Genomic DNA, 230,686 nt, shown 5'->3' with positions numbered 1-230,686 from the left:
TTCAGCCGATTCACCCTTCGGTGCCGCGCCTTCAGCTGGCTGAGCCTGCTCGGCGTACATTTTCTGAGCCACTGGCGCGGAGACCTTGGACAGCTCTTCAACCTTGGCTTCGATCGCAGCCTTGTCGTCGCCTTTAACAGCGGCTTCCAGGGCAACTACTGCCGCCTCGATTGCAGTCTTCTCTTCAGCGCTCACCTTGTCGCCAGCATCAGCGACCATTTTGCGAGTCGAGTGAACCAGTGCGTCGCCCTGGTTACGAGCGCTCGCCAGCTCTTCGAACTTGCGGTCTTCTTCGGCATTCAGTTCAGCGTCGCGAACCATCTGCTGAATTTCGTCCTCGGACAGACCGGAGTTGGCCTTGATCACGATCGACTGAGTCTTGCCGGTAGCCTTGTCTTTGGCGCCTACGTGCAGAATGCCGTTGGCGTCGATGTCGAAGGTCACTTCGATTTGTGGCACGCCACGTGGAGCCGGCGGAATCTCGGCCAGGTCGAACTTGCCCAGGGACTTGTTCTGTGCGGCTTGCTTACGCTCACCTTGCAGCACGTGAATGGTCACGGCGCTCTGGTTGTCGTCAGCAGTCGAGAACACTTGCGATTTCTTGGTAGGAATCGTGGTGTTTTTCTCGATCAGCGCGGTCATCACGCCACCCATGGTTTCGATACCCAGGGTCAGCGGGCTGACGTCGAGCAGCAGAACGTCTTTCACGTCGCCAGCCAATACAGCGCCCTGGATCGCAGCACCCATGGCAACAGCTTCGTCCGGGTTAACGTCTTTACGAGCTTCTTTACCGAAGAAGTCGGAAACAGCTTTCTGCACCATTGGCATACGGGTCTGACCGCCGACCAGAATCACGTCGTCGATCTTGCTGACATCGATACCGGCGTCTTTCATCGCGATGCGGCAAGGTTCGATGGTGCGCTGAACCAGGTCTTCCACCAGCGCTTCGAGCTTGGCGCGGGAGATTTTCACGTTCAAGTGCTTAGGACCGGTAGCGTCTGCAGTGATGTACGGCAGGTTCACGTCGGTCGACTGGCTCGAGGACAGTTCGATCTTGGCTTTCTCGGCGGCTTCTTTCAGGCGCTGCATGGCCAGCGGGTCACCCTTGAGGTTCATGCCGCTTTCTTTCTTGAACTCGTCGACGAGGTAGTCGATCAGACGAATGTCAAAGTCTTCACCGCCCAGGAAGGTGTCACCGTTGGTGGCCAACACTTCGAACTGGTGCTCGCCATCGACTTCAGCGATTTCGATAACGGAAACGTCGAAAGTACCGCCACCCAGGTCGTAAACGATCACGGTGTGATCGCCCTTGGCCTTGTCCATACCGTAGGCCAGTGCGGCTGCGGTTGGTTCGTTGATGATGCGTTTTACGTCCAGGCCCGCGATGCGGCCGGCGTCTTTGGTGGCTTGACGCTGGCTGTCGTTGAAGTAGGCCGGAACGGTGATCACCGCTTCGGTCACAGGCTCGCCGAGGTAGTCTTCGGCGGTCTTCTTCATTTTCTTCAGGATTTCAGCCGAGATTTGTGGCGGCGCCATTTTCTGGCCGTTCACTTCAACCCAGGCGTCGCTGTTGTCAGCCTTGACGATCTTGTAAGGGACCATCTGGATGTCTTTCTGTACGACTTCTTCGTCGAAACGACGACCGATCAGACGCTTCACCGCGTACAGGGTGTTATGCGGATTGGTCACTGCCTGACGCTTGGCCGACTGGCCAACCAGGATTTCGCCATCGTTGGCATAAGCGATGATCGACGGCGTGGTACGCGCGCCTTCAGCGTTTTCAATAACTTTGGCCTTGCCGTTTTCCAACACGGAGACGCAGGAGTTGGTAGTCCCCAGGTCGATACCGATAATTTTGCCCATGTTCACTCTCCCGAAACTTTGGATTTGGATGCCGCAGTAGTGGTGGCTGACTGCGGTAGCACTTAAACGCTTGACTTCTAAATGGGGGCCTTGCGGCTAATTTCAAGCCTGCTCGTCAATCGAAGGCGAAACCGGTGCAGGTGCCTTGCTGACCACGACCATGGCCGGGCGCAGCAGGCGACCGTGGAGCTGGTAGCCCTTCTGAAACACTTTGAGCACGCTGTTTGGCTCGACGTCGGCGCTTTCCTGCATGGCCATTGCCTGATGATGCAGGGCATTGAAGGGCTCGCCTTCAGGATCGATCGCTTCCAGGTGATAGCGTTTCAGGGTGTCCTGGAACATTTTCAGGGTCAGCTCGATCCCTTCGCGCATCGAACGAATGTTTTCGTCATCAGGGCTGGACAGCTCCAGGCCACGCTCCAGGCTGTCGATGATCGGCAGCAGGTCGCCTGCGAATTTTTCCAGGGCGAACTTGTGAGCCTTTTCAACGTCCTGATCGGCACGACGGCGGACGTTCTGCAGATCGGCGGCTACACGCAAAGCCTGATCCTGCGCACCAGCCAATTGCTCTTCGAGCACTTGTACACGAGCCACCAGGTCTTCACCCGAAGCCTCGGGGGTCTGGTTGGCGTCTAGATTTTGCGTATCCACTGTCTGTTCGTCAGCCATAGATTTCTCCTTCCAATATCGTCCGCGAGCTCAACTCACGCTTCTGCCCCGGTATATGGGGTCGCAAAATCCAGCTTCAAGGGCTATCCGATGATTAACCCTACAAAAAACAGCTGCATTGTCATTCCCAGGCGCACTAAGGATTTCTTTAAAGCAAGCAAATCGACCTAAGCAGGGGCATTGTCAGCCGGAAACAAAACACTGTATAAATAACCAGACCTAAAGCCTGGGAGCGGCCTTTATGCTGGTGCACCTGTCCGTACACAACTACGCCATCGTTGAACATCTCGATCTCGAACTCGATCGCGGGATGAGTGTGATCACAGGGGAAACCGGCGCCGGCAAGTCGATCATGCTCGACGCCCTGGGCCTCACCCTGGGCGATCGCGCCGATAGCGGCGTAGTCCGCCCGGGGGCCGACAAGGCCGACATCCTGGCCACCTTCGACCTGATCGACATCCCTGAAGCCAGCGCCTGGCTGGCCGAACGCGACCTCGAGAACGACGGCCCCTGCATTCTGCGCCGCGTGATCACCGCTGAAGGGCGCTCGCGCGGCTATATCAATGGCACCCCCTGCCCTCTCGGCGACCTGAAGGCCCTGGGCGAGTTGCTGATCGACATCCACAGCCAGCACGAACACCAATCCCTGCTCAAAACCGATACACATCGCCGCCTGCTCGACGAGTACGCCGGCGCCACGGACCTTGCCCGCCAGGTGCAACTGGCCGCCCAACGCTGGCGCCAGACCCGTCAGGAGCTGGAACGCCTCTCCAACTCCGGCGACGAACAGCGCGCTCGTCATCAGTTGCTCAGCTATCAACTCGAAGAACTGGAAAACCTCGGCCTCGGCGAAAGCGAGCTGGAACAACTGGAGCAGGAACACAAGAACCTGACCAACGCCGAAACCCTGCTGGGCATTTGTCGGCAAGTGGTCGAACAATGCAGCGAAAGTGATTCCGGCAATGTATTGAACGCATTGACCGCCAGCCTCAATCGCCTATCGAGCGTGAACAATTCGATCGGCGCCCTGGGTGAAGCCAGCAACCTGCTGACCAGCGCGCAGATTCAGGTTGAAGAAGCCGTGGGCGAATTGAACCGTTTTCTCGACAATTTCGACGCTGACCCGGCACGCCTTCAATACCTGGAAGAACGCCTCGATGCGATCTACACCCTGGCGCGCAAACACCGCATCCAGCCGACCGAAGTCGCCGAGATGCAACAGAAGCTACTCGACGAAATCGAAACCCTGAATGCCAACGATGAATCCATCGAACGACTGGGCGATGAGCTGGCCTCCTACGCCCGTCATTATCAGGAGAAGGCCCGGGAATTGAGCGACCTGCGCCATCAAGCGTCGAGCAGCCTGGCCAGCGCCGTGGAACAGGAAATCCAGCGCCTGGGCATGCCCGGTGGCCGCTTCACCATCGAGCTGCGCCCCAACAGCAGCGACGAACTGCTGCCCAACGGGCTAGAACAAGTGGAACTACTGGTGAGCGCCAACCCAGGGCAACCGTTGAAAGCCCTGGCAAAAGTGGCATCGGGGGGCGAGCTGTCGCGTATCAGCCTGGCGATTCAGGTGATCACCGCACAGACCTCCCGCGTACCGACGCTGGTGTTCGACGAAGTGGACGTAGGCATTGGCGGCCCGACCGCCGAGATTGTCGGCCAGTTGCTGCGACGCCTCGGGGAGCGCGGGCAGGTTCTGACCGTGACGCACTTGCCGCAAGTGGCGGCGCAGGGGCATCAACATCTATTTGTGCACAAAGTCCGCGGTGATGATGCCACGCACACGGCCGTCTCCAAGCTGAGCAAGAATGATCGTGTCGAAGAAGTGGCACGGATGCTCGGCGGCATCGACCTCACCAAGGAGTCCCTGGCTCACGCGAAGAAAATGGTTGTTACCGCGAAAATCTAAGAAGGACAGAAAGCACGAAGGCGACCCTGAGGTCGCCTTCGTTCGTTTCGCGAACCTGAAGTTCGCGCGACATGCTTACTTTTTCTTGCGCACGTACAGTACAAGATTGTGATCGACCATCTCGAAGCCATACTTGTCGACGATTGCTTTCTGCAGCCGCTCGATTTCTTCGTCGAAGAATTCGATCACTTCACTGGTCTCGACGTTGACCATATGGTCGTGATGCTTTCCGTCGTCCAGTTCGAAGACCGCATGGCCTCCGTCGAAGTTGTGCCGCACCACAAGGCCAGCTGCCTCGAACTGGGTCAGAACACGGTAAACCGTGGCCAGACCGACGTCCTCACCAGCCTCCATCAGTGCTTTGTAGACGTCCTCGGCACTCATGTGGCGTTGCTCGGCGGAATCGAGCATTTGCAGAATTTTGACCCGTGGAAGGGTCACTTTGAGGCCGGCTTTGCGTAGTTCGCTATTTTCAACCATGGTCAGCTTTCTCGCGATGCTGCTTCGCAGCTTCTCTTAATGCGGGTATGATCGGCGTTTACGTTGTCCCAGCCAAGATAGTGGAAGTCGCCCACCGATGCAAAACACCAAGCTCTTGCTAACCAGTTTCACCTTTGTGGGACTGCTCGCACTCGCCGGTTGTTCATTCCCCGGGGTTTACAAAATCGACATCCAGCAGGGCAATGTCGTCACGCAGGACATGATAGACCAGTTGCGCCCGGGAATGACCCGTCGGCAAGTACGGTTTATCATGGGCAACCCTCTGTTGACCGACACGTTCCATGCCGATCGCTGGGATTACCTGTATAGCCTGCAACCCGGTGGCGGTGAACGCCAACAGGAACGCATTAGCGTTATCTTCAACCCAAATGACCAACTTGTCAGCCTCTCTGGCGATTTCATGCCAGGCGTGAGCCGCGACGAGGCCATTCTCGGCAAGGACAGCGGCACTACCGTGACCGCGCCGGCAGGAAACGCCGAGAAGCCGAAGCCAGAAAAACCGGTCAAGCCAGGCTCGTTGCTGGACCAGATCCAGAAGGACGTGGACAACGTAGAAACTGTCCCGGTCCCGACTCCAGAACCGCTGGAAACCTCGCCGCAATAATTTGCGACGCAATAAAAACCCCGGCATGTCCGGGGTTTTTATTGTCTGGCGTTTAATCGAATCACTGATTCCGGGCTTTGGCCTCGGCCGCTTTGGCTGCACGCAACCGCCGAACTTCTTTTGGATCGGCGAGCAACCGCCGGTAAACCTCGATGCGATCGCCTTCCTGAACCTGGCGAGTGGCCGGATCAGCGATCACTTTGCCAAAGATCCCGACCGGACAACTGCCCAGATCAAGTTCCGGGAATTCGCCATTCAGGCCCGATTTGAACAACGCATCCCGCACCGTCGCGCCCACCGGCACCGTTACGCTCAGCAGCACCTGACGATCAACGGCGGCATACACCACCTCGACCTTGATCACGGCCTCAACCATGCATTTGCTTCGCACGCTGGCAGAATGCGTCCATCAACGTATTCGCCGCCTGATTAAACAAAGGCCCCAACGTCGCACGCACCAGCGGCCCGGAGTAGTCGAACGACAGGTCCAGACTGATCTTGCAGGCCTTCTCGCCCAACGGTTTGAACACCCAGACGCCGTGCAACTGGCTGAACGGACCTTCCTCGAGGTTCATTTCGATCGAACGCCCGGGCACCAGGGTATTACGCGTTACGAAATGCTGACTAAGCCCGCCCTTGGCCACGCCGACGCTGGCGCGCATGAACTCAGGAGAACTTTCCAGAATTTCGGTCGATGAGCACCACGGCAGGAATTCCGGATAGCGGGCCACGTCGTTGACCAGGTCGTAAAGCGCTTGCGCCGGATACGGCAGCAGGGCCGAACGTTGAATGTGTGTCGTCATGTCAGCGTTACTTCCACAGCTGTGCGGCAAACACTACAAGAATGCCGATGGGCGCCACATAGCGCATCAAAAACAGGGACAGGGCGAACAATACCGGGCTACGGATCGACAACTCGTCGCGCACCGCTTCACGCCCCATCACCCAGCCCGCAAACACCACGAAACACAAACCACCGAGTGGCAACATGATCCGCGAGGTGAAGAAGTCGATCACACCAAAGAAGTCCAGGCCACCGGCTGCCCCCCATTGGTAGAGATGGAACATCCCGCCTTCGTTCACGAAAAACTTGGCTTCCTTCCAGATATTGAAAGAAAACACGGTACCCAGGCCGACGAACCAGCAGGTGAATGCCAGCCAGAAGGTGACCCAGGCGCGGCTGATTTTCGTGCGCTCAACCAGGTAAGCCACCATCGGTTCGAGCAGGGAAATCGCCGAACTCCAGGCCGCAATCGCCACGAGTACGAAGAACACTACGCCCATCAACTGGCCGAACGCTACGTTACCGAAGGCGAATGGCAGGCTGACGAACATCAGGCCTGGGCCTTCGCTCGGGTTCAGGCCGGCAGCGAACACAATCGGAAACAATGCCAGACCGGCCAACAGCGAAACGAAGGTGTCGAGCAACGCCACACCGACGACGGTTCCGGAAATCGAGGAGTGCTTCGGCATGTAGGCGCCGTAGATCATGATCGAGCCGACACCCACGCTCAGGGAGAAGAACGCGTGCCCCATGGCCGGCAGCAAGCCATCAAGCACCTTGTCCGGGTGGAAGTCGAACATGAAATGCACGCCCTCCATGAAGTGGCCGGTGGTCATGCTGTAACCCAGCAGGACAATCACCATAACGAACAGCAACGGCATCATGATCCGCAGGCTGCGCTCCAGCCCGGCGACCACTCCCTTGGCGATCACCACTGCCGACAACAGCAGGAAAATCGTGTGCCAAAGTGTCAGGCGCCATGGGTCGGCGATCACATTACCGAAGTATGCGCCGACCTGATCAGCCGTCACGCCCCGAAAGTCGCCACGGCCCATGTCGATGATGTAATCCAGCGACCAACCGCCAACCACACTATAGAAAGACAGAATCAGCAACGCCGTGATCATCCCGGCAAAGGCGCCCCAGGACCACTTCGCCGAATGCCCCGCGTCCAGCGCCAAGACCTTCAAGGCATTGGCCGGGCTCTGCCGCGCGCGCCGGCCGATCAGGGTTTCGGCCAGCATGACGGGCATACCGATCAGCGCGATGCAGGCCAGGAACATCAGCACGAAGGCCCCGCCGCCATAAACGCCAACCATATAAGGGAATTTCCAGATACTCCCCAAACCCACGGCCGAACCGGTCGCGGCGAGTATGAAGACCCAGCGGCTAGCCCAACTGCCGTGGACAGAAACCTTGTCTGTCGACATCGTTATCACGCCCAAGCGTTCAAAAAAGAGGCCGCATTGTCCGGGATTCAATCAACCTGCTCAAGCACGTAGCGTCACCGTAGCCGACTTGCGCGCAACTCCCTATAATGCCGCCCCTATGGCTAAACAGAAGAAACACCCAACAGGGACCATCGCGCAAAATAAAAAGGCGCGACACGATTACTTCATCGAACATCGGTTCGAGGCTGGTCTGGTCCTGGCCGGCTGGGAAGTAAAAAGTCTGCGGGCAAGCAAGCTGCAACTGGTTGACAGTTACGTACTGCTCAAAGATGGCGAAGCCTGGCTGCTCGGCAGCCACATTACGCCTCTGACGACGGCCAGCACCCACGTTATCGCTGATCCGACCCGCACCCGAAAATTGCTGCTCAATCGGCGCGAGCTGGAGAAGCTGGCCGCTGCCGTGCAGCAAAAAGGTTACGCCTGCGTATGCCTGTCCTGGTACTGGAGCAAGCACATGGTCAAGTGCGAGATTGCTCTGGGCAAGGGCAAGAAGGAATACGACAAGCGTGATACCGAACGCGAACGCGACGCCGGCCGTGAATTGCAGCGTGCGGTGCGGAACAAGGGCAAGGAAGAGTAGTTCTCCGCCAGACCGCGGCATAGTGGCGAGGGAGCTTGCTCCCGACGGGGCGCGAAGCGCCCCCTGGTTTGGCGGCATCAAGCCTGCTGGCGACTGCTGTGCAGCCGAACGGGAGCAAGCTCCCTCACCACACTGAATCGCCTGTCACTACATCCCCTTGCGCCGCTCCGCCCGAGCCATGCGCTGCACTTCCTGACGCACCTCTTCCAACACTTCCTGCACATACAAAATGTGCCGACTGGAAACTTCTCGCGCCTCTTCCGCTCGCCCCTCAATAATCGCCTGGTACAACTCCCGGTGCTGCGCAATCAGCATGTCACGGGTTTCGACGCGCTGTTTGTACATGCCGCCAATGTTGGTCACCACGTTGCGCTTGAGCAGATCGAACAGCCCGCGAATGGTGTGCAGCAACACCGCGTTATGACTGGCCTCGGCAATCGCCAAGTGAAAATTTGCGTCCGCCGCGCCCTCTTCCGCCCGGCTCACTTCGTCATGGCGCGAATAGCAGTCCTGCAACGTGTCGAACGCCGCCGTCAGCCGCTCGCGATCCACATCGGTGGCGCGCAGCGCCGCGTAGTAAGCGCAGGATGCTTCCAGGGTATGGCGAAATTCCAGCAAATCGCGCTGGGCCTCGGGGTTACTTTCCAGTAGATGCAGCAGTGGATCGCTGAACGTCGAACCCAGGGATTCCACCACATAGTTGCCGCCGCCCTGACGGCTGACCAGCAGCCCTTTGGCCGTCAGTTTTTGTATCGCTTCGCGCAACGAAGGGCGTGACACGCCGAACTGCTCGGCCAATGCACGCTCTGCCGGCAGGCGTTCGCCAGCCTTCAAGGTGCCCTCGAGAATCATCCCCTCGAGTTGCTCGACAATATCGTCAGACAAACGGCGCTGCCGAATCTGATCAAACCCCATCACTCAATTCTCCACGATCCCGGCGGTTCGCCGGGCTCTCTATTCTGGCCTATTGGCGCTGCGCCAGCACCTACCAGACGACGCTTGATCGAACGGATCAGATGCGTTCTGCACCGCTCATTCGACAAAAGTTTTAGGGCGGCAAATTGACACACCGCCTCCAAGGCTTTTACCCTAGCCAACAGCGATTGTAAATTGGTCTTACCAATTAACCAAGAACGCTGACCAGTGCCTGACCAACAACAATTAGGGGCCACCCCATATGCAAACCTGGCAACAGCTCTACAGCCCGCTCGGCAGTCTCGGCGTGTCCGCACTCGCGGCCGTCATTCCCATCGTATTTTTCTTCCTGGCTTTGGCCGTGTTCCGCCTCAAAGGCCACGTGGCCGGCAGCATCACCCTGGCGTTGTCCATTGCCGTGGCAATCTTCGCCTTCCAGATGCCGGTCGATATGGCTTTCGCCGCCGCCGGATATGGCTTCGCCTACGGGCTGTGGCCGATTGCGTGGATCATCGTGGCAGCGGTGTTCCTCTACAAACTGACGGTCAAGAGTGGCCAGTTCGAAGTGATCCGCAGCTCGGTGCTGTCGATTACCGATGACCAGCGCCTGCAAGTGCTGCTGATCGGCTTCTGCTTCGGCGCGTTCCTGGAAGGTGCCGCCGGTTTCGGCGCACCGGTAGCGATTACCGCCGCGCTGCTGGTAGGGCTGGGCTTCAACCCGTTGTACGCCGCCGGCCTGTGCCTGATCGCCAATACCGCGCCGGTGGCTTTTGGCGCACTGGGGATTCCGATCATCGTCGCCGGGCAAGTGACCGGTATCGACGCGTTCAAGATCGGCGCCATGACCGGTCGCCAGCTGCCATTACTGTCGCTGTTCGTGCCGTTCTGGCTGGTGTTCATGATGGATGGCCTGCGCGGCGTTCGCGAAACCTGGCCAGCTGCGCTGGTGGCCGGTTTGAGCTTTGCCATCACCCAATACTTCACCTCGAACTTCATTGGCCCGGAACTGCCGGACATCACCTCGGCGCTGGTCAGCCTGATTTCCCTGACACTGTTCCTGAAAATCTGGCAGCCAAAACGCGCTGCGGGCGCGCACATCGTCGGTGCCGTCTCGGCGTCCGTGGTGGCTAGCGCCGGTGGTTTCGGCCAACCGCGCACCACCGTGGCTTCGCCCTACAGCCTGGGGGAAATTTTCAAAGCCTGGTCGCCGTTCCTGATCCTCACCGTATTGGTCACCATCTGGACGCTGAAACCGTTCAAGGCGATGTTTGCCGCCGGCGGCTCGATGTATGGCTGGGTGTTCAACTTCGCGATCCCGCACCTGGATCAAATGGTGATCAAGGTCGCCCCGATCGTGACCAACCCGACAGCGATTCCTGCGGTGTTCAAACTCGATCCGGTTTCCGCGACCGGCACGGCGATTTTCTTCTCCGCGTTGATCTCGATGCTGGTGCTGAAGGTCAACATTAAAACTGGTCTGACCACTTTAAAGGAGACGTTCTACGAACTGCGCTGGCCGATTTTGTCCATCGGCATGGTGCTGGCCTTCGCCTTCGTCACCAACTACTCGGGCATGTCGTCGACCATGGCTCTGGTATTGGCAGGCACCGGCGCGGCGTTCCCGTTCTTCTCGCCATTCCTCGGCTGGCTCGGTGTGTTCCTGACCGGCTCCGATACCTCGTCCAACGCGCTGTTCAGTTCGCTGCAAGCGACCACCGCGCACCAGATCGGCGTCAACGACACCCTGTTGGTGGCGGCGAACACCAGCGGCGGAGTGACCGGCAAGATGATTTCACCGCAATCGATCGCCGTGGCCTGCGCCGCGACCGGGCTGGTGGGCAAAGAATCGGATCTGTTCCGCTTCACCCTCAAGCACAGCCTATTCTTTGCAACGATTGTCGGCCTGATCACTTTGGCTCAGGCCTACTGGTTCACCGGCATGCTGGTGCACTAAGCACTACACGCCACACGGAAAAAACCGACGCCGGGCTACAGCCCCGGCGTCAGCTATTCACAACCGGGTCTGCAAGGCTGCTGAAAGCTTCTCTCTCTATATTCAGCAGCCTCAGCGGACGGATAACCGGGACCACCCGGAGACACGCCTGATGAGCGAGCTTTTTTACAACGCTGTGCCGAACGCGACCCGCGTCGCCCCGCCACTGCCCGAACCTCGGCAATACCCCAGCGAAAAACCGTCACGGGTGTACCTGTTCGGAACCTGCGTGGTGGATCTGTTCTACCCCGAAGCCGGGATGGACGCGATCCACCTGCTGGAACGCGAGGGCATTCGTGTCGAATACCCGCAAGGGCAAAGCTGCTGCGGGCAACCGGCCTACACCTCGGGTTACACCGAGCAGGCCCGGACCGTGGCGCGCTCGCAACTGGCGTTGTTTGCCGGGGACTATCCGGTGGTGGTGCCGTCGGGTTCTTGCGCGGGCATGTTGCGCGAACACTATGCCGACCTGTTCAAGGACGAGCCGCAAACGCTGAAACAGGTTCAGGCCCTCGCGGCACGGACTTACGAACTCGCCGAGTTCCTGCTGTTTGTCTGCAAGGTGCAGCTCAAGGACAGCGGCGAACCGGTGAAAGTGGCGTTGCACACGTCGTGCTCGGCACGCCGTGAAATGAACACCCACCTGCATGGCCGCGAGTTGCTGGCGCAGCTGAGCAACGTGGAGCGAGTCGACCACAGCCACGAAAGTGAATGCTGTGGCTTTGGTGGGACTTTCAGCGTCCGTATGCCGGATATTTCCGGTGCGATGGTGGCTGACAAGACCCGTGCGTTGAAGGAATCCGGCGCGCACAAGGTACTCAGTGCCGACTGCGGCTGCCTGATGAACATCAACGGCTCGTTGGAGAAACAGCAGGAAGCGTTGCGCGGTCAGCATCTGGCCAGCTTCCTTTGGCAGCGTACCGGAGGTGCCCGATGAGCAGCTCCACGATTATTCCTACGGTTGCCGTAGAAGAAGATTTTCGCAGCCGGGCTCACAAGGCTTTGGCTGACACGCAATTGCGAAACAACTTTCGCAGCGCGATGGATTCACTGATGAACAAACGGGCAGCGTCCTTCAGCGATGCCCATGAAAGAGAACATTTGCGAGCGCTGGGCAATGCGGTCCGCGCCCGTGCATTATCCAAGCTGCCCGACCTCCTCGAGCAGCTTGAACAGAACCTGACCCGCAACGGTGTGACAGTGCACTGGGCGGAAACGGTGGACGAAGCCAATGGCATCGTCTTGTCGATCATCCGCGCTCACGAGGGGCGGCAAGTGATCAAGGGCAAATCGATGGTCAGCGAAGAGATGGAGATGAACCATGTCCTCGAGGCTCAAGGCATTGAATGCCTGGAGTCGGACATGGGTGAATACATCGTCCAGCTCGACCACGAGAAGCCTTCACACATCATTATGCCGGCGATCCACAAGAATGCCGGTCAGGTCGCGTCCTTGTTCCACGACAAACTTGGCGTGGAGTACACCAAGGACGTTGACCAACTCATTCAGATCGGTCGCAAGGTCTTGCGGCAGAAATTCTTCGAAGCCGACATCGGCGTCTCCGGTGTCAACTTCGCCGTGGCCGAAACCGGCACCTTGCTGCTGGTGGAAAACGAAGGCAACGGGCGGATGACCACCACGGTGCCGCCGGTGCACATCGCCGTCACCGGCATCGAAAAAGTCGTGGAAAACCTGCGCGACGTGGTTCCACTCCTGTCGCTGCTGACCCGCTCGGCCCTGGGCATCCCGATCACCACCTACGTCAACATGATCTCCGGCCCGCGCAAGGAACATGAACTCGACGGCCCACAGGAAGTGCACCTGGTGCTGCTGGACAACGGTCGCAGCCAGGCATTTGCCGACAGCGAATTACGCCAGACCCTGAACTGCATCCGCTGCGGCGCCTGTATGAATCATTGCCCGGTCTACACCCGAATCGGCGGTCATGCCTACGGAGAGGTTTACCCTGGGCCTATCGGAAAAATCATTACCCCGCACATGGTCGGCCTGGCAAAAGTCCCCGACCACCCGAGTGCCTCGTCGTTATGCGGCGCCTGCGGTGAAGTCTGCCCGGTAAAAATTCCGATTCCTGCATTGCTGCGTCGCCTGCGGGAAGAAAACGTCAAAGCGCCGGACAGCCCACATCAAGTGATGCGCGGTCAGGGCAGCAAGTATTCGCGCAAAGAACGATTTATCTGGAACGCCTGGGCCAGGCTCAACAGTTCGCCAACGCTTTATCGCCTGTTCGGCTTCTTCGCCACTCGCCTGCGAGCGCTGACGCCGAGCAACGTCGGCCCATGGACCCAGAACCACAGCGCACCGAAACCCGCGGCCCGCTCACTGCATGACATGGCCCGCGAGCATCTGGCCAAACAGGGGGACCGTTGATGAGCGCCAAGCAAAATATCCTCGCCAAATTGCGCAACAGTCTGACGGGCACCACGCCGGTGGCTGACAACTTCGATGTCGAACTGGTGACCGAGCCTTACACCTACACGCCGGAACAACGCATTTCGCAACTGCGCAAACTGATGGAAGCGGTGCATACCGAAATCCATCTGACGTCCAGAGAAGGCTGGCCCGAATTGCTCGCGCAACTGCTGCGGGATCGCCAGTTGCCGAGCCTGCTGATTGCGCCGACGACGCCCCACGGGCAACGCATCACCGAGCATTGGGCGAAAAATCCTGGCCTGCCAGCGCTCAAAGCCTACAACCGCCCGGTCGAGGAATGGAAAGCCGAGTTGTTCAACGACACCCCGGCCAGCCTGACCACCACCCTCGGCGCGATCGCCGCGACCGGCAGCCTGATTCTCTGGCCGACGCGGGAAGAACCGCGCTTGATGAGCCTGGTGCCGCCAGTGCATTTTGCCCTGCTCAAGGCCAGTGAAATCCGCGACAACTTCTATCAGGTGCAACAGGAATTCGAATGGGCCCAAGGCATGCCGACCAACGCCTTGCTGGTGTCCGGCCCGTCGAAGACTGCCGATATCGAGCAAGTGCTGGCTTACGGAGCCCACGGCCCGAAAGATCTGGTGGTGCTGATCCTGGAGGACCAATGAGTCTACCGGCGGCTTTTCTGCGCGATGCGCAGCAACTGATTCCTGAAGCACGACGTTTCGACGACCCGCTATCGACCCTGGCCTTCGGCACCGACGCCAGTTTCTACCGGCTGATTCCAAAACTGGTGATCCGCGTCGAGTCCGAAGATGAAGTGGTGGCGCTGCTCAAACTGGCGCAACGGGACCACGTCCCGGTGACCTTCCGCGCCGCCGGCACCAGCCTGTCTGGCCAGGCCATCAGTGACTCGGTGCTGATCGTGCTGGGGGATAACTGGAACGGTCGCGAGATCCGTGGCCAGGGCACGCAAATCCGCCTGCAACCGGGCGTGATCGGCGCCCAGGCCAACGCCTGGCTGGCACCGTTCGGCCGCAAGATCGGTCCGGATCCGGCGTCGATCAATGCCTGTAAAATCGGCGGCATCGTCGCCAACAATGCCAGTGGCATGTGCTGCGGCACAGCGCAAAATACCTATCACACCCTGGCCGGCATTCGTCTGGTGCTGGCCGATGGCAGCCGTCTCGATACCGAAGACGCCGCCAGTGTGGCCGAGTTCCGGGAGAGCCATGCCGAACTGCTTGAACGTCTGGCGGCGCTGGGCCGCGAGACCCGCGCCAATGCCGAACTGGCTGCGAAAATTCGCCACAAATACCGTCTGAAAAATACCACCGGGCTGTCACTCAATGCCCTGGTGGATTTCGACGAGCCTGTGGATATCTTGAGCCACTTGCTGGTGGGTTCCGAAGGCACGCTCGGGTTTATCAGCGCGGTGACCTACGACACAGTGATCGACCACCCGAACAAGGCGTCGGCGCTGATCGTGTTCCCGGACGTGGAAACCTGCTGCAACGCCGTCACCGTCCTGAAAAGCCAACCGGTGTCGGCCGTGGAACTGCTGGACCGTCGCAGCCTGCGCTCAGTGCAGGACAAACCCGGCATGCCGGCTTTCGTACAACAACTGTCGTCTAATGCTTGCGCTCTGCTGATCGAATCCCGCGCTGCCTCTTCCACATTACTGCAGGAACAACTGGCGCAGATCATGGCGTCGCTGACCGACTTCCCAGTGGAAAAACAAGTCGACTTCACCGAAGAACCGGTGGAAAACGCCCGGCTCTGGGCGATCCGCAAGGACACCTTCCCCGCCGTCGGCGCGGTGCGCAAAACCGGCACCACGGTGATCATCGAAGACGTGACCTTCCCGGTGGAACAACTGGCCATCGGCGTGAACCGCTTGATCGAGCTGTTCGACAAACATCACTACGACGAAGCGATCCTTTTCGGACACGCCCTGGAAGGCAATCTGCACTTCGTCTTCACCCAAGGCTTCAACAGCGCGGAAGAAGTCGCACGTTACCAGGCGTTCATGGACGACGTAGCGCAGTTGGTGGCCGTGGAGTTCGGCGGTTCGCTGAAGGCCGAACACGGCACCGGTCGCAACATGGCGCCCTTCGTCGAACTGGAATGGGGCAGCGACGCCTACCAGTTGATGTGGCAGCTCAAACGCCTGCTCGACCCCAACGGCATCCTCAACCCGGACGTGGTGCTCAGCGACGATCCGCAGATCCACCTCAAACACCTGAAGCCGCTGCCCGCTGCCGATGAGATTGTGGATAAGTGCATCGAGTGCGGTTTCTGCGAACCGGTGTGCCCGTCGAAAGGCCTGACGTTGAGCCCACGCCAGCGCATCGTAATCTGGCGTGACATCCAGGCGAAGAAGCGCGCCGGCATAGACACCGCCGAACTGGAACAGGCCTACGAATATCAGGGCATCGATACCTGCGCCGCCACAGGCCTGTGTGCACAACGTTGCCCTGTAGGCATCAACACCGGCGAGCTGGTGAAAAAGCTCCGGAGCCGTAACGCGAGCCATACGAAAACCGCCAACTGGATTGAAGGCAATTTCGCCACTGCGTTACAAGGCGCGCGCTTCACCCTGCACGTCGCCAACGGTGCACGAATGCTGCTGGGGGCACCACGTTTGGCGAAGCTTTCGGCAACATTGACCCGCTTGTCCAAAGGCCAGGTTCCGCAATGGACCAACGCCATGCCACAACCGGAAAAGGCCATTCGCTTCAGCCCGAGCGTGTCGGACGGACGCCCTCGGGTGGTGTACCTCGCGGCCTGCGTGTCGCGGGTCATGGGCCCGGCGGCGGGCGATAAAGAGCAAATGTCGCTGTACGACAAAACCCGTGGCCTGCTGGAAAAAGCCGGCTACCAGGTCGTCTTTCCAGACAATCAGGACAACCTCTGCTGTGGTCAGCCATTCGCCTCCAAGGGCTATGCCGAACAGGCCGAACACAAACGCCAGGAGCTGATCGGCGCGCTGCTGCACGCCAGCCGTGGCGGGCTCGACCCGATCTACTGCGACACCAGCCCCTGCACGCTGCGGCTGGTTCAGGACCTGGGCGACGTGCGACTGGACCTGTACGACCCGGTGCGTTTCATTCGTACGCATTTGATGGACCGACTGGACTTCACCCCGCAGGAAGCGCCGATCGCGGTGCACGTCACGTGCAGCACGCAACATCTTGGCGAAAGCCAGGCGTTGATCGATCTGGCGCGTAAGTGCAGTAACAACGTAGTCATTCCGGAAGGCATTCACTGCTGTGGTTTTGCTGGCGACAAAGGCTTCACCACGCCGGAATTGAACGCCCATTCGTTACGCACGCTGAAAGACGCGGTACAGCAATGCAGCGAAGGGATTTCCACCAGCCGCACTTGTGAGATCGGTCTGACGCAACACGGTGGAATTGACTACCACGGGCTGGTCTATCTGGTGGATCGGGTGACCCAGGCTAGAGCGGTCTGACACCGAAACACAAAAAGAAGGGGCATTAACGCCTAATGCACAAACCCGCTCCCACAGGGATTGTGCGTTAGGCGTTATTACCCCTGTTTCGCACCCTCCTCCCGGAAAATCTTTCACTCCCTCGCAAGCGAAAACAGAACCCTTGCACGCCGTCACAGTCCATTTGTTAAGCCCCAATCAGCGGGGCCCAATCCCCCCCCCGTTCCAGGAGATACCCATGAAGCGTTCCGCCCTGGCTGGACTGCTCATCGCTGCAACAATGCTGGCCTCCTCCGCATACGCCTCAAACGATAGCGATCAATGCGTAATGAAGCTCCAGGAGGTCAACAGCAAGCTGTCCAGCGCAGCCACGCTGGACGCCGCCACCAAAGGTGTCGTCGTCACCAAAGCCGAACAAGCCAAGGCCGCCCACGCCTCCAACAACGACAGAGAGTGTGTTTCCCTGGCGCAGCAAGCGCTTCAGGACATTCAAAACCACATGAATAGCCATTAGGGCCAGGCCAGATAACATGCAGGTAAGGACAGAAGGTCGACTCGCCGCGCGTATTGGCGTACACTTCGCTTACCTGCTGGTTACACACAGCAGGTTCGGGGCCGCTTTGGATTCGACGCCGGTTGCGAAACTTTAGGTGCATGCCGACTTGGTAACAGAAGTCGTAAATCCACTGTTGCAACTTCCTATAGTTGCCAATGACGAAACCTACGGGGAATACGCTCTCGCTGCGTAAGCAGCCTTAGCCCTTCCCTCCTGGTACCTTCGGGTCCAGCAATCATCAGGGGATGTCTGTAAACCCAAAGTGATTGTCATATAGAACAGAATCGCCGTGCAGTACGTTGTGGACGAAGCGGCTAAAACTTACACAACTCGCCCAAAGCACCCTGCCCGTCGGGTCGCTGAGGGTTAACTTAATAGACACGGCTACGCATGTAGTACCGACAGCGGAGTACTGGCGGACGGGGGTTCAATTCCCCCCGGCTCCACCAAATGATCAATCAAAGACGTCCAAGGACGTCTTTTTTTGTGCCTGCGATCCAGTAAATACGCGGCCTCCAGCGCTTTTGCGGTCCTCTGAGATTTTTTGAGTTCCAACCATTCGGGTATTCCAAACGGTATTCCAGCCCATCCGGTGCTAATCTTTGGAATACCGAATCAGTGCCTGAGGACAATCTCATGCCTGCCCAAAACCTCCGCCTCTCCGATCGACAGCTCAAGGGAGTCAAACCCGCGTCCAAGGATTACGTCCTCACTGACGGTGACGGTTTGCAGCTCCGCGTACGCAGCAACGGCTCGTTGCTGTGGAATTTCAACTACCGCGAACCGGTAACCAAGAACCGTATCAACATGGGTTTCGGTACCTACCCAGAGCTCTCGCTGGCGAACGCCCGAAAGATGGCGGTCGAAGCGCGCGAGCTGCTCGCCCAAGGCATCGATCCGAAGGTGCAGCGCGATACGCTGAATGAGGCCAAACGCGCAGAAACGGAACACACCTTCGAGAAGGTGGCCACCGCCTGGTTCGAGCTCAAGAAAGACTCAGTCACCCCGGCCTACGCCGAGGACATCTGGCGGTCGCTCACGCTACATGTGTTCCCCGACTTGAAGACGACGCCACTCGCCAAAATCACCGCGCCGATGGTGATCGAATTGCTTCGTCCGATCGAAGCAAAAGGCAGCCTGGAAACGGTAAAGCGTCTTAGCCAACGGCTTAACGAGATCATGACCTACGGCGTGAATTCCGGCCTGATCTTCGCCAACCCGCTTAGTGGCATACGGGCGGTTTTCAAAAAGCCCAAGAAAGAAAACATGGCCGCGCTTCCGCCCGAAGAGCTCCCCGAGCTCATGCTGGAAATCGCGAATGCCAGTATCAAACGCACGACCCGCTGCCTGATCGAATGGCAGTTGCATACCATGACTCGCCCCGCTGAAGCGGCGACCACTCGCTGGGCAGACATCGACTTTGAAAGGCGTGTCTGGACCATCCCTCCAGAGCGGATGAAGAAGCGCCGTCCGCACAGCATTCCGTTGAGCGATCAAACAATGGCGTTGCTGGAAATACTGAAGTCCCATAGCGGTCATCGGGAGTACGTCTTCCCGGCAGACCGAAACCCACGTACTCATGCCAATAGCCAGACCGCGAATATGGCGTTGAAACGCATGGGCTTCCAGGATCGCTTGGTCAGCCACGGCATGCGCTCGATGGCCAGCACCATCTTGAATGAACATGGGTGGGACCCGGAGCTCATCGAAGTGGCGCTGGCACACGTCGACAAGGATGAGGTGCGCAGCGCCTACAACCGAGCCGACTACATCGAACGCCGGCGGCCGATGATGGCTTGGTGGAGCGAGTACATTTTAAAGGCGTCGACGGGCAATCTCTCGGCCAGCGCGATGAATGTGGCCAGGGATCGGAACGTAGTACCGATCCGATAGGGCGGCGACACTGGCGACATGCCGCGTGGCGTCTACATCCTAGCCATCTGAGCTGATGGCGACAGTCGCCAACTCGCCTTGCTCTTTGCCTCTCCGGCTAAGCCCCTGAGCACGGGGAGGCTTCGCATCCCCACGCTCACGGGCTAACACTAGAAAAGCGACAAACGGCCACTTTGCTATTGATTTCCACCGACTTCCAAGGCACGCCGGAGCATGAGTCTGGCGCATTTCCATGTGCCCTCCCCCCATTGACCCATGTCCCCGAGACCGATAGAACTGAGTTTCAAAGCGCTGCCTTCGGCAGCACCCCAGATGACCAGAGCCTTCAAGGTCATGCCGCTAACACGGTGGTTCATCCCCAAGTGCGATTCGCGCCCGGAGGCTCGCACAGTCATTCGCCAGAGTGATGGACGCCCTCTTAACGATCCGCCAAGTGCGGCAACCCGCTAACCCTTAAGCCCTGCAGCAACGAACCTGCTCGGCCAACGTTTTGCGCCAACCCTTCGCCCGTCTCTTTCTTCAAAAAAGAGACGGGCGCATCTCACACTGCTGCAGCCCTGCTCGCACGGGCCTTTGCAGCTCTCCCCCTCGTGACAATCGGCGTGACAAACACCGAATGCTCACTCGCAACAGCGATGCCGATGATGGTGCCGCAGTCCAAGGAATGGACTGCCCCTGACTGACAGTCAGGCATGCCCCGGTCATCACCTCGCAGCCCTTACCCGACTCAGGATCTCGCGGCACCGGACTCGTCAGCCAGTGCAGCCTCCACCCGCCCACCGTTATCGGTGCTCAGGAGGCCAGATCATGAGATGCCCAAGCTCCCGGTCGTAAGGAGCCGTCAGTCCCGCGTGAGTGGACAACCCTCACAGGCCGCAGGGGCCTTGATCCCTGATAACACTCAACAACCGTGGCGGGATGAGTGAGGACGAAGTCGATTATCCCAGGAGAATACCGATGCAACTATGCGAAGCGTTCGAGCCACCACAACCCTTGCTGGAATACCAGCAGGCACCATTGCCCTACCCGGTCGAAGCACTCGGGAAACTGTTGGGCCCTGCGGTCGAGCGACTGGCCGAGGTGATCGGCGTGCCCTGCGCCATGGCTGCACAATCGGTGCTGGCCAGCGCTGCCCTGGTGAGTCAGGGTCATGCCAATGTCCACCTCGACGGCCGAACCTATCCGTTGTCCCTCTACCTACTGACGGTGGCGTCCTCGGGTGATCGAAAAAGCGCGGTGGATCACCTGGCACTGAAGGCGGCGCGCGACTGGGAACGACAGCAGTGGACCCTGTATGCGGAAAAGCTCATAGCCTATCGCGCCGCCAGCAACATCATGACGAAACCCAAAACCGCAAAGAAACGCGCGGAGGCGGAAGGCGGTGAGCTATCCGAGCCGGTACCGCCGAGACTGATCATTACCGAGCCCACCATCGAAGCGTTGATCAAAAGCCTGTGCCATGGTTTGCCCAGCATGGGCTTGTTCAATGATGAAGGTGGCCAGTTCTTGGGCAGCAGCACCATGAGCAAAGAGAACCTGCTTAAGGCGATTACCACCTTGTCGACACTGTGGGATGGCAGTCCGATCGACCGGGCGCGCTCTATGGCCGGAGAAAGCCTCCGCGCCTACGACCGCCGCCTCAGCCTGCATTTGATGTTGCAGCCTTACTTGGCCAACCAGCTACTCAAAGACTCGGTGATCAAAGGCCAAGGCATCCTGGGCCGCTGCCTGATCAGCTGGCCCGAACGTCTGGTCGGTCAGCGCTTGTACAAGGCAGTCGACCTGACGCGAGATGCCAAAGTCCAGCGCTACCAAACGCGCATCACCGCCCTGCTGGATAAGCCACTGTCGCTGTACAAAGACGGTTCACTTAACCCCGCCAGGCTGGAACTGACGCCCAGCGCTCGCACTGCCTGGATTGATATTCACGACACCATCGAATGCCAGTCTGGCGAATTCGGTGAGCTGGCAGGAGTCCAATCCGTCGCAGGAAAAGCGGCGGCCAATGTGCTGCGCATCGCCGGTGTGCTCGCGGTAATTGAAGATGCGAATGTAGTGAGTGAGGCCCATATTCAACGCGCCTCAACACTGATGGATTACTACCTGGCGGAGATCCAACGCCTGACCGAACAAGAGCCAATCAACACTTTACGTGAGGAAGCGGATCGACTGCTGCGCTGGCTGACGCAAAAAGGCTGGACCCAATTCACCATCCGCGACCTCAATCGCAACGGCCCTCGCTTTGCCCGCAAGAGCAGCCATCACACCGCCACACTGCTCGTCGAGCTGATCACGCATAACTGGCTGAACAGTCGCGATGCCAAAACGTTCGAGGTACGCCATATTTCGCCTCAATGACGCGGTGCGCTGCTACCAGGCGCAACATCAATTGCAATCAGAAACACTGCGTGTCGCCGCTTCTGTCGTCACCTTGTCGCCACACGCCGGGCCAGGAATGACGCGGGTTGTCGCCACTGTCGCCGCTGTCGCCACACCACCTCTTGCCCCCGCAGACATCGCCCTGCTGATCGAGCAACTGCGTGAGGAAGGGGCACTGCTGGAACACCAAGAGAACGCCCTCCTGATCCGCCCGACACACTGGCAGCAGGTGGACAGGCTTAGCCCCCACTGGAAAGCCCTGCTGCTCTTTCTGCAAACAAACGAAAACGGTGATGACGATGGCACTGGTCGGTCGGCGTGATGGTCGCAACTTTGGCTATGGCCGCCAGTTGAGCTACGCCGGCCCACAAGCACTAAACGATCTGTTTGCCGGCGGCCACTTCGCCACGGTCAAAGCACATAGCGATCGCTGGCAAGCGTTTGTGCGTTGGTGTCGATCAGTGAACGGCCCCGGTTACAACGATGCACGTCAGATCGATCAAAGAACGCTGCAAGACTACGCCGCATATCTGCGCCAGCAGATCCAGCAAGGTGAACTCTGTATCGCTCGCCTAAGCAGCGTCAACCGAACCCTCGCTGCGCTGCGCGGTGATCAGGACGTGAGGATCGCCAGCCCGAGTCAGGCGTTGGGACAGCAGCGCTCCACCGTACGCACCCGTTCGCCGGATGGCCAAAACCACCAACAGGTGCGGAGAGTACTTGAGGCGCTGGGCGAACAACACAACCGGGTGGCAGCGATTATCATGTTAGCCCGGACAACCGGTATGCGCCTGCGCGAAGCGATATTGGCTGATCTGCCACGCTTACACCGCGAAGCGGAGCGCTTAGGCCGCATCAATATCCAGGACGGCACCAAAGGCGGCCGCTCTGGGGCATCAGCGCCGCGATGGATTATCGCAACCGAACAGGTGAAAGTGGCGCTAAATTTGGCTCGTGAAGCATCGCCGGCCGGCAGCCGCAACTTAATGGCCCGATGCGAAACCTACGCAATGTTCCTGCAACAAACCGTGCTCCCTGCTCGAGAAATCCTTCATCAATACGGACTCAAGGGGTTCCATGAGCTGCGCGCGGCATACGCCTGCGAACGTTACGAACAACTCACGGACCAGGCTGCACCGGTCAATGGTGGTCACGGTTATCGCATCGACCGCGACATTGATCAGCAGGCTCGCCAACAGATAAGCCTTGAGCTGGGGCATTACCGCGTCGATGTGCTATCGGCCTACATCGGTGGCCGCTCATGAGCAAACTGTTTGATATGACGTTGTTCCTGAGCGGCGTACTGACTGGTTCAAAGACCACACAGCAACGACACCTACGGCAAGCCAGAATCATGCAAGCGGCTATCCAACAGCGCTGGCAACGTGACAATCCCTGGACTTGGCAGCTAAAGCATGTGCGCTGGTTTTTTACACAGCACATTAAAGATAACTCCGATGCTAGCCGGTATTACTATCGACTCACGGCATCATTGATCTGGAAGCGGATGGGTGCCAGCGGCATACCGCCACCTCGCTAGGGTTGAGGTGACCTGATCACCCTATCTGACGTTGAAGAACAATCAGCTAGTGGATCGCTCGAAATCAAACGGGCGAAAAACGGTATCCGGGAGAGGCTCGAGACGTGGAGGATGATCTAGGGAGAACCACGGACACACAGCGCCCCCCTGTACAGATTCAGTTGATGTTCTTTTCTTAACTCTCAGGCAGAATTCACTGATCAAAATTTACTAATTTAAACAGCGATGAAACTGCTCAACACCTACGACGACCGCGATGAAGCGGAAGATGCTGCCGAGAAGCTGGCTGGCGACAAGCGCTTGGCCAGCGAACGTGATGCAACCGTGACCATCTACAATTTGTTCGGCATCCCCAGTTGGGGCAATTTTCACCGTCTGGGTATGTATAACCTGATTGACCTGAAAAATCTGTTAGAGCGCCGTACAAGCTGGCTGCCAACCGATCGAGCACACCATGAAGCGATCATGGGCACACTCAGAACTGTAGCGAAAAACTACGGAATCGAAATTCCGGATCACTGGGAGTGACACAAAAAATCAAATTTTCTCGCGCAATGCGACGAACTGGTTACTCGGCCCTTCTGACCTAAGACTGAGATTAACACTCTTCGAAACCACATAGCCTAAAGGCCGCGTCAGGCTGAATGGGAACAGCACAGGCATCGACTGCAGGCTAGCGACCGAAACTGGCTTACCGGTATAGCGAACGCCCGCTTCGATAAGCCAGGCAGTAAATTCTTCATGTTGAATTTCAGTTGCTGCGAGACGTATGAGCCGCCGCCCGTTCTCCACACGCTCCAACACGCCCCAATTCGCCTGAGTTTGCAAGACAGCCTGGGTTGCCCGCTTAGTAATTTCACGATCACCATACACTTCACTCATGCGGCGATGAATTTCTGAAATTGAACAGTCGCCCTGGATCAAGGTAAGTCGACCGACGAGCTCAGCTATTCTTCCGAAGAATGGGTACGCAGCAATCGCAGCGCCCCAAGCAAACGCGATCACAGTATTAGACTGATCGCCGCCCCTCACCATGCAGCGCCCGCGATCGATGAACTCTGCCAGCTCAGGCCTAGGCTGCAGACACAGCGCATTCAATTTAGTTTGCGTTTTTGCACGAGCCTCTTTGCCAAGGCAAGATGATTCGAGAAGATCACTCAGTGCATCCACTGGCGCAACTCCAGTGCTTACTGTCAACGCGGCGGCAACCCAATCGAGATGGATAAATCGATCAAAGCCTATCTGAGGGGCTGATGAACTCATTAGAAATCAATCTCATAACTTACTTTAACAAAGGGCACAATCAACTCTTCGACAGATACTCCACCATGAACCACCACCTGTTCGCCCGCCGGCACAAAGGCGGTTCGTCCGCCTGCAAAGAGAGGCATGAAGTTCGTGGGCAGTCCAGCGATGTCCAACCTGACCGTGGTCGGATAGGCCACAGCGGAATCGGCCAGTAACGGTCCGCTCCGATAGACCCGCACGCGCTCGCCGCGTGTCTCTGCAATCACGCCCTGATTGGGCCTACCAACTCCAATTGACTCGACGTTGCCGTGGTCTGCAGTGAGGTAGATGTGGTACCCCTTGTCCAGTAACAGGGAGAAGAGTCGATCAACGAAGCCGGTCGCTAGCCAGTTATCGATCCACATTGCCACGTCTTTTTTGGATCGCTCCTTGTGTAGCCGATCATCAACCTCGTCTATGACTAGACCCACCACATTTGGGCGCTGCTCGATCAGATCTGCTTCTAGCGCATTCAGTTGATCAATATGGCGCAACGCTCGTCGATACATTACCTCATTTGAGTGGACGTCTTCATTCTGCCAAAACCTCTTCCACAAGGACTCCTCCTTGTCCGTCCGGTCGATGGAGTCTTCGAACTCGCGCGGCCTGAGGCCCGAGAATAAAGCCTGGCGCGACACCGACGTCACGGTCGGCAACCATGCGAATACTGCTCCCTCGTCAAACGCGAAGCACTTGGTCGTGGTGATCAAGCGCTCGCGAATCTGCACCCATTGGTCGAAGGCTAGCCCGTCGAACACCAGTAGGGCAACCTTGGTTTCCCCTGAGGATCGGCGATGGCGCAAGAAGCGCGGCACGTGGTGGAGCATCACCGGCCCCTTCGTCACCGGCTGCAAAATCAGGTCCGCGTAATGCTTAGCTGCGATCCAGGCTTGCAGATGCCCGTCTGATTGCGCCTGCAGGATCTTGATACGATCCCGAATCGCCAGCAGATGTTTACTACCTTCCGTGCCTGGCAGACCATGTGAACGGGCCAGGATCTCACCGTAGCGTTTGGCGAACTCGCTCCAATCCTTATACGAGGAGGCTGCCGTCGGCGTTGTCTCGATCAGGCCATTGATACCGTTAAGTACCAACAGTTGCAATGCCGCCGGGTCCTGGACGATCCCGACCTTGATCCAACTCGGCATTCCTGCCGAAACGCTGTGCACCGCCAGCGGATGCAAGCTGCCGTCGAGGAACATGGAATCGACCAGCACTTGCACATCAGAGTGCTCGAACGGAATCTCGATCTTGGTGACGTAATCAGGTGGCGGAGGTTCGCCAATACGGGTGCCGTCAAGCCCCAATTTCGACAGATAGCGGTACCACGCGTCCTGCACCACGCGCAACAGCGCACTTTTGGATGCCAGCCAGGTGGCGACGGGTTGGTCTGCGAGCAGTCCTTTGCCTTGGATGATGCCCGCCACGTGTCGAGCGAACAGGGGCGGCAACGAACGGTTGGCGAAGTGCATTCGTAGCAGCTCACGCCAGAAGTCCACCGGGTTACGAATAGATCGTGGAGTCAGTTGATAGACGTGTTCAAGGATGAAGTCCTTGGACTCGTTCTCACCGCGCGCTGACTGCAACTCGGTCTGGTGCGCGTGAAACAAACCTGCAAGATGCTCCGGCTCGACCTGCTGCACAGCGCTGTAGGCCAGTCTGGGGAAAAGCTCCGCAAGGCTGAGCCACACCACGCGACCGTGGTGAACGATGTCCCACGGCAACTTATTCGCGTCGGCGCTGCGTAGATGCAGCACCAGTGAGGATGCCGGCCCTTGCTCACCCCGATCCCATGCGGCGCGGTAGCGTTCCTCATATTCCGCACGGAAGGCAAACGGGTCTTCGTACAGTATCACCTCGAAGTCCCGATCGCGCAGTTCGGACAACAGCGTCTCGTCGAGAAGCACATCGTCCGGGTCGCAGGCCACCCACAGCCGAGTGAGATCGGCTGTGAAGTGACTGAGAATGCGTTCTGACCACTGGCTCATTCCACCTGCCCTCCGGGGATCACATCGCCGGAGACGCAGACCATCATCACGGCATTCAAATCCGGCACGCTGGCATCCATATCATCCAGTGCAGCCATACGTGCGTCGTGTTCCTGTTGCAGGCGCTTGCGCCGATGCTCACGCACCGCTGGCAAGCCGATTCGCCCGATCGCCTGACTTCGTGCCTCGAATGCATACACTGCGCGCTCGCGATCCTCCTTCAGTCGAGCACGGTGTTCATTCACCAGTTCGGTAAAGATCAGCTCGCCCTGAGTGCTGGCGGCCGCATGCGATGCCTCGAACCACCTCACCGACTCCTCGGCACCGGTCATAGCGTGCACGTCCACGGTCTCGGTCAGTAGCAGATCCCACACGCGTTTGGCCGTGGGCACGAAGGGGCGGCCTTTCTCGTTGACGAACACCGGCAGGAAGCGCTTCCGGCTTAAGCCTTCCGCTGCCAGGCTGATCTCCCACAGAGACCAGATGCCGCGCACCGAATCGGGCAAACCCGTCACTCGGATCACCGGCAGCGGCTGGCCGGCAACAAAGCGCGGCAGTTCGCTGATGATGGCACGGGCGCGTGGCTCTTCCATCGTCACCCACTCCAATTCCGGGTTCTCGTCCGCCGTGCGGGCGTCGAAACAAGCCTGCGCGGATTCGCTGCCATCCGCCCAATTCACTCGCCAGGCACTACCCGCTTTGGTGGCTGAACCACCGCGTGCGGCCAACCCATTAGTGATGGCGCGTTCCAGCCAGAACTGGGCCGGATGATCTCGCCATTTGCGGGCGTCGTCCGCGTCTAGATCGTGCTCCGTTGTCAGCAGATCACTGTTCTTCTTCGACTCTGCCAGCGTGGATCGCAGTTGCGAAACCACGGCGTCGCATTCCTGCTCGATCGCATCCGGGTTCTGCAGACCATGCAAGAACAACTCGTCGAAGATAGGATCGGCCTCGACCGAGTCCATAACGTCGGCCACCTTGTCGACGCCAAACTCCTGCGCGATGATCTCGAGCTTTGCCTCTAGCACCTGACGCACACGGTGTTCGACCGTATCTTCCAGTACGAAGTTGATGGCGCGCACCACATGGTGCTGACCGATACGGTCGACGCGGCCAATACGCTGTTCAATCCGCATCGGGTTCCACGGCATGTCGAAGTTCACGATGACGTGGCAGAACTGCAGGTTGAGACCTTCGCCGCCGGCATCTGTTGAAATCAGCACGCGCACATCCTTGGAGAACACCTGCTGAGCGCGAGTGCGCGCTTCCAGATCCATGCTGCCGTTGAGCGTCGCCACCGAGAAACCACGACTCGAAAGAAAATCGGCCAGCATCGCTTGTGTGGGCACGAACTCAGTGAAGATCAGCACCTTTAGCGCCGGGTCGCCTTCTTCCTGCTGCAGCTTGTAGACGAGCTCCAGCAGCGCCTCGGCCTTAGCATCGGTGCCCGCCGCCTCGGTTTCGCGCGCCAGTTCGAGCAGCATCTCGACTTCGGACTTCTCCAGCTCCCAGCCACTGGACTGCATGGCCAGATCCACCTGAGATTGCCCATCGAGATCCGCCCACTCGTCCTGGCTGGTGTTCTCGAATAGGTTCGCTTGGGGCTGTGCCGCATCGAGTAGGGCCTGCCGCCTCTCCAGCGTGGTGCGGATGGCTGCGGTACTCGAAGTCACCAGCCGCTGCATCAGGATCATCAAGAAGCCGATGTGACGCTGCTTGGCTGCCATCGCCTGGTTGTAACCGTGGCGAACGTAGTCGGTCACTGCCTCGTACAAACGCTGCTGCGAGCCATGCCGCGCCTGCCATGCGACCGCCTGCAGCCGGGTTACGCGCGGTTTGAACAGTGGCTGGCCTTCGGCATTGATCGACAGTCGCTTCTCTGTGCGGATCACGAATGGCCGCACCCGGTCGCGGCCAACACTGCTTTCATCCGGAAATGCTTCCCGGTCCAACAACTGCATTAAGCGCATGAACTGGTCGGTTTTGCCCTGGTGTGGTGTGGCCGACAGCAGCAATAGATAGGGCGATGCTTCTGCCAACGCCGCGCCCAGCTTGTAGCGGGCCACCTGCTCGGTGCTGCCACCCATGCGGTGGGCTTCATCGATGATGACCAGATCCCACGACGCCGAAATCAGATCCTCGAAGCGCTCACGGTTGTATGTGTTGAGTTGTTCCAGGCTCCAGCCGCGCCGACTCTCCATGGGTTTGACCGAATCAAGCGAACAGATCACTTGGTCGTGCATGCGCCATAGGCTCTCTTCTTCGCCGACGCCATCGCTGCGCCACTGACGAAAGGCAGCTAACTCGGACGGCTCGATAAACTGGAACTTCTCACCGAAGTGCAGGCGCATTTCGGCCTGCCATTGGCGCACCAGGCCCTTGGGCGCCACCACCAGGATGCGCTTCACCCTGCCACGCAGTTTCAGCTCGCGCAGCACCAATCCGGCCTCGATGGTCTTACCGAGGCCGACCTCATCGGCCAACAGGTAGCGGATGCGATCACGGCTCACCGCGCGGTTCAGCGCATAGAGCTGGTGCGGTAGCGGCACCACGCTGGACTGAATCGGAGCCAAGAGCAGGTTGTCCTCCAGCGCATCCAGCAGCTTGGCCGCCGCCGTGGCATGCAGGATCTGCTCCACACTCAGGCGCACGCTTTCCAGCGGTGCCAAGTCCAGCTCTCGGGCGCGCACCACCGCGTCTTTCGCCGGCAGCCAGACGCGGTACGCGCTTTCACCCCACACATCCTGACGCTCGATCACCCGGCAAGGGGATGCCTGCCGTGTGAACCAGCACCAGTCGCCGATGGCGAACCCGTTACTGGCCACGTTCAAGTCCCGTCTTCGGTTCGAGTCAGTGCCATGTCGTAGAAAGTCAGCAGCTTCTCATCCTCTTGCAGGGTGGCATCGGGCAATTTGTCGGCAATACTGATAATCGTCGCGTAATCGTTGTTGGCCCACGCCGCGCGGAAGCCTGCACGCAGCACTTCCAGACGGGATTCCTTGATCTTTCGGCCAGTGAACGATCGATAGATGTCGAACTCCTTGAGCAGCGCCTTCTCGCGCTTTTTCTCCAGGTCTTGCGCCTTGTTTGGGTCAGGTACGTACCAGCGCTCCTTGGCCTTGGTTACAAGTGCTGGACTGTTCTTCTCCAACCCCCGCAGATCCTTGTGGTTGGTCGAGAGGTAGCTGTGGATTTGGCTGGGCACCTCGCCGGCACCGTCATAGCGCAAGAAGTTGTCTTCCAGCAACTGGTCCAATTCCGGAATGATCTCGCCCTTGCGCTTGGCCGAACCGATCTGCGGGATGTATTCCGGGTGGATTTCCGAGCGGGTGGATGGGCGCTTGAGCAGGAAGTTGGTCAACCAATCGATGGCACTGCGTTCATCAGAAACGAACAGCTCCGCCTGCCTCACCTGCGGAATACGCGACCGCGCCTTTTCGTACTCGACCAATTGATCGGGCAGAAATACCATGCCATCCGTTTCACGGAATCGAACCGGCAGCTCGGCCAGGAACTCGGGCGTGGAAATCGGAACCATCGTGCCGTGGCGGATGAACCAGGATGCCATGCGGTCATAGATGCGACGCGGATCGCGTTCGACGATGTTCAGCAACTCCTGCGGAAAGCCCGAGGTGACCTTGACGACTGGCAACTGCTTCAAGTGCGTCTGCACGAAGTCCCATGCCGAATCCACTGTCGGGCCGTCACGATTGAACCTGTCTTCCAAGCCTCCATTGGGCTTATACGCTGAGATCACCAAGTCTTGCTTAACAGCGTTGGGTGAAACAACTTGCTGGAAGCTCAAGTGCACCTTGTCGAGGGTAGTAACTTCTGCGACGACAAAACCCACTTGTTGCAATGCGACCTGTATTGCGTTCCAAACAGCAGCTCGACTGTTTGAGAAAACCACTGTCATCCAGCGGCCAGGCTTCAGCACTCGATAGTACTCAGAGAAGCACTTCTGCATTAAATGCTGATACTCAGGCACTCCCTTGTTTTTCACACGATCAACGATCGCTTCGGGACGTGAATCTGTGGAGACCCTGTGCCATGACTCGACAAGGAAGTTTAAATCTGAGTAGTAAATGTTTTCGCCGAAAGGCGGATCGGTAAAAACGTAGTCGATACTGGCGTCTGGGATTGGAAGACAAGTTGCAGTTCCGGTGTTGACTGCTGCAACACCTTCTTGTGGCCTGTAATCACTAAAAGCCTTTGTCAGCCGCCCGAGTTTTCCATCTAGGATGTACCAAGGACTGCACTCGGCGTGCTGAGATCCAACGTAAAAGACGCCGCTCAGATATTGGTTAACCTGGGAAAAGTGTGTCGGAGCGTAGCGTGCCAAAACCGACATACCCCAAATTGCCTGCTCAACAAAGAACAAGAGCATTTCCCGAGTTCGGGGATCTGGATGCTCATTGGCCCTTCTCCACAGCGCGGCCATACCGTGAGCCGCACGCGCCAAAAACATAAAATGGACAGCAGTTGTGTTGGTGGTCTTCATCCGACCAACCCGCGTCATTTGGCAGTCTGGTAATTGCGATGTTGGCAACTCCGCCGGCAGCGGAAGTGCGGCAATCCGTTCCAGTGTTTTCAGGTCTTCACTGTCGGGGCGCTTCTTATACTTTGTCTTTTCGATCTTGTAGTTGATGATGACCGGAACTCGCTTCGGGCGAGTCTCGACTTGACCGGAAGCCGAATCTACGAAGGACTCGAACGCCAAGTCCATCTTCTCCTTCGTCGATTGCGCCCCGCAGTGTGGACAGGTCAGTTCGTTTGCGACTCGCTGCGTTTCTTCGTCAAGTGCCGCATCTGTGAAGACAATCTCACCCGCGCAGGATGAGCAATTGAGAACCTCACTCCAAACGGTGTATTCAATCCGCGCCTTTGTCTTGCCATCGGAGTGCAGCGTTTCGTACATCCAACCAATTTCACGTTCCACCTCCTTCAGTAGTTTTCTGCCCGCTTTGGAGAAGGCATCAACATCGAACGGCAGGTTGTAGTTGGCGGCGATGAACGTGGCGGCCGGCGACAAATCATTGAGGATGACGCGGCGTGAGCCCCATATTGGCGCGGCCTTGCCTTGCTTCTTCCACTCCATTTCCAGCTCGTGGCGGTAAGCTGCAGGTGCTGCTCCGCACCACTGCGCCGCAACGCCTGTCATACCCGAGCCGCCGAAACCGTCGAGCACGATGTCGTCCGGCTCTGTGTAGTGCAGGATGGACGGCACGATGGCCAGATGTGGCACCTTGGTGTGATACGAGTGCGCTTTGTAGAGCGCATCCGTCTTGCCGACCGAGACGTCGAGGGTTTGCGGCTCGCGGCTATACTTCACGCTGGGGTCGTAGGGTTTGCCGTAGTGGAGCACGAATTCTTCGAGGAAGGGGTTCGGGCACGCGGTGTAGTACGGCGGGTCCGACATCTCCAAGATGGCTTCGTCCGTACCCTGCGGGAATCCTTCGATCTTGCGGAACGCCGGATCTTTCAGCCTCTCGGTCAGCAGCTTGATGTAGTGCTCGCGCCGGGCTTGCTCGCTTGGGAATATCTGCCCAAGGCATTCGACGGAGACGTCCCGCTTATGTTCCGAAAACAACTGATCAGTCACGAAATATCTCCTTTAAACAGCAGCAAGCCGTGCTCGAATCGCCGGATATGAATAATGTGCATCTTCTTTACCGCCATGCTGCTCTGTCATTGTGCTCACAAATCCCTGCCAGTATTCCTTAGTCTCACCAAGCAATGGTTGAGTAATTCGAAAAACCTCAAGCAGGGCATCAGCAGTTCCGGACGCGTACGAGATCTGACTATTCCCAAGCACTGCCTCAAGTAGTTTTTGTACATCTTGAGCTGCGAACTGCCCCGCAAGAGGCACGATTATCGACTGCCCTAGAAGCTCCGACTCTCGGTAGCTGGGTGAGTCTGAATATAAGCGGATGCCTTGGTCCACGAACTCTCTCTTGGGATTGTCCGCGATGAGTTCTACTTGCTCTTCTTTCTCGAAAGCATAAAAACGAGCAAGAAGTGCATCGGAAACACTCTGCACCGGAAAAGCATCAAAACAGAGGTGGTTCTTTAATTGAGCCACAGTACTGTCTTCGATGAGGCGTCGGACTCGTAGCTTGACTGCCTCCGAAAACCAGTCCCAAATTTGAGGTTCTGCTCCTAAAAGAACACAAACCTCCATCAGTTTTTCATCTTCAACGCCTTCAAAGAAAGAGCCCACAAATGGCCTGGCCACAGCTTCAAAAAATGCTGGTTTAGCCTGAGCTACTTCACTGAGCGTCCAGGCTACCAATCGACGTCTGCTTAGAAATTCATGGGAGTCATCCAGGAAGAGCGATTTGATGAGGACCTTGATCAAATTAGAAACCAACACATCCTTCGCTCGGCCTAAATACTTTGTAACCACGAATACCCTGATACCTTCCCGAGTTCGTGGGTAAGACGGGCTGAGAATATCCGTTCTGAACCTTGCCAATGCACTCTTACCTTGAAGCGGAGCATGTATCAGCAACAGGCGAAGAGCATGAACGATGTGAGACCTCACCAAGTCTGGAACTGGCTGAAAGAAGTCATCATCAGTGACAAACGCTGGATGAGCACACAAATTTCGGTCGCTTTGGATACGCTTTAGTGCATCGTATTCATGCTTGGTAAGTAGCTGAAGTTGCGAACAAGCTGAATCTAGGAGATCTCTTTCAATAGCCTGCATCTGGGCAACAGCCTGCGTATCAATGGCAGCATCGACTTTTGATGTGAAGGCAGCGGCAGCAGCATCGCCTTGTACTGACAGCTCCCTAGACTTCGAGAAAATATCGTAAACAACTGAGATCCATGTAGACATAATCGCGGATCGAAGCGCCCCGCCTCGATACGCGGTAATCGCCTCATTGATAAGCTTCTTGGACTCGGGGTCGCGCACTGAGAGTGCGAGGACGTCAATGTCCGAAACACCTTGATTCTGCATTCCAGCCCTCACTCAATCACGAAGCGCAGCTTGGTTGAATCTTTGCCCTTGCAACGCTCGTTCATAAATGTGTCAAAGCGCTTGCGCAGATCATCAGGCGTGGCCGGCGAGCCGCCTTGCAGCAGCGCCTGCTTGATCTCATCACCCTTGACCGCGATCTTCTCCAGCCCCGACAGTGCTTCTTGCACCGCGCTGGCAAACTCCGTAGTCATCGGGTCCGGCAACCTGCGGGATTCCAGGAAGGCATCGATCAGCTTCTTGGACACGGGAGACAACAGGCCGAGACTGTCCTGCGTGAACGGGTCTTCCAGGTTCTCCAGCAAGGTTTGCTGCCAATTGGCCACCAGCTGATCTAAATCGTCATCCAGCATGTGCAGCCGATTGACTGCTGGTATCAACTCCAACTGTTCCGCAGAAGGACGTAACTGGCAGTGTGGGCAAACGGCTGCGGTTACCAGCGTCGGCTCATCCAGCGACGAACAGCTCTTCAAGCTGTTGAGCGCTTCCTCGAAAGCGGTGAGCTGGCTAGTGGGCATCAGGGACACGCCGGCCAGCACGCGCAGCGCCAAAAGGCGGTCGTCCTTGCGTAAGGCATTGCGGGTTTTATCCTCGGCCACGCCTAGGCGCGCCTTGCTGTGGCTGGATATGTAGGCGGTGATGTAGTCCTTCTTGAGATGATTGAGCGTTTGCCGACCATTAACCAAAATCAGCGCAGCATGCTCTGCCGTGCGGTCCTGGCTTATTTTTTCGAAGATGGCCTTTCGGGCGGCCTCGGCCTGTTTCACCCACGGATGCCCGGCAGGTAACACCATCTCAGCCTGTGAGAGGTAGGACGCCGTGCTACCCAGCTCCATCACCAGTTCGAGCAGACGCTCGACAGCGGCTAGGACTTCCAGATTCTTTTTCTGGCCGTCGAGGTCTTCCTGCGTGACGCGAAGGTTCTTGAGCTTGCCGACGCTGTTGTAAGGAGCCAGCGACTCGGTGAATTTCTTCAACGAATCGAGTCGGACGTGCCAGTCTTTGGCTTCTTCCTCGCGCACCAGGTTCTGCCCCCAGAAACCAAGTTTGCCTTGTTGCAAGTCGGAACCAGCCTTGAGTATGCGCGGAACAAGCGTAGTTACCGCTTCATACATTTTTTTAACCGGCTCATCAGAACCTTGTATGGCAAGCGTCGCTTGGCCTTGCGCCTGCTGAATGCCTAATAACGCCAACAGATCTTTCAGCAGCGCTAGGTTAATTTCCTTCGGGAACTCAACGTGCTTGAACTGCTTAAGCTCATCAAGCGACCTTTCTCCGAGCAATTGCGTCTTCCCAGCATCCAGCTTGTCGCCTGGGATAGAGAGAACGATGTCACCGGAATAGACCAAGGCCCCCAGCACTGCGACCAGAAGATCGGACTCCAGCCGGTATTTGATGGGCGAGAAATACTCAACGTCCGAAGTGCCCGAGAGCAGCTCGCTGCGGTTGAGCACCTGGCCGTGGCCCTTGGCCTTGAGACGATTCAGCACGTCTTGGGCGTAGCGAGAGTTCGTCGGGTCGACGCGATCGCCATCAAGCAGTTCCAGCGCATCGAGAATGGCAGCTGCATCCTTGGTGCGAGTTCCGCCGGCCAGGGCACGCAGCGCATTACCGATCAGTTGTTTGCGGTTGGCTTCGGTCACCAGCACTGAGAAGGCGGGGTACTCCGGCGAGAGATCGACAAAGCGCTGGCCCAGCACCAGGCCCGAGATGACGCTCACCACGTCGCGGAAGTTGATCCGCTCGTCGGCACCAAGTCTCGCACGATCACGCAGCGACACGCCTTTGATCCAATCTTGCAGGTTCTTTTTCTTGCCCTGATAGGTTATCTCGAAGGCAGTCATCTGCTTTTCCTGCAGCCACTTGCTCATGGCTCTCAAGAAATCTTGCGCCTTGGAGTGGTAGATAGCCTTAGCACCACCACTGGCAGTGGATGCAATATCAAGCGCCGCCGCGTAAGACGACAGGTGGCGTTTTAAATCGTCGTCCAGGCCCGTGAGCCGGAAGAAGACCTCATCCGATAGGCTGTTGTCAGTGAACTTCGGCTTATCAAATGGCTGAATGAAGTAGACGTAGAAGTCGCGTTCTGGCTGTGCCGTGGGGCGATCGTTCGGAGCACCAAAGAACAGGTAGCCCATGCGTTCGACACGCCGTTCCTGCCATTCGAGCTGGTACTGCCAGATCTGGAAGCCGGGGTAACGCAGATCGTCGCTGCACTCCATCAGTACCTTGACGGCGCTGTAGTAGGCGCGGTCGAGCGCGTCGTCGGACAGAGCCTCGGCGCGTTTTTCTATCTGTGCGTCGTAGTCGATGTCCTTTTTGAGGTCGAGGTAGTACTGCTCGGTGTCCTGCGACTTGGAGATGAACTGGCCGTTAACCGTCTTCAGAACTTCCCGCATGACGGTCTGCACCATCGACAGCAGATTCTCGGCAGGCTCGCCCGGCATGTCTTCCACACCTGGCTGGAACAGGCACAAGGCGTCGCGCAGCTCAGCGGCCGTGGGGCCAATCGGAATGTGAATGTCACCGCCGGTGGTCAAACGGTTCACGGCCAGCGCGCTGATGACGCGCAGCGCCATAGGCTTGTAGGCAGGGCGCGTAAAGGCCTGCTGAACCCGTGACTCCAGCACATCGGAGACACGCATCACTTCCTTGATATTCGGGTCGGCGCGCAATACCGAGTTAGCTTTGATGGTGTTCCAGAAGCTTTCGTAGCTTATGAACTGCGGCCGGTCGCTAGGTACGTCTTGGCCGAGGATCGCCAGCATGGCGGACTCGATGGTCTTGAGCGCTCCACGCTTCTCGGTGAAGTGGATTTGCTCAAATGTCTTCAGGTAATCCGGGTGTACCGGGAACAGACGCACGTATTCGTCCATGCGCTCGTTCATGGAGCCATAGAACTTGGCAAACGGCGTCAGGTACTCGCGGATCTTGTTCTGCTGATCGGCAGTTTTCTTCAACAGGCGCGCGGAGACGACGAAGCTGACGTCCTGTCGGTCAATCAGGATCTGGGTGAAGCGCTCGTTGACGCGGCGCATGCTGTCGGCGACGTGCTGGAAGCGCACGCTGTCGAAAATAGCTTCCTGCACGCCGGCCACGAAGCGGAACTTCAGATGCTTGGTGACTTCGCCGATCTGCCGCAGGATGGCTAGATCCTGCACCAGCTCGTGGTCGCGACGGGACTGCAGGAACTCCAGGAATTCATCGACAACCAGCAGCACACCCTGGTCCGGAAATTTCTCGCCGAACGCGGCCATCATTTCCTCGAAGGAGTCCTTATTGTTGAGCTCCTTGTCCGCGGTCGGGAATGTGTAGTCGACGCCTAACTTTTCGAGGAAACGCTCCAGCTGCAGGGTGATGATCTGGCGCAGCGGCATTTGCAGTCCGCCTACCTCAATGCGCAGCACCTTGAAGCGACCAGCGATTGGGGCAACTGCCTCAGCAACCTTGGGATGGCGAATCATCGGCGCGTAAGCGGCGTCTTCGGCCACCAGCGACAGCACCGACATCAAGTGCGATTTACCGGTACCGTAGTTACCGACGATCAGCACGCCTTTGTGATCGACCGACTCGTCAAAACTGAGCTGGGGAACCATGAGCTTGGAGATCCGCTCGGCCATGTCATCGGAGATGACATAGGTCGCGACGAGCTTCTTGGCCTCGTCCGGGCGCCCGGCATCGAGCAGCTGAATGACTGACTCGATCTGCTCGAACTGGATTAAATCTCCGTACTTCATGTTCACGGCCATGCGTTCCTCTCTCCCCTTTAAATTTCGAAGATGACCACGCCTTCGCGGCTGTAATCACAGTGCTCTTGATGAGTTAAGTCAGCGTAAATCAGCCGGTCACCGCGCAGCTCTCCAGGCCAAACGGCAACCACTCGCTTACAATGTGCGAGCCCCTTGAGGAGCTCAAGCGGATGAATCTGTAAACCCGGCTCGAAAAGTAGCTCCAGGTTGTCTAGCAAGAGCACCTCGTCCATGCGGGCTCTCACACAGACTTCCCGAAGCTCCTCCCCTACAGCGAAGCTGCGCTTTGGTTTTGGAATGGCCGCCAGTCGGCGCGCAAGCACCGCGCTGATGTTGAGAGGCTCTACAGCAAGGTTGGCGGCAAGCTGGCGAAGCAGATGGGTCTTACCGCTCCGACTAAGGCCAACCAGGAGAATTAGCTTGCTGTTAAGGTCGCCGATTTCGTCGACGAGTCGTTCGAGTTTGCTCAGCACGCAGACTTCCTTATCCATGCGAATGTGAATGAGAAATCTGCGAACATCTCAGCAGAAGATCCTCGGCTTAGCGTCCCCCGTTACCGCCTATAGAGGGGCTTAATGAGGACTGTTTGGACCAATCAATCATCATATCCCACTGATACTCTTCGCGTAAATTGCAGCAGGTGAGGCGTGCCGCGGTTATAGAGCATCACAAAGCCATGGGCGCAGTTCTAGATGTCCGTGGAGTCGTGGTTGCGTTCGAGGTGACGATGGATATGCGACTACCTCGAGACCTTGCCCACCTTATCGGCAGAGATCGCCTCGTCATGATGATTGATCTCAGGTACATCGACATTGCATATAAGGAATACTAGGTTGAGCGTCTTCATCTGGACTGGCACCGGCATTGACTCCTGAGTCAGCATCAGGGAAATTCCGGCATCCTGAGTACATATTCAGCCGCCCAGTATTCCATGTGGTATTCCACCAAAATACCAAAAAATAATTTCCTATTTATTTTCAATAGGATAGAAAATCGTTTCAGATTACCCCGGTCGACCAAGGGAAATCCTATCAGAAGAAAATTCGTCGCAGGTCTCAAATAGAAATGGGGAGTCTTTCGGGACCAAGCTAGTAGCAAGTCATAACCTGCGGGATAACAACCCGAAAAGTCTCCACCACTGCCCCTCAAGTACGTCACCCCGTCCTAGAGAGTAACAACGACCGCGTCAAGCCCGAACTGAATACCAATGCAGCACGCTACAACCGCAGCAAGCAACGCTATCCCCTGACCGTGCCGCGCGTTTCCCCCTCCAACGGCACACCAGCTACCTCAGCATCCAGCAAGCACTCCCCTTCCAAATCGAACGGCAGCGCCCATAACTGCAGCCCGTCCCCGTAATCAAACACTGGCAACGCCCGCTGCAACCCAGCCCAGTATGGGTAAATCAGCACCAGTCTCGGCACACGTCCGCCGTTACGGTATTTATGGCCATACGCGAACAGTTGGTAAAAATCACTCTGGCTCAGGTTGTAGTTCTGCTCAGCGTTGCGTTGGTCAATGCGTTTCCATTTAGTGTCCAACACCCAGCGTTGCTCGGCAGTATCCATGAGCAAGTCCGGCCTCAACCGGAATATTCCTCTGTCGCCATGGCGGCAGAGGTCCGCTTGCGAGGTCTGCGCTGTCAGCTCAACACCCGGCCTCAACTGCTTGCCAAGCGACTGCTGCACATAGTTCTCGAACAACCGCTCCATCGGGAAAAGCAAGCTTACCCCTTGCCAAGTGCCCTGCACCGCAACCGGCATCTGCTGGTTCAAGACCAGCTCGCACCAGGGCCTGATGGCGCCGTAATGTGCCATCAGGCGATCACGGCTCCACAGGCGGAAATCCTGTGCGACGTGCCGGCTGGCAGGTATCTCTGCTAACAAGGCGCGCAACTCGTTGGCGAGACGCCAGTTGGCAGGCAGTTGGGTTACCTTGGCGACCTGTTCCAGCGCGAGTTTCAGCAACCGGTTTTCCGCACGGTCCGGCAGGTAGACGTCATGACGCACTTGAAACTGGTGCTGCCGGCCCGGGGGCTGGCGGAGCTGCGCCACTACATTGAGCTGGCCACGCAAAAAAGGTCGCTCCTCCTCAACGCGTGTGTAGTCGAAACGAATACCGCGCTTCACCAAGGCATCCAGCTCATTCAGATACTGCCCGATCACCCATTCAGTGAGCGGTGCATCGAACAATTCCAGCGCCGTGACTGATACCTGCCGTGGCTTTAAAAACAGCGCCGCTTGAATCAACTTTCGTAACAGCGTGCGGCTCTTGAGCACGCAGTCACCTTGTTCGAAATGCTTGGGCAGTATTTCAAGCCGTGTGCCGCAGGGAGTTTCGATAACGCCCACATAGCTGTCCCATTTAAGCGACTGCCGGCCCTCGACCTGCAGCAGGGTCGCGCCAGCGCGGTTGAAGCTTGCGCTGAGGTCGCACAGCCAGTCGAACGCCGTTTCCGAAATGTGCGCGCAATCCAGGTTACCCGGCGGCACCGGCGCCGTGGTAAGCCTGGCGTACTCCCGAACGATAACGTTCGTGCTCACGCTGTTTGCTCCTCCGGGGTAGTGGCATCCTGAGTGCTGGCATGGGCACTGATCACCCCTGCATAGGCCGTCGGCCGACTGAAAGCCAGCGGGTTGATACGCCACACCTGGTCTTGCGCAGGTACTTTGTCGCCAAATAGCGCCAGCAAGTTCTGGGTTTCGCGCAGCACGAAACAATCGGTGACGGGTTTACGGTGGTCGTTCAATACCCATTGGATGCGTTGCCAATCTTCGAAGAAGTACTCCTGCAACAGCGGCAGTACCTGGTTGCGGAAAATCAGCTCCAACTGCGCCAGCGTGCCACCGTTCAGCAACGGCATAAAGTAGGCGTGCCCCAGGCAGTGCTCGCGATCGAGCAGCACTTCGATACGTTGGTTCATCACCCTCAACAATTGGCCAATGTTCACCCCCTCGACCGTAGTACCATCCAGTAAATGTGGCTCTGGCAACATTTCTCTGAATACAAAGCGCCGGCGCAAAGCGATGTCGAGCCCGGCCAGCGAACGATCTGCGGTATTCATGGTGCCGATGAGGTGCACGTTCTGAGGCACGGTAAACGGCTTTTTCGAATAGGGTAGTTGCAGGCTGAGCGCTTCATCTGCACCATCGCGCTTGGAAGGCTCGATCAGGGTGATCAACTCGCCGAAGATACGCGACACGTTGCCCCGGTTGATCTCGTCGATGATGAGCACATAAGGCGTGTCCGCTGGCGAGGTAGATACTGAGGTTTCAACAGCTTTAACACCTTCGTGCTGCAAGTAAGTCAGCAAGTCTGCCCAGGTGAATCGATTCATCGCGTAGACGGTTTTCAACGTGAACTGACAGCCATCGTTGATGGGCAGAATGGACAGGCTGATGTCCCGATAAAGCCAACGCACTGAGCGCACATGCTGATAATCAGGTTTCACCCCGTCGGGCACCGTGGCTTCATAGCGGTACTCGCTCGTCACTACTCCAATGGCGCCGACCTTCTCAGCCGACTGGATACACAACAGAACGTCCCCCACTGCCATTTGCTCAGCAAAGTAGTTGAGTGTGCCTTTATCACCGGAGCCTAGGCCCTGGTAATAGTCATTGGCTTTATAGTCTTCGCTTAAGTCCCCGCTATCGCCCCATCCAATTCGGGCCTCGCCATGCGTCAGGCAATAGTTTTTGCTGGGTGACATGCCAGAGCCGTCGATGGAAATTTTCCAGATGGCAGCGTTGGGGCGAACCCCTAAGTCTGCAACAGGCTGCGTCTTGGCGTCGTCGCAGATGCGCTTGAATACACCCGCTTCTACGGGGTAACGCAACTGCCCCGTTTCACTGTCTGAATCCGCGCGGATGCCCTCGACGAAGTCTTCATAGCTGAAGCTCTGATGGAAGGTCACGAAGCGCACGCGCCCCGCAGAAGCCAAGCGCTCGAACTCGGCTTTCAACCGCTGGCGAGTTTCAGGAGAATTGCCGGTGTTCTGCGCTAGGAACTCGGGCGCAAGAATTGCCAATGCCTGGTTGATGGTGGCGTACGTTTTGCCGGTACCGGGCGGGCCGAACAATATTTGATTGAGCGGGGGCTTGGTTGCCGACAAGTCGATAACTGCCTCGGGACCTTCTGGTTCAGCCTGGCCATAGTCACTAGGTACCAACCCACTCCCCTTCAATGGTAATTGCCGGTTCTCAAGTACCTTGTCAACGGTGCTCATCCAAGCCTCTACATCGGCTTGAGTGGGACAGCGTTGCGCGCTGATTTCCCAGCTTTCTTCTTGCGCTTCCATCAGCGCCCGATGATCCGCGACTCCGCGAAGTGAACAGCATATTTCACCTCCATACCAGTAAAGGGTGAATGCAGGTTTTCCTTTCAGACTGTTTTGCTCACGCACGCCAATCCGGATATCCGCTGGGGTGATGTTAACCGTCCAGTGATCAGCCTGCGGGTAGCGTTCACGGAAACACGTGAGCAACATCCAGACCCACGCTTGCTCCTCAACGGTGCCTTTATCCAGAAGCTGAATCACACGCTGATCGGCATAGCCCGCAATTGCACCTCGCGAAAGCTGTCGCTGATACTCAAGCCACTGCTTTAGCCCACTCTGCACGTTGTTGCTGTTGCTCGCACCAATCTCCGCAAATTCACCGCCTGGGCCGTATTGCTGGTAGAGCATCGTCAACTCATCCACGTCCGTGATCAGCAGCACATCACGTCCCAGGTGGTTATTGATGGTATTGAGGGCAGAACGGTAGCCATTGGCGGTATTCGGTGATTTCCCAGTATCGGTTAACCAGACTTTGAACAGCTTTCCTTGCGCATGACTCACAGGTGCACTCCAGTATTTTTGAGCGTCAAACGGGCTTGGCCGAAGTCAATGTGACCAGGCTCGATAACAATTCGCCCCGAGCCCATATGATGGTTTGTCTTCTAGGCTGTAATTGATTTGCAAGCCCCGAAAAGAATCGATGTACAGCGCACGATGATTGGCTGGCGTCCCCAGCATTGTTGATCAGTCTCGACGCAAGATCCTGCTGGGTGATGCCGAAAGGGGCATGATGCGCTGAAGTCTGCACCCAGTGTTTCATACTCGACAGACATGGGGCAATTAGCCACCATCAACCACTACTTTCGGATATTTCCTCGCGAATGACCAACCACACCGGCCGCTAGCCCCTGCATCGGACGCATGCCTTTGAACGTAATGAACGTAATGCCCCAGCTATCCCTCTCCCCATCTGGGCCAGTAAACGAAATCGGCGAGGTGGTGCACTTTCGCCAAGGCGATCTCGACGGGGCGTGTGGCCCTTACAGCTTGATGATGGCCCTGTTAGCCAACGGCATCGTCACGCGCTTCGAGGCTAGTTACATGGGCCTGCACGATGGCCGCACCCGGTTGGGGAAGTTTCACAACCGCTTGATCGAGTTCGGAGGCCTGATAAGCAGCGGTACCGATGAGTACGATCTGGACTGGTTGCTGGACTGCTCCGCAACCAGCTCAGCTTAAAGAAGTTCAACGGCACTACCCGATCGCTTGTTACTGATCTGGTCGCCGCGGTAAGTGCTGGATGCTCAACGATTGTCGGCGTGGACTGGCCGGGCGGCGAAGGTCACTGGCTGCTGGTGGTTGGCTATCAGGGCCAGCTCATCGATGGGCCAGAATGCCGTGCCAAAACCAACGTGACCCATCTACTGTGCCTGGACCCTATGCTGGAAGCGCCCGGGTGTCGTTGTGGAATGCCGTTCTGGAGGTCCAGACAGCCGACGGAACAGTGGTAAACGCCGGCCGTTTCCCGTCTAACCACTGGGGCGGTCTCGAGCCTACGAAGTGCCGAATTACCAATGGACTGGCTATTGGCAAACGATAAGCACTTTGCAAATTTCAATATTCTGATGCCCTCGGACGACTCGGCATTGGCGCACCTGATCAGGGTATCTGCATCAGCGGCGCCTGCCGGTCGCCGCCCCTCATTCTCACTTGACTGCCCTCCAATTCAGACAAGCCACCGCCAACATGGCAAACCGCCATCTAAACAAGGTAAATTCGCCACGTAAATGACGTAAGCAAACGTCGCCCCCAGTTCAAGACGACAAGGAAGTAGCAATGCCCAACCCAGGGACTCTCTCCTCAGGCCCCCAACCTGGCCGCCCCCGTCTGCAAAGCGCCCACACCACTTTTCCTCACAAGCGCTGCCCGAAAAGTAGCATCACCGTGGATAGGGAATAGCCCCCATGCCCCAATCATTCCACTTCCGGAGCGCGCGGTCTGCCAGCACCAGCAATACAGAAGCCAACATCTTCATCCACGGCTACAGCGCCGGGCATAGCGACGAAGACAAGCAACTCCTACTCGACAGGATCCCTGAGCAGCTAAAGCACTTCACCAACATCTTCGCGTTCTGGCCTTCGAATCACATCTTGCGGTTCGACAAATCCTCAGCCTGGAAGCTTGCCGCTGCAGGCCTGAATGCCGGCGCGGCGTTCACCGGTGCCCCCGTGGGGTCTCTAGGCCTTGTGGGCTCGATCGCCAAGGATCGGATGGGTAATTTCACTCAGGCCCGCGCACGCGCGGAAAGCATGGGCGCGGTATTGCTCGAACAGCTTCAGCAGTACCTGCTCAGCAACCACCCGCAGATCAAGACCATCAACCTGATTGGCCACTCGCTTGGCGGCCGGCTGGTCATCAGCAGCCTCAAGAACTTTTCGAGCAGGCAACAACTGGCTATCAACGATGTGCTGCTAATGGCCGCAGCCGTCGAGGTCACAGCCATTGAAGCCCGCAAGATGCGTGGCCTGCTTCGGGGGCGACTGATCAATGCCTACTCGAAGGCAGACAAGACCCTGCTGCTAAACGTGGGAGAAACCTGCCTGGGGCGTAACGAGGTCGAACACTTCGAAAGCATCGAGATGAACGACTTTGGCCACACCGATTACTGGGAGCGGCTCGCTGAGGTACTGACCGAAACACGCTTCAAGGCGTTCTTACCCCCCTCGCCAGAGCCTGTCAAAGCACCTGCAGAGGCCATAATGCCAACCCCCATGTCCGCGCAAACTGCCAAAGCTCATAACATGAAACTTGAACTGAACAGCCCACGTGACGTTTACCAGCAAATCAACGACGAGCTGGCACTCATCATCGCAGAACTGAGACACCCCTCCGATGACACCGCGTTGAACCAGGCACGCGAAGAAGCACTCCTGCGGCTTGAGCAACATCGCAAAGCCTTGTATGAGCGGCTCGCCGAACTGGAGAAGAATGCCGAGTGGAACACCTTCACCATTGCCTTCTACGGCGAAACCGGCGCGGGCAAGTCAACCCTTATCGAAACCCTGCGCATCCTGCTTCAGGAGCCTAGCAAGCGAGCCAGTCAGCAGGCGTTTCGCAAGCTGCGCAAAGAGTATGGGATGACGGAAGAAAACCTGCAGCGGCTGCATCAGGATATCGAGCAAGTCGAAGCGCGACTTGGCGAACTGACGCAACAGCTCAATGCCACAATGCAGCAGTTCGAACAGCCATTCAGTGAAGCCCGGAGCGCCCTCGACCAGGCTAATGTCCGGTCCGGCGAGTTGACTCAGCGTCTGGGCAGCGAGTTTGAACAACATGAGCAGGCAAATAAGGACGCCCTTGCGGCCGTAACCCGCCTGCATACGCTTCTCGCCACACGTAAAAGCACCGCTTCACTCTGGCAGTCGCTCTTGAGCCTGTTCAGAAAAATGCCGGAAGAGCTCGAGCTGAATGCCGCCACGGCTTCACTGACCGAAACCACTCAGGCACGCGACATCGCTGCCGCAGCTCTAAGCACTGAACGGCAGAAGGCAGACCAGGAACGCTTTGCGCTAGAGCGGCAGCTAGGTGAGGTAACAACAGCACGTGACCTGGCCTGTACAGCACTTGCCACTCAACAAGTACAGGCGAAGGAGCATCAACAGACGATGGTGCAGCAACGCCTGGAAAATGAAAGCCAGCTGGCGGCCCTGGTGGCGCAACTGCAGGTGCATGCCGACGGTGAAATCATTGGCGACGGCCAGGCCGACTACACCCGAGAGACGAAGCGCTATGAGTTCGAGCTGGACGGTCGACCATTTGCACTGCTGGATGTACCGGGTATCGAGGGCAAGGAAGGCTTGGTGCTCGACCAAATAGAAAAGGCCGTGCAGACCGCTCACGCCGTGTTCTATGTCACCAACCAGCCCGCACCGCCACAAACGGGCGATGGCCAGCACCAAGGCACACTGGAGAAGATCAAGCAGCACCTCGGGGCGCAAACCGAAGTTTGGACACTGTTCAACAAGAAGATCACCAACCCCAAGCACTCTCTGGCCAACCGACCACTTATCTCCGACGACGAAAGCATCAGCCTTGCCGGCCTTGACGAGAAAATGAGCGAACAGCTTGGCAAACACTATCAGGAGATGTTCCCGCTCAGCGCGCTGCCGGCATTCCTCGCCTCGACCGACCACCTCGCACCGGGCTCGCAGAATGCCAAACGGCGCAGCAAGATGCTTGAAGACTTTGGCGCCGACGAATTGCTGGAAAAGTCCCGTCTGCGCGCTTTCCTGCAACTGCTGGGCGACCGGCTGATCCTTGACGGCAATACCAAGATCATCAGGGCCAACTTCAACAAGGCCAATGAAGCGCTCAACCAGACTACCTCAACACTCTCAGGTGTTCAGCAAACCCTGAGCGCGCTGTCGAGAAAGCTCTCTCAGGAAGAGCAGAGTGCGAAAAGCCAGCTGAGCAGTAGCTTCCAGGCACTGAGAAAGCGGCTGGAATCCTGCGGCGAAACCTTGATCGACCAATTCGCCAGCAACGTACGCAACAACGTCTATGCGAAGATCGAAACCAATATCAGCAATGATGAACTCAAAAGTACACTGACCGACGAGCTTGAAACCCAGCAGCAGTTGCTGGGCAAAGAACTGCCCCAGGCGGTGAATACAGAGGTTGGCAAATTCCAGAAGGCGGCCGAAGACATTCTCAAACGCTTCGAGAAGCATGCCCAGGAGCTGACCGCAAGCTACGCAAAGCTGGGCAGCATGCGCTTCAACGAGCGCTTCAACCTCAACATCAAGATCGACAACGGCATCAAGGTTGCGGGGCTGCTGGCCAGTCTTGTAGGCATCGCCGCGGCACCGTTCACTGGCGGGGCCAGCCTGTGGGTCGCCGGGGGCGCGGCACTTACTTTCCTGATCGCGGTCGGCAAAGCGCTATGGAGTGCAATCGACAAGGACTTCAAAAAATCCCAACAACGCCAGGCGCTTGATAAAAACCTACGCAGTGCTATTGAACAACTGCGCGAATCACTGGAGGCAAGCCTGGACGCGGCACTGAGCGATATGCAGGGGACCATTGAGCAACTCGACCTCGCCCTTGAAGCACCCGCCAGACAGGCTGCCAATCAGGTAAACACGCTGTCTCGCTCGACAAACCGCCTAAAAGTTCTCTCCCGTCAAATTGAAATCGCAGGAAATCTGTAATGGAAAACACGCTCAAGACATTTAAGGCGCAACAGACAAGCGCGCTGACATTGCTCGACAGGCTGCAAGACTTTCTCGGGCAGGGTGCGCAGGCCGGCATCCCGATTGATCCTGCTTTGATCAGCAAGCTGCAGAATGTCATCAACAGCATGTCGGGTGAGAAACTCAAGGTTGCGCTGATTGGCGGCTTCTCTGAGGGAAAGACCTCCATCGCGGCGGCCTGGATGGAAAAGCTGGACAGGTCCAGCATGAAGATCAGCCATCAGGAGTCATCCAATGAGGTGAAAGTCTACGAGGTCGGCGAAGACTTCGTACTGATCGACACCCCCGGGCTGTTCGGTTTCAAGCAGCAGGAAAATACCGAAACGCACACCGTCGAGAAGTACAAGGACATCACCAAAAAGTACGTGAGCGAATCACACCTGGTGCTGTACGTGATGAACTCGACCAACCCCGTCAAGGAAAGCCACAAGGATGACCTGACCTGGTTGTTCCGCACTCTTGATTTGCTACCCCGCACCATTTTCGTTCTTAGCCGTTTCGATGAGGTGGCTGATGTAGAGGATGAGCAGGATTACCAGTCCAACCTGCAGGTCAAGCGCAACAATGTGGCAGGCCGCCTTCGCGAACAGATCGGGCTGACTGAGAAGGAGGCGGCCGAACTGTCTATCGTTGCAGTGGCCGCCAACCCCTTCGACATGGGCGTGGAGCACTGGCTGGCCAACCTTGGACAGTTCAAGGAGCTGTCGCATATTGCTACCCTGCAGGCGGCCACCACTGGCAAGATCCAGCAGAATGGCGGCGGCGCCGCACTGGCAAAAGAGATGCACGCCAGCGTGATCCGTGACGTGCTCAACAACCAGCTACCTGTTGCCATCGAGAACGACGAAAAGGTTGCCCAAGAGGTTGCCAGGCTTGATGAGCTCAACACTCGCCTGGTCAATCAACTGGCAGTGACCGGTCAGCAAATCGAAGAGGCGCGCATTAACCTGCGCAACTTTGCCACGCGCTATTTCTCTGATCTGATCCTGCAGGCCAAGGGTTCCAGCCTGGAAACCTTCGGTGACTTTTTCGAGCGCGAGGTCGGCGCAGAAGGCATCATCGTCTCCACCCGCCTGCAAAACGAGTTCAGCCGCCAGACGCAGTCGATCACGCTTGAGGTCGAAAAGATGCAAGTGGGCTTCGATAGCGAGGTCAACCACTTCAATACCACCGTCAAGGCACTGGGCAAGCAAGGCATCAACCATGTGCTCAAAGGCAACCTGATCAACAACACCACGGTACTGGCTGCGCGTGATGGGCTCACTACTATTGCCAAGACGGTTGGCATGGATATCGGAAAGTATCTGAAGTTCAAACCGTGGGGCGCCGTAAAGTTTGCCAAAGGCGCCAACGGGGCGCTGGCCTTCATCGGGGTGGCCATTGAAGCCTGGGATAGCTGGGAACAGTACAAGCGCGAAGAAGCCTTCAAGAAGTCAGTTGCAGAGATGGTTAACAATTTCGAGCAGCAGCGTCAGGACTTCCTTGCCGTCGTTAACTCGGAGCGTTTCAAGGAGCAGTTCTTCCCTGACTACCTGCTGCTCAACACCCGCCGACAGGAACTGCAGGTCAATGTCGATGAAAGCCGTGTACGTCAGCAACGCTTCAAGGCATGGCGCGAAGAAGCTGAAGCTATCGACGCGGAATTCAAGCGAATAAACTGACCCACTTCCGGTGCCCGCTGCAGAATGCGGCGGGCGCTTGCTAATCAAAACTGCCCGCCGTCCCGCTAACGCCCACGCCGCGCCAAAACCTCCGCCACAGCAGCCTCGAGCCATCCCGCTACGCGCATCTTCAGATCAGTACTACCGCACCGCGGGCACACTACGAGCCACTCCCCCGGCATCAATGCATCGCTGCGCGGAGCGATGGTCTTCTTCCAGTTGCAGTCTTCACACTGCAGCGTGAAGGGCTTTGGCTTTATCGGCATGAATGCCTACTCCTGTAGAACGCTACCAAGCATTACTGCGCAACCGGTACCAACCCCTGCAGCAACTCCACCTTGCGCCGCAACTGCGCCACATGCTCCCGCTCTGCCCGCAACGCCGAGCGCAGCTCACGGTTCTCCATCTCCCAAATCTGCAACCAGCGCAAATCCCGCTGGCAATGCTCCACCTTTTTCCCAAGTTCGCCCAGCTTCAACCCCTGCTGAATCAGCACCAACAGGATGATCCCCATCGCTACCAATGCACCCGTCGCAACCACTTCCGGCATAGTCATGCTCATGTCCTTTGCTGCCCTCGATGTATTCCGAAGACCAGTCAAAGATATGTAATGTAAAATTACACGTCTAGAATGTAGACTTATACAGGTAAAGTAATCGCGCACATGGAGAGGGTATGAAACGCAAGCAATCCATCGAGCAGGTACGCTGGGACCTGGCACTTCGCTATCGTCTGATCGAAACCGTTGCCTGGTGGGAGGGCCGCCTGACCACGGGCCACCTGATGCAGAGCTTTGGCATCAGCCGCCAGCAGGCGTCGAAAGACATCAATACCTACATCACAGAACATGCGCCCGAAAACTTGACGTATGACAAGCAAATCAAGGGCTATGTACCGAGCGAGCAGTTCGAGCCGCGATTCATCGACAACAGCGCCAGCGCCTATCTGCACCTGCTTTACCAGAACAATGAACGTGCCCCGCACATTGACGGGCTGGCACTGGCTTATGCGCATACCAGAGTGCTGGAAGTGCCTGATCGGCCCATTCGGCCCGAAGTGCTGCGCCCCTTGCTCAAGGCCTGCCGTGAAGGCCTGCGCCTGGAAACCGAATATGTTTCCTTTAACACCCCCAACGTCGAGGTGCGCCTGATCGCACCGCACACGCTGGTCTACACCGGCATGCGCTGGCACGTGCGGGCCTACTGCGAAAAGAACGGCGAGTACCGCGACTTTGTCCTCAGCCGCCTGCGTGGGCAGCCAGACTTGCTCGACGCGTCGCCAAACACCCGCGAGCAGGACGAAGATTGGAATATAGAGGTGCCGATCATCTTCGAGCCTGATTGGCGGTTGAACGCGGCGCAGAAGGCAATTATCGAAACCGACTTCGGCATGACGCAGGGACAGTTGGTGGTCTCCAGCCGCCGGGCACTGGTGAAGTATGTGCTGCAGCGATATCAGATCGACCACCGCAACATGGCAATACTGCCTGAGGCCCAGCAATTGGTGGTGAGCAACCTCCAGGAACTGCAGCCGTGGTTGATGAAGTACTGACACTTAGCTCTTCGCAGCGTCAAGCGAGATAAACTGCGTGACTGCGCCAACCCGCTCGGCACGCAGCTTCTGCTCATTGTTTTGCTGATGCTGGACAGACTAGAAACGCCTGTTACGCCGTAGTGCTTTAGCGCAGTGGCTGTGCTTGGAACAAGGGTCGCCCGACAGTTGACGGCCGAGCTGGCTATCGGCAGGCTAGGAATACTTTTCGCAGTATTCCAATCGGTATTCCAGCTAAAAATACAAACAGGAATTCCCAATATTAATCAATATGTTACTAACCAAATTCAAATTACCCCGGCCCACCACTTCAACGAAAAAAGACGTCCACGGACGTCTTTTTTTGTGCCTGAAATCCATCAATGAAATCTGGTTCGCCCCTCTTGTGCGAGCCTATCCTCAAGCATTAACAAAGCCCGCCTTGCGCGGGCTTTGTTGCATCTGGGACTTTGTCTATCGCGTGCATGCTCAAGGCGCGGGGGCCAACGCCATATCAGCTCGCCCAACGCCCGGCACCTCGACGGGACTTGCACAGGCGACAAAATCCTCCTTGCGCAACAGCACCAACGCAATCAACGACACCACCCCCGTGCCTATGTAAAAGTACCAGGGCGACGTAATGTCTCCAGTCACCTTGATCAGCCAGGTAGAAATCAGCGGTGCGCTACCACCGAATACCGCCACCGGAATGTTGTACGCCACCGCGATACCGGTGGAGCGGATTCGGGTGGGCAACAACTCGCTCATTAATGCGTAAGTCGACGAGGCATACAGGCCGAACAGGATGGCCACCGCCATCAACGGGTAGATAAACGAAGCAGGCGTCGCCGTGGGGGCCGATTTGAAGAGCCAGAACATCGCCAGGGTGGCCAGGGTGCCGACCACCAACAGAAACGGCTTACGCCCGTTTCTATCCGTGAACGCACCGCCAAATGGCATGACGACTGCGGCCGATAAGCTGGTAACAAAGACGTAGAGCAAGGTCGTGCCGCTGTCGAACTTGAGAATGCTCGACATGTAGGTCGAAACAAAGGTCAGCACCAGATAGAAGATCGAGCTGTGCAGGGTAATGATGAAAAACACCAGGGCAATCGCCCGTTTCCACTGCCAGACTTCTCGCAGAGGCGCCTTGGAGGTCTCCCCCGCGCGCTGCAATGCCAGGAACTCGGGACTGTCTTCAAGCTTCAGGCGAATGTACATCGAGATCAGGCCCAGAGGCGCCGCAATCAAAAACGGAATGCGCCAACCCCAGGCTTGCATCAGGTCAGCGCCCATGACCCAAGTCATGCCGTTGGCCACGGCACCGCCCAGTAACAGTCCGAGCACCGCCGTTACCATCAACCAGCATGTGGCGAAGCCGCGTCGCCCAGGCCCGGCGTACTCGGAGATGAAGCTGGTGATGGTGCCGATTTCGCCGCCGGCCGAGAAGCCCTGTACACAGCGGATCAACACCAGAATGATCGGCGCTGCAATCCCTATCGAGGCATAGGTCGGCAGCAACCCCAGCAAGCAGGTCGAACCGGCCATCATCACCAGTACGGTGATCAGGGTTTTGCGCCGACCGATCTTGTCCGCCAGCGGACCGAAGAACAGCCCTCCCAGAGGCCGGATGAAAAAGCTCAAGGCAAAAGCCGCAAAACTGGCGAGCAGGCTGGTAGTCGGGTCATCAGAGACGAAGAACGCCTTGCCGATATAGACGGCGAGAAAACCATAGACGCCGTAGTCGTACCACTCGATCAGGTGGCCGGATGTTGCACCGATAAACGCCCGACGCCGTTGCCGGGCCGGGTTTTTCTGTTGAATGCCCACGTGAGGGACTCCTGTCTGATTTTATCCATGGGAAACACAACTCAGGGAACTGCAGTGCCGTTCGCGACCTCCTTCAACCAGAGGCGCAGCTCGGTCTTGAGGATCTTGCCGTAACTGTTCTTGGGCAGCTCCGTGCAAAATACGTACTTCTTCGGTTTTTTGAATGACGCCATGCGTTCGACGAACCATGCGTTGAGCAAAGATTCATCGAGCGATCCTGCTGTACGGGGAACGACGAACGCTACCACCATTTCCCCCCACTGCACATCTGGCTCGCCAACCACACAGACTTCAAATACTTCCGGGTGCTGCGACAACACTTCTTCTACTTCCCGAGGGTACACATTGCAGCCGCCGGAAATGATCACATCCTTGGAGCGATCGGTGAGCGTCAGATAACCCGCGTGATCAAGAAAGCCAATGTCGCCGGTTAACAGCCAGCCATCCACCAAGGTCTGGCGAGTCGCCGCGTCGTTGCGCCAGTAGCCTTGCATGACGGTGGGACCACGCACGGCGATTTCCCCTGACTGGCCGGGAAGCAACGGCCGGTGCTCAGGGTCCAGAATCCTGATCTCCATGCACGAATGTGCCCGCCCCACGGAAGCTGCCAGAGACGCCCAGTCGGGACGGTTTCGATCCGCGATCAACTCACGCGACAAAGCGCTGATCGTCATCGGGCTTTCCCCCTGACCGTAGATCTGCACCAGCCGCGCGCCAAAGGTCTCGACCGCTTCTTGCAGATCCTTCAGGTACATCGGCGCGCCACCGTAGACAATGGTTTTGATCCCGTCGCCGCCGTAGCCTTGGCGCCGAGCCTGTTCAACCATGCGCTTGACCATGGTTGGCGCGGCGAACAACATGAGATTGCGCAGTCCGCTCGCCAGTTCGAACAGCTCGTCGGCCTTGAAACCACGGGATTCGGGGACAACATGACGAGCCCCGCAACGAACATGGATAAAGTTGTAGAGGCCGGCGCCATGGGACATCGGGGCCGCGTACACCACTGCATCATCCGGACTGACCGGATCAACATCGAGCGGATAACACAGCGACATGGCCGTCAGGTTGCCGTGGGACAGCATCACCCCCTTGGATCGCCCGGTGGTGCCGGAGGTGTAGAACAGCCAGGCAAGGTCATCGGCATCACGAGAGCAAGGATCTTCCAACGTCGTCGCATCGAACGAAGCACACTCCACACTGACCGCTTCATTCAGTTCACAACAGCCCTGCGGCAACATCTCGGGCGAGAACACCTTACCGCCCTCGGTGAAGATCAGACGGGCTTGCGCATCGTTGGCGATCCAGCCAGCTTCAACAGCGTGCAGCTTGCAGTTGATCGGCACCGCGACCGCGCCAATCCACCAGATGCAATAGAGTAATTCGAGGTATTCGCAACTGTTCTTCATGAACAGCGCCACACGGTCGCCGGGCGCAATGCCGTGCTCGCCTATGAGCTGCGCGGCACGACTCCGGACATGAGCGGTAAACGTGGCGTAGTCGGCGACTTGCCGCTGCCCCTCAAATAACGCTGGACGTTCTGGCCAGCGTCGGCCGGCGTCGTTCAGCCAGTTGGCAATGTTCATGCTCAAGCCCTGTGAGCCTGAAGCACCGAGGCATAATTGGCGACCGCCATGCCACCCATGTTGAACAACAGACCGAACTCGGGGTTCGGCACGGCCAGGCCGACAGGCTCGCCCGTCAACTGCCAAAAGGCCATAGCGTGCATCGATACCCCCGTGGCGCCCACAGGATGCCCCTTGGCCTTGAGCCCGCCAGACAGGTTCACCGGCAAACGCCCGCCCGCCCGCACAGTACCGTCATCCAGCGCTCGGTGCCCCTCGCCTTTGGGGGCCAGGCCCATGGCTTCGTAGATCAGCAGTTCGGCAATGGTGAAACAGTCATGGACCTCGGCAAAACTCAGATCGCCCAAGGTGACATTAGCCCCGCGCAAAGCCGAATGGATCGCACGCCGTGGGCCTTCAAACGCGATGATGTCACGCTGGGCAATCGGCAGGAAATCGTTGACTTGAGCCACCGAGCGAATCAGCACCTCACGACGAAACTGGCTGGCTCGCCTGGACGAGGCCAGCACAATGGCGGCAGCCCCATCGCTGATCAGCGAACAGTCGGTCAGACGCAGCGCCTGCGCCACATACGGATTGGTTTTGGACACATTGTTGCAATGTTCGAAATCCATGACCCGGTGCATCTGCGCCAAGGGATTGGCCATGGCGTTGGAGTGGTTTTTGGTGGCGATGGCGGCCATCGATGCCATCGGGCACTGGTAGCGGTCACGGTACTGTTGCGCAGCCAGGCCGAACAACTGCGGAAAACTGAGCCCGGCCTCTTGGGCGTCGTTCTGATAACCGGCACCGGCCAGTGCCTTGGTGACCTCGGCTGTAGAGTTGGAAGTCATCTTCTCGGCGCCCACGATCAACACCAGCTCAGCAGAGCCTGAGAGGATCGCGTTGATCCCCGCGTGAATCGCCGCCGAGCCCGAGGCGCAGGCGTTTTCACAGCGGGTGGCAGGCTTGAAGCGCAAGCCTTCGTCGGCTTGCAGCATCAATGAAGCGGGAAAACCATCCGCAACCATCCCCGAATTGAAATGCCCGAGGAACAGGGCGTCGATTTCTGAGGCGTCGATGGCGGCATCCGCCAGGGCTTCGCGGGTAACCTGCACGATAAGGTCTTCCAGCGTAGAACCGTCCAGACGACCAAAACGGGAGTGAGCGGCAGCGACGATGGAAACGGAATGGGGCATGGTGATTTTCTTCTGTGCTTGGATCAGGTATTCATTACAATGACCTACCGCCCGGATCACTCGCTAGTTCGTACAACTACGTACTCGCATAAGTAACCGCACTGACCCACGGTATCGTTAGTAAGGGATTGTTAGTCAAGGCAGGATGCCCAATGACCGTCTTCGCAAAGCAACTCAAAGACCTTGAACGTCTGGCGTTCCAGGTGTCACCCGCCCCGCAGCTCATCACCGGCAACCGCGTGATGCTCGACTGCAACGAGGCATTTCTGGAGCTGTTCGGTTACGCTCGCGAGGAGCTTCTGGGTCATCTGACCCTGCTGATCTACCCCTCCCAGGCGGACTACAAGGCCATTGGCAACCGCAGCCAGAACTGGTTGCTCAACAGCCAGAGCGGCTCCTACTCCGATGAACGCTTCATGCAACATAAAAGCGGCGAGGTGTTCTGGGCCAGGTCCCACGGCTATACCCTGACTCTGGACGATCCGTTCAAACTGATGGTCTGGCACTTCGAACGCATGGACCGACCGCACTACGCGACGGTAAACCTCACGCCCCGCGAACGAGAAATCTCGATGCACATCGTCAATGGACTGACCTGCAAGGAAGTGGCAAAAAAACTGGCGATTTCCCACAGAACCGTGGAAGTCCATCGCGCACGCCTAATGAGAAAGCTACAGGCCAAGAACAGCGCGGAGCTGGTTTCGAAGATTATTGTTGTGAGTTGACGGGCAGGTAATAGAGAGAAGTTCTTTCATATAAGTCGGGAGGTCGAGATTCAAGGAAATACGTTCAGGGAACTTCCCGCAACCCGTAGCGGCTTCCATGAACTGGCGAACAACATTTCTGGAAGATGGTCTTCCCTCTTCGCTGCAACCCAGCGGACGGTTTTGACAGGCCGAAATAGCGTAGGGCCCCCTAAAACAATGGAACGCCCTTATGAAAAAGACCACCCGAAAGCCGCTTGAAAACCCAGCTACTTCAGAACCCGAAACCCTCGACCTGACCCGACTCTCCCAAGCCACCCAACGCGCCGTCAGCGCCCGCTTGAGATGTTGATCAATCGAGCGCTGGACAACCTCGATTCGCCCATGCCGGCGATCGAGCCCGTCTGCCACTGAGTGATCGCACTCGTTGATCGAATGGAGGTTTTGTCATGGATCGATACATGCCGATCACCGGCATCGACTGCACTATTGCGTCGCTGCTGATCGACACCGAAGCGGTGCCTTTTTTGTGGATTCGATTCAATGCGCTGTCGATGCATGACGAGTATCGTGTTTCTCAACCATGCCTTTTGCTACGGAACAGATGATGAACAAAAGCGTTTTATACGCCTTGGGTGCTGCAGCGCTGTTTGGTGCCAGTACACCGCTTGCCAAGGTCCTGGGGCTGAACGTTTCACCCGTCTTGCTCGCCGGTTTGCTTTACCTGGGAAGTGGCTTGGGTCTCACGGTCACCCGGCTGATCCGTGATCGCGGCTGGCAGCCTGTCGGTTTAACCATTTCCGAATGGCCATGGCTCATTGGCGCTATCGCGTTCGGCGGCGTGTTGGGGCCGGTGTCTTTAATGTTTGGCCTTACCCTCACATCAGCTACCACTGCTTCGCTGTTGCTAAACCTTGAGGCGGTGTTGACCGCCCTGCTTGCCTGGATGGTGTTCAAGGAGAACGCCGACCGGCGGATCGTCGCTGGAATGATCGCAATCGTTGCCGGTGGCGTGCTCTTGGGTTGGCCTCAAACTTCCGCAGGGATCCATGGTTGGGTTGGCCCGGTCGCCGTGGCGATTGCCTGTTTCTGTTGGGCCATCGATAACAACCTTACCCGGAAGGTTTCCGCATCGGATGCATTGTTTATCGCTGGCATCAAAGGATTGGTCGCCGGGGTCGTCAACTGCGCTTTGGGGATAGCTCTTGGCATGCATCTCCCTGAATTGTCTCTATTGGGGCCAACGCTACTGGTAGGCTTTTTGGGCTACGGCGTTAGCCTGGTGCTATTCGTTTTGGCTTTGCGGGGGCTTGGCACCGCGCGCACAGGTGCGTACTTCTCTACTGCACCGTTCCTGGGGGCCGCTATTTCGATCCTGTTGTTAGGCGAAGCGGTGACGTGGGTGTTTTGGGTGGCTGCCGGCCTGATGGGGGTTGGCGTCTGGATACACCTGACCGAAAGCCATTCTCACGAGCACCAACACGATCCGCAAACACATGACCATCCGCATATTCACGATGAACACCATCAACATGAACATGCCTTTGAGTGGGACGGCACTGAACCTCATAGCCATTTACACGACCACGCGCCCATCAAACACAGTCATCCGCACTTTCCCGATATCCATCACAGGCACCAACACTGAGCGACTGACACGATGTGGCAGTTGCTCAGGGCCAACAGTAGTAAAAAAGGATTTCTCTGACAGATTAGAACCACGTCATCCTGGGAATTTTCCTGCAACCCGTAGCGACTGCCATGAACTGGTGAACAACATTTCTGAAAGATAGTCTTCACCCTTCGCTGCGACCCTGCGGATGGTTTTAACAAGCCGAAATCACGTAAGGATCCCCAAACCAATGGAACGCCCTTATGAAAAAGATCACCCGAATCCCACTGAAAAATACGGCCATTTCACAACCTGAAACCCTCGACCCGACCCAACAACCCAAAACCACCGAACGCGCCGTCAGCGCCCGCCGGCGCAACCTGAACAGGAACATCTTCAGCGTCCGCCCCGACGTCGACATGCCCACCCTGCTCGCTCACGCCAGCGAAACCCTGGCGTCCCTCAACGTCATGACGCTGGACTTTGCCGACCGACTCGAAGGCCCACAGCGCAATGTGGCACTGGCGCTTCAGCAGTTGACGATGCTGACCGAGCTTTTGGTCAACCGGGCGAAGGATAACCTTGATCCGAACGCGTCGGTGGCCGTGGGAGAGCCTCCCGTTCTTCACTGAGTGATCGCGCTCGTTGATCGAATGGAGTCTTTACCGCTCCCCCAACACAAAAAGGCACCTGACGAGAATATCGCAGGTGCCTTTTTGGGCTTTGAATGGGTAGAGATGTTCTGTATACGTGACAATTGAAGCTGAATGTTACTTATACGAGACAATGCAGTTTCATTTCATACCTTTGGTAAAGCTACGAACGAGCGACTGAAGCCATCCATCCACATGAATTTTTCTTCACCCCACCGCCTCCCTCCAACCTGTACATTCCCCTCGCTCATTCAAGAAACTACGGTTTGCCCGCCCTCCCGCGGGCTTTTTTTTGCCTGCGATTTGGTTAGCGGTCGGTTCCAGTGACTGCTCCATCATCATTTCAACCGATACAAATACGTATCCTGCGCCTCATGCGGCTGCAAACGAGGCCTCTGATAACACCGTCTGATCAAACCAAACCCGGCCGCTTCGGCCAGCCGCTGGCTCGCCACATTGGCCGAGGCGATGGTCAGGTAAAACGTGAAACCGGGCGTGCTTTTGATCAACGCTTCAAGCGCCGTGCGCATATAGCCCTTGCCCGAATACTCGGTATTGACCCAATAGCCGACCAGATACCGGTTGCGACGACGGGGCTTCAAGCCAATGCAGCCGATGATCGCGTGCGCGGCATCGTCGACAATAAACAGCCGCCGCTCACCGGTTTCGCTTTTGAATTCCTCGACTGCCCGCGCGAGGAACGATCGAGCCTCGTCCTCGGTGGTGTAGGGTTTGGCCCAGGACAGAAATTTGGAGTGGACTGTAAAACTGGCGTTCAGCGCATGCTGCAACGCTTTACACCATTCGGGGTCGGGGGCGCTCAATCTCAATGTGTGAGTGCCAACTGTCAGCGCAAGCTCCAATGCATCATCCTTAACTACAAACTCCGCGACGTCAGACAATAACAGCGCGTGGAAGGACGCTGCTACTCAGATCGCCCCCGTTGGTGCGGCCCCAACATCGCCCGTCACCTCGCGCAGGCCGTTCATGTTTCGTTAAGCATTCAGCTCATATGCTTGAACTTCCCGGTCCCCTGCTCGGTTAGCCAGAAGCTCATGTCACGTCCCGCCTCTTCATTGTTCCTGCTCGCCGCCCTGCTGTTTTTCTTCGCCCTAAGCAATCACCAATTACAAGGTTCCACGGAGGCCCGGGTGGCCGGAATTGCCATGGAGATGCACCTGGATCACGACTGGGTGACCCCGCATTTGTTCGGCGAGCCATTTCTTGAAAAACCGCCCTTGAGCTTGTGGCTCGACGCCGGGGCGATTCGCGCATTCGGCGGTACGCCGTGGGCGGTGCGGCTGGCGTCGGCGTTTGCCGGGTTGTTCAGCGTGATGTTGCTGTACGCGATGCTGCGGCGGTTCGACCGGCCCAAGGTTATTGCCTGGACGGCTGGGATTTTGCTGGCGACCATGGCCAGTTACTGGAGCAACACGCGCAGCGTCGGCGAAGACGCGTTGCTGGCCTTCGGCGTGAGCATGGCGCTGCTGGCGTTTTTTCAGGGGACACAGCACTCGACTGCCGGCAATGCCCTGCTGTTTGCATCAGGGATCGCCATCGCGACCTTGAGCAAAGGCGTACTGGGGCTGGCGATGCCGGGGGTGGTGATCTTCGTGTATCTGCTGGCCGGAACCCTGATGGACAAGCGCCTGAAGCCCTCGGACTGGCTGCGCCCCGGCGTGTTGACACTGTTGGGATTGGTGCCGCTGATGATCTGGCTCGCGGTGCTGTATCAGCGCGATGGTGTGCATGCCGTGGGGGAAGTGTTGCTGACCAACAGTGTCGGGCGCTTCAGCGGCTCCTTCGTCGAGGCCGGGCATTACGAACCGTTCTACTACTACCTGGCCAAGCTGCCGGAGGCCTTCGCGCCCTGGAACATTCTGGTGTACCTGGGGCTGTGGCACTTTCGCAAAAGCCTGATGGCCAATCGTTACCTGTTGTTCTTCACGGTGTGGCTGCTGGCGCAGTTCATCATGCTGACTCTGGCGTCGAGCAAACGCACGGTGTACCTGATGTCCATGACGCCGGCGGCGGCGGTGATTGCCGCGGAGTATGCGAGCGTGCTGTTCGAGCGGCTTCAAGCCTACTCCGGTGCGTCGACCTTGCCGGGGCTGATTGTCCGGCATCGTCGTGGTGTAGGCGTTGGCATACTGGCCGTGGTGATCGGCAGCTACGTTGCTGCGGCTCAATGGGCACTGCCTCACGCCGATCGCACACTGTCCTTCCTGCCGCTGACCGAACAGATTCAGGCATTTCAGGCTAGCGGACAGCAGGTCGCGTTGTTTCAGGCCAACGAGCGGGAGGGCGGCGCCAGCGTGTTCTACACCCGGCGCGTACTCAAAGGCCTGGATACCGAGGCGCAATTGCATGAGTTTCTGAGTGCCTCACCGGCTAATGTGGCACTCATGTCTGGTGTAAATGAACCCGCCGCGCCCTTAAAGGTGATCAAGACAATGACGGTGGGGCGTCAGGCTTACTACTTTGTAACCCTGTAAACGGCTCAGCGATGGGCAGCTCAGCCTTTTGCAGCACCGGCAGCTCCAGTCGCGCCCGCCCATAGAACGCCAATGCCGTCAGTAAACACGTCAGCCACACGAAGATCCCGGCCCAAAAGGTGTGGGACATGTAGTGCCAGCCTTGCAGGACCCGTGTCGTGCCGTAGACGAAACCGAGCAGCAGCGAGCCGTACATCATCGCTTTAGCGTACCGCCAGCGGTAGCGGCGAGCCACGAAGTACAGCGCGAGCATGGTGAAGCCACCCGACGCATGCCCACCCGGCCAGCAGCGACCGTCACCGGCTTCTTTCAGCAGGTCAAAATTCTGGTACCACTCCTTGTGCTCGATTTTCCCGGCGTACTGAGTGGTTTCAACCGGGCAATACACACTGGTGTGGCTCTTGAGGTAGTGGATAACGCCGGTGCTGATGGAAAACGCGAACACCACATACAGGAAGTCCCGGCGGTGTTTACTGGCGAACCGAAGCACGGGCGCGACTTTGACCTTTTCCAGGAAAGCGATGATCTTCGAATGTTTTTCAGCCTTCAGTCGCGGCCAGAGAAATGACAGCAAGGCACCGATGATCGCGACCTCACCAGTCCAGTTCGGGATGATTCGCGCCCATTTATGGGTGATCTGCTCGAACAGACGGACATGGTCCAACGGAAACAGCCGGGTAGCCGGGTCATAAAAAAGATCGCTGAAAGCGATGTCGATTTTGGTCATGTCAAACATCAGGAACACCACTACCGCGCAGGCCAGCGGAATACCAAAGTTCACCCAGTAAAAGCGGTAACGGGAAGAAGTCAGCATCGTACGTCCAGATCCAGAGGGATGAAGAAGAAGCTCATTCGGTGGTCACCGAATGCCAGTCAGAGGCTTCGATGGAACCCAGCATGCGAGGTTCCTGAGGTTTTTCAGCGGAGATAAACAGAGAAGCGCCGTAGCCTAGAGTAGCAGTCGGCAGCTTGAGCTCTTTTTCGAGTTCCGACATGCACTCACTATGAGTCACCAGAATCAGGTTGCGCCCGGCCACTTTGTGCGCCAGAGCATCACGTAACATGCTGCCCCGGCAGTTGATCAACCAGTCTTCGCCGACGCCAACCTTGTTGAACATATAACTGGAGGTCTGTGCCGCACGGATGATCGGACTGTTATAGATATCGGCCTTGTTCAGGCCCAGATGTTCAAACTGCGCACCGACCCCCACTGCCACACTGCGCGAGCGATCTGTAATGCCATCATTGCCAATCAGACAGGCGGCGGTGGAGTGATCGCAACGCTCAACGTGACGCACCAGCACGATCATGTCGCCCTTGGCCCAACCCGCAGCCAGCGCACGGGCACCCGCCACATTGCCATGGGACAGATCGGGCACAGCCGCAGGCCGCAACAGCCACACGGTCAGCGGAATCACCAGCAGCAGCGAGGCCACGATGACCGCGGTGTTTCGATAACGGGCCAAACGGCTCAGATCGATCGAGCGTTTTATCCCGAACAGACTCAGTCTCAATTCCACATCAAACCGCCTCGCCGGCAAGCGTCAGCATCATTCAAAACGGCAAGAGTAGAGATCCTCGCGTCGGCTGCTGGTGAAACCCATGTGAAAAAAAGCTTAAGACCTGCCTAAAACCTTGTTACAGAATCCATCCGACAAAATCCTTTCAGCTCCCGGGATTGCGGCCGATACATACCTGCTACACACCTTGCTGGCTCCCAAAAACAAAAATCTTCCAGCCAACCGACGATCGAAAGCGCAACGTTCCTGGAGGAATTTGATGAATAGCTGGTTCGGCAACATCAGCGTGAACCTGAAACTGGGCCTGGGATTTGGCCTGGTCCTGGCACTGACCTGCATCCTCGCCCTGACCGGCTGGACCAGCCTGGGCGGGTTGATTGACCGCAGCAACTGGATGAGCGACATCACTCAGCTCAATGCCGGCCTGACCAAGCTGCGCGTGGTTCGCTTGCAATACATGCTGACCAACGGCGACGAAACCGCCGCACAGAATGTGCAAACCACCCTGGACAGTTTTGTTGCTCAGCAAACCGCTCTGCTAGGCAGCTTCAAAAACCCTGAAAACGTCAAAATGCTCAAAGAGCAGGCCGCGACCATCGCCGCTTATCAGACGTCGCTGAACAAAATGCGCAGCGCCTACCGCACCGGCAACAGCGCCCGCGAAGCCATGGCAGCCAACGCCGAAACCGCTAGTAAGCTGATCGATGCGATCAATATCCGTGTGCAGCAAATGCCCTTGAGCGATCAGCGCTTCGAACAGTTCCTGGCCATCACCGCCGCCAAGGAAGCGTTCATTCTTGCCCGCTATGAAGTGCGCGGCTACACCGCTAACACCAATGCCGAGACCGAGCAAAAGGCCGTTTCCCAACTGGATGCGGCCATCGCCAGCCTGAAGTCGCTGAACGCGCATTTCGCCGAGACCCAACAAGATGCGCTGCGTCAGTTGGAAACCGCCCTGAGCAACTACCGCAGTGCCTTGCAAGCCTATAAAGCCGCAAACACCGATGCGGTGCAGGCGCGTAAGGAAATGACCGATCAGGGCGCCGCCATCGTGACCCTGAGCGATAAGCTGTATCAATTCCAGCTCGACCGCCGTGATGCCGAAAGCGCCCAGGCCCGCACACTGCAATTGATCAGCACCTTGCTGGCGTTGCTGGTGGGCATCATCGCCGCCGTGGTCATCACCCGTCAGATCACCGGTCCGTTGCGCGATACCCTTAAAGTGGTCGAGCGTATCGCCGGTGGTGACTTGTCTCAGGACATCAAAGTCACCCGCCGCGACGAACTCGGCGTGTTGCAGCAAGGCATTGCGCGCATGGGCGTGACCCTGCGGGATTTGATCAGCGGCATCCGCGATGGCGTCACCCAGATCGCCAGCGCCGCCGAAGAACTGTCGGCAGTGACCGAACAGACCAGCGCGGGTGTGAACAGCCAGAAAGTGGAAACCGATCAGGTCGCCACCGCCATGCACGAAATGACGGCCACCGTGCAGGAAGTCGCGCGCAACGCCGAAGAAGCCTCTCAGGCCGCAGCCGCCGCTGACGGTGAAGCTCGCGAAGGTGACAAAGTGGTCAACGAAGCCATCGCCCAGATCGAGCGCCTGGCCAGCGAAGTGGTGCGTTCCACTGAAGCGATGAGCGTACTGCAGCAGGAAAGCGACAAGATCGGCAGCGTCATGGATGTGATCAAAGCCGTGGCCGAGCAGACCAACCTGCTGGCCCTCAACGCTGCCATCGAAGCGGCCCGTGCCGGTGAGGCTGGTCGTGGTTTTGCGGTGGTGGCTGACGAAGTCCGTGGCCTGGCCCAGCGCACACAGAAATCCACCGAAGAAATCGAAGGCCTGGTGGCCGGCTTGCAGAACGGCACTCAACAAGTGGCGGCGGTGATGAACAACAGCCGTACCCTGACCGACAGCAGCGTGGCGCTGACTCGCAAGGCCGGCGTATCACTGGAAAACATCACCCGCACGGTGTCCAACATTCAGTCAATGAACCAGCAGATCGCTGCCGCCGCCGAGCAACAAAGCGCCGTGGCCGAGGAGATCAGCCGCAGCATCATCAACGTACGCGACGTGTCCGAACAGACCGCCACCGCCAGCGACGAAACCGCTGCGTCCAGTGTTGAACTGGCGCGGTTGGGCAATCAGTTGCAGATGATGGTGAGTCACTTCCGGGTGTGACATACACTTTGTGGTGAATGATCAATCGCCTTCGCGGGCAAGCCTGTAGCGGTCCAGTTTTTTAGACCAATCTGTGGAGCGAGGCTTGCCCGCGAATGCTATCTAACGCTTAGACACTAATCGCATTGGTAAACACCAACCGATTGCCAAACGGGTCGGCCACGGTCATGTCCTGGCTACCCCATGGCATGGCCTGGATCTGTGGCCGAGCGAAAGAATATTCCTTGGCCAGCAATTGCTGCCGGAACGCCTCCAGCTCATCAGTCTCGATGCGCAGGGCTGAGCCCGGTGTCGCGTCGCCATGGTGTTCGGAGAGGTGTAGCACGCATTCGCCACGGGAGATTTGCAGGTACAGCGGGAGGTTCGCCTCGAAGCGGTGCTGCCAATCAATCTTGAACCCCAGAAACTCGACGTAGAACTCCAAAGCCTTGGTTTCATCGAAAATCCGCAGGATCGGGGTGGTTTTGCCGAAACTCATAGGGTAACTCCCTGACTGAAAGAGCCCAGTGTGGCTGGGCTGGATGTCAGCGCTTCGGCTTGGCGACGGCTTTCTTTAACTGCAATATGCCACCATGAGACCTGGGTCAAAAGATCGTCCGAACGCGGCACGAACCTTCGGCAGCTTCTACGAAGGCGCGATCAATGAAACCCTTTACGCAAATCCCCCTCCCGCGCCAGAAATCGCCCTTCCCTTCTGCCGTTCGCCTGCCCGTCGCGATAACTCAAGGCGCCATTGATCCATACGCCATCAATCCCTTGCGCCGCCCGTTGCGGATCGTTGAAGTCGGCCACATCGCGAATCGTCGCCGGATCGAACAACACCAGATCCGCCCAATACCCTTCACGAATCTCGCCACGTTCCTTCAAGCCAAAGCGTGCCGCCGACAACCCGGTCATCTTGTGCACGGCGGTATGCAGCGGAAACAGGCCGACGTCGCGACTGAAATGTCCGAGCACTCGTGGGAACGCGCCCCACAAGCGTGGATGCGGAAACGGGTCTTCCGGCAAACCGTCGGAGCCGATCATCGACAGCGGATGCGCGAGGATGCTTTGTACATCGGCCTCGTCCATGCCGTAATACACCGCCCCCGCCGGTTGCAGTCGGCGGGCGGCTTCGAGCAGCGCAGTGCCCCACTCAGCGGCGATGTCCATCAGATCCCGCCCCCCCATTTCCGGGTGCGGCGTGGACCAGGTGATGGTGATGCGATGGGCGTCGGTGACTTGCTTGAGGTCCAGCGTCGAAGAACTCGCCGCGTAGGGATAACAATCGCAAGCCACCGGGTGGGTTTTCGCGGCGTGTTCGAGGGACGCCAGCAATTGCGGACTACGGCCCCAGTTACCGGCGCCGGCGCATTTGAGGTGGGAAATGATCACCGGCGACTGTGCGTGGCGTCCGATGCGGAACGCCTCGTCCATGGCCTCCAGCACCGGCTCGAACTCACTGCGTAAATGGGTGGTGTAAACCGCGCCGAATGCCGTCAACTCTTCAGTCAACTGCATCACCTCATCAGTGGATGCCGAGAAGGCACTGGCGTAGGCCAGGCCTGTGGATAAACCTAAGGCACCGGCCTCAAGGCTGTCGCGCAGTTGCTCGCGCATCGCGCTGATTTCAGCATCGGTGGCGGTGCGAAACAGGTCATCCAGATGATTGCTGCGCAACGCGGTATGCCCCACCAGCGCGGCCACGTTCAGTGTGGTATTGGCCGCTTCGACGGCAGCGCGATAGTCGCTGAAGCGCGGATACACAAACGCCGTGGCGCTGCCGAGCAGGTTCATCGGGTCCGGCGGATCACCGCGCAAACTCACCGGCGATGCGCTGATTCCGCAATTGCCGACGATCACGGTGGTCACGCCCTGGCTGAGCTTGGGCAGCATCTGCGGCTGACGAATCACCACCGTGTCGTCGTGGGTGTGCACGTCGATAAAACCAGGTGCCAGCACGCGGCCGGCGGCGTCGATTTCTTCGCCGGCGGCGGCCTCGTGCAAGTCGCCGATGCGCGCGATTCGGCCATTCAGAATCGCCACATCAGCGGGGTAACCGGGGGTGTTGCTGCCGTCGATAATCAGCGCATTGCGGATCAGCGTGTCGTACATCATGTCAGTCTCCCAGCGGCAAGTGATCGTCGCCGCCGCGGTAGTCGTCCAGGGCCAGTTTGATCCGCCGCAGACGTTCTTGATTGTCTTCAGGACTGGCCAGCGCCAGCTCGGTGGCGAGCACATCGATGGCCAACAACATGCCGTAGCGCGCCGCCGTGGGTTTGTAGATGAAGGAAGTCTCGGCGCTTTGCAGCGGCAACAGCACATCGGCCAATTGCGCCAGCGGCGAGTCGGCGCGGGTGATGGCGAGAATTCGTGCGCCGTAGCTGCGCGCCAGCTCCACCGCTTCGAGCAGTTCGGGCGTGATGCCGGTCAGCGAGCAGGCGATGACCGCGTGTTCGGCGCCAACGCTGGCGGCGGTGACGCGCATCATCACCGGGTCGTGGCACACCGCAATCGGGTAGCCGAGGCGCACCAGGCGCACTTGCAGTTCATCGCTGCACAGGGTCGAGCAGCCGCCCATGCCGAAGGCGTGAATCATCCGTGCCTTGCCCAGCAGTTTCACCGCATCGGCGAAGCGCGACTCATCGAACGCCGCCAGGTGCTGGCGCAAGGTCGACTCGATATCGCCGACAATCTGCCCGTAGAACGCCGACTGTTCGGGCGTGCCCGCCGGGTCAAGGAAGCGGCTACCGACGCCGCTGGCCTGGGCCAGTTGCAGGCGCAAATCCCGCAGGTCGCGGCAACCGACTGTACGGGCGAATCGCGACAGCGTGGCAGTGCTGACTTCCGCCCGCTGCGCCAGCTCATCGAGGCTGGCGGATGCGGCAAATCCTACGTCGTCGAGCATCAGCCGAGCGATACGTCCTTCGCCGGCGCTGAAGGATTCCTGACGGGCGCGGATCTGATAGAGGATGTCCATGGCGGATGGCTCCGACTAAAGCAGGTGAGAAAGGCCAACGGTCAGGCCGAAGGCGACCACCGAGATCAGCGTCTCGAGCACTGTCCAGGTCTTGAAGGTCTGGGTGACGGTCATGTTGAAGTATTCCTTGATCAACCAGAAGCCGCCGTCGTTGACGTGGGAAAAGATAACCGACCCCGCCCCCGTCGCCAGCACCAACAGCTCCGGGTGGGGATAACCCAGACCAACGGCCACCGGCGCGACAATCCCTGACGCGGTGGTCATGGCCACGGTGGCAGAACCAGTGGCGATGCGCATCAACGCGGCGAACAGCCACCCCATCAACAGCGGCGACAACTGGAATTCATCGGCCAGGCTGACGATCTGATTGGTGACGCCAGCGTCCACCAGAATCCGGTTCAAGCCACCACCGGCACCGACCAGCAAGGTGATGCTGGCGGTCGGCGCCAGGCATTCATTGGTGAACTTGAGGATCGATTCGCGATTGAAGCCCTGGGCCAGGCCGAGGGTCCAGAAACTCAGCAAGGTCGCCAGCAGCAAGGCGATCACCGAGTTGCCGATGAACAGCAGGAACTGATTGAAACCGCTACCCGGCGTGGAGATCAGGTTGGCCCAGCCGCCGATCAACATCAGCACCACCGGCAGCAGAATGGTGGCCATGGTGATACCAAAGCCCGGCAGGCTATCGCGCGGCTCACGCTCCAGGAACTGGCGTTCCAGGGGGTTATCGGCCGGCAGTTGAATGCGTGGCACGATGAATTTGGCGTACAGGGGACCGGCGATAATCGCGGTCGGAATACCGATCAAAATCGCATAGAGCAAGGTCTGCCCCACCGACGCCTGATAGACCTGCACCGCCAGCATCGCCGCCGGGTGTGGCGGTACCAGCGCGTGGACCACCGAAAGCCCCGCAACCATCGGCAAACCGACCATCAGAATCGACACGCCGACTCGCCTCGCCACGGTGAACGCGATGGGCACCAGCAAGACAAACCCGACCTCGAAGAACAGCGGCAGCCCTACCAGAAAGGCGATACACACCATCGCCCAGTGAGCATTTTTCTCGCCGAAACGGTCGATCAAGGTGCGCGCCACCTGCTCCGCACCGCCGGACTCGGCCATCATCTTGCCGAGCATCGTGCCCAGCGCCACCACCAGCGCAATGTGCCCCAGCGTCTTGCCAACCCCGGCCTCATACGCCCCCACCACACCCGACGGCGGCATCCCCGCCAACAGCGCCAGGCCGATAGACACCAGGGTGATCACAATGAAGGGATTGATCCGGTAACGGGCGATCAGAACGATCAGCGCAATGATGGCGATGGCGGCGTAAACCAACAGCCAATAGCCGAAGGAAAGCGTCATGCGGTACTCCTCGAAAGGGTCACGTCGAATGGGTTGTGAAACTCATAAATCATTTCGACGGGCTACTTTCAAACGAAGTGAAAGTAATTTTCGTGGAGGGGTAAGGGATGTCGTGCAGAGGTATGGAAGGTCGCGGATTATGAAAATCAGATAGAGGGATTTTCATCACAGACACGGATCGTTCCCACGCTCTGCGTGGGAACGCAGCCCGTGACGCTCCGCGTCACATGCCGAAGCAGACGCAGAGCGTCCGGTGAGGCATTCCCACGCAGAGCGTGGGAACGATCATCACTCATCGATTTCAGTCGTGATGCTCGTTGGCGCGTTTAAGCAGTTTCTTGCAGCGCTCGGACAGGTGCAGTACGCGTAGCTGCTTGCCAGCCTTGGTGTAGCGCTCGCGCAATGTCATCAGCGCGGCGATGGCCGAATAGTCGACAAAGCTCAGGTGGCGACAGTCGACTGTGACCACAGACGGATCATTGGCGGGATCGAACTGGTTGAGAAAAGGCGTCGTCGAGGCGAAAAACAACGTGCCGTGCAGGAGGTAAAGCTTGCTGCCGTCGGCTTCAACGTGACTGTCGGCATACAGCTCGCGAGCCTGTTGCCAGGCAAAGTTGAGCGCCGCAATGATGATCCCGCACAACACGGCGATGGCCAGATCGGTGAACACGGTAATCACCGTGACCGCGATGATTACCAAGACATCGTTCAGCGGCACCTTGTTCAGTACCCGCAATGAAGCCCAGGCGAACGTCTGTTGCGACACCACGAACATCACCCCGACCAATGCGGCCAGCGGAATGCGCTCGATCAGCGGCGAAAGGAACAGCACAAACAGCAGGATCATCCCCCCGGCCACCGCACCAGACAGCCGACCGCGACCGCCGGAGCTGAGGTTGATCACGGTTTGCCCGATCATCGCGCAGCCACCCATGCCGCCGAACACACCAGAAACCATGTTGGCAGCGCCCAACGCCACGCATTCGCGATCCGGATAGCCACGGCTCTCGGTGATCTCATCGGTGAGGTTCAGGGTCAGCAGGGTTTCCAACAAGCCGACCACCGCCATCAATATCGCGTAAGGGACGATGATGCGCAGGGTGTCCAGGCTCCAGGGGATGTCTGGCAGCGCAAAACCCGGCAAGCCACCGGCAATGTGCGCCATGTCGCCCAGGGTACGGGTCGGCAGGCCGAGCAGGTAAACCGCCAGCCCAACGCCCAGGATCGCCACCAGCGCCGGTGGCACGGCCCGCGTCAGGCGCGGCATCAGGTAAACGATGGCCATCGTCAGCACCACCAGCCCGATCATCATGTACAGCGGCGCCCCACTCAACCAGGCCTCACCGCTCTTGAAGTGCTCCAACTGGGCCAGCGCAATGACAATCGCCAGACCGTTGACGAAGCCGAGCATCACCGGATGCGGCACCATGCGCACCAGCTTGCCCAGCCTCAACAGACCAAACGCCAGCATGATCAGCCCGCCCAGCAGCACCGTCGCCAGCAAGTACTGGACACCGTGCTGCACCACCAGCGCGACGATCACCACCGCCATCGAGCCGGCGGCACCAGACACCATCCCCGGCCGTCCGCCGAAGAGCGCAGTCAGGGTGCAGATGATGAAAGCGCCGTAAAGCCCCATCAATGGATTGAGGTGTGCCACCAGCGCGAAAGCGATACATTCGGGGAGCAGGGCGAAAGAGGTGGTGAGTCCGGCCAGGACATCGGCGCGCAGACGTTTGGGTTTCATGGCTTACCTAAAAATACAGGCGGGAAAAGAGGGACGCGGATGTTACGGAATTGACGGCGGGCGGGCCAGTGAATGGGTGGCCTGCTCGCAATGAACGATCACGCGGCCTGCGAATCAGCCCCTGAAATCAGCAATCGCATAAGCCGCCAATTTGCCCTGGATGAAGTCCAGAAAGCACTGGATCCGTAGGGCCAGTTGCGAGTTGCGGTAGTACACCGCGTTGATGGGTTGGCGATATCCGCTGTTGAACTCCGCCAGCAGCACCTGCAAGCGACCGGCGTGGATGTCGTCGATGGTCATGAAGTGCGACAGGCAGGCAATGCCTTGGCCGGCCAGCGCCAGGTGCCTGATCGTCTCGCCACTCGACGCACTGATCGACGCCTGAATCGGCCAGCGGTCACCATGGACATAGCGCAGTGGCCATTGGTTGAGACCTTCGTTATGGGTAAAACCCAGTAGCGTGTGCTCGCTCAAATCCTCGACAGCGCTCGGTACGCCGTGTTGTTCCAGATACGCTGTGCTTGCGACGATGTGCAGCGGGCTGCAACCCAGGGAGCGGGCGTGCAGGGTCGAGTCGGCCAGCGTGCCGATGCGAATGGCGATGTCGGTGCTTTGTTCGAGCAGGTCGATGATCAAGTCGTTGCTGTTGAGTTCGAGCTGGATGTCCGGGTAGAGACGGCGGAACTCATCGATGTACGGCACGATGGCGTGCAGCATGAACGGCGACGCGGCGTTGATCCGCAGTCGCCCGGACGGGGTTTGCTGGCGTGAGGACAGGCGCTCTTCGAGCTCGTCCATCTGATCGAGAATCAGCTTGGCGTGCTCGAAGAAATATTTGCCCTCTTCGGTCAGGTCCATGCGCCGCGTGGTGCGATTGATCAACGTGGTATCGAGCTTGGCCTCCAGCCGCGACAGCGTGCGGCTGACCGCCGACGGCGTTTGCCCGACTTGCTCAGCCGCAGCCGAAATCGACCCGCACTCAATCACGCAGACGAAAATCTGCAACTCATCGGATCTGGCTTTCACGTGTGTTCCTTATCGATAGTCCTGCACTGCTTCAGATATCGATAGTAGCCGAGCGTCATGCCTTAAGGCCAAACACCTCGGTCAAGTGCTGCTCATAACGCGCCACATCCGCTTCGATATTCGGGCGCTTCATCACATCGACGCACAAAAAGGTCGGCAGACCGGTCATGCCGAGGAAGGTATTGGCCTTGTGGAACGGCAGGTACACCGCGTCCACGCCCTTGGCTTCGAAGAAGTCGGTCGAATCGTCGAAGGCTTGCTGCGGGGCGTTCCAGGTCACCGACAGCATGTACTTTTTACCGTGCAACAAGCCGCCGCTGCCGTACTTCTGCGACGCGTCGGAGCGTGTGCGACCGTCGCTGGCGTAGAGGCTGCCGTGGCCCGCTGTGAAGACTTCATCGACGTACTTCTTGACCGTCCAGGGCGCACCCATCCACCAGCCGGGCATCTGATAAATGATCACATCGGCCCAGAGGAATTTGGCGACTTCCTCGGCGACGTCGTAGCCCTCGTCGATGAACGTGGTTTTCACATCCACACCACCGTGATCCAGCACGCTCAACGCTGCTTCGTGCAGCGTCGTGTTGTAGCGACCATCGGAGTGGGCAAATTTTTTGCCGCCATTGAGCAACAGGACTTTTTTCATGAGAAATCTCGCAAGGTTGGAATCGATGGCGGCAGCCTAACGATCAGCCTCGCGCGGAATAAGCGCTCCATCCGCAAAATTCATTTGACCTATACGCACGAATCCACAAGCGATTGTTGCCATAAACTTGCGCCGATTCTGACTGTTTAGGAGATTCTGATGAGCGAACTGCAAGGCTTCATCCTGCACGCCAAGACCCGCCCGGATAAAGCCGAGGCCTTCGAAGCGTTCTTCCGTGCCTATGTCGAACCGAGTCGCGCCGAACCCGGTTGCATCGAGTACCACATGCTGCGAGACAAACAGGACCCGACGCTGTTTATCTTCTACGAGATCTGGCAATCCCAGGCCCATCTGGACGTGCACTCGAACCTGCCCCATATGAAGCAGTTCCTCGACATGCGCATGGAGTATCTGGAGCAGGATTTCGATATCCGCCCGATCGAGATGCTCAGCACATCGTCCGCTAGCCGCTGATCAGCAAGTGGCCGCCGAGCACGCCGAGGCCGATGAAGAACACGCGCTTGAACAACACGGCGCTGATCCGCTGGCGCAGCCATTGCCCCAGCAACATGCCGAGCGCCGCCGGGATCAGCGCCAGCAGCGACGCGCTCAACTCGCCACCGCCGAGGGCGCCGCGCCATAACAGGCCGGCGGCCAACGCGAGAGTCGAGACAGTGAACGACAGGCCCAGCGCCTGCACCAGTTCATCCTTGTTCAAGCCCAGCGCTTGCAGATAAGGCACCGCCGGAATCACGAAGACACCGGTGGCCGAGGTGATGACACCCGTCAGCACACCGCAGAGCGGACCGAGCCAACGCTCGGTGCGACCGCCGACGCGCAAGGTCGGCAGGAACAACCCGCTCAAGGCGTACATCAACAGCGCCGCCCCCAGCCCCCGTACCACCCAATGTCCACCGGCCATGCCGATCCACACTGTCCCAGCGCCAGTGCCGATGAATATCGCCAGCAGCATCGGCCATAACCGGTTGAGCAACCCGCGCAAATGACCGCCGAAGGCCAGTTGCCAGACATTGGTCAGCGTCGCGGGAATGATCAACAACGCCGCAGCCTGCGACGGTGCCATAGCCAGGCCGAGCAGGCCCATGGCAATGGTTGGCAGACCAAGGCCGATCACACCTTTGATCATCCCGGCCAGCAGGAAAGTGGCGACAATCAATAAGGACAGGGCCAAGCCCAGATGTTGATAGAACGCGGCAAGTGTATTCATGGGGCTATCGTGGGCCCTGAAGGGTGCCTTGAAAATCTGCCATATACTGAGGCTGCCTCTTGAATCGGTAGAGGCTAAAAACGATCCGGGATTCTGTATGCACTTCGACCTCACCGACCTGCGCCTCTACCTGAACATCCTCGACACCGGCAACATCACCGCCGGTGCCGTCCGCAGCCATTTATCACTGGCGGCGGCGAGTGCACGAATCCGCGCGATGGAAGCGTCACTGGGCATCGAGTTTCTGGAGCGAGGTCGCCGCGGTGTCAGCCCCACTCCGGCCGGCAAGGCGCTGGCGCAGCACGCCCGAGTCCTGTTGCAACAGGCCGAGCGCATGCAGCAGGACCTGGTCGAATACGCCAAAGGCGTCAAAGGCCAGGTGCGGTTTCTGTGCAATACCACTGCAATCACCGAGTACCTGCCGGAATTACTGGCGGACTTTCTGCGCGACCATCCGAACCTCGACATCGACCTGCAGGAGCTGCCCAGCACACGCATCACCCACGCCTTGCGCCAGGGCGCAGCAGACCTGGGGATCGTGTCCGACGCCGTGGATACCGACGGCCTGCAAACCCGCTATTTCCGCGACGATCCGCTGGTGCTGATCCTGCCGCGTGATCACCCCTTGACCGACACCGGACCGCTAAATTTCAGCGCCACTTTGCACCACGACTACGTCGGCCTGAACGCCAACAGCGCCTTGGCCATTTACCTGGAAGAACAGGCCCTGCACAGCGGCTTGCGGATGCAGGTGCGCATCCGCGCCGATGGTTTCGAGGGCGTGATGCGCATGGTCGCCCGGGGAGCCGGGCTGGCGATCGTGCCCTTGGCGGCGGTCGAACGCTGGCCGGCTGAAACGCCGTTCAAAAGCGTCGCACTGGAAGAGCCGTGGGCTCGCCGCAAACTGTTGCTGTGCGCCCGGGATTTCACTGTACTGCCCCGTTATGCCCAGGCCTTGCTGAGCGCCTTGACTCTCCCCTGAGGGGCAGACTTTACCCTTGAGGTTTCATCTTCAGGGACCGTTACGGTGAGCAAACGAATTCTGGTGATTCTCGGTCATCCTTCAAGCAACAGTTTCTGCGGCGCACTGGCCGAGCGCTACGCACAATCGGCATTGCGTGCCGGGCATGAGGTGCGTCAGTTGTTTCTGGGCAAACTGGATTTTGATCCGGTACTGCGTGAAGGGTATCAACAGGTTCAGCCACTGGAAGCCGACCTGCGCCGCGCTCAGGCGGACATTCTGTGGGCCGAACACCTGACTCTGGTCTACCCGATCTGGTGGGGAGGCGTACCGGCGTTGCTCAAGGGCTTTTTCGATCGGGTGTTCCTGCCGGGTTTCGCCTTCAAGTACCGCGAAGGCAAAGCCTTCCCCGACAAACTCCTGCGCGGTCGCAGCGCGCATCTGCTGGTGACCATGGACACGCCACCCTGGTATTACCGCTGGATCTACCGCATGCCCGGGCTGCACCAGATACGTAAAACCACCCTCGCCTTCTGCGGCATCGAACCCCGGCGCACACTCACGTTCGGCCCGATTCTCGGCGCAAGCGAGGGTCAGCGTGAGGCCTGGTTACGGCAAGCCCAGGCTATCGCCAGCCACTGAGTGTGTCGATAATGCGCCGGGTGTTACCACCGCAAAAAGGGACTTTTCATGTACATCGGCCAAGCCGCACAACGCTCCGGGACGACGATCAAGAGCATTCGCCATTACGAGTCGATCGGCTTGCTGCCTGCCGCTCAACGCCAAGGCAGATACCGTGTCTATGACCAACAAAGCGTCGACCTGCTGATTCTCATCAAGTGCGCTCAACAATTGGGTTTCAGGCTCAAGGAATTACAGGCGATCTTTACCGGGCATCAAGGCCGGGCGATGCCCTGGTCATTGGCGCAGCAGGCCATCGATGCCAAGAAGCGTGAAATCAGCGAGAAGATTGCTGCACTCAGGCACCAACACGAGCAATTGGTCGAGTTCGAGAGCACCTTCCTGCAAGCCCGAATCGATTGTCCGCTGGAAAGTCTTTCAGGGGAGCGCGCGTTTCTGGACAGCTCGATGTCGAATACAGACAACTGAGCGGAGCATGGGCGCTATAGGGTGCGACTTCAGTTCTTCAGTACCACTTTCTATATTCCAAGGCCCGGAGTCCACATGACCGCACCGATTACCGTTCTTCGCGACACTCACCCGTTGCCCGTACTCGACGCCTGCAAATGGGAAAAGCTCGAAGGCGATCCGCACACCGTCAACCTCAACGCGTACACCAGCGAAGATGGCAGCAAGATCATGGGCACCTGGATCTGCACGCCGGGCAAGTGGTATGTGGAATATGTGAAGTGGGAGTACTGCCACTTCCAGGAAGGCTACTGCATCATCACCCCGGAAGGCATGGCGCCGATCCACCTGCGCGCCGGTGACATCTTCGTCATCGAGCCGGGGATGAAAGGCACGTGGGAAGTGGTTGAAACCGTGCGTAAGTATTTCGTGTTTGCCTGATGCAAAAAACCGAGAGACCACCCGACGTGGTCTCTCGGTAAAAAGGCATGCATGAATCCTGTGGCGAGGGAGCTTGCTCCCTCGCCACAAACGCTTATTGGGGTTTGCGATAGCTGTTGATGATCGCCGAGAAGTCCTTGCCCCCTTCCCCACGCAGGCTCATCGCCTGATACAACTGCTGGGCCACCGCGCCGAGCACGACCGGTTGGTGCGCCTGACGCGCCGCCTCAGTGGCCAGCCCCAGATCCTTGAGCATCAGTTCAGCACCGAAACCGCCGGTATAACCGCGCGAGGCCGGCGCCGTTTCGACGATGCCCGGCCACGGGTTGTACATCTCCGAACTCCAGCAACGCCCGGTTGAACTGTTGATGACGCCCGCCAGCACGGTTGTGTCGATACCCAGGGCGCTGCCCAGCGCCATGGCTTCGCTGACACCAACCATGGAAATCCCCAGCAGCAGGTTGTTGCAGATCTTGGCGATTTGCCCGGTGCCGACTTCGCCGCAATGGACGATGTTGCGGCCCATCTGCGCCAGCACCGGTTGCAGAGTGGCGAACAGTTCAGGCGTGGCGCCGACCATGAAGGTCAGCGTCCCGGCCGCTGCACCGCCAGTGCCACCGGAAACCGGGGCATCGGCCATGGCCACGTCCTGCTTTGCGGCCGCCGCGGCAACATCTCGCGCCGTCTGCGGATCGATGGTGCTGCAATCCACCGCTGGCACGCCTTTGGCGATTCCCGCCAGCACACCGTCTTCACCCAGCCAGACACTGCGCACATGGGCCGCTGCCGGCAACATGGTGATCACCAGTTGCGCGTCTTTCGACGCTTCCTTCGGTGAAGTGCTGATGGTGCCGCCGAGTTGAGCCAGTTCGGCCAGCACGGTTTGATTGAGGTCAAACAGGTTCAGCGAATGGCCAGCCTTGATCAGGTTGCGCGCCATCGGCGCGCCCATGTTGCCGAGACCGATAAAAGCGATTTTCATGTCCGGCTCCTTAGCGCAAGTGGATAGTGGTGTTCACACCGTGGTTGATGCTGTCGTCGTCGAACCAACGTGCAGTGACGGTCTTGGTTTGAGTGTAGAACTGCACCACTTGCTTGCCATACGGACCGAGGTCGCCGAGCTTCGAACCACGGGAACCGGTGAAGCTGAAGAACGGTACCGGCACCGGGATCGGGATGTTGATGCCGACCTGGCCAACGTCGATTTCCGACTGGAATTTACGCGCCGCCGCACCGCTCTGGGTGAACAGACCCGTGCCGTTGCCGAACGGGTTGGCGTTGACCAGGGCGATGGCCTCATCGAGGGTGTCGACTTCCAGCACTACCAGCACCGGGCCGAAAATTTCCTGGGTGTAGATCTGCATCTCAGGGGTTACGCCAGAGAACAGGGTCGGGCCGACAAAGTTGCCCTGTTCGTAGCCCGGAACAGTGATGTCGCGACCGTCCAGCTCCAGCTTGGCGCCTTCCTTGATCCCGCTTTCAATCAGCTCGAGAATCCGTGCCTTGGCTCGCTTGGAAATCACCGGACCAACATCAGTGCCTGGCTCGCTGCCGGCATTGACCTTGAGTTTCTGCGCCAGCGCCTTGAGATCCGGCAGCCATTGCTTGGCCGCGCCCACCAGCACCACCACCGAGGTGGCCATGCAGCGTTGCCCGGCCGCACCGAAACCGGCGCCGACCAGTGCATTGAGCGCTTGCTCGCGGTTGGCATCGGGCAGCACAACGGCGTGGTTCTTGGCCCCCATCATCGATTGCACGCGCTTGCCGTGTTTACCGGCCAGCTCGTAGACATGCGTGCCGACCGCGGTCGAACCGACGAACGAAACAGCCTTGATGTCCTTGTGGGTGCAAAGCGCATCGACCACATCCTTGCCACCATGAACGACGTTGAGCACACCCGGCGGAATGCCGGCTTCAATCGCCAGTTCCACCAACAGCATGGTCGACATCGGATCCTGCTCGGAAGGCTTGAGTACGAAGGTGTTGCCGCAGGCGATGGCCATCGGGAACATCCACAGCGGAATCATTGCCGGAAAGTTGAAAGGGGTAATGCCGGCGCAGACGCCGATCGGCTGACGCAGGGTGTAGGTATCGACACCGCCAGCGACGTTCTCGGCGAACTCGCCCATTTGCAGGCTGCCAATGGAACAGGCGTGCTCGACCACTTCCAGGCCACGGAAGATATCGCCCTCAGCGTCGGCGATGGTTTTACCCTGCTCATTGCTGAGCACCACGGCAATACGCTTGGAGTGCTCGCGAATCAGCGCCTGAAGCTTGAGCATGATGCGCATCCGCGCGCCGACTGGCGTCAGCTTCCAGGTCTGAAAGGCGCGATGAGCGGCGCTGATGGCGGCATCGACTTCAGCAGCGGTCGCGAAGGGGACTTTGGCCAGCACTTGCTGGGTCGCCGGATTGACGATGTCGTGCCATTCGGTGGTCTGGGATTCGACCCACTCGCCATCGATCAACAACTTGACCTTTTGCACGGTGGTTTCTAGCGATGCGTTCATGTTGGTCTCCGGGACGTTGTTCTTATTAAGAGAGCTATCTTTGGAGCCAAGGCGAGAAAGTCGCCTTGAGATGAGGCGTGTGTCGCGAATTGGTTATCGGACTGTTTTTGGAGTATAGATGTGCAAACTTCTAATAAGAACGCACATAAAAGCCGGTCCATCATGCAAAAAAACATCACGTCTTTAGGCTCGTTGAACTGGGATGACCTCAAGTTTTTCCTTGAAGTTGCCCGTACTCGCAAGGCCAGCACCGCGGCCAAGCGCCTGGCGGTGGACTACACCACCGTGTCGCGACGCATCAGTTCGCTGGAGGCCTCGTTGGGTACGCTGTTGTTCGAGAAGTCCCGCACCAGCGGCTTCGTCCTGACCGCTGAAGGCCAGCGCCTGCTGGGTTACGCCGAATCGATCGAAAGCACTCTGCACATGGCTTGCGAGCAGGTCTCGGGCTCAGGCGTCGCGTTGTCCGGGCACGTGCGCATGGGCTGTACCGAAGGGTTCGGCAGCTTTTTCATCACCCCGCAGCTGAGCCATTTCGTCGACGCCTACCCGGCGATCTCGGTGGACATCCTGCCGCTGCCGCACTTCATCAGCCTGTCCAAGCGCGAGGCAGACATCGTCATTGCGCTGGAGCGGCCGGAACACGGCCCTTATGTCTGCTGCAAACTCTGTGACTATCGATTGCAGCTGTACGCGACCCAGGATTATCTGGACAAGCACCCACCGATCCGCCGCCCGGCAGATTTGAGCAAGCATCAATTCATCAGTTATGTGGACGATCTGGCGTTCAGCTCGGAGCTGCTGTACCTGGCGAATGTGCTGCCCGGTGCCAGTGCCAATCTGCGCAGCACCAGTGTGATCGCGCAGTTCGTGGCGGCGCAGCAAGGACGGTCACTGGCGATTCTGCCGTGCTTTTTGGCGGCACAGGACCCGCGGTTGCTGCCGGTGTTACCGCAAGAGATCACCATCACCCGGCAGTTCTGGATGTACTGCCGGGAGGACCTGCGCAAGCTCAAGCGGATTACCTTGTTGTGGGACTACATCCGTACCGTCACCGAGCAGAATCATGCACTGTTGATGGGGGAAAATCGGGAGATGGTGTTCGCCGATTAATCGGCACTCACCACGATCGACACCCGGCGGTTCTCGGTGCGCCCGGCCGCGGTGGCGTTGGAGGCGACGGGCTTGCTGCTGCCCAGGCCGCGTAGCTGGATGTTTTGTTCTTTTATGCCGACAGCGGCCAAGACATCGCCGACGCTTTTCGCGCGACGCAGGGAAAGCTGTTCGTTATAGGACTCTTTGCCCGAGGCATCGGTGTGACCGTCGACTCGCACGCGCTCGATTCCCACACTCAACAATGCCTTGCCAATACGCTCGACGATCTCGGTACTGCTGGGGTTGAGGTGTTCGACATCACTGCCGAACAGCACTTTGTCGGACAGGCCGAACGACCAGCCATCGTCAGTCATCTCGAAACCTTGCTGCTTGAGCACAGCGATCTGCGCCGGGGTCAGTCCTTTCTGCGGTGTCGTCTGGCAACCGGTCAATGCCAGCAAGGTCATGAATAAGGTCATCGTAAAAAATCGCAGAGAACGCTGAGTGAATGTGAACACAGAAATTAGCTCCTGGTTTGAACATGAGCGACAGAGTGCTCCGACCCTGCCGTGTGGTGAGCGCCTCGGGAAAGGCGTTTGGCCTGATACATCGCGGCGTCTGCAGCATCGAGCAGCGCACCGGGCGTAAGCCCATGATCCGGGTACACGGCAATGCCGATGCTGAGTGAAGTCAACACCTGGGTACCGCCCGGCAACGGGATTGGCGCGTCCATACTGGCAATGATTTTGTCAGCAATCCGTTCGGCATCTTCTATCTTATGCAGCGGCGTCAACAGCACGGCAAACTCATCGCCGCCCAGACGCGCAACCAGATCCTCTTCACGCAACTGCGCACGAACCCGGGTCGCCACGGCGATCAGCACCGCATCACCGGCAGCGTGACCGAAGTTGTCGTTGATCTCCTTGAACCGGTCGCTGTCGAGAAACAGTACGGCCACTCCCTCATCCAGCTTGCCCGCATTGCGCAAGGCGCGCATCAGGCGGCCTTCGAAAAACGCCCGATTCGGCAACCCGGTAAGGCTGTCATGGCTGGCCTGGTGGGCCAGGGTTTCGTTTTCACTTTGCAGATGGGTCTGCCAGGACTCGAGCTCGTCGAGCAAAGCATTGAAGTCGTTGCCCAGGTTGTCGAGTTCGGCAATGTCGGCGGGCGGTACGCGCCGGTCGAAGGCTCGTTCGCTACGGGCGGCGTGAGCCACGGCAGCCAGGCTGCGCAACGGGCCGGTGATTCCTCGCAATTGCCGACGCGCCAGATAAAGCGCTACCCAGGCACTGACAGCGGTACACAAGACGATTCCCACCAGACCGCTGAGCAAAAAGCGCATCAGGCTGCCGCCGTGACCGATGAGCAAGATGCTGCCGATTTCCCGACCTTGATGAGTGATCGGCATGCTGATGGGTTTTTCCAGAATCGTTCGGGCGATCTGCATTTCAAGATCGGAAAGCCACCCCGTTTCCGGTCGTTGCCAACGTGCGAGCAACTCGCCTTGCTCGTCCATCACTTGTGCATCAGCCACTTCTTCAGTGGACGCGATCAATGCCAGCGCTTCGGTGGCGGCAGCCTTGTCGTTGAACACCACCGCGGCTTCCACGGTGTAGTTGATCGAACGGGCAATCAGATGCAGGTTGTGATCGGCATAGACCCGCAAAGCCAGAACACCCAGCAGGGTCAGTGAAACACTGGCCATGGCCACGCCCACCAGGGCGACGATCAAATGCCCACGGCCGATAACCGATCCCAGGGTCGGACGTATGCGGGGTTTGAATAGATTCATGGCGCCGCCGGCTTGCGGCGCGACAGTTGCAGCACACTGGGATGAATGCGCACACCGCTGCGGGCGACCGAGTCGAGGTTGACCTCGAAGGACACTTGCTCATCACCAACCCGCAGACAGAACAGACTGCCGACAGTGCATTGATCGCCGCCTTCGCTGATGCTCACCACCGGGCGTCCCGTCAACGAGGCGAATAGCCGACTGCGTTCATCGCCGGTCAGCTTGCCGATGTACACCGCATCGCATTCACTGGCGATGGCCGGGTTATCGGCCAGCAACCGTCGTACAGTAACCGGTCGACCCGTGGCTTGTGTGGTGCCTTGGACCAGGTCGTCGGTGTATTCAGTGGGGCCGACCACGCACAGGCGCAGTTGTTGGGGCTCAACAGGCCATCGGGCATAACTGAGGATCCCGAGTACTACCTGAGTGACCGACCTGGCACGTTGGTCGGCTTTGCTCACGATAGTTTCCGACTCAGCACAGGCAACGCCCGTCAACAAACAGAGGAGGCCGGCAAGCAGCACTTGTTTGCAGCCAACGACGCGCCCTGTCGCCCAGACAGCCAACTTCATGCAGGAATTCTCTACGATCGCAATAAAATGATGCCGCAACGATAGCACAGCACCGAAACACCAGCGAGGCGACGCGCCACGGCACATCGGACAGATTCCGGCGTCTGCCACCGCCCCTCAATGGCTCGGCCAGGCACCCTCTTCCAGCTCCAGCATTAACCCGCTCAAGCGCTTGACCTTGCGCCGCACGGCCTCTTCGAATACGCCGGCTCGAGGCTCAATCAGGGTGAACCAGTCTTTGGCCCGGGTTATCCCGGTATAGATCAGTTCCTTGGTAAGCACAGGATTCAAAGCATCCGGCAGAATCAACGCCGTATGGGCAAATTCCGAGCCCTGGGATTTGTGCACGGTCATGGCATACACCGTGTCGACATCGTTGAGTCGGCTTGGCAGGACAAAGCGCACACCGCCCTGCCCGTCATTGCGCGGGAAGGCCACACGCAGCACATGCCGCCCGGCCTCCGGGCCTTCACGCTCCGGCAGCTTGAGGGCAATGCCAATGTCGCCGTTCATCAAACCCAGGCCATAGTCGTTGCGGGTCATCAGCACGGGCCGACCTTCGTACCACTGATGGTCGCTGTCGATCAGCCGAGCCTTGAGCAGCGCATCGGTCACGCGCTGATTCAAACCTTCCACGCCCCAAGGCCCTTTGCGTACGGCACACAACAGCTGGAAAGCGTCGAAGGCCTGCAGCACCACGCGAGCCCAATCGGCCCAACATGGATCGTCGAGCGGGCGGTCGAGCGATGGTCGCTGGCTGCGCAAAAGACTCAGGTAATGCCGATAACCTTGCGGCCCCCCGCCATGGCCCTCGAGCAACAAGCGCTCCAGCGCCCGGTCCTGCTCACCCTTGAGGGGCAGGGAAAATACGTCGTCATGACCTGCAGCGGCCAATAACTTGCGCGCGTCCTCGGGATGCTGTTGGTTGACCCAACGGGCCAACTGACCAATGCCGCTACCCTCGCCGAAGCGCCGTGAGTGGCGCAGCATCACGACTTGCTGGGCCAGTGGATGCGCGCCCTGGGTGTCTTCCCGCAAACCGCTGGCATCGAGGCGCTCACCACTGACCGCCTCCAGCCACTGGCGGGTCTGCGGGCTGTACCAACCGGCTTCGGCATCACGACACAGATCGCCCAGTACGGCACCGGCCTCTACCGACGCCAGTTGGTCCTTGTCACCGAGCAGCACCAGACGGGCATGGGGCGGCAACGCATCGAGCAGGTTGGCCATCATTTCCAGGTCGATCATCGAGGCTTCGTCCACCACCAATACATCCAGCGGCAAGCGATTACCGGCGTGGTGACGGAAATGCCGGGTACCGGGACGACTGCCGAGCAAACGGTGCACGGTGGTCACATCCGACGGGATCTTCTCGCGCACCGTTTCAGGCACTTTCAGGGTTTGAACCTGCTGGCTGATGGACTCGGTCAATCGTGCGGCAGCTTTGCCGGTGGGTGCCGCGAGACGAATACGCAGCGGTTTACCGGCCTCCACTGCGGGTGCCTGGAGCAACGCAAGCAAGCGCACAACCGTGGTGGTCTTGCCGGTTCCCGGGCCGCCGGTGACGATGCTGAATGCACTTCGAGTAGCCAGGGCACACGCGAGCTTCTGCCAGTCGATCACGTCATCAAGCCTGGCTGGACCGAACAGCCCGGTCAGGCGTTGAGGCAAATCATCCGGCGTTGCTTCGTGTGCCGCCAGACGCTGGCGCAGCGCGTGGTCGATGCGCCGTTCGTAAGCCCAGTAGCGGCGCAGGTACAGGCGCTTGCCCGACAGCACCAACGGCCGGTGTTGCGCAGCCTCACGCCCATCGACGGCCAGAGCCACCAGACGACTGGACGCCAGGACCTTGCACCAATGGGCACCGTCCAGCGCCTCAAGCAATTGCGACGGCAGCAACATCGCCCCGCTTTGCACATCACCTTCCGGCGGCAGCGACAAGGCAAAATCCGGCTCTTTCAGTGTCTCGAACAGATCCAGGCAGACATGACCGTGGCCCAGTTGGTGACTGATCAACGCGGCGGCCAGCAGCACCAGCGGATCATCGTCGGGAGCGAGCTCGTGGAGAAACGCGACGAAGGCCTTGTCCAGCGCCCGCAGCCAGCCGCGTTCGACCCAGCGCGTGAGCAGCAGCAACAAGTCATCTGCGCGGCTCAACGGGGCCAGGTCCGCCAGACTTTCGGCCGCCAACGGCGTAGGCAGCAAATCGGCGAAAGTGCGACTCATAGCAATACTCCCTGTTCCCAGGCGGGTTCGGCCTTGGGCTCTGGCTTGCCCTGGAACAACCGGTCCAGGCGCTCGATCAGCTCCCGTGGCGGACGGGCAAAATACACACCCTGGCTGGCCGCTCGAGTACCGCGAAGAAACAGATACAACGCTCCACCGACATGCCGATCGTAATCGTAATCGACCAGCCGAGCCTTAAGCTGGCGATGCAGGGCGAGCAGGTACAGTACGTATTGCAGGTCGTAACGGTTATCGAGAATCGACTGCTCCATGGCCTGCTCGGTATAGGCCGCGTCATCGACGCCCAGCCAGTTGGATTTGTAGTCAGCGACGTAGTAACGGCCTTCATGCTCGAACGTCAGGTCGATGAAGCCTTTGAACATGCCATTGAGCAGCACCGGTTCGGCGGCCACCCGGGCCACGCCGTGATGGGTGTATTGACGCACCAGTTCATCAAGTTTGAGTACATCGACTTTATGACTGGCGAACCAGAACTCCATCTCGACCCGGTATTGAGTCAGTTGCTCGAACACCACCGGCGCCTGCCCGCCACCGATGTGCAATGGGGATTTGAGCAAGTGCTGCAGCCAGCCGCTCAGCGTGGTGATCCAGCCTTCCCAGCCTCGGCGGTTGCAGCGACGGGCGATGGCGTCTTCCACGGTTTGTGGTGCAGCGGCAAAACCTTCGTCACCGGCCCATTCGAGCAATCCATGGAGAAAAGTGCCGGGGTTCGGACCACGAGGGAATCGATGAATATCAGCACCGCCAGCGGCGACTTCTCGTGGCGCTTCAGGATCAAGGCGTTCGTCATCAAAGAGCTTTTGTGCTTGCGCGCTCTCCGGTGCTTCGTCACTGCCCACGCTCAGACTGTCACCAATGCGTAGGGCGCTGTAAGAAGCGATCCACCAGTTTTCACTGGCCTTGCGCCGGGGTATCAGCGGGGCCAACAACGTCGCTTCATTGCGTGGCGGATGGTAATGCTCGGCGGTCGCGTCAGGCATTTCACCGTAGTTCAGCGCCGCACAGTCTTGCTGCAGGTCTTCCAGCCAACGACGCAGCCCTGCCGACTCAGCCAATGGCGCGCCACCGCCCAGCAGATAACCCAACGCCGAAAGGTGCAGGACCGAGCCGTTGTTATTGCCGCGTTTGAGATCAGTCACACCCAGCCAGCACGCATGTTGTGCCCGGGTCAGGGCCACATAGAGCAAACGAAGGTCTTCAGCCAAACGTTCATCATCGGCTTGGGCTATCAACTCGGCCGTCGGCTTCAAGCTCACCTGTGCCTTGCCCGCGGCATCGTGGTAATACAACGGCAGACGACTGCCATCCACCGGTTTTGCCGAGCAGATGAACGGCAGAAACACCAACGGATATTCAAGCCCTTTGGATTTGTGGATGGTCACGACCTTGACCAGTTGCTCGTCGCTTTCCAGGCGCAGGATCTGTTCTTCGCCAGCCTGACCAGACAACGCCAGATGCTCGGACAAATGACGGATCAGTGCTTGCTCGCCATCGAGTTCGGCGGCGGCCTGCTGCAGCAACTCGGACAAGTGCAGCAGGTTGGTCAATATCCGCTCACCATCGCTGCGCGCGATCAACGCCTGGGGCAGCTGAAAATCATGTAGCAATCGCCGCAACATGGGCAGCACGCCCTGTTTGCGCCAGAGTTCGCGATAACCGCGGAACTGCATGACCCGTGCTTCCCAGGCCAGTTCGTCCTGATTCAGCCGCTCCAGTTCAGCCAGCGGAAGGTTCAGCGTGATGCAGGCCAGCGCGGCACGCAGGGGACGTTCGACATCCGGCTCGGCACAGGCCTTGAGCCACGTCAGCAGATCATGGGCCTCCTGCGCGGCGAATACCGAGTCCTTGTCTGACAGGTAAACACTGCGTACTCCACGAGCGGAAAGTTCGCCGCGCACGGCCTGGGCCTCTTTGCCGTCGCGCACCAGAATCGCGATATCCGCCGGCAGAAGGCCTCTGAGATCCTTACCATCCTGTATGAAGCCCGCACGCCCCTGCTGACCGCCATTGAGCAACGCAGTGATCTCGCTGGCGCAGGCGGCGGCCAATTGCTGTCGATACACCACACCGGACAGTGGCTGGTCCGAGGACAAATGCCAGATGTTCAGGGCAGGCACAACCTGACCTTCAATGTGCAGGACTTCTTTGCGCCCTTGGGACTCCACGGGCAGAAACGGTACCGGGTTCTCGCCACTCTTCTCACGGAACAGGAACGCGCCGCGTCCCTGCTCACGAGATTCGGCGCGCTGGAACACATGGTTCACCGCGTTAACCATGCCATGACTGGAACGGAAATTTGTACCCAGGGTATGCAGGCGGCCAGCGGTGGCTTGCCGGGCGCGCAGATAGGTATAGATATCGGCACCGCGAAAGGCATAGATCGCCTGCTTCGGGTCGCCGATCAGGAACAGGCCGGATTCAGGGTTGTTGTCTTCGATGCGATAAATGCTCTCGAAGATTCGGTACTGCACCGGGTCTGTGTCCTGAAACTCGTCGATCAGCGCAACCGGGAACTGCTCGCGGATCAAGGTTGCCAGGCGTTCACCGCCATCGGACTGCAACGCCGCATCAAGGCGCAGCAGCATGTCGTCGAAACCCATTTCCGCGCGGCGACGCTTCTCTTCCTCGAACCGAGCACCGACCCAGTGGGCGGCATGTTGCAGCACGGCGGCATCGGGGGTTGGCAAGCCATCAAGGCTGGCCTTGAGAGCGGGCATCGCATCGAGACCAGGGTGCCGAGGGGCTTCCCCCTTCCATGCTTCAGCCATGCCATCGGGCGTCAGGCGAGTGAAGCCGGTACCAATGTCCAACTGTTCGAGAGATTCGTCTTCGGCCCAGGCCCGGAGCTTTTCGAACCAGGGTTCGAAGTAGCGCGCCTGCATCTTGCGACCATCGACGCTTTTGCTCGCGACGCCCTGATGACAGATGGCAAGCAGCTCATCGGCCCATTGGCGCCAGGGCATCTTGAGCTCGAGCAACGCGGCCCGTCGTTCCTCCAGGCACTCGGCGATCAACTCGGCAGGTTCTTTACCTTCAATACTGTCACGCTCGCTGGCGAACAATCCACGCACTCGCGGCAACAACGCTGCCGGGCCACCCCAGTTGCCGCGAACCCAATTCAGCGCATCGCCTTGCATCGGATAGCAGAACAGTCGCCAGTAGTCGCGCAGGACTTCGCCAAGCAGATCACTGTGATCGGTTTCCAGGGTCTGGGTGAACAGGCTGCCACTGTCGAATGCATGTTCGCGCAGCATGCGCTGGCACCAACTGTGGATGGTCGATACCGCCGCTTCATCCATCCACTGGGCGGCGATGTCCAGGCGGTTTGCACAACCTGGCCACTGCTCAGGGAGGTATTGCTCGCGCAACTCGGCAATCAGGCCATCCGGTGCCGGTGTCTCATCGCGGAAAAAACGCGCAGCTTCAGCCAGTCGCGTACGAATACGTTCGCGTAGTTCTTTGGTCGCGGCATCGGTGAAGGTCACCACGAGGATTTGCGGCGGCAGCAATTCACGGCCAAAACCACTCGACTCGTCGCCATGGCCAAGGACCAGACGCAAGTACAGCGCAGAAATGGTGAAGGTCTTGCCCGTCCCGGCGCTGGCTTCGATCAGTTGGCTTCCACGCAGGGGGAATGCCAGGGCCAGTGGTGTTTTCGTGGTCATGAGCGCGCCTCCTCGCTGCTCAATGAACGCCAGGGAGCCTCAAGCAGCGGCCGATACAAAGCGTCGCACCAATCGGGGAAGGTCTCGTCGGCAATCAAAACATCGTAGTCGGCGTATTGCCGAGCCAGTGCCGGGCTTTCGCGGCGCTCACCATCAGTGGTCTGGCCATCGCCTTCATAGGCCTTGCGGGCGGCGGCGTCAGCCTTGACCGGATCGGGTTGAGCCAGCCAGGCGAAGGCTGTTTTTACGGCAATCGGCAACGGCTGGCGCATACCCGTTTGCCAGGCCAGCAACAGATTACCCAGGACATCAAGTGCTGCATCCTTCGCCAACGGAGCCAGTAACAGACTGTCGTCGCTGGCCACCAACGCGGTGGTCATCGACATCCCGCTGGCACAGGCAACCAGGTGATTGATCCATGGTCGTGTCAGACGATGCCATTTGCGGGTCTTGAGCGAGCCGATGCTGTTGGGAATCGTGGTGACCGACAGTAAACCACCGTCCGCGCGTTGATGCAGGCCACTGAGCCAACCCTCCAGGCGTAGCCCATGCAGTTCCAGACTCACCGGCAACGCGCTGGTGAGCGGGGTCGGCCATAACGCCAGGAGCTGCTGATAGCGCTGCAACAGATCCGGCAACGGCTCGATCAACTCTCGCTGCAGACATTCGCCGAAACCGGCCATGGGCAAGAGCCCGCTGTTCTGCAGGCGTTTCGCCTGCGCTTCCAGTACCTGATCGATTTGGTCCAATTGCCCGAGCGCCGCTTCGAGCAAGCTGTCGCTGAGGCTATAGCGTTGCAGCGCGTCGAGTACAAATGGCTCTTCATCCGCCAAAGGCGCTTCGGCAGCCTCGAAGAACACTTTGAGCCGCTGACTGAAGAAATGCCGTACCGGATTGCGCAGAAAATCCTGCAACTGACCCAGGCTCAGCGGCTCGTCCTGAATGTAGGGCTCAAGAACCTCGATGGCAGGCGTCAAACCGCTGGACTGATGAAGTACCTGCCACTCGCTGGCGTAGCTGAACAAATCATCGCCTTCATGGAAGTAGCGTGCACTGAAGGGTTGCAGCGGATGTTCCTGAGTCATGGACTCAAGCAGATCAGCCTTGTCATCGTGCAATCGCCAACCGCTGGCGAGATGATCACGTAGCTGTCCTATCAATACCGAAGCCGGGCGCTCACTATTGTCCCGAATACTGCGGCCGACCCAGCTGATATAGAGTTGGTCCCGCGCCGACAACAAAGCTTCCAGTAACAGATAGCGGTCATCTTCACGCCGGGAACGATCGCCGGGCCGGTAGTCGCTGCCCATCAGGTCGAAGTCCAGTGGCGGCTGCGCGCGAGGGTAATCGCCGTCATTCATGCCCAGCAGGCAGACCAGTTTGAACGGGATCGCTCGCATGGGCATCAGGGTACAGAAGTTGACGGCACCGGCGAGAAAGCGCTGAGACAAGCGACCTTGGTCGAGGCCAGCCAGCCAGGCTTCACGGACTACGGTCAGCGGTAACTCGTCCTGCAAGCCTACTGACTCGCAGGTCTCAAGCCAGGTCTCACGCAACTCTTCGAGTTGGGCCAACAAATAGTCGTCATGTTCGTTACTGGCCTGGAAGAACAACTGCACCAGTGCTTGCAAGCGGATGCCCCAGAGTTTGGGCGACGCAGGTTGGGTGAGCTCCTGGTGGGCAATCTCCAGTGCATCCAGCAGTGCGACCAAAGGACCTATGAGCGCAGCATCCAGGCCACCGATCTCGTCGTAGGGTTCAATACCCTCGCAGGCACTGGCGCTGCCCACGGCATAACCAAGCAACATCCGTCGCAAGCCGAAACGCCAACTGTTTTGCTCCAGTTCTTCCGGCAGGCCCAGACCCGCACGCTGCTCGGCATTCATCCCCCAACGGATACCTGCGCCTTCGATCCAGCGGTGCAAGGTCGGCAGGTCACGTTCCTCTACGCCAAAGCGAGCGCGTAATGCCGGAACGTCCAGCAGATCGAGAATTTCGCTGACGGGGAAACGACTGTCGGGCAGCTTGAGCAGATGCTCGACAGCGATCAGTAGCGGGTCCCTGCCGCGCTGGCCTTGATCCGCGAGTGTGAAGGGAATGAAGCGTGGGTCGTGGCGATCAAGCTGACCAAAGACAGCGCGGATGTGGGGGGCGTAACTGTCGATGTCTGGAACCATCACGATCACGTCGCGAGGCCTTAAGTCTGGATCAGCACTGAATCGTGCGAGCAGCTGATCATGGAGAATCTCCACTTCGCGTTGAGCGCTATGGGCGATGTGAAAACGGATCGATTCGTCCTTTGTCAGATCGACTGCAGGCCAACGCTCGCGAGTTTCGTTCAGGGGGCGCAACTCCAGGATGTCGTCCTGCAACTGATTGAGCATGCTCTGAGGCTGGTTATCGCTGAAAAGGTCAATGCGCCCATCGCGAAATGCCGAGCGATAGCTGTTGGGATCGTCGTAACTGTCGAGCAGATTGATGTAGTCCCGCCCCTGCTTGCCCCACGCCGCCAATAGCGGGTGGGCATGCTGATGGAGCGTTTGCGGATCAAGCACAACCGGCATGCCGCGCTTGCGAGCCTGGCGTTTGTATTGATGCCGCAACAGGTCTTTATCGGCGACGATATCCGCCCAATGGTGGCGACATGGGTTGTGTACGCACAGCAAGACCTGACTGAATCGAGCCAGCCCGGCAAGTGCTTCCAAGGCTTGAGCTGGCAGTGAAGAAATCCCGAAAACGATCACCCGTGAAGGCAATCCATTGGGTGCTACATCGAGACCATTGATACGCTCGATAAAGCGTTGGTGGACACCCGCGCGGCTTTGCGCCATGCCTTGCTCGCCGACATCCAGCAACAACGCACGCCACAGTTCCGCTTGCCAGCAGTTAGCCGGGGTCAGGGCTTTGGCTTCCCCTCTGCCATTTCGTAATTGGTGACGGCCTTCGGCCCAGTCTTCGAGCCAGTCTGCCCTGTACACCTGATATTGGTCGAACAGATCCGCCAGCCGCTCCGCCAATTGATAGCGTTTGCGTAAGTCGGTGTCATTCGTAAGGAAGCGCTGCAGGGGTTCGAAGTGCGGTTGGTTGATCAACTGTGGCAGCAGACGCATCAGGCGCCAGGTCAGCGGGGCTTTATCGAGCAAGGACTTGGCCGGGATTTCGTCACGCCCCAGCACCATGCGATAGAGCTGCCACATGAAGCTGCCTGGTAACTGCACATCGATGGCTGCGGCGATTCCGCAGCCGCCCATGTCGTCATCTTCAGGGTCCTCGGCCAGTGCCAGCTTCAGCCATTGGGCGATGCCGTTGCTCTGCACCAAGGCGATTTCATTTTCCAAGGGAGCCAGCGGGTAGCGCCGCATCCAACTGACCACCAGGCTGCGCAGCTCGTCCAGGCGGTTGCCGTGAACCACCATAAAACCAGCACTGAGGGACGTAGCGTCCGGCATAAAGGCTTCCTTGGGAAAATACAAAAGCTAGGGCCGAACCTTAGCACTGTCGGCAGACCGTGACAGCCGGGACCGTTCCGATGTTGCTGTACGAACTTTTCTGCGGGCAAAACAAAACCCCTACCTGCGTACGCAGATAGGGGTTTCGGAATTTAATCTTGACGATGACCTACTCTCACATGGGGAAACCCCACACTACCATCGGCGATGCATCGTTTCACTTCTGAGTTCGGGATGGGATCAGGTGGTTCCAATGCTCTATGGTCGTCAAGAAATTCGGGTACCGAACCGTCTTTCGACGCTTCAGCAAATTGGGTATGCGATAGTTTGTGCGGCTTTTGTGAATGGTTGCGAACTTTCGGTTCATTGCGTCTTCACACACCGCAATCTGGTGTCCTTTCGGATCAGCAAATTGCTTGGGTGTTATATGGTCAAGCCTCACGGGCAATTAGTATTGGTTAGCTCAACGCCTCACAGCGCTTACACACCCAACCTATCAACGTCGTAGTCTTCGACGGCCCTTCAGGGGACTCAAGGTCCCAGTGAGATCTCATCTTGAGGCTAGTTTCCCGCTTAGATGCTTTCAGCGGTTATCTATTCCGAACATAGCTACCCGGCAATGCCACTGGCGTGACAACCGGAACACCAGAGGTTCGTCCACTCCGGTCCTCTCGTACTAGGAGCAGCCCCTCTCAAATCTCAAACGTCCACGGCAGATAGGGACCGAACTGTCTCACGACGTTCTAAACCCAGCTCGCGTACCACTTTAAATGGCGAACAGCCATACCCTTGGGACCGGCTTCAGCCCCAGGATGTGATGAGCCGACATCGAGGTGCCAAACACCGCCGTCGATATGAACTCTTGGGCGGTATCAGCCTGTTATCCCCGGAGTACCTTTTATCCGTTGAGCGATGGCCCTTCCATACAGAACCACCGGATCACTAAGACCTACTTTCGTACCTGCTCGACGTGTCTGTCTCGCAGTCAAGCGCGCTTTTGCCTTTATACTCTACGACCGATTTCCGACCGGTCTGAGCGCACCTTCGTACTCCTCCGTTACTCTTTAGGAGGAGACCGCCCAGTCAAACTACCCACCATACACTGTCCTCGATCCGGATAACGGACCTGAGTTAGAACCTCAAAGTTGCCAGGGTGGTATTTCAAGGATGGCTCCACGCGAACTGGCGTCCACGCTTCAAAGCCTCCCACCTATCCTACACAAGCAAATTCAAAGTCCAGTGCAAAGCTATAGTAAAGGTTCACGGGGTCTTTCCGTCTAGCCGCGGATACACTGCATCTTCACAGCGATTTCAATTTCACTGAGTCTCGGGTGGAGACAGCGCCGCCATCGTTACGCCATTCGTGCAGGTCGGAACTTACCCGACAAGGAATTTCGCTACCTTAGGACCGTTATAGTTACGGCCGCCGTTTACCGGGGCTTCGATCAAGAGCTTCGCGTTAGCTAACCCCATCAATTAACCTTCCGGCACCGGGCAGGCGTCACACCCTATACGTCCACTTTCGTGTTTGCAGAGTGCTGTGTTTTTAATAAACAGTCGCAGCGGCCTGGTATCTTCGACCGGCGTGGGCTTACGCAGCAAGTGCTTCACCCTCACCGGCGCACCTTCTCCCGAAGTTACGGTGCCATTTTGCCTAGTTCCTTCACCCGAGTTCTCTCAAGCGCCTTGGTATTCTCTACCCAACCACCTGTGTCGGTTTGGGGTACGGTTCCTGGTTACCTGAAGCTTAGAAGCTTTTCTTGGAAGCATGGCATCAACCACTTCGTGTTCTAAAAGAACACTCGTCATCAGCTCTCGGCCTTAGAATCCCGGATTTACCTAAGATTCCAGCCTACCACCTTAAACTTGGACAACCAACGCCAAGCTGGCCTAGCCTTCTCCGTCCCTCCATCGCAATAACCAGAAGTACAGGAATATTAACCTGTTTTCCATCGACTACGCTTTTCAGCCTCGCCTTAGGGACCGACTAACCCTGCGTCGATTAACGTTGCGCAGGAAACCTTGGTCTTTCGGCGTGGGTGTTTTTCACACCCATTGTCGTTACTCATGTCAGCATTCGCACTTCTGATACCTCCAGCAAGCTTCTCAACTCACCTTCACAGGCTTACAGAACGCTCCTCTACCGCATCACCTAAGTGATACCCGTAGCTTCGGTGTATGGTTTGAGCCCCGTTACATCTTCCGCGCAGGCCGACTCGACTAGTGAGCTATTACGCTTTCTTTAAAGGGTGGCTGCTTCTAAGCCAACCTCCTAGCTGTCTAAGCCTTCCCACATCGTTTCCCACTTAACCATAACTTTGGGACCTTAGCTGACGGTCTGGGTTGTTTCCCTTTTCACGACGGACGTTAGCACCCGCCGTGTGTCTCCCATGCTCGGCACTTGTAGGTATTCGGAGTTTGCATCGGTTTGGTAAGTCGGGATGACCCCCTAGCCGAAACAGTGCTCTACCCCCTACAGTGATACATGAGGCGCTACCTAAATAGCTTTCGAGGAGAACCAGCTATCTCCGAGCTTGATTAGCCTTTCACTCCGATCCACAGGTCATCCGCTAACTTTTCAACGGTAGTCGGTTCGGTCCTCCAGTCAGTGTTACCTAACCTTCAACCTGCCCATGGATAGATCGCCCGGTTTCGGGTCTATTCCCAGCGACTAGACGCCCTATTAAGACTCGCTTTCGCTACGCCTCCCCTATTCGGTTAAGCTCGCCACTGAAAATAAGTCGCTGACCCATTATACAAAAGGTACGCAGTCACCCAACAAAGTGGGCTCCCACTGCTTGTACGCATACGGTTTCAGGATCTATTTCACTCCCCTCTCCGGGGTTCTTTTCGCCTTTCCCTCACGGTACTAGTTCACTATCGGTCAGTCAGTAGTATTTAGCCTTGGAGGATGGTCCCCCCATATTCAGACAAAGTTTCTCGTGCTCCGTCCTACTCGATTTCATGGCCAAGAGATTTTCGCGTACAGGGCTATCACCCACTATGGCCGCACTTTCCAGAGCGTTCCGCTAATCTCAAAGCCACTTAAGGGCTAGTCCCCGTTCGCTCGCCACTACTAAGGGAATCTCGGTTGATTTCTTTTCCTCAGGGTACTTAGATGTTTCAGTTCCCCTGGTTCGCCTCTTGCACCTATGTATTCAGTACAAGATAACCATCTTATGATGGCTGGGTTCCCCCATTCAGACATCTCCGGATCAAAGTCTGTTTGCCGACTCCCCGAAGCTTTTCGCAGGCTACCACGTCTTTCATCGCCTCTGACTGCCAAGGCATCCACCGTATGCGCTTCTTCACTTGACCATATAACCCCAAGCAATCTGGTTATACTGTGAAGACGACATTCGCCGAAAATTCGCATTTGCTCAAAGAGCAACTCACAAATTTTACCTTAGCCTGATCCGTTACCAGTGAAAGTAACGTTCAGTCTATCTTTCTATCACATACCCAAATTTTTAAAGAACGATCTAGCCAAAGACTAGAAATCAACATTCACCATCATCACGATGGAATGCTCATTTCTAAGCTTTCAACAACAGAAGCAGTAGTGGTGGAGCCAAACGGGATCGAACCGTTGACCTCCTGCGTGCAAGGCAGGCGCTCTCCCAGCTGAGCTATGGCCCCGTATTTCTACAGGTATTCCCACACAAAATTGGTGGGTCTGGGCAGATTCGAACTGCCGACCTCACCCTTATCAGGGGTGCGCTCTAACCAACTGAGCTACAGACCCAATTTCGAGCTACTAAGGCCGACCTCACCCTGCTCTTTACCACACAGCATGGGGTGCGCTCTAACCAACACAGCTACAACCTGATACAGGCTGCTTCATATCGTCTTCTTCAATGAATCAAGCAATTCGTGTGGGAACTTATGGAGCAGCTGATGTCGTCGATTAAGGAGGTGATCCAGCCGCAGGTTCCCCTACGGCTACCTTGTTACGACTTCACCCCAGTCATGAATCACACCGTGGTAACCGTCCCCCCGAAGGTTAGACTAGCTACTTCTGGTGCAACCCACTCCCATGGTGTGACGGGCGGTGTGTACAAGGCCCGGGAACGTATTCACCGCGACATTCTGATTCGCGATTACTAGCGATTCCGACTTCACGCAGTCGAGTTGCAGACTGCGATCCGGACTACGATCGGTTTTGTGGGATTAGCTCCACCTCGCGGCTTGGCAACCCTCTGTACCGACCATTGTAGCACGTGTGTAGCCCAGGCCGTAAGGGCCATGATGACTTGACGTCATCCCCACCTTCCTCCGGTTTGTCACCGGCAGTCTCCTTAGAGTGCCCACCATTACGTGCTGGTAACTAAGGACAAGGGTTGCGCTCGTTACGGGACTTAACCCAACATCTCACGACACGAGCTGACGACAGCCATGCAGCACCTGTCTCAATGTTCCCGAAGGCACCAATCCATCTCTGGAAAGTTCATTGGATGTCAAGGCCTGGTAAGGTTCTTCGCGTTGCTTCGAATTAAACCACATGCTCCACCGCTTGTGCGGGCCCCCGTCAATTCATTTGAGTTTTAACCTTGCGGCCGTACTCCCCAGGCGGTCAACTTAATGCGTTAGCTGCGCCACTAAGAGCTCAAGGCTCCCAACGGCTAGTTGACATCGTTTACGGCGTGGACTACCAGGGTATCTAATCCTGTTTGCTCCCCACGCTTTCGCACCTCAGTGTCAGTATCAGTCCAGGTGGTCGCCTTCGCCACTGGTGTTCCTTCCTATATCTACGCATTTCACCGCTACACAGGAAATTCCACCACCTCTACCATACTCTAGCTCGACAGTTTTGAAGCAGTTCCCAGGTTGAGCCCGGGGATTTCACATCCAACTTAACGAACCACCTACGCGCGCTTTACGCCCAGTAATTCCGATTAACGCTTGCACCCTCTGTATTACCGCGGCTGCTGGCACAGAGTTAGCCGGTGCTTATTCTGTCGGTAACGTCAAAACAATTACGTATTAGGTAACTGCCCTTCCTCCCAACTTAAAGTGCTTTACAATCCGAAGACCTTCTTCACACACGCGGCATGGCTGGATCAGGCTTTCGCCCATTGTCCAATATTCCCCACTGCTGCCTCCCGTAGGAGTCTGGACCGTGTCTCAGTTCCAGTGTGACTGATCATCCTCTCAGACCAGTTACGGATCGTCGCCTTGGTGAGCCATTACCTCACCAACTAGCTAATCCGACCTAGGCTCATCTGATAGCGCAAGGCCCGAAGGTCCCCTGCTTTCTCCCGTAGGACGTATGCGGTATTAGCGTTCGTTTCCGAACGTTATCCCCCACTACCAGGCAGATTCCTAGGCATTACTCACCCGTCCGCCGCTCGCCACCAGGTACAAGTACCCGTGCTGCCGCTCGACTTGCATGTGTTAGGCCTGCCGCCAGCGTTCAATCTGAGCCATGATCAAACTCTTCAGTTCAAACATCTTTGGGTTTTTAAGAAACCCTAAACTTGGCTCAGCAATCGTTGGTTACATCTTTGATTTCTCGCGGAGTAACTTGTGATGCTGATAATCTTGTTGACTATCAGTCTGACTCCACAAGCACCCACACGAATTGCTTGATTCAGTTGTTAAAGAGCGGTTGGTTAAGAGCTTTCGTCTCAACCGAGGCGCGCATTCTACAGCAGCCTCACTTACTGTCAAGTGATTATTTTCAGAAGCTTTCAAAGTTTCTCGCAAGAAACATCAGCAACTTCAACCACTTGCGCTTCCGATCTCTCGTTAGCGGGAGGCGAATTCTACAGCGTTAGCCGCTGCTGTCAACACCTCTTTTTTCTCCGCTTTCGACCGAGAAGATCGAACCGTCAATAAGGCGATAACATCCTGCCTTATCAACTCCTTCTGGCTTCGATGAACTGAAGCGTAACCGCTGCCGAAAACTGCGTAACTCGTTGTTTGCCAAGGAGTTTTCCGTTTCGACTGCGCCGGAAGTGGGGCGAATTATAGACGTCCAGGATCTGCCGTCAACCTCTAATTTCACATTTCTGTCATACCGGTCAAAACAGCCCGAAAACACAAAGGCCGACCTCTAGAGGTCGGCCTTCTGCCCTTCTACTTACAAGCTAGGGAATGCGAATTGCGAAGCTTCATGGCTCGCCCGTTGCGGCCAGCGCTGGGTGATTGCCTTGCGACGGGTATAAAACCGCACGCCATCCGGACCATACGCATGCAGATCGCCGAACAGCGAACGCTTCCAGCCGCCAAAGCTGTGATACGCCACTGGCACCGGCAACGGTACGTTGACGCCGACCATACCCACTTCAATCTCATCGCAGAACAACCGCGCCGCTTCCCCATCACGGGTAAAGATGCAGGTGCCATTGCCATACTCGTGATCATTGATCAGTTGCATCGCCTCTTCCAGGCTGTTGACCCGGACGACGCACAGCACCGGCCCGAAGATCTCTTCTTTATAGATGCGCATCTCTGGCGTGACGTTATCGAACAGGCAGCCACCCAGGAAGAAGCCGTCCTCATGACCGGCCACGCTCAGACCACGACCGTCCACCACCAGCTTCGCACCAGCGGCTACGCCGTCTTCAACATAACCGCTGACCTTGTCCCGCGCCTGACCGGTGACCAGAGGCCCCATGTCCAGGCCACAAGTTGTACCGGCGCCGATTTTCAGTGCCTTGATCTGCGGTGTCAGTTTGGCCACCAACGCATCCGCCACCTGGTCACCGACACACACGGCCACCGAAATCGCCATGCAGCGCTCACCGCACGAACCGTAAGCGGCGCCCATCAACGCGCTGACCGCGTTATCCAGATCCGCATCCGGCATCAATACCGCATGGTTCTTCGCCCCGCCCAGCGCCTGGACGCGTTTGCCGCGCTTGGTGCCTTCGGCGTAGATGTATTCGGCAATCGGCGTCGAACCGACGAAGCTCAATGCTTTGACTTCCGGTGCTTCAATCAGCGCATCCACTGCGGCCTTGTCGCCATGCACCACACTCAGCACGCCTTTCGGCAGGCCGGCTTCCAGTAACAATTGAGCGATCAGCAGCGTGGAGCTTGGATCGCGCTCGGACGGCTTGAGGATAAAGCAGTTGCCACAGACGATCGCCAACGGATACATCCACAGCGGCACCATGGCCGGGAAGTTGAACGGGGTAATGCCGGCCACCACGCCCAATGGCTGGAAATCCGACCAGGCATCGATGTTCGGCCCGACATTACGGCTGTACTCACCCTTGAGGATTTCCGGTGCCGCGCACGCGAACTCGACGTTCTCGATCCCGCGCTTCAATTCACCGGCTGCATCTTCCAGGGTCTTGCCGTGTTCTTCGCTGATCAGTTGTGCGATGCGGGATTCGTTCTGTTCCAGCAGTTGCTTGAAACGGAACATCACCTGAGCGCGCTTGGCCGCTGGCGTATTGCGCCAGGCCGGGAACGCAGCCTTGGCAGAGTCGATGGCTTTCTGAATGGTTTCGCGGCTGGCCAACGGCAGCTTGTGGATAACCTGGCCGGTGGACGGGTTGAACACATCGGCCGTGCGACCGTCTTCGGTCACCAGTTCGCCATTGATCAAATGCGGGATGAGGCTCATGCGGGGCTCCTGAAATTGTCCACAGGCGTCCTTTGAAAGGACGCCTTTATATAGAAGAGGGAATCAGTCGATCTTGTTCAGCACTTCGCCGACCGCATCGAACAGACGATCAAGGTCCTGCGGCTTGCTGTTGAAGGTTGGGCCAAACTGCAGGGTGTCGCCGCCGAAGCGCACGTAGAACCCGGCTTTCCACAGCGCCATGCCAGCTTCGAACGGACGCACGATGGCATCGCCGTCGCGAGGTGCAATCTGGATCGCACCGGCCAACCCGTAGTTGCGAATGTCGATGACGTTCTTGCTGCCCTTCACACCGTGCAGCGCGTTTTCGAAATGCGGCGCGACTTCGGCCACGCTCTGCACCAGGTTTTCTTTTTGCAGCAGGTCGAGTGCCGCCAAGCCCGCGGCGCAAGCCACCGGGTGCGCGGAATAGGTGTAGCCGTGCGGGAATTCCACCGCGTACTCAGGCGTCGCCTGGTTCATGAAGGTCTGGTAGATCTCGGAGCTGGCAATCACCGCTCCCATCGGGATCGCGCCGTTGGTGACTTGCTTGGCAATGCACATCAGGTCCGGAGTGACACCAAAGCTGTCGGCACCGAACATCGAACCGGTACGACCGAAACCGGTGATCACTTCGTCGAACACCAGCAGGATGTTGTGCTGATCGCAAATCTCGCGCAGACGTTTGAGGTAACCCTGCGGCGGAACCAGCACGCCAGCGGAGCCGGCCAATGGCTCGACGAATACCGCTGCGATGTTCGAGGCATCGTGCAGTTCGATCAACTTGAGCAATTCATCCGCCAGCGCGATACCACCCTGCTCCGGCATGCCACGAGTGAAAGCATTGCTCGCCAACAAGGTGTGCGGCAGATGATCGACATCCATCATTGCCTGACCGAACAGTTTGCGGTTGCCGTTCACGCCGCCGAGGCTGGTGCCGGCGATGTTCACGCCGTGATAACCACGGGCGCGGCCGATCATTTTGGTCTTGGTGGCCTGGCCTTTCAGGCGCCAGTAGGCACGCACCATTTTCACCGCGGTATCTGCACACTCGGAACCCGAATCGGTGAAGAACACGTGATTCAGATTGCCCGGGGTCAGGTCGGTGATTTTCTCGGCCAACTGGAACGACAGCGGGTGACCGTACTGGAAGCCCGGCGAGTAATCGAGAGTGCCCAATTGCTTGGCCACCGCCTCCTGGATTTCCTTGCGGGTGTGCCCGGCGCCGCAGGTCCACAGACCCGAGAGCGAATCGTAGACCTTGCGACCCTTGTCGTCTGTCAGCCAACTGCCCTCGGCCGCCACGATCAGGCGCGGGTCACGCTGGAAATTGCGGTTCGCGGTGTAGGGCATCCAGTGAGCGTCAAGCTTGAGCTGGCTGGCCAGGGAAGTCGGGGCGTTTTCAGGCACGTTCATGGGCAAAACCTCGCAGGGCAAAATAAGCGGCGTGGAGATCAAAAGCGTTCTTGCAGCTAAATTGCCACGGGGATAAAGTCGGTGAAATCCAACTTTTCTAACCTTCAGTCAGGCCCGGACTAAACTATGAGTACCCGTCGCCCCGATCCGCTGGCGCAAGTCAGTGACTTTGATATCCGCCTGCTGCGGATTTTTCGCAGCGTGGTGGAGTGCGGCGGCTTCTCCGCGGCGGAATCGGTGCTGGGTATCGGTCGCTCGGCCATCAGCCAGCAAATGAGCGATCTGGAGCAACGCCTGGGGCTGCGCCTGTGCCAGCGGGGTCGCGCGGGGTTTTCCCTGACCGAAGAAGGCCGTGAGGTCTACCAATCTGCGTTGCAGCTATTAAGTGCGCTGGAAAGCTTCCGCACCGAGGTCAACGGCCTGCACCAACACTTGCGCGGCGAATTAACCATCGGCCTGACCGACAACCTGGTCACCCTGCCACACATGCGCATCACCCACGCTTTGGCGCAACTGAAGGAACGTGGCCCCGACGTACAGATCCAGATCCGCATGATCGCGCCCAACGAAGTCGAGCAAGGCGTGCTCGACGGTCGTTTGCATGTTGGCGTGGTGCCACAAGCCAGCGCGCTGTCGGGGCTGGAATATCAACCGCTCTACAGCGAACGCTCGCTGCTGTATTGCGCGGTCGGCCATCCGCTGTTCTATGTCGACGACAAACAACTGGACGATGAGCGCCTCAACAGCCAGGACGCCATAGCCCCGACCTTCCGTCTGCCCGCCGAAATTCAGGCTCATTACCAGGCGCTCAATTGCACCGCCAGTGCGTCGGATCGCGAGGGCATGGCCTTTCTGATCCTGACCGGGCGCTACATTGGTTACCTGCCGGATCACTACGCCAGCCTCTGGGTGCAGCAAGGCCGTTTGCGTGCACTGAAACCCAAGGCACGTTTTTATGACCTGAGCCTGGCATCGGTTACACGCAAGGGCCGTCGCCCGCATCTGGTTCTGGAGAGTTTTTTGGAGAGTCTGGCGGCTACTCGCTGAAAGCTTGTGGGAGCAGTGCCCAAGGTTTTATCGCCATAGGACTTGTCTGAGGCCCGTGGGTGCGCTATCAACGCATCTGGTTGCACCCATCTACCTGTTCGGAAGTGCCTATGACCTTTGAAGTCCCAGCCCACGGCGGCAAACCCGCCGGCCGCATTCGTCAGAAGAACGAAGAGACCATCATCAAAGCCGCCGAAGACGAGTTCGCCCGTCACGGGTTCAAAGGCACCAGCATGAACACCATCGCGCAAAAAGCCGGGTTGCCCAAAGCGAATCTGCATTACTACTTCACCAACAAACTCGGTTTGTACGTGGCGGTGCTGAGTAACATTCTTGAGTTGTGGGACAGCACTTTCAATACCCTGACCGTCGAGGACGATCCGGCAGAAGCATTGACCCGATACATTCGCGCAAAAATGGAGTTCTCCCGGCGCCAGCCACAAGCTTCGCGGGTCTTCGCCATGGAGGTCATCAGCGGCGGTGATTGCCTGACTGAGCATTTCAACCAGGACTACCGCACCTGGTTTCAAGGTCGGGCCGCGGTGTTCCAGGCGTGGATCGACGCCGGCAAAATGGACCCTATCGACCCGGTGCACCTGATTTTCCTGCTGTGGGGCAGCACCCAGCATTACGCGGACTTTGCCACGCAGATCTGCCGTGTCACCGGGCGCACCAAGTTGACCAAGCAAGACATGGAAGACGCCGGCAGCAACCTGATTCGCATCATTCTCAAAGGCTGCGGCCTGACGCCGGCTATTTAAGACACCCATGCCTTTTACCCTCAGCGGTTTTTGCGAATACCGCGAAGAGATTCGCAAAAGCCGCTTCATCGCCCTCGCCGCGCCGATCGCCAGCGCAGCCGATGCCCAGGCGTTCATCGAGCAACACAGTGATTTGAACGCCTCGCACAATTGCTGGGCCTGGAAGCTCGGCGATCAATACCGCAGCACTGACGATGGCGAACCCGGTGGCACCGCTGGCCGGCCGATCCTTGCGGCGATTGAAGCGCAGGATTGCGATCAGGTCGCGGTCGTGGTGATCCGCTGGTATGGCGGCATCCAGTTGGGCACCGGCGGCCTCGCCCGAGCGTACGGCGGCAGTGCCAACAAATGCCTGCAAGGGGCACCGAAAGTCGAGTTGATCAGTCGGGTGCCGGTCAGTTGTGCCTGTGCATTTGGCGAGTTGGCGTTGGTGAAGCTTCGGGTGGCGGAGCTGGGTGGTTTGGTGGTGGAGGAAACCTTCACGGCCAATGGTGTGGAACTGCAATTGGCGATTGGCGACGGGCAGATAAGTACGCTGCAAACGCAGCTGGCGGACTTAAGTCGCGGGCGTATTTTGTTGCAGCGTTGAAGATCAAAAGATCGCAGCCTTCGGCGGTTCTAAGCGCCTGTGGGCGCTGCGATCTTTTGGGGCACCCCGATTTTCTTTGCTCTCGCCACTTGCCCACATCTGCTGTGCACCCGGCTGTGGATAACCTGAGCACATTCTGCTGTAACCCTTCTGTCATGCGGCTTTGCGGGCTTTGCTCATTTTTCGTCCAACTCGCCATCCGCGACGTTTATTCCATGTAAAAACAATCAGTTAGTGTGGTTTATCGCCATTAGAAGAAAGCCCCCCAGTGCTTATGCCCACACGGTCGGCTTGCGCACAGATACTGTGGAACAAGCTGTGGATAACCCGTTCATGGCTGGCGCAGCCCCATGCCTGACAATGCCTGCAGCCTATTGCTCGTTTTTTGACCAATTAATCGCGCGCAAAACCGGAGCCTGATCAAAAACCTTGCCCTCAAGTGGTGCCTCTCCAGGAGTTGGAATAGGTCGAGGCAGCGTCCGCAACGCCTGTGCCAACAGGCTTTTGTCGATTTCCTGACTCAATGGCCAGGAAATTGCTTTATCCACAGGCATATCCTTTTGCGACCCGAGCCTGTCATGTCCAACCCTGCGCCTCCCCCCGATCAAACACCCCGCCTGCAATTGCGCAGAATCAGCAAACGTTACCCCGGTTGCCTGGCCAACGACTCCATCGACTTGAGCATTGCGCCCGGTGAAATCCACGCCCTGCTCGGCGAAAACGGTGCGGGCAAAAGTACCCTGATGAAGATCATCTACGGCGTCACACACGCCGACTCAGGGGAGATGATCTGGCAGGGCCAGCGCGTGACCATGCGCAATCCGGCCCAGGCCCGCAACCTCGGGATCGGCATGGTGTTCCAGCATTTCTCGCTGTTCGAAACCCTGAGCGTGGCGCAGAACATCGCCTTGGCGATGGGCGCTGCGGCGGGTACGCCGAAGCAGCTTGAACCGAAAATCCGCGAGGTGTCCCAACGCTATGGCATGGCGCTGGAACCGGAGCGACTGGTCCATAGCCTGTCCATCGGCGAGCGTCAGCGGGTGGAAATCATTCGCTGCCTGATGCAGGACATCCGCCTGCTGATTCTCGATGAGCCGACGTCGGTACTGACCCCGCAAGAGGCCGACGAATTGTTCATCACGTTGCGCCGACTGGCCGCCGAGGGCTGCAGCATTCTGTTCATCAGCCACAAGCTCGGCGAAGTGCGTGCGTTGTGCCACAGCGCCACGGTGTTGCGCGGCGGACGAGTGGCCGGGCATTGCGTGCCGGCCGAGTGTTCGGACCAGCAACTGGCGCAGTTGATGGTCGGTGAAGCCGCCGAGCTGATTACTGACTATCCGAAGGTCAGGGGGGCTGATGCGTTTTTGAACGTGACCGGATTGTCCTGGCACAACCCGGACCCGTTCGGCTGCTCGCTCAAGGACATTGATCTCGAGGTGCGCAGCGGCGAAATCGTCGGTGTCGCCGGAGTGGCCGGCAATGGCCAGGATGAGTTGCTGGCCTTGCTTAGCGGTGAAGAACGGCTGCCGGGAAATGACGGGGCGAAAATCAGTTTCGGCGGGCAACCGGTGGCGCACCTGCGGCCGGATGCACGACGCAAACTCGGCCTGGCCTTCGTCCCTGCCGAGCGTCTGGGCCATGGCGCGGTGCCGGAGTTGAGCCTGGCGGATAACGCCCTGCTCACCGCATTTCAACAAGGGCTGGTCAGCAATGGGCTGATCCAGTGCAACAAAGTCGAGGCACTGGCCGAAGACATCATCCGTCGCTTCGGGGTCAAGACACCCGATACCCAGGCAGCGGCTCGCAGCCTGTCTGGTGGCAACTTGCAGAAATTCATCCTCGGCCGGGAAATCCTTCAGCAACCCAGATTGTTGGTGGCCGCGCACCCGACCTGGGGCGTGGACGTCGGCGCCGCCGCGACCATTCACCGAGCGCTGATCGCCTTGCGCGACGCTGGCGCGGCGATCCTGGTGATCTCCGAAGACCTCGACGAACTGTTCCAGATCAGCGACCGCCTCGGCGCCCTGTGTGGCGGTCGACTGTCGGCACTGCAGCCCACCGTCGACACCCGCCTGATCGATGTCGGTGGCTGGATGGCCGGCCAGTTCGACACCCCTCAATCACCTGCACCCGTAACGCTTTAACGGAGTTTCACATGCTGCTTTCTCTCGAACCCCGTGGCCAGCAATCGCGCCTGATGTTGTGGTGCTCGCCGTTGCTGGCGGCTGTGTTGACCCTGGGCTGTGGCTCATTGCTGTTTATCGCGCTGGGCCACGATCCGTTGCTGACCTTGCACACCTTGCTGATTGCACCGATCAGCGACCTGTACGGGGTCTCTGAATTGTTGGTCAAAGCATTGCCGATTCTGCTCTGTGCATTGGGCCTGGCAGTGGCGTATCAGGCACGGATCTGGAACATCGGCGCCGAAGGTCAGTTGCTGCTCGGCGCCTTGGCCGGCAGTGCATTGGCGGTGAACATCATCGACCTGCAAAGCCGTTGGGCGCTGGTGTTGATCCTGCTCACCGGCACCCTGGCCGGTGCCGCGTGGGCCGGGCTGACGGCATGGCTGCGTACACGCTTCAACGCCAATGAAATCCTCACCAGCATCATGCTCAATTACATCGCTTTGAACCTGCTGCTGTTCTGCGTTCACGGGCCGCTGAAGGATCCGGCCGGGTTCAACTTTCCGGAGTCGGCGATGTTTGGCGATGCCAGTCGTTTGCCGCTGCTGATGGAGGATGGTCGGGTCCATGCGGGCGTGTATTTCGCCTTGCTCGCGCTGGTTGCGGTGTGGGTGTTGTTGCAGAAGAGCTTTGTCGGTTTCCAGATCAAAGTGCTCGGGCTGGACAAGCGCGCAGCGGGTTTTGTCGGCTTTCGCGAGAAGCGGCTGATCTGGCTGGCGCTGTTGATCAGCGGTGGCCTGGCGGGGCTGGCCGGGGTTTGCGAAGTGACCGGGCCCATCGGCCAACTGGTGCCGCAGGTCTCACCGGGTTATGGCTATGCGGCGATCACCGTGGCGTTTCTCGGGCGGCTGAATCCCATCGGCATTCTGTTTTCCAGCCTGTTGATGGCGCTGCTGTACATCGGTGGCGAGAGCGCGCAGATGAGCATGAACCTGCCGCAAGCCATCACTCAATTGTTCCAGGGAATGATGCTGTTTTTCCTGCTGGCCAGTGACGTGCTGATTCTCTACCGACCACGTTTGAACCTGCGCTGGGTACGGCGCACCTCGACTACCGCCGTACAAGCAGGAGCCTTGTGATGGATATCGATCTGCTGAGCAATATTTTCTATGCCATGGTTCGCTGTGGCACACCGCTGTTGTTGGTGGCGTTGGGCGAGTTGATCTGCGAGAAGAGCGGCGTCCTCAATCTTGGGCAGGAAGGCATGATGCTGTTTGGGGCGGTGATCGGTTTTATCGTCGCGCTGAACAGTGGCAACCTCTGGCTCGGGGTGTTGCTGGCGATGTTCGCCGGGATGCTGTTGTCGTCGCTGTTCGCCCTGGTGGCGCTGGTGTTCAACGCCAACCAGGTGGCAACAGGGTTGGCGTTGACGATCTTCGGCGTGGGCCTGTCGACCTTCGTTGGCGCTGCGTGGGTCGGCAAACCGCTGGCGGGTTTCGAGCCGCTGGCGATTCCTTATCTGAGTGAAATTCCGCTGATCGGGCGGATGCTGTTTGCCCAGGACCTGCTGGTGTATCTGTCGTTTGCCCTGTTTGCGCTGGTGGCCTGGGTGATTGTGAAAAGTCGCGTCGGGTTGATTATTCAGGCGGTCGGCGAAAGCCCGGACGCCGCCAGTGCAATGGGCTTGCCGGTGTTGCGCGTGCGTACGCTGGCGGTGCTGTTTGGCGGGGCGATGGCGGGGTTGGCTGGGGCATATTTGTCCTTGGCCTATACGCCGATGTGGGCAGAGAACATGAGCGCCGGTCGCGGCTGGATTGCCCTGGCGCTGGTGGTGTTTGCCAGTTGGCGAGTGTGGCGGTTGCTGCTTGGAGCGTATCTGTTCGGTCTCGCCAGCATCCTGCATTTGGTGGCGCAGGGGTTGGGGCTGGCAATTGCGTCGAGTCTGCTGGCGATGCTGCCGTATGTCGCGACCATTGTGGTGTTGGTGCTGCTGTCCCGGGATGCCGTGCGCACACGATTGTATGCGCCGGTGTCGTTGGGGCAGCCGTGGCGGGCGGGGCATTAAGTGGTGGCCCGCGAAGGCGTCCGAACAGGCAACGCTTGGGCCACACCCCACATCAGTTCAAAGAACAGGAAAATCACCAATAGCGAACTCGCCCCATGGGCCAGCGCATAAGCCTGCCAGGCCGAGAACAGAAACCTCCCCACCGCGTCATATCGCCCAAACATCTGCTGCGGATCGCGAATCCGCAGCACGGCCCATACGCACACAATCGAGCCCAACAGATTGGCCATCAACATGTGCACCGGCTCGAACGGCGGTAGCTCGCCGGGCAGATTGAAAGTCTGACTCAGGTTTAACAGCACGCCATGCAACGCCGCAAAACTCCACGGCGTGGCAAATGCCGCCGTGACGATCAGGTCGTACCACGCGCTGCCACGCACCAGTTGACGATATTGCGTTGAAGTCCACATTGGCATTGCTCCATACATTCAGGGAGCAACAAGGCTAAAGCCTGGAGTATGCTCCAAGGTCAAGCCCTCTCGAGACATCAAGGAAGCCATTCATGTCCACGGCAAAAACCGCACTCATCATCGGCGCCTCCCGGGGTCTGGGCCTCGGTCTGGTGAAAACCCTGCTGGCCGACGGCTGGCAAGTCACCGCCACCGTGCGCAACCCGCAGAGCGCCGAAGTCTTGCAGGCGTTAGGCAAGGTACGGATCGAAAAACTCGACATGGACGACCAGCAAGCGGTCATCGCCCTCAGCCAACAGCTCAAGGGCGAGGTGTTCGACCTGTTGTTCGTGAATGCCGGGGTCAAGGGGCCGGAAGTCCAGACGCCGGGTGGCGCGACCCTGGCCGAGGTCGGTCAATTGTTCTTCACCAACGCCGTGGCGCCGATCAACCTGGCCCAGCGCTTCGTCGCGCAGATTCGTGAAGGCAGTGGCGTGCTGGCGTTCATGAGTTCGGTGCTGGGCAGCGTGACCATGCCCGACGCGCCGGAGCTGGCGCTGTACAAGGCCAGCAAAGCGGCGCTGAACTCGATGACCAACAGCTTCGTCACGCAACTGGGCGAACAGAAACTCACCGTGCTGTCGCTGCACCCGGGCTGGGTAAAGACCGACATGGGTGGCGAAGGTGCCGACATTGATGTGGAAACCAGCACCCGCGGGCTGATCGATCAGGTGAATGCGTATGCCGGCAAGGGCGGGCATCATTTTGTGAACTACCGGGGTGAAACCATTCCCTGGTAACACTCCCCCCCTGTGGGAGCTGGCTTGCCTGGCTCCCACAAGGTTTTGCATCGTCTGGTCGCGTGAGGCTTGCCCGGAACACGGTTTTGTTCGAAACTCCGCACCTCGCCCCCCGCGGCGACCCTGGATCAGCAGACAGGGCAACACTGAGCTGGCAACCCTGAACCCCACTTTCAGAGGAGCCGGCCACTATGCCTGCGACCCGTACCTGGTTAAAAAATCCCCTCGCCATTTTCACGGCCAACGCGCTCGATGCCCGTGGCGGCCTGGTGCTGCAAGACGGTTTGATCGTCGAAGTGCTCGGCGTCGGCCAGCAACCGTCAGCACCCTGTGGACAAGTCTTTGATGCCCGCGAACATGTGATCTTGCCGGGGCTGATCAACACCCATCACCACTTCTATCAAACCCTGACCCGCGCCTGGGCGCCGGTGGTCAATCAGCCGTTATTCCCATGGTTGAAAACCCTCTATCCGGTCTGGGCCCGGCTCACGCCGGAAAAACTCGCCCTCGCCACCAAAGTCGCCTTGGCCGAGTTGCTGCTGTCCGGCTGCACCACTGCGGCCGATCACCATTACCTGTTTCCGGAAGGCCTGGAAAATGCGATCGATGTGCAGGTCGAGAGTGTCCGCGAACTGGGCATGCGCGCCATGCTCACTCGCGGTTCAATGAGCCTTGGTGAAAAAGACGGGGGGCTGCCGCCGCAGCAGACCGTGCAGCAGGGCGAAGTGATTCTCGCCGACAGCCAACGCTTGATTGCCGAGTACCACGAGCGTGGTGACGGCGCGCAAATCCAGATCGCTTTGGCGCCCTGCTCGCCATTTTCAGTAACCCCGCAAATCATGTCCGCCAGCGCCGAACTGGCAAACACCCTCGACGTGCGCCTGCACACTCACCTGGCCGAAACCCTCGACGAAGAAGACTTCTGCCTGCAACGCTTCGGCCTGCGTACCGTGGATTATCTGGACAGCGTCGGCTGGCTCGGCCCACGCACCTGGCTGGCCCACGGCATTCATTTCAACCCCGACGAAATCGCCCGCCTCGGCGCGGCCGGCACCGGTATTTGCCATTGCCCGAGTTCGAACATGCGCCTGGCTTCAGGGATTTGCCCAACCATCGAGTTGACCGACGCTGGCGCGTTGCTGGGCCTGGGCGTGGACGGTTCGGCGTCCAACGATGCCTCGAACATGATGCTCGAAACCCGACAGGCGCTGTACATCCAGCGCCTGCGTTATGGCGCGCAGAAGATCACCCCGGAACGCGTATTGGGCTGGGCCACCAAGGGTTCGGCGCAGTTGCTCGGGCGCAGCGACATCGGCGAACTGGCGGTGGGCAAGCAAGCGGATCTGGCGCTGTTCAAACTGGATGAACTGCGCTTCTCCGGCAGCCATGATCCGGTGTCGGCGCTGCTGCTGTGCGGCGCGGACCGAGCGGACCGGGTGATGGTCGGCGGCAAGTGGCGGGTGATCGATGGGCAGGTTGAGGGGCTGGATCTGAAAGGGTTGATCGCCGATCACAGCCAGGCGGCTCGGCAGTTGATCGCCGGCACCTGACACACTCCCCCGCTCCCACAGCTTTGTGTGAGCTGTCCGCACCAGCGGATGGCATGAGTTGGAGCCTCTGCACCGGGTTGGCTCCGGTGATGTATTGAACATCAAAAGATCGCAGTCTTCGGCAGCGCCTACAGAGGCGTGAGGTGCCGAAGGCTGCGATATTTTTATTTTGTTGTCCTGTTGGTCAGCAATTTGCATTGACCCGGTACACCTCACAACAAAATGGAGTTCCAGTTCATGCACAAACGTCCGTTGAAGCAGCTGCTTTGCGCTGTCGCCGCAGCCATCGGTCTGAGCGCCAGCCTGACCGCCAGTGCTGCCGCCCCGCTGAAAGTCGGCTTCGTCTATATCGGCCCGATCGGTGACCACGGCTGGACGTATCAGCATGAACAGGGACGCAAGGCACTGGCAGAGAAATTCGGCGACCAGATCACCACCAACTACGTGGAGAACGTCGCCGAAGGCGCCGACGCCGAGCGGGTGATCCGCAACATGGCCAAGGACCAGTACGACCTGATTTTCACCACGTCTTTCGGCTACATGAACCCGACCCTGAAAGTCGCCAAACAGTTTCCCAAAGTGACCTTCGAACACGCCACCGGCTACAAGCAGGACAAGAACCTCGGCACGTACCTGGCGCGCACTTACGAGGGCCGCTACGTCGGCGGTTTCCTTGCGGCGAAGATGACCAAGACCAAGAAAATCGGCTACGTCGCTTCCTTCCCGATTCCAGAAGTGATCCGCGACATCAACGCCATCCAGCTGGCCCTGAACAAGTACAACCCGGGCACCGAGATCAAAGTGGTGTGGGTCAATTCCTGGTTCGACCCGGGCAAGGAAGCTGACGCCGCCAACGCGCTGATCGACCAGGGCGTGGACGTGGTGTTCCAGCACACCGACAGCCCGGCACCGATCCAGGCGGCCGAACGTCGTGGTGTGTATGCCGTCGGTTATGCGTCGGACATGGCGCACTTCGGGCCGAAAGCGGTGTTGACGTCTATCGTCAACGACTGGGGGCCGCACTACATTCAGGCGACCCAAAGCGTGCTCGACCATACATGGAAATCCCAGGATTACTGGGGTGGCTTGAAGGAGGGGACGGTTGAGCTGCCCATCAGCAACCTGGTGCCGGCCGCAGTGAAAACCGAAGCCGAGCAGATCATTGCCGACATCAAGAGCGGTGCACTGCATCCGTTCACCGGCCCGATCAAGGACCAGGCCGGCGTGGAGAAAATCCCGGCGGGCGTGAGCGCGACCAATGCGCAACTGGCGTCGATGAACTACTACGTGGAAGGCATGAAGGCCGAGATGCCGAAGTAATTCCGGTCAGGAACACAAAACCCTGTGGGAGCGGGCTCGCTCCCACATAACAGCTCATCTGCTGGATGCAGGACTTCGCATGAACCGACTCCCGATCATCGACATCGCCCCGCTCTACAGCGATGACGCTCAAGCCTGGCAATCGGTCGCCACAGACATGGACCGCGCCTGCCGCGAATGGGGCTTTTTCTATATCAAGGGCCACCCGATCTCCCCGTCGCGCATCGAGGCCGTGCTCGACCATGCCCAACGCTTCTTCGCCCTGCCCGCCGCCGAAAAACTCAAGATCGACATCACCCGGACCCGCCACCACCGCGGCTATGGCGCCATCGCCACCGAACAACTCGACCCGAGCAAACCCAGCGACCTGAAAGAAACCTTCGACATGGGCCTGCACCTGCCCGCCGATCATCCCGAGGTGCTGGTGGACAAACCCCTGCGCGGACCCAACCGTCATCCGTCGATGCCCGGTTGGGAAGCGCTGATGGAGCAACACTACGTCGACATGCAAGCACTCGCGCAAACCCTGCTGCGGGCCATGACCCTGGCATTGGGCATCGAGCGTGACTTCTTCGATAGCCGTTTCAAAGAGCCGGTCAGCGTGCTGCGGATGATTCATTACCCGCCACGTCACACGGCCAGCTCCTGCGATCAGCAAGGCGCCGGCGCCCACACCGATTACGGCTGCATCACCCTGCTCTACCAGGACGCCGCTGGCGGTTTGCAAGTGCGCAACGTAAAAGGCGAATGGATCGATGCACCGCCGATCGAAGGCACGTTCGTGGTCAACCTCGGCGACATGATGGCGCGCTGGAGCAACGACCGTTACCTGTCGACGCCACATCGGGTGATCAGCCCGCTGGGAGTGGATCGGTACTCGATGCCGTTCTTTGCCGAGCCACACCCCGACACCCCCATCGAATGCCTGCCCGGTTGCCAGGACGAACAGCATCCAGCGAAGTATCCGGCCACCACTTGCGCCGAATTCCTGCTCTCGCGCTTTGCCGACACCTACGCTTATCGACGGGAACAGGAAGCCGTGTAATGAACCGGCTGGTCAGGTTTTACTCATTGTTTCGGCGGGCATCTGTAGAATGCCCCCATTGCACTTGATGAGATTTCAAAAATGTACGACTGGCTGAACGCTCTGCCCAAGGCAGAATTGCACTTGCATCTGGAAGGTTCGCTGGAGCCTGAGCTGCTGTTCGCCCTGGCCGAACGCAACAAGATCGCCCTGCCGTGGAACGACGTCGACACCCTGCGCAAGGCCTACGCCTTCAACAACCTACAAGAGTTTCTCGACCTGTATTACCAGGGTGCCGATGTGCTGCGCACCTCCCAGGATTTCTACGACCTGACCTGGGCCTACCTGTTGCGCTGCAAGGAACAGAACGTGATTCACACCGAACCGTTCTTCGACCCGCAAACCCACACCGACCGTGGTATCCCGTTCGAAGTGGTGCTCAACGGCATCGCCGCCGCATTGAAAGATGGCGAGCAGCAACTGGGGATCACCAGCGGTTTGATCCTCAGCTTCCTGCGCCACTTGAGCGAAGACGAAGCGCAGAAAACCCTCGACCAGGCGCTGCCGTTCCGTGATGCATTCGTGGCCGTGGGCCTGGACAGTTCCGAAATGGGCCACCCGCCGAGCAAGTTCCAGCGCGTGTTTGACCGTGCCCGCCACGAAGGCTTCCTGACCGTGGCCCACGCCGGTGAAGAAGGCCCGCCCGAGTACATCTGGGAAGCCCTCGACCTGCTGAAAATCCAGCGCATCGACCACGGCGTGCGCGCCATCGAAGACGAACGCTTGATGCAGCGGATCATCGATGAGCAGATCCCGCTGACGGTGTGCCCGTTGTCGAACACCAAGCTTTGCGTGTTCGATCACATGTCCCAGCACAACATCCTCGACATGCTCGAACGCGGCGTGAAGGTCACGGTGAACTCCGATGACCCGGCGTACTTCGGTGGCTATGTCACCGAGAACTTCCACGCGCTGTACACCGATCTGGGCATGACCCAGGATCAGGCCAAGCGTCTGGCGCAGAACAGCCTGGATGCGCGGTTGGTGAAACCTTAAAGGTCAGCCGATAAACCTGTGGGAGCGGGCCAGCCCGCTCCCACAGGTTCGGTGATTAATTGATGATCACCGGCTCGCTCAATTCTTCCAATGTCTTGCCCCGGGTTTCCATCCCGAAGATCCACACCACTGCCGCTGCAATCGCAAAGCACATCGCCCCCAGCGCAAACACCCCGCCCTGCCCCGTCATCGGGAACACCAGCCCGGTCACCATTGGCCCGAGCAGCGAACCCACGCGGCCGATGGCCGAAGCGAACCCCGAGCCCGTGGCCCGTGCCGACGTCGGGTACAACTCCGGGGTGTAGGTGTAGAGCACCGCCCACATGCCGAACAGGAAGAACTGCATCAGCAGTCCCGAGGTGATCAACAGGCTGACGTTGCCGCCGAACACCGCGCTCTGACCATAAAGAAACGCCATCACCCCGCCGCCGAGCAAGGTCACGACGCACACCGGTTTGCGCCCCCAACGCTCCACCAGCCAGGCGGCCATGAGGAACCCGGGAATCCCGCCGAGGGAAATCAGCACCGTGTAATACACCGACTGGGTCACGGCGAAACCCGACTGTTGCAGCAGCGCACTGAGCCAGGACGTCAGGCCATAGAAACCCAGCAAGGCGAAGAACCACACGCTCCAGATCATCATCGTGCGCCGGCGATACTGCACCGACCAGATTTCCCGCAACGCGGAGAAAAAGTTGCCCGGTTGACTCGTCACCCGTGGCAGGCGAATCGGCTCAGGCAGATCCGAACGGCCCAATGAAGCCCGAACCCGTTCTTCGATGCGGCGCAAAACCGTGTCCGCTGCATCATGATGCCCGGCCTGTTCCAGCCATCGCGGTGACTCGGGTATGAAAAAACGAATCGCCAGGACGAACACCGCCGGCACCGCCAACACCAGAAAGATGTCGCGCCAGCCAATCACCGGCAACAGGAAGTACGACAGCACCCCGGCCGCGACGAAACCGAGCGGCCAAAAGCCGTCCATCAATGCGATGTAACGCCCACGACGCTTTGCCGGAATCAGCTCCGACAGCATCGACTGCGCAATTGGAAACTCCATGCCCATGCCGATCCCCAAGAGGATTCGGAACAACGTCAGCATTTCGACGTTCTGCGCCGTCGAACACAGGTAGCTGGCAATGCCCCACAACACAATGCTCCACTGGAACACCGGTTTGCGCCCGAAGCGGTCGGCCAGCATGCCGGACAGCGAGGCACCCACCACCATGCCGAAGAAACTCGAACTGGCCAGCAACCCGGCCTGCGCCGTGCTCAGGCCGAACTCGGTTTTGATCGAGCCTAGCAGGAAGGTCATCATCGCCAGGTCCATGGAGTCGAAGAAAAACGCCAAGGCAATGATGATGAAAATGATGCGGTGATAACCACTGATGGGCAGCCGTTCCAGTCGTTCTGCCGCGCTGAAGCTTCGTGTTTCCATGCCACCTTCCCCCAATCCGAAAGTCCCCGGATCGAGTGTGCGCGATAGTGACTGGGGGTTATTGCTGGATACGACCTGCCCACAGCTCTGAACGACGCCTGAAGCCCAGAATCCCGGACATCGTCCCCCAATGGCTCTAAAGCGCCATTTCCAGCTCGGTTTCCTTGGCGAAATGATGGATTTCACGTTGCCCCGTGGCCGTGATTTGCAAGGCGCGCGAATCGCTGGGCAGGCTCAACCAGCCGGACTGCATGAACAGTTGCAACAAGGCCGCCCCCAAGGAACCACCCATGTGCGGGCGTCTTTCGCTCCAGTCCGGGCACGCGCAGGCGACTCTGCCGTTGCGATGGGCCAGCGCCTGGATGAACACACCGCGTGCTGCCAATTGCGTGGAACCCTTGTGAGTGATCATGACCCGCTGATCAAGCTGCTCGATCCAGCCGGCATCCAGCAGTCGCTGGTAAAGATCGGCGGCCAGGGTGCCTCCCAGATGGTCGTCGCAGAGTCGGGCCCGCAGCAGTGACGAAGGCGCCGCCTGAGGTTTGGCGATAGGGCTCGTGCGTTTGAACACCTCTGGAATCTCCCGAGGCGCGCTGGCCAGGGTAGCACTGGCCAGGGCTTCTATCGCGGCGCCGACTTCGGGCGCGGCAAGCCGGAAAAACCGTTTGCGCCCACGGGTTTCGACTTTCAACAGACCGCCGGTGGACAAGCGCCCCAGATGCGCACTGGCCGAAGACGGCGACAGGCCCGCCAGCAACGCCAGCTCCTCAGTGTGCCGTGCCGTGCCGTCCATCAAGGCCCACATCATTGCGCTGCGCTTTGGGTCAGCCAGCAACGTGGCAATCTGGCTGATGCAAGGTGCATGTTCCATGTATTCACTCCCTGTTGAATCGTTTCGTCTACTGCTCAGAGACATCTTGACCAGTAATGTGTCTTCGGCCAAGACGCGAAAACCGCCATAAGCCGGGCAAAGCCACCCACTCACCCAGGCCATTGCTTCGCGGGTGCAGCGAAGGTCCGGTGATGACCGTAGGGTCTGACCGACTCGAACGTGGACTCGCCATTGCGAGATCGACGGCGCGTACATGAGGCGGGCGCTAGTATAAGCGGGTTAACCGCCGGTTCCTGCCCTCGGGAATCCATTGGTGGTGATAGTTCCTGACAGAAATTTCGCTATTTGCCTGCGACTAATGATCGACACTCGATATCGTCGGAAATTGACTGCTTATCCGAGCGCATCGGCTGGCAAGCATTTCCCGTAAAAGGTTCACCGGCTTACTCAATTGCGCGCGATGGGCGCACAGTAAATTCAGCGGTGCGCGCTCACAGAGCAATTCAGGCATCAGCACTTTCAAGCGGCCGGCGAGCACATCGGCGGCGACATCGAGCCAGGACTTATACGCAACCCCCGTTCCCGCCACGGCCCACAGCCGCACCACATCGGCATCGTCACTGAAGCGATCGCCGCTGACGGTCAGGCTCACCTCGCGTTTGCCGTCGTGAAAACTCCAGTGATCGTGGACCCGGCTACCGAGCATAAACAGCAGGCAATTGTGCTGCGCCAATTGCTCCAGCTGCCGTGGTTCGCCATGTCGGGCCAGATAACTCGGCGCAGCACACAGCACGCGACGGTTCTGCGGCGCGATGGGCAACGCCACCAGGCTCGAGTCTTCCGGCTCGCCGTAACGCAAGGCGATGTCCACCGGTTGGCGGAACAGGTCGGCGATGCGGTCGCCCAGCAGCAACCGTACAGTGAGTTTTGGATGCTCGCGCTGAAACTCGTCGAGCCATGGCAGCAGCAGGTTGCGCCCGAAATCCGAAGGCGCCGACAGCTGCAAAATCCCACTGACCCGATCCTGTCCACTGGCCAGCAAACGGCGACCCTCATCGAGATTGCTCAAGGCAGCCCGGGCGTATTCCAGAAAGCCCTCGCCTTCGGCCGTCAGGCGCAGGCTACGGGTAGAACGGGTGAGCAAGCGTGCGCCAAGTTGTTGTTCGATGCGCTTCAACGCCGCGCTGGCCACCGCCGCCGACATATCCATCCCCCGTGCCGCCGCCGACAGACTGCCCAGGTCCGCCGCCCGAACGAACAACTGCAAGTCATCGAAACGCAACATCTTCAGCCCCGATTATCAAAAAAATATTGAAAGAGACTGCTCTTTTAGCGGGTTTTATCTTGCAGAGAAATAACCAATCATCTGTGCCATCGAAATCCTCTCTCTCCCAGGACCCCACTATGAAAGCCATTGCCTACTACGCCTCCCTGCCGATCAGCGACGAAAAATCCCTGCAAGATATCGAACTGCCAGAACCGGTCGCCGGCCCGCGCGACCTGTTGGTGGAGGTCAAAGCCATTTCGGTCAACCCGGTGGACACCAAGATTCGCCAGAACGTGCAGCCTGAAGCTGGCGCGGCCAAAGTGCTGGGCTGGGACGTGGCGGGTGTGGTCAAGGCTGTTGGCAGCGAAGTGACCTTGTTCAAGGCCGGCGACAAGGTGTTCTACGCCGGCTCCATCGTCCGTGCCGGCGGCAACAGCGAGCTTCATGTGGTGGATGAGCGCATCGTCGGCCATATGCCGAAGACCCTTGGTTTCGCCGAAGCCGCCGCCCTGCCGCTGACCGCCATCACCGCGTGGGAACTGTTGTTCGAACGCCTGCAAATACGCGAAGGCAAAACCGATGAGGGTCAGAGCCTGCTGATCGTCGGTGCCGCCGGGGGCGTTGGTTCAATCCTCACGCAATTGGCCAGCCAGCTCACCGGGTTGAAAGTCATCGGCACCGCGTCCCGTGCCCAAACCCAGAGTTGGGTGCGTGACCTGGGTGCCGATCAGGTGATCGATCACAGTCAGCCGCTGAGTGAAGCACTCAAACGTGCCGGGTTCGAGCATGTGACCCACGTTGCCAGCCTGACCCAGACTGACCAACACCTGGATCAATTGGTGGAGGCATTGGCGCCGCAAGGCAAACTGGCACTGATCGATGATCCGAAGGCGCTGGACGTGACCAAGCTCAAACGCAAGAGCCTGTCGCTGCACTGGGAGTTCATGTACACCCGCTCGCTGTTCGAAACCGCCGACATGATCGAGCAGCACAAACTGCTCAACCGCGTCGCCGGGCTGATCGATGCCGGCACACTGAAAACCACGGTCGGTGAGCACTTCGGAACCATCAACGCCGCCAACCTGCGTCGCGCCCATGAACGGCTGGAAAGCGGCAAGTCCAAGGGCAAGATTGTGCTTGAAGGGTTCTGACCCGAAGATCAAAAGATCGCTGCGCCAGCGATCTTTTGCCGTCAGTCAGAGAGTTGATCGTTGTCACAATTGCGATCGTATTCAGGTCTACAATCGAAAACTCTGCGAACAATCTTTTACGTGATGTCTTTGCAAGACGTCTTTCACAAGAGGAACTCAGCAATGAAGATCCTGATAAAAGAATTGGCAACATCCCGCTGGCAGGTTCGCCTGGATCAACACGCTGTGACGTTCCGCAGTGAAGCCGAAGCCCTGGCCTTCACTAAAACCCTTGAAGCGCGCTTGCTCGCGCCCCATCAGATTCCCGGCCGTCAGCAGCGCACTGCTGGCTGAGTCCGTCCTCAGGCCTGGGCTTGTTCCAACGCCCGGGCATTCTGCAAACGCCGGGTGAGCATCGCCACGCTCACCACCACAATTGCGCACAGGCTGATGACCATGGCCATCGGCATGGCACTGCCATCGTGCAAAACACCCACCAGCGCCGCGGCCCCGGCGGCGACGCTGAATTGCAGGCAACCGAGCATCGCCGAGGCACTGCCCGCCCGTGCGCCCTGGCCGCTCATCGCGCAGGCCGAGGCGTTGGGCACGATACAACCCAGGCTGGCGATGCAGACAAAAAGCGGAATCAGCAACGGCCACAAGTGCGCAGGGTGCAGCGAGCTGACCGCCAACAGGGCCAGGCCGCCCGCCAGGTAGAGCCAGACAGTGCGCGCCAGCAAGAAGGCCGGACCGCGTCTCGCCAGCAACCGGGCATTGACCTGGGCCACCAGGATGAACCCAGCCGCGTTGATCCCGAACAGCCAGCCGAAATGCTCGGCCGGCACACCATAGAGTTTGATGAAGACGAACGGCGAGCCCGCGATGTAGGCAAACATCCCGGCGATGGCGACACCACCGGTCAGGGCATGACCGAGGAATATCGGGTCCGCCAGCAACCGACCGTACTGGCGTAGTGCGCCCGACAACGGTTGGCGCGGCACATGGGCCGGTAGACTTTCCGGTAGCCCGAGAGCCACCGCCAACCCGGCCAGCGCACTGAAACCGGTCAGCACGAGAAAGATCGACTGCCAACCCGTCGTGTTGACCAACAACCCGCCCAGCATCGGCGCAAGAATCGGCGCCAGGCCCATCACCAGCATCAACTGCGAAAAGACCTTCGCCGACCCCACCGCATCGCATTTATCGCTGACCACTGCCCGGGCGATCACCATGCCCGCGCAACCACCCAGCGCCTGGACAAAACGGGCACCGATCAGCCACTCAAGACTCGGCGCGTAAGCACAGGCCAATGAGGCCACGGTGAATAAACCGACACCGGTCAGCAAGGGAAGCCGTCGCCCAAAGCGATCCGCCACCGGGCCGTACGCCAGTTGGCCGATGGACAGCCCTAGGAAATAGGCTGCCAGGGTCAGTTGAACGTGTTTTTCGTCGGTGCCGAAAGCGAGCGCCATCGCCGGGAAGGCCGGCAGGTAGAAATCGATCGCCAGGGGACCGAAAGCGCTCAAGGCGCCGAGAATCAGGATTGTGCGCAGGTTCATCAGGCGTCCAGGTTGGGCAGACAGGTTAGCCATGGATCGGCAGGCTGACAGTCTAGCCGGGCGTGGACGCCTTGAACATTCCGATAGGTCGCTAACTATTAAAAATAGCTCAGGCCTGTTTTACCCCGTAACCCTCTTCAGTGATGGCGGCGATTACCTGATCGGCTGTCAGCGCACTTTCTACGCCGACTTCTTTTGCCGCCAGATCGATGCGCACACTGGCTGCCGGATCCTTGGCTTGCAGCGCCTCAGTAATAGCCTTGACGCAGTGACCGCAGGACATACCTTCAACATTGAACACTTGCATGGGACGTCTCCTTTAATGAAGCCCTTACATGAGGGTTGCGTGCAGTCTCGAGCTTGCCACCATGGCAAGGTCAAGTTCTGAAGCAAGCTGCCGGGCTGGCAATCGGCGTCGCGCTCGGCCAAGCTGCGTCCATCTATGACTCGACATCAGGAGATTCAGCCATGCGCTGGTCAGCTCTCAGCCTGTTTGGCTTCCTCAGCCTCTTTGCCGCGACACCTTCGGTTCAAGCCGCCGGGGAGGACTACGGCGTGCTGATCATTTCCCGCGAGCGTCTGGAAGTGTCGACTTCCTGCGAGATCGGCGTGTACATCCAGGATCAGTTGGCCGGGCGGCTGTTCCAGGAACAGAGCACCTCGTTCAACCTGCCGCCGGGCAATGTGTCCCTGCGCCTCAAACTGCTGCCGGGTCAGGCGCCGGGCTGCAACCCGGGCATGCTCGCGCCGGGGTCGCAGGACATCAAACTCAAGGCTGGGGATGTGTTGAAGTTCCGGATTGCGATGACGCAGGAAGGGATGTACCTCAAGCCTGCGGCTTTGGAATACTGAGTCGGCTGCGATCTTTTGATCTGAGACATGGCACTTGACCTTGCCAGCATGGCAAGGTTGATCCTGTAGGCAATTTCTACAGGGAGCGTGACCGATGTCCGAATCCACCACTTTCGATCTGCCGATTGCCGGCATGACCTGCGCCAGTTGCGCCGGGCGTGTCGAGCGTGCCCTGAGCAAAGTCATCGGCGCCACGGCCGTCAGCGTCAACCTGGCCACCGAACAGGCCCGGGTGCAAGCGCCCAGTGACAGCCTGCCGGCCTTGATGGACGCCGTGCAGCAGGCCGGTTACAGCGTGCCGCAGCAGACCCTGGAATTGAGCATCGAGGGCATGACCTGTGCGTCCTGCGTCGGCCGCGTCGAACGGGCACTGACCAAGGTGCCGGGGGTGAAAAGTGTCAGCGTCAACCTGGCCAACGAACGGGCGCACCTTGAGCTGCTCGGCCAGGTCGATCCGCAAACCTTGATCGGTGCCGTGACCAAGGCCGGTTATTCCGCCCGAGTCTGGGAAGTCGAACACCCGCAAACCGATAATCAGCAACAACGCCTGCAGCGCGAACGCTGGGCCTTGCTGGCGGCCATCGCCCTCGCCTTGCCGCTGGTGCTGCCAATGCTGCTGCAACCTTTCGGCGTGCTCTGGATGCTCCCGGCGTGGGTGCAGTTCGCGCTGGCAACGCCGGTGCAATTCGTCTTCGGCGCCCGTTTCTATGTCGCTGCGTGGAAAGCCGTGCGCGCCGGTGCCGGCAACATGGATTTGCTGGTGGCTCTGGGCACCAGCGCCGGCTACGGCTTGAGCGTTTACGAGTGGGCCACCGCTGCCGGTCGCATGCCGCACCTGTATTTCGAAGCCTCGGCGGTGGTGATTGCCTTGGTGTTGCTGGGCAAATACCTGGAAAGCCGCGCCAAGCGCCAGACCGCCAGCGCCATCCGCGCCCTCGAAGCCTTGCGTCCGGAGCGAGCCATTCAAGTGATCGACGGCCGGGAGCAGGAGGTTGCGATCAGCGCTTTGCGCCTCAACGATCTGGTTCTGGTAAAACCCGGCGAGCGCTTCCCGGTGGATGGCGAAGTGGTGGAAGGCCAGAGCCACGCCGATGAAGCATTGATCAGCGGCGAAAGCCTGCCGGTGCCCAAAGCTCCGGGCGACAAGGTCACCGGCGGTGCGATCAACGGTGAAGGTCGGCTGCTGGTGCGGACCATGGCGCTCGGCGCAGAAACCGTGCTGGCGCGGATCATCCGCCTGGTCGAAGACGCGCAGGCGGCGAAAGCGCCGATCCAGAAACTGGTGGATAAAGTCAGCCAGGTGTTCGTGCCCGTGGTGCTGCTGATTGCACTGGCGACCCTGGTTGGTTGGTGGCTGTATGGCGCGCCGCTGGAAACTGCATTGATCAACGCCGTCGCGGTGTTGGTGATCGCCTGTCCTTGTGCGCTCGGGTTGGCCACACCGACCGCAATCATGGCAGGCACCGGTGTGGCGGCGCACCACGGAATTCTGATCAAGGACGCCGAAGCCCTGGAGCGCGCCCACGAAGTCAGCGCCGTGGTGTTCGACAAGACCGGCACACTGACCTCGGGCACGCCGCGCATCGCGCATTTGAGTGCCATCGAGGGTGACGAAGCCGCCTTGCTGCAAATGGCCGGAGCGCTGCAACGGGGCAGTGAGCACCCGCTGGCCAAGGCGGTGCTGGATGCCTGCGCCGAGCGCGGCTTGACCGTGGCCGATGTCAGCGACAGTCAATCGCTGACCGGGCGCGGCATTGCCGGCAGCCTCGATGGTCGGCGATTGGCCCTGGGCAATCGGCGCTTGCTGGAAGAAAGTGGCTTGAATGCCGGACCATTGGCCGACTCCGCAAGCGCCTGGGAAACCGAAGGCCGGACGCTGTCCTGGTTGATAGAACAAAGTCCCGAACCTCGGGTGCTGGGCCTGTTCGCCTTTGGTGACACGCTCAAGCCCGGCGCCCTGCAAGCGGTGCAACGCCTAAGCGCCCGCAATATCAGCAGCCACCTGCTGACCGGCGATAACCGCGGCAGCGCCAAAGTCGTCGCCCAAGCGCTGGGCATCAAGGATGTTCACGCCGAAGTACTGCCGGCGGACAAAGCCGCCACCGTCGCCGCCCTGAAAAAAACCGGCGTGGTGGCGATGGTTGGCGACGGCATCAACGACGCCCCGGCCCTGGCTGCTGCTGACATCGGCATCGCCATGGGCGGCGGCACGGATGTCGCCATGCACGCTGCCGGCATCACTCTGATGCGCGGTGACCCACGGCTGGTTCCGGCGGCGCTGGAGATCAGCCGCAAGACCTACGCGAAAATTCGCCAGAACCTGTTCTGGGCCTTCGTCTATAACCTGATCGGCCTGCCACTGGCGGCATTCGGCTTCCTCAACCCGGTGCTGGCCGGCGCGGCCATGGCGCTGTCGAGCGTCAGCGTGGTCAGCAATGCGTTACTGTTGAAAACCTGGAAGCCCAAAGACCTGGAGGACAACCGATGAACATTGGCCAAGCGGCCCGCCAGAGCGGTCTGAGCGCGAAGATGATCCGCTATTACGAATCCATCGGCCTGCTCAAGGCGGCCCATCGCACCGACAGTGGCTACCGGGTCTATGGCGATGACGACCTGCACACCCTGGCGTTCATCAAGCGCTCTCGGGATCTGGGATTTTCACTGGAAGAGGTCGGCAAACTGCTGACCCTCTGGCAGGACCGCCAGCGCGCCAGTGCCGATGTGAAGGCCTTGGCCCGTCAGCACATCGACGAGCTGAACCAGAAGATTCGTGAACTTGGTCAGTTGCGCGACACCCTGCAAGACCTTGTAGAACACTGCCACGGCGACCACCGCCCGGACTGCCCGATTCTCAAGGAGCTGGCCTCGGGTTGCTGCGTCGAACCCGCTCATTCCTGAGCGCCAACCCCTTCACCACCAGCAACAGGGTGAGGGGAATGCCGTGGAACAACAGCACCACCGCGCCGGGTGTCCACCAGGAATAGAACGGCGCGGCGATCAACATGCCGACGCCGAACCCGGTCATTTGCAGCAGCGTCAGAAAACTGAAAATCGGCAGGCGCAGGCTGTCCGGTTCACGTTGCAGGCGCGACATCAGGCCAACCTCCGAGAACCCGTCGCCTATCCCGGCGGGCAACGAAAACAGCAGCAAACCGTACAGGGTCTGCTGCTGAAACGTCAGGATGAAACCGCAGGACATCAGCAACACGCCAAAGAAAAATCGCCGCTCAAGGTGCGCGTTGTCCGTGCCTTTCAGGCGACTGGCGATTCGCGCACCGATGAACTTGCCGCAGGCCCACACCGCCAGCATCAGGCCCAGGGTGGTGCTGGCCGACTCGGGTGTGAGCAGTTTTGAAATGATCGGAAGACCGACGTTGTGCGCGGCGCTGCCCAAGGTGTCGGCCATTGCGACGGCCAACATCGCCGCCAGTACCGGCGCCGCGCGCAAACCCTGGCGCAAGGCCTGCCATTCGCCCTGTTTGTGAAGAGGTTCATCACAGCTGGGGGCCGGTCCGCAAAACCGCAGTGGCACAATCAGCAGCGCCGCCAGCAGGTACGTGACCACGTTCAACGCAAATACCGTTTCAAAGCCAAACCCCGCCACCAACAACCCGGCCACCAGACTCCCGCTGACCATCGCCGCAGACGACGCTGAGGTTATCCAGGCGTTGGTCTTGAGTAATTGCGCCTCTTCGATCAGGTGCGGCAATTGGCTGTTGAGGCCGATGGCGAACATCGAATTACCAAACCCCAGGCCAAACGCGATCAGCGGTAATAGCAACGCTTGTTGGCTGACCGGCAGCACCAGCAGCAGCCCCAGCAAACCGGCACGCAGCAGATCGAAGGCAATCAGCGGCAGGCGCCCGGCCCAGCGGCGATAGAACCGGGTACCGATCAGGCTGGCCAGGATCCCCCCGGCGACACGGCTGGCGAGGAAGATGCCGACGCTCATGGCGCTATTGCTGAGCAGGTAGACGTAGGTAGCCAGGGCGACCATGTTGAGGAAAGCGCCGAAGTCCGAAATCAGCCGGGCGGCGACAATCAACTGAGCATTGCGGATGGAGTTCACATTCAATCCTTGAGTGTGCGGGGTATTGCTGGTGTAAAAAACCCGGCCAAAGCCGGGTTTTGGGTCAACCGATCACTGCATCCACGGCGGAGGCGGTTCTTCGGCTTTGCTTGATGGCGCATCGTCCGCCGCCCGAATCGCTTGGCGGCGCTCTTCGTCGAGACGGGCCGCCTCGATCTCGCGCATGATCCCGCCGACGTCCGCCAGTTCTTCCGGCTCGTCGAACTCACCGGTCAACACGCTGGCCGGGTGCAAGGTGCCGGCTTCGTACAACGCCCACATTTCCTTGGCGTACTTGGTGCGTTTCAACTCCGGTGCAAAACGACCGAAGTACGACGCCATGTTGCCCACGTCCCGCTCCAGCATGCTGAATGCGTGGTTGTTGCCCGCCGCATCCACTGCTTGCGGCAGGTCGATGATGACCGGGCCGGTCGGCGTCAGCAGCACATTGAACTCGGACAGGTCACCGTGCACCAGGCCGGTACACAGCATCAGCACGATTTGCGAAATCAGAAACGCGTGATATTCGCGCGCCTGATCCGGCTCCAGCACCACATCGTTCAGACGCGGCGCAGCATCGCCGTACTCGTCAGCCACCAGCTCCATCAGCAGCACGCCTTCGAGGAAGTCATACGGCTTGGGCACCCGTACCCCGGCACTGGCCAGACGGAACAGCGCCGCCACTTCGGCGTTCTGCCAGGCGTCTTCGGTTTCCTTGCGGCCAAACTTGGAGCCCTTGGCCATTGCGCGAGCCTGCCGGCTGTTGCGCACCTTGCGGCCTTCCTGATACTCGGCCGCCTGACGAAAACTGCGTTTGTTCGCCTCCTTGTAGACCTTGGCACAACGCAGCTCGTTGCCGCAGCGCACCACATAAACAGCTGCTTCTTTACCACTCATGAGTGGGCGCAGCACCTCGTCGACCAGACCGTCCTCGATCAGGGGTTCAATGCGTTTTGGAGTCTTCATCAGCTTTTATTGTGGGTCCTTTATTACCAAACACGCGAAAGTCATTCGTTATACGGCAATCCTCTCATTCGGGGGAGGGGTTGCCGACCTATGAACGTTCCCATGAACATCAAGATGCACACAATGTGCCGGATTAATCAGGCAAAACTCATCGACCGCCCCGGATGATAGCTGAGCGAGAACCACTTGTTGACGACGGAGTGCCAAGCTATTTGCGACAGAATCTAACCTCGATCCCTGACTTTCGCAGGATTTTTCTCAACAGGCCTCAATTTCCCCACGCCTCGGCCGAAGTCATTAGAGAGAAAAGGAATTGTCTGACAATCGCCTCAACAACAATCAAGAAGGCGCGCTCAAGGAACGGGGCGTATCAAACGTTTTCGGCTGCCAATAATCCGCGAGTCATCAGTACTGCGTGGGCCTACAAGAAAAACTGGAGCGCGGATGAACATCAAACAGAAGTTGACCTGGGCGTTTGCAATCATCGCCTGCTTGCCCGTGGTGCTGGTCGCCACCCTCGTCGTGCTGAACTTGCGCAGTGATGCCAAGGACAATTTTGTCGACGGCAGTGGCCGCGAGATTCGTCAGGTCAGCAATGCCATGCAACTGTTCTTTGATGGCATCAGCCAGAACGTTGACTACCTGGCCACCCAACCGCTGATCAAGAACTCCGACGACAGCCTCAAAACCTACATGAGCGCCAACGCCGAGAGCATTCCCCAAGGCGAAATGGACAAGAAGGTCTTCGCCCTCCTCCAGGATCTGGGCAACAGCCATCCGGCCTACGCCTATGCGATTCTCGGGACGGCGGCGGGCGGTTACGTGTCCTGGCCGGACGATGCGAAGCTGAGCAATTACGACCCGCGCCAGCGCCCTTGGTACAAGGCGGCCCAGGCCAAGCCGGGCAAGCCGCTTCGCACCGAGGCCTATTACTGGGCTCAGGATGACGCGACCTACGTCAGCACCGTGCGCACCATCGATAACAAACTGGGCAGCAATGGCGGCGTGGTCAGCATCGACGTGACGCTCAAGCAGCTCACTGAAATCGTCAAACAGATCAAACTCGGCGAAACCGGCTACCTGATGCTGGTGGAAAACACCGGCACCATACTGGTCGATCCCAAGCAGCCGGAACACAACTTCAAAGCCCTGAGCAGCCTCGGCGACGGCTACGCGCAACTCGGCAAGGCTGGCAAAGGGCTGGTTGAGGTTGAGCTCAATGGCGAGCGCTACATGGCCAACGTCTGGCCGTCGGAGCAACTGGGCTGGACCTTTATCGGCCTGATCAAGCAGACCGACGTGATGAGCTCGGCCACTCAACTGACCTGGCTGATCGCGATCATCGCAGCAGTACTGGCGGTGTTCTTCGCCATCGTCGGCGCCAGTTTCGCCAGCCTGATCGTGCGGCCGATCCGTAGCGTGGCCAGCGGTCTGGAAGGCATCGCCCAGGGCGAAGGCGACCTGACCAAGAACCTGCACATCCGTGGCAGCGATGAAACCGCGCAACTGGCCAACTGGTTCAACCAGTTTCTGGCGGCGATCCGCAACCTGATTCAAAGCATCGGCGGCGCCGCGACCAAGATCCTCGCCACCTCCAAGAGTTCGACCCAAGTGTCCAGCGACATGGCCGAAGCCGCCGGGCGTCAGCGTGAAGCGGTGGACATGGTGTCCACGGCGTTCCACGAAATGGTCGCCACCGCCAACGAAGTCGCGCGCTCTTGCAGCCAGGCCGCCGAGTCGGCCGACAGTGGTCAGCGCCAGGCCCGTGAAGGCCAGCAGCAGATCGATGCGGCGGTGAGCAGTGTCGATCGCTTGAGCCAGGAAATCGAACAGTCAGCGCAATCGATGCAACAGCTTGAGCGCGACAGCAACGACATTCAGTCGATCCTCGGGACCATCCGTTCCATCGCCGAGCAGACCAACCTGCTGGCGCTGAACGCCGCCATCGAAGCGGCCCGGGCCGGTGAACAGGGTCGTGGCTTTGCGGTGGTGGCGGATGAAGTTCGCGCCCTGGCCAAACGAACTGCCGATTCCACGGCGGAAATCGACGGTCTGCTGGGCAATCTGGCCAAGCGCACCAGCCAGGTGACGCAGCAGATGCATGCGAGCCTGGAGGTGTCTCAGCAATCGGTGACCCGCATCGGTGAAGCGCGCAGCAGCTTCGGGCAGATCCGTGAGTCGGTGGATGTGATTCGCGACATGAATACTCAAATCGCCACGGCGGCTGAGGAACAGCATCAGGTGGCCGAGGACATCAATCGGCATATCAGCCAGATTCATGGCGATGCGCAGTTGGTGGCGGAATTGGCAAACTCGGCGCGGCTGGATTCTCAGAGCCTGGCAGGGTTGTCGAATGAGCTGGACGGGTTGGTTCGCCGCTTCAGGACTTGAGTAGGCATGATCGTTCCCACGCTCTGCGTGGGAACGATCATTCAACTACTGCTTGAACAACTCCCCGGGGGTAAACCCGAACAACCCCTTGAACGCCGCAATAAACGCCGACGTCGAGTCATACCCGCAAGACAGCGCGGCATTGGTCACGCTGTCCCCCTCCTCCAGCAAACTCAACGACGACAGCAGCCGCATGCGCTGCCGCCAACTGCGGAAGCTCAACCCGGTCTCGCGCTGAAACAGCCGCATCAGGGTTTTCTCCGACATGCCCAAACGCTCGGCCCATTCCTGCAAGGTCACCGTGCACTCGGGACTTTCGATCAGTTCGTTGCACAAACCCAGCAGTCGCTCATGCCGGGGCAACGGCAAGGAAAACCCAACCTCCGGCAGACTCGCCAACTGATCCAGCAGCACGCCCACCAATCGCGCCTCCTGACTGTCGCCCTGTGGATACTCCACCGGCAACTGGCAAAAGCGCTTGATCAGCTCCCGGGCCAAGGGCGTGACTTCCAGTACCCGGCAACGCCCGTCCGCCCATTGGCAGTCCTCGCGGCGCACATACAGGCTGCGCATTTCGGCACGCATCGAGGTCACGACCTGATGTTCGAGATCCGCCGGAATCCAGATGCCCCACTGCGGCGGCGCAAAGAAACTGCCCTCGGCGGTGTGCACGCCGAGAACGCCGCTGATGGCGTAGGAAAACTGCACCCAATCATGACGATGAGGCGGCGTCCACGAACCGGCGTTCAGGCTTTCCGCCCGCGCATACAACGGACGCGGCAACACCGTCAGCGCCGGGATGGTCCGCTCGAGGGTAAGTTGTCCATTAGTCGGCATTGATTGGCCTTATGTCGCAAGACGGCTGACAGGGCCGACGTTAGGCTAAGTCATCAATTCTTACAAATGGATTCGGTGCCGGTTATGCATGCCTTCAAACACCTTAAACGCGTGGTCACCGACTGGTTCTTGTGCGGCATGCTGATCGCCACGCTGCTGGCGTATTTCTTCCCGACCTTCGGCGCTACCGGCGGCGGGATGCACGCTGAGTATGTAATCAACATCGGCGTGTTCCTGGTGTTCTTCCTGCACGGGGTCAACCTCTCCAGCGAGCAGATCCGCCACGGGCTGAAAAACTGGAAGCTGCACGTGATGGTTCAAGTCTTCACCTTTGCGGTGTTTCCGTTGATCTGGCTGCTGAGCGACACACTGCTGGGCTCACACATTCCATCGTTGCTGATGCTCGGTTTCCTCTACCTCTGCGCCCTGCCCTCGACCATCTCTTCGTCCGTGGCCCTGACCGGCAGCGCGGGCGGCAACGTACCGGCGGCGATTCTCAATGCGAGCCTGTCCAGTGTGTTGGGGATTTTCCTGACACCGTTGCTGGTGAGTTTCGTGGTCGGCAGCGGCGCCGGCGGTATCGACCTGGGCTCAACCCTGCTCGACCTGTGCGCCATGCTGTTGTTGCCGCTGGTGCTTGGGCAATTGCTGCGGCCGTGGCTGGGCAAGTTTTTCACTCGGCACAAGCGCTACACCAACATCGCCGACAAACTGGTGATCCTGCTGCTGGTGTACTCGGCGTTCTGCAACTCAATGGTCTCGGGGATGTGGCAGCAACAGGGCAACAGCGTGATTCTCACGGCGCTGATCGGCAGTGCGATTCTGCTGGCGATCATCCTGTGGATGACCACCCGCACCGCTCGCACGCTGAAGTTCAGCCCCGCCGATGAGATCGCCGCAGTGTTCTGTGCCAGCAAGAAATCCCTGGCGGCCGGGGCGCCGATGGCGGCGTTGATCTTCGGCGCCAACCCTGGCCTTGGGTTGATCCTGTTGCCGATCATGATCTACCACCCGTTGCAGCTGATCGTGTGCTCGGTGATGGCCGAGGGTTACGCCAACCGCAACCGGGAACTGGCCGCGCAGCAAAACGCCGCAGTGCTTAGCCCTCAATAATCAGCGCTCGATAATCGCCGTCACGCCCTGACCGCCGGCGGCGCAGATCGAGATCAACCCGCGGCCCTTGCCCGCCGCGTCCAGCAGCTTCGCCAGGTTGGCGACAATGCGTGCACCGGTGGCGGCAAACGGATGCCCGACGGCCAGCGAGCTGCCCTTGACGTTGAGGCGGCTGCGGTCGATGGAACCCAGCGGCGCGTCGAGGCCCAGGCGGGTTTTGCAATACTCCGGATCTTCCCAGGCCTTCAATGTGCACAGCACCTGCGCGGCAAACGCTTCGTGGATTTCGTAGTAATCGAAGTCCTGCAAGGTCAGACCGTTGCGCGCCAGTAAACGCGGCACCGCATACACCGGCGCCATCAGCAAACCTTCGGCCCCTTTGACGAAATCCACCGCCGCCGCCTCGCCATCGCGCCAATAGGCAAGCACCGGCAAGCCACGCTCCTTCGCCCATTCCTCACTGCCCAACAGCACCACCGACGCACCATCGGTGAGTGGCGTGGAGTTGCCCGCGGTCAGGGTGCCCTTGGCACTTTTCTCGAAGGCCGGTTTCAGTGAGGCGAGTTTTTCCAGGGTCAGCTCCGGGCGCAGGTTGTTGTCCCGGGTCAGGCCGAGGAACGGCGTCATCAGATCGTTGTGCCAGCCTTCGGCGTAGGACGCCGCCAGTTTCTGATGGCTTTCGAGGGTCAGCCGATCCTGCTCGTCACGCGGGATGCCCCAGGTCTGGGCCATCAATTCACAGTGTTCGCCCATCGACCGGCCGGTGCGCGGCTCGCCGATACTTGGAAAGTCCGGGATCAGGTGTCGGGGACGCAATTGCAGGAAGGTTTTCAGTTTGTCAGCGGTACTTTTGGCACGGTTGGCTTGCAAGAGAATCTTGCGCAAGTCTTCGTTGACGCCGATCGGCACGTCCGAGGCCGTGTCGACGCCGCCGGCAATGCCGCACTCGATTTGCCCCAGGGCGATTTTGTTCGCCACCAGCAATGTTGCCTCCAGCCCCGTACCGCAGGCCTGCTGGATGTCGTAGGCCGGCGTCGTCGGCGACAAACGCGAGCCCAATACACATTCGCGGGTCAGGCCGTAGTCGCGCAAATACTTGAGCAAGGCCCCGGCGGCCACTTCGCCCATGCGCACACCGTGCAGGTTATAGCGCTCGATCAGGCCTTCCAGCGCTGCGGTGAACATCGCCTGGTTACTGGCAGTGGCGTACGGCCCGTTGGACCGGGCAAAAGGAATACGGTTACCACCGATAATCGCGACGCGACGCAGCTGAGTCATGAAAAAAGCTCCTTCTGATAGTCAATGGTGAACACACATCCCTGTGGGAGCGGGCTGCAATTCCTGAAAGACCTGCTAAACCCAAGCTCAAACCAACCTGCAATGTTCAAGCGTAGGCCTTATCTCGTGGATCGAACGACTAATTACCATTCCTGGTCCACACTTTTAACCCCGGCTTCTGGAGCGTGATTCATGTCTGACCGCTATATCGACTTCGCCAATTCGTCCATCGGCCATCGTGTGGTCGGTGCCCTGGGTCTGCCGTCGCCGGTACGGCTGGAACGCTGGCAAGCAGGCCGATTGCGGCCTGTCGAGGGGGCGCTGTTGATTGGCGGTGGCCCGCTGACGGAAAAAGTCAGCACCCTCGCCAACCGCTTGACCGACACGATTTACAGCTACGGCACCGACCCGACCCTGGCCACCGCGTGGATTCCCGGCCACGGCCAGAAACTCAAAGCCGTGGTGTTCGACGCCAGTGACCTGGTGCAGGTCGATCAGCTGAAACAGCTGCGCGAATTCTTCCAGCCACTGATGAAAAACCTCGATCACCATGCGCATCTGGTGATTCTTGGCCGGGCACCGGAGACCTTGCGCGACCCGTTCGCCGCCAGCACCCAGCGCGCCCTGGAAGGCTTCAGCCGTTCGCTGGCCAAGGAACTGCGCAGCGGCGGCACCTTGCAGCTGATCTATGTCGGCGAAGGGGCCGAAGATCAACTGGAAGGCCCATTGCGCTTTTTCCTTTCGCCCAAAAGCGCGTTCATTTCCGGACAAGTCATACGCTTGAAGGCGTGCGAGACACAGGTGATGGACTGGACGCGCCCCTTGTCGGGGCGCAAGGCACTGGTAACCGGGGCAGCCCGGGGCATTGGTGCCTCGATCGCCGAAACCCTGGCCCGGGACGGCGCCGAGGTAATCCTGCTCGACGTGGCTCCGGCCAAAACCGATCTCGACGCCCTGGCCGCGCGCCTCGGCGGGCGCAGCATCACCCTGGACATCTGTGCCGAAGACGCCGCCACGCAACTGATCGAACACTTGCCCGACGGCGTCGACATCGTGGTGCACAACGCGGGCATCACCCGCGACAAAACCCTGGCCAACATGACGCCGGAGTTCTGGGACGCGGTGCTGGCGGTCAACCTCAACGCGCCGCAAGTGCTGACCAAGGCGCTGCTCGACAGCGGCACCTTGCGCGACCACGGTCGAGTGATCCTGCTGGCGTCCATTAGCGGCATCGCCGGCAATCGCGGGCAAACCAATTACGCCGCGAGCAAGGCCGGGCTGATTGGCCTGGCCCAGGCCTGGGCACCGCTGCTGGCTGAGCGCGGCATCAGCATCAACGCGGTGGCGCCAGGATTCATCGAAACCCAGATGACCGCGCACCTGCCCTTCGGCGTGCGTGAAGCCGGGCGGCGCTTGAGTTCGTTGGGCCAGGGCGGCCTGCCGCAAGACGTCGCCGAAGCCGTGGCCTGGATGGCACAACCGGGCACCGGAGCGTTTACCGGGCAAGCACTGCGCGTGTGCGGGCAAAGCGTGTTGGGAGCCTGACCATGACCACCGACTGGCACACACTCAATAGCGAACCGGGCCTGCAGACGCTGTATTTGAGAGCGGCGACGCGACGCAAAATCACCGGCACCACACTGCCTGAGCTGGGTTATCACTGCTGGGTCAACGTCGATCCGAACCGCCTGGCGGCTTATCGCAAGGTGTGTGGTTTTGCCGACAACGGGCTGCTGCCACCGACGTATCCACACATCCTGGCGTTTGCCTTGCAGATGCAGCTGCTCACCGCCAAGGCGTTTCCCTTCCCGCTGCTGGGGCTGATTCACTTGAGCAATCGCATCCGAGTCATGCGCCCCATGGGTGGCGTGAGCCGCGTGCGGGTCAGCGTGAAGGTGCAGAACCTGCAACCCCATGCCAAGGGCGCGACCTTCGAGTTAGTGACGACGCTCGACGACCAATTGGGGCTGCTGTGGGAAGCCGAAAGCCAGATGCTCTGTCGCGGGGTCAAACTGGCAGGCGAGCCTGTCGAGCAAGCGTTTGCATCGACGTTGGCGCTGACCGAAGTGGCCCACTGGAAAGCACCGGCGGACATTGGTCGCCGGTACGCCAAAGTGTCTGGAGACTACAACCCGATTCACCTGAGCGCGATCAGCGCCCGACTCTTCGGCTTTCCCAGCGCCATCGCCCATGGCCTGTGGAACAAGGCGCGCACCCTGGCAGCCCTGAGCGATCATTTGCCGACGGCCAACGTCGAAATTGCGGTGCAGTTCAGAAAACCGGTGCGTTTGCCCAGCGAGGTGACGCTGATGTCCAGCGCGGCGGGGTCCAGTGGGGATTTCCAGTTGATGGGGGCCGGGGAGATCGAGCATATGGTGGGGCAGTGGCGGCCGGTTGCCTGATGGATTGTGGTGAGGGGGCTTTCCCCCTCGCCACAGTACGCTCAGGAACTCACCAAACCCCGAGGCTGCGGAAACAAATTATTCAACGTATCCAACAAACGCACGTGATAGATCGGCTTGCGAAACAGATCCAGCACCTGCAAGCGCAACATGTCACTCACATCCTCCATATCCGCATGCCCCGACGTCACAATCACCGGCAAATGCTGACGAGCCGTGTGCTCACGCAGACGCTTGATCAACGATATGCCGCTTTCCTCCGGCATCCGCAAATCAGTAATCACCAGCGCAATATCAGGATGACGAGTCAAATGATGCAGGGCGAGCTTGACCGACGTTGCCGTAAAACAAGTAAAACCCTCGCCCTCCAGCAACTCCGCCAGTTCCAGTAACGCATCCTCCTCATCATCGACCAGAAGAAGCTGTTGCCGAGGGAGGGCTGGAGCGTTCATGGGGCAACACCTGCAATGGACTAAGCCTTGACGTTAGAAGCCCTTTGCAGGATTGGCAAATGACTGCCCATTGCCAGTCTTCAAATCAAAGCGCGGCTGAAATCGTGTTGAACATTGCGGTGACCGCCGTGGAGATGGGTGCCACAAACGTTGCCAGCACCACGGCCACCATGCCTGCAATGATTGCGTACTCGATGCCCGAAGCGCCTTCGGTGTCTTTGGCAAGGTCTTTGTAAAAAGCGATTTGGGATTTGATCTTCTGAACCGTTTTAGAGAAGGACATGACGCGTCTCCTGAATGACAGCGGATGTTGCACGACCGCAACATGATTCCCATATGCCAGCATCAGCATTGTCGGCAAACCCATGACCAACAACTGTAAGAACGCATTAATACTTAAGCAGTAACCAGTGCATCGACGTCACAAAACATCATCTTGAGCATTGGCCGTTATTTTTTGTCAGATATTTCCAGCCCCGTAATGGCATTTTGCTTTACCTGCGCTACCGTCAAATAGCGAAATAGTCCCACGCTCATAACTGCCTGATTGCGAAGTCATCTCGTTAGAGCTCTTGGGGGCGTTACGCGCAGGAAAGGGGGAAAGCCTTCATGAACAGCCGCGTCACCCTGGGCCTGGCCGGGCTGTTCCTGGCAGGCGCCATCATTGCCGGTTACTGGGGGCTGGCGCTGAGTCGCCAACCGGCCCCCGAGCCTGTCGCGCAAATCGGCACATCAACGCCCTCGATACTGGCCTCGGTGGATGACCCGACCCGCCAACCGGTGGTGGTGCTGCTGCGTGATATCGCACCGTTCGAGCAGATCACCGCCGCCGACGTGACCCTGGAAAAACTGCGTACTGCCCCCGTCGGCAGCCTGACCCGTCTCGAACAAGCCATTGGCCGTACACCCTGGCGCGCGCTCACCGCCGGCAGTTGGCTCAATGATCAGAGTTTCGAAGCCGGCGGTACGCTGGCGCGGATGATCCGCGCCGATGAACGCGCCCTCGCCGTGGCGGCGGATGATGTGATCAATGTCGGCGGCCAACTGAGCCCCGGCGACTATGTCGATGTGCTGCTGTTTCTGCGCATGGACACCAACAACCTCCAGCAGTCGGCCCAGGTCGTGGTCCCGGCGTTGCGCGTACTCGGGGTCGGCGAGCAGTTGGGGCTGATGAACGATGGCAAGCCTGCCAACCCGGCACTCAGCCATGAAGAGAAACTCAAGCAGGAACAACTGCGCTCCAGCGCCCGCACCGTATTGCTCGCCGTCCCTGAATCCCTCTTGAGCCGCCTGATGCTCGCGGCACAGGTCGGGGTTTTGCGTCTGGCTGTGCGCAGCGCCGAGGAACAACGCCTGAGCCAATACTGGGCCGGCCGTGGTGACTCATCGGCGAGCCTGGCCAACGCCAACCGCGAGCTGGTGCAGTTCAGTCAACTGGCCCTGGCCGGCACTCCACAATCCCCCGCCCCCAGAGCCGCAGCACCGCGCAAGCCGAGCGTGGAAGTCATTCGCGGCAATGCCGTCACCCAACAAACTCCCTGAATCGAGCGAGGACTCTCCATGCGCAGATGTTTCACGCCGCACTTCCTCGAAAACGGCCACGTCGATAAACACGGCGGATTATCGCAATGAGCCAAAGCCAGAACCTGAGCCAGACCTTCCTCGCGATCACACGCAACAACACCGACTTGGAGTGGCTGCAAGGGGCGCTCGCCCCTTTGGGCCGAGTGATCAGCGCCGGTGGCGGCAACCTCGACGAGCTCCTGACGCTGGTGGACGTGACCTTCGCCAGCCTGGTGTTCGTGGGCCTGGACCATGAGCATGTGGTGGCCCAGAGCGCGTTGATCGAAGGTGCCCTGGAAGCCAAACCGATGCTGGCGATCGTGGCCCTGGGCGATGGCATGGACAACCAACTGGTGCTCAATGCCATGCGCGCCGGAGCGCGGGATTTTGTTTCTTACGGCTCGCGGTCCAGCGAAGTCGCCGGCCTGGTGCGACGCCTGAGTAAACGCCTGCCGACCGTGGCGCCGAACCCACAACAGGCTCAACAAGGTAGCCTGACCGTACTTTACGGCGCACAGAACAATGCCGACGGCGCGTTGCTCGCCAACCACCTGGCGCACGTGGTGCAAAAGAGCGGCCAGCAAACGCTGCTGCTGGATCTGGGACTGCCCCGCGGCGACAGCCTGGCGCTGCTGGGGCTGGAGAGTTCGTTTCATTTCGGCGATGCCTTGCGTCACCTCAGGCGCCTCGATGCAACGCTGATCGACAGCGCCTTCACCACCTGCGACGCCGGGCTGCGGATCCTCGCCTACGCCAGCAACGATGAACCGCTCGAACAGACCAGCGCCGCCGAGCTGTACATGCTGCTCAGTGCCTTGCGCCAACATTTCCAGCACATCGTGGTGAACCTCACCGGCCAGTCGGACAGCGAAGCATTGCGCACCTTCGTCAGCCATTGCGACAAGTTGCTGTGGTACACCGATCAAAACGTGCTCGACTGCCGACGCAACCTTGAGGTGCTCAGCCGCTGGCGCGAAAAAGGCCTGAAGCTCGACCACGCCAGATTACTGGTGGACCGCTACCTGCGCAGCGTCGCGCCGGACTCCGACACCTTGGGCAAAACCTTCGGCATGGAGGTGATCGCGGTGTTTGCCTACAGCCCGGAAGTGCGGCTCAACGCCAAGAATCAGGGGCTGAGCCTGTTCGAGCTGGCCCCGCGCGAGGGCCTGACGCAAAGCCTGCGTGCCCTCGGCGAATGGCTGGCCAAACGCTCCGAAAGCCTGGATAAACCCAAGGCCGGCTGGTTCAACCGGTTGAGGGGCGTGCAATGAGCGGGGAAAAACTCTTCGGCGCGCCCTCGCACGGGCCGACCGGCAATACCGACCACGAAGGCCTGAAGCTGGTGCTGCACCGCTACATCATCGACGCCATCGAAGAGTCCGGGAAAAACCTGCTGGAAGGGTCGCGGCCCATGCTGTCGCAGTTCGTCACCGACAAAGTCGCCGAATACATCGCCCGTCTGCACCTGGCGATTTCCCGCTACGAGATGGAACGGCTGGCGGAAGAAATCGTCGACGAACTCACCGGTTTCGGTCCGCTGGAAGTGCTGCTGCGCGACTCGGCGGTGACCGAGATATTGGTCAACGGCCCGCACCGGGTGTTCGTCGAACGTGAGGGAGTGTTGCACCTCAGTGACCTGCGGTTCATCGACGACCACCACGTCGAACGGGTCATGCAACGGATTCTCGCGCCCCTGGGCCGACGGCTCGATGAGTCTTCGCCGATGGTCGATGCGCGCTTGCCCGATGGCAGCCGGGTCAACGCGATCATCCCGCCGATTGCCCTCGACGGCCCGTGCCTGTCGATTCGAAAATTTCGCAAGGACATGCTCAAAAGCTCCGACCTGATGGCGATGCAAACCATTGACCAGGCGATCTTCGAGTTCATTCAGGAGGCCGTGGGCAAGCGTTGCAACATCCTGGTCAGCGGCGGTACCGGCACCGGCAAGACCACACTGCTGAACATTCTCAGCCAATTGATCGCCCCTCACGAACGGCTGGTCACCATCGAAGACGTCGCCGAACTGCAACTCGGCCATCCTCACGTGGTACGCCTGGAAACCCGACCGCCGAATGCCGAAGGCCACGGCGAAGTGAAGGCCAGCGACCTGATTCGCAACGCGCTGCGGATGCGCCCGGACCGGATCATCCTCGGCGAGATTCGCGGCGTCGAAGTGGTCGACGTGCTCACCGCCATGAACACCGGGCACGACGGCTCCATGAGCACCGTGCACGCCAACAACGCCCAGGATGCGCTGTTGCGCCTGGAGACGCTGGTGGGCCTGACCGGGCGGCTCATCGCCGAACGCACCCTGCGGCAAATGATCTGTGCGGCGCTGGACGTAGTGATCCAACTCACGCGCCTGCCCGATGGCCGCCGCTGCGTCAGCGAAGTGGTGGAGGTCGTCGGTATTCGTGACGACGTCTACGTGACCAACACCCTGTTCCGCTTCGACCGACACACCGGCCGCGGTTTTCTGCGCGAGGCGGCCAACCCCGCCGGCGACAAACTGCGTCGCGAGTCGGCGCTCTCACCCTTGGCGTATTGAGGGTCACGGCATGCTCAAACCGGCGCTGCTCATCCTGCTTTGCCTGACGCTGTTGGGGGTGTCGATCCGTTTGTTCTACAACAGTCTGCGCCAGGCCGGCATCGACCGAACCCTCGGCCGCCTGACCCAAGGGCAACCGCAACTGACCGTGGCGAAATCATCCTGGTCTGGCCTGGAACGGACCTTTCTACGCGCCGGCCTCGGGCGCCCCACCGAGCGCATCGGGTCGTGGCTGCTGCTCTGGGCCTTGGGCGCCCTGCTGGGGTTTGCCCTCGCGGGCTGGATCGGTTTGTTGATGTTGCTACTGGTGCCGCCCCTGGCTCTGCGGCTGTACATCAGCTGGCGATATCAGCGGCGACTCAAGCGCATGATCGAACAACTGCCGACGCTGCTCGACCACACCGTGCGCAGCCTGAAGTCCGGACGCACCCTGGCCGATGCTGTGCTGGGCGCCATCAACGCCGCCGAAGCGCCACTGAAAGACGCCATGGGTCGGGTTCAACGCAACGTGCACTTGGGCGTCAGCCTGCCAGACGCCGTTTCAGACCTCGCCGAGCTGTATGAGAAAGACGAGTTTCGCCTGTTCGCCCTGGGCCTGAAGGTCAATCACCGCTACGGCGGCAATGCCAGCGAGCTGTTTGAAAACCTGATCAAAATGATCCGCGAACGAGACCAGGCGGCGCGCCAACTGCGCGCCATGACCGGCGAAACCCGCGTCACGGCCGTGGTGCTGGGGCTGATGCCAGTGGGGCTTGCCGGTTACTTTTTGGTGTCCAATCCGAAATACCTGTTGGCCATGTGGAACAGCGGCTCGGGACAAATGATGCTGGCGACCGCGTTCGGCTTGCAGGTCGTGGGCTGCCTGGCGCTGTGGCGCATGTTGCGAAGCGTATGAAAATCGCCCTGCTGATGAGCGCACTGTTGTTTCTGGCGGCCACGCTGTTGCTGCTCAGTGGCCTGCTGGACCAGCACCGGCGTGCGCGCCAGGTAGCCCAACGATTGGACGGCAAACCGCTGAGCGACCATCGCGTCAGTCACTGGCTACAACTGCTGGGCGACAGCCGCATCGGTCAGCGTTCGATCCAACTGGACAACGAAACCCAAACCCTGCTCAACCGCCTCGGCTGGCGCAGCGCCCGACAACGCTCGCTGTTCGCCGCCTGCCAGATCGGCACACCGGTGCTGGCGTTGGCCCTGTGCCTGTTGATTCAGGGCCTGTTCTTCCCGCAGGTGAACAACCACTGGATCACTCCAACCCTCGCCACCGCCCTCGGCTACCTGCTGCCCAAACGCTTACTGGCCGCCGCCGCGCAGCAGCGGCAAAAACAACTGGCGATCGAGGTATCAACCTTCATTCCACTGCTGCGCATCCTGTTCGAATCCGGCATGGCGGTGGAACAGTCACTGCGAGTGTTGAGCGTTGAAGGCAAACAACTGCTACCGACCCTGACCCACGAATTGCGCCTGATACTGGCGCGGGTCGATTCCGGTCTGGAACTGGGCGAAGAACTGAACAAGGCCACCCAATTGCTCGCGGTGGACGAATTCACCGACACCTGCGTGATCCTTCAACAACTGATTCACCAAGGCGGCGGCGCGATGAAATCACTGCTGGCGCTCAAGCTGCTGCTCGATGACCGACGCCTGACACGCTTGCAGGAATACATCTCCAAAATGTCCGCGAAAATGTCCGTGGTGATGATGTTGTTTCTCTTCCCGGCATTGCTGATCGTGCTGGCCGGACCGAGCTTCACCGCGCTGGCGCGGGCCTTTGGTTCTTGAAAGACCGGTGATCCTGCAGGAGCGAGCCTGTGGTGAGGGGCCCGCTCCTGCCAGGGGTCAGCTGTGTGGCGCGGCTTTTGGTACGTCGACGTTATCCAGCACCCGGTTCACCGCCAGCTCGGCCAGCATGATCACCTGCTGAATCGCCAGGAGCGTATGCCGCTGCGGGGCGTCGACATAGGCTGCAATGTCGCTGGTCATGACGCTGGCCGAGGCCAGGGATTCGCAGACATGGGCCAGCAGGCTTTCGTTGTCCATGTCCGGGGCGACCTGAAACATCCTGCTTGGCTTGCGGCCTTCGGGTTGTTTGGGTGGTGGTTTTAGGTAGTGGTCAAGCGCGCGTTCGGCGGCTTCGTTGAGTTTTTTCGAATCGAGGGATTCGTAGGGCGAAACGTCGTCAGTTTCAGGGGGATTCGGGGTTGCTTTGAACATGGTGACACCTCTCAGATTTGAAATGGAGCCACATCCAATTGCCGCGACGCAATTTTAGGTGGCAACTGTACGCGGGTTCGCGGACCGAGATCTGAGTAACTCGACATACCCGAAGGTATCCCGCGCACAGTCGCCATAACACGAAACGACAGACACAAAAGTGCTGTTGCTAGGTGGAGCGATTATGCATCAGATCAAAGGGCCGCGACGCCCAGACGCTGAATTGTCAGCGACGGACAAAGGCTAGAGATTCCACTTCCGACGGACAACCTGAAAAACATGTGGGAAGGTTCTGACGTTTTTACCGACCAATAAACATCGTTGCCTGTAAGGCCACCATCGCGAGCAAGCCCGCTCCCACAATGGAGCGGCGTACACCCGCCCCTCACCACTCAACAGGCCGAGCGTTAGCTCGCCTGCCGCTTTTGATCTTGATCCACCCGCCCCTTCGGGAGGCCTCGTTCCGGTGTTCATCTGGGGATTGGCGCGCAGCGCCGTTCGACGCAGTCGAACACATCGCATGTAGGTTGAAGCGAAGCCAACCGTAGGGCGATGCCCCCAGATGAATACCGGAGCGAAGGAACCCCGAGCCTTAGCGAGGGGCCGTACGTTCGGGGCGAGACCTTTTGGTTACTTTTGGGGCGTTTGCCAAAAGTGACCCGCTGTAAGAGCGGAACCCTAAGTGGCCGTTACCGCAGAAATGGATATGTACCCGGTCAACAAGAACATGGTCGGCCCAAAGGCCGCCAAGATCAAAAGATCCAGAAACTCAGTGCGCAGAAACCCGCCGCCCCCCGGCATTCCCGGGCGACAACGCCAACGCCACCTGCGTACGATTATGCATATGCGTCAACCGCAACACCTGCGACACATAAAGCTTCACCGTGTTCTCGGTAATCCCCAACTCACAGGCAATCTGATAATTGGTCTGCCCCTTGCCCACCAACTGCGCCACCTCCAACTGACGCGGCGACAACTGATTGAACACCGCCGGCATCCCCACCACCCGCTCCGGTTCACCGAGCACACCCTCAACCGAACCTGACACAGATTCCGGGGACGCTCCCCGACGAACCTTGTCCAGATCCTGATAAAGCTCATCGATCGATTCACAAAGGTACTGCAGCTTCTGACTCAAATGCCCCAACTGCAGATTTCTCTGCCGCTCCTGCAAGGCCACTTCCTGACGCTGTAAACCTTCGAGCAACTCAGCCAGATCAATCGGCTTCTGATAGTAATCGGCGAACCCGGTACGCAAGGCCTTGATCACATCCTGCTTGTTCGCATGCCCGGTGAGCATGATCGCCTCGAACGCCCGGTGCTTGCCGGACAACCGCTGCAGCGCCTGGACGAGCTGAATGCCATCCATGTCAGGCATCTGCAAATCACACAGCACCAGGCCGATATTCTCGTCTTCGCTGAAACGCTCGATCGCCTGATTTCCGGACCGACAAGGAACACAGCGATAACCATTGCGTTCAATGAACTCGCAAAGCTCTTCGACAATCAACGGCTCATCATCAACCACAAGAACTTTTACTGCCGAGGTAAGCTTGTTCACGTGCCACTCCATGCCAAGTCTGGCTTGGCTGCTCCTGCACCGACACCACAGGCTGTACAACAACTGTTTTGAAAGTAGACGCACTTTCCAACTATGTACATAGAACAGGGGACGCCTGCGATTAATGCATCCAGGCCAGTGTGAGCAGCACACCCACCAGCACGAACGGCGCAAAGGGCTGCTTTTTTGACGCGCCAGGCTCCAGGTAACGAAGACGCGCTCTAAGCCTCTGCCCCATATGCAGCCAGAGTCTTGGCGCCAGCAGCAACCAGAGCACACTGGCCACCCCGGCGCCGATGAAACCGCCGAGCAGGTGCGTACCGTCCGTCGCAAGACCCAGCGTCGCCATCAGCTTCACGTCGCCTGCCCCCATGCGTCGCACTGCATAACCGGGCAAGGTGAAGGCCAATGCCAACAACAAAGCCCAGCCGCCCTGCACCGCCTCGGCCCCCAGCCAAGTAGTCCCTGTCCACAACAGATAGATAAGCGCCAGCACACCTGCGCCAACGGTCAGGCCATTGGCGATGTGGCGCTCTCGGGCATCCTGTGCTGCGCAAAGCGTCAGCCAGATGAGTAGGACAAGGCTCTGCATCCGGTAAAAAACGTCCGTTTTGGCTGAATGATTCTATGCTGACACTACGCAGTAATTGTCAGGGTAGACGTACTCATGAAAACAGGCCTCCCCCGCCAACAAAAAGGTGCCGTGGCGATTGAGTTCGCTCTGGTGTTCGTGATTTTTTTCGCCGTGTTTTATGGGTTGGTCAGTTACAGCCTGCCGCTGTTGCTGATGCAATCGTTCAATAAGTCCACGGCCGAAGCGGTGCGTCGCAGTGTGGCGCTGGACCCGAGCACCGCCAATTACGACACGGTGGTCAGAAACATCGCGACCACCGAACTGACCCGGCAGCTGGCCTGGATTCCCGCCGCGCTGAATTTCAACGTGGCCACCGACGCCAGCGCCACCTACATCGGCGGCGTGCTGACGGTCAGCATCAACTACCCCACCAGTAAACTGAATCAAGTGCTGCCGTTCCTGGTGCTGCCGGGAATCGGCTCGGTGCCCAATCTGCCGGCGACCCTCACGGCCCAATCGAGTCTGCAGTTTTGAGCTCCGGGGACAAACTCTTCGGGCGTCTGCTCAATCGTCACCCGCCACAGACCCCGAACACGCCAGACCCTGCGAGCGTGCAACGTGTCGGCTTGCAGCTGCATCTGAATGATGAAGGTCGAGTGATTCAACTGAGCGGTCCGTTGCGGCATCTGCTGGCGCAACAAATACCCGACGCGCAGTCACCGCACCTGCTCGATTACCTCATGCCCCATAGCGCCCTGTCGGTCGAAGGCACGCCAGCCGAGTGGCAGGGACAAAACCTGGACCTGGATTTTTTCAGCCTCGCCGGACAACCGCTGCACCTGCGCGGTTGGGTGCAGCCGTTGGGCGAAGAATGGTTGTTGCAGTTGATCGACATCGGCGACCTGTTGCTCGAACGTCGACAAGCGCGCAGTCGTGAACAGTGCCAGTTGCTCGCGGCGCAGGTCAGCGAACAGTTGCGCCTGTGCAGCCTGACGCGCCTGCCCGAGGTACTGGCCGAACAACTGCAAGGTCTGGCCCAGCGTTTCCAGATCCCGTGCATGGCCATGGCCTTGCTCGATGAACAGGCCGAGGGTTGGTTGATTCACCAGCAGTACGCGGCCTTCGATGCACCAAGGTTGTGGGAAACCCATCAACGCCTGGGCACCGGCCTCGACAGTTTGAATGGCTCCGTTCCCCAACAACTGACACCCAGCGAGCATCCACGCCTGCAAAGCATCTTCGGCAATGCCGAAGGCTTCGCGGTGCCGTATCGCAATGCCCAGGGCGTGGTTGCGTGGTTGCTGTGTGGTTTCTACCCGGTGCAAGAACGTGCCCCCGACTTGAGCGAGCGCGACTGGTTGCAACTCACCGCCGCCCTGGCCGGGCCGCTGCTGGAGCGCTTGCGTGAACATCAACACCATCTGCAACTGGAGCGACTGGAGTCTCTGCAAGCCTTGCTCGGTACCGGTTGGTGGGAGGTCTTCAGCGACCACGCCGAGGTGCAATTGGCGCCGTCGCTCGCCAGTACGCTGAACCTTGCGAGCACTCGTTTTCCGCTGCACGACTGGCTCGAACAGATTCATCCCGCCGACCGTGAAGAGCTGACGATTCGCCTGCAATCCTTGCAAGACGAAGGCGCACCATTGCTGTTGTGCGTACGGCTGCATCGCCCCGACACGACGCAAACGCCAATCTGGTATCGACTGCAAGGCCAGGCATTGGGCATCGGTAAAAACCGCCGGCTGGTGGGCTTCATGCTCGATATCAGCGACATCAAGAACCAGCAGCAGAACGCCGCTGCCGCCCATGCCCGGCTGGACAACCTGATCGCCAGTTCACCGGCGGTGATCTACGTGCAGCGCTATGTCGAAGGGGCGCTGCAACCGACGTTTTTCAGCGACAGCCTGTTGCCATTGCTCGGCTGGTCGCTCGACGATTGCGCCGCCGGTGCGCTGGTGGAGCGGGTCCATCCCGAAGACCGCGACAGCTATTTCGAGCGTACCCGGCAACTGCTGCGCGAGGGTTCGGTGCGCGCCCGATATCGACTGCGCGACAGTCGCGGCGATTACCACTGGCTGCTCGACGAAGCCAAACTGCTGCGCGATGACCTCGGGCTGCCGGTGGAAGCCGTAGGCCTGTGGCTGGATGTCACCGAGGCGACCCTGGCCAGCGAGAAAGTCAAACAGAGTGAAGAGCGCTACCGGATCCTGGTGGAAGACTCTCCGGCAATGATCTGCCGCTACCGCCCCGACCTGACGCTGACCTTTGGCAATCGACCGCTGGCCACCTACCTGGAATGCCAGCCCGAGCAGTTGCCGGGGGTGAACCTGGGCAACTGGATGTCGCCGGAACAGCGCGAAGCGTTCCTTCAGCGGCTCAGTCGGCTGAGCCCGGAGTTCCCGGTCAGCACTGCGGAGATCAACCTGCAACTGCCGGGACGGGAACATGCCTGGTGGGTCTGGTCGGATCGCGGGGTGTTCGACGACCAGGGCCGTTTGCTGGAAATTCAGGCCGTGGGCCGCGACAACACCGAGGTCAGGCGCGCCCAGCAGCAGCTTACCCAGAGCGCGAAAATGGCCACCCTCGGCGAAATGGCCACCGGGCTGGCCCATGAAATCAATCAACCGCTGAATGTGATGCGCATGGCCATCGTCAATGTGCTCAAGCGCCTGAGCAATGGCGATGCGCAAATCGATTACCTGACCGACAAGCTCAACCGCATCGACGCGCAAGTCCAGCGCGCCGCGAAGGTGGTGGATCACATGCGGGTATTCGGCCGGCGTTCGGAGATCGAGCAACAGCCGTTCAACCCGGCTCAAGCCATCGAGGGCACACTGGCGCTGCTGTCCGAAGGCCTGCGCGGCAAAGGTATCGAGCTGCGGGTCAGCGAGAGCGGTTTTGATGTGCAGGTGCGCGGTTACATCGACCAGCTGGAACAGGTGCTGATCAACCTGATGGTCAATGCACGGGATGCGCTGCTGAGCAAACGCGAGGCCGACCCGGCGTTCAAACCGTGGATTTCGCTGTATGCCGAACGTGATGAGCATTTGGTGCGGCTGTGGGTCGAGGACAACGGCGGCGGCATCGACCCACGGTTGCTGGAACGGATTTTCGAGCCATTCTTCACCACCAAACCGGTGGGCGTCGGCACCGGGCTCGGGTTGTCGGTGAGTTACGGTATCGTCGAGAACATGGGCGGACGGTTGAGCGTAAGAAACGCGGCCGAGGGCGCGCGGTTTTGTATCGAGCTGCCGATTGTCACGGGCGATCAGATCACCAGCGACGCGCGCCCTGAGTGACAACTGAGGTTGGCGCCAACGTCGACCTTGTTCAAGTCGACCCCAAGGCTTATCAGCACAGTGTTGATCAGACTGTCGAGCAACGGGTTGAGAACGCCGTTGATTGCGCTGACCAGCAAACTGGTCACGCTGCTCAGGATCACCCCCAGACCGCCGACGAGACTGCCCGACGGGCCATACATATCGACGTGAAGGTTGACCGGGGTGTTGAGCAAGTTGCTGACAATGCTGCTGGTGGAAAATGAGTAGTAAAACGGCGGCTGGTTGATGTCCGGCAGGCTGTTGGCCGGTGGTGCGGAGTAGACATGGGGCATGTTGGTGTTCGCCGCCACACTGGTGTCGGCAACGACATCGATGCCACCACCGACGCCAGGTACACGCGGATCGCAGGTGATGGGCACGAACAAAAACCTGCGACAGGTTTTGATGCCGATATCGATCACCTTCAGCGGCTGCACCGTGACCGCCGGCGGTGTGGTGTTGCTGCCGAACATGCTGGCGGCATCGATCCGACCGATTTTCAGGTTCACCAGCGATGTACTGGTGTTGGTGGTCAGGGTTTTGCTGGTGTTGCTGACGCAGCTGTAGGCCGTGACGTAACTGTTGGCACTGGCGACGTCCAGCGCCACGTCGAGCCGAATCGGCCCTGGTAACACGATGATGTCGGGGGTCTGGCAGGGCACGCCGATGGCACAGGTCAGTGAATTGAGCACCGCCACCAGGTCGAGATTGAGCAAGGCGTTGAGGGTGTTGGTCAGCGGCCCTGCCAGGTCCGCCGCCGCATTGACCAGCGCCGCGATGGCGTCCAGCGCCGGCAAGTCGATCGACAACAACGTGCGAAGCTGTGCGGTTCTCACGTAGATCCGATTGGGCCCCAGCGGATCCAGCGCGGCGTTTTTCGGATTGCCGATCGCGGAGAGTTGCGGCGGCTCCAGCACCTGCACCCGGGCGGTGATTTGTGCCAGCCCCGCCAGATTGATCGGTACCGTTGCCACCAGACCGTTTTGCTTGTTGGCCAGTTGCACGATGCCTTCGATCAGGTTGAATACGCTGACGTTGGTCGCTACCGCTGACATGTTGCTGCCGTTCTCGACGTGCAGCAGATTGCCCAGCGTCACCGTCGTGGTGCCCGCGGCCACCTTGAGTGCTTGCAGACCGACAATGGTCGCCGTCGCGCCGAGGGTGCCACCGGGGTCCAGCACATTGACGGCGGTCTGGATCAATTGGCTGACGGCCACCGAAGCGCCCAATACCTGGTTATACCCGGCGGCGTTGAGGCCGAGGTCGACCTTCAGTCGATCAAGGTAACCCAGCAGGCTGATGTTGGTGTTCACCAACCCATCCCACCCTGCCACGGACACGTTCAGACTGCCGCCGAGTAAACCGCCGAACAGCGCATTGAGGGTGGCCGACTTGCTGCTATCGATGCTCAGCGCTGTGGTGCGCAGGGTCAGCGATGCCAGCGGTGGCGGCAGCCCCGCAACGGCGGTCGCCGTCAGGTTGAGGGTGGCCCCGGCCGGCGCACCGCCGAACAGAGCGCCAACGCCACCGGCGAAACTCTGCGGCACTGAATGACTGACGATCACCCGAATGGCTTCGCTGCTGCTTGGGTTAGCCACAAAAACCCGAAGACTGTTGGCGTCCAGGCTCAAGGTGCCACAGGCTACCGCCAGGCTGCGCGTGGGGTCAGGAAGGGTGAAGCCGTTGCGGTTTACGCTGGCGGTGGCATAGGCGGTAGCGCTGGCACCCACGGCGCAATCACCGTTGCGCGTGGCAGCCTCCAGTGCGGCCATGTCGGCTATCCGCTGCAAGCTGCGTTTTTCCAGGTACAAGCGGCCACTGTCGACCACGATCAGCAGGAACACCAGGGCCATGCCGAGGGTCAGCACCGCCATCAAACCGATCGCTCCCCGTTGCCGGGCCGGGCTACGAAACTGCAAGCAGGGAGACATGGCGCACTCCTTTGCCGGCGCACCGCCGAGGGCTACCTCCATTGATGAACAGCAGTGTAGACAAGGGTTTGGCAGATTGCTGGCAACTAGCCACCCCACCAACAAAAACTCCCTGTGGGAATGGGCTTATTGTGGGGCGTGTGTGGCGAGGGGGCTTGCCCCCGTTGGGGCGCGAAGCCCCCCCTAAAACCAGCAACCACAATCTTGAACTTAGAAAGTGGTGACTGTTTTTACGACTGCTTCGCAGCCGAACGGGGGCAAGCCCCCTCGCCACAGGCTCGCCCTACAGGGGGCTGTGGTGTTGGTTAGTTCAGGGTTCAGCGCGGTGGATAGTTAGCCAATATGCGCCCGACCGTCTCGCGTATCGTATTGCTGCGGTCCTCTGGCTTCGGTGTGCGGCTGAGGGTTTGCTCGTCGCTACCACGCCACACCAGTTTGCCGTCCTTGCCATCGAGCAGGTCGATCTGGATGGTCGCCACCTTGTAGCTGACGTTGCGGGTTTCGTTGTACATCGGCCCGCCCCAATAGCCGTTCCATGGACCACCATAACCACCGCCATAGGAGGTGGTCACTTGTTGCTGGCGATCTTCAACGATCAGGTAGGTCTGCACCTTCAGGTCTGCGTTGGCGCCAGCGGCGGTCGGACGCAAGCCACGCTGATCCAGTTGATCGGCAACGGCCTGGCGGATGCGTTGCTCGGTCAGGTCACTCTTGATCCGTGGGTCGTCGGGGCGGTATTGCACTGCGGGCTCTTTCCAGCTCCAGCTGCGGTAGGCGGCAAAGTCGCGGCTGGCATCGAAGTCATGATTGACCTGGTTGGCGGCGCAGGCAGTGAGCAGCGCGGCCATGGCCAGTAAAGCGAGACGGCGGAACATGATTTTTCTCCGATAGAAGACATGCGCCTGCGGGGGCTTCCTGATCAGGAAGCTAACTGGGAGGATACGCCGACAGGGCCTTTTCGACAGCTGCGCGCAACGCATCGGCACGTTCGCTCTCGTTGCCTTGACTGCCGGTTTCGGCACTGGCGCTCCACACGGGTTGACCGGTGCTCGCGTCGAACAGATCGACCCGCACCACCACAACCTGTACCTGATAAGTACGGACGACCGGCACGCTGTTGTACATGCCGTAACCCGTGCCGTAGCGGTTGTAACCACCGCCGTAATACCCGCCGCCATAGCCATAATCATCCTGAACCTGGCGCAAGCGGGTTTCCAGATGCAGGTCGGCGCTGACCAACAGGTCCGCCGGGCGGTTGTCGTGCAGTGGGCGCAAGCCGCGCTGGTCTAGGGCATTGCTGACGACTTCGGCCACCTGCTCCGAATCGGCCCAGGCCGTGCCCGCAGGCAGGCGCCCGTTGAGCCAGGCCCAGCTGCGGTAGCGACCGAAATCCCGCGGCGCCGCCGGGTAGGCGCTGCGGTCGAAAGTGCCGGCGGCCTGGGGCGGTGCCGGTGGCAAGGGATTGGACGTCGCGATGTAAGGGTTGCTGCCCTGACAGGCCCCCAACCCGAGACAGATCGCCAGTAAACCTGAACGACTATTCATTGCGCACTCCGGTCAGATCGGCCGACAGATCCAGTGCAAGTAGCGCCCAAGCCCGGCGAAGCTTGGGTGACGGCGATGAGCCAGTTCCATTTCCAGCAAGTCGAGCAGTTCGGCGCGGGCCTGGAATTCCACCGGCATGTAGTCATGAAAAACCCGCACTCCACTCTGGGTTTCGACCCGCCACAGCCCCTCAAGTTGCGCCGCCAGTTCCCGTGGATCAAGCGGCTGCTGTGGGGTCAGGCTCTGCTTCTCGCCGGCCATGTCGTTCTTGCGCATCTTGCGGAAGTGGCCCTTGAGCAGGTTACGGTAGATCAGCGCATCGCGGTTGTAGAACGCCAGGGACAACCAGCCGTCCGGCTTCGTCAATTGATGCAGTACCGGCAAAATCGCATGGGGTTCGGCCAGCCATTCCAGCACGGCATGACACAGCACCAGGTCGTAGGGTTCGGTGAGCTGACCAAGCAACTCCTGCCACGGCGCCTGAATGAATGTCGCGGTCTGCCCGGCTTCGGCGAAACGCTGGCGAGCACCTTCAAGCATCGGCTCGGCGGGTTCGGCCAGGGTCACCTGGTGACCGCGCTGGGCCAGCCACAACGACATGTGGCCCAGGCCGGCACCGATGTCCAGTACGCGCAACGGGCGGTCCGGCAGGGTTTCGGCCAGGTCGGCCTGCAGCACTGCGAGGCGGATCGCCCCTTTGGCGCCACCGTAGATTTTTTCAGCGAAGCGGGTTGCCAACTGATCGAAATGACGGTCGCTCATCAGCTGAACCGCCGTTCGCTGTCCGCGAGCTTGCTGCGCACCACTTCATTCATGTCCAGCCCCAACTCGCTGCACAGCAGCAGTAAATACAGCACGATGTCGCCGATTTCCTGCCCGGCATGGGCCAGTTTGTCCGCCGGCAACTGGCGCGACTGGTCTTCGGTCAGCCACTGGAAGATTTCCACCAGCTCGGACATTTCCACGCTCGCGGCCATGGCCAGGTTTTTCGGGCTGTGAAATTGCCGCCAGTCATTGCGGTCACGAATGGCGTGCAGGCGTTCGGTCAGTTCAACAAGGTTCATCGGGCTCTCCTGAAGGCGTATAGCTTCAGGGGGATGGCGGGTGAAGGCAAGTGGCAGCGTTGTGCCTGCGTACTTGCGCCATACTCAAAAAAATCGCAGCCTTCGGCAGCTTCTACGGGAACCCGGGAGCACGATCGATAGCCCAAGGCTCGGATCTGGCAACCACGCCACCACTCCATCAGGACGAACACATGCAGGTAGAAAGCTTTTTCGAATGGCTCGGCCAGGCAATCGGTTCAGTCATTCGCTTTATCATCGATGCCCTCAGTGGCCTGTTCAATCTGTTGAGCAACGCCAGCAAAAATTTTGTCGATGGGCTGGCCCAGGCATTGGGCATGGACACTTCGATCATCAGCATCATCACGTTGATCCTCGGGCTGATGCTGCTGTGGGCGGCGATCCGCGCCTTCATGAACGTGTCGATCATCATGGGGATTATCTGGTTGCTGCTGGGGTTGTGGTTGCTGAGCTGGATCATTCACTAAGGCTGCCACACAGGCTCGCTTCCACAATGGATCGATGCAGATTCCGAGTACGTCGCTACAATGCAGGCGCCCCCAAGGAGCCTGCATGTCCAACCTGATTGCCGACTGGCGCGACCGTCCGACCCATCGTCGTGTCTGGGCGCTCGCCGCCCCGATGATTCTCTCGAACATTTCCGTACCGCTGGTGGCGCTGGTCGACAGTACCGTCATCGGTCACCTGCCCTATGCTCATCAGCTCGGCGCCGTCGCGGTGGGCGCCAGTCTGTATACCTTTCTCGCCTGGGCCATGGGCTTTCTGCGCATGGGCTCCACCGGGTTCGCCGCCCAGGCTGCAGGGCGTGGGGATGGCGCTGCGTTGCGGCAGATTTTGCTGCAAGGTCTGTTGTTGGCCATGGGCCTGGCCATTCTGTTGGGGGCGTTGGGCGTGCCGTTGAGCGGGGTCGCGTTGCACTTCATGCAACCGTCGGCGGAGCTGGATCAACTGACCCGCGAGTTTTTCCACACACGGCTGTTCGGCCTGCCGGCGGCGCTGGCCAGTTATGCGCTGGTCGGCTGGTTTCTCGGCACCCAGAATGCCCGGGCTCCGCTGGCGATTCTGCTGAGTACCAACCTGGTCAACATCGCACTCAACCTGTGGTTTGTGCTCGGCCTGGAGTGGGGCGTGGTCGGCGCGGCACGGGCCTCGGTGATCGCCGAGTGGACCGGCGCGCTGATCGGCCTGTTCATGACCCGCAAAGCCCTGCGCGCCTATCCCGGCCATATTGCCTGGGCCGCGCTGGCGTTGTGGCAGAGCTGGCGCCCATTGTTGGCGGTCAACCGCGACATTTTCATCCGCAGCCTGGCGTTGCAGTCGGTGTTCTTCCTGATCACCGTGCAGGGTGCACGACTGGGCGACGCCACGGTCGCCGCCAATGCACTGCTGCTCAACGGCCTGTTGCTGACCGCCCATGCGCTGGATGGTCTGGCCCACGCCGTGGAAGCCCTGTGCGGACACGCCATCGGTGCTCGCGACCGTGATGCCCTGCGCCGCTCACTGGTGGTGGCGTGCGGCTGGTCGCTGGTGGCAAGCCTGGGGTTTGCCTTGCTGTTTCTGTTCGCCGGGCACCTGTTCATCCAGATGCAGACCAACATCCAGAGCGTGCGCGACACCGCCTTCATCTATCTGCCTTACCTCGCCGCGCTGCCGCTGATTGCGGTCTGGAGTTACCTGCTCGACGGCCTGTTCATCGGCGCCACCCGCGCCCGGGAAATGCGCAACGGCATGCTGTTGACGGTGATCCTGCTACTGCCCTTCGCCTGGATGCTGCAAGGCTTGGGCAACCATGGACTGTGGATAACCTTCCTGCTGTTCATGATGCTGCGCAGCCTGACCCTTGGCACATTCGCCTGGTACTTGCGCAAGAACGACGGCTGGTTAAAAGGATAACGAGCGACACACCTTCAACCCGTTCAGGGTTGATCGTTCTGCCACAGGTTGCGCAGGCTATCGAGACGCTCCTGCTGGGTGGTTCCCGATAACGGCTGCCCCGGCACGGCGTCAGGGTGCTGCAAGCGCAGCCATAACCAGCCATCGAGCACCGGGCGCTCACTGAAACCCAGCGCCAGCCCTTCCTGCAGGTGAGCCCACAAGCTGTTGTAGTCGGTGCCGGTGGATCGGCTCCAGCGCCAGGCATGCTGCTCCAGCAGGCAGGTCTGCAAGCTGTCTCGTTGACGCGAGCTGAGGTTTTCTTCGATGGCCAGCCGCCTGACGGCAAGCCGTGGATTGAACAACTGTTGCCAGCCCAGACAGCCAATGGCCCGATCGGCCCAAGTGCCGCCGAACCAGCGTAACTGATCGATCGGACCGAGCCAGCGACTCAGCTCCTGCGCATCGCAGGCATCGAAAAAGTAACTCGCCGTTTGAGGGTTGTAGTAACTCAACAAGGCCCGGTGATGCAGGCTGAAGGTGACGGTGAGCATGCGGCGCAAATGCTCCAGCAGCTGTGATGAAGAGGCGTCGCTGACCAGCAGCAACCCGCTCCATGTGTGTGGCTCACTTGAGTACAGCTCGGCGAGTGCCGGGCATTCGCGAAGGTCGACCAACACTGGCCCGTGCTCACGCAACGGATGAAACTCGGCGCCTTCGAACAGCCAGAACCATCGGACATGAGCAAACTGTTGCCGCAACATCGCACCGGCCTGAGGCACGCCCGGTACATCTAGCAACAGCCATTGCGGGGGCGAGTCGGGCGCCTGAACGGCAATCATGCCGCACCGCTCTGGCCAAGCTGCGTCGCTGCCCGGCAAGTGCATAAGGATTGCGCGCAATGACTGAAACTGCCCCCACCTGGCAGCAGACACAGGAGTACCAAGGGTTCGCTGGATTGCAGCAAGCCCAATAAACCATCAACCGCGCGGCTGGCTTCAGTGGTCGAGGCGGATAGCCGGTCGGCCATGGCTGACTCTGCGCGGGACGGTGCTCCGGGAAGAAATCCGCTGATCAAGGGTTGATCAGGATCACCTTCGATAAAGCTCACCAGCACTTGCGTGCCCTCACTCAAGGGCAGGACACCCGCGCTTTCCAGCTCGCCAGACAACGGCAACCAACAGTGGCTGGGAGCTGAGCCTTCGCCCTGATAAAGCCAGTCAAACTGCACGGCAACCGATCTGCCAGGATCGGGGCGAGATTCACCGACGTCGACTACCCATCCCCTTTGCAGGCTGTGCATCCTGGGTTTCACAACGGGATGAGCCGCAATGAAAGGCACCTCCTGCGTAACGACGCGCAGCTGGTTGCGATACAAAAAATCCGGTTGTTGTCCTCCCTGATGCTCGACATGGGTCACTAGCCAGAGACGATTCCAGTCCGCATATGGATGACCGGACAACGGCATCAGTTGACCGCTGCGCAGCGTCGGCAGGTTCGTCTGCCCCTCGGCAATCTGCCCGCAACCATGAAGCTTGAACTGATGCACTCCCGGTCGTTCGCTCTCATCCTCGAAGCCCCTCTCTTCGCCACGGCGAAACTGCCCCGGACCGTCGCCCAAGACCAGACAATGCCCGCACGTACGGTGCTCGAAGTAGTAATGAAGCCGCTCCTGGGCGCATAGACGCTGGAAAAACTGCAGGTCCGACTCCCGGTACTGCGTGCAGAAATCACGGGACGGGTAATCACCGCTCAAGTCGAAACGACGATCCTTGCCGGCAATGCCGTGCTCCTTGAGAACCTGGGCGAGAATGTCCGGCACCGAGCGATCGCTGAAAATTCGCTGATTGAAGCGCTGGGCCAGGCAAGCAAGCCTGGGGCCCAGACGCACACGACAAAGCCTGGGCTCATTGCCATGGCCGGGTTGAACGAGGCCAAGCAACTGTCCGTGAATACCCTCCCCCTGCGGCCCGAAGTGCAAAAAGGCCGAGCGGTACAGCAGGCTTGCAAGGTCCAGCGTCGGGTCATCGTTCAGCAGATCCACGTCGAACGCAAAAGGCTCGCTGATCGCTTCACTACCGGTAAAGGCCAAGACCTCAAAGGGGTCGGCAAGACCCGCTATATCCAGACGAAATGACGGCTCGTTGACTGAATCGAACATCGGCGATTCTCTACAGGAGGGGCGGCCGGGGATTCTCGCTGAGAGACATGGCCGAGTAGAGTGCCGAAGTACAACTTAGGAAATGACCTACGTGAAAAGAAGACCACATCGCTTGGATTGCTCGGTATGTGGGCTATTTCGCGTGACAAAAGAGAAGCCCCGCACCAGGTCATCTGAAATTTCCGCAACCTACGGAGAAATTTCAGACAACCTGATGGGCGCGGTGCCTTACTTCAAGAAGACAGGTAAGACGAACGGGTCAGGCCCAGACGCAAGGCATCGAGGAACTGGGTGCGCTCGCTGGCGCTGATGCGGGCACTGGCGCACTTGTCGCGGTAGTGGGTCATCAGCTCTTCCGGCGACAAGTGCACGTAACGCAGCATGTCTTCGATGGTGTCGTGGGTTTCGATACCGGCGTGGTAAACGCTGCCGTCAGCATTCTGATAGATGTTCACCGAGTCGGTGTCACCGAACAGGTTGTGCATGTCGCCAAGAATTTCCTGGTAGGCACCGACCAGGAAGATCCCCAGCAGGTAGTCTTCACCCTCGTTCAGACCGTGCACCGGCAGGCTGGTCTCGATGCTCTGCTCGTCGACGTACTGCTTGATCTTGCCGTCGGAGTCGCAGGTCAGATCTTGCAGCACGGCACGGCGCAGCGGCTCTTCGTCGAGACGGTGCAGCGGCAGGATCGGCAGGACCTGGCCGATGGCCCAGGTGTCCGGCAGGCTCTGGAAGACCGAGAAGTTGCAGATGTACTTGTCGGCCAGTTTGTCATTGAGTTCGTCGAGCACCTGACGGTGGGAACGCTGACGGGCCTTCAGCGAGTTGTGCAGGCGGCGGCAAACGGCGAAGTAGCATTGCTCGGCCAGGGCTTTTTGCGCCAGGGTCAGCTTGCCATCGGCGTACTGGGTGGCCACGTCGCTCATGTAGTGCGTGGCGCGCCAGTAGGTCTCGGTGACCATTTCGATGTCGGTCGGGCCGAGCAGGTCAACCAGCCACTGCACGGTTTCCGGCAGTTCTTCCTTGTTGTCGATCTTCGGCACGTCGTCGTTGTGTTTCTCGACGTCGGTCACCTGCACCACCAGCATCGCGTGGTGGGCGGTCAGGGAGCGGCCGCTTTCAGAGAAGATGTTCGGGTGCGGCAGACTCTGCGCGTCGCAGAACTCCTTGAGCATCCCGACCACGACACCGGCGTAATCGTCCATGTCGTAGTTGATCGAACTGGCGTTACGCGAGTGAGTACCGTCGTAGTCCACGCCCAAACCGCCGCCGACGTCGATGTGATCAACCGGCAGGCCAAGGTTGCGCAGTTCGCCGTAGTAACGAATCGCTTCCTTGAAGCCGTGCTGGTAGTCCGCCAGGTTGGCGATCTGCGACCCCATGTGGAAGTGCAGCAGGCGAATGCCCTGGTCCAGGCCAGCGGCACGGAAACGCTCGACCACCGACAGCAGTTGCGCCGCCGACAGGCCGAACTTGGATTTTTCGCCGCCGGTGTCTGCCCACTTGCTCGACGCCAGGGACGACAGACGCACACGCAGGCCGACCTGTGGCTTGACCTTGAGCGACGCCGCTTCTTCGATCACCAGACCGACTTCGGATTCTTTCTCGATCACGATGAACACGTTGTGGCCCAGCTTCTGGCCCATCAGCGCCAGACGGATGAACTCACGGTCCTTGTAACCGTTGCAGACAATGGTGCCGCCCTTCGGCGCCAACGCCAATACCGCCAGCAGCTCAGGCTTGGAGCCGGCTTCCAGACCGATCGATACGTTCTGGGTAGCGATGATGTTCTCGATCACCGCTTCCTGCTGGTTGACCTTGATCGGGTACAGCGCGGTGTACTTGCTCTGGTATTCCAGGCGCTCGATGTTGGCGTCAAACGCACCGGTCAGCTGACGCACGCGGTCTTGCAGGATGTCTGGGAAACGCACCAGCAACGGCAAGGACAAACCGCTTTTGCGCAGTTGGTCGACTTGCTCGAACAGGTCGATAGGCGAACTGGTCGGGCCGTTCGGACGAACTTCGACGCGACCGGCGTCATTGATCGCGAAATACCCGGCCCCCCAATGGCGAATCCCGTAAACACTGCGGCTGTCCGCAACTGTCCATTGGCTGCCATCGTCTTTGCGTGTGCGTCTTACGGACATCGAAGTCCCCTATAAAGAAGTCATAGAGCGTCGCCTTGAGTTCAGGCCGGCGCAGTCTAAAGAATGAAAATGACGTTTCGTCAACGAGGGGGTAGACCTCGCTGACCGCAGTGAGTTTAGAAACCGGTCATGAACAGGCTCTGTGAAAACCATGGAGACGACGCCAGACCAGAATGAAATCAGGACTGGATCAAGCCGCGGGTGGTTTTCACAGAGGCTGCTAGCCGCCGGACTTCTTCGCTTTGAAACCGTGTTTGATCAGCTCAGCCAAGAGTAGCTCGACATGATCGCCCTGGATTTCGATGATCCCGTCTTTCAACGCCCCACCGGTCCCGCAACGTTTCTTCAACGTGGTGGCCAGTTCCTTGAGCGCGTCTTCGGCCAGCGGCACGCCGGTGATGGTCGTCACCGTCTTGCCGCCACGGCCCTTGCTTTCGCGACGCACGCGAGCGATGCCGTCGCCGGCCGGGATAACGGTTTGTTTGCAGATGCAGGCATCCACCGGTTTACTGCATTCCGGGCAATGACGACCTGCGTCGGTGGAAAATACCAGGCCACCAAGGGCGGCGAAGGATGCGGCTTTTTTGGCCACCGGCAATCCTCTTGGGAGGACAAAGACTGATCGCAACCTTGGGCAAGGTTATCGACCGCGAAGCCCCACTCAGGCAGGGGCAGCGCTACTGAGCCGGGCACTGCCGGTTCAGTTTGAAAAGGTCGCGCAGTGTAACGGCAAAAAGCCGACTTGCTAAGAGCCAATCGGCGCCAATTTACAGCTCTTTTGCGACGTCATCCCCTTGGGCGCGAAGATAGCGCTTCAGGGCTGCCAAAGAGTCCGGGCAGTACGGCTTTTGCTGGATTTCCAGCAGGACCTGATCGATCGGGATAAAGCGCGCTTCCAGCACCTCTTCCGGCTGCAGGATCAATGGGCCGTCCCACACCGCCGAAAACGCCGAACACCAAAGCCGATTGCCGGTGTCCTCGAAGAAAAAGTGATCGTGGGCGGTCAGTTCCACACCGCTCACCCCCAGCTCTTCTTCCAGCTCACGGGCCGCCGATTCGGCGTAGGTCTCGGTGGCCAGCACCATGCCGCCGGCCGCCACGTCCCAGTAACCGGGATAAATCGCTTTGCTCAGGGTGCGCCGGTGAACGCACAGCTCGCCGGCAGAATTGAACAGCATGATGTAGGTGCCGCGCCCGATCAGCCCACGTTCACGCAGGTCGGAGCGCACCAAGGCGCCGAGCAGGTTGTCCTGCTCGTCGACCCAGGCGATCTGTTCGGCATCGGAGGCCGCGCGGTGGGCGGCCTCTTTAGCGCTATCTACCATGACTCAGCCCTGATTGAGCAGTTGACGCAAGTCGATCACCGCGGCGTTAGCCCGGGAGATGTAATTGGCCATGACCAGCGAGTGGTTGGCCAGCACACCGAAGCCGCTGCCGTTGAGGATCATCGGACTCCAGACCGGCTCTTGCGAAGCCTCCAGCTCACGGATGATCTGGCGCACGCTGACCGTAGCGTTTTTCTTCGCCAGCACATCGGCGAAGTCGACTTCGATGGCGCGCAGCAGATGGGACAAGGCCCAGGCCTGACCACGGGCTTCGTAGAACACGTTATCGATCTGCATCCACGGGGTTTCAACGACTTCTTCGTCAACCTGCGGCACCTGGCCGAGCGCCGGGACTTCGGTTTTCAGCGCGGTGTTGAGCTTGACCCGGCCAACGCTGGCCGACAGCCGTTGCGACAGCGAACCCAGACGAGTCCCTACATCACCCAGCCAGTTGTTCAGGTTGTCGGCGCGGGCGTAGAACAGCGCGCTCTTCTGGTCCGGCCCCGACAGGCGTGCCTGATAGCGGCTCAGGGAGTTGATGCCTTCCTGATACTCGGACTCACTGGATGGCAGTACCCAGCTCTTGTTGTCGAAGTTGAAGCGCGGCTCGGCCTTGGCCAGGTCGGCGTCTTCGGCGGACTGCGACTGGGAGCGGGCGAAGTCTTTACGCAGCGCACGGCTCAGGTCGCGGACCTGGACCAGCACGCCATATTCCCAGCTCGGCATGTTGTCCATCCACAGGCCCGGCGGGAAACGGTCGTTGGAAATATAGCCACCCGGTTTGGTCAGCAAGGTACCGGCGACGGTCTTGAGGGTTTCCACCGTGGTGTACCCGACCACCATCTGCTTGCCTTCTTTCTCAGCTGCCATCTGGGCATTCTGCTGAACCGGGAACAGCGCGGGTTCCTGGCTCCAGTACCAGCCCAGCGCGATAGCCACCAACAGGTAAAGGCAAATCAGAGTGGCCAGCGCCCGGCTGAACAACAGGCCACCAAAATAACTGCGGGTGGCTGATTTCGGTTCAGCGGCACGCTCAGGCGCGCTGCCCGTGCGGTTCTTCCAGTCCAGCATGGCGATATCCTTTCAATCACTTGAGTTCATCGGTTCGACTACAACCCTACGCCATCGTGCCTTATTTGCCGCGCATTAAATCCTGCGGGACACAGCGAGCCATACAATGACTGCAATCGAAGCCATCACTATAAATGAAGCACAGCGTTGAGCCTATGCGACCAGTCGGTCGGGAACTGAATGATGTCGCTTTGCAGATTATTGACATAGGACACTCATGCCATCGAAAAGAGGTGCTAGCATAGAGCCACCAGTCGATCTCAGCATGCACCCTAACTAGTAGTCAGGATATGACCGAGCCAGAAGACCCCAGCCGTGAGCGCCTCAAGCACCACTTTGCCCAGCGGGTAATTCATCAGGCACGTCAGATTCTTGAGATATGGCAACGTCTGCAACGCAATGAATGGTCCATCACCGACCTGTCGGAGCTGAGCGAGGCCAATCTGCGCCTGCTGCGCTTTGCCGAACGTTTCGAACAACCGGAACACACCCTGCTGGCCCGTCATATCGGCCAGTCGCTGGAGGCCGTCGACGCCAATCGCGGACGCCTGAGCAGCGGATTGATCACTGACCTCAACCGCCTGATGCAGCGTTTGTCCCGCACCGGCCTGCGCCATGGCGATCAGCTCGAACACACCTTTCTGCCACCGCTGCGCAAGCCGATCTACGTGATGCTGCAGGATCACGACCGGGCCGAACGGCTGGCCAAGCAACTTGAATTCTTCGGGCTCAGCGCCCAAGCCCTCGACAGCGTCGCCGCGTTCCGCGCCTCGATGGTCGAGCGTTTGCCGGCGGCGATCGTGATGGATGTCGACTTCAGCGGCGCCGGCATCGGCCTGAAACTGGCGGCCGAAGCCCAGCAAGGCTTGGAGCAGCCCTTGCCGCTGTTGTTTTTCAGCCTGCACGAAACCGACACCCCGACCCGCCTCGCCGCCGTGCGCGCCGGGGGCCAGGAGTTTCTCACCGGCACCCTCGAAGCCTCGAGCCTGCTGGAAAAGATCGAAGTGCTGACCTGCGTCGCCCAGTACGAACCCTATAAAGTGCTGATCATCGACGACTCCCGCGCCCAGGCCCTGCACACCGAGCGCCTGCTCAACAGCGCCGGGATCGTCACGCGGACCTTGATCGAACCGATCCAGGCCATGGCCGAGCTGGCGGATTTCCAGCCGGACCTGATCATCCTCGACATGTACATGCCGGCCTGCACCGGTACGGAACTGGCCAAGGTGATCCGCCATAACGACCGCTATGTCAGCGTGCCGATCATTTATCTGTCGGCCGAAGACGATCTGGACAAGCAGCTCGACGCCATGAGTGAGGGCGGCGACGACTTCCTGACCAAGCCGATCAAGCCGCGCCACCTGATCACCACCGTACGCAACCGCGCGGCGCGGGCGCGCAATCTGAAAGCGCGGATGGTGCGCGACAGCCTGACTGGCTTGTACAACCACACCCATATCCTGCAGCTGCTCGAAGACTGTTCATTCCGTGCCCGTCGCGAAAACAAGCCGCTGAGCTTTGCGATGCTCGACATCGACCACTTCAAACGGGTCAACGACAGCCACGGCCATCCCATGGGCGACCGGGTGATCAAGAGCCTGGCGCTGTTCCTCAAACAACGGTTGCGCAAGACCGACTTCATCGGCCGTTACGGCGGTGAAGAGTTCGCCATCGTCATGCCGGACACCGATATTGAATCGGCCTACAAGGTGCTCGATGAAATCCGTCAGCGCTTTGCCGAAATTCACTACCCCGCGCAGCCCCAGGACCTCTGGTGCACCTTCAGTGCCGGCATCGTCGAACTGCACGAAGGCTCCGACAGCCTGATGATGGCCACACAGGCAGACGAGGCGCTGTACCGCGCCAAGGACGCCGGACGCAACCGCGTGCAAGCCGCGCGGGAGTCAAAGCAAAGTGCCACTTTTTCATCGGAATCGACCGATTCGGTCATAACGCTGTAACAGAAACGCAATAACTTCAGGCACTTACCATTCTGCCGTTGGTAGTCCGCAATGCGCCTGAAGCTGTTGACCAATCTCAATACCCTCCTTCTGGTCGCCGTGTGCGTGGCCCTCGGCGCTACCCTCTGGTGGTCGCAAAAAGCCCTGGAACGCCCCTATCTGTTGATGGAGCATTACCTGGGCCTGTCCCAGCAGTTTCAAAATGAAGTGGCGCGCAACGTCGAGGATTACCTGGCCAGCGGCGATGCCCTGCGTCTGAGCAGCGCCAGCCAGGCCATCGACAGCCTGCAAAAGGAGCTCGGCGAATTACCTCCGAGCCTGGCCGATACCTTGCGCCCCAGCCTGTCGAACCTGGAGGAGTTCAGCAAGACGGACCTGCTGGCTGCCGGCAAACTCGCCGGCGATCCACAAGCCCTGCTGTTGCAAGCTGAACGCGAGCTCGGTGCCAGCCTCGATCAGCTCAGCCAGTACGCCAACGGCAACGCGGCGTACCTGACGCCTTTGCTCGCAGCGTCCCTGCATCTGAGCAAGTTGTCTTTGGCCCGGGACAAACTGGTCAGCAGCGGGCGCAGTGAACTGGCCGCCGATGTCGAGCGCGAAGTCACCAGCATCCGCGTTCAGGCTGAACAATTGAACACTTTGCCGCTGCTGGGGGTGACTGCCAGCAGTGAATCGAACACCGATGACTTCTCCGCCATGATGGGCCTGGAGAACCCCGAGAAAGCCGTCGCCGAAGACGCCGGCGTCAGCCTCAAGCGTGAACTCAACAGCCTGCTCACCCGCTACCCGACTGAACTGGCACGCACGCGCGAACAGATCCAGAAACGCGCCGACCTCAGCACCGCGACTCACTTGAAAATCACCGCCGTGCAGCAGGCCATCGCCGGGCTGGAACCGGTGGTGCGCGCCCAGCACGGGCAGATCCAGGGTGAAGTGCGGCTGATGCAGGGAGTAATGATCGGGCTGATCCTACTGATCGCCTTGCTTATCGACACCTTGCAGCGCCGCCTGGCCCGAACCCTGACCAATCTGGCACCCGCGCTTTCGACCTGGGCCGAGGGCGACTTCAGTCGCGACATTCAACTGGGTGCGACCAACCGCGAACTGCATGACATTCAAGCTTCGCTCAATCGCTTGCGTGCCTATCTGGTCGACCTGGTGGGGACCATTCGCCTCAATGCCGAGCAAGTCGCCGGCAGCAGCCGGACGCTGGCCGAATTGAGCAATGACCTGCACAGCGGCGCCGAGCATCAGGCCGGCGACACCGCGCTGATCCGCGACTCCCTCGGTGAACTCGAGGCGACGATTCAACAAGTCGCCGGTGATGCCAGCCAGGCCGCGGACGCCAGTCGTCATGCAGGGCTGGCGGTGGAACATGGTCAGAAGGTCATCGGCCTGAGCCTCACCGGGCTGCATGCGCTGGTGGGTGAAGTGCAAGGCAACGCGCAGATGATCGAACATCTGGCCGAAGAGTCGGCGACCATCGGCGGCGTGCTGACGGTAATTCGTTCGATTGCCGACCAGACCAACCTGCTGGCCCTGAACGCCGCCATCGAAGCGGCCCGCGCCGGGGAGATGGGCCGGGGATTTGCGGTGGTGGCCGAAGAGGTTCGTTCACTGGCGCAGCGCACCGCCGGTGCCACCGCCGAGATTCAGACACTGATCGCCGGCCTGCAAACCGCCGCGCGGCAATCGGTCGAAGGCATGCGCGCCCAGGTCGAACACGCCGAAGCCACGGCCAACCAGGCCCAGGCCGCCGACGGTGCGCTGGATAAAATCGTCGGAGCGATCCAGACCATTTCCGACACCGCCGTGCGCATCGCCGATGTCACTGCCCAGCAGAGCGGCGCTGTCAGCGAAATCCGCGATCACAGTGAGCGGATTCATCAATTGGGTGGGGATAACTTGCTGAGGATTGGTGAAGGGCGCAGCCAAGGCGAACATTTACTGACATTGGGTGGGCAGTTGCATACAGCGGTGCAGGCATTTCGGGTTTAAGGGCTCGGGCCTGAACGCTACCAACGAGCAAGATTATCGACACCTGAGTTTTTGTATGAAAACTCCTGTTTATCTATACGGTGCTTTTAGTCATCGTTTTGATGCTAGAGTTTAGCGCTTCAATCAATCGAGCGTGCACAGGAGTGCCCCGTGATAGTTCCAACGTCGCCCCCTGGCGTATCAACGCCCGATACAGGAACTACTCAAAAAACTGCATACACAATCGTCGCCTCCTCCCTGCTAGTTGTATGCTTGGCTTACATCGGCTGGACATGGCTCATGTCTTCCGGCAACCCAGTGCTGACCGATGTAGTACTTAAACTACCCCTTGGCGAAAACGGCTTCATCTACGGCGTCAAAGATGATCGAGGCGGAGCAACAGTACCGTTCAGCTATCGATACTATGTCTATCGCGAACTGACATCCAACGAGCAAATAGCGTCTGAACTCAAGACCGCTGGTCCGTTTTTAGTCACCCGAGATCCAGCCATAAAGGTCGATATCCAAGGTTCAACTATCAATGTATCGACCAACCAGGAAGTCTATGAGTATCACAGCAGCACGCTGTTTCGACATACCAACAGTAACCACTACACCCCTGTAACAATCAACTTGTGTAAACACTCCAGCGATCAACCAACAAAGTAAGCCCGAAGCCTGACTGAAACACCTCCCTGCAGGAGCTGCCGAAGGCTGCGATCATTTGATGTTGATCCTGGCGGCGGATCGAGCGTTGAAGATCAAAGCAAAATATCGCAGCCTTTTGGCAGCGCCTACGGGAGATCGGCGTAGTCGCATACATTGCACACTCAGCTATCATGCCCGCACCTCCAATACGCGAGATTGTCATGCGCCGTTTGCTCTGCCTGCTGTTTTTAGTGCTCGCCCTCCCGGCCTCCGCCGCCGGGTTGCTGGACAGTCGCCCCAGTTCCACCCTGGGTTCGATCAACAACAGCGCCGATTTCCTGCCGGTGCGCGAAGCCTTTCAGTTGGGCCTGGTAGAAAGCACGCCGCAATCGATCAAGCTGCGCTTCGTCGCCACCGAGGGCTATTACCTCTACCGCCATCGTTTCCAGTTCCGCGCCGAGCCGGCTGACGTCGGCCTCGGCGCGGCGCAACTGCCCAAGGGCGAACAGAAGCACGATGAATACTTCGGCGATGTCGAGGTTTACCACGGCATTCTCGACGTAGAACTGCCACGCACCGATTCCCGCGCCTTTACGCTGGCCGTGACCTATCAGGGCTGCGCCGACAAAGGCCTGTGCTACCCGCCCGAAACCGAACGCCTGAGTATTGATGGCAGCGGTGCCACGACCACAGCCTGGGGCTGGCGCGAACTGGCGCTGTTCTTCCTCGCAGGCCTCGGGCTGACCTTCACCCCCTGTGTGCTGCCGATGCTGCCGATCCTCTCCGGGGTAGTCCTGCGCGGGCAGATCGGCGGTTTACGTGGCTTCAACCTGTCGCTGGCTTATGTGCTGCCGATGGCCATCTGTTTCGCCCTGCTGGGTGCCTTGATGGGTATGTTCGGCGCACAGCTTAATCTTCAGGCGCGCTTGCAATCGGCCTGGGTGCTGGTGCCGTTCGCGCTGTTTTTCGCAGTGTTTGCCTTGGCGATGTTCGGGGTGTTCGAACTGAAACTGCCCTACGCCATCAGCAGCCGCCTGGACCGGATCGCCGGGCGCACCGAAGGTGGCTCACTGTGGGGCGCGGCGGTGCTGGGCGTGGTGTCGAGCCTGCTGGTTTCGCCCTGCGTCTCGGCTCCCCTGGCCGGTGCGCTGCTGTACATCAGCGCCAGCGGCGATGCCTTGGGCGGCGGATTGAAACTGTTCATGCTTGGCCTGGGCATGGGCGCGCCGCTGTTGCTGGTGGCGACTGGCGGCGCGGCCTGGTTGCCGAAAAGCGGGCCGTGGCTGATCTACGTGAAAAACGCGATTGGTGTGCTCTTGCTGGGGCTGGCGATCGGTTTGCTCAGCCGAGTATTGCCGGGCCAGATCACCTTACTGTTGATCGGCTTGCTCGCCGGTGGCGTCGGTTTGTTCATGGGCGCGCTGGAGTTCGTCTATAAGCCGCCGAGAAAACGCCTGGGGCAATTGCTGGGGATGTTTCTGCTGTTTTATGCACTGGCCTGTTGGTACGGCGCGTTCAGCGGTCAGTCCGATCCATTCAACCCCATTGGCCAGCCGCGTCTCGTCGCCAGCAACGAGCAGCAAGCGCCAATCGCCAACACCTGGCAAACCATCACCACTCCAGCAGAACTGGATCGCGTCCTCGCCGAAGCCAAATCCTCCGGCACGCCGCTGCTGCTCGACTGGTACGCCGACTGGTGTATCAGTTGCAAAGTCATCGAACACCAAGTGCTCAACGATGCCAATGTCGTCGAACGTCTCAAAGGTTATCGACTGATCCGCTTCGACATCACCGCCAGCAACACCGAACAGCGCGCCCTGCTCGACCGCTACAAGCTGTTCGGCCCTCCCGCGCTGATGTTTTTCGGCAGGGACGGCGTCGAACGCACCGATGTGCGAGTGATCGGCGAGATAAACGCCACGGACTTCGCCGAACGTGTTGCGAAAGCAAATGACCGGATTTAATCACCCGGTCACATATTTCGCGCAAACATCGGCCATCGTGCTGCCTATTGCATAGAACTGGACAGTCACAAAGGCTTTGCGGCATAGTCGCCGGGTTCTGACAATTGCACACAGATAACAAAGGAGCAGCAGATGGCGACCCTATTGGTTTTGCACGGCCCTAACCTGAACCTGCTCGGCACCCGGGAACCGGGCGTCTATGGTGCAACCACCCTGGCACAAATCAACCAGGACCTGGAACAGCGGGCGCGCAATGCCGGCCACCATTTGCTTTACCTGCAAAGCAACGCCGAGTACGAATTGATTGACCGCATCCACGCAGCACGCGGCGAAGGTGTGGACTTCATTCTGATCAATCCAGCAGCTTTTACGCATACAAGTGTCGCATTACGTGACGCGCTGCTGGCGGTGAGCATCCCATTCATCGAAGTGCATTTGTCTAACGTGCACAAACGCGAACCTTTCCGCCATCACTCTTACTTCTCCGATGTAGCGGTGGGAGTGATCTGCGGCCTTGGCGCCAGCGGTTATCGACTGGCCCTGGAGGCCGCACTAGAGCAGCTTGAAAGACAGGCAACGGCTTGAACAACAAGCGTTAAACGCCCCTGACCGACCCTTGGGAGTTGATGATTCATGGATATCCGTAAAGTTAAGAAACTGATCGAATTGCTGGAAGAGTCCGGCATCGACGAGCTTGAGATCAAGGAAGGCGAAGAGTCCGTACGCATCAGCCGTCACAGCAAGACGCCGGCTCAGCAGTACTATGCACCGGCTCCGATGCATGCACCGGCACCGGCACCAGTTGCTGCCGCCGCTCCGGTTGCTGCCGCTGCGCCTGCGGCTCCAGCTGCACCTACGCTGAACGGCTCCGTTGCCCGTTCGCCGATGGTCGGTACTTTCTATCGCAAATCTTCGCCGTCCTCGCCGTCCTTCGTTGAAGTTGGCCAGACCGTGAAGAAAGGCGACACCCTGTGCATCGTCGAAGCCATGAAGATGATGAACCACATCGAAGCTGAAGCCAGCGGTGTGATCGAATCCATCCTCGTCGAAGACGGCCAGCCGGTTGAGTACGACCAACCGCTGTTCACCATCGTTTGAATCGCGGAGAGCCTTTGATGACTGCGAAGTTGGAAAAAGTTCTGATCGCCAACCGCGGTGAGATCGCCCTGCGGATTCTGCGTGCCTGCAAGGAAATGGGCATCAAGACCGTCGCCGTTTACTCCAAGGCCGACAAAGAGCTGATGCACCTGGGCCTGGCAGACGAATCCGTCTGCATCGGTCCGGCCTCCGCCGCTCACTCCTACCTGCACATTCCGGCCATCATCGCCGCCGCTGAAGTGACCGGCGCAACCGCCATTCACCCAGGCTACGGTTTCCTCGCGGAAAACGCCGACTTTGCCGAACAGGTCGAGAACTCCGGTTTCGCGTTCATTGGCCCGAAAGCCGATACCATCCGCCTGATGGGCGACAAGGTATCGGCCAAGCACGCCATGATCGCCGCTGGCGTTCCAACCGTCCCGGGCTCCGACGGCCCACTGCCTGAAGACGAAGAAACCGCTCTGCGCATTGGTCGCGAAGTCGGTTACCCGGTGATCATCAAAGCCGCTGGTGGCGGTGGTGGTCGTGGCATGCGCGTGGTGCACAAAGAAGAAGACCTGATCTCCTCGGCGAAACTGACCCGCTCCGAAGCGGGCGCAGCGTTCGGCAACCCGATGGTCTATCTGGAAAAATTCCTGACCAACCCACGCCACGTGGAAGTTCAGGTACTTTCCGACGGTCAGGGCCACGCCATCCATCTGGGCGACCGCGACTGCTCGCTGCAACGTCGTCACCAGAAGGTTCTTGAAGAAGCGCCGGCACCGGGCATCGACGAGAACGCGCGCGAGGAAGTCCTCGCCCGCTGCGTCAAGGCTTGCATCGACATCGGCTACCGTGGCGCCGGTACTTTCGAGTTCCTGTACGAGAATGGCCGCTTCTACTTCATCGAGATGAACACTCGTGTCCAGGTAGAGCACCCGGTATCGGAAATGGTCACCGGCATCGACATCGTCAAGGAGATGCTCAGCATCGCCGCCGGCAACAAGCTGTCGTTCACCCAGGATGACGTGGTCATCCGCGGTCACGCGCTGGAATGCCGGATCAACGCCGAAGACCCGAAAACGTTCATGCCGAGCCCAGGCACGGTCAAGCATTTCCACGCACCAGGCGGCAACGGCGTTCGCGTCGATTCGCACCTGTACAGTGGCTATGCCGTTCCGCCGAACTACGACTCGTTGATCGGCAAGCTGATCACCTACGGCGCAACCCGTGACGAAGCCATGGCGCGCATGCGCAATGCGCTGGACGAAATCGTTGTCGACGGGATCAAGACCAACATCCCGCTGCACCGTGATCTGACCCGTGACGAAGGCTTCTGCAAAGGGGGAGTGAACATTCACTACCTCGAGCACAAGCTGGCCGGCGACAAGCACTAAGCTTCAGCCGGAACATGACAAGGCCGCCTTCGGGCGGCTTTGTTGTTTCTGGAGATCCCGCCCAGAAACCTTGTGGCGAGGAAGCTTGCTCCCGCTCGGTTGCGCAGCAGCCACAAGACCATTCATCCGAGTTGTGTCAGACAGAGCCATATCTGCCATTCTGGGACCGCTTCGCGCTCCAGCGGGAGCAAGCTCCCTCGCCACAGAGACCGACGTCTCCGCTATTGGATGGCAACCCGGTCGTCTTCTGCCGCGCGCTCGCGTAAACTTGCGCGCTTCTCGCAGCCCGCTAGGCTGCAATCTATATTTTTCAAAGGTGCCCGCCATGCCTTGGCTGCAAGTCCGTCTCGCCATCAGCCCAGAACAAGCCGAAACCTACGAAGACGCTTTCCTTGAAGTGGGCGCCGTGTCGGTGACCTTCATGGACGCCGAAGATCAGCCGATCTTCGAGCCGGAACTCAACACCACCCCGCTGTGGTCGCACACACACCTGCTGGCCTTGTTCGAAGGCGGCACTGACGCCGCCAGCGTGCTGGCCCACCTCGAGTTGCTGACCGGCAGCCCGCTGCCCGAGCATCACAGCGAAGTGATCGAAGACCAGGACTGGGAACGCAGCTGGATGGATGGCTTCCAGCCGATGCGTTTCGGTCAGCGCCTGTGGATTGTCCCGAGCTGGCACGCCGCCCCAGAGCCTGACGCGGTGAACCTGCTGCTGGACCCGGGCCTGGCGTTCGGCACCGGCACTCACCCGACCACCGCGCTGTGCCTGGAATGGCTCGACGGCCAGGACCTGAAAGACTGCAACGTGCTGGATTTCGGCTGCGGCTCGGGGATTCTGGCGATTGCCGCCCTACTACTGGGCGCCAAGCAAGCCGTCGGTACCGATATCGACGTGCAGGCCCTGGAGGCCTCCCGCGACAACGCCGGACGCAACAACATTGCCGACGAGCTGTTCCCGCTCTATCTACCGGAAGATTTGCCGCAGGTTCAAGCCGACGTACTGGTCGCCAATATCCTCGCCGGCCCGCTGGTTTCCCTCGCTCCGCAACTGTCCAGCCTGGTCAAGCCCGGCGGTCGCCTGGCGCTGTCGGGCATCCTCGCCGAACAGGGCGAAGAAGTCGCCGCCGCCTACGCTCGCGACTTCGATCTGGACCCAATCGCCAATCGCGACGGCTGGGTACGCATCACTGGCCGTCGGCGCTAGAATGAGCGCCTGCATAAACCGGATTGCCGCATGACCGATAGCTTCGTCACCCAGTGCCCGCATTGCCAAACCAGCTTCCGCGTCAGCCATGCACAGTTGAGCGTGGCCCGTGGGGTGGTTCGTTGCGGCTCCTGCTTGCAGGTGTTCAACGCCGCCAGGCAGCTGCTTGAGCAGCGTGCCGGCAAGGAAGCGGTAAAACCGGTTGCATCGGCGCCCATAGAGCCGCCAGTGCAGCGGGCCATCAGCCAAAAGCAATGGACCGCGGCCGAAATGGACCTGGACAGCCTGGACCTGGACGAAGAACTCGCCCGACTCGAACAGCGGGAGATCCAGCCGACGACGGAGTTCGGTCGCTCCCGCGAAGACAGCCTCAGCGCTCGTCGCGACAGCACCGAACACGACGAAGCCCCTTGGCCCGACAGCCTCTTCAGTGAGTCGGCCGCCGATCGTGCGCAAACCGCCGACGCGCAGACACCAGCACCGATGGTCGAACCGACGATCGAGCCAAGCAAACACTCGCGCACCGAGCCTTCGCTGTCCATGGAGCCCGTGCCGCTGGACGATGAGCCCGAGATACAGCAGCTGCGCCTGCACGACCCGCTCGACGCCCCGATCCCTTTTGGCAGCCTGTCGGCGAAAACCGATGACGACGAGATCGACGATGACCTGCCCTCCGTCGAGCCCCTGCGCAAGCGACGCGAACGCAGCGAACCGGCCATGCGCACTGAAGTGCTGCAGGACCTGACCGACGACCCGTTGCAACTGGACTGGCAAAAACGCCGCTCCCCCTGGGGTCGGCGCTTTTTCTGGCTGCTGCTGATCCTGCTCGGCGCCGCCGGCCTCGTTGGCCAGTACGTCGCCTACCACTTCGACGAACTGGCGCGCCAGGACCAATATCGTCCGTGGTTCCAGCAACTGTGCCCGCACATCGGCTGCACAGTGCCGTCCAAGGTCGACATCGCGAAAGTCAAAAGCAGCAATCTGGTGGTCCGCAGCCACCCGGACTTCAATGGGGCACTGGTGGTCGATGCCATCATTTATAACCGTGCGCCCTTCTCCCAGCCGTTCCCGCTGCTGGAGCTGCGTTTTGCCGACCTTAACGGCCACCTGATCGCCAGCCGTCGCTTCAAGCCCGGCGAGTACCTCAACGGCGATCTCGAAGGCCTGGCCGAAATGCCGCCGCAAACGCCGATCCACATCGCACTGGACATTCTCGACCCAGGCCCCAAAGCGGTGAACTACAGCCTGAGCTTCCATTCGCCCGAGTGAAACACTCAAGCGTTGCAGGCTTGACGGCGGTTTCCTGACTTTGACCGTTCAAACCAAACCGCTGGCGATAACGAATTAGTTGTTCAGATTTTGTTCAATTCAGCCTTTATCCAGTCATCGAGAGCGGGTATCATGCCAACCCTTTTTCGAACTCTCATGATCCGGCCCCACAACAGGGAAGTCCTATGTCGGCGGTACGCATCGGTCCATATACATTGCACAACGGCTTGATCCTCGCCCCCATGGCGGGCGTCACCGACCAGCCCTTTCGTCAGCTGTGCAAACGATTGGGCGCAGGACTTGTAGTCTCGGAAATGGTCACCAGCGACATGAGCTTGTGGAACACCCGCAAATCGCGGATGCGCATGATCCACGAAGGCGATCCCGAGCCCCGCTCGGTACAGATCGCCGGCGGAGATGCGCAGATGCTGGCGGATGCGGCCCGAGCCAACGTCGAGCTGGGCGCACAGATTATTGACATCAACATGGGCTGTCCGGCAAAGAAGGTCTGCAACAAGGCCGCCGGCTCCGCACTGTTGAAAGATGAAGCATTGGTGACCGAGATCCTGCAGGCCGTGGTGGCTGCGGTCGATGTGCCGGTCACCCTGAAGATCCGCACCGGCTGGGACCGGGCGAACAAGAACGGTCTGACGGTGGCGAAGATCGCCGAACAGGCAGGCATCACGGCGTTGGCCGTACATGGCCGCACGCGTGCCGACCTGTACACCGGGGAAGCTGAGTACGACACCATTGCCGCGATCAAGCAGGCGGTGTCGATTCCGGTCTTCGCCAATGGCGATATCGATTCGCCCGAGAAAGCCCGGTATGTGCTCGACGCGACCGGTGCCGACGGCCTGTTGGTGGGTCGGGCTGCCCAGGGGCAGCCATGGATTTTTCGTGAGATCGACCATTATCTGCGTACCGGCGAAAAACTCCCGGCACCGGAACTGATCGAGGTGGAATGTATTCTGCTTGAGCATCTGGCCGCGCTGCATGCCTTCTATGGCGCCGTCATGGGCGTGCGCATAGCTCGCAAGCATGTGGGCTGGTATCTCGCAACCTTGCCGGGCGCCAGGGAGTTTCGCGCCCACTTCAATCGTTTGGAAGATACGGAAGCACAATGCGCCTACGTTCGAGGCTTCTTCGCCGAACGTTACAAGAGCCTGACAGGGGACGGAGAAGGGGTGGCCGCATGACGATGATGACCGAGACTTTAGTGAGTGGAACAACACCCGTGAGCGACAACGTGAATTTGAAACAGCACCTCAATACACCGAGCGAAGAAGGTCAGACCCTTCGCGGGAGTGTCGAGAAGGCGCTGCACAATTATTTCGCCCACCTTGAGGGCGCTGCCGTCACGGATGTGTACAACCTGGTGCTCTCCGAAGTCGAGGCTCCCCTGCTCGAATGCGTGATGAACTACGTCAAGGGTAACCAGACCAAGGCCAGTGAGCTGCTCGGACTGAACCGGGGCACCCTGCGCAAGAAACTCAAGCAGTACGATTTGCTGTAAGCATTCAATCAAACCAGAAAGGCGCCCGCGTAAAACCGGTCGCCTTTTTTGCTGACTCCTTTGCTTTTGATGGAAATTGAGATGACCGACCAGACTACCCGCCTGCCGATCCGCCGCGCCTTGATCAGCGTTTCCGACAAGACCGGGATCCTTGAATTCGCCAAAGAGCTCGAAGCCCAGGGCGTAGAGATCCTCTCCACCGGCGGGACGTTCAAGCTGCTGCGCGATAACGGTGTTGCCGCAGTGGAAGTCGCGGATTACACCGGTTTCGCAGAAATGATGGACGGCCGGGTGAAAACCCTGCACCCGAAAATCCACGGCGGGATCCTCGGTCGTCGCGGTATCGACGACGCCATCATGAGCGAGCACGGCATCAAGCCGATCGATCTGGTAGCGGTCAACCTGTACCCGTTCGAAGCCACCATCAACAAGCCAGGCTGCGACCTGCCGACTGCTATCGAGAACATCGACATCGGCGGCCCGACCATGGTCCGTTCGGCAGCAAAAAACCACAAAGACGTGGCCATCGTGGTGAATGCCAGCGATTACGCCAACGTTCTGGAAAGCCTCAAGGCCGGCGGCCTGACCTACGCTCAGCGTTTCGACCTGATGCTCAAGGCCTTCGAACACACCGCCGCCTACGACGGCATGATCGCCAACTACATGGGCACCGTGAACCAGGCGGCTGAAACCCTCTCGACCTCCGGCCGCAGCGAATTCCCGCGCACCTTCAACAGCCAGTTCATCAAGGCTCAGGAAATGCGCTACGGCGAGAACCCGCACCAGAGCGCGGCGTTCTACGTTGAAGCCAAGCCTGCCGAAGTCGGCATCGCCACCGCGACCCAACTGCAAGGCAAGGAGCTGTCGTACAACAACGTGGCCGACACCGACGCCGCGCTGGAATGCGTGAAGAGCTTCGTCAAGCCGGCCTGCGTGATCGTCAAGCACGCCAACCCGTGCGGCGTGGCCGTGAGCCCGGACGCCGAAGGCGGCATCCGTCAGGCCTACGAACTGGCCTATGCCACCGACACCGAGTCGGCGTTCGGCGGCATCATCGCCTTCAACCGCGAGCTGGATGCTGAAACCGCCAAGGCTATCGTCGAGCGGCAGTTCGTCGAAGTGATCATCGCCCCAAGCGTCAGCGAAGAAGCCCGCGCCATCGTGGCAGCCAAAGCCAACGTACGCCTGCTGGCCTGCGGCGAGTGGTCGGCTGACCGCGTTCCGGCCTGGGACTACAAACGCGTCAACGGCGGTTTGCTGGTACAGAGCCGCGACATCGGCATGATCGGCAGCGAAGACCTGAAAGTGGTGACCAAGCGCGCGCCAACCGAGCAGGAAATCAACGACCTGATCTTCGCCTGGAAAGTCGCCAAGTACGTCAAGTCCAACGCCATCGTCTACGCCAAGAACCGTCAGACCATCGGTGTCGGCGCCGGCCAGATGAGCCGCGTGAACTCCGCGCGCATCGCCGCGATCAAGGCTGAACATGCCGGCTTGCAAGTGCAGGGCGCGGTCATGGCGTCGGATGCATTCTTCCCGTTCCGTGATGGCATCGACAACGCGGCCAAGGTCGGTATCACTGCGGTGATCCAGCCAGGTGGCTCGATGCGTGACAGCGAAGTGATTGCAGCCGCCGACGAAGCAGGCATCGCGATGGTGTTCACCGGCATGCGCCACTTCCGTCACTAATAAGACAACGGCCGCACTGAACCCGGTATCTGCTGCGTTGGAGCCGACCTCGATGATGCTCATTGCCAAAAGGCAACTCCGCTCATCGAGGTCGACTCCGCCTTGCATCTACCGGCTTCATTGCGACCTCCTACGGCGTGAAGCGCTTTAGGTTCCAAAACAGAATTAGCGTCATCCGAGGTTTTTGAAATGAATGTTTTGATCATTGGCAGCGGTGGCCGTGAACACGCCCTGGCCTGGAAAGTGGCTCAGGATCCGCGCGTGCAGAAAGTGTTCGTTGCCCCGGGCAACGCAGGCACCGCCATTGAAGCCAAGTGCGAGAACGTCGCCATCGACGTGCTCGCCCTCGAGCAGCTTGCAGATTTCGCGGAGAAAAACGTTTCCCTCACCATCGTCGGCCCGGAAGTGCCGCTGGTTGCAGGCGTTGTCGATCTGTTCCGCTCCCGTGGCCTGGATTGCTTCGGCCCGACCGCGGGTGCCGCGCAACTGGAAGGTTCGAAAGCCTTCACCAAGGATTTCCTGGCGCGTCACAAGATCCCGACCGCCGACTACCAGAACTTCACCGAGATAGAGCCGGCCCTGGCTTATCTGCGTGAAAAAGGCGCACCGATCGTGATCAAGGCCGACGGCCTGGCCGCCGGCAAAGGCGTGATCGTGGCCATGACCCTGGCCGAAGCTGAAGACGCGGTGCGCGACATGCTCGCTGGCAACGCGTTTGGCGATGCCGGTTCCCGCGTGGTCATCGAGGAGTTCCTGGACGGCGAAGAAGCCAGCTTCATCGTCATGGTCGACGGCAAGAACGTGCTGCCGATGGCCACCAGCCAGGACCACAAACGCGTCGGCGACGGCGACACCGGTCCGAACACCGGCGGTATGGGCGCCTACTCCCCGGCACCGGTCGTCACCGCCGAAGTCCATCAGCGGGTCATGGACCTGGTGATCTGGCCAACCGTGCGCGGCATGGCCGAGGAAGGCAACGTCTACACCGGTTTCCTCTATGCCGGCTTGATGATCGACAAGGCTGGTAACCCAAAAGTTATCGAGTTCAACTGCCGTTTCGGCGATCCTGAGACCCAACCGGTGATGCTGCGCTTGCAGTCGAGCCTGGTGTTGCTGGTCGAAGCGGCCCTGGCGCAAGCGCTGGACAAGGTCGAAGCACAGTGGGATCCACGTCCGAGCGTCGGCGTCGTATTGGCCGCTGGCGGTTACCCGGGTGACTACGCCAAAGGCGTTGCCATCAACGGTCTGGATGCAGCCGCGGCACTGGAAGGCAAAGTCTTCCACGCCGGCACTGCACTCAAGGACGGCCAGGTGGTGACGGCCGGTGGTCGGGTACTGTGCGCAACCGCCATGGGCACCAGCGTCGACGCAGCCCAGCAGCAGGCTTACAAACTGGCGGCTAAAATCGACTGGGAAGGCTGCTTCTATCGTAAGGACATTGGCTACCGTGCCATTGCCCGCGAGCGTGGCGAAAATCAGGAATAAGCCATCCATTCGGCCAGGCAAGGGCTTGCAGCCCTTGCCGGACTATTCCGGCGCCGCGCATAGTTATATTCTGGCATCAACCTACGAAGGGATTTCGCCGTGCGCTGGCTCAGGATTGCCATAGGCTTCACCGTCACTCTGCTGACCTTGCTCTGCATGCTCCCGGCCCAGGCCTCGCAAGGCAGTGGCTGGGCGGTATTGCTCGACGAACAGGGCGATCTACAGCTGAGCGACATCCGCTCCGGCCGCTACACCAATCAATTCAGCCCCGTCGAACTCGACCGCCTCACCGCGGCCGGGCCTGACGGTGCGCTGTGGCTGCGTTTCAGGCTGGCCCCCGGCAAACACGAACAGTTGCTGAGGGTGTTCGCCCCCGACCTGTCGCACCTCAATCTGTATGTGCTCGACGGCGACCAGCTGATCGATCAATTGAATACCGGCACCGGGCAGCCTCAGGCTGAGCGCCCCCTGCCCGGCAACGACTTCATGTTGCCGCTGCCACAAAGCGACAAAACCCTCGACGTCTATATGAGACTGGTCTCCGAACACCAGTTTCGGCCTTACATCACCCTGCAATCGGCGGTCATGAGTGCAGCCACTCAGAACCAGACGTTGATCTACGGTCTGCTCTTTGGCTGTCTCGGGATGCTGATCCTGCATAACCTGACCCGCTACACCTACACCCGCTCGCGCAGCAGCCTCTGGCTGGCAGCGTGCGAAGGGTTGCTGCTGCTCAGCCTGGTGCTGCTGCTGAACCTGGCCCGACCATGGCTGCCGAACTGGTCCGTCGTACAAACACCCGGGGCCTATCTTGCCTTGCTGCTGACCGCACCTTGCGGCCTGATGTTCGCCTACCGCTTCTTCGCCCCGCTCGGCCCACATCCGCTGAACAAGCTGCTGCTGGGGGACATCCTGTTCATCGTGGCCTGCGGCCTGCTGCTGTTGTTCGTCAACACCCTGCCGCTGAACCTGATCACGTACGCACTGGTTGCCCTGGCCGGCCTGAGCATGTTGTTCGTCAGCGCCCATCACTGGCAAAAAGGTTATCGCCCGGCTCGCCTGTTCGTGGCGGCCATGGTGGTGTTCAACCTTGGCACGTTGATTATCCTGCCGGCGCTGCAGGGGCTGACCCTTGTCGCCCCGCAAGGCCTGATCATCACCCTGCTGGTGTTTATCTGTATCAGTGGCCTGTTGATGAGTGTGGCCCTGGGCGAGCGACAGCGTAGCATCACTGAAGACCGTTTCAGCGTCAGTCGCGACCTGGCTGCCAGCAATGCCGAAATAAACGCCAAGGCCGAATTCCTGGCGAAAATCAGCCACGAAATCCGCACCCCGATGAATGGTGTGCTGGGCATGACCGAACTGCTGCTGGGCACACCGCTGTCGGTCAAGCAGCGCGACTATGTGCAAACCATCCATAGCGCCGGCAACGAACTGCTGACGCTGATCAACGAAATTCTCGACATCTCCAAGCTCGAGTCCGGACAGATCGAGCTGGACGATGTGCAGTTCGACCTCAATGCCCTGATCGAAGACTGCCTGAGCATCTTCCGCGCCAAGGCCGAACAACAAAACATCGAGTTGATCAGTTTTATCCAGCCACAGGTACCGCGCGTCATCAGCGGTGATCCGACGCGCCTGCGCCAGACCCTGCTGAGCCTTCTGGAAAACGCCCTGAAGAAAACCGACGAAGGCGAGATTCTGATCGTCGTCGCCCTGGATGAACGCAGCGCCAAACCGCGGCTGCGCATCGCCGTGCAGGACAGCGGCCAGCCGATGGAGGCTGAAGAACGCGACGCACTGATGCACGCCGAGCTGCACAGCAAGCATTTCCTCTCGGCCACCAGCCTGGGGGGCAATCTGGGGCTGGTGATTGCTCGTCAGCTGATCCGTTTGATGCAGGGCGAATTCGGCATCAAGAGCGGCGCCAACCAGGGCAGCACATTGTGGCTGACCCTGCCACTGGACCCGGACCGTCTCGAGCATCCGACCTCGGACCTGGACAGTCCGTTGCAAGGCGCACGCGTACTGGTCGTGGACGACAACGACACCTGTCGCAAGGTGCTGGTGCAGCAGTGCAGCGCCTGGGGCCTGAACGTCAGCGCCGTACCGTCCGGCAAGGAGGCCCTGGCGCTGCTGCGCACCAAGGCCCACCTGCGCGATTATTTCGACGTGGTCCTGCTGGACCAGAACATGCCTGGTATGACCGGCATGCAACTGGCCGCCAAGATCAAGGAAGACCCGAGCCTGAACCACGATATTCTGCTGATCATGCTCACCGGCATCAGCAACGCGCCGAGCAAGATCATCGCGCGCAACTCCGGGATCAAGCGCATCCTCGCCAAGCCAGTGGCCGGCTACACCCTCAAGACCACCCTGGCGGACGAACTGAACCAGCGCAACAACGGCCCGGCGACCTCGCAGCACCTGCCCACCGGCCCTACCCTTCCGGTCAAGGTACCCAGCGACTTCCGCATCCTGGTGGCCGAAGACAACAGCATCTCGACCAAGGTCATCCGCGGCATGCTGGGCAAGCTCAACCTGCAACCGGATACCGCCAGCAATGGCGAAGAAGCCTTGGTGGCAATGAAGGCCCAGCGTTACGACCTGGTGCTGATGGACTGCGAAATGCCAATCCTTGACGGCTTCTCCGCCACCCAGCAATTGCGTGCCTGGGAAGTCGGCAACCAGCGGATTCGCACCCCCGTGGTGGCGTTGACCGCGCACATCCTCGCCGAGCACAAAGAGCGCGCGCGTCAGGCCGGCATGGACGGGCACATGGCCAAACCAGTCGAGCTGTCGCAGTTGCGCGACTTGATCGAGCATTGGGTTGCCCAGCGCGATCATCAAAATCGTACGGCTTCGACGTTCTGAGCAATCTCCCGTCGCGCGCCGACAACTTTCTAAACCGGCTGATAGACTCCGCTCCAACAATCTCCTGCCGCGAGCCGACATTATGCTCCACGTGTTATTCAGCGTTTATCTGAAGATGCTGGTGCTCTACAGCCCGTTCTTCGTGTTGTCCTGTTTCATCAGTCTGAGCCGCGGTTATTCGCGCAAGGAACAACGTCGCCTGGCCTGGAAAGTGGCAATTGCCACACTGGTTTCCAGCGTCTTGCTGTACCTGTTCGGGAGGGTGATATTTGACGTGTTCGGCATTACCGTGGATGCATTTCGTATCGGCGCCGGCAGCGTGCTATTCATCTCGGCGCTGGGCATGGCCCAGGGCAAGTCGGTGGTGCAGACCGATAACGTGCAGCAGGACGTGACCATCGTCCCGCTGACCATCCCCCTGACCGTCGGCCCGGGCACCATCGGTGCGCTGTTGGTGATGGGTGTCAGCCAACCGCACTGGGACGACAAACTCACCGCGATCCTCAGCATTGCCCTGGCCAGTTTCACGGTGGGGGTGGTGCTTTACTTGTCGAACCGCATCGAGCGGATTCTCGGCGACCAGGGCCTGCAGATCGTCAGTCGTTTGATGGGACTTTTTGTCTGTGCACTGGCGGCACAGATCATCTTCACCGGTGTGAAAGGCTATCTGGTGCCCTGAGAGGCGCACAACTCCGTCATCCCATGAACGCACCGACCCAATCATGCCAAAGGCCGCGAACGGAATCGTTCGCGGCCTTTTTTTCATGAGACCCGCTGCAGTCGCCGCTTAACCTGCGACTGCCGGCTCCGCCAACAGCTCCTGCAACGTTGCACTGCCGGCTTTTCCTTTCCTGTCGCGCAACCGCGCCACGAACATCGATACCGGATGTGATTGCAGCTTTTCAAACGCAAGGAACACATCACCGCGCAATGCCGGGTCGGCGGAACATACATCGCGAAAGATCAGACTGTGCTCACTGTCCGGGTCAACGATAACCAGATGTTCCTGAACAATCTCGAACAGCAATCTTTGCGGATCATCGAAGGCCCAGATCAATTTGCCTGGAATGGCTGGCACTTCACCCAGTGCGTGCCGGCAGTCGACGATGACTGAGTCGAGCCTCAGCCAGACAGCCTTCGTCAGGTGACAAGTCACGGCGCCCTGCCCCAATCGCAGAATCAACGTATTGACGTCATCGGGAATCAGCGGCAGGAGATCACCCAAGGTCTTTTCTCCTTCGACAACCAGCACTTCGGCGTTGCGCTGGACATAATCGAAGGGCCCGATGCTTCGCCTGTCCGGATACACACGCACCCGTCCTTCCCGGGCCTCATGCAGCAACACATTGACCTGGCCTTGAGTGCCCAGCAGCGCATAGTCCGCGGGTAGATCCTTACCGGTAATCCGGATCAGCCGGGCGCTTTGGACGGCATACCACTGCAAGCTGTCGGGTTCGGACTCCACAGATACAAATTCGCCATGCTCTTCCGTTTCCAGTAACGCCTGGAGATCTTCGATCAAGTGGTCGCCATGGGCGCTCACCCAGTCGTGGCTGACGCCGGTGATGATCTCAACCTCTTGATGGCGCAGCTCCAGCAATACACCGTCAACGGTTGTCCCACGCAAGCCGGCGCCCTCGATGGTCACGTCGGCAAAACGCCAATCCGCCCACCTTTGTTGATGAGCCGGCAACCTGTCGTTCAGCAACAGTCGCGAGCCCGTGCCGAATGCCTGATCAAGTTGCTGCGGATCGATGAACATCTGACTCCAGATTTCACCGCTGGACAGATCGAACAGCCAGACCGCCTGATTGTCCGGGGTAACGCCAAGCAGGCGAATTTCCTTGTCGAGTCCCGGATCGCACAGCACCAAGCGGTTATTCACATACCAGGCACACACGTTGCCGTTATCGGCGAAATTGCGCAGGCCGACAATGGCAATATTGTTGCCCGGGTAACGCTCGGCAATCGGCTCCAGCGCCTGCCACCACTGGGCGCGACCCTTGAGCCACTGCTCGCTCAGTCCGCCCAGCTGCACCTCGCCTTGCGCGCTCAGGTTGAAAAACATCCCGTCCTCATCGAGTGCCACATAGCCGCTCTCGACGGCCACGACTTGCTTGAGCCCGGCGGGTTGCACCCATTGGTGGGCCCATTGTCCCTTGCCCTCTGTCACGGTCCGTTGCAGTCGGCAAAGGGTCTGGGCGAGCCGGTCGTAGATGAAGAATATGTCGCTGTCGTCGGCCATCGGCAACAGCACCAGATCGTTCAGGTGCTTGATCGAATCGGCCCAGCCACGCGTGTGTTGAGGCCGGGGCAGGGGATGAATGAGCAACTGATCGCGACTGCGAACCCACGCCATGTCTCGCCGATCCGGGTCAAACTTCCAGCAGATCGAAACGTAAGGCGCCGGCTGCCAGTCGACCGTTGTAAAGCCGTCCCGCTCAGGAACAGGATTGAAAGACACATACTTGCCAAACACCGATGACCAGTCGGCCAGCGTTTCGCTGGCAAACACCAACGCCTGCAGTTCCCGCGCCATATCGTGAGTCACGGAACTCAACAGCAATCGACCTTCATGAATCAGGTAACGGTACTGCCTGGCAGCCTGATTGCCCGTGACGTACTCCTGCACGATATGAATCACACCATGAGCATCCGCTTCGATACTGCGAATGGAGCCTTTGCTGTCCTCTAGCAGTAAGCGATAACGATTCTTGAGCAAGCCTGTGGCGGCATCGACTTGCCAGATCTGGTGGCCCTCCGGTTGGTAGAAATAAGCAGAACCCTCGACCACCATCGACAGCTGCGCCTCGTCGGCCTCAAGGACGGTCTCGTTGCGGATATACAGGAAACGATCTTCAGCGCAGTCATACCAGGCATTGGTGTAACGGGGCTCGTCCGGCGCCTCGAATGGAATCAGGTAACGATGGATCCGCGTGTACGGCAATACCAGTCGATGCTCCTGCGCGAGGCCTTTGTAGTGCGCCAGCAATGCCTGTTCATCGAGTCCTTCAGGCGCTGTCTGCTGGAGAATGTCCAATTGGCGTTTGCCAGGATCAACGCTGAACAACTGTTGATCCGCCACCCGGATCAGCACCTCATGACGACCTTTACCGGAAATTTTCACATGGACAGTACCGATGTACAGTTCGCCGTAAGGCTCGACGCGGATATCACTTTCACTCGCCCAGCTTGCCTGCAACACCCAGCGGCATTGCTTCAGGCTTGGAGAGACAAGACGGATACTTGCGCCGGGATTGAGCATCAATGAACAGCTCCCCCCCGCGCCTGTCAGCTCATACGACAGCTTGCCGTGCCAGGCATCCGGCAAAACGGGCACCACCAGTGAACGATCCACCGCATCCAGTTGCACCTCGATGACTGTTTCGCGATACACCGGATTCAGGCGATGAAGGATGTAATGCGACGGAAAGGAATAGAACGTAAACAGAAATAGCCGCCGACCATCCGCTTGCTTTTTTTCAAGGCGCCGGGCCGTGTCAAAACCGGGGTCGTGAAATGCGAAGGCGAAAGGCAGCGCCTTGTACTCATAGCCGTAAAAGGTTTGCGGCGTGCATGGCAGCACAATGGTTTGCCCTGTGGGCGGCGCAAATTCTTTTTGACCGGGCAGGTTCAATTCCTGGCGGATATTGATCGCCCGCGCGTAATCAACATCGAAACCCGGCACTCCGAAGTGGTCGTGCAGTGGAAACAGCTTCGGGCTGTCGAGCAGCAACTTGCCGGCTCCCAGATCTATGCGCTGGACGATCAGCGAAGGCCGCACGACCCAGGCGCCAACGGTGTGATCGAACCGGTAGCCGTGCGAGCGATACCCCCGATTCATGTCGTCGAAGAACTTGCCGACCTCCTCGGCGTCTCGCAAGATGCTGGCAAACCCTTGGGCCAGCGCAGCAACACCAATGGCCAGGCCACCAAGAATCACTCCGGCGCCACCGAGCACCGCAGCGGCGGTCGATGCGCCGGCCAATCCTGCACCGATACCGCCTGCCGTGAGCGCCAGGCTGGCGGTATCGAATGTCAATTGAGTACCGAACTGGGCCTTCTCGACTTCGTTTTGCGCCGTCGACAACTGATAAATATCAAAGCCGACATTGGCCAGCCCCAATACGGCGCCGATACCTTCACCGGCTGCATGTCCCAAAGCTTCGCCGACGACCGGAGCGCAAGTACGAGCGATGATTTTCTCTTCTCTCAACGCGGTGCGAACCAACTGCACCAGGCCAACCACATCCACGACGGTGCCATGCGCCAACTGGGCATAGTTGACGTAAGCGTGCAGGCGCACGGCGGTAGTCAACGTCCGGCCCTCCCCTTCCCGTCCACGCAACGCGTTCATCAACGCCTGAATGGCGAACCCTGCGTTGAGGGTGTGGACACTGCCGGCTTCGGTCGGATCCACGACGCCGCCCGTCTCGACCGGTTTGCGCGCCAGGGTCGAAAACTGTTCCGACAGCCAATTCTTGATCCGCAACAAACGGTGATCGCCGCTGATCACCTGAACCTCGTGTTCCGGGTCTGACGGATTGATCAGACTCACCCGATATTTGCCCTCGGGGGTAATTTCCAGCGTTTCGAACAACGGCACCAGTGGCGTTACCGACGCATGCAAGTCCTGCAAACCGACGCTGGCGTGTGCGATCTGCTGTCCCCACCAGTGGCTATCGAGCTCCAGCAAACTGCTGCCCAGATGCCAATTGTTGACCAGCGATTGCCCACGGGCACTGTTCAGGCGCTGGCGAACCGGACGCAGCGGTGCTCCCGGCAACGGTTCGGACTTCAGTAGCTGCTCCACGGCAAATCCGGCAGACAGCTTCAAGACAGACACCTTTTCTCCATGCAGGTCAATCAGGTCAAACTCCGGCCGGGCTTGCGAGCCATAGGCTGCGTAATGCCGCGCCATGCCTTGCTTCAGAAAAAAGTATTCCAGCGCCCGCTTGAACATGGCCGGATGCTCGAATTCGAACAACGCGAAGTTGGGGTCGTAAAAATGATAAGTGGTGTGATCGCCCTCTACGGTCTTGGCCACCAGCATCGAATGATTGTCGGAGTTAAGCATCAGCGTGCGGCTGCCTTGATGTTGCTCGAGAGCGGCAGTGACCTGATCCAGGTCCGCGCGGTCAAGCGGTGCCCCTACATCGTTCAATTGCACATCCCGCAGCTCTTCCAGCGATTGAAGGAAGGTTGCCGAATCAGCTTGGTCGGGATCGATGGCGGACAGATAGAAACGCTCACGCAACTGCCGAGAGGCCACGTCGTCCTGCAGCAGTGCAGCGCTCATCACCAGGGCTAACGGGTAGCACCGGCCGCCAACCGCCTCGCCACCGCTGCGCAGCAGCAGATCCTGGGGAACCAGTTTGATGCTGCTGGCTTCGATCTCGTCGAGTATCTGCCCCACCTTCTCGACGATCTGCATGCGATGTTCAAAGGTGGCCACTTGCTGGATTTGCGCCACATGGCAACCCCACTGGCCCGCCGTCTGCGCCTGTGTCAATGCAGCCTTTTTCAGTTCAAGCGCGCTGCCGGCCGTCCTCGGCGCCGGTTCAGAATCGCTGATCAGACCGACCATGAACCCCGGTGCCTCGCGCTTGTACAGTTGCCGCTCAATGACGGCGTAACGACCTGAAGCGCCTTGCCCGACCATGCTGTTGGCCAGATTGTCCAGCTCACCGGTGAACTCTACAAAGCGTTGGTTATGCAGCGAGTCCATCCCCAACAACACCCCCAGCGACAGCCTCTGCAAGGGGGTCGTCTCGACGAAGTGGCGGGAGCCATTGGCGATGTCGCTCAGCACCTCATCGACACCCAGGTTACGGTTTTGCCCTTGGCTCAGGAAAGCAGGGGCTTGCGATTCAAGGGGCTGATTACAGATGGCCTGCCGATCATCAAAACTCAGCGGCAGTGGAACCTCGAAGCGGATAGCGCCAGTGTGCCCCCGACTCATCGCCGCCATGAACGGCTCGCCCAGCCCTTCGACCAAACGCTCCAACACGTGGGTCAGCAGCACCGGTCGCTCTTCGATCACCGGCCAGCCCTGCTCGAACTCAATCGTCGGGCCTTTGAGCAATTGCCCGATATCGCCGCTGTAACGGGTCTTGTATTGGCCTTCCTGCCAGCGTTTCTGCTCATTACTGACCCATTTATCAGGGTCGGTTTCATTGTCCTTCCAGGAATGGTCCAGTTCTTCTTCGGTGGCGCGGTTGACCGACGCGTAGCGCGCGATGGCGGCCTCCTTGCGCACGGTCTCAGCCACCGAGGGGGTAAAGTGGGCTCTTGCGTAATCGGCCATGCCATCACGCACGGCTCCGGGGCCGGTCAGGTAGATAGTCCCTTCGCTCTGAAGCCGAATGCCGTCGCGAAAGTAGGTCGCAATGGCATCGATCAGAAACCCTGCAAATATTTCCTCTTCCATCGACAGCTCAATCAGCGGCCCATACGTTCCTTCCACCACTTCCTGCACCAGCGGCGCCATGGCATCAACATCGCTCAAAGCAACGCCTCGTCGGGCGGCCAACCGGTTCGAAGCCTCAATCACCTCATAGTTGAACCGGAAACGCTCGAGCACGGTTTGCAGAATTGTCGAGCGGGGATGCGCCATCAGAAATGCATTCGTTATCGAACTGCCTTCCGACGCCGCACGCAGCATAAAGGGTCGGGCCAACCGATCTGCCGGTGGCTGAAATACCTGACTCAGGCCCGGCCGGCCTTGTACAAAAGCCTCCAGTGCCGGCAAATGCTCAGGGGGAATCGTCTCGATGTAACTGGAGGATGCCCGACGCCCAGGCATCCATTCGGGATTGTCATTGAGCAATAACTGCAAAATCCCCAAATGCGCATCGGAACCCAAACTGTGGATATCGACTCCGCCCAGCGTTCTCGATAACGGCGGCAGGTTATCCACATCGGCATAGAGGCCACCTTCGCCAAACAGAACTTCAACACGCACCACATCGGACGCCGCCGCCAGATTGCCGCGCAATCGCATTTCCTGTTCGTAGATGCCCTGTAATTGCAACGGCACCTCGGCCGCATCAAGATCGCGCAATTGGAAACCGTTCATGTCCTGCACACTGCGGTGATTGCTTTCCTTCAACGCTTGCAGTTGCGCCGCATCCTGGCCGTAGGCCCGCGTCAGCAGATCCATCCGTGCCTCATCGGCTGATTCACCGTTAGCCACTGCCGCATTAATGTGTGCGTACATCTGTTGCTTCAGAACAATGGCGCGCTCCTCGTACAGGGTTGCCAGCTCATCTTCGGAGATACTTTTGTCTGCGACCTGCGTCAGGGCATGCGCCTTGGCGGCGTCAACAATCAGTTTGTTGGTTTGATAAGCCAGCAGCGCATCGCTGTCATACCAGAGATTGAGGGTGTAGCCATGCTCGGCCAACACCTGTTTCCATAGGTTGAGGTAATCGCGCTGAATGGCGCCGAGACCGCCACCGAGCCAGACAAAATGCAACACCTTGGGAACTTCCGTCGCCACTGTGTTCATCTGCTCGACACTGAACCGAAGACGCGACTCATACCGTTCGACTTCGTCATGTATCTGCGATAGTGGCATCGCGGTGTCGTCAGCATTGCCCGGCGTCTGCGAATCAAGATTGCGTTTGACTCGCTTGTTGCCCAGCAACAGTGTCAGCGTGTGTTTGAATAACCCTAACGGTTCCAGCAGTCTTGGCGACTCCAGCAGCCCCACACAGGCAAAGTAATAACGCAATAGTTCCTCGTAGTGTGGACTGTCTTTATGCGACGACAATCCGCGCTCAAGATCCGCCAGTTTGAAAAGACTGACAAAATCAACATAACCATCCTTGTTTCGGCGCTCAATATCGTGCATGCGTATCCCGTTTACTGTTTCGGTTTAATTATCAACGAATAGGCCAGCCAATAAGCACAGACACTCAAACAACAGGGCATCTAAAGCCTTGATCTGGAAGTTGAAAACTACGCTTTGAAACAGGCAAGCTCAAACAGGAAGAAATTCAATTAGTTTCAATAAAATAGAAACAAAAAAACTCAACAACACACTCTAACGACACCAAAAGTCACTTAACACACCACGAGTAAACATTAAACTACTGCCACTTCAAACAAACCTGTCACACACTCAACAATGCAAAATATTTAATATTTCCGAATAAATAAAACAAGACATTAGCGACAGAAAAAAGACCACAGGCAACCGCGCCAAATCCCATGACAGCCGCTGAAAAGGACGACACGTTCGAATGTGGAAAAAACCAACCCGACCACTGGGATTCCAGTGCTGGGAAGTGACGGAAAAGACTGCGGCCCCGAAGGGCCGCTGGATATCAGGACGCCGGTTTTTCACCGTACCAGCGTGGCGTATACACCCAATCGCCGCCCTCGGCGCGAGGGAACGCGCAGGTAGTGGACGAGCCGACGAGCACCATGGTGCGCATGTCCACTTGATCCGGGGTCAACGCCCCCAGGGTGGTCGTGCGCAACGTCTGTCCCGGTCGGCCGATATCCCGCCCCAGCACCACCGGCGTTTCAGGTTTGCGATGCTGCGCGACGATCTCCAGCGCACGCCCCAGCTGCCATGGCCGTGAACGTGAGATCGGGTTATAGAACGCCAGGGCCAGGTCCGCTTCGGCGGCCAGGTCCAGACGCTTTTCGATGATCGACCACGGCTTGAGATTGTCCGACAGGGACATCACGCAGAAGTCATGCCCCAGCGGCGCACCGGCCTGGGCAGCGGTGGCGAGCGACGCGGAGACGCCCGGCAGGATCTCCAGCTCGACAGTGTGCCAGGCCGGGTCACTCGACTCGTGCAAGGCTTCAAGCACCGCCGCCGCCATCGCGAACACGCCCGGGTCGCCTGAGGACACCACGATCACCGAACGGCCCCGGGCCGCCAGTTCGAAGGCGTGACGGGCACGCTGCATTTCTTCGCGGTTGTCGGTGCAATGCAGCACCTGATCCGCGCGGAAGGGACCGGCCATGCGCACGTAGGTTTCGTAGCCGAGCACATCGGTGGCCCGGGCCAATTCGGCCTTGACGGCGGGCACCATCAGTTCGGCGGCGCCCGGGCCGAGGCCGATCACGGCCAGACGCCCGCGTGGGCGGCCGACTTGCGTGAGGTCCAGCGGCTGTTCGGTCACGGCCACAGCCGCATTGTTTGTCGTTGCGATGATCGTCGCCTCGGGCACCGCGCTACGGGCCAACGCACCGATGTCGCTCGCCGGCGCGACAAAACGCAGCGGCACACCCAGCGCAACGGCCGCTTCATGCAACACCGGGTTGGCCATTTCAGTGTCAGCCGCCACCAGACAGGCCAGCGCCTGCACCGCGACGTTCGCCTGCTGTAACGCCGCGCGAACAGTGCTCGGTAAATCCGCCGCGGCGGCACCAATCGCCACCGCAACACTGCGCGGATAAATCACCAGCTCATTGGCACTCGCCTCACGGGCGTCGCTGCCGACATGGATCGAACGCTGCGCCAGCGGATCTTCCACCAACTGCGCCTGCTCCAGCCACGGCGCCGCGCCTTCGATGCGCACGCTGTGCCCGGCGAGCAAATCAGAGACAAAACGCTTGCCCAGTTCCAGATCGCCAAGGGCGTAACCGCTTGGCGGATTGAGCAGGCAGGTGCCAAAGCGCAGTTCGCCGCTGGTGGTGATCGCCGCGGCGACCTGCAAACCGGCAGCGATCTTGCGCGCCATGACGTTCACGCCAGCGAGGCCACCGAGCAAGGGCACCACCGCGCTGCCGTCTTCGGCCACGGCCAGCACCGGCGGCTCGGCGCCCTTTTCCAGCAACAGCGCGGCCAGGGTGCGAATGACGATCCCCGCCGCGCACAGGGCAATGATCGGCGTGTCCTGCTGATACAGCTCGCGCAGGGTCGCGCCGAATTCGGGATAAGTGCGGTCGGCGCCCTCGACCCGTCCGGCCAGGCCGTGGATCAACGCAGCCGGATACACCTGTTGAATGCGGCGGGCAGTGGCCAGACTGCCTTGACCGAGAATGACGATTGCGGGCGTGGAATGAGTCATCAGCCTTGCCACCGCTCGCCGGGAACGATGATCAGCGAGAAATACGGCGAGGACATCGGCTCGACCTGATCCAGCGGCACGATTTTCTGGTTGGCCATGGTCGCGCGCTCGACGTACAGCGCACGCTCTGCCAGACCGAGTTCTTCCAGCACCTGACGGACCTTGGGAAAGTTGCGCCCCAGTTTCATGATCACTGCCGCATCGGCATCGGCCAGGCGACGCTTGAGGTCTTCGTGGGGCAGCACGCCGGACAACACCGACAGGCTCTGATTGCGATACACCAGCGGCGCGCCCAGTACCGAGGCACCGCCGAGCATCGAGCAGACACCCGGCACGACTTCGGCTTCGTAACGCTCGGCCAGTCGATCGTGCAGGTACATGTAGGAGCCGTAGAAGAACGGATCGCCTTCGCAGATCACCGCCACATCACGGCCGGCGTCCAGATGCGCGGCGAGTTGTTCAGCGGCCGTATCGTAGAAATCGCTGATCACTTGTTCGTACGACAACGGCGCCGGCAGCGCTTCGGTGGTCACCGGATAAACCAGCGGCAGCAGGGTTTGCGGATCTTGCAGATGCGCTTCGATGATGCCGAACGCATTGCCCTTCTTGCCCTTGGCAACGAAGTACGCCACCACCGGCGATTCGCGCAGCAGGCGCAAGGCTTTGACGGTAATCAGTTCCGGATCACCGGGGCCGACGCCCAGGCCAATCAAACGTCCAGGTTGCTGCATCATTCGATCTCCGTGGCGAGGGCATTGACGGCGGCGGCGGCCATGGCGCTACCGCCCAGCCGGCCTTGCATGATGACGAAAGGCACGCCACGGCTGTCCGCCGCGAGCATCGCCTTGGATTCGGCGGCGCCGACGAAGCCCACCGGGAAGCCGAGGATCAGCGCCGGCTTCGGCGCGCCGGCATCGAGCATTTCCAACAGATAAAACAGTGCGGTCGGCGCGTTGCCGATCACCACCACGCTGCCTTCCAGATGCGGGCGCCACAGCTCCAGCGCGGCGGCGGAACGGGTATTGCCCAACTCGCGGGCAAGCTCCGGCACGCTGTCGTCGCGCAGGGTGCAAATCACCGGGTTGTTGGCCGGCAAACGCGCGCGGGTCACGCCCTCGCTGACCATCCGCGCGTCGCACAGAATCGGCGCACCGGCCGCCAGCGCGTCGCGCCCGGCCTTGCCGGCGCCTTCGGAAAACTGCAGACCGTCGATGGCCTCGACCATGCCGCAGGCGTGGATCACCCGCACCGCGAGTTTCTCCAGATCGGCCGGAATACGCGCAAGGTTGGCCTCGGCGCGAATGATCGCGAAGGAGTTGCGATAGATCTCCTGACCGTCGCGGATGTAATCAAGCATCAAGGGAACTCCGTGAGCGGGCGTCGAGTAAGGCTGCGACCGCTTCAATAGTAAGGTTGTGTGCGTGCAGGGCGCCGAAACCCGGCTGCCCTGCATCGCGAAGATAGAGGTCGTAGTGACCGGGGGCGACAGCCAGCAGCGTGACCGGTGCCACATGGGCCGCGGCGCAGGAACGCTGGCAGCCGGACAAATGCACTGCTTGATCGTGACGTTGCAACAGCGCAGCCAATTGCATGGCGTCGCTCTTGGTATCGGCCAGGCCCTTGCCGCAGCCAGCGGAACCGGTGCAGGCGATCAACCGTGACACAGGCTGATCAGCGCCACATAGCAGGCCCAGTTGCTCCAGACGCCTAATCACTTCAGGCGCCCGCTCTTTGCGAACGTTGGGCAGCAACAGATTTTGCCATGGAGTGAAACGCAGACTCGCGTCGCCGAATTCCCACGCCAGTTGCGCCACGCCCCTGAGCATGACGGGATCGAGCCGCCCCAAAGGCGGTACGGCGCCGACATAGACGTATTCGGTTCCAGCCTGTGGATGATCGCCGATGTGCAGGGCACCTGGGGTCAACAAGCGCTGCCAATCGGCAATCGACTTCAAGGGCACGCGCTCGGCCAGGCGAGCGAGAAACTCTGCGATTGGATAGTCGGCCAACAAATGACGCATTCGTGTTTGATCCGGACGCGCCAGATCGAGAAACAACTCCAGCACCGCTACCACCAGTGCGTGCCCCAGCTCGAGTGACACCGCGCCTGCGGGCCTGTCCGTAGGGCAACCCGCCAGACCGAACGCCAGCAACAGCTCGCCGTTTCGCTCAGCAGCAGACAACCACAGATCATGCGGGTGTTCGAGCATCGCCAACGCCTCGCCGCCATCGAGTTGCACGGCAAACTTGGCGCTGAGTTCGTGGAAACGTTCGTGGCTTTGCAGCGTCGTGAGGATCTGCTCCGCCAGCGCATGCGTGTCGAAGAGCATGCGCCGGTCAACCCCGGCAGACGGGCTGAGCATCAGATTGCGCACATCGTCGCCCGCCGCGGTACGCGGCCCCAACCCTGCGGCGAGCAGGCTGTCGATCAAAGCCATCTGCTGACTGCCAATCCCGCGAATCTGCAGGTTGGCCCGGTTGGTCGCCTCGATCACGCCCCCGGCAAACCGTTCGGCCGCGCTGGCCACCGCTTCAGCCTGGGCCGCGCTGATCGAGCCGCCGTTCAATTTGATCCGGCAGATGCCGCCATCCAGCGCCGGGACGATACGCAGCAACCCCGGGCAGGCCGAGGGGCGTAAGGCGGTAGACATCGGGCGTTCGTTCAAAGGGGCGACCGGCTGTGTGGGAAAGGCGCTTCGCGGGCGAAGGCGCGGTATTATGCCTGCTTTGTCCGACGGCATGAAAAGCCTGCCCGTCGGAACACCCCGTTTGAGGCATTTTTTGAGGACTGCAGATGTCGCCCTGGCTGACAGTAGTAGGTATCGGTGAAGACGGCTTCAAGGGGCTGGGCAAGAACGCCCGTCGCGCCCTGCTGGGTGCTTCGCGGATATTCGGCGGCCAACGGCAACTGGATTTGTTGCCCGTGTGCATTCGCGGTGAGCGCCAGCTCTGGCCCAGTCCATTCTCCCTTGAACCCCTATTGGCGCTGCGGGGCGAGCCGGTTTGCGTGCTGGCCAGCGGCGACCCGATGTTCTTTGGCGTCGGTGCCAGCCTGGCGCGGCAACTGCCCGGCGCAGAAATGCTGATCCTGCCCGCCCCATCCTCCGTGTCACTGGCTGCCGCTCGCCTGGGCTGGCCGTTGCAGGATGTGGTGACGCTGTCGGTGGTCGCCCGTCCCGTCGCCGCGCTCAACGCTCATTTGTTCAGTGGTGTGCGTTTGCTGGTGCTGAGCAACGACGGCCAGAGTCCAGCGGCCATTGCGGCGCTGCTGCGTGAGCGCGGTTTCGGGCCGAGTCGCCTGACCGTGCTGGAACATCTGGGCGGCGAAGCCGAACGGCGCATCGAGGGCGCTGCCAACGACTGGAGCGACCCGGCGATCGCCGATCTGAACCTGATCGCCATCGAATGCATCGCTGAACCCAACACACCGCGCCTGTCACGCCTGGCCGGCCTGCCAGACTCAGCCTTCCAGCACGACGGCCAACTGACCAAGCGCGACGTGCGCGCCATCACCCTCGCCCGCCTTGCCCCGACACCCGGCGAACTGCTGTGGGACGTCGGCGCCGGCAGCGGTTCGATCGGCATCGAATGGATGCGCGCTCACCCGAGTTGCCGGGCGCTGGCCATCGAAGCGGATGAGGGACGGCAGGCGTTGATTGAACACAACCGCGATGCCCTGGGCGTTCCCGGCCTGCAATTGATTCGCGGCAGTGCGCCGCAAGCCCTGAGCGGACTCGAACGCCCGGACGCGATTTTCATCGGCGGTAGCGTCACTCGTGAAGGCGTGCTCGATACTTGCTGGGCGCAACTCAAACCCGGCGGCCGGTTGATCGCCAACGCTGTGACACTGCAAAGCGAAGTGACCTTGATGGCCTGGCGTGAACGGCATGGCGGTGAACTGACCCGCATTCACGTCGCCCAGGCGCAACCGCTGGGCGAGTTCGATACCTGGCGTCAGGCGCTGCCGATTACCTTGCTGGACGTGACGAAACCCCTCGATGCGTGACGAAACCGCCGAACAACCCGCCCCGCTGCGCAGCGGCTTGACCACCGGCAGCTGCGCCACCGCCACCAGCCTCGCAGCCGCCCGCCTGCTGCTCGGCGGCGTGGCAGCGGACGCCGTCGAGATCATTCTGCCCAAAGGCAAACGGGTGCAAATGCGCCTGGAATTCTGTCGGCTGACGGACGACGGCGCCGAAGCAGGAACGATCAAGGACGCCGGCGACGACCCCGACGTGACCCACGGCGCCCTGCTGTTTTCCCAGGTGCGCTTGCACAGCGAACCGGGTATCCGCTTCAGCGCCGGCCGTGGCGTCGGCACCGTCACCCGGCCCGGGCTGGTGCTGAACGTCGGCGAACCGGCGATCAACCCGGTGCCGCGCAAGATGATCACTGATCACCTGACGTTGCTGGCCGAGGAACTGAATTACCAGGGCGGCTTCGAGGTCACGGTGAACGTCGAGGACGGCGAAGCCCTGGCGCTGAAAACCATGAACCCGCGGCTGGGCATTCTCGGCGGCTTGTCGATCCTCGGCACCAGCGGCATCGTCCGGCCATTCTCCTGCGCGGCCTACATCGCCTCGATCCACCAGGGCATCGACGTCGCCAAAACCAACGGTTACCTGCACATCGCCGCGTGCACTGGCAACGCCAGCGAAGACACCATGCGCCGGGTCTACGACTTGCCGGAAATCGCCCTGATCGAAATGGGCGACTTCGTCGGCGCGGTGCTCAAGCACTTGCGTAAAGTACCTGTGGAAAAACTCAGCCTGTGCGGCGGCTTCGGCAAGATCAGCAAGCTGGCGGCCGGGCACATGGATTTGCACAGTCGGCATTCAAGCATCGACCTGCCGCAACTGGCCGAATGGGCCGCGGCGGTCGGCGCGGATGAAGCGTTGCAACAGGCGATCCGCGACGCCAATACCAGTCAGCAAGCCTTGGCCATGGCCAGCGCCGCCGGGATCGCCCTCGGCGACGCGGTGTGCCAGCACGCCCTCGACTTTGCCCGCAGCGTGGTGCCGGCGCAGGTTCAGGTCGAAGTGTTCGCCATCGATCGCCAGGGCGGGATTGTCGGCCATGCGGGAGTTTTTCAATGAAGCGCGTGTTGTTGCTCGGCGGTGTCACTGAGGCATTGGCCATCGCCCGAACCCTGGGGCCGGAGCACATCTACAGCCTGGCTGGCGTCGGTCGTGTGCCGACGGATCTGAACTGTCAGGTCCGCGTTGGCGGCTATGGCGGCGCCGAAGGTCTGGCGCAGTTCATCCGCGATGAAGGTATTGACCTGCTGCTGGATGCGACCCACCCCTACGCGGCCCGCATCAGCCACAACGCCGCCACCGCCGCGAAGTTGAGCGGCATTGCGTGCTGGGCTTTGCGGCGTCCGGCCTGGCAGCCACAAGCCGCAGATGACTGGCGCGAAGTCAGCGACTGGGCCGAGCTGATCGAAGCGCTGAAACCCTTTCGCCGACCGCTGTTCACCCTCGGTCGCGAGCCATTGCAGCACCTGCACGAAATCCCGCCGGAGCAATTCTGGACGTTGCGTGCACTGGACGTTTATCCGGGCAACGCGCGCTGCGAAGTGATCGGCGCGCGAGGGCCGTTTCTGATCGAGGATGAACGTGAGCTGTTCGAACGTCGGCAGATCGATGTGCTGATCAGCAAAAACAGCGGCAGCACTGCCACCGAGCCGAAACTCGAAGTGGCGCGGGAGCGTGGAGTGCCGGTGCTGGTGTTGAAGCGGCCGGTGTTGCCGGGGGTTGATAGGGAATTTGGGTCTGTGACTGAGGTTTTAGCGGCCCTCACACAAAACCTGTAGCAGCTGCCGAAGGCTGCTACAGAGAATGTGCAACGCCCTACATATCCGTCGGACCTCACGCACAACATTATCCAAATCGGCTGACTTGTGGGCTCATACCCCATCCCTATATTTCAGAGCTCCACGAATGTAGCGAGAAGTGCCGAATGCCCGAGAAATTCACACGCTTCGATATCACTGAGTTTCTCCTGGCACCTGCCGACTTGCGGAACTACATCAAGGCCTGCGAAGAGGAAGACCTGGGTGATGGGAGCTTCAATCGTGTAGCGCTCAGAGATGTCAAACACACAATCCGGGCAAGAATCCAAATCGACCCTCAATTCGCTCAGGCATTAAGAATCGAAGTCGCTACACTCTTTCAAAACGGCGAGGCTGAGCTTGCACGTCGGCTGCTCGACATGTTGACTGACGCACTGCGACACCAAACCGCACGCGGCCTTTTTACTTATCGCCCCTGATCAGGCTAAATAGCCGCGCCTGATTGCTCACTCAACCGGATCTGCCCTCATGTCCCGACAACGGCTTGCATTTGCCTGGATCGCCTGCTTTGCAGTGCTGTTCAACATGCTCGCCATGCCGATGTCCGGAGCGATGGCCCAAACGGCGAAATCGCCGGCCGAACAGTTGCTGTGGGGCAGTTTCTGCTCTTCCAGCGGCACGAAGCTGGTGGCGATTTCCCTGGGCGACATCGAGCAGAAAGCCCCACAAAGCGACGATCATTCCAACATGCAGCATTGCTGGTGTTGCTCGGGCTCCGCGCCGTTGGTGGCGTTGCCGGGGCATGCGCCGCAGTTGTATTACGCGCGATTCGAGGCCAATCGAAGCGTGCCGCCTGCCACGCTCGACACACCGACACCGCGCCAGCAATGGCCCAGCCTCAACCCCCGCGCGTCCCCTCTGGTGTGATTCCTTCTCGCAATTGACCTGCGTTTTGAATCGTTCTGGAGAACTGCCATGTTGAACAAACTCATCGTCCTGGCTGTGTTGCTGCTGCCTGCCTGTTTTGCCAATGCCCACGAATACAAGGTTGGCGAACTTGAGATCGCCCATCCGTGGTCGCAGGAGTTGCCGCCCAACGCGCCCACCGTCGCGGCGTATTTCGTGATTCACAACAGCGGCAAAACCGCTGATCGGCTGCTCAGCGTCGGCTCGCCGATATCCGGTAAGGCCGAATTGCACGAACATGTGATGCAAAACGATCTGATGAAAATGCAGCAAGTGCCCGACGTCGAAATCCCGGCTGGCGGCGAAGTCACCTTCGCGCCGATGGCGTACCACGTGATGCTGCTGGAGCTCAGAGACCGCAACCTGTTGAGCGACGGCAAGCACTTTCCGCTGACCCTGCACTTCGAGAAGTCCGGTGATGTAACGGTCGAGGTCTCGGTGCAGAAAAAGGCGCCGGACAGCATGCAAGCGCACATGCACGCCCAGTAATCGCCCCCGTTGAAAACGCCTATGCGCCTGCATAGCGCCAGGCCATCCGTGCGCCGCCGTCAGTCAATGAGCCTGACCCGCGGCAGCTGGATCAGCCTGTTCGCCATGCTGATGATCTTTATCGGCCCGCTGATTTCTCAGTCGATGCCGATAGATTCGCGCGCGGCGGCTTCGAGCATGGCGATGGGCATGTCCATGAACATGTCGATGGACATGTCGATGGACATGGGCTCGGACATGTCGGCGATGGAGCACGCCGACCACGACGCACAACCGGCTGCCGAACACTGCCGGCCGACAGCCGAGCATCACGCGCTGTGGGAAAAATGCGGCTATTGCAGCCTGCTGTTCAATTGCCCGGCGCTCACCGGTGGCGCTTCATTCACCGCGTTCGACACCCCGCCCGCCCCCACCTTCACCACACCCGCCACCCGCCTGGGCCACGCCCGGCAAACCTTCTTCCCTGGCGCCCGCACCCGCGCCCCGCCCATCGTCACGTAAACACCCACCTCCGATCTCACACGGTTTAGAAGACAGCCCCAGGCTGCCGGCCGTGTCGTTTACGACTGTTCGATGGAAATTGTCATGTCCAGGTTTTCTGCTGACACACGTTTGGGCGCTGCCCAGGCTTTTTTTGCCCTGAACCCATCACGCGTTCATTTCATGCGCGCCACCGCCGCCCTTTGCGGCTTGTTGCTGACACCGCTGGTGCTGGCCGATGAACACGCCGGCCACACCGAAGAACTGAGCCCGACGGTGATCACCGCCATCGCGCCGAGCTCGCCGCTGACCGTCATCACCAACCCCAAGGACCCGCGCCAACCGGTGCCGGCCAGCGACGGTGGTGATTATCTGAAGACCATCCCCGGCTTCGCCCTGGTGCGCAACGGCGGCACCAACGGCGATCCGGTGCTGCGCGGCATGTTCGGCTCGCGCCTGAATATCCTCACCAACGGCAGCATGATGCTCGGCGCCTGCCCCGGCCGGATGGACGCGCCGACCTCGTACATCTCACCGGAAACCTACGACAAACTCACCGTGATCAAAGGCCCGCAAACCGTGCTCTGGGGCCCCGGCGCATCGGCCGGCACCATCCTGTTCGACCGGGAGCCGGAAAGCTTCGGCGAACTCGGCACAAGGGTGAATGCCAGCGTATTGGCCGGCTCCAACGGCCGCTTCGACAAAGTGCTGGACGCCGCCGCTGGCGGGCCGCTGGGTTACGTGCGCGTGATCGGCAACACCGCGCACTCCGATGACTACAAGGACGGCAACAACGACACCGTGCCCTCGCGCTACGACAAATGGAATGGTGATATAGCGCTGGGCTGGACGCCGAACGCCGACACCCTGCTGGAATTGACTGCCGGCAAGGGTGACGGCGAAGCCCGTTACGCCGGGCGCGGCATGGACGGTTCGCAGTTCTTGCGCGAAAGCCTGGGCCTGCGCTTCGAACAGTCAAACATCGGTGAGGTGCTGGATAAAATCGAGGCGCAGGTCTACTACAACTACGCCGACCACGTGATGGACAACTACACCCTGCGCACGCCGTCCGGCACCGGGATGATGGCCGGCCCCATGGCCTCCAACGTCGACCGCCGAACTCTCGGCGCGCGGATCAAAGCCACCTGGCGCTGGGCCGATGTGCAATTGATCAGTGGCCTGGATGCGCAGACCAACGAGCACCGCCAACGCAGCGCCATGGGTATCGACACCTACAAGGATGTGCCCCGCAACAAGGACGCCGACTTCCACAACTACGGCGTGTTCAGCGAACTGACCTGGTACGCCGCCGACCGTGATCGACTGATCACCGGCGCACGACTGGACCGTGCTTCGGCCAAGGATTATCGACAGACCATCGGCTCCGGGATGATGGCCCGCCCCAACCCGACCGCCGACGACACCCGCGCCGACACCCTGCCCAGCGGTTTCGTGCGTTACGAGCATGACCTGGCCGACAGCCCGACCACGCTGTATGCGGGCCTCGGTCATGCCCAGCGGTTCCCGGATTACTGGGAGCTGTTTTCGCCCAACTCAGGCCCTGCCGGCTCGGTGAATGCGTTCGACTCGATCAAACCAGAGAAAACCACCCAGCTCGACTTCGGCCTGCAGTACAAGACCGCAGACCTCGAAGCCTGGGCCTCGGGTTACGTCGGGCAGGTGCGTGACTACATCCTGTTCAACTACACACCGGGGATGATGGGCATGACCTCCCAAGCCGAGAACATCGACGCGCGAATCATGGGCGGCGAACTCGGTGCAGCCTACAAACTGACGACCAACTGGAAAGCCGATGCAACCCTGGCCTACGCCTGGGGCAAGAACAGCAGCGACGGCAGCGCCCTGCCGCAGATGCCACCGCTGGATGCGCGCTTCGGCCTGACCTACAGCGAAGACAACTGGAGCGCCGGCGCCTTGTGGCGGGTGGTCGCGGCGCAAAACCGCATCGACCGGAACAAGGGCAACGTGGTCGGCAAAGACTTCGACAAAAGTTCGGGGTTCGGTGTGTTCTCGCTCAACGGCGCGTACCGGATCAACAAGAATTGGAAGGTCAGCAGCGGCGTCGACAACTTGTTTGGCAAGGCCTACGCCGAACACCTGAACCTGGCCGGCAATGCCGGTTTCGGCTTCCCGGCCAACGATCCGCAAGCCATCAACGAACCGGGGCGCACGCTCTGGACCAAGGTGGATATGAGCTTCTAAAAGCATCGCGGGCAAGCCCGTTCCCACATGGGCGACGTTGAACCTGTGGGGGCGGGCTTGCCCGCGATCGGTTGCACAGCAACCGCACTAAACAATAAAGAACCACGCCTAGCGGAGCACACCCAATGAAACAACCCAAACCGAATTTCTACAACCAGGCCTGGCGTTGGCATTTCTACGCCGGCCTGTTCGTCGCGCCGTTCATGGTGATGCTGGCCCTGACCGGCATCGTCTACCTGTTCAAACCGCAACTCGATCCGTTGATGTACGGCAGCCTGCTGAACGTCCCGGCCGGTCATCACACCGTGGCCGCCGACGACCTGCTCAAACGGGTGAAAGAGGCGTATCCACAAGCCCGGATCAAACAATACCTGCCGCCGGTCAACGCCGAACGCAGCGCGCAATTTGTGGTGATCAATGAAGGTCATGAACTGAACGTGTTCATCGATCCGTACCACGGCGACATCCTCGGCGAGCAAGACGCGAAGAACAATCTGCAGGCGCTCGCACGCTCGATTCACGGCGAGTTGATGATCGGCACCGTCGGAGATCGGCTGGTGGAGCTGGCCGCCGGTTGGGGTGTGGTGTTGGTGGTCTCCGGGGTGTTTTTGTGGTGGCCACGCGGTCAGTACGCCGGCGTGCTGTGGCCGCGCCTCAGCCGTCGCGGACGTGTGCTGTGGCGTGACCTGCACGCGGTGACCGGGTTCTGGGGCGCGGCATTGCTGCTGGTGATGCTGCTCAGCGGCATGACCTGGACCGGCTTCTGGGGCAAGCAATACGCCGACCTCTGGAACCGCTTTCCGGTCGCCATGTGGAATGACGTGCCCAAGTCCGACGTCGAGGCCCGCAGCCTCAACAGCGCCACACGCCAGACCGTGCCGTGGGCCATGGAAAACACGCCGATGCCAATGTCTGGCGACCATGCCGAACACATGGCTCACACCGGCGCGCAAGCCGGTCCGGCGGCACCGACCATCAGCCTGCAAGACGTGCAAAACATCGCCGTGCAGCGCAAGGTCAAGCCCGGCTACAGCATCACCTTCCCCACCACCGCCACCGGCGTGTTCACCATCGCGGTGTTCGCCGACGATCCGCGCAACGACGCTACCCTGCACGTCGACCAGTACACCGGCGACGTCCTCGCCGACGTGCGCTGGCAGCATTACAGCAACGTCGCCCGCGCCACCGAAGTCGGCGTGATGCTGCACGAAGGCAAGATGTTCGGCCCGTTCAATCAGATCATCGTGCTGCTGATCTGCCTGATGATTTTGCTCAGCGCCGTCAGCGGTGTAGTGATCTGGTGGAAGCGCCGGCCACAGGGCAAGTTCGGTGTGCCGCCGTTGCGTCACGACCTGCCGAAATGGAAAACCGCAATGGTCATCATGTTCGCCCTGGCGGTGATGTTTCCGTTGGTGGGGGCTTCGCTGGTGGTCGTATGGGTATTGGATTGGGGGCTGCTGTCGCGCTTGGGCCGGCAAACTGAATCCACTTCACCTTCATTATGAAAACAGGCGAGATACGTGTACGCGCAAAGCCAATACAATGCGGGCCGCGATCTTTCTTCGTCACCGCCGATTGATCGTTCCCACGCGCAGCAAAGGAATGCAGCCCGGGACGCTCCGCGTTCCCTCCAGAGCCGAACGCGGAGCGTCCGTTGAGGCATTCCCACGCAGAGCGTAGGAACGATCGTTAACGCCAAGAGAAATGCATGACCTCGCTGAACCTCTCGAACCTCGCCTGGACACCCCTGGGCCACGGCCACTGCCATCACCAGTTCCAGCTGCGTGACGCCTCCTTGCACGTGGCCGCCGGTGAGTTCGTCGGGTTGATCGGCCCCAACGGCAGCGGCAAGACCAGCCTGCTGCGTTGTGCCTATCGTTTCAGCAAACCGGAGAGTGGCGAGGTCAAGCTCGACCATCACAACGTCTGGAAGCAATCCTCCCGCTGGTGCGCGCAACGTATCGCAGTGGTGTTGCAGGAATTTCCCGACGCCTTCGGCCTGACCGTCGATGAAGTGGTCGCCATGGGTCGCACGCCGCACAAAGGGCTGTTCGATGGCGACACCCTCGAAGACCGAAAGCTGGCGACCCTAGCCCTCGAATCGGTCGGCCTCAAGGGCTTCGAAGACCACGCTTTCGCCACCCTGTCCGGCGGTGAAAAGCAGCGCGTGATCCTCGCCCGCGCCCTGGCCCAGCAACCGCAATTGCTGATCCTCGATGAGCCGACCAACCACCTCGACCCGCGCTATCAACTGGAACTGCTGCAACTGGTCAAACGCCTGCAGATCGGCACGCTGGCGAGCATCCACGACCTCAATCTGGCGGCGGCCTTCTGCGATCGGCTGTACGTGATCCACCACGGTCGCATCGTGGCCAGTGGCACCCCCAAAGAAGTCCTGACCACACACCTTTTACACAACGTGTTCGGCGTCGACGCCCTGATCGATGACCATCCCTTGCACGGCTACCCACGAATCACCTGGATAACCCAACCATGACATTGCGTTCCCTGCTTTGCGTCGCGTTGTTGCTGGGCAGTGCCCATGCCTTCGCCGAGGCCACGAAATATCCGCTGACCGTCCAGAGCTGCAACCGCGCAGTGACCTTCAAGCAAGCGCCGAAACACGCGGTCAGCCACGACATCAACATGACTCAGATGATGCTCGCCCTCGGTCTCAAACCCAGGATGGCCGGCTACAGCGGCGTGACCGGCTGGAAATCGGTGACGCCCCAGATGCAGTCCATCCTCGATGGCTTGCCGGAACTGGCAGCCAAGTACCCGTCGGTGGAAACCCTGCTCAACGCCAACGTCGATTTCTTCTTCGCCGGTTGGGACTACGGCATGCGCGTCGGTGGTGACCTCACGCCGCAAACCCTGCAACCGCTGGGGATCAACGTCTACGAGCTCACCGAGTCCTGCGCGTTCGTGATGAAGCGCCCACCCGCGAGCCTGGAAGACACCTACAACGACCTGCGCAACCTCGGCAAAATCTTCGACGTGCAAGACCGCGCCAACGCCGTGATCGCCCGGATGCAGGCGCAAGTCGCCGAAGTGCGCCAGGATCTGCCAGCGGACAAGCCTCGGGTATTTCTGTACGACAGCGGTGAAGACCGGGCCATGACCTCCGGGCGCCTGGGCATGCCGCAGGCGCTGATCGACGCCGCCGGCGGGCGCAACATTCTCGATGACGTCGAGGCGAGCTGGACCCGGGTCAACTGGGAGAACGTGGTCGAGCGCAATCCGCAGGTGATCGTGATCGTCGATTACGGCGAAGTCACCGCTGAACAGAAGGAGCAGTTTTTGCTGAACAACCAGGCCCTGCAATCGGTGGACGCGATCAAGAACCAGCGCTTCATCGTCATTCCTTACGTACAGGCCACCCCGGGGATCGACAACGTGCTGGCGGTCGAAACCCTGGCCAAGGGTTTCCACGGCGAATGATCGACCGTCGCTATGCCTTGTTGCTGATCGGCCTCGGCATGCTGTTGCTGATGTCGTGTGTGGTGTCGCTGGGCTTCGGCCCGGCGCGGGTGCCGGTGGACGTGGTGTGGCGGATTCTGCTGCACAAGGCGTTCGGTGTTGGCGAGCAGAACTGGACGGCCGGACAGGAACACATCGTCTGGCTGATCCGCGTGCCGCGCATGTTGCTCGGCGCGCTGGTGGGCGCCGGCCTGGCGCTGATCGGTGCGGTGCTGCAAGCGGTGACGCGCAATCCATTGGCCGATCCGCACTTGTTGGGCGTGACCTCCGGCGCGACCCTCGGCGCGGTGATCGTGGTGTTGCATGTCGGTGAAATCGTCGGCCTGCTGACCTTGCCCATCGCGGCGTTTATCGGCGCGCTGTTGAGCATGCTGATCGTGCTGATGATCGCCAACCGTCATGGGCGTCTGGACAGTGATCGGCTGCTGCTGTGCGGTGTCGCGGTGTCGTTCGTGATGATGGCGATCGCCAACCTGCTGCTGTTTCTCGGCGACCATCGCGCCAGTTCGGCGGTGATGTTCTGGATGCTCGGCGGCCTCGGGCTGGCGCGTTGGGAATTGCTCGCCGTACCCGCCGCGAGTGTATTGCTCGGGCTGGTTTTACTGCTGGGCATGGCCCGGCCGTTGAATGCGTTGATGGCCGGCGAGCAGACCGCCGTGACCCTGGGCCTCAATGCCCGCACCGTGCGACTGCGGGTGTTTTTGATTGCCTCGCTGATGACGGGAGTGCTGGTGTCGATCAGCGGCTCGATTGGTTTTGTCGGGCTGATGGTGCCGCACATTGCACGACGGTTGGTGGGGGCCGAGCATCGGCGGTTGCTGCCGGTGTGCGTGTTGTTGGGCAGCCTGTTCCTCGTCTGGGTCGACGTAGCCGCACGCACCCTGATCGCCCCGGAAGACCTGCCCATCGGCGTCGCCACCGCCGCGATCGGCGGGCTGTTCTTCATCGGTCTGATGCGCCGGCGCTGACTCGCCGCTCCCACAGGGTGATCATTCCCACGCTCCGCGTGGGAATGCCGCCAGGGACGCTCCGCGTTCCGCTTTTGAATGTTTAACGGATGTATCAGAACGCAGACCTTTCCCACGCATCTTTCAGGTTGTCCGTCGGAAGCGGGCTCTCTAGTCTTTGGCTGTCGCTGAAAACTCAGTGATCGGGTGTGAGAAGCCCGGCAACTTATGGTCATCCAGTGTCTGTACACGCATAATCGCCGCCAGCTATTAGCTGCCTGCAAATGTGTTATGGCGGCTGTGTGCGGGCGGACTTCGGTCCGGCCGGGTGTCCATAACCGGTCTTCTCACCTCGCACATAGCTGCCACCTCTTCCCGTGTGAGAAGCGGCAAGTGGAGGCTCCAACGCTGGAGAAATTTTTCAATGGACAAATTAATTCCTGACCCACCCTTCAACACCACCACCCCCAACGCCGAAGCCTCGCGCAACGAAGAATTACTCAAGGATCGCGAAGCCATCAAACGCGCCCTCGACTATTACCTCGATCCCCCGGCGCCCTACACCGAAAAACCCCGCCGCCCCAGCACCATGTTCATCGTCGCCCCGAATATGGATACCGAAAGCCTCCTGGCCCACGCCTGTGAATCGTTGGCCACGGCGAGTGTCCTGACCAGCGACTTCGCCAACGACCTGACCGGCCCGCAGCGCTACACAGCGCTGGCGATTCAACAGAGCATCATGCTGGCCGAGCTGGCGGTGAACCGGGCGCTGGATAACGTCGACCCGGCGTAGTCCCCCTGCTCGCGATGGAGGCAGCACCTTCAGCATCATTGGTGACTGACACATCGCATTCGCGAGCAGGCTCGCTCCCGGTGAGCCCCCTGCGAAAGCTTAGTGAGCGATCGCAGGGGGTGGCGGGGGTAGCCATTTCATTGTTGGTTCATCGACCCTTAGAATGCACGCCTGACTATTCTCAGGATGAGCCTCATGTTGAAAACTGTTTTCCTGTCGCTGCTTGTGTTCGGCTCCAGCTCGGTGCTGGCCGATACCAAGGTCGATGTCTCAAAGATTTACGGCAACATCCAGTTCGTCGACTCTTACCCAGACTACAAGGTCAAGATTGACAACGGCTGGCCCGATCTGAAAGTAAAAAAAGTCGATAGCTACCCCGACTCTGTCGGCAAATGGAAAATTGTCGATAGCTACCCCGATTACAAGATTCAAATCGTTGACTCCTACCCTGACTTCACCATCAAGTATGTGGACTCCTACCCAGGCGTGAACTGACAAACTTTGCATCACCGCTGCCGTCACGCGGCAGCACCACAATGAAGCACGTCCGCGCACCATGCACCGCCGCTCGTCCTCTCCTGGTGCGTTCAATCCCCGCGAAACCGCTCTAACACGACATTTCCTTGCCCGTCCCCGACCGGGCACAGCCCTTGCAAAACAGCCTTCAGTCGTCCGCATCTGCCAACCATAAAAAACTTTAACGTTCATGGAGATCGCACAATGAAGCGTCGCAGTTTGATCAAGGCTTTCACACTCACGGCAAGCATTGCCGCGATGGGCATGACCTGGACTGTCCAGGCCGCCGAGACCATCAAGGTCGGTATTCTGCATTCGTTGTCCGGGACCATGGCGATCTCTGAAACTTCGCTCAAAGACATGGCGTTGATGACCATCGACGAAATCAACGCCAAGGGCGGTGTGAACGGCAAGATGCTGGAGCCTGTGGTCGTGGACCCGGCATCGAACTGGCCGCTGTTCGCCGAAAAGGGCCGGCAGTTGCTGACCCAGGACAAAGTGGCGGTGGTGTTCGGTTGCTGGACCTCGGTGTCGCGTAAATCGGTGCTGCCGGTGTTCGAAGAGCTCAACGGCTTGCTGTTCTACCCGGTGCAATACGAAGGCGAAGAGATGTCGCCGAACGTGTTCTACACCGGCGCGGCGCCCAACCAGCAGGCGATTCCGGCGGTGGAATACCTGATGAGCGAAGAAGGCGGCAGCGCCAAGCGCTACTTCCTGCTCGGCACTGACTACGTCTACCCGCGCACCACCAACAAGATCCTGCGCTCGTTCCTGCACTCCAAAGGTGTGGCGGACAAGGACATCGAAGAGGTCTACACCCCGTTCGGCCACAGCGATTACCAGACCATCGTGGCCAGCATCAAAAAATTCTCTGCCGGTGGCAAGACGGCGGTCATTTCCACCGTCAACGGCGACTCCAACGTGCCGTTCTATAAAGAGCTGGCCAACCAGGGCCTGAAAGCCACCGACGTGCCGGTCGTGGCGTTCTCCGTGGGTGAAGAAGAACTGCGCGGCATCGACACCAAACCGCTGGTGGGCAACCTCGCGGCGTGGAACTACTTTGAGTCGGTGGAAAACCCGGTGAACAAGAAGTTCGTCGATGACTGGAAAGCCTACGCCAAGAAACACAACCTGCCGGGCGCCGACAAAGCGGTGACCAACGACCCGATGGAAGCCACTTACGTCGGCATCCACATGTGGGCGCAAGCCGCCGAGAAGGCCAAATCCACCGACGTCGACAAAGTCCGCGAAGCCCTGGCCGGCCAGACCTTTGCTGCACCGTCCGGCTACACCTTGACCATGGATAAGACCAACCATCACCTGCACAAGCCAGTGATGATCGGCGAGATCCAGGCCGACGGTCAGTTCAACGTGGTGTGGCAGACCGAAGGGCCGATCCGCGCCCAACCGTGGAGTCCGTTCATTCCGGGCAACGACAAGAAGCCGGAGTATGCGGTGAAGAGCAACTGATTCACCCCGCTTAGCCTGATCGTTCCCACGCTCCGCGTGGGAATGCCTCAACGGACGCTCTGCGTCCGCTTTGGGACGCGGAGCGTCCCGGGCTGCATTCCCACGCAGAGCGTGGGAACGATCAACACAGGACACCTGCTATGCCCACCGCCCTTTGCCGCTTTATTCTCGCCCTCGCGCTGTTATTACCGATGGCTACCTATGCCGGCGACGCCGAAGACTTCGTCGCGGCCAATCCCGTGCAGCAAGCCAAGCTTCTGGAAACCTGGGCTGCGCAGCCCGATCCGGCCCGTATCGAACTGATCAACGCCCTGCAACAAGGCGAGCTGACCATCGATGGCCAACCGAAAACCCTGCGCCTGAACAATCGCCTGCGGGGTCTGATCGACACCGCTTTGGCCAGCCACCAATTGCTCGCCGCCGACGCCAAAACCCGTCTGGCCGCCGCGCAGCAATTGCAGAAAAGCGCCAAACCGGCGCAGCTGAAATTCCTCGACCAACAGTTGACCCGCGAACAAGACGAAACCGTTCACGCCGCCCTGAGCCTGGCCTTGGCCAATCTGCAACTGGTCGACAGTGACCCCGCCGTGCGCCTCGCCGCCGTGCGTTTGCTCGGCGAAACCGGCGACCCGCTGGCCCGCACCCGCCTCGAAGGCTTGCTCGAACCCGGCGTCGAAGCCGACGCCAGTGTGCACACCGCCGCCGAAACCAGCCTGGCCCAGGTCAAACGCAAATTGCTGATCGGCGAAATGCTCGGCCAGGCGTTCAGCGGCATGTCCCTGGGTTCGATTCTGCTGCTCGCGGCATTGGGCTTGGCGATCACCTTCGGCCTGCTCGGGGTGATCAACATGGCCCACGGCGAGATGCTGATGCTCGGCGCGTACTCGACGTACGTGGTGCAGTTGATGTTCCAGCGCTTCGCCCCACAAGCCATCGAGTTCTATCCGCTGATTGCGCTGCCGGTGGCGTTTTTCGTTACCGCCGCCATCGGCATGGCGCTGGAGCGCACGGTGATTCGCCACCTCTACGGCCGCCCGCTGGAAACCCTGCTCGCGACGTGGGGCATCAGCCTGATGCTGATCCAGTTGGTGCGTCTGGTGTTCGGCGCGCAGAACGTTGAAGTGGCCAACCCGGCGTGGTTGTCGGGCGGGATTCAGGTGCTGCCCAACCTGGTGCTGCCATACAACCGCATCGTGATCATCGCCTTCGCCTTGTTTGTGGTGGTGCTGACCTGGCTGTTGCTGAACAAGACGCGCCTCGGCTTGAACGTGCGTGCCGTCACCCAGAACCGCAACATGGCCGCCTGCTGCGGCGTGCCCACCGGGCGCGTGGACATGCTCGCCTTCGGTTTAGGCTCGGGCATCGCCGGGCTCGGTGGCGTGGCGCTCAGCCAGATCGGCAACGTCGGCCCGGACCTCGGCCAGAGCTACATCATCGACTCATTCCTGGTGGTGGTGCTCGGCGGTGTCGGTCAATTGGCCGGCAGCGTGCTGGCCGCGTTCGGCCTGGGCATCGCCAACAAGATTCTCGAACCGCAGATCGGTGCGGTGCTGGGCAAGATCCTGATCCTCGCGCTGATCATTCTGTTCATCCAGAAACGTCCGCAAGGCCTCTTCGCACTGAAAGGACGGGTGATCGACTGATGAACCAGCCTCTGCTCGTTACCGCGACAAAAAAAGCCGGCCCCAAAGTCACCATCACTGTTGGCGCGGTGATTCTTGTTTTACTGCTGGCGCTGCCATTGCTGTCGCTGTTGTCGCCGGACAGTGCGTTTCATGTCTCGGCCTACACGCTGACACTGGTGGGCAAGATTCTTTGCTACGCCATCGTCGCCCTCGCCCTCGATCTGGTCTGGGGTTACGCCGGCCTCCTGTCCCTCGGTCACGGTCTGTTCTTCGCCCTCGGCGGTTATGCGATGGGCATGTACCTGATGCGCCAGGCTTCGGGTGACGGCTTGCCAGCGTTCATGACGTTCCTGTCGTGGACCGAATTGCCATGGTACTGGACCGGCACCAGCAGCTTCCTCTGGGCCATGTGCCTGGTGGTATTGGCGCCGGGATTGCTGGCGCTGGTGTTCGGTTTCTTCGCCTTCCGCTCGCGGATCAAGGGCGTGTATTTCTCGATCATGACCCAAGCCCTGACCTTCGCCGGGATGCTGCTGTTTTTCCGCAACGAAACCGGGTTTGGTGGCAATAACGGCTTCACCAATTTCCGCAGCATTCTCGGGTTTGGCATCACGGAACCGGGGACTCGCGCGGTGTTGTTTTTCGCCACGGTACTGCTGCTGGTGGCGAGCCTGTTCATCGGCTGGCGGCTGGCGCAAAGCAAGTTCGGCCGGGTGTTGACCGCGTTGCGCGATGCCGAGAACCGCCTGATGTTTTGCGGCTACGACCCGCGCGGCTTCAAGCTGTTTGTCTGGGTGTTGAGTGCGGTGTTGTGTGGCCTGGCGGGGGCGCTGTATGTGCCGCAAGTCGGGATCATCAACCCGAGCGAAATGTCGCCGACCAACTCGATCGAAGCGGCGGTCTGGGTTGCCTTGGGGGGGCGCGGCACGCTGATCGGCCCGCTGCTGGGTGCCGGCGTGGTCAACGGGATGAAGAGCTGGTTCACCGTGGCGTTTCCGGAATACTGGCTGTTCTTCCTCGGCGCGCTGTTCATCGTCGTGACGTTGTATCTGCCTAAGGGTGTGATCGGTCTGCTGAAGAAAAGGGGTGAACAATGAGGATCACTGCAACGGCTGAATTCATGCTCGAACCGGCCTTTTTCCCACCGCAGCCCAACAAGGATGCCGGTAGCAGCCGCGATGCCATCGGCCTCGGCCAACGCGTCGGCCCCGGCCTTAATACGCGCCACGGCACCATCCTGACCCTGGAAGACATCAGCGTCAGCTTCGATGGTTTCAAGGCGCTCAACAATCTGAACCTGTACATCGGTGTCGGCGAATTGCGCTGCATCATCGGCCCCAACGGCGCGGGCAAAACCACGCTGATGGACGTGATCACCGGCAAGACCCGCCCCAGTCACGGCAAGGCCTGGTTCGGTGAAACCCTGGACCTGACGCAGATGAGCGAAGTGCAAATCGCCCAGGCCGGTATCGGTCGCAAGTTCCAGAAGCCAACCGTGTTCGAAGCCTTGAGCGTGTTTGAAAACCTGGAGCTGGCGCAGAAAACCGACAAGTCGGTGTGGGCCAGCTTGCGGGCTCGCCTGAGCGGCGAACAAAGGGATCGCATCAGCGAAGTGCTGGAGACCATTCGCCTGACTGCCTCGGTCAATCGCCCGGCGGGTTTGTTGTCCCACGGTCAGAAGCAGTTTCTGGAAATCGGCATGCTGCTGATGCAAGACCCGCAACTGCTGCTACTCGACGAGCCGGTGGCGGGCATGACCGACGCCGAAACCGAATTCACCGCCGAACTGTTCAAGCGCCTGGCCGGCAAGCATTCGCTGATGGTGGTGGAACACGACATGGGCTTCGTCGGCTCGATCGCCGACCACGTCACCGTGTTGCACCAGGGCAGCGTGCTGGCCGAAGGGTCGCTGGAGCAGGTGCAGGACAATGAGCGGGTGATCGAGGTCTACCTCGGCCGCTGATGAGCAATTGATCGATTCCGCGCTCTGCGTGGGAACGATCACAGGGGGAATTTGAAGATGCTGCAAGTCGACAAGCTGCACCAGTACTACGGCGGTAGCCACATCCTGCGGGGCCTGACGTTTGAGGTGAAGGTCGGCGAAGTCACCTGCCTGCTGGGGCGCAACGGCGTGGGCAAGACCACCTTGCTCAAATGCCTGATGGGTTTGCTGCCGGCCAAGGAGGGCGCGGTGAACTGGGAAGGTAAACCGATCACCACGTTCAAGCCGCACCAACGGGTTCACGCCGGGATCGCCTACGTGCCTCAGGGCCGGGAAATCTTCGGCCGATTGACCGTGGAAGAAAACCTGCTGATGGGCCTGTCGCGGTTTCCTGGCTCCGAGGCCAAGGAAGTCCCGGCGTTCATCTACGAGCTGTTCCCGGTGCTGCTGCAAATGAAGCAACGGCGTGGCGGTGACTTGTCCGGTGGTCAGCAACAGCAGCTGGCAATCGGAAGAGCGCTGGCCAGCCGACCACGGCTGCTGATTCTCGATGAGCCCACCGAAGGCATCCAGCCGTCGGTGATCAAGGAAATCGGCGCGGTGATCAAAAAGCTCGCAGCCCGTGGCGATATGGCGATTTTGCTGGTGGAGCAGTTCTACGATTTCGCCGCCGAGCTGGCCGATCAGTACCTGGTGATGTCCCGGGGCGAGATCGTGCAGCAGGGTCGCGGTGAAAATATGGAAGCCGAAGGTGTGCGCGGGCTGGTTACGATCTAACCTGCAGCCTTCTGACGATAAATTAGACGATATGAATTTACCTCTCCCCACCGCGCTGTTTACCCCGAGCTGGCATGCCGAGCTGGAGCTGGGCTACGCCCGTTTCGGCGCCAGCACCCGCCCGGTACAGCGCCGTCATCAAGGCCCGCTGCGGGTGCAGAAGCACTTGTATGCCGAAGGCCCCGAGGTGTGTCAGCACATCATCGTCCACCCGCCGGGGGGGATTGCCGGCGGTGATCGGCTGGACATCTCGGCCAGCGTCGGCACCCACGCCTGGGCACAAATCACCAGCCCTGGCGCCGCCAAGTGGTATCGCGCGGCCGGGCCGGCTTATCAGAAACTCGACTTGCGCGTGGCCGCCGGTGCTACGTTGGAGTGGCTGCCGCAAGAGACGATTATCTTCAGCGCCGCTCAGGCCGAGCTCAGTACCCGCATTGATCTGGAAGGCGATGCCCGGTTGTTCTACTGGGACGTGGTCGCGCTGGGGCGCCCGGCCAGTGGCGAGCGCTTCGAGCTCGGGCACTTTCAGGCGCACCTGGATATCCGCCGCGACGGCCAGTTGCTCTGGCACGAACGCCAGCGCATTGCCGGGGATGACGGTTTGCTGGACTCGCCGATCGGGCTGGATGGGCAACCGGTGTTTGCGACGTTGCTGGTGACCGGAGAGATTGATAGTGAATTGCTGGAGAAGTGCCGCTCGCTGCCCAATGAGGTGCGCGGGGATCTGACGCAGCTGCCGGGGCTGTTGGTCGCCCGGTGCCTGGCCAGCGAGGCGCTGTTGGCACGGGGCTGGCTGATTGATTTATGGCGATTGCTTCGGCCGGCGTTGCTCGGCCGCGAAGCCGTTCCGCCCAGAATATGGGCCACCTGAATACGACCCACCCTGCACGATGCAAGATTTTTTAACTGCCGATTATGGATTTCTACGATGGACCTGACCCCACGCGAAAAAGACAAGCTGCTGATCTTCACCGCCGGCCTCGTGGCCGAGCGGCGTTTGGCTCGCGGCGTGAAACTCAATTACCCGGAGGCCATGGCCTACATTTCCGCGGCGCTGCTCGAAGGCGCGCGTGACGGCCAGACCGTGGCCGAGCTGATGCATTACGGCACCACCCTGCTCAGCCGCGAACAAGTGATGGAAGGCATCCCGGAAATGATCCCGGAGATCCAGGTCGAAGCGACGTTTCCCGACGGCACCAAACTGGTCACCGTTCACCAACCGATCGCCTGAGGCTGCGTCATGACTTACCACATCCGCGATGCGCTGCACGCCGATCTGCCGGCGATCCGCGACATCTACAACGACGCCGTGCTCAACACCACGGCGATCTGGAACGAACAGGCCGTGGACCTGGGCAACCGCCAGGCCTGGTTCAGCGCCCGGCAGGCCCAGGGCTATCCGATTCTGGTGATCGTCGACGGCGACGACAACGTACTCGGCTACGCTTCATTCGGTGACTGGCGGCCCTTCGACGGGTTCCGCCACACGGTCGAGCACTCGGTGTACGTGCGCAACGACCAGCGTGGCAATGGCCTCGGCCCGCAACTGATGGCAGCGCTGATCGAGCGCGCCAAAGGCTGCAACAAACACGTGATGGTCGCCGCCATCGAAAGCGGAAACGGCGCGTCGATCCGGCTGCATGATCGGGCCGGCTTTGTCGTCACCGGCCAAATGCCGCAGGTGGGTACCAAGTTCGGCCGCTGGCTGGACCTGACCTTCATGCAACTGATCCTCGACCCCGGCGCAATGCCACCCGGTCCCCACAAGGAGTGATGCCCCATGAACGCCGCCCAACTGCGACGCGTCAACGTTGAAAGCTTTGCGCACTATCGTCAGGGATTGATTGATCTGCTGCTCGACGCCGTCGGCTATGGCGCCAGCGTCGGGTTCATGGCGGATCTGGATACCACCCAGGCCCGAGCCCATTTCGATGAAGTCCAGGACAACCTGAACAAAGGCAACGTGCTGCTGTGGGTGGTGGTCAAGGACGAACAGGTGCAGGCCAGCGTGCAACTGAACCTGTGCCAGAAAGCCAATGGGCTGAACCGCGCCGAAGTGCAGAAACTGCTGGTGCGTGAACACGCCCGTCGTCGCGGCCTGGGCCAGCAGTTGATGAATGCCCTGGAGCTCGCCGCCCGTCAGCACAAGCGCGGCATGCTCTACCTCGACACCGAGGCCGGCTCCCCCGCCGAAGACTTCTACAAGGCCCTGGGTTACACCCGCGCCGGCGAAATCCCTGACTACGCCTGCGACCCGAACGGGCGCTACAAACCGACCGCCCTCTACTACAAGATTCTCCAAGGAGCCCAGTGATGATTCCCGGTGAGTACCAGATCCAGCCCGGCGACATCGAGCTTAACGTGGGCCGACGCACTGTCAGCCTGAAGGTGGCCAACAGCGGTGATCGGCCGATCCAGGTCGGCTCGCATTATCACTTTTTCGAAACCAACGACGCCCTGACCTTCGACCGCGCCGCCAGCCGCGGCATGCGCCTGAACATCCCCGCCGGCACCGCGGTGCGCTTCGAGCCGGGGCAGAGCCGTGAGGTCGAGTTGGTCGACCTCGCGGGCCATCGCCGGGTGTTCGGGTTTGCCGGGCGGATCATGGGCGACCTCGACTGACTGATCGTTCCCACGCTCTGCGTGGGAATGCATCCCGTGACGCTCCGCGTCACATAACGACGGACGCAGAGCGTCCATGGCGGCATTCCCACGCAGAGCGTGGGAACGATCAATGAAGGAACTGCAATGAAGATTTCCCGTCAGGCCTACGCCGACATGTTCGGCCCCACCGTCGGTGACAAGGTCCGTCTGGCCGACACCGAGCTGTGGATCGAAGTGGAACAGGACTTCACCACCTACGGCGAAGAAGTGAAATTCGGCGGCGGCAAAGTCATCCGCGACGGCCAGGGCCAAAGCCAACTGCTGGCCGCCGAGGTTGTCGATACCCTGATCACCAACGCGCTGATCATCGACCACTGGGGCATCGTCAAGGCCGACGTCGGCCTCAAGGACGGGCGCATCGCCGCCATCGGCAAGGCCGGCAACCCGGACATCCAGCCTAATGTCACCATCGCGGTCGGCGCCAGCACCGAAGTGATCGCCGGTGAGGGCATGATCCTCACCGCCGGCGGCATCGACACCCACATCCACTTCATCTGCCCGCAGCAGATCGAAGAAGCGCTGATGAGCGGCGTCACCACCATGATCGGCGGCGGCACGGGACCGGCCACCGGCACCAACGCCACCACGTGTACTTCCGGGCCGTGGCACCTGGCGCGCATGCTCCAGGCCGCCGATGCGTTCCCGATGAACATCGGCCTCACCGGCAAGGGTAACGCCAGCCTGCCGGAGCCGTTGATCGAACAGGTCAAGGCCGGCGCCATCGGTCTGAAGCTGCACGAAGACTGGGGCACCACCCCGGCGAGCATCGACAATTGCCTGACCGTGGCCGACCAGTACGACGTGCAAGTGGCGATCCACACCGACACCCTCAACGAGTCCGGTTTCGTCGAAACCACCCTCGCCGCCTTCAAGGGCCGCACCATCCACACCTACCACACCGAAGGTGCCGGTGGCGGTCATGCCCCGGACATCATCAAGGCCTGCGGTTTCGCCAACGTGCTGCCGAGCTCGACCAACCCGACCCGGCCGTTCACCCGCAACACCATCGACGAACACCTCGACATGCTGATGGTCTGCCACCACCTGGACCCGAGCATTGCCGAAGACGTGGCCTTCGCCGAAAGCCGCATCCGCCGCGAAACCATCGCCGCCGAAGACATCCTGCACGACCTCGGCGCGTTCTCGATGATCAGCTCCGACAGCCAGGCCATGGGCCGCGTCGGTGAAGTCATCACCCGCACCTGGCAGACCGCCGACAAGATGAAAAAGCAACGCGGCCCGCTGCCACAAGATGGTGAAGGCAACGACAACTTCCGCGCCAAACGCTACATCGCCAAGTACACGATCAACCCGGCGATCACCCACGGCATCAGCCATGAAGTGGGTTCGATCGAAGTGGGCAAGTGGGCGGATCTGGTGCTCTGGCGTCCAGCGTTTTTCGGGGTAAAGCCAACGCTGATCCTCAAGGGCGGCGCCATTGCGGCCAGCCTGATGGGCGACGCCAACGCGTCTATTCCAACGCCGCAACCGGTGCACTACCGCCCGATGTTCGCCAGTTACGGCGGTTCGTTGCATGCCACCAGCCTGACCTTTATCAGCCAGGCGGCGCAGGAGGCGGGTTTGCCCGAGGCCCTGGGCCTGAAGAAGAAAATCGCCGTGGTCAAAGGCTGTCGCGAGGTGCAGAAAACCGACCTGATTCACAACGACTACCTGCCGGACATCGACGTCGATCCGCAGACCTATCAGGTCAAGGCCGACGGTGTGCTGCTGTGGTGCGAGCCGGCGGATGTGTTGCCGATGGCTCAGCGTTACTTCCTGTTTTGAGATTCTGTCAGGTATAAAAAAACCGGCACGAAGGGCGTCAGTCTTCGTGCCGGTAGGGTTGTTTGTCAGGTCAATCAGTGACTCGGTTCGACCGTGAAGGGAATCTCTACCCTTTGCAGCTTCGCCCGATCCATCGCCTGCTGGGTCAGGGTCTTCATCAGCGCTTTCATCTCGGTGTTGATCGCCTCCAGCTCGGCGGCATAAGCCTCGTCAGTCATGACATCTCCCGGAGCAATCGCGCTTTCCGGTTTACCCAACTCTGCGGCGAGGACCCGCAGTTCTTCTTTGAGAGCTGCCTTGGCCTCGACCGATAGATTCGGTTCGGTCGCGCGCTTATCAAGCGCCATGTAAAACTCTGTCGTCGCATCGATTCGACGCCTGAAGACTTTGAAGGCGCTTCGATTCAAGCGCTGGATGAAAGTCTCCCAGAACGGCTGTTCGATGATCGAATCACGCAACAAGTCGCCGGCTTCCAGAGCCAGTACCCGCTGATAGGCACTTTCGATCATCTCGGGGGTGACACCGGTGTGCGTGCGAAATTGCAAGTCACGGGATTGCCAGGGCAGATCCAGTCGTTCGGCCAGGTCCGTCATGTAGGCCAGGTGCACCTCGACTTCATCGATGCTCCCCGAGACTCGGCCTTCGGCATCGACAACCCTGAATTGCTCACCGTTCTGCAGTCGCTCGGCGACCTCCTTGTGGGCAATCCGGCTCAACTCATCCAGTCGGGATTTGCCTCTGGCCAACTGCACCAGTTCCGCCTCCACCAGAGCCGGATTGCCCAGTGCATAGGCCTCGTGGATCAGCACCTCCACCCCCATCGCGTTGAACAGCTGTGCCCCGGCATCGACACAAAGGGTGACCTCATCCCTGCCCATGACAAAAAGATTGCGCCGCAGCTCGCTGTCCCTGGACATCGCTTCCAGCATTCTCCAGACCTTGCTCGTCATGTCCTTCCTGAACGCGAGGTCATGCTTGAAATGGCTGGACTGGGTCAGTTGCCTGATCTTGTTGAAAAAAGGCACTGAGCCGAACTCATCCTCAACGCTGTTCCAAACATCCTGTTTGGCCACCCACTCAGGTCGCGTCAAGCCTTCCTCCCACTCGAGACTGTCACGTACGCCGCGAGGCGGATACGGACGATCGGGGTCCAGGCCGACGGACCGGATATAACCTCTGAGCGTTTCCAGGTTCTCGGCCGACAACCACGGCGGGTCGCGATTCAATACCGTGCGCGCCAACAGCTCCGCGGAGGCTGAGCCGGGCGTCACCTGCGGGATAACGGTCAGTTCGTTGCGCTGCAGGTTCAGGTAGAAATGCCGGAACCTGGGTTGAGCAAACAGTCCCTCCGGCCAGGTATTAATCCCGGTGTCACCCAGCATCAGGGTATGCAGCATGCGCATCCCACCGATATCGGGCACTCTCCCCAACGGGTTTCCTTGCAGATCCAGACTTTTCAGCCGGGAGAGCCATCTCAAGTAGGTAGCTCCCTGGGCATCCAGCACTATCCGGTTATCGCCGAGGTTCAGTTCGGTCAGCCCACGCATTCGCCCCACCGCACGAGGAAATTGCGTGAGCTGGTTACCGGTGAGATTCAGCGAACGGAGTTTCGGGAAATGAACCAGAAAAGTGACGTGGGCATCGTTCATTCCAGCGCCCAGCAAGTTCAGACTGGTGACGTGCTGAAAATCGGCTTCCAGCAGAGGCATGCTTCCCAAGTGTCGCCCCAGGGGAACGTTACTGAAATCAAGCGCTGTCCCGTACCGATTTCCCAAAGGGTCCACATCCCTGGGCCCGGTGTGCTGCCAGCACTGGCGAATGGTTGTGTAGATCGAGTTTCGGGTCTGCCATTCGGTAATGCCGGCAGGGCTGTACCTGAACGCTTCGGTGGGTAAATTGAGCCAGTGCCGGAAATTGGCATTGAGGCGATCGAACTCCGCCTCCAGTGCGCTTGCCCGCTGCTCCGGGGTAACGTCGTCGCCCCCGCCGTCCAGGTAAGCCTGGGCCTCGGTTTCCGTCCAGCCGGGGCGCACACCCCTGACCCGCTCCTGCGGCGTCACTCGGCCGGTCAGTTGTCGAATGCCCTGTGGGGCGAACATGCCACCGCGCAACTTCATCGTTTCGGGATCGTAGGCGGGCTTGCGCAGAGGATTGTCCGCCAGCATCGGGCGCAGCTTGTCACGCGCCAATGGGGCATTTTGAACACTGCGTTTGAGGGTCGCGCCTTGATAGATCTCATAACCCAGCGCTTTACGTTCGGCGTCGGGCAGAGCATGCAAGACGGATGAAAAAAGATCGTCGGCACCCCGCAGATGGTTATCCTCGGCATCCCGCGCTTCATAGCCCTCGTCCGTACTGACCAGCACTTTGCGTGTACGTGCGTTCTCCGGGCCAATGCTGTCGCGCAGGTGCCCGGTGAACGAATGTTCGCGAACTTCAATGCGCACGTCTCCCGGCCAGTTCGGCAAGGTCTCCAGGGTGTGCAGCGCCAGCCTTTGCGTATCAGGAGCGTGCATCGAGTCAAGGAACAGCCCTTCATAGGCGCGCGCCAAACGTACCTCCAGCAAGGCCGCCCGCACCTGTTGCCGCAGGTGCAGGGCAATGCGCTTTTGTTCGGCCAGTACTCGCAAATCCGCCGGGTCAGCGGCGGCCAGCAGTTCCTCGGCCACGCCGTCGGGCAATTGTGCAAAAGCATCCTGAAGCACCCGCACATTGGCATTGTCTGATGGCGATAGACCGCTCTGTGGCAGCGTCCCCGTGTCCACCCACGTCTTGAATCGTTCGATCGTGTCGACCAGCAACGCCGGCGGTGCTTCGTTTTCAACATGCAGCCGACGCAACACATCTGCTTCGACGCCACTGGCGATCCGGATCTGCTCAAGCGTTGCATCGTCGAACGTTTCTACCCTCGCCCCCAACCGTCGCATGAGCTCGGTCGAGGTCCATTCGACAGGGCGGTCGAGCTCGGTATGCCAGGTGCCGGCGCCATTGTGTTCAAGCTTCGGTTGGTAGGCCATCGCTCGATCCGGATGGAGAATCCGCGGTTGCCCCGTGAGTGGATCGTCTTGCACCGCAAAGTATTTACCGCCGATCGACAGAAATTCCTGATCGTTGTGCAGATACAGGCCTCGCTCGTTTGGCTTCGCATCCGGACTCAGACTGACTTGATGTTCATACGGACTCAGGTCCGGATTCCAGAGACGGGTCTTGCCGTCAGCGAGCACCACCGGCTTCAGCTGTTCGACAAAAGATGAAGGCCGGACCGCTGCCGCTGCGCCCGTGGGTAAAACATGCCCTGCCGCCATGATTGCCAACTGGGCAGCATTGATCAGGACACCGCACAGAAGCGCCGACGCTTCTTCCTTGTCTCCCTTGCTCCAGTCCTCAATGCCCTCCATGGTTTCGAGCAGCATTTGCCCGACCATCACGCCCAACATGGCCTCTCCCAGGCCCGGCACCAGCATTGCGCCGAAGTTGAACACATTCCAGCCGATGTTCGCGTAACTCCTCAGCCGCGCCCAGCGGGCATTGGCATCTTCATCGCCAGTGGGCACGGCGATATGTCGCGCATCGGCGATGGCCTTGTCGCGCCGCCATCGACTGAGCTGAGGCCAGAGCGCGCCTTCGATCACATGGGTGATCGGCTCTGCGTCGGGGTTTTCCACTGCGGTTTCCCGCCACCATGGCCCCATGTCCAACGGTTCCCGCTGCTGCCAGGTGAAGGTGCTGAAGCGCTCCCTGACGCGAGCGAAAAACCTGCCCTGGTCTTTTTGCGGTACGAACCGACTGAAGAATTGCTGATAGTCCGACGAGCGCAACTGGCTCGTCAGCTCCTTCATGAAGTCGGTGAAGGACGGATATTCCTTCAAGGGATGTTCAGGGTCGTCAGGGACGTAGGCGATCAAGGTGCCATCGAGCCGGCTCTGCGTGAAAATATCGTTCCTGCCCAGCGTCTCGTCGACCACACCGCTTGGCCCATTGGCAAAAAAGGCCTTGAGCAGTTTGAATTGATCAAACTCCTGCCCGGGTAAAATGGCCAGTTTGCGCGACCACTCCATCATTGTTCGTTGATGTGTCGGAACCAGGCTGTTGTAGATTCGCTTTACTCGTGTGGGATCAGCCACTGCACTGAACAACACGATACCCGACAGCTTTACGCCCAAAAGAGTCAGCCGATGAGACTGTAACGGGCGATTGCCCATCGTGATGTTTGCCTGATTGTCCCGCAGTTGCTGCAACTTGCCATACGCATAAGAAGTGATATCACTTTTTAAATAGGCAATCAGCGCTGACTCATTGAACGCGGCCTTTTCAGCCCCGATGAAGTGCTGCTCAAGCGAGGCCTTGGCATCAACCGCCGAAGGTGCCAGCAACCCTTTGATGTGCAGCTGATATTGCGCACCGAGATCCAGATCCCTGCAAAGGCTCGCAAAACTTTCGATGGTCAATGAATGGCGCCTCAGGGCTCCTTCGGCGTCGGCAGTGAAAATGCCGGAGCCATCACGAAAGGCGCCAGCACGGGTTTCAGAGTCTTCGAAGTTATGGAGGGCGGCCTCCAGCAGAGTTGACTGCCTGAGCCGACTGGCATTGGTGTCGACGCCAAAACCCAAAAGGGCCGGAATATAAAGCCGTACCCATGTCGCATGAACATCCAGATCCAGGTTCAGCTTTTCTTTCAGGGCCTGAACAAGCAAGGGTTCGGCGAACTTATTGATGTCCTTTTGTAAATCGCCCAGTGTGTCATCCAGACTGTCTTGCCACCGCCAGCGCTCACTGATGAGTTCGTTGAGATATTGACAGTTGATAGCACTTGCCTTGATGTACCACTCGGGAACGTCGGGTTTGATATCAGTCGTTGATACAAACCTTGATACAGACGGCTTCTTTATGAATGCGGGAACTTTAGTTGCAAGATAATTCAAATAAACATTGGCGCCTGCCGGCATCTCTTGAGAGATATCGGAAACGCCCCCTTCTGACAATTCATTCATTGCGCATGTATCCCTATGCGTTTGAGAAGAATGCCAAGCTTATTCAATACCTGCAAAAACAAAAGATTAAATAACTGTTGGGAAACAGCGACAAAACAAACAACACCTTCCAACTTAAGAATCTAAAAAACAAATAAATACCACCTGCAAGACCTGCAAGCATGATCCGGCGTGTCAGCGGTAGTTTTTACCGATCTACAAAGAGGCTAAGATGCCCAGACTCTCCAGGCAGGTAATGGCCATGCGCTTATCCGAATTCATCAGGCAACACGTGGACCGTATCGTCGATGAATGGGAACAGTTCGCCAGAACGATCACCCCGGCGGCCGAGTACATGGATCGAGCAGCCTTGCGCGATCACGCCAAGGCGATTCTGCTGGCGGCAGCGCGGGACATGACCACCGCGCAAACCGCCAGCGAACAGCTCGCCAAGGCCAAGGGCGAAGGCCCGGAGAAAACCCCAAGCCTGGATGAAGCGGGTGCCAGCCATGGCGAACTGCGGCATACCGTGGGCTTCGACCTGGTGCAGATGACCAGCGAGTTCCGCCATTTGCGGGCCTGTGTGATTCGGTTGTGGGTCGACAGCCTGGAGTCACCGGACCTGACCTATTTCCAGGACATGATCCGTTTCAACGAAGCCATCGATGAGGCCCTCGCCGAATCCACCGCCGCCTATGCCGAACAGGTCAACCATTCACGGGATCTGTTTCTGGCGATACTCGGGCATGACTTGCGAGCGCCATTGCAGGCAGTGAGCATGTCCGCCGAGTTACTGCTGCGTAAAGCAACGCTTGAAGGCGATGCTTTGGCCTGTGCCAACAACATCAAGGATGGCGCGCGGCACATGGCGGTGCTGGTCAGCGATTTGCTGGAACTGGTGCGCAGTCGCCTGGGCAAGCGCCTGCCAATCGAACCGGCGCCCATGGACCTGGCCGAGACGGCGCGCGAAGCGATTACCCAGGCTTGCGCTGCTCATCCGCAATGCGATTCGGCACTGAGCGTCGAAGGCGATACCCGGGGTGTCTGGGATGGCCGAAGGCTCGCTCAAATGCTGCAGAATCTGATCGGCAATGCCTTGCAGCACGGTTCGAACCACAGCGTGATCAAACTGACCCTCAGGGGCGAAGCGGACAGCGTTCGGCTCACCGTGCACAACGACGGTGCGCCGATTCCGCCCGAGGTCATCGGCACAATCTTCGATCCACTGGTACGCAGTGCCGACGAAGAACTCGGCGGGCCGAGCACCAGCCTTGGTCTGGGGCTGTTCATCGTCAAGGAAGTGGTTGATGCCCATGAAGGGACGATCGAGGTCAGTTCCAGTGAGGCCGAGGGCACACTGTTTACCGTGGTGTTGCCCAGGAAGGTGTGACGCCTTGGGACCGCTGTGGCGAGGGGGCTTGCCCCCGTTCGGCTGCGCAGCAGTCGTAAAATCGACGCATGCGGTCAGTCTGAAAAACCGCGATGACCGGATTTGGGGTCGCTACGCAACCCAACGGGGGCAAGCCCCCTCGCCACAGGTTTAGTGTTTACAGCTATTCGATCACCAGCCGCCCCAACCGCTGCTTGAGCATGCGGTTCTCGGCCCGCAGCTGCTGGACCTCGTCAAGCAGGTCCAGCGCCAGGGCGACGCCTTCCCATTCCAGCTCCAGGTCGCGCCGCAGCTTGGCGGCGCGCTTGGCCAGTACCAGCTCATAGTCGGTGAAACGCCAATTCTTGGGCTCTGTCCCCTGTGGTTCGAGGATGCCGTGTTCGACGATCTCGATCACATGCACGTCCGACAACTCGGTCGCCTCACAGAATTCTGCCAGGTCCAATAGAACGATCACGGGGTCGCTCATGATTGGGCTCCTCCTTATCTCGGAATCAAAAATTCTCTCGCGGATCGAAAGCGGCTTTTTTCGCCAACTCCTCCCACAACGCCTTGACGTCATGGTCGAGTTTTTTCGGCATCACCGCCTTGAGCTGCACGAACAGGTAACCACGGTGCCCGGCCTTGTGCATCAGGCCGTGGCCCTTGGCGCGCATGCGCTGGCCATTCTGGCTGCCGGCCGGCACCTTGAGGTTGATCTTGCCGGTCAGGGTCGGCACCGCGACTTCGGTCCCCAGCGCCAGCTCCCACGGTGCCAGCGGCAAGGTGATGATCAGGTTCTCGCCTTCGACATCGAATTTGGGGTGCGGCGCAAAACGAATGGTCAGGTACAGGTCGCCATTGGCCCCGCCACCGATGCCCGGAGCGCCCTGGCCCTTGAGGCGGATGCGCTCGCCGTCGGTCACGCCGGCGGGAATTTTCACGTTCAGGCTTTTACTGGTGTTGCTGACATGCTGGCCGGCAGCGTTGTACTGCGGCACCTGGAAGCTGACCTTCTTCGATTCGGTCGAGAGGGTTTCTTCCAGAAAAACCGGTAATTCCATTTCCACGTCTTGCCCTCGACGACCGGCGCTATGGCCCGACCGTCCACCACCACCGAAACCCGAACCACGGTTGCCGAAGATCGAACTGAAGAAGTCCGAGAAATCGCCCGTGTCCTGACCACCGCCACCGAAACCACCACGACTCTGCCAACCCGGCGGGCCCTGGAACGGCTGGCCGTGGTGACCGTACTTGCGCAAGTCGTCGTATTCGGCGCGCTTGTCGGCGCTTTTCAGCGCTTCATAGGCTTCCGACGCGTCCTTGAACTTGGCCTCGGCGTCCTTTTCCTTGCTGACATCGGGATGGTATTTGCGCGCCAGCTTCCGATAGGCGGCCTTGATCGCCTTATCGTCCGCGGTCGGCTCCACGCCGAGAATCTTGTAATAGTCTTTGAAGTCCATCGAGGGAATCACCATCCATTATCGAAATCGCGCCGCTCGGTACAGCATGCTCTGGTTTACAGCGTTTGAATTGATCAATCTCAACTTTGTGACCGGGCAGCGCATCAGTAGTTTATCGGCAGCCGGGCGCAGTTCTTGCTGTCGCCCAAGGATTGCCAAACCTATGCAGGGAAGTTTGGGGGCGATGACCCATCTTTCAAGCGCAGATCAATGCGATTTAACAGATAGTCGGCCTTCGAATCTGCGCCGCACTGACATACACTGCGCGGCCGTTTTTTAACCGGAACTTGAAAGACATGAAAAACGCATCTCCAGCCCGTGCCTGTGGTATCGACTTCGGCACGTCCAACTCCACCGTCGGCTGGCTGCGCCCCGGCATGGAAACGCTGATCGCGCTGGAGGACGACAAGATTACCCTGCCCTCGGTGGTCTTCTTCAATATGGAAGAACGCCGCCCGGTGTACGGTCGGCTGGCGCTGCACGAGTACCTGGAAGGTTACGAGGGCCGCTTGATGCGCTCGCTCAAGAGCCTGCTGGGCTCCAAACTGATCAAGCACGACACCAGCGTCCTCGGCACGGCGATGCCGTTCAAGGACCTGCTCGGGCTGTTCATCGGCCAGCTGAAGAAGCGCGCCGAAGCCGCTGCCGGTCGGGAGTTCGAGGAAGTGGTGCTGGGCCGTCCGGTGTTTTTCGTCGACGACGATGAACTGGCCGACCAGGAAGCCGAAAACACCCTGGTGGACGTGGCCCGTGCCATCGGTTTCAAGGAAGTCTCGTTCCAGTACGAACCGATTGCAGCGGCGTTCGACTATGAATCCACCATCGAAAAGGAAGAGCTGGTACTGATCGTCGACATCGGCGGCGGTACGTCCGACTTCTCGCTGGTGCGCCTGTCCCCTGAGCGACGCGGACATGACAACCGCCATGACGACATCCTCGCCACCGGCGGCGTGCACATCGGCGGGACCGATTTCGACAAACAGCTGAGCCTGCAAGGCCTGATGCCGCTGTTCGGCTACGGCAGCCGGATGAAGAGCGGCGCCTACATGCCCACCAGCCACCACATGAACCTGGCGACCTGGCACACCATCAACTCGGTGTACTCGCAGAAATCGACCCTGGCCCTGGGCAGCATGCGCTACGACATCGAAGACACCGGCGGCATCGATCGCCTGTTCAAGCTGATCGACCAGCGCGCCGGGCACTGGCTGGCGATGGAAGTGGAAGAAACCAAGATTCAGCTGACTCATGCCGACAGCCGCCATGTGCCGCTGGACCGCATCGAGCCCGGTTTGAGTGTGGAACTGACTCGTGCGCTGTTCGAATCCGCCATCGACAACCTGCTGGAGCGGGTGCGCAACAGCGTGACCCAGTTGCTGAACGACGCCAATGTGCGGGTCGATCAAGTCGACACGGTGTTCTTCACCGGCGGCTCGAGCGGGATTCCGGCACTGCGCAACAGCGTCTCGGCGATGTTGCCGAAGGCGCAGCATGTTGAGGGGAATATCTTCGGCAGCATCGGTAGCGGGTTGGCGATCGAGGCGGCCAAGCGTTACGGCCCGATGGATTGACCTGAAACCCTGTGGCGAGGGGGCTTGCCCCCGTTTAATGATCGTTCCCACGCTCTGCGTGGGAATGCCGCCATGGACGCTCAGCGTCCGCTGTTGAAGCTGTGACGCGAAGCGTCACGGGATGCATTCCCACGCAGAGCGTGGGAACGATCGGTTAGATCAACACTGGATCAAACCATCCCCACCTGCTTCAACTCACTCTTCAGGTACGCGTAGTAAATCGGCCCCGCCACCACCCCCGGCAGGCCGAACGCGGCTTCGAACACCAGCATCGCCAGCAGCAACTCCCACGACTTGGCACTGATCTGCCCGCCGACGATGCGCGCGTTGAGGAAGTATTCGAGCTTGTGGATAAAGATCAGATAACCCAGCGCCGCCACCGCCACCCAGATCGACAGCGACAGGCCGACGATGGTGATCAAGGTGTTCGACATCAGGTTGCCGATCACCGGCAACAAGCCGAGCAGGAAGGTCAGCACGATCAGGGTTTTGGTCAGCGGCAGCTTGATCCCGAACATCGGCAGGATCACCGCGAGGAAAATCCCGGTGAAGAAGGTGTTGAGCAGGGAAATCTTGATCTGCGCGAACACGATATTGCGAAACGCCTGGACCAACAGGTGCAAGCGGTCGAACAGCGCCGCGGCCAAGGGCTTGCGCTTGGTCAGGTCCGGCACGCGCTGCAAGGCGATGATCGCCCCCAACACCATACCGATCAGCAGCGTCACGAACATGTGCGCCGCGTCCTTGCCCACCAGTTGCAAGTCGCTCAAGTGCTTGCTCATCCACTCGCCGATGGCCACTCGGAACTCGGCGGCACTGGCCGGCAAATAAGCGTCGATGAACGGCGGCAGCTGCCCGCGTGCCCGGTCGACCACACCCATGAATTTGTCGAGGGAAGCACCGGGGTTTTCCGCCTCGTGCAGCAGGAAACTGATCGCACCGGCAAAGATCAGCGCCAGCACACTGACCACCAATGTTCCCAGCAATGCCACCGCCAACCAGCGCGCACGGCGGCCTTCGATCAGCCGTTGCAATTGCGGCGTGAGCATGTTGACCAGTTCGAATACCAACAACCCGGCCAGCAGGCTGGGCAGCAATCGCAGAGGGATCACCAGTAGCAAACCGCCAAAAATGATGACCCAACTGATGAGCAACAAGACCTGACGCTGAGAAAACGCTGACATACAGCCTCAAAACGAACGACGTGAAAGGATTGGCAGTCTGCCAGCGTTCCGGCGCCGAAGCGAGCAAACACGAACCTTGGGAGCAAGCCTGCTCGCGATAGCATCAACGCGCTTCTGCGTGATACCGAGTCGCCTGCATCATCGGATCGCCGTCCGGAGCAGGCTCGCCCCCACACTGCTTATTTTTTCTTCAGGCACTCACTCATGAACGCTTTGCGCGCATCGCCCTTGAGGCCCTTGGTAGTGGCATCGGCATTACAGGTTTTCATCTTTTCTTGTTGAGGTGTCATGGGCTTGGCGGCATCGGCGGCCGGCGCGGCTTTGAGGCAGGTGCTCATGAAGGCTTTGCGCTCGTCGCCTTTAAGGCTCTTGGCGGTAGCGTCGGCATTGCAGGTAGTCATCTTGTTCTGTTGGGCAGTGGCGGCGAAACCCTGAGAGCAGAGCAGCAGACCGATCATCAACAACGGGGCACGCAACATCTTCATGGAGTTTTCTCCTTGTTACCGCACCGATGGGTACGGCCTCGCTCTGGAGTGTAGACAAAGCCTGTTACACGTTCACCTGCTATCAAGGTGGCTGCGTCGATACTGTTCCGGCGTGCACCCGGCCTGACGCTGAAACATCGCGATAAACGCCGAGCCGGTGCTGTAACCCATGTCGAAGGCGATTTCCTGAATGCTGCGGTGGCTGTCCAGCGCTTCGATCGCCGCCAGAAACCGCAACCGTTGCCGCCATTCACCGAAACTCATGCCCAACTCGCGAACAAACTGCCGGGCCAACGTGCGTTCGCTGACGTGAATCTGCCCGGCCCAATACGCCAACGGCCGGTTATCCCCAGGCTCGGCCTGCAAGGCTTCCAGAATGCCAAATAACCCGGGGCTGCTGGCGTAGGGCAAATAGCACTCATGCATGGGCGCCTGTTGCAGTTGGTCCACCAGCACTTGAGCCAGACGCTGGTCCGCGTCGTGCTCGGGAATTTTCACATCGCGGGCGGCGAAGTCTTTCAGGATCGCCTTGAGGATGTCGCTGATCGCCAGGGTGCAGGGCTGTTGCGGCAGATGGCGGCACAGCGTCGGCGCGAGGCAGACCGCGCGATAGTTGATCGGCTGATGGCTATAGAAACTGTGTTCGGTCCCGGGCGGCACCCATACCGCGTATTGCGGCGGTGACATGAAGCGGCTGCCGTCGACATCCATGTGCAACACACCATGGGCGGCGTACTCCAGCGTGCCCCACGGATGCCGGTGAGGCGCAGCGTATTCGTGGGCGTTGAAGTCGGCATAGCGGAAATACACCGCCGACGGCAGTTCGCTGAAATCCAGCAGGTCGATGTGTTTACTGTTCATGCTGTCCGGAATCAGAGTTAGATTGTCTGGATCGCAGTATAGGCTTGCATCCAGACAGACGGATAATTGCCCCTCATTAACGTTCTGGCTTTTTCCCGATGCAATACGCTTATCCCCTGCTGGCCATTTTCATTTGGGCCGGCAACACCGTGATCAACAAACTCGCGGTGGGCGCAATCTTCCCCGCCGAAATCGGCTTCTACCGCTGGCTGCTGGCCGGGATTCTGTTCACGCCTTTCATGCTTAAGCCGGTGATCGCCCATTGGCCGGTAATACGCCCAAACCTGGGGAGGATCTTCATCCTCGGCGTACTCGGCATGGCGGTTTATCAGAGCCTGGCCTATTTCGCTGCAACACTGACGTCGGCCACCAACATGGGCATCATTTTGTCGCTGATGCCATTGATGTCGCTGGCCATGGCGATGGTCAGCCTCGGCCAACGCCTGACCGCCGGTGCGCTGGCCGGTGCGGTGCTGTCGTTTGCGGGGGTTTTGGTGGTGGTGTCGTCCGGCAGCCTCGGCGCATTGCTCGAACACGGGGTGAACCTGGGCGACGCGATGATGCTGATCGCCACGCTGGCGTATGCGATTTACAGCACCTTATTGAAAAAATGGCAGCTGCGCTTGCCGCCGCTGGTGTTGCTGTATTTACAGGTGCTGGTGGCGGTGGTGGTGCTGTTTCCGCTGTTCCTCGCCTCACCGAAAATCGGCCCGACCCTGCATAACATTCCGCTGGTGCTTTACGCCTGTCTGCTGGCCTCGATGCTTGCGCCGCTGGCGTGGATGCAGGCCGTGGTGCGCCTGGGCCCGAGCCGGACCACGCTGTTTTTCAATCTGCTGCCGTTGATTACGGCGCTGATTGCGGCGGTGGTGCTGCATGAGCAGTTGGCGCTGTATCACCTGGTGGGTGGGGTGTTGACGTTGGGTGGGGTGATTTTGTCGGAGCGCTGGACTACCGTGCTGGGCCGCAAGAACAGCGTTGCCTGACCGGATACCTTCGCGGGCAAGCCACGCTCCCACAGGTTTTGTGTCGGACGCTGGCAATGGGCACGACGCCAAACCTGTGGGAGCGTGGCTTGCCCGCGAAGAACGATAACGCGGTCTAAACCCCCGCCGCCTTCAACCGCGCGGCATGCTCGACAAACAACCGCACCGGCTCTGCCCCTTTGCCCACCAGCCCCAGGGATTGGTTGACGATATCGAAGTGATCCATCGGGTATTGATCGCCAATCACCGTCCCGAGATGCGAGCTGTAGCGCCCGACCATCCCGTCGCACTGCCCCGCTTCACGCACGAAGGTTCTGGCAAACAACCGGCAACTGCGGTTGGTGCCGTCGAACAGGTTGCACCCGCGATCGGTCTTGCCCGGCTGCAAAGTCCCGGACCAGGAGTAATAGCGCACGCCATTGACCACTTCCGGGCCATGCCCACCCCAGGTGTCAGGCAGCCCCTGTGGATAACGCTGATTGAACAGCGCCACGCCGGCCGTGGTCAGCGACTGGTGCGAAGCCGGGATATCCACCGGCAGTCGCGGCCCGCGATAACCGGTTTCCAGCAGGCACATCAACGCGCTGATCAACCACAGTAAAAAGGTGAGCAATCGGCCCCTGGCGCTGTCTGCCGGGTAGTGATCGTGCAGGTAATCCGCCAGCTCCGAACCGTGATTGGGCCCGGCCACCGAAGTCACTGAAGCCACCTGGTCCGGGCGTTTTGCGGCAGCATACCGAGCGGTGAGCGAGCCCTGACTATGGCCGATCAGGTTGACCTTCTCGGCCCCGGTGTCGTGCAGGATTTCCTCGATTCGTGCCAGCAATTGCTCACCGCGCACCTCGGTTGAGTTGAGCGGCGAGACCTGCACCGCGATCACGGTCGCCCCATCCCGGCGCAACGCCGAAATGATCCCGAACCAATACGGATAGAGCAGCAGACGAATAAACCCGAGCATCCCCGGGACCAGCACCAACGGGTAACGCGTGGCAGAGCCTTGCGACATGGATGAACATCCTTGTGGTCGGTGAGATGAAGCAAGGCCGGATGCAAGGCCTCAGCCAAGCATCGCCATCCAAGATGACAACTCGACGACCAGTCTATGACATCCCCTACTTCAACCCCACCACGCCCGCCACAATCAGCCCGACCGACACCAGCTTGAGCGCCGTGAGGCTTTCGCCCAGTAGCGCAAAGCCGAGGAACACCGTGCCCAGCGAACCGATAGCGGTCCAGATCGGGTAGGCGATGCTCACCGGTAACTCCCGCATGGCCAGGGTCAGGAAATAAATCCCTCCGATTGCCGCCACCACGGTGATCACCGAAGGCCAGAGCCGGGTGAAGCCTTCGGCGTACTTCATGCCCATGGCGAAGGTGACCTCGAACCCGGCAGCAATCAACAGGAACAGCCAGGCCATCTAGAACTCCCTGGCCAGCCCCAGCAAGCGCTGTTCGGCCTCGGCCACGGAAACCTGGAAGGTGCGCTCGGCGGACTCCTCGCCCTCGGCGGCGACGACTGTGACGTCAGTGATGCCGATGAATCCCAGCGCCGTGCGCAGCAACGGGTCTGCATGATTCATCGCCTCAAGCTCGCCACCGGGGCCGAAACCAAACCCGCCGCGACTGGTGACGATTAACGCCTTCTTGCCCCGCACCAGCGGTTCGTACTGCGCGATGCCGTTGTCCAGGGTGTGATTGAACGTCAGCCCGAGCCGCACAATCTGGTCGATCCAGGCCTTGAGGCCACTGGGCACGCTGAAGTTGTACATCGGCGTGGAAATCACCAGCAGATCATGACCGAGTAACTCCCCCACCAACTCATCGCTGAGTGCCAGGTCGGCCTGCATCGACAGCGGTCGCGCTTGAGGCTCCGGATGAAAAGCAGCCGCTACAAAGGCTTCGTTGACGGCCGGGATCAACGCCCGGCCGACTTCACGGCGGGTCAATTGCGACTGCGGGTTACGGACCTGCCAGGCTGAAAGAAACACCTCGGCCAACCGCCGCGAGTGAGAGCGGTCGCCACGGGGGCTGGCGTGAATGGCAAGAATTGTGCTCATCTGAATCTCCTTAAGGGCTAAACTGAAACGGCTTGTGGTTGCAGCTTGAAGCGCACAGCCACCTGCCTTCAAATGAGCAAAAATCAGTCTGGATGAATCTATTTCACCCATGGAGTTTAAATGTTTGCCTCGTTGCCATTGACCGCCCTGCGGGCCTTCGAATCCGCCTCGCGCCTGCTGAGTTTCAAGGCGGCCGCCGAAGAGCTGTCCGTGACGCCGACGGCGGTTTCCCACCAGATCCGCTCCCTGGAAAACTGGCTCGGCGTGCCGCTGTTCGAACGACTGCCACGCCAGGTGCGCCTGACCGAGTGCGGCGAACGGCTGTTCCGCAGCCTGCATGGCGCCCTGCTGGAAGTGGCGCAAAGCGTCGATACCTTGCGCCCGCAACGCAGCGGCACGAGCCTGACGATCTCCACCACCGCCGCTTTCGCCGCCCTCTGGCTGGTGCCTCGGCTGGGACGGTTTTATGCCCGGCATCCGAACATCAACGTGCGGCTGGACACTCACTGCGAAGTCATCGATTTGCATCAGGACGCCAGCGTCGATCTGGTGCTGCGCTACAGCCTCGACGATTACCCGAACCTGTATGGGTTGTGCCTGTTCGACGAATCCTTCGGGGTTTATGGCTCGCCTGAACAAGTGGCCCTGGCGACCCGTCGGGTACCCACCCTGATCAGCGTGCAGTGGCATAACTCCAAACTGTATGCCCACGGTTGGGAAGCCTGGTGCGCGCAATCCGGCGAAACCTGGCTGACCGGGCAGCCAGCGGTGCGTGAATACGACGAAGAGCATTACGCCCTGCAAGCCGCCATTGCCGGGCAAGGTTTGGTGCTGGCGAGCAATATTCTGGTGTCGGAGAGTGTGGCCAGCGGCTTATTGCTGCCTTATCGGGGTGAGATTCAGGTCGATGGGGCCGGATACAGCGCACTGTGTGTACCAGGGCGCGAACGGCATCCGCCGGTGCGGGCGTTTTTTGCGTGGTTGCAGGAGGAAGCTCGATTGTCTGGTCTATTGCCAAGATCGAAGCCTGCGGCAGCTCCTGCAGGGGAACGCGTTCCAATGTAGCTGCCGCAGGCTGCGATCTTTTGATCTACCGGGTGGGCTTGACCGTCACCGGCGCCTTGCCCGCCTTCATCTGCTCCAGCAACGGCGCACACTGATTCGGCTCGCCGGCGCTCGGCGCGATCAGCGCCAGCAAACCCGCCGCCGGCGCGGCAATCACACCCAGCGCCACCATCCCGGCCCCACGCAACATCAGCGGCACCGGTTTGACCCCTGCGTCCGGCTTGATGAACTTGCCCCGCACATACAGTGGCGAACGCAACGAAATCAAGCGCCAGCCCTTGGATTCCGGGCTGATGGTCAGGTCCAGTTGCTCGGTCGCCATGTTCGCCGTGCCATCGATGTAGACAATCGCGTTCTCGGTATCGAAGACGAACAACTGCGTGGTCGCCAGACCGCTCTTGATGTCGAAATTGGCCGCCGCGCAGTTGATCTTCACTTCCTTGTCGCCAAAGATTTTCCCGACCACGTAGTTGCCGACATTGAGCCCGGCCAGCTCCATCAACTCGCGACTGATCGCGCCATCATTGATCAGCATCTTCAAATTGCCGTCGGCAGTGCCCAGCAGCTTGGCCACCGAGTTGCCACGACCGACAAGGTCAGCATCGCCATTGAGCTCACCAAAACTGGTTTTCATTCGCTCGATGGAGGGGAACAACTGCTTGAGCTTGAACTTGCGCGCGGTCAGTTTGGCCCGGCCTTCCAATGGCTCGGTGCGCCCGTTCAGGCGAATCTGCGCATCCAGATTGCCGCCGGCCACGCCGAAACGCAGGGGCTCGAGACTGAGCACACCATCCGTCAGCACCAAATGGGTGTAGAGGTCGTTGAACGGCAGTTTTTCGCTGTGGACGATGCGCTTGCCAGTGAACTCGACGTCAGCGTCCATATCGCGCCAGCGCTCGGTCTTGAATTCCTCGACCGGCAGTATCTTGTCCGCCGGCTGCTTGCTTTCACCGCCGCGGACCTTTTGCCTGGCATTGGAGTCGGCGCCGATCAGTGGGGCCAGGTCGGCAAACAACAGTTGATTGGACTCCACCGCCCCGCTGAGCTTGGGCCGCGGCTGGCTCGCGACATAAGCCAGGTCGCCATGGATGTCGCTCTCGCCAATCTTGCCGTTGAAGTCCTCATAGCGGTACACCGCCCCGCCCGACTCATGCAACTTGGCGGTCAAATGCCCATCCGTGGCGTACGGCGGGGTATCCGGCAGGGTCACGCCGATCAGCGGATAGAGATTGCCCAGGTTGGCACCGGCCAGTTTCAGGCGCAGATCCAGGGCGCCGAGATTCAGTGGATCGGTGAGCGTACCGGCCAGTTCGACGCTGGTGTCGGCAATCTTCATTTGCGCATGAAGCGGGAACGGCTTGGCGGCATCCTGTAGGGCCAGCAAACCACCGATTTTGCCTTGGCCGGCCAGATTCTGGCCGTGGTATTGGCCTTTGACCTTCAACGCGAACGCGTAATCCTGCGGTGAACCGCCCTTCTCAAGCACGGTTTTCGCCGCTTTGTCGCCGACGATGTCACTGAAGGGAATCGGTTTGCCCAGCGGATCGATAAGCAAGTCGAGGCGGGTTTTCAGGCTCTGGTCGTCGAGCGTGACATGGCCCTTGTCGAAGCCGATGGCACCGATGTCCAGCACCCAGTTAGAAGGCTCGGCGTTCGGGTCCTT

Annotated in this window: 187 protein-coding genes, 2 tRNA genes, 3 rRNA genes, 1 other RNA gene and 1 pseudogene (2 of these 194 running past the window's edge); 106 read left to right on the top strand and 88 right to left on the bottom strand. The window is 59.6% G+C overall.

Annotation, left to right across the window (positions count from 1 at the left end):
• On the bottom strand, nucleotides 1-1,863 hold the 5' portion of the coding sequence (gene dnaK, locus PSH69_RS03705) for a molecular chaperone DnaK (protein WP_305411093.1). It extends 54 nt beyond the left edge of the window; only the first 1,863 of its 1,917 coding nucleotides appear in the window; its start codon is at nucleotides 1,861-1,863; its stop codon lies off the left edge, out of view.
• Between the two features lie 102 nt (nucleotides 1,864-1,965).
• Nucleotides 1,966-2,532 carry a nucleotide exchange factor GrpE gene (gene grpE, locus PSH69_RS03700; RefSeq protein WP_305411092.1) on the bottom strand — a complete coding sequence of 189 codons (567 nt, stop codon included), beginning with the start codon at nucleotides 2,530-2,532 and terminating at the stop codon, nucleotides 1,966-1,968.
• A 241-nt stretch (nucleotides 2,533-2,773) separates the two neighbouring features.
• Between grpE and recN the strand changes: the two genes are divergently transcribed.
• Nucleotides 2,774-4,447, top strand: a complete 1,674-nt coding sequence (recN, locus tag PSH69_RS03695; RefSeq protein WP_305411091.1) for a DNA repair protein RecN — start codon at nucleotides 2,774-2,776, stop codon at nucleotides 4,445-4,447.
• Nucleotides 4,448-4,522: 75 nt separating this feature from the next.
• Here recN and fur read toward each other — a convergent pair whose 3' ends face one another.
• On the bottom strand, nucleotides 4,523-4,927 hold the full coding sequence (gene fur / locus PSH69_RS03690; RefSeq protein ID WP_003197684.1) for a ferric iron uptake transcriptional regulator: 405 nt from the start codon (nucleotides 4,925-4,927) through the stop codon (nucleotides 4,523-4,525).
• Between the two features lie 97 nt (nucleotides 4,928-5,024).
• Here fur and PSH69_RS03685 point away from each other — a divergent pair, with 97 nt between their 5' ends.
• Nucleotides 5,025-5,552, top strand: a complete 528-nt coding sequence (locus tag PSH69_RS03685) for an outer membrane protein assembly factor BamE (RefSeq protein WP_018929473.1) — start codon at nucleotides 5,025-5,027, stop codon at nucleotides 5,550-5,552.
• Nucleotides 5,553-5,613: 61 nt separating this feature from the next.
• On the opposite strand, the gene PSH69_RS03680 is transcribed toward PSH69_RS03685, so the two are convergent.
• The 3 genes from PSH69_RS03680 to PSH69_RS03670 are packed head-to-tail and all read right to left on the bottom strand — an operon-like array spanning nucleotide 5,614 to nucleotide 7,766.
• Nucleotides 5,614-5,928: an RnfH family protein gene (locus PSH69_RS03680; protein WP_305411090.1), complete on the bottom strand. Its 315-nt coding sequence runs from the start codon at nucleotides 5,926-5,928 to the stop codon at nucleotides 5,614-5,616.
• Nucleotides 5,921-6,355: a type II toxin-antitoxin system RatA family toxin gene (locus PSH69_RS03675; protein ID WP_007933502.1), complete on the bottom strand. Its 435-nt coding sequence runs from the start codon at nucleotides 6,353-6,355 to the stop codon at nucleotides 5,921-5,923. The genes PSH69_RS03680 and PSH69_RS03675 overlap by 8 nt, the downstream gene beginning before the upstream one ends.
• 7 nt (nucleotides 6,356-6,362) lie before the next feature.
• A complete protein-coding gene (locus PSH69_RS03670; protein ID WP_305411089.1) occupies nucleotides 6,363-7,766 on the bottom strand; it encodes a sodium-dependent transporter in 1,404 nt (467 codons plus the stop codon).
• A 118-nt stretch (nucleotides 7,767-7,884) separates the two neighbouring features.
• Here PSH69_RS03670 and smpB point away from each other — a divergent pair, with 118 nt between their 5' ends.
• Nucleotides 7,885-8,367: an SsrA-binding protein SmpB gene (gene smpB / locus PSH69_RS03665; RefSeq protein ID WP_008029800.1), complete on the top strand. Its 483-nt coding sequence runs from the start codon at nucleotides 7,885-7,887 to the stop codon at nucleotides 8,365-8,367.
• Between the two features lie 147 nt (nucleotides 8,368-8,514).
• Here the strand turns inward: smpB and PSH69_RS03660 are convergent, their stop codons facing one another.
• The gene (locus PSH69_RS03660; RefSeq protein ID WP_305411088.1) at nucleotides 8,515-9,282 is read right to left on the bottom strand and encodes an FCD domain-containing protein; all 768 of its coding nucleotides are present in this window, start codon (nucleotides 9,280-9,282) and stop codon (nucleotides 8,515-8,517) included.
• A 262-nt stretch (nucleotides 9,283-9,544) separates the two neighbouring features.
• Here PSH69_RS03660 and PSH69_RS03655 point away from each other — a divergent pair, with 262 nt between their 5' ends.
• From PSH69_RS03655 to PSH69_RS03595, 13 genes are all read left to right on the top strand, one after another.
• Nucleotides 9,545-11,236 carry a lactate permease LctP family transporter gene (locus PSH69_RS03655; protein WP_305411087.1) on the top strand — a complete coding sequence of 564 codons (1,692 nt, stop codon included), beginning with the start codon at nucleotides 9,545-9,547 and terminating at the stop codon, nucleotides 11,234-11,236.
• Nucleotides 11,237-11,387: 151 nt separating this feature from the next.
• Entirely contained in the window at nucleotides 11,388-12,212 is an 825-nt protein-coding gene (locus tag PSH69_RS03650; protein ID WP_018929467.1) for a (Fe-S)-binding protein, read from the top strand.
• On the top strand, nucleotides 12,209-13,663 hold the full coding sequence (locus PSH69_RS03645) for a LutB/LldF family L-lactate oxidation iron-sulfur protein (protein WP_019651062.1): 1,455 nt from the start codon (nucleotides 12,209-12,211) through the stop codon (nucleotides 13,661-13,663). Before PSH69_RS03650 ends, PSH69_RS03645 begins: the two co-directional genes overlap by 4 nt.
• Entirely contained in the window at nucleotides 13,663-14,334 is a 672-nt protein-coding gene (locus PSH69_RS03640; protein ID WP_018929465.1) for a lactate utilization protein, read from the top strand. Before PSH69_RS03645 ends, PSH69_RS03640 begins: the two co-directional genes overlap by 1 nt.
• Nucleotides 14,331-17,141, top strand: a complete 2,811-nt coding sequence (locus PSH69_RS03635; RefSeq protein ID WP_305411086.1) for an FAD-binding and (Fe-S)-binding domain-containing protein — start codon at nucleotides 14,331-14,333, stop codon at nucleotides 17,139-17,141. Before PSH69_RS03640 ends, PSH69_RS03635 begins: the two co-directional genes overlap by 4 nt.
• A 217-nt stretch (nucleotides 17,142-17,358) precedes the next feature.
• Entirely contained in the window at nucleotides 17,359-17,634 is a 276-nt protein-coding gene (locus tag PSH69_RS03630) for a hypothetical protein (RefSeq protein WP_305411084.1), read from the top strand.
• Between the two features lie 97 nt (nucleotides 17,635-17,731).
• Nucleotides 17,732-18,125: a transfer-messenger RNA gene (gene ssrA / locus PSH69_RS03625) on the top strand.
• 187 nt (nucleotides 18,126-18,312) lie between these two features.
• Nucleotides 18,313-19,569, top strand: a complete 1,257-nt coding sequence (locus tag PSH69_RS03620; protein WP_305411083.1) for an integrase domain-containing protein — start codon at nucleotides 18,313-18,315, stop codon at nucleotides 19,567-19,569.
• A 957-nt stretch (nucleotides 19,570-20,526) separates the two neighbouring features.
• Nucleotides 20,527-21,927, top strand: coding sequence for a YfjI family protein (locus PSH69_RS03615; RefSeq protein ID WP_305411082.1), 1,401 nt, complete (start codon nucleotides 20,527-20,529; stop codon nucleotides 21,925-21,927).
• Entirely contained in the window at nucleotides 21,911-22,270 is a 360-nt protein-coding gene (locus PSH69_RS03610; protein ID WP_305412780.1) for a hypothetical protein, read from the top strand. The genes PSH69_RS03615 and PSH69_RS03610 overlap by 17 nt, the downstream gene beginning before the upstream one ends.
• Nucleotides 22,248-23,213 carry an integrase domain-containing protein gene (locus PSH69_RS03605; protein WP_305412778.1) on the top strand — a complete coding sequence of 322 codons (966 nt, stop codon included), beginning with the start codon at nucleotides 22,248-22,250 and terminating at the stop codon, nucleotides 23,211-23,213. The genes PSH69_RS03610 and PSH69_RS03605 overlap by 23 nt, the downstream gene beginning before the upstream one ends.
• The gene (locus tag PSH69_RS03600) at nucleotides 23,210-23,488 is read left to right on the top strand and encodes a hypothetical protein (protein ID WP_305411081.1); all 279 of its coding nucleotides are present in this window, start codon (nucleotides 23,210-23,212) and stop codon (nucleotides 23,486-23,488) included. Before PSH69_RS03605 ends, PSH69_RS03600 begins: the two co-directional genes overlap by 4 nt.
• 225 nt (nucleotides 23,489-23,713) lie before the next feature.
• The gene (locus PSH69_RS03595; RefSeq protein ID WP_305411080.1) at nucleotides 23,714-24,016 is read left to right on the top strand and encodes a hypothetical protein; all 303 of its coding nucleotides are present in this window, start codon (nucleotides 23,714-23,716) and stop codon (nucleotides 24,014-24,016) included.
• A gap of 9 nt (nucleotides 24,017-24,025) precedes the next feature.
• Here the strand turns inward: PSH69_RS03595 and PSH69_RS03590 are convergent, their stop codons facing one another.
• The 9 genes from PSH69_RS03590 to PSH69_RS03550 form a co-directional block, all read right to left on the bottom strand.
• Nucleotides 24,026-24,751: a hypothetical protein gene (locus PSH69_RS03590; RefSeq protein WP_305411079.1), complete on the bottom strand. Its 726-nt coding sequence runs from the start codon at nucleotides 24,749-24,751 to the stop codon at nucleotides 24,026-24,028.
• Entirely contained in the window at nucleotides 24,751-26,763 is a 2,013-nt protein-coding gene (gene pglZ / locus PSH69_RS03585; protein WP_305411078.1) for a BREX-3 system phosphatase PglZ, read from the bottom strand. The genes PSH69_RS03590 and pglZ overlap by 1 nt, the downstream gene beginning before the upstream one ends.
• Complete coding sequence (locus PSH69_RS03580) at nucleotides 26,760-29,588, bottom strand: DEAD/DEAH box helicase (RefSeq protein WP_305412775.1); 2,829 nt, start codon at nucleotides 29,586-29,588, stop codon at nucleotides 26,760-26,762. Before PSH69_RS03580 ends, pglZ begins: the two co-directional genes overlap by 4 nt.
• A gap of 2 nt (nucleotides 29,589-29,590) precedes the next feature.
• A complete protein-coding gene (locus PSH69_RS03575) occupies nucleotides 29,591-32,365 on the bottom strand; it encodes a DNA methyltransferase (protein WP_305411077.1) in 2,775 nt (924 codons plus the stop codon).
• A gap of 12 nt (nucleotides 32,366-32,377) precedes the next feature.
• Nucleotides 32,378-33,727, bottom strand: a complete 1,350-nt coding sequence (locus PSH69_RS03570; protein WP_305411076.1) for a hypothetical protein — start codon at nucleotides 33,725-33,727, stop codon at nucleotides 32,378-32,380.
• Between the two features lie 8 nt (nucleotides 33,728-33,735).
• Nucleotides 33,736-37,494, bottom strand: a complete 3,759-nt coding sequence (locus tag PSH69_RS03565; protein ID WP_305411075.1) for a DUF6079 family protein — start codon at nucleotides 37,492-37,494, stop codon at nucleotides 33,736-33,738.
• 17 nt (nucleotides 37,495-37,511) lie between these two features.
• Nucleotides 37,512-37,967, bottom strand: coding sequence for a BREX-3 system P-loop-containing protein BrxF (brxF, locus tag PSH69_RS03560; RefSeq protein WP_305411074.1), 456 nt, complete (start codon nucleotides 37,965-37,967; stop codon nucleotides 37,512-37,514).
• Nucleotides 37,968-38,732: 765 nt separating this feature from the next.
• Nucleotides 38,733-40,037 carry an McrC family protein gene (locus PSH69_RS03555; protein ID WP_305411073.1) on the bottom strand — a complete coding sequence of 435 codons (1,305 nt, stop codon included), beginning with the start codon at nucleotides 40,035-40,037 and terminating at the stop codon, nucleotides 38,733-38,735.
• Nucleotides 40,034-42,331, bottom strand: coding sequence for an AAA family ATPase (locus tag PSH69_RS03550; RefSeq protein WP_305411072.1), 2,298 nt, complete (start codon nucleotides 42,329-42,331; stop codon nucleotides 40,034-40,036). The genes PSH69_RS03555 and PSH69_RS03550 overlap by 4 nt, the downstream gene beginning before the upstream one ends.
• Before the next feature lie 384 nt (nucleotides 42,332-42,715).
• On the opposite strand from PSH69_RS03550, the gene PSH69_RS03545 reads away from it, so the two are divergent.
• The 3 genes from PSH69_RS03545 to PSH69_RS03535 all read left to right on the top strand — a co-directional run bounded on the left by PSH69_RS03545 (nucleotide 42,716) and on the right by PSH69_RS03535 (nucleotide 48,683).
• Complete coding sequence (locus PSH69_RS03545) at nucleotides 42,716-43,009, top strand: hypothetical protein (protein ID WP_305411071.1); 294 nt, start codon at nucleotides 42,716-42,718, stop codon at nucleotides 43,007-43,009.
• Between the two features lie 725 nt (nucleotides 43,010-43,734).
• Nucleotides 43,735-46,980, top strand: a complete 3,246-nt coding sequence (locus PSH69_RS03540; protein ID WP_305411069.1) for a DUF726 domain-containing protein — start codon at nucleotides 43,735-43,737, stop codon at nucleotides 46,978-46,980.
• Nucleotides 46,980-48,683, top strand: coding sequence for a LeoA/HP0731 family dynamin-like GTPase (locus PSH69_RS03535; RefSeq protein ID WP_305411068.1), 1,704 nt, complete (start codon nucleotides 46,980-46,982; stop codon nucleotides 48,681-48,683). Before PSH69_RS03540 ends, PSH69_RS03535 begins: the two co-directional genes overlap by 1 nt.
• Nucleotides 48,684-48,981: 298 nt before the next feature.
• On the opposite strand, the gene PSH69_RS03530 is transcribed toward PSH69_RS03535, so the two are convergent.
• Entirely contained in the window at nucleotides 48,982-49,239 is a 258-nt protein-coding gene (locus PSH69_RS03530) for a hypothetical protein (protein ID WP_305411067.1), read from the bottom strand.
• Between the two features lie 119 nt (nucleotides 49,240-49,358).
• On the opposite strand from PSH69_RS03530, the gene PSH69_RS03525 reads away from it, so the two are divergent.
• On the top strand, nucleotides 49,359-50,234 hold the full coding sequence (locus PSH69_RS03525) for a WYL domain-containing protein (protein ID WP_305411066.1): 876 nt from the start codon (nucleotides 49,359-49,361) through the stop codon (nucleotides 50,232-50,234).
• A gap of 468 nt (nucleotides 50,235-50,702) precedes the next feature.
• Here PSH69_RS03525 and PSH69_RS03520 read toward each other — a convergent pair whose 3' ends face one another.
• The 3 genes from PSH69_RS03520 to PSH69_RS03510 are packed head-to-tail and all read right to left on the bottom strand — an operon-like array spanning nucleotide 50,703 to nucleotide 54,804.
• On the bottom strand, nucleotides 50,703-52,043 hold the full coding sequence (locus tag PSH69_RS03520; protein WP_305411064.1) for an MFS transporter: 1,341 nt from the start codon (nucleotides 52,041-52,043) through the stop codon (nucleotides 50,703-50,705).
• A 41-nt stretch (nucleotides 52,044-52,084) separates the two neighbouring features.
• Entirely contained in the window at nucleotides 52,085-53,626 is a 1,542-nt protein-coding gene (locus PSH69_RS03515) for a class I adenylate-forming enzyme family protein (protein ID WP_305411063.1), read from the bottom strand.
• A 2-nt stretch (nucleotides 53,627-53,628) separates the two neighbouring features.
• Complete coding sequence (locus PSH69_RS03510) at nucleotides 53,629-54,804, bottom strand: acetyl-CoA acetyltransferase (RefSeq protein WP_028939923.1); 1,176 nt, start codon at nucleotides 54,802-54,804, stop codon at nucleotides 53,629-53,631.
• 152 nt (nucleotides 54,805-54,956) lie between these two features.
• Between PSH69_RS03510 and PSH69_RS03505 the strand changes: the two genes are divergently transcribed.
• From PSH69_RS03505 to PSH69_RS03490, 4 genes are all read left to right on the top strand, one after another.
• Nucleotides 54,957-55,529 carry a LuxR C-terminal-related transcriptional regulator gene (locus PSH69_RS03505; protein WP_305411062.1) on the top strand — a complete coding sequence of 191 codons (573 nt, stop codon included), beginning with the start codon at nucleotides 54,957-54,959 and terminating at the stop codon, nucleotides 55,527-55,529.
• Nucleotides 55,530-55,957: 428 nt separating this feature from the next.
• On the top strand, nucleotides 55,958-56,116 hold the full coding sequence (locus tag PSH69_RS03500) for a hypothetical protein (protein ID WP_305412909.1): 159 nt from the start codon (nucleotides 55,958-55,960) through the stop codon (nucleotides 56,114-56,116).
• Nucleotides 56,116-57,156: a DMT family transporter gene (locus PSH69_RS03495; RefSeq protein WP_290371283.1), complete on the top strand. Its 1,041-nt coding sequence runs from the start codon at nucleotides 56,116-56,118 to the stop codon at nucleotides 57,154-57,156. The genes PSH69_RS03500 and PSH69_RS03495 overlap by 1 nt, the downstream gene beginning before the upstream one ends.
• A 227-nt stretch (nucleotides 57,157-57,383) precedes the next feature.
• Nucleotides 57,384-57,752 carry a DUF6124 family protein gene (locus PSH69_RS03490; protein WP_305411061.1) on the top strand — a complete coding sequence of 123 codons (369 nt, stop codon included), beginning with the start codon at nucleotides 57,384-57,386 and terminating at the stop codon, nucleotides 57,750-57,752.
• A gap of 359 nt (nucleotides 57,753-58,111) precedes the next feature.
• On the opposite strand, the gene PSH69_RS03485 is transcribed toward PSH69_RS03490, so the two are convergent.
• Nucleotides 58,112-58,636 (bottom strand): GNAT family N-acetyltransferase, encoded by a 525-nt coding sequence (locus PSH69_RS03485; RefSeq protein WP_305411060.1) that lies wholly within the window; start codon nucleotides 58,634-58,636, stop codon nucleotides 58,112-58,114.
• A 192-nt stretch (nucleotides 58,637-58,828) separates the two neighbouring features.
• On the opposite strand from PSH69_RS03485, the gene PSH69_RS03480 reads away from it, so the two are divergent.
• The gene (locus tag PSH69_RS03480) at nucleotides 58,829-60,268 is read left to right on the top strand and encodes a glycosyltransferase family 39 protein (protein WP_305411059.1); all 1,440 of its coding nucleotides are present in this window, start codon (nucleotides 58,829-58,831) and stop codon (nucleotides 60,266-60,268) included.
• Here the strand turns inward: PSH69_RS03480 and PSH69_RS03475 are convergent.
• Nucleotides 60,219-61,082 (bottom strand): phosphatase PAP2 family protein, encoded by an 864-nt coding sequence (locus tag PSH69_RS03475; protein ID WP_305411058.1) that lies wholly within the window; start codon nucleotides 61,080-61,082, stop codon nucleotides 60,219-60,221. The genes PSH69_RS03480 and PSH69_RS03475 overlap by 50 nt on opposite strands.
• 34 nt (nucleotides 61,083-61,116) lie before the next feature.
• Nucleotides 61,117-61,788 (bottom strand): histidine phosphatase family protein, encoded by a 672-nt coding sequence (locus PSH69_RS03470; RefSeq protein WP_305411056.1) that lies wholly within the window; start codon nucleotides 61,786-61,788, stop codon nucleotides 61,117-61,119.
• A 259-nt stretch (nucleotides 61,789-62,047) separates the two neighbouring features.
• Here PSH69_RS03470 and PSH69_RS03465 point away from each other — a divergent pair, with 259 nt between their 5' ends.
• Nucleotides 62,048-63,967: a methyl-accepting chemotaxis protein gene (locus PSH69_RS03465; protein WP_305411055.1), complete on the top strand. Its 1,920-nt coding sequence runs from the start codon at nucleotides 62,048-62,050 to the stop codon at nucleotides 63,965-63,967.
• 109 nt (nucleotides 63,968-64,076) lie between these two features.
• Here the strand turns inward: PSH69_RS03465 and PSH69_RS03460 are convergent, their stop codons facing one another.
• The 7 genes from PSH69_RS03460 to PSH69_RS03430 form a co-directional block, all read right to left on the bottom strand.
• Nucleotides 64,077-64,445, bottom strand: coding sequence for a glyoxalase superfamily protein (locus tag PSH69_RS03460; protein ID WP_305411054.1), 369 nt, complete (start codon nucleotides 64,443-64,445; stop codon nucleotides 64,077-64,079).
• A 161-nt stretch (nucleotides 64,446-64,606) separates the two neighbouring features.
• Nucleotides 64,607-66,064, bottom strand: a complete 1,458-nt coding sequence (locus PSH69_RS03455) for an amidohydrolase family protein (RefSeq protein ID WP_305411053.1) — start codon at nucleotides 66,062-66,064, stop codon at nucleotides 64,607-64,609.
• 1 nt (nucleotide 66,065) lies between these two features.
• On the bottom strand, nucleotides 66,066-66,926 hold the full coding sequence (locus PSH69_RS03450; RefSeq protein ID WP_305411052.1) for a MurR/RpiR family transcriptional regulator: 861 nt from the start codon (nucleotides 66,924-66,926) through the stop codon (nucleotides 66,066-66,068).
• A gap of 15 nt (nucleotides 66,927-66,941) precedes the next feature.
• The gene (locus PSH69_RS03445; protein WP_305411051.1) at nucleotides 66,942-68,291 is read right to left on the bottom strand and encodes a gluconate:H+ symporter; all 1,350 of its coding nucleotides are present in this window, start codon (nucleotides 68,289-68,291) and stop codon (nucleotides 66,942-66,944) included.
• 301 nt (nucleotides 68,292-68,592) lie between these two features.
• A complete protein-coding gene (locus PSH69_RS03440) occupies nucleotides 68,593-70,038 on the bottom strand; it encodes a SulP family inorganic anion transporter (RefSeq protein ID WP_305411050.1) in 1,446 nt (481 codons plus the stop codon).
• Between the two features lie 114 nt (nucleotides 70,039-70,152).
• Entirely contained in the window at nucleotides 70,153-71,064 is a 912-nt protein-coding gene (locus PSH69_RS03435) for a LysR family transcriptional regulator (protein ID WP_096481186.1), read from the bottom strand.
• Between the two features lie 55 nt (nucleotides 71,065-71,119).
• Nucleotides 71,120-71,710, bottom strand: coding sequence for an NAD(P)H-dependent oxidoreductase (locus tag PSH69_RS03430; protein WP_305411049.1), 591 nt, complete (start codon nucleotides 71,708-71,710; stop codon nucleotides 71,120-71,122).
• A gap of 159 nt (nucleotides 71,711-71,869) precedes the next feature.
• Between PSH69_RS03430 and PSH69_RS03425 the strand changes: the two genes are divergently transcribed.
• Complete coding sequence (locus tag PSH69_RS03425; RefSeq protein WP_305411048.1) at nucleotides 71,870-72,184, top strand: putative quinol monooxygenase; 315 nt, start codon at nucleotides 71,870-71,872, stop codon at nucleotides 72,182-72,184.
• Here the strand turns inward: PSH69_RS03425 and PSH69_RS03420 are convergent.
• Nucleotides 72,174-72,938 (bottom strand): sulfite exporter TauE/SafE family protein, encoded by a 765-nt coding sequence (locus tag PSH69_RS03420; RefSeq protein ID WP_305411047.1) that lies wholly within the window; start codon nucleotides 72,936-72,938, stop codon nucleotides 72,174-72,176. The two genes, PSH69_RS03425 and PSH69_RS03420, sit on opposite strands and share 11 nt — an antisense overlap.
• A 97-nt stretch (nucleotides 72,939-73,035) precedes the next feature.
• Here PSH69_RS03420 and PSH69_RS03415 point away from each other — a divergent pair, with 97 nt between their 5' ends.
• The 4 genes from PSH69_RS03415 to PSH69_RS03400 all read left to right on the top strand — a co-directional run bounded on the left by PSH69_RS03415 (nucleotide 73,036) and on the right by PSH69_RS03400 (nucleotide 75,429).
• A complete protein-coding gene (locus PSH69_RS03415) occupies nucleotides 73,036-73,920 on the top strand; it encodes a LysR substrate-binding domain-containing protein (RefSeq protein WP_305411046.1) in 885 nt (294 codons plus the stop codon).
• Nucleotides 73,921-73,965: 45 nt separating this feature from the next.
• On the top strand, nucleotides 73,966-74,541 hold the full coding sequence (locus tag PSH69_RS03410; protein ID WP_305411045.1) for an NAD(P)H-dependent oxidoreductase: 576 nt from the start codon (nucleotides 73,966-73,968) through the stop codon (nucleotides 74,539-74,541).
• 48 nt (nucleotides 74,542-74,589) lie between these two features.
• Nucleotides 74,590-75,009 (top strand): MerR family transcriptional regulator, encoded by a 420-nt coding sequence (locus PSH69_RS03405; protein WP_305411043.1) that lies wholly within the window; start codon nucleotides 74,590-74,592, stop codon nucleotides 75,007-75,009.
• A 75-nt stretch (nucleotides 75,010-75,084) separates the two neighbouring features.
• Nucleotides 75,085-75,429, top strand: coding sequence for a cupin domain-containing protein (locus tag PSH69_RS03400; RefSeq protein WP_007900627.1), 345 nt, complete (start codon nucleotides 75,085-75,087; stop codon nucleotides 75,427-75,429).
• A gap of 94 nt (nucleotides 75,430-75,523) precedes the next feature.
• Here the strand turns inward: PSH69_RS03400 and mmsB are convergent, their stop codons facing one another.
• On the bottom strand, nucleotides 75,524-76,411 hold the full coding sequence (mmsB, locus tag PSH69_RS03395) for a 3-hydroxyisobutyrate dehydrogenase (RefSeq protein WP_019582621.1): 888 nt from the start codon (nucleotides 76,409-76,411) through the stop codon (nucleotides 75,524-75,526).
• A 10-nt stretch (nucleotides 76,412-76,421) separates the two neighbouring features.
• Nucleotides 76,422-77,939, bottom strand: a complete 1,518-nt coding sequence (locus tag PSH69_RS03390; RefSeq protein WP_018929419.1) for a CoA-acylating methylmalonate-semialdehyde dehydrogenase — start codon at nucleotides 77,937-77,939, stop codon at nucleotides 76,422-76,424.
• 162 nt (nucleotides 77,940-78,101) lie between these two features.
• Here PSH69_RS03390 and PSH69_RS03385 point away from each other — a divergent pair, with 162 nt between their 5' ends.
• Complete coding sequence (locus tag PSH69_RS03385) at nucleotides 78,102-79,049, top strand: LysR family transcriptional regulator (protein ID WP_305411041.1); 948 nt, start codon at nucleotides 78,102-78,104, stop codon at nucleotides 79,047-79,049.
• Here PSH69_RS03385 and PSH69_RS03380 read toward each other — a convergent pair.
• The 13 genes from PSH69_RS03380 to PSH69_RS03320 form a co-directional block, all read right to left on the bottom strand.
• A complete protein-coding gene (locus tag PSH69_RS03380; protein WP_305411040.1) occupies nucleotides 79,046-79,549 on the bottom strand; it encodes an OmpA family protein in 504 nt (167 codons plus the stop codon). The two genes, PSH69_RS03385 and PSH69_RS03380, sit on opposite strands and share 4 nt — an antisense overlap.
• Before the next feature lie 5 nt (nucleotides 79,550-79,554).
• Nucleotides 79,555-80,823 (bottom strand): diguanylate cyclase domain-containing protein, encoded by a 1,269-nt coding sequence (locus tag PSH69_RS03375; protein ID WP_305411039.1) that lies wholly within the window; start codon nucleotides 80,821-80,823, stop codon nucleotides 79,555-79,557.
• Nucleotides 80,820-81,395 (bottom strand): YfiR family protein, encoded by a 576-nt coding sequence (locus PSH69_RS03370; RefSeq protein WP_305411038.1) that lies wholly within the window; start codon nucleotides 81,393-81,395, stop codon nucleotides 80,820-80,822. The genes PSH69_RS03375 and PSH69_RS03370 overlap by 4 nt, the downstream gene beginning before the upstream one ends.
• Before the next feature lie 117 nt (nucleotides 81,396-81,512).
• The gene (recD, locus tag PSH69_RS03365; protein WP_305411037.1) at nucleotides 81,513-83,621 is read right to left on the bottom strand and encodes an exodeoxyribonuclease V subunit alpha; all 2,109 of its coding nucleotides are present in this window, start codon (nucleotides 83,619-83,621) and stop codon (nucleotides 81,513-81,515) included.
• The gene (gene recB / locus PSH69_RS03360; RefSeq protein ID WP_305411036.1) at nucleotides 83,618-87,307 is read right to left on the bottom strand and encodes an exodeoxyribonuclease V subunit beta; all 3,690 of its coding nucleotides are present in this window, start codon (nucleotides 87,305-87,307) and stop codon (nucleotides 83,618-83,620) included. The genes recD and recB overlap by 4 nt, the downstream gene beginning before the upstream one ends.
• Nucleotides 87,304-90,756 (bottom strand): exodeoxyribonuclease V subunit gamma, encoded by a 3,453-nt coding sequence (recC, locus tag PSH69_RS03355; protein WP_305411035.1) that lies wholly within the window; start codon nucleotides 90,754-90,756, stop codon nucleotides 87,304-87,306. The genes recB and recC overlap by 4 nt, the downstream gene beginning before the upstream one ends.
• A gap of 156 nt (nucleotides 90,757-90,912) precedes the next feature.
• Nucleotides 90,913-91,028: ribosomal RNA gene (rrf, locus tag PSH69_RS03350) — 5S ribosomal RNA — on the bottom strand.
• Nucleotides 91,029-91,183: 155 nt separating this feature from the next.
• Nucleotides 91,184-94,074, bottom strand: a 23S ribosomal RNA gene (locus PSH69_RS03345).
• Between the two features lie 245 nt (nucleotides 94,075-94,319).
• Nucleotides 94,320-94,395, bottom strand: a tRNA-Ala gene (locus PSH69_RS03340).
• A 29-nt stretch (nucleotides 94,396-94,424) separates the two neighbouring features.
• Nucleotides 94,425-94,501 (bottom strand) — tRNA-Ile (locus PSH69_RS03335).
• Between the two features lie 163 nt (nucleotides 94,502-94,664).
• A 16S ribosomal RNA gene (locus PSH69_RS03330) occupies nucleotides 94,665-96,201 on the bottom strand.
• The 16S, 23S and 5S rRNA genes sit together here with 2 tRNA genes alongside, the layout of an rRNA operon.
• A gap of 637 nt (nucleotides 96,202-96,838) precedes the next feature.
• Nucleotides 96,839-98,332 (bottom strand): CoA-acylating methylmalonate-semialdehyde dehydrogenase, encoded by a 1,494-nt coding sequence (locus PSH69_RS03325; RefSeq protein ID WP_019582319.1) that lies wholly within the window; start codon nucleotides 98,330-98,332, stop codon nucleotides 96,839-96,841.
• 63 nt (nucleotides 98,333-98,395) lie between these two features.
• Nucleotides 98,396-99,745: an aspartate aminotransferase family protein gene (locus PSH69_RS03320; RefSeq protein ID WP_018928366.1), complete on the bottom strand. Its 1,350-nt coding sequence runs from the start codon at nucleotides 99,743-99,745 to the stop codon at nucleotides 98,396-98,398.
• A gap of 126 nt (nucleotides 99,746-99,871) precedes the next feature.
• Here PSH69_RS03320 and PSH69_RS03315 point away from each other — a divergent pair, with 126 nt between their 5' ends.
• The 3 genes from PSH69_RS03315 (at nucleotide 99,872) to PSH69_RS03305 (ending at nucleotide 102,142) form a co-directional block, all read left to right on the top strand.
• Entirely contained in the window at nucleotides 99,872-100,792 is a 921-nt protein-coding gene (locus PSH69_RS03315; protein ID WP_007940170.1) for a LysR family transcriptional regulator, read from the top strand.
• Nucleotides 100,793-100,902: 110 nt separating this feature from the next.
• Nucleotides 100,903-101,553 (top strand): TetR/AcrR family transcriptional regulator, encoded by a 651-nt coding sequence (locus tag PSH69_RS03310; RefSeq protein WP_018928367.1) that lies wholly within the window; start codon nucleotides 100,903-100,905, stop codon nucleotides 101,551-101,553.
• Between the two features lie 7 nt (nucleotides 101,554-101,560).
• Nucleotides 101,561-102,142 (top strand): YigZ family protein, encoded by a 582-nt coding sequence (locus tag PSH69_RS03305; protein WP_019582316.1) that lies wholly within the window; start codon nucleotides 101,561-101,563, stop codon nucleotides 102,140-102,142.
• A 371-nt stretch (nucleotides 102,143-102,513) separates the two neighbouring features.
• Here the strand turns inward: PSH69_RS03305 and PSH69_RS03300 are convergent, their stop codons facing one another.
• Nucleotides 102,514-102,690, bottom strand: coding sequence for a hypothetical protein (locus tag PSH69_RS03300; protein ID WP_305411033.1), 177 nt, complete (start codon nucleotides 102,688-102,690; stop codon nucleotides 102,514-102,516).
• A 30-nt stretch (nucleotides 102,691-102,720) separates the two neighbouring features.
• Between PSH69_RS03300 and PSH69_RS03295 the strand changes: the two genes are divergently transcribed.
• The 3 genes from PSH69_RS03295 to PSH69_RS03285 are packed head-to-tail and all read left to right on the top strand — an operon-like array spanning nucleotide 102,721 to nucleotide 106,330.
• Complete coding sequence (locus PSH69_RS03295) at nucleotides 102,721-104,286, top strand: ABC transporter ATP-binding protein (RefSeq protein WP_305411032.1); 1,566 nt, start codon at nucleotides 102,721-102,723, stop codon at nucleotides 104,284-104,286.
• Between the two features lie 11 nt (nucleotides 104,287-104,297).
• Nucleotides 104,298-105,404, top strand: coding sequence for an ABC transporter permease (locus tag PSH69_RS03290; protein ID WP_018928370.1), 1,107 nt, complete (start codon nucleotides 104,298-104,300; stop codon nucleotides 105,402-105,404).
• Nucleotides 105,404-106,330, top strand: a complete 927-nt coding sequence (locus PSH69_RS03285) for an ABC transporter permease (protein WP_019582313.1) — start codon at nucleotides 105,404-105,406, stop codon at nucleotides 106,328-106,330. Before PSH69_RS03290 ends, PSH69_RS03285 begins: the two co-directional genes overlap by 1 nt.
• Here the strand turns inward: PSH69_RS03285 and PSH69_RS03280 are convergent.
• Nucleotides 106,327-106,740 (bottom strand): hypothetical protein, encoded by a 414-nt coding sequence (locus PSH69_RS03280; protein WP_305411031.1) that lies wholly within the window; start codon nucleotides 106,738-106,740, stop codon nucleotides 106,327-106,329. The genes PSH69_RS03285 and PSH69_RS03280 overlap by 4 nt on opposite strands.
• A 92-nt stretch (nucleotides 106,741-106,832) precedes the next feature.
• Between PSH69_RS03280 and PSH69_RS03275 the strand changes: the two genes are divergently transcribed.
• From PSH69_RS03275 to PSH69_RS03255, 5 genes are all read left to right on the top strand, one after another.
• Nucleotides 106,833-107,519: an SDR family oxidoreductase gene (locus PSH69_RS03275; protein WP_305411029.1), complete on the top strand. Its 687-nt coding sequence runs from the start codon at nucleotides 106,833-106,835 to the stop codon at nucleotides 107,517-107,519.
• Between the two features lie 191 nt (nucleotides 107,520-107,710).
• Complete coding sequence (locus PSH69_RS03270; RefSeq protein WP_305411028.1) at nucleotides 107,711-109,069, top strand: 8-oxoguanine deaminase; 1,359 nt, start codon at nucleotides 107,711-107,713, stop codon at nucleotides 109,067-109,069.
• A 237-nt stretch (nucleotides 109,070-109,306) separates the two neighbouring features.
• Nucleotides 109,307-110,389 (top strand): BMP family ABC transporter substrate-binding protein, encoded by a 1,083-nt coding sequence (locus PSH69_RS03265; protein WP_305411027.1) that lies wholly within the window; start codon nucleotides 109,307-109,309, stop codon nucleotides 110,387-110,389.
• Between the two features lie 79 nt (nucleotides 110,390-110,468).
• On the top strand, nucleotides 110,469-111,434 hold the full coding sequence (locus PSH69_RS03260; RefSeq protein ID WP_305411026.1) for an isopenicillin N synthase family oxygenase: 966 nt from the start codon (nucleotides 110,469-110,471) through the stop codon (nucleotides 111,432-111,434).
• Between the two features lie 81 nt (nucleotides 111,435-111,515).
• Complete coding sequence (locus tag PSH69_RS03255) at nucleotides 111,516-112,469, top strand: adenosine deaminase (RefSeq protein WP_018928377.1); 954 nt, start codon at nucleotides 111,516-111,518, stop codon at nucleotides 112,467-112,469.
• Nucleotides 112,470-112,524: 55 nt separating this feature from the next.
• Here the strand turns inward: PSH69_RS03255 and PSH69_RS03250 are convergent, their stop codons facing one another.
• The 3 genes from PSH69_RS03250 to PSH69_RS03240 all read right to left on the bottom strand — a co-directional run bounded on the left by PSH69_RS03250 (nucleotide 112,525) and on the right by PSH69_RS03240 (nucleotide 116,024).
• Complete coding sequence (locus tag PSH69_RS03250; RefSeq protein ID WP_305411025.1) at nucleotides 112,525-113,907, bottom strand: MFS transporter; 1,383 nt, start codon at nucleotides 113,905-113,907, stop codon at nucleotides 112,525-112,527.
• Between the two features lie 136 nt (nucleotides 113,908-114,043).
• Complete coding sequence (locus tag PSH69_RS03245) at nucleotides 114,044-114,778, bottom strand: helix-turn-helix transcriptional regulator (protein WP_305411024.1); 735 nt, start codon at nucleotides 114,776-114,778, stop codon at nucleotides 114,044-114,046.
• Between the two features lie 316 nt (nucleotides 114,779-115,094).
• Nucleotides 115,095-116,024 carry a LysR family transcriptional regulator gene (locus tag PSH69_RS03240; RefSeq protein WP_305411023.1) on the bottom strand — a complete coding sequence of 310 codons (930 nt, stop codon included), beginning with the start codon at nucleotides 116,022-116,024 and terminating at the stop codon, nucleotides 115,095-115,097.
• 119 nt (nucleotides 116,025-116,143) lie between these two features.
• On the opposite strand from PSH69_RS03240, the gene PSH69_RS03235 reads away from it, so the two are divergent.
• Both PSH69_RS03235 and PSH69_RS03230 read left to right on the top strand, forming a co-directional pair.
• Nucleotides 116,144-117,157 carry a zinc-binding alcohol dehydrogenase family protein gene (locus PSH69_RS03235; RefSeq protein WP_305411022.1) on the top strand — a complete coding sequence of 338 codons (1,014 nt, stop codon included), beginning with the start codon at nucleotides 116,144-116,146 and terminating at the stop codon, nucleotides 117,155-117,157.
• A gap of 162 nt (nucleotides 117,158-117,319) precedes the next feature.
• Nucleotides 117,320-117,490, top strand: coding sequence for a hypothetical protein (locus PSH69_RS03230; RefSeq protein ID WP_018928382.1), 171 nt, complete (start codon nucleotides 117,320-117,322; stop codon nucleotides 117,488-117,490).
• 8 nt (nucleotides 117,491-117,498) lie between these two features.
• Here the strand turns inward: PSH69_RS03230 and PSH69_RS03225 are convergent, their stop codons facing one another.
• Nucleotides 117,499-118,695 (bottom strand): multidrug effflux MFS transporter, encoded by a 1,197-nt coding sequence (locus PSH69_RS03225; protein WP_019582302.1) that lies wholly within the window; start codon nucleotides 118,693-118,695, stop codon nucleotides 117,499-117,501.
• 109 nt (nucleotides 118,696-118,804) lie between these two features.
• Nucleotides 118,805-119,002: a heavy-metal-associated domain-containing protein gene (locus PSH69_RS03220; RefSeq protein ID WP_111455406.1), complete on the bottom strand. Its 198-nt coding sequence runs from the start codon at nucleotides 119,000-119,002 to the stop codon at nucleotides 118,805-118,807.
• 161 nt (nucleotides 119,003-119,163) lie between these two features.
• Here PSH69_RS03220 and PSH69_RS03215 point away from each other — a divergent pair, with 161 nt between their 5' ends.
• From PSH69_RS03215 to cueR, 3 genes are all read left to right on the top strand, one after another.
• Entirely contained in the window at nucleotides 119,164-119,547 is a 384-nt protein-coding gene (locus tag PSH69_RS03215; protein WP_018928385.1) for a hypothetical protein, read from the top strand.
• Nucleotides 119,548-119,641: 94 nt separating this feature from the next.
• On the top strand, nucleotides 119,642-122,035 hold the full coding sequence (locus tag PSH69_RS03210) for a heavy metal translocating P-type ATPase (protein ID WP_305411020.1): 2,394 nt from the start codon (nucleotides 119,642-119,644) through the stop codon (nucleotides 122,033-122,035).
• Nucleotides 122,032-122,445, top strand: a complete 414-nt coding sequence (gene cueR / locus PSH69_RS03205; protein WP_007940146.1) for a Cu(I)-responsive transcriptional regulator — start codon at nucleotides 122,032-122,034, stop codon at nucleotides 122,443-122,445. The genes PSH69_RS03210 and cueR overlap by 4 nt, the downstream gene beginning before the upstream one ends.
• Here cueR and PSH69_RS03200 read toward each other — a convergent pair.
• Together PSH69_RS03200 and PSH69_RS03195 are read right to left on the bottom strand one after the other, a co-directional pair.
• Nucleotides 122,399-123,616 carry an MFS transporter gene (locus PSH69_RS03200; RefSeq protein ID WP_305411019.1) on the bottom strand — a complete coding sequence of 406 codons (1,218 nt, stop codon included), beginning with the start codon at nucleotides 123,614-123,616 and terminating at the stop codon, nucleotides 122,399-122,401. The two genes, cueR and PSH69_RS03200, sit on opposite strands and share 47 nt — an antisense overlap.
• A gap of 72 nt (nucleotides 123,617-123,688) precedes the next feature.
• Entirely contained in the window at nucleotides 123,689-124,582 is an 894-nt protein-coding gene (locus tag PSH69_RS03195; protein ID WP_305411018.1) for a PA4780 family RIO1-like protein kinase, read from the bottom strand.
• 444 nt (nucleotides 124,583-125,026) lie between these two features.
• Here PSH69_RS03195 and PSH69_RS30185 point away from each other — a divergent pair.
• A pseudogene (locus PSH69_RS30185) lies at nucleotides 125,027-126,067 on the top strand (cache domain-containing protein); the annotation flags it as partial.
• 138 nt (nucleotides 126,068-126,205) lie between these two features.
• Nucleotides 126,206-126,973 (top strand): methyl-accepting chemotaxis protein, encoded by a 768-nt coding sequence (locus PSH69_RS30180; RefSeq protein WP_370694472.1) that lies wholly within the window; start codon nucleotides 126,206-126,208, stop codon nucleotides 126,971-126,973.
• A gap of 45 nt (nucleotides 126,974-127,018) precedes the next feature.
• Here the strand turns inward: PSH69_RS30180 and PSH69_RS03185 are convergent, their stop codons facing one another.
• On the bottom strand, nucleotides 127,019-127,810 hold the full coding sequence (locus PSH69_RS03185) for a helix-turn-helix transcriptional regulator (protein WP_018928390.1): 792 nt from the start codon (nucleotides 127,808-127,810) through the stop codon (nucleotides 127,019-127,021).
• 84 nt (nucleotides 127,811-127,894) lie between these two features.
• On the opposite strand from PSH69_RS03185, the gene PSH69_RS03180 reads away from it, so the two are divergent.
• Nucleotides 127,895-128,923, top strand: a complete 1,029-nt coding sequence (locus tag PSH69_RS03180) for a bile acid:sodium symporter family protein (RefSeq protein WP_305411017.1) — start codon at nucleotides 127,895-127,897, stop codon at nucleotides 128,921-128,923.
• Here the strand turns inward: PSH69_RS03180 and PSH69_RS03175 are convergent, their stop codons facing one another.
• Nucleotides 128,924-130,201 (bottom strand): acetyl-CoA C-acetyltransferase, encoded by a 1,278-nt coding sequence (locus PSH69_RS03175; protein WP_305411016.1) that lies wholly within the window; start codon nucleotides 130,199-130,201, stop codon nucleotides 128,924-128,926.
• 192 nt (nucleotides 130,202-130,393) lie between these two features.
• Between PSH69_RS03175 and PSH69_RS03170 the strand changes: the two genes are divergently transcribed.
• Together PSH69_RS03170 and PSH69_RS03165 are read left to right on the top strand one after the other, a co-directional pair.
• On the top strand, nucleotides 130,394-131,746 hold the full coding sequence (locus PSH69_RS03170; protein ID WP_305411015.1) for a 3-oxoacyl-ACP reductase: 1,353 nt from the start codon (nucleotides 130,394-130,396) through the stop codon (nucleotides 131,744-131,746).
• 2 nt (nucleotides 131,747-131,748) lie between these two features.
• Nucleotides 131,749-132,603 (top strand): MaoC/PaaZ C-terminal domain-containing protein, encoded by an 855-nt coding sequence (locus tag PSH69_RS03165; protein ID WP_305411014.1) that lies wholly within the window; start codon nucleotides 131,749-131,751, stop codon nucleotides 132,601-132,603.
• 41 nt (nucleotides 132,604-132,644) lie between these two features.
• Here the strand turns inward: PSH69_RS03165 and PSH69_RS03160 are convergent, their stop codons facing one another.
• Nucleotides 132,645-133,055, bottom strand: a complete 411-nt coding sequence (locus PSH69_RS03160; RefSeq protein WP_111455400.1) for a response regulator — start codon at nucleotides 133,053-133,055, stop codon at nucleotides 132,645-132,647.
• Nucleotides 133,056-133,140: 85 nt separating this feature from the next.
• Nucleotides 133,141-133,338, bottom strand: a complete 198-nt coding sequence (locus PSH69_RS03155; RefSeq protein ID WP_111455399.1) for a Flp family type IVb pilin — start codon at nucleotides 133,336-133,338, stop codon at nucleotides 133,141-133,143.
• A gap of 326 nt (nucleotides 133,339-133,664) precedes the next feature.
• On the opposite strand from PSH69_RS03155, the gene cpaB reads away from it, so the two are divergent.
• The 5 genes from cpaB to PSH69_RS03130 all read left to right on the top strand — a co-directional run bounded on the left by cpaB (nucleotide 133,665) and on the right by PSH69_RS03130 (nucleotide 138,948).
• A complete protein-coding gene (gene cpaB, locus PSH69_RS03150) occupies nucleotides 133,665-134,597 on the top strand; it encodes a Flp pilus assembly protein CpaB (protein WP_305411013.1) in 933 nt (310 codons plus the stop codon).
• Nucleotides 134,598-134,683: 86 nt separating this feature from the next.
• Nucleotides 134,684-135,889, top strand: coding sequence for a pilus assembly protein (locus tag PSH69_RS03145; RefSeq protein ID WP_305411012.1), 1,206 nt, complete (start codon nucleotides 134,684-134,686; stop codon nucleotides 135,887-135,889).
• Nucleotides 135,886-137,166, top strand: a complete 1,281-nt coding sequence (locus PSH69_RS03140) for a CpaF family protein (RefSeq protein WP_305411011.1) — start codon at nucleotides 135,886-135,888, stop codon at nucleotides 137,164-137,166. Before PSH69_RS03145 ends, PSH69_RS03140 begins: the two co-directional genes overlap by 4 nt.
• A 10-nt stretch (nucleotides 137,167-137,176) precedes the next feature.
• A complete protein-coding gene (locus PSH69_RS03135) occupies nucleotides 137,177-138,061 on the top strand; it encodes a type II secretion system F family protein (protein WP_019582288.1) in 885 nt (294 codons plus the stop codon).
• On the top strand, nucleotides 138,058-138,948 hold the full coding sequence (locus PSH69_RS03130) for a type II secretion system F family protein (RefSeq protein ID WP_305411010.1): 891 nt from the start codon (nucleotides 138,058-138,060) through the stop codon (nucleotides 138,946-138,948). The genes PSH69_RS03135 and PSH69_RS03130 overlap by 4 nt, the downstream gene beginning before the upstream one ends.
• 57 nt (nucleotides 138,949-139,005) lie before the next feature.
• Here the strand turns inward: PSH69_RS03130 and PSH69_RS03125 are convergent, their stop codons facing one another.
• From PSH69_RS03125 to PSH69_RS03115, 3 genes are all read right to left on the bottom strand, one after another.
• A complete protein-coding gene (locus PSH69_RS03125; RefSeq protein WP_086944033.1) occupies nucleotides 139,006-139,380 on the bottom strand; it encodes a DUF6124 family protein in 375 nt (124 codons plus the stop codon).
• Nucleotides 139,381-140,149: 769 nt separating this feature from the next.
• Nucleotides 140,150-140,941, bottom strand: coding sequence for a response regulator transcription factor (locus tag PSH69_RS03120; protein ID WP_305411009.1), 792 nt, complete (start codon nucleotides 140,939-140,941; stop codon nucleotides 140,150-140,152).
• Nucleotides 140,942-141,062: 121 nt separating this feature from the next.
• Nucleotides 141,063-141,533 carry a prepilin peptidase gene (locus tag PSH69_RS03115; protein WP_018928404.1) on the bottom strand — a complete coding sequence of 157 codons (471 nt, stop codon included), beginning with the start codon at nucleotides 141,531-141,533 and terminating at the stop codon, nucleotides 141,063-141,065.
• Nucleotides 141,534-141,608: 75 nt separating this feature from the next.
• On the opposite strand from PSH69_RS03115, the gene PSH69_RS03110 reads away from it, so the two are divergent.
• Together PSH69_RS03110 and PSH69_RS03105 are read left to right on the top strand one after the other, a co-directional pair.
• Nucleotides 141,609-142,049, top strand: coding sequence for a TadE/TadG family type IV pilus assembly protein (locus PSH69_RS03110; protein WP_305411008.1), 441 nt, complete (start codon nucleotides 141,609-141,611; stop codon nucleotides 142,047-142,049).
• Nucleotides 142,046-144,814: an ATP-binding protein gene (locus PSH69_RS03105; protein WP_305411007.1), complete on the top strand. Its 2,769-nt coding sequence runs from the start codon at nucleotides 142,046-142,048 to the stop codon at nucleotides 144,812-144,814. The genes PSH69_RS03110 and PSH69_RS03105 overlap by 4 nt, the downstream gene beginning before the upstream one ends.
• On the opposite strand, the gene PSH69_RS03100 is transcribed toward PSH69_RS03105, so the two are convergent.
• The 5 genes from PSH69_RS03100 to PSH69_RS03080 all read right to left on the bottom strand — a co-directional run bounded on the left by PSH69_RS03100 (nucleotide 144,784) and on the right by PSH69_RS03080 (nucleotide 149,375).
• On the bottom strand, nucleotides 144,784-146,766 hold the full coding sequence (locus PSH69_RS03100; RefSeq protein WP_305411006.1) for a pilus assembly protein TadG-related protein: 1,983 nt from the start codon (nucleotides 146,764-146,766) through the stop codon (nucleotides 144,784-144,786). The genes PSH69_RS03105 and PSH69_RS03100 overlap by 31 nt on opposite strands.
• Nucleotides 146,767-147,083: 317 nt before the next feature.
• A complete protein-coding gene (locus PSH69_RS03095; protein ID WP_305411005.1) occupies nucleotides 147,084-147,641 on the bottom strand; it encodes a DUF4136 domain-containing protein in 558 nt (185 codons plus the stop codon).
• A gap of 52 nt (nucleotides 147,642-147,693) precedes the next feature.
• Nucleotides 147,694-148,311, bottom strand: a complete 618-nt coding sequence (locus PSH69_RS03090; RefSeq protein WP_305411004.1) for a DUF4136 domain-containing protein — start codon at nucleotides 148,309-148,311, stop codon at nucleotides 147,694-147,696.
• A 12-nt stretch (nucleotides 148,312-148,323) separates the two neighbouring features.
• Entirely contained in the window at nucleotides 148,324-149,073 is a 750-nt protein-coding gene (locus tag PSH69_RS03085; RefSeq protein ID WP_019582282.1) for a methyltransferase domain-containing protein, read from the bottom strand.
• Complete coding sequence (locus PSH69_RS03080) at nucleotides 149,073-149,375, bottom strand: MazG-like family protein (protein WP_008011269.1); 303 nt, start codon at nucleotides 149,373-149,375, stop codon at nucleotides 149,073-149,075. Before PSH69_RS03080 ends, PSH69_RS03085 begins: the two co-directional genes overlap by 1 nt.
• Nucleotides 149,376-149,566: 191 nt before the next feature.
• Here PSH69_RS03080 and PSH69_RS03075 point away from each other — a divergent pair, with 191 nt between their 5' ends.
• Nucleotides 149,567-149,860: a hypothetical protein gene (locus tag PSH69_RS03075; protein WP_305411003.1), complete on the top strand. Its 294-nt coding sequence runs from the start codon at nucleotides 149,567-149,569 to the stop codon at nucleotides 149,858-149,860.
• Nucleotides 149,861-149,945: 85 nt separating this feature from the next.
• Nucleotides 149,946-151,286 carry an MATE family efflux transporter gene (locus tag PSH69_RS03070; protein WP_305411002.1) on the top strand — a complete coding sequence of 447 codons (1,341 nt, stop codon included), beginning with the start codon at nucleotides 149,946-149,948 and terminating at the stop codon, nucleotides 151,284-151,286.
• Between the two features lie 23 nt (nucleotides 151,287-151,309).
• On the opposite strand, the gene PSH69_RS03065 is transcribed toward PSH69_RS03070, so the two are convergent.
• From PSH69_RS03065 to PSH69_RS03040, 6 genes are all read right to left on the bottom strand, one after another.
• On the bottom strand, nucleotides 151,310-152,107 hold the full coding sequence (locus PSH69_RS03065) for a DUF4123 domain-containing protein (protein WP_305411001.1): 798 nt from the start codon (nucleotides 152,105-152,107) through the stop codon (nucleotides 151,310-151,312).
• Complete coding sequence (locus tag PSH69_RS03060; protein ID WP_305411000.1) at nucleotides 152,104-153,426, bottom strand: contractile injection system protein, VgrG/Pvc8 family; 1,323 nt, start codon at nucleotides 153,424-153,426, stop codon at nucleotides 152,104-152,106. The genes PSH69_RS03065 and PSH69_RS03060 overlap by 4 nt, the downstream gene beginning before the upstream one ends.
• A 233-nt stretch (nucleotides 153,427-153,659) precedes the next feature.
• Nucleotides 153,660-155,573 (bottom strand): arginine decarboxylase, encoded by a 1,914-nt coding sequence (gene speA, locus PSH69_RS03055; protein ID WP_018928415.1) that lies wholly within the window; start codon nucleotides 155,571-155,573, stop codon nucleotides 153,660-153,662.
• A gap of 220 nt (nucleotides 155,574-155,793) precedes the next feature.
• Entirely contained in the window at nucleotides 155,794-156,165 is a 372-nt protein-coding gene (locus PSH69_RS03050; RefSeq protein WP_007914613.1) for a translation initiation factor Sui1, read from the bottom strand.
• A gap of 175 nt (nucleotides 156,166-156,340) precedes the next feature.
• The gene (locus PSH69_RS03045) at nucleotides 156,341-156,898 is read right to left on the bottom strand and encodes an NUDIX hydrolase (RefSeq protein WP_019582277.1); all 558 of its coding nucleotides are present in this window, start codon (nucleotides 156,896-156,898) and stop codon (nucleotides 156,341-156,343) included.
• 3 nt (nucleotides 156,899-156,901) lie between these two features.
• A complete protein-coding gene (locus PSH69_RS03040; protein WP_018928417.1) occupies nucleotides 156,902-157,969 on the bottom strand; it encodes a DUF2333 family protein in 1,068 nt (355 codons plus the stop codon).
• A gap of 290 nt (nucleotides 157,970-158,259) precedes the next feature.
• Here PSH69_RS03040 and gcbA point away from each other — a divergent pair, with 290 nt between their 5' ends.
• The 15 genes from gcbA (at nucleotide 158,260) to PSH69_RS02965 (ending at nucleotide 177,706) form a co-directional block, all read left to right on the top strand.
• Nucleotides 158,260-159,930 carry a diguanylate cyclase GcbA gene (gene gcbA, locus PSH69_RS03035; protein ID WP_305410999.1) on the top strand — a complete coding sequence of 557 codons (1,671 nt, stop codon included), beginning with the start codon at nucleotides 158,260-158,262 and terminating at the stop codon, nucleotides 159,928-159,930.
• Between the two features lie 51 nt (nucleotides 159,931-159,981).
• The gene (locus PSH69_RS03030) at nucleotides 159,982-161,928 is read left to right on the top strand and encodes a methyl-accepting chemotaxis protein (protein WP_305410998.1); all 1,947 of its coding nucleotides are present in this window, start codon (nucleotides 159,982-159,984) and stop codon (nucleotides 161,926-161,928) included.
• A 279-nt stretch (nucleotides 161,929-162,207) separates the two neighbouring features.
• Complete coding sequence (locus tag PSH69_RS03025) at nucleotides 162,208-162,576, top strand: hypothetical protein (protein WP_230175426.1); 369 nt, start codon at nucleotides 162,208-162,210, stop codon at nucleotides 162,574-162,576.
• 200 nt (nucleotides 162,577-162,776) lie between these two features.
• Complete coding sequence (locus tag PSH69_RS03020; RefSeq protein ID WP_305410996.1) at nucleotides 162,777-164,519, top strand: protein-disulfide reductase DsbD; 1,743 nt, start codon at nucleotides 162,777-162,779, stop codon at nucleotides 164,517-164,519.
• Nucleotides 164,520-164,651: 132 nt separating this feature from the next.
• Complete coding sequence (gene aroQ, locus PSH69_RS03015; protein WP_007937215.1) at nucleotides 164,652-165,104, top strand: type II 3-dehydroquinate dehydratase; 453 nt, start codon at nucleotides 164,652-164,654, stop codon at nucleotides 165,102-165,104.
• 48 nt (nucleotides 165,105-165,152) lie between these two features.
• Entirely contained in the window at nucleotides 165,153-165,617 is a 465-nt protein-coding gene (gene accB / locus PSH69_RS03010; protein WP_019582271.1) for an acetyl-CoA carboxylase biotin carboxyl carrier protein, read from the top strand.
• A 17-nt stretch (nucleotides 165,618-165,634) separates the two neighbouring features.
• Entirely contained in the window at nucleotides 165,635-166,993 is a 1,359-nt protein-coding gene (gene accC, locus PSH69_RS03005) for an acetyl-CoA carboxylase biotin carboxylase subunit (protein ID WP_007937211.1), read from the top strand.
• A gap of 325 nt (nucleotides 166,994-167,318) precedes the next feature.
• Nucleotides 167,319-168,197 carry a 50S ribosomal protein L11 methyltransferase gene (gene prmA / locus PSH69_RS03000; RefSeq protein WP_019582270.1) on the top strand — a complete coding sequence of 293 codons (879 nt, stop codon included), beginning with the start codon at nucleotides 167,319-167,321 and terminating at the stop codon, nucleotides 168,195-168,197.
• Between the two features lie 30 nt (nucleotides 168,198-168,227).
• The gene (locus PSH69_RS02995; RefSeq protein ID WP_305410995.1) at nucleotides 168,228-169,466 is read left to right on the top strand and encodes a DUF3426 domain-containing protein; all 1,239 of its coding nucleotides are present in this window, start codon (nucleotides 168,228-168,230) and stop codon (nucleotides 169,464-169,466) included.
• Between the two features lie 185 nt (nucleotides 169,467-169,651).
• On the top strand, nucleotides 169,652-170,662 hold the full coding sequence (gene dusB, locus PSH69_RS02990; RefSeq protein ID WP_305410994.1) for a tRNA dihydrouridine synthase DusB: 1,011 nt from the start codon (nucleotides 169,652-169,654) through the stop codon (nucleotides 170,660-170,662).
• Nucleotides 170,659-170,979, top strand: coding sequence for a DNA-binding transcriptional regulator Fis (gene fis / locus PSH69_RS02985; RefSeq protein WP_007907419.1), 321 nt, complete (start codon nucleotides 170,659-170,661; stop codon nucleotides 170,977-170,979). The genes dusB and fis overlap by 4 nt, the downstream gene beginning before the upstream one ends.
• 81 nt (nucleotides 170,980-171,060) lie before the next feature.
• Nucleotides 171,061-172,668: a bifunctional phosphoribosylaminoimidazolecarboxamide formyltransferase/IMP cyclohydrolase gene (purH, locus tag PSH69_RS02980; protein WP_305410993.1), complete on the top strand. Its 1,608-nt coding sequence runs from the start codon at nucleotides 171,061-171,063 to the stop codon at nucleotides 172,666-172,668.
• Between the two features lie 189 nt (nucleotides 172,669-172,857).
• Nucleotides 172,858-174,153, top strand: a complete 1,296-nt coding sequence (purD, locus tag PSH69_RS02975) for a phosphoribosylamine--glycine ligase (RefSeq protein ID WP_019582268.1) — start codon at nucleotides 172,858-172,860, stop codon at nucleotides 174,151-174,153.
• Between the two features lie 99 nt (nucleotides 174,154-174,252).
• A complete protein-coding gene (locus PSH69_RS02970) occupies nucleotides 174,253-177,027 on the top strand; it encodes a hybrid sensor histidine kinase/response regulator (protein WP_018928427.1) in 2,775 nt (924 codons plus the stop codon).
• A gap of 82 nt (nucleotides 177,028-177,109) precedes the next feature.
• Nucleotides 177,110-177,706 (top strand): MarC family protein, encoded by a 597-nt coding sequence (locus PSH69_RS02965; protein WP_018928428.1) that lies wholly within the window; start codon nucleotides 177,110-177,112, stop codon nucleotides 177,704-177,706.
• Between the two features lie 108 nt (nucleotides 177,707-177,814).
• Here the strand turns inward: PSH69_RS02965 and PSH69_RS02960 are convergent, their stop codons facing one another.
• The 5 genes from PSH69_RS02960 to cobG all read right to left on the bottom strand — a co-directional run bounded on the left by PSH69_RS02960 (nucleotide 177,815) and on the right by cobG (nucleotide 189,712).
• Entirely contained in the window at nucleotides 177,815-184,882 is a 7,068-nt protein-coding gene (locus tag PSH69_RS02960) for a TcdA/TcdB pore-forming domain-containing protein (protein ID WP_305410992.1), read from the bottom strand.
• Nucleotides 184,883-185,357: 475 nt separating this feature from the next.
• Nucleotides 185,358-187,061: a precorrin-3B C(17)-methyltransferase gene (gene cobJ, locus PSH69_RS02955; RefSeq protein ID WP_305410991.1), complete on the bottom strand. Its 1,704-nt coding sequence runs from the start codon at nucleotides 187,059-187,061 to the stop codon at nucleotides 185,358-185,360.
• Nucleotides 187,061-187,792, bottom strand: a complete 732-nt coding sequence (locus PSH69_RS02950; RefSeq protein WP_018928431.1) for a precorrin-2 C(20)-methyltransferase — start codon at nucleotides 187,790-187,792, stop codon at nucleotides 187,061-187,063. Before PSH69_RS02950 ends, cobJ begins: the two co-directional genes overlap by 1 nt.
• Nucleotides 187,792-188,418, bottom strand: a complete 627-nt coding sequence (locus tag PSH69_RS02945) for a precorrin-8X methylmutase (protein ID WP_007937188.1) — start codon at nucleotides 188,416-188,418, stop codon at nucleotides 187,792-187,794. The genes PSH69_RS02950 and PSH69_RS02945 overlap by 1 nt, the downstream gene beginning before the upstream one ends.
• Nucleotides 188,411-189,712 carry a precorrin-3B synthase gene (gene cobG, locus PSH69_RS02940; RefSeq protein ID WP_305410990.1) on the bottom strand — a complete coding sequence of 434 codons (1,302 nt, stop codon included), beginning with the start codon at nucleotides 189,710-189,712 and terminating at the stop codon, nucleotides 188,411-188,413. The genes PSH69_RS02945 and cobG overlap by 8 nt, the downstream gene beginning before the upstream one ends.
• Before the next feature lie 143 nt (nucleotides 189,713-189,855).
• Here cobG and cbiE point away from each other — a divergent pair, with 143 nt between their 5' ends.
• The 25 genes from cbiE to ureC all read left to right on the top strand — a co-directional run bounded on the left by cbiE (nucleotide 189,856) and on the right by ureC (nucleotide 213,012).
• The gene (cbiE, locus tag PSH69_RS02935; RefSeq protein WP_305410989.1) at nucleotides 189,856-191,067 is read left to right on the top strand and encodes a precorrin-6y C5,15-methyltransferase (decarboxylating) subunit CbiE; all 1,212 of its coding nucleotides are present in this window, start codon (nucleotides 189,856-189,858) and stop codon (nucleotides 191,065-191,067) included.
• The gene (locus PSH69_RS02930) at nucleotides 191,060-192,157 is read left to right on the top strand and encodes a cobalt-precorrin-5B (C(1))-methyltransferase (RefSeq protein ID WP_305410988.1); all 1,098 of its coding nucleotides are present in this window, start codon (nucleotides 191,060-191,062) and stop codon (nucleotides 192,155-192,157) included. The genes cbiE and PSH69_RS02930 overlap by 8 nt, the downstream gene beginning before the upstream one ends.
• The gene (locus tag PSH69_RS02925) at nucleotides 192,154-192,876 is read left to right on the top strand and encodes a cobalt-precorrin-6A reductase (protein ID WP_305410987.1); all 723 of its coding nucleotides are present in this window, start codon (nucleotides 192,154-192,156) and stop codon (nucleotides 192,874-192,876) included. Before PSH69_RS02930 ends, PSH69_RS02925 begins: the two co-directional genes overlap by 4 nt.
• Before the next feature lie 146 nt (nucleotides 192,877-193,022).
• Nucleotides 193,023-193,334 (top strand): hypothetical protein, encoded by a 312-nt coding sequence (locus PSH69_RS02920; protein WP_105340416.1) that lies wholly within the window; start codon nucleotides 193,023-193,025, stop codon nucleotides 193,332-193,334.
• Nucleotides 193,335-193,383: 49 nt separating this feature from the next.
• Nucleotides 193,384-193,782, top strand: a complete 399-nt coding sequence (locus PSH69_RS02915) for a DUF2946 domain-containing protein (protein ID WP_305410986.1) — start codon at nucleotides 193,384-193,386, stop codon at nucleotides 193,780-193,782.
• Nucleotides 193,783-193,830: 48 nt separating this feature from the next.
• Nucleotides 193,831-194,310, top strand: coding sequence for a copper chaperone PCu(A)C (locus tag PSH69_RS02910; RefSeq protein ID WP_305410985.1), 480 nt, complete (start codon nucleotides 193,831-193,833; stop codon nucleotides 194,308-194,310).
• A 21-nt stretch (nucleotides 194,311-194,331) separates the two neighbouring features.
• Nucleotides 194,332-194,811 carry a DUF2946 domain-containing protein gene (locus PSH69_RS02905; RefSeq protein ID WP_305410984.1) on the top strand — a complete coding sequence of 160 codons (480 nt, stop codon included), beginning with the start codon at nucleotides 194,332-194,334 and terminating at the stop codon, nucleotides 194,809-194,811.
• A gap of 84 nt (nucleotides 194,812-194,895) precedes the next feature.
• Complete coding sequence (locus PSH69_RS02900; protein WP_305410983.1) at nucleotides 194,896-197,013, top strand: TonB-dependent copper receptor; 2,118 nt, start codon at nucleotides 194,896-194,898, stop codon at nucleotides 197,011-197,013.
• Nucleotides 197,014-197,138: 125 nt separating this feature from the next.
• Nucleotides 197,139-198,518 carry a PepSY domain-containing protein gene (locus tag PSH69_RS02895; protein ID WP_305410982.1) on the top strand — a complete coding sequence of 460 codons (1,380 nt, stop codon included), beginning with the start codon at nucleotides 197,139-197,141 and terminating at the stop codon, nucleotides 198,516-198,518.
• A gap of 203 nt (nucleotides 198,519-198,721) precedes the next feature.
• Complete coding sequence (locus tag PSH69_RS02890; RefSeq protein WP_305410981.1) at nucleotides 198,722-199,510, top strand: ABC transporter ATP-binding protein; 789 nt, start codon at nucleotides 198,722-198,724, stop codon at nucleotides 199,508-199,510.
• Entirely contained in the window at nucleotides 199,507-200,454 is a 948-nt protein-coding gene (locus PSH69_RS02885; RefSeq protein WP_305410980.1) for an ABC transporter substrate-binding protein, read from the top strand. The genes PSH69_RS02890 and PSH69_RS02885 overlap by 4 nt, the downstream gene beginning before the upstream one ends.
• Nucleotides 200,451-201,461, top strand: a complete 1,011-nt coding sequence (locus tag PSH69_RS02880) for an iron ABC transporter permease (protein WP_305410978.1) — start codon at nucleotides 200,451-200,453, stop codon at nucleotides 201,459-201,461. The genes PSH69_RS02885 and PSH69_RS02880 overlap by 4 nt, the downstream gene beginning before the upstream one ends.
• Nucleotides 201,462-201,864: 403 nt before the next feature.
• On the top strand, nucleotides 201,865-202,233 hold the full coding sequence (locus PSH69_RS02875; RefSeq protein WP_105340425.1) for a DUF6124 family protein: 369 nt from the start codon (nucleotides 201,865-201,867) through the stop codon (nucleotides 202,231-202,233).
• A gap of 195 nt (nucleotides 202,234-202,428) precedes the next feature.
• Complete coding sequence (locus PSH69_RS02870; RefSeq protein WP_019650643.1) at nucleotides 202,429-202,728, top strand: hypothetical protein; 300 nt, start codon at nucleotides 202,429-202,431, stop codon at nucleotides 202,726-202,728.
• Nucleotides 202,729-202,953: 225 nt separating this feature from the next.
• Complete coding sequence (gene urtA / locus PSH69_RS02865) at nucleotides 202,954-204,219, top strand: urea ABC transporter substrate-binding protein (RefSeq protein WP_007937152.1); 1,266 nt, start codon at nucleotides 202,954-202,956, stop codon at nucleotides 204,217-204,219.
• 140 nt (nucleotides 204,220-204,359) lie between these two features.
• Entirely contained in the window at nucleotides 204,360-205,862 is a 1,503-nt protein-coding gene (gene urtB, locus PSH69_RS02860) for an urea ABC transporter permease subunit UrtB (protein WP_305410977.1), read from the top strand.
• Nucleotides 205,862-206,941: an urea ABC transporter permease subunit UrtC gene (gene urtC / locus PSH69_RS02855; RefSeq protein WP_305410976.1), complete on the top strand. Its 1,080-nt coding sequence runs from the start codon at nucleotides 205,862-205,864 to the stop codon at nucleotides 206,939-206,941. The genes urtB and urtC overlap by 1 nt, the downstream gene beginning before the upstream one ends.
• Nucleotides 206,938-207,807, top strand: a complete 870-nt coding sequence (gene urtD / locus PSH69_RS02850; RefSeq protein WP_019582244.1) for an urea ABC transporter ATP-binding protein UrtD — start codon at nucleotides 206,938-206,940, stop codon at nucleotides 207,805-207,807. The genes urtC and urtD overlap by 4 nt, the downstream gene beginning before the upstream one ends.
• 57 nt (nucleotides 207,808-207,864) lie before the next feature.
• Entirely contained in the window at nucleotides 207,865-208,563 is a 699-nt protein-coding gene (gene urtE, locus PSH69_RS02845) for an urea ABC transporter ATP-binding subunit UrtE (protein ID WP_019582243.1), read from the top strand.
• A 31-nt stretch (nucleotides 208,564-208,594) separates the two neighbouring features.
• Complete coding sequence (locus PSH69_RS02840) at nucleotides 208,595-209,434, top strand: urease accessory protein UreD (protein ID WP_305410975.1); 840 nt, start codon at nucleotides 208,595-208,597, stop codon at nucleotides 209,432-209,434.
• A 57-nt stretch (nucleotides 209,435-209,491) separates the two neighbouring features.
• Nucleotides 209,492-209,794, top strand: a complete 303-nt coding sequence (gene ureA, locus PSH69_RS02835; protein WP_007937143.1) for an urease subunit gamma — start codon at nucleotides 209,492-209,494, stop codon at nucleotides 209,792-209,794.
• A gap of 9 nt (nucleotides 209,795-209,803) precedes the next feature.
• A complete protein-coding gene (locus tag PSH69_RS02830; RefSeq protein WP_019650649.1) occupies nucleotides 209,804-210,337 on the top strand; it encodes a GNAT family N-acetyltransferase in 534 nt (177 codons plus the stop codon).
• A gap of 6 nt (nucleotides 210,338-210,343) precedes the next feature.
• Complete coding sequence (locus PSH69_RS02825; protein WP_305410974.1) at nucleotides 210,344-210,877, top strand: GNAT family N-acetyltransferase; 534 nt, start codon at nucleotides 210,344-210,346, stop codon at nucleotides 210,875-210,877.
• Nucleotides 210,877-211,185 carry an urease subunit beta gene (locus tag PSH69_RS02820; RefSeq protein ID WP_109627750.1) on the top strand — a complete coding sequence of 103 codons (309 nt, stop codon included), beginning with the start codon at nucleotides 210,877-210,879 and terminating at the stop codon, nucleotides 211,183-211,185. The genes PSH69_RS02825 and PSH69_RS02820 overlap by 1 nt, the downstream gene beginning before the upstream one ends.
• A gap of 126 nt (nucleotides 211,186-211,311) precedes the next feature.
• Nucleotides 211,312-213,012: an urease subunit alpha gene (gene ureC / locus PSH69_RS02815; RefSeq protein WP_105340433.1), complete on the top strand. Its 1,701-nt coding sequence runs from the start codon at nucleotides 211,312-211,314 to the stop codon at nucleotides 213,010-213,012.
• Nucleotides 213,013-213,086: 74 nt separating this feature from the next.
• Here ureC and PSH69_RS02810 read toward each other — a convergent pair whose 3' ends face one another.
• Nucleotides 213,087-218,003, bottom strand: a complete 4,917-nt coding sequence (locus tag PSH69_RS02810) for a dermonecrotic toxin domain-containing protein (RefSeq protein WP_305410973.1) — start codon at nucleotides 218,001-218,003, stop codon at nucleotides 213,087-213,089.
• Nucleotides 218,004-218,244: 241 nt separating this feature from the next.
• On the opposite strand from PSH69_RS02810, the gene PSH69_RS02805 reads away from it, so the two are divergent.
• Nucleotides 218,245-219,372: a sensor histidine kinase KdpD gene (locus PSH69_RS02805; protein ID WP_305410972.1), complete on the top strand. Its 1,128-nt coding sequence runs from the start codon at nucleotides 218,245-218,247 to the stop codon at nucleotides 219,370-219,372.
• 163 nt (nucleotides 219,373-219,535) lie between these two features.
• Here the strand turns inward: PSH69_RS02805 and PSH69_RS02800 are convergent, their stop codons facing one another.
• Nucleotides 219,536-219,841 (bottom strand): chaperone modulator CbpM, encoded by a 306-nt coding sequence (locus PSH69_RS02800; RefSeq protein ID WP_105340435.1) that lies wholly within the window; start codon nucleotides 219,839-219,841, stop codon nucleotides 219,536-219,538.
• Between the two features lie 25 nt (nucleotides 219,842-219,866).
• Entirely contained in the window at nucleotides 219,867-220,814 is a 948-nt protein-coding gene (locus PSH69_RS02795) for a DnaJ C-terminal domain-containing protein (protein WP_018928458.1), read from the bottom strand.
• A 296-nt stretch (nucleotides 220,815-221,110) separates the two neighbouring features.
• Between PSH69_RS02795 and PSH69_RS02790 the strand changes: the two genes are divergently transcribed.
• On the top strand, nucleotides 221,111-222,385 hold the full coding sequence (locus PSH69_RS02790; RefSeq protein ID WP_305410971.1) for an Hsp70 family protein: 1,275 nt from the start codon (nucleotides 221,111-221,113) through the stop codon (nucleotides 222,383-222,385).
• 170 nt (nucleotides 222,386-222,555) lie between these two features.
• On the opposite strand, the gene PSH69_RS02785 is transcribed toward PSH69_RS02790, so the two are convergent.
• The 3 genes from PSH69_RS02785 to PSH69_RS02775 form a co-directional block, all read right to left on the bottom strand.
• The gene (locus tag PSH69_RS02785) at nucleotides 222,556-223,569 is read right to left on the bottom strand and encodes an AI-2E family transporter (protein WP_007937079.1); all 1,014 of its coding nucleotides are present in this window, start codon (nucleotides 223,567-223,569) and stop codon (nucleotides 222,556-222,558) included.
• Nucleotides 223,570-223,748: 179 nt separating this feature from the next.
• On the bottom strand, nucleotides 223,749-224,054 hold the full coding sequence (locus PSH69_RS02780) for a PsiF family protein (RefSeq protein WP_305410970.1): 306 nt from the start codon (nucleotides 224,052-224,054) through the stop codon (nucleotides 223,749-223,751).
• Nucleotides 224,055-224,126: 72 nt separating this feature from the next.
• Nucleotides 224,127-224,915, bottom strand: a complete 789-nt coding sequence (locus tag PSH69_RS02775) for a helix-turn-helix transcriptional regulator (protein WP_305410969.1) — start codon at nucleotides 224,913-224,915, stop codon at nucleotides 224,127-224,129.
• Nucleotides 224,916-225,013: 98 nt separating this feature from the next.
• Between PSH69_RS02775 and PSH69_RS02770 the strand changes: the two genes are divergently transcribed.
• Nucleotides 225,014-225,901: a DMT family transporter gene (locus PSH69_RS02770; protein WP_305410968.1), complete on the top strand. Its 888-nt coding sequence runs from the start codon at nucleotides 225,014-225,016 to the stop codon at nucleotides 225,899-225,901.
• Nucleotides 225,902-226,016: 115 nt separating this feature from the next.
• Here PSH69_RS02770 and PSH69_RS02765 read toward each other — a convergent pair whose 3' ends face one another.
• The 3 genes from PSH69_RS02765 to PSH69_RS02755 all read right to left on the bottom strand — a co-directional run bounded on the left by PSH69_RS02765 (nucleotide 226,017) and on the right by PSH69_RS02755 (nucleotide 227,958).
• Nucleotides 226,017-226,907 carry a triacylglycerol lipase gene (locus PSH69_RS02765; RefSeq protein WP_305410967.1) on the bottom strand — a complete coding sequence of 297 codons (891 nt, stop codon included), beginning with the start codon at nucleotides 226,905-226,907 and terminating at the stop codon, nucleotides 226,017-226,019.
• A 106-nt stretch (nucleotides 226,908-227,013) separates the two neighbouring features.
• On the bottom strand, nucleotides 227,014-227,319 hold the full coding sequence (locus tag PSH69_RS02760; RefSeq protein ID WP_123599719.1) for a multidrug efflux SMR transporter: 306 nt from the start codon (nucleotides 227,317-227,319) through the stop codon (nucleotides 227,014-227,016).
• Nucleotides 227,320-227,958 (bottom strand): FMN-dependent NADH-azoreductase, encoded by a 639-nt coding sequence (locus PSH69_RS02755; protein WP_305410966.1) that lies wholly within the window; start codon nucleotides 227,956-227,958, stop codon nucleotides 227,320-227,322.
• A gap of 120 nt (nucleotides 227,959-228,078) precedes the next feature.
• On the opposite strand from PSH69_RS02755, the gene PSH69_RS02750 reads away from it, so the two are divergent.
• Nucleotides 228,079-229,023 (top strand): LysR substrate-binding domain-containing protein, encoded by a 945-nt coding sequence (locus tag PSH69_RS02750; RefSeq protein ID WP_305410965.1) that lies wholly within the window; start codon nucleotides 228,079-228,081, stop codon nucleotides 229,021-229,023.
• Between the two features lie 25 nt (nucleotides 229,024-229,048).
• Here the strand turns inward: PSH69_RS02750 and PSH69_RS02745 are convergent, their stop codons facing one another.
• Nucleotides 229,049-230,686, bottom strand: the 3' portion of a protein-coding gene (locus tag PSH69_RS02745) for an AsmA family protein (RefSeq protein ID WP_305410964.1). 438 nt of this gene lie beyond the right edge of the window; 1,638 of the gene's 2,076 nt are visible here — the last part of the coding sequence; its start codon lies off the right edge, out of view; its stop codon occupies nucleotides 229,049-229,051.

It is taken from the genome of Pseudomonas sp. FP1740, assembly GCF_030687165.1.
Classification (GTDB): Bacteria; Pseudomonadota; Gammaproteobacteria; order Pseudomonadales; family Pseudomonadaceae; genus Aquipseudomonas.
The sequence above is the reverse complement of the archived record's forward strand: the minus strand, read 5'-3'. Positions and strand labels throughout refer to the sequence as shown.

Bases quoted from the DNA above. Each gene is read 5' to 3' on its own strand.
- grpE (WP_305411092.1), bottom strand. From the start codon at position 2,532: ATGGCTGACGAACAGACAGTGGATACGCAAAATCTAGACGCCAACCAG.
- recN (WP_305411091.1), top strand. From the start codon at position 2,774: ATGCTGGTGCACCTGTCCGTACACAACTACGCCATCGTTGAACATCTC.
- fur (WP_003197684.1), bottom strand. From the start codon at position 4,927: ATGGTTGAAAATAGCGAACTACGCAAAGCCGGCCTCAAAGTGACCCTT.
- PSH69_RS03685 (WP_018929473.1), top strand. From the start codon at position 5,025: ATGCAAAACACCAAGCTCTTGCTAACCAGTTTCACCTTTGTGGGACTG.
- PSH69_RS03680 (WP_305411090.1), bottom strand. From the start codon at position 5,928: ATGGTTGAGGCCGTGATCAAGGTCGAGGTGGTGTATGCCGCCGTTGAT.
- PSH69_RS03675 (WP_007933502.1), bottom strand. From the start codon at position 6,355: ATGACGACACACATTCAACGTTCGGCCCTGCTGCCGTATCCGGCGCAA.
- PSH69_RS03670 (WP_305411089.1), bottom strand. From the start codon at position 7,766: ATGTCGACAGACAAGGTTTCTGTCCACGGCAGTTGGGCTAGCCGCTGG.
- smpB (WP_008029800.1), top strand. From the start codon at position 7,885: ATGGCTAAACAGAAGAAACACCCAACAGGGACCATCGCGCAAAATAAA.
- PSH69_RS03660 (WP_305411088.1), bottom strand. From the start codon at position 9,282: ATGGGGTTTGATCAGATTCGGCAGCGCCGTTTGTCTGACGATATTGTC.
- PSH69_RS03655 (WP_305411087.1), top strand. From the start codon at position 9,545: ATGCAAACCTGGCAACAGCTCTACAGCCCGCTCGGCAGTCTCGGCGTG.
- PSH69_RS03650 (WP_018929467.1), top strand. From the start codon at position 11,388: ATGAGCGAGCTTTTTTACAACGCTGTGCCGAACGCGACCCGCGTCGCC.
- PSH69_RS03645 (WP_019651062.1), top strand. From the start codon at position 12,209: ATGAGCAGCTCCACGATTATTCCTACGGTTGCCGTAGAAGAAGATTTT.
- PSH69_RS03640 (WP_018929465.1), top strand. From the start codon at position 13,663: ATGAGCGCCAAGCAAAATATCCTCGCCAAATTGCGCAACAGTCTGACG.
- PSH69_RS03635 (WP_305411086.1), top strand. From the start codon at position 14,331: ATGAGTCTACCGGCGGCTTTTCTGCGCGATGCGCAGCAACTGATTCCT.
- PSH69_RS03630 (WP_305411084.1), top strand. From the start codon at position 17,359: ATGAAGCGTTCCGCCCTGGCTGGACTGCTCATCGCTGCAACAATGCTG.
- PSH69_RS03620 (WP_305411083.1), top strand. From the start codon at position 18,313: ATGCCTGCCCAAAACCTCCGCCTCTCCGATCGACAGCTCAAGGGAGTC.
- PSH69_RS03615 (WP_305411082.1), top strand. From the start codon at position 20,527: ATGCAACTATGCGAAGCGTTCGAGCCACCACAACCCTTGCTGGAATAC.
- PSH69_RS03605 (WP_305412778.1), top strand. From the start codon at position 22,248: ATGGCACTGGTCGGTCGGCGTGATGGTCGCAACTTTGGCTATGGCCGC.
- PSH69_RS03600 (WP_305411081.1), top strand. From the start codon at position 23,210: ATGAGCAAACTGTTTGATATGACGTTGTTCCTGAGCGGCGTACTGACT.
- PSH69_RS03595 (WP_305411080.1), top strand. From the start codon at position 23,714: ATGAAACTGCTCAACACCTACGACGACCGCGATGAAGCGGAAGATGCT.
- PSH69_RS03590 (WP_305411079.1), bottom strand. From the start codon at position 24,751: ATGAGTTCATCAGCCCCTCAGATAGGCTTTGATCGATTTATCCATCTC.
- pglZ (WP_305411078.1), bottom strand. From the start codon at position 26,763: ATGAGCCAGTGGTCAGAACGCATTCTCAGTCACTTCACAGCCGATCTC.
- PSH69_RS03570 (WP_305411076.1), bottom strand. From the start codon at position 33,727: ATGCAGAATCAAGGTGTTTCGGACATTGACGTCCTCGCACTCTCAGTG.
- PSH69_RS03565 (WP_305411075.1), bottom strand. From the start codon at position 37,494: ATGGCCGTGAACATGAAGTACGGAGATTTAATCCAGTTCGAGCAGATC.
- PSH69_RS03545 (WP_305411071.1), top strand. From the start codon at position 42,716: ATGCCCCAGCTATCCCTCTCCCCATCTGGGCCAGTAAACGAAATCGGC.
- PSH69_RS03540 (WP_305411069.1), top strand. From the start codon at position 43,735: ATGCCCCAATCATTCCACTTCCGGAGCGCGCGGTCTGCCAGCACCAGC.
- PSH69_RS03535 (WP_305411068.1), top strand. From the start codon at position 46,980: ATGGAAAACACGCTCAAGACATTTAAGGCGCAACAGACAAGCGCGCTG.
- PSH69_RS03530 (WP_305411067.1), bottom strand. From the start codon at position 49,239: ATGACTATGCCGGAAGTGGTTGCGACGGGTGCATTGGTAGCGATGGGG.
- PSH69_RS03525 (WP_305411066.1), top strand. From the start codon at position 49,359: ATGAAACGCAAGCAATCCATCGAGCAGGTACGCTGGGACCTGGCACTT.
- PSH69_RS03515 (WP_305411063.1), bottom strand. From the start codon at position 53,626: ATGAACATTGCCAACTGGCTGAACGACGCCGGCCGACGCTGGCCAGAA.
- PSH69_RS03510 (WP_028939923.1), bottom strand. From the start codon at position 54,804: ATGCCCCATTCCGTTTCCATCGTCGCTGCCGCTCACTCCCGTTTTGGT.
- PSH69_RS03505 (WP_305411062.1), top strand. From the start codon at position 54,957: ATGACCGTCTTCGCAAAGCAACTCAAAGACCTTGAACGTCTGGCGTTC.
- PSH69_RS03500 (WP_305412909.1), top strand. From the start codon at position 55,958: ATGGATCGATACATGCCGATCACCGGCATCGACTGCACTATTGCGTCG.
- PSH69_RS03495 (WP_290371283.1), top strand. From the start codon at position 56,116: ATGAACAAAAGCGTTTTATACGCCTTGGGTGCTGCAGCGCTGTTTGGT.
- PSH69_RS03490 (WP_305411061.1), top strand. From the start codon at position 57,384: ATGAAAAAGATCACCCGAATCCCACTGAAAAATACGGCCATTTCACAA.
- PSH69_RS03480 (WP_305411059.1), top strand. From the start codon at position 58,829: ATGTCACGTCCCGCCTCTTCATTGTTCCTGCTCGCCGCCCTGCTGTTT.
- PSH69_RS03475 (WP_305411058.1), bottom strand. From the start codon at position 61,082: ATGCTGACTTCTTCCCGTTACCGCTTTTACTGGGTGAACTTTGGTATT.
- PSH69_RS03465 (WP_305411055.1), top strand. From the start codon at position 62,048: ATGAATAGCTGGTTCGGCAACATCAGCGTGAACCTGAAACTGGGCCTG.
- PSH69_RS03460 (WP_305411054.1), bottom strand. From the start codon at position 64,445: ATGAGTTTCGGCAAAACCACCCCGATCCTGCGGATTTTCGATGAAACC.
- PSH69_RS03455 (WP_305411053.1), bottom strand. From the start codon at position 66,064: ATGATGTACGACACGCTGATCCGCAATGCGCTGATTATCGACGGCAGC.
- PSH69_RS03450 (WP_305411052.1), bottom strand. From the start codon at position 66,926: ATGGACATCCTCTATCAGATCCGCGCCCGTCAGGAATCCTTCAGCGCC.
- PSH69_RS03445 (WP_305411051.1), bottom strand. From the start codon at position 68,291: ATGACGCTTTCCTTCGGCTATTGGCTGTTGGTTTACGCCGCCATCGCC.
- PSH69_RS03440 (WP_305411050.1), bottom strand. From the start codon at position 70,038: ATGAAACCCAAACGTCTGCGCGCCGATGTCCTGGCCGGACTCACCACC.
- PSH69_RS03430 (WP_305411049.1), bottom strand. From the start codon at position 71,710: ATGAAAAAAGTCCTGTTGCTCAATGGCGGCAAAAAATTTGCCCACTCC.
- PSH69_RS03425 (WP_305411048.1), top strand. From the start codon at position 71,870: ATGAGCGAACTGCAAGGCTTCATCCTGCACGCCAAGACCCGCCCGGAT.
- PSH69_RS03420 (WP_305411047.1), bottom strand. From the start codon at position 72,938: ATGAATACACTTGCCGCGTTCTATCAACATCTGGGCTTGGCCCTGTCC.
- PSH69_RS03415 (WP_305411046.1), top strand. From the start codon at position 73,036: ATGCACTTCGACCTCACCGACCTGCGCCTCTACCTGAACATCCTCGAC.
- PSH69_RS03405 (WP_305411043.1), top strand. From the start codon at position 74,590: ATGTACATCGGCCAAGCCGCACAACGCTCCGGGACGACGATCAAGAGC.
- PSH69_RS03400 (WP_007900627.1), top strand. From the start codon at position 75,085: ATGACCGCACCGATTACCGTTCTTCGCGACACTCACCCGTTGCCCGTA.
- mmsB (WP_019582621.1), bottom strand. From the start codon at position 76,411: ATGAAAATCGCTTTTATCGGTCTCGGCAACATGGGCGCGCCGATGGCG.
- PSH69_RS03390 (WP_018929419.1), bottom strand. From the start codon at position 77,939: ATGAACGCATCGCTAGAAACCACCGTGCAAAAGGTCAAGTTGTTGATC.
- PSH69_RS03385 (WP_305411041.1), top strand. From the start codon at position 78,102: ATGCAAAAAAACATCACGTCTTTAGGCTCGTTGAACTGGGATGACCTC.
- PSH69_RS03375 (WP_305411039.1), bottom strand. From the start codon at position 80,823: ATGAATCTATTCAAACCCCGCATACGTCCGACCCTGGGATCGGTTATC.
- PSH69_RS03370 (WP_305411038.1), bottom strand. From the start codon at position 81,395: ATGAAGTTGGCTGTCTGGGCGACAGGGCGCGTCGTTGGCTGCAAACAA.
- recD (WP_305411037.1), bottom strand. From the start codon at position 83,621: ATGAGTCGCACTTTCGCCGATTTGCTGCCTACGCCGTTGGCGGCCGAA.
- recB (WP_305411036.1), bottom strand. From the start codon at position 87,307: ATGACCACGAAAACACCACTGGCCCTGGCATTCCCCCTGCGTGGAAGC.
- recC (WP_305411035.1), bottom strand. From the start codon at position 90,756: ATGCCGGACGCTACGTCCCTCAGTGCTGGTTTTATGGTGGTTCACGGC.
- PSH69_RS03325 (WP_019582319.1), bottom strand. From the start codon at position 98,332: ATGAGCCTCATCCCGCATTTGATCAATGGCGAACTGGTGACCGAAGAC.
- PSH69_RS03320 (WP_018928366.1), bottom strand. From the start codon at position 99,745: ATGAACGTGCCTGAAAACGCCCCGACTTCCCTGGCCAGCCAGCTCAAG.
- PSH69_RS03315 (WP_007940170.1), top strand. From the start codon at position 99,872: ATGAGTACCCGTCGCCCCGATCCGCTGGCGCAAGTCAGTGACTTTGAT.
- PSH69_RS03310 (WP_018928367.1), top strand. From the start codon at position 100,903: ATGACCTTTGAAGTCCCAGCCCACGGCGGCAAACCCGCCGGCCGCATT.
- PSH69_RS03305 (WP_019582316.1), top strand. From the start codon at position 101,561: ATGCCTTTTACCCTCAGCGGTTTTTGCGAATACCGCGAAGAGATTCGC.
- PSH69_RS03295 (WP_305411032.1), top strand. From the start codon at position 102,721: ATGTCCAACCCTGCGCCTCCCCCCGATCAAACACCCCGCCTGCAATTG.
- PSH69_RS03290 (WP_018928370.1), top strand. From the start codon at position 104,298: ATGCTGCTTTCTCTCGAACCCCGTGGCCAGCAATCGCGCCTGATGTTG.
- PSH69_RS03285 (WP_019582313.1), top strand. From the start codon at position 105,404: ATGGATATCGATCTGCTGAGCAATATTTTCTATGCCATGGTTCGCTGT.
- PSH69_RS03280 (WP_305411031.1), bottom strand. From the start codon at position 106,740: ATGTGGACTTCAACGCAATATCGTCAACTGGTGCGTGGCAGCGCGTGG.
- PSH69_RS03275 (WP_305411029.1), top strand. From the start codon at position 106,833: ATGTCCACGGCAAAAACCGCACTCATCATCGGCGCCTCCCGGGGTCTG.
- PSH69_RS03270 (WP_305411028.1), top strand. From the start codon at position 107,711: ATGCCTGCGACCCGTACCTGGTTAAAAAATCCCCTCGCCATTTTCACG.
- PSH69_RS03265 (WP_305411027.1), top strand. From the start codon at position 109,307: ATGCACAAACGTCCGTTGAAGCAGCTGCTTTGCGCTGTCGCCGCAGCC.
- PSH69_RS03260 (WP_305411026.1), top strand. From the start codon at position 110,469: ATGAACCGACTCCCGATCATCGACATCGCCCCGCTCTACAGCGATGAC.
- PSH69_RS03255 (WP_018928377.1), top strand. From the start codon at position 111,516: ATGTACGACTGGCTGAACGCTCTGCCCAAGGCAGAATTGCACTTGCAT.
- PSH69_RS03250 (WP_305411025.1), bottom strand. From the start codon at position 113,907: ATGGAAACACGAAGCTTCAGCGCGGCAGAACGACTGGAACGGCTGCCC.
- PSH69_RS03245 (WP_305411024.1), bottom strand. From the start codon at position 114,778: ATGGAACATGCACCTTGCATCAGCCAGATTGCCACGTTGCTGGCTGAC.
- PSH69_RS03240 (WP_305411023.1), bottom strand. From the start codon at position 116,024: ATGTTGCGTTTCGATGACTTGCAGTTGTTCGTTCGGGCGGCGGACCTG.
- PSH69_RS03235 (WP_305411022.1), top strand. From the start codon at position 116,144: ATGAAAGCCATTGCCTACTACGCCTCCCTGCCGATCAGCGACGAAAAA.
- PSH69_RS03230 (WP_018928382.1), top strand. From the start codon at position 117,320: ATGAAGATCCTGATAAAAGAATTGGCAACATCCCGCTGGCAGGTTCGC.
- PSH69_RS03225 (WP_019582302.1), bottom strand. From the start codon at position 118,695: ATGAACCTGCGCACAATCCTGATTCTCGGCGCCTTGAGCGCTTTCGGT.
- PSH69_RS03220 (WP_111455406.1), bottom strand. From the start codon at position 119,002: ATGCAAGTGTTCAATGTTGAAGGTATGTCCTGCGGTCACTGCGTCAAG.
- PSH69_RS03215 (WP_018928385.1), top strand. From the start codon at position 119,164: ATGCGCTGGTCAGCTCTCAGCCTGTTTGGCTTCCTCAGCCTCTTTGCC.
- PSH69_RS03210 (WP_305411020.1), top strand. From the start codon at position 119,642: ATGTCCGAATCCACCACTTTCGATCTGCCGATTGCCGGCATGACCTGC.
- cueR (WP_007940146.1), top strand. From the start codon at position 122,032: ATGAACATTGGCCAAGCGGCCCGCCAGAGCGGTCTGAGCGCGAAGATG.
- PSH69_RS03195 (WP_305411018.1), bottom strand. From the start codon at position 124,582: ATGAAGACTCCAAAACGCATTGAACCCCTGATCGAGGACGGTCTGGTC.
- PSH69_RS30180 (WP_370694472.1), top strand. From the start codon at position 126,206: ATGGCCGAAGCCGCCGGGCGTCAGCGTGAAGCGGTGGACATGGTGTCC.
- PSH69_RS03185 (WP_018928390.1), bottom strand. From the start codon at position 127,810: ATGCCGACTAATGGACAACTTACCCTCGAGCGGACCATCCCGGCGCTG.
- PSH69_RS03180 (WP_305411017.1), top strand. From the start codon at position 127,895: ATGCATGCCTTCAAACACCTTAAACGCGTGGTCACCGACTGGTTCTTG.
- PSH69_RS03175 (WP_305411016.1), bottom strand. From the start codon at position 130,201: ATGACTCAGCTGCGTCGCGTCGCGATTATCGGTGGTAACCGTATTCCT.
- PSH69_RS03170 (WP_305411015.1), top strand. From the start codon at position 130,394: ATGTCTGACCGCTATATCGACTTCGCCAATTCGTCCATCGGCCATCGT.
- PSH69_RS03165 (WP_305411014.1), top strand. From the start codon at position 131,749: ATGACCACCGACTGGCACACACTCAATAGCGAACCGGGCCTGCAGACG.
- PSH69_RS03160 (WP_111455400.1), bottom strand. From the start codon at position 133,055: ATGAACGCTCCAGCCCTCCCTCGGCAACAGCTTCTTCTGGTCGATGAT.
- PSH69_RS03155 (WP_111455399.1), bottom strand. From the start codon at position 133,338: ATGTCCTTCTCTAAAACGGTTCAGAAGATCAAATCCCAAATCGCTTTT.
- cpaB (WP_305411013.1), top strand. From the start codon at position 133,665: ATGAACAGCCGCGTCACCCTGGGCCTGGCCGGGCTGTTCCTGGCAGGC.
- PSH69_RS03145 (WP_305411012.1), top strand. From the start codon at position 134,684: ATGAGCCAAAGCCAGAACCTGAGCCAGACCTTCCTCGCGATCACACGC.
- PSH69_RS03140 (WP_305411011.1), top strand. From the start codon at position 135,886: ATGAGCGGGGAAAAACTCTTCGGCGCGCCCTCGCACGGGCCGACCGGC.
- PSH69_RS03135 (WP_019582288.1), top strand. From the start codon at position 137,177: ATGCTCAAACCGGCGCTGCTCATCCTGCTTTGCCTGACGCTGTTGGGG.
- PSH69_RS03130 (WP_305411010.1), top strand. From the start codon at position 138,058: ATGAAAATCGCCCTGCTGATGAGCGCACTGTTGTTTCTGGCGGCCACG.
- PSH69_RS03125 (WP_086944033.1), bottom strand. From the start codon at position 139,380: ATGTTCAAAGCAACCCCGAATCCCCCTGAAACTGACGACGTTTCGCCC.
- PSH69_RS03115 (WP_018928404.1), bottom strand. From the start codon at position 141,533: ATGCAGAGCCTTGTCCTACTCATCTGGCTGACGCTTTGCGCAGCACAG.
- PSH69_RS03110 (WP_305411008.1), top strand. From the start codon at position 141,609: ATGAAAACAGGCCTCCCCCGCCAACAAAAAGGTGCCGTGGCGATTGAG.
- PSH69_RS03100 (WP_305411006.1), bottom strand. From the start codon at position 146,766: ATGTCTCCCTGCTTGCAGTTTCGTAGCCCGGCCCGGCAACGGGGAGCG.
- PSH69_RS03095 (WP_305411005.1), bottom strand. From the start codon at position 147,641: ATGTTCCGCCGTCTCGCTTTACTGGCCATGGCCGCGCTGCTCACTGCC.
- PSH69_RS03090 (WP_305411004.1), bottom strand. From the start codon at position 148,311: ATGAATAGTCGTTCAGGTTTACTGGCGATCTGTCTCGGGTTGGGGGCC.
- PSH69_RS03085 (WP_019582282.1), bottom strand. From the start codon at position 149,073: ATGAGCGACCGTCATTTCGATCAGTTGGCAACCCGCTTCGCTGAAAAA.
- PSH69_RS03080 (WP_008011269.1), bottom strand. From the start codon at position 149,375: ATGAACCTTGTTGAACTGACCGAACGCCTGCACGCCATTCGTGACCGC.
- PSH69_RS03075 (WP_305411003.1), top strand. From the start codon at position 149,567: ATGCAGGTAGAAAGCTTTTTCGAATGGCTCGGCCAGGCAATCGGTTCA.
- PSH69_RS03070 (WP_305411002.1), top strand. From the start codon at position 149,946: ATGTCCAACCTGATTGCCGACTGGCGCGACCGTCCGACCCATCGTCGT.
- PSH69_RS03065 (WP_305411001.1), bottom strand. From the start codon at position 152,107: ATGATTGCCGTTCAGGCGCCCGACTCGCCCCCGCAATGGCTGTTGCTA.
- PSH69_RS03060 (WP_305411000.1), bottom strand. From the start codon at position 153,426: ATGTTCGATTCAGTCAACGAGCCGTCATTTCGTCTGGATATAGCGGGT.
- speA (WP_018928415.1), bottom strand. From the start codon at position 155,573: ATGTCCGTAAGACGCACACGCAAAGACGATGGCAGCCAATGGACAGTT.
- PSH69_RS03045 (WP_019582277.1), bottom strand. From the start codon at position 156,898: ATGGTAGATAGCGCTAAAGAGGCCGCCCACCGCGCGGCCTCCGATGCC.
- PSH69_RS03040 (WP_018928417.1), bottom strand. From the start codon at position 157,969: ATGCTGGACTGGAAGAACCGCACGGGCAGCGCGCCTGAGCGTGCCGCT.
- gcbA (WP_305410999.1), top strand. From the start codon at position 158,260: ATGACCGAGCCAGAAGACCCCAGCCGTGAGCGCCTCAAGCACCACTTT.
- PSH69_RS03030 (WP_305410998.1), top strand. From the start codon at position 159,982: ATGCGCCTGAAGCTGTTGACCAATCTCAATACCCTCCTTCTGGTCGCC.
- PSH69_RS03025 (WP_230175426.1), top strand. From the start codon at position 162,208: ATGTCTTCCGGCAACCCAGTGCTGACCGATGTAGTACTTAAACTACCC.
- PSH69_RS03020 (WP_305410996.1), top strand. From the start codon at position 162,777: ATGCGCCGTTTGCTCTGCCTGCTGTTTTTAGTGCTCGCCCTCCCGGCC.
- aroQ (WP_007937215.1), top strand. From the start codon at position 164,652: ATGGCGACCCTATTGGTTTTGCACGGCCCTAACCTGAACCTGCTCGGC.
- accB (WP_019582271.1), top strand. From the start codon at position 165,153: ATGGATATCCGTAAAGTTAAGAAACTGATCGAATTGCTGGAAGAGTCC.
- accC (WP_007937211.1), top strand. From the start codon at position 165,635: ATGACTGCGAAGTTGGAAAAAGTTCTGATCGCCAACCGCGGTGAGATC.
- prmA (WP_019582270.1), top strand. From the start codon at position 167,319: ATGCCTTGGCTGCAAGTCCGTCTCGCCATCAGCCCAGAACAAGCCGAA.
- PSH69_RS02995 (WP_305410995.1), top strand. From the start codon at position 168,228: ATGACCGATAGCTTCGTCACCCAGTGCCCGCATTGCCAAACCAGCTTC.
- dusB (WP_305410994.1), top strand. From the start codon at position 169,652: ATGTCGGCGGTACGCATCGGTCCATATACATTGCACAACGGCTTGATC.
- fis (WP_007907419.1), top strand. From the start codon at position 170,659: ATGACGATGATGACCGAGACTTTAGTGAGTGGAACAACACCCGTGAGC.
- purH (WP_305410993.1), top strand. From the start codon at position 171,061: ATGACCGACCAGACTACCCGCCTGCCGATCCGCCGCGCCTTGATCAGC.
- purD (WP_019582268.1), top strand. From the start codon at position 172,858: ATGAATGTTTTGATCATTGGCAGCGGTGGCCGTGAACACGCCCTGGCC.
- PSH69_RS02965 (WP_018928428.1), top strand. From the start codon at position 177,110: ATGCTCCACGTGTTATTCAGCGTTTATCTGAAGATGCTGGTGCTCTAC.
- PSH69_RS02960 (WP_305410992.1), bottom strand. From the start codon at position 184,882: ATGCACGATATTGAGCGCCGAAACAAGGATGGTTATGTTGATTTTGTC.
- cobJ (WP_305410991.1), bottom strand. From the start codon at position 187,061: ATGACTCATTCCACGCCCGCAATCGTCATTCTCGGTCAAGGCAGTCTG.
- PSH69_RS02950 (WP_018928431.1), bottom strand. From the start codon at position 187,792: ATGCAGCAACCTGGACGTTTGATTGGCCTGGGCGTCGGCCCCGGTGAT.
- PSH69_RS02945 (WP_007937188.1), bottom strand. From the start codon at position 188,418: ATGCTTGATTACATCCGCGACGGTCAGGAGATCTATCGCAACTCCTTC.
- cobG (WP_305410990.1), bottom strand. From the start codon at position 189,712: ATGTCTACCGCCTTACGCCCCTCGGCCTGCCCGGGGTTGCTGCGTATC.
- cbiE (WP_305410989.1), top strand. From the start codon at position 189,856: ATGTCGCCCTGGCTGACAGTAGTAGGTATCGGTGAAGACGGCTTCAAG.
- PSH69_RS02930 (WP_305410988.1), top strand. From the start codon at position 191,060: ATGCGTGACGAAACCGCCGAACAACCCGCCCCGCTGCGCAGCGGCTTG.
- PSH69_RS02925 (WP_305410987.1), top strand. From the start codon at position 192,154: ATGAAGCGCGTGTTGTTGCTCGGCGGTGTCACTGAGGCATTGGCCATC.
- PSH69_RS02920 (WP_105340416.1), top strand. From the start codon at position 193,023: ATGCCCGAGAAATTCACACGCTTCGATATCACTGAGTTTCTCCTGGCA.
- PSH69_RS02915 (WP_305410986.1), top strand. From the start codon at position 193,384: ATGTCCCGACAACGGCTTGCATTTGCCTGGATCGCCTGCTTTGCAGTG.
- PSH69_RS02910 (WP_305410985.1), top strand. From the start codon at position 193,831: ATGTTGAACAAACTCATCGTCCTGGCTGTGTTGCTGCTGCCTGCCTGT.
- PSH69_RS02905 (WP_305410984.1), top strand. From the start codon at position 194,332: ATGCGCCTGCATAGCGCCAGGCCATCCGTGCGCCGCCGTCAGTCAATG.
- PSH69_RS02900 (WP_305410983.1), top strand. From the start codon at position 194,896: ATGTCCAGGTTTTCTGCTGACACACGTTTGGGCGCTGCCCAGGCTTTT.
- PSH69_RS02895 (WP_305410982.1), top strand. From the start codon at position 197,139: ATGAAACAACCCAAACCGAATTTCTACAACCAGGCCTGGCGTTGGCAT.
- PSH69_RS02890 (WP_305410981.1), top strand. From the start codon at position 198,722: ATGACCTCGCTGAACCTCTCGAACCTCGCCTGGACACCCCTGGGCCAC.
- PSH69_RS02885 (WP_305410980.1), top strand. From the start codon at position 199,507: ATGACATTGCGTTCCCTGCTTTGCGTCGCGTTGTTGCTGGGCAGTGCC.
- PSH69_RS02880 (WP_305410978.1), top strand. From the start codon at position 200,451: ATGATCGACCGTCGCTATGCCTTGTTGCTGATCGGCCTCGGCATGCTG.
- PSH69_RS02875 (WP_105340425.1), top strand. From the start codon at position 201,865: ATGGACAAATTAATTCCTGACCCACCCTTCAACACCACCACCCCCAAC.
- PSH69_RS02870 (WP_019650643.1), top strand. From the start codon at position 202,429: ATGTTGAAAACTGTTTTCCTGTCGCTGCTTGTGTTCGGCTCCAGCTCG.
- urtA (WP_007937152.1), top strand. From the start codon at position 202,954: ATGAAGCGTCGCAGTTTGATCAAGGCTTTCACACTCACGGCAAGCATT.
- urtB (WP_305410977.1), top strand. From the start codon at position 204,360: ATGCCCACCGCCCTTTGCCGCTTTATTCTCGCCCTCGCGCTGTTATTA.
- urtC (WP_305410976.1), top strand. From the start codon at position 205,862: ATGAACCAGCCTCTGCTCGTTACCGCGACAAAAAAAGCCGGCCCCAAA.
- urtD (WP_019582244.1), top strand. From the start codon at position 206,938: ATGAGGATCACTGCAACGGCTGAATTCATGCTCGAACCGGCCTTTTTC.
- urtE (WP_019582243.1), top strand. From the start codon at position 207,865: ATGCTGCAAGTCGACAAGCTGCACCAGTACTACGGCGGTAGCCACATC.
- PSH69_RS02840 (WP_305410975.1), top strand. From the start codon at position 208,595: ATGAATTTACCTCTCCCCACCGCGCTGTTTACCCCGAGCTGGCATGCC.
- ureA (WP_007937143.1), top strand. From the start codon at position 209,492: ATGGACCTGACCCCACGCGAAAAAGACAAGCTGCTGATCTTCACCGCC.
- PSH69_RS02830 (WP_019650649.1), top strand. From the start codon at position 209,804: ATGACTTACCACATCCGCGATGCGCTGCACGCCGATCTGCCGGCGATC.
- PSH69_RS02825 (WP_305410974.1), top strand. From the start codon at position 210,344: ATGAACGCCGCCCAACTGCGACGCGTCAACGTTGAAAGCTTTGCGCAC.
- PSH69_RS02820 (WP_109627750.1), top strand. From the start codon at position 210,877: ATGATTCCCGGTGAGTACCAGATCCAGCCCGGCGACATCGAGCTTAAC.
- ureC (WP_105340433.1), top strand. From the start codon at position 211,312: ATGAAGATTTCCCGTCAGGCCTACGCCGACATGTTCGGCCCCACCGTC.
- PSH69_RS02810 (WP_305410973.1), bottom strand. From the start codon at position 218,003: ATGAATGAATTGTCAGAAGGGGGCGTTTCCGATATCTCTCAAGAGATG.
- PSH69_RS02805 (WP_305410972.1), top strand. From the start codon at position 218,245: ATGCGCTTATCCGAATTCATCAGGCAACACGTGGACCGTATCGTCGAT.
- PSH69_RS02800 (WP_105340435.1), bottom strand. From the start codon at position 219,841: ATGAGCGACCCCGTGATCGTTCTATTGGACCTGGCAGAATTCTGTGAG.
- PSH69_RS02795 (WP_018928458.1), bottom strand. From the start codon at position 220,814: ATGGACTTCAAAGACTATTACAAGATTCTCGGCGTGGAGCCGACCGCG.
- PSH69_RS02790 (WP_305410971.1), top strand. From the start codon at position 221,111: ATGAAAAACGCATCTCCAGCCCGTGCCTGTGGTATCGACTTCGGCACG.
- PSH69_RS02785 (WP_007937079.1), bottom strand. From the start codon at position 223,569: ATGTCAGCGTTTTCTCAGCGTCAGGTCTTGTTGCTCATCAGTTGGGTC.
- PSH69_RS02780 (WP_305410970.1), bottom strand. From the start codon at position 224,054: ATGAAGATGTTGCGTGCCCCGTTGTTGATGATCGGTCTGCTGCTCTGC.
- PSH69_RS02775 (WP_305410969.1), bottom strand. From the start codon at position 224,915: ATGAACAGTAAACACATCGACCTGCTGGATTTCAGCGAACTGCCGTCG.
- PSH69_RS02770 (WP_305410968.1), top strand. From the start codon at position 225,014: ATGCAATACGCTTATCCCCTGCTGGCCATTTTCATTTGGGCCGGCAAC.
- PSH69_RS02765 (WP_305410967.1), bottom strand. From the start codon at position 226,907: ATGTCGCAAGGCTCTGCCACGCGTTACCCGTTGGTGCTGGTCCCGGGG.
- PSH69_RS02760 (WP_123599719.1), bottom strand. From the start codon at position 227,319: ATGGCCTGGCTGTTCCTGTTGATTGCTGCCGGGTTCGAGGTCACCTTC.
- PSH69_RS02755 (WP_305410966.1), bottom strand. From the start codon at position 227,958: ATGAGCACAATTCTTGCCATTCACGCCAGCCCCCGTGGCGACCGCTCT.
- PSH69_RS02750 (WP_305410965.1), top strand. From the start codon at position 228,079: ATGTTTGCCTCGTTGCCATTGACCGCCCTGCGGGCCTTCGAATCCGCC.